Genomic DNA, 230,686 nt, shown 5'->3' on the forward strand with positions numbered 1-230,686 from the left:
GATTAAGCGTCTTTATGGCTTGAGTTGAAAAAACTAATGCCGAGTCTTTTGACTAATTCCCTGTTTTAACCAGGGTTGTCGAATAGTCTCGGCTTTTTCTATTTCTCGGCATTATTGAGGTCACAGCAGGCGAAGACTTTTTGCTTATCCGACAAAGCTGTGCACCTCCTTTTGAAGAAGCGAATTTTTGTTCGATTTTCTCTGCTATGATTATAGAATGTTTGTTCGCAAAAATCAAGTCCCAGATATTGTGGGCGAGAAACCTTATGATACAAAATAATTTGAAAGCAAGGAGAGCTGTTTAACAACGGCTCTCTTTTTTACGCAACAGAAAGGATAGATATGCTTATGTGTCAAGTTGTAGCGGCGAAGCTGCAAAAAGATGGGAAAGAGTATTATTGGAAAGTCCCGGAGGGGATGAAAACCCCAAAGCCAGGGAAGAAGGTGCTGGTGGAGTCCCAAGGCGGGATTACGCCAGCTAAGGTTGTTGCTGTCATAGAGAACCCTGATTTTGAGCCGACAGCATCTCTTGTGAATGAGAAATATGGGACGTGGAGGCAAGAGCATCCCTCGAAAAATGAGCTGGCCTGGAAAGAAGAAAAGGCACTGTGGGAAAAAGATGGGCTGGACATAACGCCGTACACAGCAGAGCATTACAGTGTGGGGCAGCTTCGCCAGCTCCGCATGGGGCTGAAGATGGGGTTAAACATATCCTTTTTTGCTGACAAGACTTGGACACCCGATGAAATGGGGAAAAAACGGAGAAGCGAAATGGAACGGCTAGGGAAAGCCCTGGGCCTTATCCCTGCTGGCGCAACAGACCGCCAGACACGGGAGCTACTGGCTGGATTAGAGCAGGGCGTGGACATTACACGCTTTAACGCTCCTGGTACTTCCTGGAAGAAAATGCACTACACAAGACTATGCCTCCAGGCTGGAATGGACCCAGAGAAATTGAAGAATTTAAGCGCCAAAGAAATTAGGCAGCGATGGACTGCGGTCAAGAAAAATGACAATGAAGATGAACAGGAAGGGGACATGAAGAAATGACCAGTACAATGGCTTTGCCTGATATGAAACCAGTGGGAGCAGGGGACCCATTTTCCTTTTATACGCTTCCTAGGCTGCTTCTGACATCCAAAAAGTTTAAGGGCCTTCATAAGCTGGCGGCGGTCCTCTATGGGATGATGTTAAGCCGGTTGGCGTTGTCAGCAAGGAGAGAGGACGAATTCACTGATGCAGAGGGGAGATTATACATCCTTTACACCATCGACCAAGTACAAGCCGACCTGCGATGCGCCAGGGCAACGGCGGTGAAACTCATGCGGCAACTGGTGGAATACGGATTATTGGAGAAAAAACGCCGTGGACAAGGCAAACCCAACCTGCTTTTCGTCAAAGATTTTAGGGAAGCAGAAAAAGTGGTGGATGCAGCAGAAACGACAAGAGAGGAGAAGAAAAATAACCAGAGAAAAAGCAAAATGCACAACACCAACGAAGTTGACTTCCAGAAGTTAAAAATTTTAACTTCTAGAAATCAAGAATTTTTACCTCCAGAAGTTCAAAATGTAGACCCTAAATATATAGACCTGAGTAAACTTGACCTTAGAATCCTTCCTTCCCCCCTTACCCCCCATCCGGTTGTACCCCAAGAACGGAAGGAAGGATGGAAGGATAAAATATCTTCAATCAAAAATAAGTTGTGTACCAAGGGGGAAGTGCGCCTATTTCACCACAAAATTAAGACTGCTTTACAGAAATGGCTGGAACGCAGATAAAATAGAGAAACCTAGGTTACACCCAGGAATAAACTGATGGAGGTTTCTGCTGCCATGGAAGAAATGAAAGTAGGAGAGTGGTTAGACCGCTGGTTTCTTGTATACACAGGAGATATGGCGGAAAGGACTGTCGAACTGTACACAGATGCCCGAAGACGGATGAAGGTACATTACCCGGCGTTTGAAGATATGCTTTTGGGGGAAATGAGGCCGATTGACTTTCAGCAGGCGCTCAATGATATGGGGCGAAAGTATGCGAAAAGCACCTTACAGCACATGAAAACTCTTTACAGCAAGGCGTTTGATGCTGCCATTGACAATCACCTCTGTGAATGGAACCCGGTTCGGTCTGTGAAATTGCCCAAATATGCCTCCGTGAAGGTCGTAGAGGCACTTTCGCAAGAGGAGCAAGATAAGTTTGAGGAGGCTGCTGCCACCCTGCCTGTGGTGGACCAGTTTGCCCTTATGACGTTCCTGCTAACAGGACTTCGCAGGGATGAACTGCGGTTTCTCACATGGTATGACTGGGATAGAAGGCGAAATGTGCTGCATATCAGGAAGAGCAAGACGGTGAACGGGGTACGAGATGTGCCGATAATCCCGGAAGTACACATGATGTTATTATACTTGTCACAAAGAGAAAGTGCGGAGTTATCTCCCTTCATTTTTGCGGTCCATGGTGAGCCAATGGATAAATCCCGTCTTCGCCGGATATGCAATAAAGCAGCAAAATTGGCCCACATCCGTCATGTGACTCCACATATTTTGCGGCACAGCTTCGCAACCAGGATGGTAGAACGAGGGGCCGACCCTAAAAGCCTATCGGTCATCATCGGCCATTCCAATGTTGCCTTCACATTGAACCGGTATGTGTCGGCGGACAAGGGGCATTTGGCGGACCAGATGATGCTTTTATCGGCGGTCACCCAGAGCAATAAACATAAACGTACACATTAAGATTCTTTCGGCAAGAATCTGTTGTGGATGAAAGAAAACCGGAACTGGTTCCGGTTAAAAAGAGAATGGCCCCGCAAGTGAGGCCATTCTTTTTCTATTTTTTCAGCTCCAAACTAACATTGCCTTCTTCGTCAATCGCAAGTGTCATGTTTCGCAAATGTTTACGGATAAATTGCTTTTTCTCTGCGTCGGTCATGGTGATGCGGGTGGCCCACAGCACTTCGTCCATCATGCGGTTGATGTTCACATGGACAGAGCGGTCTAAATACTTGTACAATTCCCGGAATAACGTAGTGAGCTTTAGGCTTTCAGCACTGCCAGAGTAGAAGTCATCCAAATAGCAGTAGAAAATCCCAGACTCAGCCAAAGCGTGTTTTAAATCAGGGCCACATTTTTCCCGTTCTACCATGACGAGGAAATTGGCACGGGGAAGGTTGTTGATTAAGGCCCAATAGTCTGAGTCGCTGGAGACTAAAATGTAGGAATCCACATGGTTTTCGTAAAATTCACGGAACGCCCGGCTTGCAAGCTGCATATCCACTTGCGATTTGTTTGCCTTTATGCGTTCTACCAGGATGCGCTCCACAGGGATGGAAACAAACTGTTCCAGGACACCCCAGGCTGAGGTGGTGTGAATATCGTCGAACAGGAGTATTTTTTCGATTTTTGCGATGCTGTCCCCGTCCAAGCCCCGGAGGGTGACGGAGAGTTTGTAGGGGTCTGCGTTTTCGCAATCCACCAGTAGGATTATTTTCTGCGCCTCCGTGATGAAGTCATATATGGTCCCTTTCACGACGTGACTGACATCGGAAACTTTGCTGTACTCCGTAAAACGGTCCCCGTTCCAGTGGTACAGCAAGGTGACAAACTTCTTGTCGTTATAGAGAATATTTCCCTCATCCACGGGATACCAGTTAATGAACATTTGGTAAGGGTAGCAGCTCATGTTGGTGTAAAACCGTTTGGCGGCATCTCGTGTGCCTTCTTCCGTGAATCCATCCGGCATTAGAAAGAGGTCCCGGATGTACTCCCAATTCAGCCATAGGGGGAAGAGAGAACGCACGTTGTTGATGCGGTCAGAGAGAAGCCGGTTGATTTCCACAATGTGCTGGAAGAGTTTTGTGCTGCTGCTCTTGATAAACCGGACTCCATCTTCGGCAAGCTGGGAAATGCACTCCGTAGGGACAGCTTCCGGCATGGAATACATGGTGTAAAGGCCGTCCTTCATTGTCTCGTTGATTGCCTTATAATTGCGTTCGATGGCTGTGCGGGCTATGCAGAGGTTCCGCACTATTCTGGCGTTCTTATCCACGTCAAGCTGCCGGTAAATGGAAGTCTGCGGCGGCTCATGCTCATTTTCAAAGATACGTTTTGGAACGCCTATGAGGTAGGCTACCCTTGAGACGATTTCATAGGTGCTGTTTTGATATTCAGCTTTTTCCACCGCAGCAATGGGAGAAGTAGTAGGGTTCATGCTGTCCTCTTTTCACCGGATTTTTTCTATATCCCAAGTATAGCGTATATGGCAGGAAAAGGAAAGAAAAATTCTCAGTGTCTAAAGCCAAGGGGGAAAGGAAGTGAAAACCGGAACTGGTTCCGGTTTTCACTGTTCTGCATCTACCGTTGAAAAATAAAAAAACCGCCCCAATTAGGCGGCAAAACTACTAATTCTGATTGACAAACAGGGGAAAAAGGAGTACAATAAGGGTATATAAAGACAACAAAAAAAGCTCCTACGAGTCTCTGATGGGGGTGGGACCCCACCAAGGACTCTCATCTCAGAAGATATTGAGACTATCTTCCAAGATTCCCGGAGAATTTTTTGCCTAAATCATGGTTTTGATTTAATATAATCATACCATGAAGTTAGCAGGATTTCAAGGACTTTTGGAAGTAGCGTCTACTATCCATTAGTCTTTTTTTGATGCCTTGACGGTTCACAGCCGTCTGTAAGCTAGATATGCGTGGTGGGCCGGACAGCCGACCCCCTACGCACCAACAACCGAATAGCAGCACAGATAGAATACAAAGTCTCACTGAAGAGTTATGCCAGAACCACGGTCCCCGTGCGAGCGAGCCAACGTGTCAGCACCACGTTGCCTGATGGAGATGGGTAAGGCCATAAGCCTGTTTAATACCTGGTGGACGTACCAACGGCTTGGACAACTGTCAGCCGCCACTCCCAACCAGAGGAGAATGTAATCTGTGACCTGCGCTGATCCAACAAACTAAGGAGTTTATCTCCTTGTAGCTGCGCTCAATCCTCGTGTTTGAGCGCATACACAAAGAGATAATCGCAGAAACCGGCGATAACACACTTTATAACACACATGAGAAAGACACCAATGCAGGCATAACGTCCTTCCTTTGCGCTATTTTCATAAATTTTAGACCAATAAGGCTATCCAGATAATCCATCCGAATAACCTTATTGTCTAAAAAGTGGTGGGCGCTAACGGACTTGAACCGCTGACCCCCTGCACGTCAAGCAGGTGCTCTAGCCAGCTGAGCTAAGCGCCCAATTTTTTGGTGCTTGATTAGTTTACACGATTCTGGGAGAAAATGCAAGCCCAAAATCAAATTTTGCCAAAATTTTTTTGAAAAAAGGGGCGTGTTAATAAAATCTTAAGAAAATCATCGCGTTGTACTTAATTTGTTCACAATATGCTTTAGGTGTGCTAGAATAAAGGGAAAGAGGACGCCCGGTTGAAATAGTGTTGAACACCCTGCGATATGCTGAAAGGGCAGCGCTCTCCGGGCACCTTCACAGGCTTGCGTCAAATGGAGCAGGAGGCTCCATGGCATATAGGCGTTCTTCCCGGCTTCTTCAGAGGGTGCGGGGGAAAGGAGATTTTTATGGAAGCCTTATCTGCAATCAATTTTCTTCTGGCGGCTTTGTTCGCGGCATGCTACTGCTATCAGGCGGTGTTTCTGGGCGCGCGGCTGCTGCGCAAGCGGCGGACCTTCACGGCGCGCAAACTGTGCCGGTACGCGGTGCTCATCGCCGCCCGCAACGAGAGCGCCGTCATCGCCCAGCTGCTGGAGAGCATCCGGCAGCAGGACTATCCCCAGGACCTGCTGGACATTTATGTGGTGGCGGACAACTGCACCGACGGCACAGCCTCCATTGCCAGAGAGCATGGAGCGCGGGTGTTTGAGCGGCAGAACAAGATGCAGGTGGGCAAGGGCTACGCCCTGGCTTTCCTGCTGGAGCACATTCGGGAGGAGTATCCCCAGGAGCGCTACGACGGCTACTTCGTCTTCGACGCGGACAACCTGCTGGACCCCCACTACGTCACGGAGATGAACAAGGTGTTCTCCAACGGGAACCGGGCCGTAACCGGCTACCGCAACACCAAAAACTTTGGGGACAACTGGATCACCGCGGGCTATGGCATCTGGTTTTTGCGGGAGTCCGAGTACCTGAACCGCCCCCGGGACTACCTGGGCACCAGCTGCGCCGTGTCCGGCACAGGCTTCCTCTTCGCCCAGGATCTGCTGGATGAGCTGGGGGGCTGGGAGTATTTTCTCCTTACAGAAGACCTGGAGTTCACCGCCGACCTGGTGGCCCGGGGCATCCGGATTGCCTATTGCCACGACGCCATGGTCTACGATGAGCAGCCCCAGAGCTTCAAGCAGTCCATCATCCAGCGGTCCCGGTGGGTAAAGGGCTATCTGCAGGTGGTGGCCAAGCGGGGCGGCAGCATGGTCAAGACCATGCTCTGTGACGGAAGCTTCGCTTGCTTCGACATGCTGATGTGCACCATCCCTGCGGTGGTGCTGACCGTCATCAGCCTTGTGCTCAACGCGGCGATGTTTGTTGTGGGCATCACCTCGGCCCGCAGCCAGATGGACATTTTCTTCGCCTCGGTGCTGGTGTCGGTGGTGAACTCCTACGCCACCATGTATCTTCTGGGCGCGGTGACTTTGCTGACGGAGGGCAGGCGCATCCGCTGCTCCCGTGGGAAGAAGATCGCCTATTCCTTCACTTTCCCCTTCTTTGTGTTCTCCTTTGGCATCGCCATGCTGGTGGCGGTGTTCGGCAACATCGAGTGGAAGCCCATCAAGCACAGCGTGGCCCTCTCCATTGGCGATATGGGCAGCGTTTCTCCCCAGGAGCTGCGCAAGCTGCGGAAAAACAGAAAGCTTTGACAAACTTCCCGTGGCAGAGATGTTTCACATCTTCCCGGGGAATTGTGCAAAAGCGCAAGAACGAGAAAACTTGGAATTAGAGCTTTATTAAACTGGCCCCTTGTGTTACAATGAAGTGGACAAGGCGGCCAGTTTTTTTGTGCCGTCCCAAACGAGTGTCCCGGCGTTCCGCTGCCGCTCTGGCGGGGGGCCGGCGCGTGGGAAAAGTTCTGAGGTCCCCTGGCTGTGGGGGCCGGAAAGGTGGAATACATGGTCACACGGGTATTTGTTGAGAAAAAACAGGGCTTTAACATCGAGGCCCAGCACATGCTGGCTGATTTGAAGGGCAACCTGGGCGTTCAGGGGCTGGAGGAGGTGCGTATCCTCAACCGGTACGATGTCTCGGGCCTCAGCAGGGAGCAGTTCGCCGCTGCGGCCCGCGCCATCCTCTCCGAGCCCACCATGGACGCGGTCTACGGCGAGGAGTTCCGGCTTCCGGCGGAATACAAGGTGTTCGCCATGGAGTATCTTCCCGGCCAGTATGACCAGCGGGCGGACTCTGCCGCCCAGTGTGTGCAGCTGCTGACCCAGGGGGAGCGCCCCGCCGTGCTCACCGCCAAGGTCATCGGCTTGAAGGGCCGGATTTCGGACCAGGAGTTTGAGAAGGTCAAAGGGTATCTCATCAACCCGGTGGAGAGCCGGGAGGCCTCTCAGGAAAAGCCGGAAAGCCTGGAGCTGCAGGCTGAGGTTCCCGCGGACGTGGCCCGTGTCACCGGCTTTACCAGCTGGGACGGGGCCCAGATGAAGGAGTACTTCAACTCCATGGGTTTTGCCATGACCCTCTCTGACCTGGAGTTCTGCCGGGATTATTTCCGAGATGAGGAGCACCGGGACCCCACCGTCACCGAGCTGCGGGTTATCGACACCTATTGGAGCGACCACTGCCGCCACACCACCTTCCTCACCCGCCTGAACAAGATCGACGTGGAGCAGGGCGCCCTCAGCGAGGCCGTGGAGAAGGCCCTGCGGGACTACCTCTCCCTGCGGGAGGAGCTGTACCAGGGCAAGGACAAGCCCGTGTCCCTGATGGACATGGCCACCATCGGCGGCAAGTACCTGCGGAAAAAGGGCCTGGTGCCCGACCTGGATGTGAGCGACGAGATCAATGCCTGCTCCATCGAGGCCCCCGTTACCATCGACGGCAAGACCGAGACCTGGCTCATCCAGTTCAAGAACGAGACCCACAATCACCCCACGGAGATCGAGCCCTTCGGCGGGGCCGCCACCTGCCTGGGCGGCGCCATCCGGGACCCCCTCTCCGGCCGGGCCTATGTGTACCAGGCCATGCGGGTCACCGGCAGCGGCGACCCCACCGTCCCCTTTGAAAAGACCCTCCACGGCAAGCTGCCCAGCCGGAAGATCACCACGGGGGCTGCCGCGGGGTATTCCTCCTACGGCAACCAGATCGGCTTGGCCACCGGCCAGGTCACCGAGCTGTACGACCCCGGTTATGTGGCCAAGCGCCTGGAGATCGGCGCGGTCATCGGCGCCTCTCCCAAGGCCAATGTCCGCCGGGAGGAGCCCGTCCCTGGGGATGTGATCGTGCTGCTGGGCGGGGCCACCGGCCGGGACGGCATCGGCGGGGCCACCGGCTCCAGCAAGGCCCACACGGAAAAGAGCGTGGAGGTCTGCGGCGCCGAGGTGCAGAAGGGCAACCCCCCCACCGAGCGGAAGCTCCAGCGCCTGTTCCGGGACCCCAGCGTCTCCACCCTCATCAAGCGCTGCAACGACTTTGGCGCGGGCGGCGTGTGCGTGGCCATCGGCGAGCTGGCCCCCGGCCTTCAGATCGACCTGAACCAGGTGCCCAAGAAATATGAGGGCCTGGACGGCACCGAGCTGGCCATTTCCGAAAGCCAGGAGCGCATGGCCGTGGTGCTGGCACCCCAGGATGTGGAGGAGTTCCAGCGCAAGGCCCGCGAGGAGAACCTGGACGCCACCGTGGTGGCCGTGGTGACAGAGGAGCCCCGGCTGCGCATGGAGTGGCGGGGCGATGAGATTGTCAACCTGTCCCGTGCCTTTTTGGATACCAACGGCGTCACCCAGAACGCCGAGGCCCAGATCACCGCGCCCCAGGGCGAGAGCTACCGCAAGAGCGTGCCCGCCTGCCTGGCCGGCAAAGAGGGTACAGAGGCCCTGAAGGCCAACATGGCCCGGCTGGAGGTCTGCTGCCAAAAGGGCCTGTCCGAGCGGTTCGACTCCAGCATTGGCGCGGGCACGGTGCTGATGCCCTTCTCCGGCGAGTACCAACTGACCCCCGAGGAGGCCATGGTGGCCAAGGTTCCCCTGCTCCACGGCGAGACCGACGACGCCACCGCCATGAGCTACGGCTACATCCCCGGTGTGGCCCGGTACTCCCCCTTTGAGGGCGCCGCCTACGCCGTGGTGGAGAGCCTCTCCAAGCTGGCCGCCGTGGGCGCGGACCCCTTGAAGGCCCGGCTCACCTTCCAGGAGTATTTCGAGCGGCTTCACGATGTGCCCTCCCGCTGGGGCAAGCCCGCCGCCGCGCTGCTGGGCGCCCTGGAAGCCCAGCTGGGCATGGGGCTGCCCTCCATCGGCGGCAAGGACAGCATGTCCGGCTCCTTTGAGCAGCTGGACGTGCCCCCCACCCTGGTGAGCTTCGCCGTCACCATGACCAAGGCAAGCTCGACCATTTTCGCCTGCGCCAAGAAGCCCGGCTCCACTTTCGCGCTGCTGCCCATCCCCGAGGACGAAAACGGCATGCCCAACTGGGAGGCCCTGAAGGCCTACTACCGGGCTGTGCTGCTGCACATCGAGTGCGGGGATATCATCTCCGCCGGCGTGGTCCGGGAGGGCGGCGCCGCTGCCGCTGTGCTGCGGATGTGCTTCGGCAGCAAGACCGGCTTCCGCTTTGCCGAGGGCCTGTCTAAAGAGACCCTGTACGCCCCCCAGGAGGGCGCTTTGGTGGTGGAGCTCTCCAGCGAGGCGGATCTCTCCACCGACGCCGCCCTGTCCCCTGTGATTTTGGGCCGCACCTCCAGCAAGGAGGATGTGAAGCTGGGCGGCGAGCGCATCTCCCTGGAGGAGCTGTGCGCCGCCTGGATGGGCACTTTGGAGAAGATTTTCCCCAACAACGCCCATCCCGTGCCCGTCACCGCGGACGTGCCCCTGTGGGAGAAGCGGGAGAACAAGGCCCCGGCCATCAAGGTGGCCCGGCCCCGGGTGTTCATCCCCGCCTTCCCCGGCACCAACTGCGAGGTGGACTCCGCCCGGGCCTTTGAGAAGGCCGGCGCTGAGACCGAGATCTTGGTGGTGAAGAACCTGTCCGTCTCCGACATTGAGGAGACCATCGAACGGATGGAGAAAGCCATCCGCCGGGCCCAGATTGTCATGCTGCCCGGCGGCTTCTCCGGCGGCGACGAGCCCGAAGGCAGCGGCAAGTTCATCGCCACCACCTTCCGCAACCCCCGCATCGCCCAGGCTGTCACCGATTTGCTGGAAACCAGGGACGGCCTGATGCTGGGCATCTGCAACGGCTTCCAGGCTTTGATTAAGCTGGGCCTGGTGCCCTACGGCAAGATCACCGAGCCCAAGGAGGACGACCCCACCTTGACCTTCAACACCCTGGGCCGCCACGTCAGCCGCATGGTGTACACCCGGGTCACCAGCGTCAAGTCCCCCTGGATGGCGGGCGTGAACGCCGGCGACGTCTTCACCGTGCCCGTGTCCCACGGGGAGGGCCGGTTCGTGGCGGACGACAAGGCTTTGCACAAGCTCATTGAGAACGGGCAGGTGGCCACCCAGTATGTGGACCTGGACGGCCAAGTCAGCGGCGACATCCAATGGAACCCCAACGGCTCTGTGTGCGCCATTGAGGGCATCACCAGCCCGGACGGCCGTGTGCTGGGCAAGATGGGCCACTCCGAGCGCAAGGGCAAGGATTTGTACAAGAACGTCCCCGGCGAGAAGGATCAGCTGCTGTTCGAGAGCGGCGTGAAGTACTTTAAATAATACCCGCGCAGCGGCGAAAAAGTTTCGTCCACCTTTTCAAAGGTGGCAGGGTGTGGGACGGAGTCCCACGGCCTTAACGGCGCAGCCGGGGGAGAAGGAGCAGGGCCGCACGGCGCGCAGTGCATAGGCCCAGGCCCGAACGGCCAGTAGGAAGTTTCCGGGTGGCTCTCCCTGTCACGGCTTGCGCACGGACTGCGGGAGCCACCCACACGTTGCGTTAAATCATCGCCCAGGAGGTGACTTTATATGAAAGAAATACTTAGAAGAACCTGGGCGGAAATCGACCTGGACGCCCTGGCCCGGGATTTTGCCGCTGTGCGGCAGGCGGCCAATCCGAATGCCAAAGTGTGCTGCGTGGTGAAAGCGGACGCCTACGGCCATGGGGCGGTGCGCATGGCCCAGGAATTTGAGGCCCTGGGGGCGGACTGGTTTGCTGTCTCCAATCTGGAAGAGGCCCTGCAGCTGCGGCTGGGGGGCATTTCCCAGCCCATGCTGGTGCTGGGCTATACCCCGCCGGAGGAGGCGGCGTCCCTTGCAAAGCACGCCATTTCCCAGTGCGTGTACAGCCTGGACTACGCGAAGGAACTCTCCCACTGCGCGGTGGAAGCCGGGGTCACGGTGAAGATCCATGTGAAGATCGACACGGGTATGAGCCGCCTGGGCTTTTATTACCAGGACATCAGCCGGGACGAGGCCACCGTGCAGGAGGTGAAGGCCGCCTGCACTCTGCCGGGGCTGTATCCAGAGGGGATTTTCACCCACTTTGCCGTCTCTGATGAGGGGAAAGCCGGGGACGCCTTTACCATGCGGCAGTTCGGCTGCTTTAAGGAGATGATCGAGTCCCTGCTGCGAGAGGATGTCTCTTTTGAGGTGCGCCACTGCGCCAACTCCGCCGCCGTGTTCGACTATCCCCTCTCCCACCTGGATATGGTGCGGGCGGGCATCGTCATCTATGGGCTGTACCCCTCCGGCGCCCTGCGGAATCGCCCGGAGCTGACGCCGGTGCTCTCCCTGAAGTCTGTGGTTTCCCATGTGAAGACCGTACTGCCGGGGGCCACCATCAGCTATGGCCGGAAATTCACCGCGGAAAAGGAGATGCGGGTGGCCACTGTGCCCGTGGGCTATGCCGACGGCTATCCCCGCATCCTCTCCGCCAAAGGGGCCCAGGTGCTCATTGGCGGGAAGCGCTGCCCCATCCTGGGCCGGGTGTGCATGGACCAGCTGATGGCGGACGTGACCGCCCTGCCGCGGGTGAAAGTGGGCGACCTGGTCACCCTCATCGGCCGGGATGGGGAAGAGGAGATCACCGCCGACGAGCTGGCTGCCCTGGAAGGCAGCATCAACTATGAGGTGGTGTGCGGCCTCTCCAAGCGGGTGCCCAGGGTGTACCTGAAAAACGGCCGGGTGGACAGCATCTACAACGCGCTGCTGGGAGAGGGCGGCTGCTGAACGGCCAGCCCTTTGAAAAATAGCCCCGCCCAAACGGGCGCAAAAAGGACCGTCCCCGAAGGGGCGGCCCTTTTTTTGTGGGTCTATGCGGCCCTGCTCTGGGGGAACCACCGCCTGCTCCGCCAGAAGAGCGCGGCGCATACCAGCGCCAGGGCGAAGAGGAGGAGCTCCGTGGGCCAAAGGCCCAGGCCCAGCAGGGCAACGCAGTTAAACAGGGTGTGGCACAGGATGGCCGCTGGGAACAGCAGCCATTTCCGCCTGGCCACAGCCAGAAACACCAGGGAGGTGGCGAACAAGTGGAACAGCACGGCGGAGAACCGTTCCAGCAGGCCGGCGGCGATCCCCAGGGGCGTCACTGCGGCGAACTGGGCGGTCAGGGTATCCAGCTGGCCGGCTGGGAGCAGGCCGGAAAGGGTCTCCTCACCCATGCCCAGCAGGACGCAGAACAGCAGGTTGTTCACATGGGTCATGCCCGCCAGCAAAATCAGTTCGCAGAAGGCGTGGCCCAGCCCGAAGGAGAGGGCGCCTTTCCAGGTGCGGTGGCCGGGGCGGGGCGGCCCGCCGGGAAAGGCCGGCTTGCGGGGCCCCAGCAGCGCTGCGCCTCCCAGCCGAGCAGACTCCTCAAACAGGCCGGCGGTGAAGGCCAGCCCCAAGCCCAGCACCAGGGGAGAGGACTGGGCCAGCGCCTGATACCACCCCTGCCCTGCGCAGAGTTGAAGCAGGGGGATGCGCAGAAGGATTTGGGAGATGAAGAAAGAGAGCAGCCCCAGGGCCATGGGCAAGGGGGAGATTTTTTTGAACAGGCACAGGAACAACAGCAGGAGGATGGGCAGCACCAGCGTGAGGAACAGCGCCAGGGCAAAGCTCCACACCACCTGTACAGATATGTCCATGGAAGGGCCTCCTCATTCCATCAGCAGGGAGAAGGCAAAATCAAACTGGCCTTCCTCCAGGCGGTACTGGGGCAGCAGGGAGGGCCCGCAGGAGTTGGAGCCCACGCCGCTCATTTTGTAATCCACGCACAGCACGGTGCAGCCGCAGGGCTCCAGCTCATAGCTGTGGGCCTTGCCGGCCAGCTCCTCCTGGGTGTAGGGAGAGACATTGAAGGAGAAGGGCTGCTCCGCCGCAGCGGAAAGGGCGAAGGCGCCGTCGGAGAGGGTCACATACCGGCAGCCGCAGTGAGAGGAATTTTCCTGGGGCTTGAGGTAATCCTCGTGCATGGATTCCACGCTTTGGGCGTAGACGCCCAGCCGGGAGGCCCGGTGTTTGTCCACATAGCTCTCATAGGGGCCGTAGGCAAAGTACTCCGCCTCCCCGAACTCCCGGGGCAGGAACAGGCGCACGCCAAACCGGGGCATCCAGGGGAAGCGGGTGTCCCGCTCCCCGTGGAGGGACACGTCCACCCGGCCGTCGGGGGAAACCGTCCACACGGCTTTCACATCCAGGAACCGGCCAATATAAAGGGCGCAGATGCCCACATGGCAGGTAAGGGTGCCGCCCTCCTGCTCCACGGAGTAGACCCGCACGGTGGGCCGGTGATAGCCCGCCTGCTTCCATGAAAAGTCCACAGAGCGGTCGTTGTCTGTGGGGGCCCGGTAGGTGTTCCACTCCATAGGCCGGGAAAGCAGCTCCCGGTTCTTGTAGACCATCTGGGAGAACAGGCCCGTCCGGTTGTCGAACACATAGCGGAAGTCCTCCCCGGTGAAGACCACCTGCCGGGGGCCCGCCTCCACCTGAAGGGCGCCTTCCTCCACAGGGGCGTCCAGGAAGAAGGGTTCCTCGGAGAGGATGAGCTCGTCAAAGCCCAGGGCGTGGCCCGCGGGATAGAAGGGGCTGGCCTTTTTGGCGGTGTAGAAGAAGGTCACGGTGGCAATGCCGCCCTCCGGCAGTTCCGGCAGGGTGATGTCCGCCTCCTGATGGGGGGCGATGGAGGGCATCTCCAGGTTGCCCCCGAAGAGCACCTCCCCGTCCTGCATCACCTCGTAGGAGAGGGCGACGCAGTCCTGGGCGTTGGTAAAGTCCAGATAGTTGTGCAGGCGGAAGGTGCTGCCCTCCAGCCGCTGGGCCCGGATGGGCCGGATGACGTTCTTGTATTCCAGCAGGCCGGTGTGAGGGGTGCGGTCGGGGTAGACCAGGCCGTCCATGCAGAAGTTGCCGTCGTGGGGGAACTCCCCAAAGTCCCCGCCGTAGCGGTAGATGGGCCGGTTGTCCGGGGTGGTTCCGCCGTAGACGGCGTGGTCGCACCACTCCCACACAAAGCCGCCGCAGAAGCCGGGGTACTGCATGATGCGCTGCTGGTAGTCCTCCGCGTCCCCGGGGCCGTTGCCCATGGCGTGGATGTACTCGCACTGGATGAAGGGCATCCGCCGGCCGTGAAGGTTCTCATCCAGCTCCCCGCCGTTGAAGTAGCTGTCCACGGCCTGGGTGGAGGCGTACATCCGGCTGTATAGGTCCAGCATGGAGAAATCCGGCGTGCGGTCCTTGTGGTAGGCCAAAAAGCCTTCATAGTGCAGCAGGCGGGAGGGGTCGTACCCCTTCACCCAGCGGCCGGCGTTCTCAAAGTTCTCGCCCCAGCCGCTCTCGTTGCCCAGGGACCAGATGACCACTGCGGCGTTGTTCTTGTCCCGGATGACGCTGCGCTGCACCCGGTCCAGAATGGCCTTCTTGAACTGGGGGTCGTCGGCGGCGTCGGGGTAGTTCTCCTCCACATGGTAGCCCAGCTTTTCCGCCATGCCGTGGCTCTCGATATCCGCCTCGGCAATGGCGTACAGGCCGTACTCCGAGCACAGCTGCAAAAACCAGGGGGCGTTGGGGTAGTGGCTGGTGCGCACCGCGTTGATGTTGTGGCGCTTCATCAGGCACAGGTCCTTTGCCGCCTGCTCCCGGCTGATGGTGTAGCCGGTGACCGGGTCGCTGTCGTGGCGGTTCACGCCTCGGAACTTGATGGCCACGCCGTTGAGGAAGACCACCCCGTCCCGCACCTCGATCTTCCGCAGGCCCACCTTTTGGGGGATGACCTCGTCTTCCGTGGAGAGGGTCAGGGTGTACTGGGCCGGGTGCTCCGCGTTCCACAGTATGGGATCGTCCAGTTCAAAGACCAGGGGCTCCCCTGTGGAGGAGGCGGTGCCCACCGTGTCCCCATTGGGGGCCTGCAGCAGGGCGCTGACGGCGCACTCCCCGGCGAGCTCCAGTTCCACGGTGATGGTCCCGTGGGAGAAGTCCTGGGAGAAATCCTCTTTCACGAAGAAATCCCGCACATGGTTTTCGGGCCGGGCCAGCAGGTACACGTCCCGGAAGATGCCGCTCATGCGCAGCTTGTCCTGGTCCTCCAGATAGGTGCCGTCGCACCACTGGAGCACCAGCACGGCCAGGGTGTTGTCCCCGGCGGTGAGCAGGGAGGAGATGTCGAACTCCGAGGTGGAGTGGGACACCTGGCTGTACCCGGCAAACTCCCCGTTGACCCACAGGTAGAAGCAGGAGTCCACCCCTTCAAAGTTCAAATACCAGCGGAAGGCGGCGGGGTCGGCCACGTCGATGTGGCGCACATACAGGCCGCAGGGGTTCTCCTCTGGCACGAAGGGCGGGTCGCAGGGGATGGGGTAGCGGACGTTGGTGTACTGGTGACGCCCGTAACCCTGGTTCTGCCAGCAGGAGGGCACGGGGATTTGGCCCATCTCCTCCTCGTCAAAGGCCAGGCCGTCCTCCAGGTCCAGAATGTCCTGGCAGGAGGGGAAGTATTGGAAAGACCAGGCGCCGTTTAAGGAGACCACCCGGGAAGAAAGGCCGTTTTCGGCCTCTTTCTCATCGGCAAAGGGGATATAATAGCTTCGGTCGGGACAGGTTCCCACATGCAGGATCTGGGGGTCCTCGTGGGTGTAGTGGGGCTTCAGGTTCATACAACTCTTCCTTTCTTCCTCCCAGGAATTGCTTTTTCCAGGGAGAAACGGTATACTCTTATAAACGTAGCTTACAATGATTTTTCTGCCGCGTCAATGTCTATTTTGCGTAAAAATGGAAAGAACGTGCGGTTTTCCCGTTCCATTTGAAAGGTGTGATTCTATGGGGGCTGGCGCAATCGGGGCCGGTGTGTTCGGCGGGGCGGCGCTCCTTTTGGCAGGCCGGAAATTTTCCCGGGACAGCTTGGAAAAGCGGGGGTTTGCTCTGTGGGCTTCCCTGCTGTTTTTGGGGGCTCTGTCTCTGCGGCTGTACCTGGGGTATTCCTCCGAAGGCTTTACCACAGACCTGGATACCTTTAAATCCTGGGCTAACCTGGCCAATTCCGTGGGCTTTGGACAGATCTATCACGAGGACATTTTCCTGGACTATCCCCCCGGCTACCTGTATGTGCTGGTGTTTTTAGAGAAGCTGCGGCTGCTGCTGGGGCTGCCCATGGAGAGCCAGGCCTACTCCCTGCTCATCAAGATGCCCTCTATCCTGGCGGACCTGTTCTGCGGGGGGGCGGTGCTGCTGCTGGCCCAGCGGAAGCTGGGGGAGAAAAGCGCCCTGCTGCTTTCGGGGGCCTACCTCTTCTGCCCGGCGGTGTTTTTGAACTCTGCCCAATGGGGCCAGGCAGACTCCTTTTGCACGGCCATCCTTCTGGGTTCTCTGTTGCTCCTCTGTCAGGAGCGGTATATCCCCTCCGCGGTGCTGTATGGGCTTTCCATTGCCTGCAAGCCCCAAATGTTTATCTTTGCCCCCCTGTACCTGTTCTTCGCCCTCAAGCGCCGCCGGTTCGGCATGCTGGGCCTGGGGGTGCTGCTGGCAGTGGGGACATTGCTGCTGACCGCCCTGCCCTTTACCCAGGACTTCAACTTTCTTTGGCTGCTGGAACGCTACCAGTCCACCCTGGACTATTACAGCTTTTACTCTGTAAACGCCTACAACTTCTGGAGCCTGATCGGCTGGAACTGGAAGGCTCTGCCCGCCGGCCTTGCGGGGGACGCCCTGGACCTGCTGGGGGCGGTGATCGCCACGGTGCTGTGCGGCGTGTGGGTGTTCCGCGCCAAGAGCAGGGCGGTGGTGTTCTACTGCCCCGCCCTGTTGATGGCGGCCATGTACGCCTTCTCTGTGAAGATGCACGAGCGCTACCTGTTCCCGGCTCTGCTGTTCCTGCTGCTGTCCTTTGTCTTCACCCAGGACAAGGGGGTGCTGCGGGCCTTTGCCCTGTGCGCTGTGGCCCATTACGCCAATGTGGCCTATGTGCTGTGGCAGTTCCGGGAATATTACAACAGCTACAACCCCAATACGGGGCTTACCCGGGCCCTTTCAGCCATGCAGCTGGCGGCCTTGGGGTACGCTGTCTGGGTGGGGGCCCGGGTATTCCTGCGGGGGGACGTGCGCCTGGGAGAGGCCCCCCAGCCCGGACCCCTGCTGGACCGTTCCGCTGTGGACAGCCGCTTCTACAGGCGGGACTGGGCCGCCCTTCTGCTGGTGACGTTGGCCTACGCCTGCTTTGCCTTTTCCCATTTGGGGGATACCCAGACGGCCCTGACCTCTTGGACACCCCAGCAGGGAGAGAGTGTGGTGCTGGAGGCCGATGGGGAGTGTGCCACTCTCACCTACCTGCCGGGTATTGCCCCGGACAGCGCCCACTACGCCGCCCGGGTGGGGGTGAATATCCAAGTGGAGACCAGCCAGGACGGGGAGACCTGGACCGACTGCGGCACCCTCACCGACGGCAGCGTCTTTGCCTGGAAGCAGTACCAGCTCTCCGCCCCGGGGCGCTATGTGCGGCTCACCGCCCTGGACGGCAGCGTCACCCTGAACGAGGCCTCCCTTTTTTACACGGGCACCCGGGTGCAGGCCACGGTCCTCAGCCGGGACCCCGCCGCCCAAGCCCTGGTGGATGAGCAGCAGGTGGTGCCGGCTTACACCACCTATGAGAACTCCACCTACTTTGATGAAATCTACCACGCCCGCACCGCCTACGAGCACATCCTGGGGTTAGAGCCCTATGAGAACACCCACCCCACCCTGGGCAAGCTCATCATCTCTTTGGGCATCCGTATTTTTGGGATGAACCCCTTTGGCTGGCGGTTCATGGGGGCGCTGTTCGGGGTGCTGATGCTGCCGGTGCTGTACCACCTTCTCAAGCAGCTGTTCGGCCGCACCCGGCTGTGCACAGCGGGAACCCTGCTCTTCGCCTTTGACTTCATGCACTTCACCCAGACCCGCATCGCCACCATCGACACCTACGCCGTGTTTTTCCTGCTGCTGATGTACGATGCCATGCTGGTGTTCCTGCGGCGGGACCTGCTCCGGGACAGCTGGAAAAAGCTGCTGCCGCCCCTGCTGGCCTGCGGGGTGTTTACCGGCCTGGGCATTGCCGCCAAGTGGACGGCGGCCTATGGGGCCCTGGGACTGGCGGCCCTGTTCTTCGGCAAGCTGCTCTTTACATACTGGGACGCCCGCCGCCGGGGAGAGGAAACCATTGCCCTTTTAGTGAAGTGCGGCAAGCTGTGCGCCTGGTGCTGCCTGTTCTTCCTGGCGCTGCCCTTTGGCATCTACTTTGGGGCCTTCCTGCCCATTACCACCCTTTCCCACAATGCGGGAAATCTGTGGGGGGCCTTCTGGAACTACCAGGCGACCATGTTTCGATACCACTCCACGCTGGAGGCCACCCACAGCTTTGCCTCCCCCTGGTACGAGTGGCCGTTGGATATCCGGCCCATCTGGTATTTCGCGGGAGACACCCAAGAGGGATACAGCACCATTTCCGCCTTTGGAAACCCCCTGCTGTGGTGGGCGGGCATCCCAGCCCTGGGGGCGGCTGCCTGTCTCTGGTGGAAGGAGCGCTTCCGCTGGGCGGGGCTGGTGCTGGCGGGATTCCTCTCGGTGTACCTGCCCTGGGTATTGGTGCCAAGGCTGACCTTTATCTACCACTACTTCACTGCGGTGCCCTTTTTGGTGGTGGCACTGTGCGGCGTATTCTCTCTGCTGTACCAGCGCGGAGGTTTTGCCCGGCAGCTCACCTTCCCCGGCGGCATCCAGTGCTCCGGTGCCACCCTGCTGCTGGCGGCGTTTACAGCGGCCTGCCTGCTGCTGTTCGCGGTGTACTTCCCGGTACTGTCCGGCTCCCCCACCACCCGGGACTACGCCAACGCTTTGGAGCTTTTCGAGACCTGGTACTTTGCCTAGCCGCAGCCGAAAAACAGAGAAAGGGCCGTCCCCAAAGGGACGGCCCTTTCTTCGCTGCTGTCTAGGCAGAGGGGCAGGCTTCACGGCAGGGCGAGCAGACGCCTGCCGGCCTCTACTGCGGCGGCAAAGCACTGGTCCCCCACGCTGCGGCCCAAATGGGGCAGGCCCCTGGCGTCCCAGGCGGGGGCGTCCAGGTTGTCCGCGGCAAAGAAAAATTGGGCGAAGCGCAGCCCGCGGAACTGGGCCACCGCCGCCAGGGAGGCACATTCCATCTCCACACACAGGCATCCCTGCTCCCGGCGGCGCCGCACCTTGCCCCGGGTCTCCCGGTAAAAGCCATCGGTGGTCCAGGTTTTGCCCTCCACGAAGGGCAGGCCCAGGCTCTCCAGGGCCTGCCGGCAGGCGGCCACGCAGGCGGGGTCCAGGGCCACCTCGTCCGCAGGCGGCAGATAGTGGTAGGAGAGCCCTTCGTCCCGGACGGCGGCAGTGGGCAGAATCAGGTGCCCGTCGGTGATCTCGCCCTGCAGCACCCCGCAGGAGCCAAAGAACACAAAGCACCGCCCGCCGTGGGCCGCCAGCTCCTCCATCATGCTGCCGGAGGCGGCCCCTCCCACATGGGGCACGAACAGGGCGAATTCCTGGCCCAAGGCCCGGACCCGGTACACGGGCACCGGGCCGCTGCAGAAGCGCAGGGCCAGGATCTCCTCCCCGCCAAAGCGCTGGAGCAGGCTTTCCACAATGGGCTGGGAGTACACGCCCATGCACATCTGGGGGAAACCGGGAAGGGGGGAAAAGTTGTCCTCTGGGTTGATGACCGCTTTGCGGTCCGGGTCAAAGTCGCTGCAGAGCATGGGGCATGCCTCCTTACAATAAATTTTATCCATTGTATGAAAATGGGCAGGATTTGTCAAGAGGCGGGCCCGGGGATTCCTTGACAATCCCCGCTCTTTCTTCTACAATGGTTTCATCGACCCAGAGGGAGGAGTTCATCATGCCGAAGATTGCCACTTTTTACGACCATATTGTGGACGTGTCCCGCCAGGAGAGCTGCTCTGTGGTAGACGCCCTGAAGCTGGCCCGGGAGCTGGGCGCGGAGGCCGTGGAGGCCTCTGCCAACAACCTTGTGGGCCGGGAGGATGAAATGGGCCAGGAGCTGGCCATGGCGGACCTGTCCATTTCCAGCGTGCCCTCTTATTTCGACTTTGGCCGGGACTTCGATGTGGAGCGGCAGGCGCTGCCCATTTTAGAGGCCGCCCAATACCTGGGGGCGGACCGGCTGCTGGTCATCCCCGGGTTTTTCCAGGAGGGGGATTCCCCCGAGGAACGGGAAGCCCAATTGGAGGGGATGGTGGAAGGTGTCAACCGGCTGGCAGACTTGGCCGCGGGCTACGGGCTCTCTCTGGTGATGGAGGAATACGACAGCGAGGCCGCCCCCTTTTCCTCGGCGGCGGGGGTGCGGTATTTCCTGGACCGCTGCCCGGGGCTTGCCTGCGCCTTCGATACGGGGAACTTCCGTTTTGCCGGGGAGGACCTTTTAGAGGCCTATGACCTGCTGCGGGACCGGGTGGCCCACGTCCACCTGAAGGACCGCTCCTTTGTCCAGCGGAACGGAGAGGGCCCCAAAGTGGCCATGGACGGCACACCCCTGTACCCCTGCCCTGTGGGCGGCGGGGACCTTCCGGTGGCAGAGGTGGTCTCCCGGCTGAGGCGGGATGGATATGGCGGCATTTACACCATTGAGCATTACGGCGCCAGCAGCGCCCTGGATTACCTGCGCCGGTCCATTGACTGGGTGAAGGAGCAGCTGGGGATCTAAACTGGAGAGAGGGAAAGCGGCCCTGATTTGGGGCTGCTTTTTTGTGGCCGTGCCCCGGAAAAAAGCCTTTCCTTTTCCCATGAAAAGGAGTACTATAGGAAAGGCTTTTCAAAAAATCCGTTGCGAGGTGTAGAGCATGGCCGTGGAAAACGACCTGGGAAGAGATAAAATCAGCCGGCTGGTGTGGCGCATCGCCATCCCCAGCATGCTGGGGCAGTTTGTCAGCGTGCTGTACAGCATTGTGGATAGGATGTACATTGGCAACATCCCCGAAATTGGGGACGTGGCCCTGGCCGGCGTGGGGGTGTGCGGCCCCGTGGTGACCATGGTGGGCTCGGTGGCGGTGCTGGTGGGTGTGGGCGGTGCGCCCCTGGTGAGCATCCGCATGGGCGAGGAGGACCTCTCCGCCGCCAAAAAGGTGCTGGCCAACTGCTTTTTGATGCTTCTGGTGTTCTCGGTGCTGCTCATCGGGGGAATTCTCCCCTTCCGGGAGCCCATGCTGCGGCTGTTCGGCGCCAGCGACGCCACCTACCCTTTTGCCGAGGAGTACTTTACCGCCTACTTGTGCGGCACCTTCTTCGCCTTGGCGGCCAGCGGCTTAAACCAGTTCATCATCTGCCAGGGCTTTGCCAAAATCGGCATGGCCTCGGTGATGCTGGGCGCGGCGCTGAACATCGTGCTGGACCCGGTGTTCATCTTCGCCCTGGGCATGGGCGTGCGGGGGGCGGCCATCGCCACGGTGATTTCCCAGGCGGCCAGCGCGGCCTTTGTAATTCTCTTCCTCTTCGGCAAGCGGGTGCAGGTGCCCATCACCTTTGGCGGCTATGACCTGCGGGTGATGGGCCGGGTGCTGGTGATGGGCTTCACGCCCTTCCTCATTGTGGCGGTGGACAACGTGATGATTATTGCCATGAACGCCATTTTGCAGCGCACCGGCGGTGCCGATGGGGACATGCTGGTCACCTGCAACACCATTGTGCAGAGCTTTATGCTGGTGGTCACCATGCCTTTGGGGGGCATCAGCGGCGGCACCCAGGGGATTCTGGGCTTTAACTACGGCGCCCGCCAGGTGGACCGGGTACGCCAGGCCCAGAAGTACATTGTGGGCCTGTGCGTGGGCTACACGGCCCTGCTGTTTGTGCTGGCCCGGGTGGCGGGGCCTCTGTTTGTGCGGCTGTTCACCCAGGACCCCGAGCTGGCCCAAGAGGCCTTTGACGCGATCAAGGTCTGCACCCTGGCCATCATCCCCCTGGGAGTGCAGTACGAGCTGGTGGACGGCTTTACGGGTATCGGCCAGGTGCGGTTTTCCCTGCCCCTGTCCTTCTGGCGGAAGCTGGTGTACTTTGTAGCCATCTTTGCCCTGCCCGCGGCTTTTGGGGCCCGGGCCGCTTTCTACGCCGAGCCCCTGTCCGACATCCTGGGCCCGGCTGTGACCATCGTGGTGTATTTCCTGGCCATGGGGAAGATTTTGCGGGAGCGGGCCGTGACTGGCCTGAACAATTCGTACCAAGGGGGTCTTGGTCCCCAGTGAGGACCGTCCAGGACCGGTCTCCGCTGCCGCGTCGGTTGGTGATGGACGCAGCCCACTGGGCTGCATCACCCGAGCCGGCAGGCGAGACCGGTGCGCTCACGCCTGATTGAGAGGGAAGAACACGTCCGCGCCAATGGTTTTGCTTTGGGCAAAGGGGCGGTTCGCGCCCCGTCCCGCGGCATGGGTCCAGCGTTACGCTGGTCTTTGCTTCTTTCTTTCAAGAAAGAAGAGCAAAAAAGAGAAGGACCGTCCTGCTGGACGGCCCTTTCTTTCTGCTCTTTTTGGTTTTACAGCATGGTGATCACATGGCGGGGGCAGGCTTCCACGCACTGGCCGCAGGCAGTGCATTTCTGCGGGTCCACCTGGGCCAGGCCGTTCTCCACGGTGATGGCGCCGAACGGACAGGTGCGCATGCACTTGCCGCAGCCGATGCAGCCGATCTTGCACACGGCCATGGTGCCCTTGGCCTTGTCGCAGCTGGAGCACCGCACTACCGCCTGCTTTTTCAGGGGCACCAGGGAGATGATCCCCTTGGGGCAGGCGGCTACGCACTGGGAGCAGCCCTTGCACTTTGCAGGGTCCACCTGGGCCAGGCCGTTGCACACGGTGATGGCCCCGTACTCGCAGGCCCGCTGGCAGTCCCCCAGGCCCATGCAGCCAAAGCGGCAGCTGGTGACGCCCCCCATGAGGAAGGCCGCCGCCGAACAGCTTTGAATGCCGTCGTAGAGCATCTTGTCGGTGGTGTTGTCGTAGCTGCCCAGGCAGTGGACCAGGGCGGTTTTGTACTCCATTTCCACCTCGCCGCCGCCCAAAAGCTCCGCGCACTTCTGGGCCACCTCCGCCCCGCCGGGAGAGCACAGGCCGGGCTTGGCTTCGCCCTTGGCCATGGCCGCTGCGTAGCCGGGACATCCCGAGTACCCGCAGGCGCCGCAGTTGGCCCCGGGGAGGATCTCCTCCAGCGCTTCGGCTTTTTCATCCTTGGGCACCGCCATGACGATGGAGGCCACCGCCAAGATTACGCCGGCCAGCAGGCCGATGATGCCCACAATTAAAATGGGAGTGAGTATTTCCATATCCGCGCCCTCCCTTTACAGCAGGTTGTCGACCACGCCGTTAAAGCCCAGGAAGCTTACCGCCACCAGGGAGGCGGCCACCAGGGTGATGGGCAGGCCCTTAAAGGTTTCGGGAATGTCACAGTTCTCCAGGCGCTCCCGCACGCCGGCAAAGAGCACCATGGCCACCAAAAAGCCGATGCCCGAGCCAAAGGAGTTGACCAAGGACTGCAGGTATCCAAAGGTGGGGTCCTCCGCGCCCTTTTCCAGCACCAGCATGGTCACGCCCAGCACGGCGCAGTTGGTGGTGATCAGCGGCAGGTAAATGCCCAGGGCGTTGTACAGCGGGGGCATGTATTTGCGCAGGGCCGTCTCCAGCAGCTGCACCAGGGCGGCGATGACCAGGATAAACACGATGGTCTGCAAATAGCCCAGCCCGTTGGGCACCAGCAGGTAGGTGTACAGGGGCCAGGTCACCGCGGTGGAGATGACCATTACCACGGTGACGGCGCAGCTCATGCCCACGGCGGTGTCCAGCTTTTTGGAGACGCCCAAAAAGGGGCAGATGCCCAAGAACTTGTTCAAAACGTAGTTTTCCGTCAAAATGGCCGCCAGGAAAATGGCCACCAGTTGTTTGATCGTCTGTCCATCCATCAGTGTGCGGCCTCCTTTCCGTGGTCCTTCTCACTCAGTTTGGAGCAGGAAGCTGCCAGGGGGCAGTGGGCGCAGCCCGTGGATTCCGGCGCCTTGCCCTCTTCGGAGAGCTTGCCCGCCAGGGCCACCAGCATGCCGAACACAAAGAACCCGCCGGGAGGCAGTAGGAAGATAATGATGGGCTCCATAAAGTTGGAGAGGATGGGGATGCCGAACACCGTGCCGGCCCCCAGCAGCTCCCGGATGATGCCCATGGCCAGCAGGGTGGCGGTAAAGCCCACGCCCATGCCCAGGCCGTCCAGCAGGGAGGGGAGCACCTTGTTCTTGCTGGCGAACATCTCAGCCCGGCCCAGGATGATGCAGTTGACCACGATCAGGGGCAGGAACACCCCCAGGGCGTCGTCCAGGGCGGGGGAGAAAGCCTGGATGAACAGCTGCACAATGGTGACGAACCCCGCCACAATGGTGATGAACGCCGGGATGCGCACCTTGTCCGGGATGACCTTCCGCAGCAGGGAGATAACCCCGTTGGAACACACTAGCACAAAGGTGGTGGCGGCCCCCATGCCGATGGCGTTGGAGGCGGCGGTGGTCACTGCCAGGGTGGCGCAGCAGCCCAGCACCAGCCGAAGCACCGGGTTTTCCTTGATGATGCCCTTGGTGAACTCGTGGAGCAGGCCGTTCTTCTTCTTTTCCACGGTCACGCGCCTCCTTTCACTTCATAGTATTGCTCGATGGCCTGGTTGACGGCGTTGGTCACCGCGGTGGAGGTGACGGTGGCGCCGGTCATGGCCTCAATCTGCCCCTGGCTGGGCGCCTGGTACTTGATGACTGAAAGGCCGCCTTCCGGGGCGGGCTGCAGGTACTGGTTCAGAAAGTCGGGCTTTTCGGCGTTGGCGCCCAGGCCGGGAGTCTCATCGTGGGAAAGGATGACCACGCCGGTAATGTTCCCTTCCGCGTCAATGCCGGTCATCACGCTGACCGTTCCGCCGTAGCCGCTGGCCTCTGTCTCAAACACATAGCCCACGGTCTGGCCGCCGGCGGTGCCGGCGTAGTAGGCCCCGTCCTCTTGGCTCTCAAAGGCTTCCGCCGCCGGGAGCACAATCTTCCGGGAGGCCTCGGCGTTTTCCGCGGCTAGCTGGGCAATGCGGTCCTGGGTCACCAGGTTGGTGCCCGCCAGGGCGGCGGAGACCACTACGCAGATGATGAACAGCACGGCCGTTGGCTTGAGGACGCTTTTAAAATCCAGCTTCATTCCTTCGCGCCCCCCTTCCGGACTTTTTTCGGGCTGCCAAATGCCCGGGGCTTCACATACCGCTCAATCAGGGGGGTGAGAATGTTCATCAGGATGATGGAGTAAGAGACGCCCTCTGGCAGGGAGCCAAACTCCCGAATGACCATGGTCAGGGCACCGCAGCCAATGGCGAAGATCACGCGGCCCCAGAAGTACAGGGGGCTGGTGGTGTAGTCCGTAGCCATAAAGAAGGCCCCCAGCAGCAGTCCGCCGGAGAGCAGGTCGAACAGGGGGTCCCGGCCGAAGAGGGCGGAGAACACCGCCGCCGTGGCCAGATAGGTCACGGGGATGACCGGGCTGATGACCCGGCGGGCGATGAGGTAGGCCCCGCCGATCAGGATGGCCAGGGCGCAGGTCTCGCCCAGGCAGCCCCCGGTGTTGCCCAAAAACAGGTCCAGATAGGAGGGCAGCTCCCCGCCGCCCTCCTTCAGAATGCCCAGGGGGGTGGCCGTGGTCACCGCGTCGGCGGTGGCGGCGTAGTCAAAGGGCTGCACCCAATGGGTCATCCGGGAAGGGAAGGAGTTGAGCAGGATGATGCGGGCGGTCAGGGCGGGGTTGACAAAGTTCTGCCCAATGCCGCCGAACATCTGCTTGACCACGATGATGGCCGCCGCGCAGCCGAACACCGCCATCAGCGGGTTCAGGGTGACGGGCAGGTTCAGGGCCAGCAGGATGCCGGTGACCACGCAGCTCAGGTCCCCCACGGTCTGGGGGCGCTTCATGACTTTGCGGCACAGGTACTCAAAGAGAATGCAGGCGGCCACGCAGGTCAGGATCAGCGCTGCCGCCCGGATGCCGAACAGGATGACCGAGGCGATCATGGCTGGGGTTAAGGCGATGATCACATCCAGCATGATGTTCTGGGTGGTCCTCCCGCCGTTGAAGTGGGGGGAGGATGAGACGATGAGTTTTTCCATTTACTTCTTCCCTCCCGCTTTTCTCACATAGCTCTTGCCCAGCCGGATGGCCTGGACCAGCCTTCGGCCCGCCGGGCAGGAGAAGGAGCAGCAGCCGCACTCCATGCAGGTCATCACATGCAGGGACTGCAGGGCTTCTACGTCCTTGCGCTCCGCGGCCTGTTCCAATTTGGTGGGCATCAGCTGCATGGGGCATGCGGCCACGCAGCGCCCGCAGCGGATGCAGGCGGTGGGCTGGCGCAGGGCAGCCTCCCGCTCATCAAAGGCCAGGATGGCGTTGTTCTGCTTTAAAATGGGCAGCTCGTCGCTGGTGATGGCCACGCCCATCATGGGGCCGCCCATAATCAGCTTCTTGGGCTCTGCCTTATAGCCGCCGCAGAAAGCCACCACATCCTTGATGGGGGTGCCCACCGGCACAATGACGTTTTGGGGATGGGCAATGGCAGAGCCGTCTAGGGTCACCCGCTTCAGGGTCAGGGGCATGCCGGTGCGCATGTAGCTTGCCAAAAAGGAGATGGAGCCAATGTTCATCACCAGGCAGCCCACGTCGGCGGGCAGCTTCCCCTCGGGGACTTTCCTTCCCGTACAGGCCTGCACCAGGACTTTCTCGGCGCCCTGGGGGTAGCGGCTCTTCAGGGGCAGCACCCGCACCTGGTCCAGGGGGTCCCGCTGGGGGTCGCCGGCAATCTCCGAAAGCCTTTGGATGACGTCGGGCTTGTTGTCCTCCACGGCGATGAGCACCCGCTGTACCTCCAGAATCTCCTTGACCTTATAGATGCCCTCCAGCACGTTTTTGCCGTTCTCCAGGGCCTCCCGGTGGTCAGAGGTGACGTAGGGCTCGCATTCCGCCACGTTGACGATGAGGGTGTCGATCTGCTTGCCTTCAGGGACATTCAGTTTGACATGGGCGGGAAAACCTGCCCCTCCCAGGCCCACCAGCCCAGCGCTGCGGGCCGCGGCGGCCAGCTCCTCTTTCGTGGTGATGGCCGCAGGGGGATAGATGGCAGGGTCCTTTTCCATTTTTCCGTCAGAGCGGATGACCACCGCCTGGGTCATCTGTCCGCCGGTGAGCATGACAGTGGTGAGCTCCTCCACCGTGCCCGAGACGGAGGCGTGCACCGGTGCGGATACATAAGCGTCGCTGTCGCCTACCACAGTGCCCACAAAGACCGTGTCCCCCTTTTTTACAGTGGGGACACAGGGGGCGCCAAGATGCTGCTGCATGGGCAGGATGACCCGTTCCGGGGGCGGCATGGTGGCAGTGGGAAGCTCCCATGTATTCTTGTGGTGGGGCACCGCCGCTCCGCCGTGAGTGCGGAAGGGATGCTTTGGAAATTCCATGATGATACCAGCCTTTCCTATGGTTCGGTCAACCAGGCTTCCTCTTAAAAATGGAAGAAGCTTGTACCACAATTCATTGTAACCGAAAACAAGGGAACTCGCAAGATAAATAAAAAATTGTCAAAGACCTGTGGTATAATAAGGGTATCTTCCCGATACCGCGGGAAAAAACCGTGGGGAAAAATTTTTTCTCCCCCCCGTGAATGAAACGACCGTCTTGGTTCGTATTCCCCATAGAAAGGCCCGCAAGGGGCCGGAATATAAGGAGGAATTTTCCATGAAAAAGCTGTTTGCCCTGCTGTTGGCCCTGATGTTGGTGCTGAGTCTGGGAGGAACCGCTGCCCTGGCCGCGGGAGGCCGCCATGGACAGGGGATGGGCCGCGGCCGCCAGGCCCAGAACTTTGTGGACGCCGACGGCGACGGAGTCTGCGACCGCTGGACGGAGGGCCGTGGCCAGAACTTTGTGGATGCCGATGGCGATAGGGTCTGCGACCGCTGGACGGAGGGCCGCGGCCAGAACTTTGTGGACGCCGATGGCGACGGGGTCTGCGACCGCTGGACGGAGGGCCGTGGCCAGAACTTTGTGGATGCCGATGGCGACGGGGTCTGCGACCGCTGGACGGGCTGCCGGGGAGGCCGCAGCGTGGGCCGCTGGGCCTGCCTGGGCCAGAAAGTGTAAGGCGCTGAGTTTTTATTGAAAAGGGGGAAGGGGAGTGAGAAGCGAGGAGGAGGTCCGCCGGGCGCTGGACGCCTATGGCGACATGGTGTGGCGGGTGTGCATGGTGCACCTGAAAAACCGGGACGACGCCCAGGACATCCTGCAGAACGTGCTGCTGAAGTTTGCCCAGCACACCCGTCCCTTCCAAAGCCCAGAGCACGAAAAGGCCTGGGTGCTGCGGGTGGCCATCAACGAGAGCCGTGACCTGCTGCGGGACGCTTTCCGCAGCCGCTCCGCCCCGTGGGAGGAGGTGCTCTCCCAGCAGGGCCAGCCGGTGGAAGAGGAGTACCGGGAGCTTTTGCGGGCGGTGCTCTCCCTTCCCCCCAAGTACCGGGACGCGGTGTACCTCTATTATTATGAGGGCTACCGGGCCGCTGAGATTGGAAAGCTGCTGGGAAAAAACGTCAACACAGTCTACACCCTGCTGGAGCGGTCCCGCAAGCTCCTGCGGGACCAGTTGGAAGGAGGCGGCAGTCATGGATGAACAGGTGCGCAGAGCCTTGGACCAGCTGCGCCCCCCTGAAGCTGTGAAAGCCCAAGCCTGGGAGGGGGTCTCCCAAAGGCTGGGGCGCAGGCGCAGGCCCGCGCTGCGCTGGGCAGCGGCCGCAGCGGCGCTGGCGGTGTTCCTGATGACGGCAGGAGGCTGGGTGTACTTCACTCCCACAGTTTACCTCAGCGTAGAGGCGGGCCCCGCCTGGGAGCTGGGGGTGAACCGGTTTGGCACCGTGGTGGCAGTGGAGCCTGCCTCCCAGAGCGCCTGCCTGTGGCAGCCCTACCGGCAAGCGCTGGAAAAGCTCTTAAATGGGGCGGAGGAAGCCTCTGTGACGGTGACGGGAAAGGATGCCTCCCAGTGCCAGGCGGTCCTGAGCCAGGTGGAGGAGGACACCGCCGGGGAAAACGTGGCCTGCCAGTCCGCGGACTGGGAGGAGCGGCAGGCCGCCCAGGCGGCGGGCCTGCCCCTGGGGAAGTACCGGGTCTATGCGGAGATCGCCGCCCTGGATGGGGCGTTCACCCCCGAAGAGGCCCAGTCGATGACCATGCGCCAGCTGTGGGACCTGCTGGAGGAGCTTTCCGGCCAAGGCCAAGCCCCTGCCCAAGAGGAGGGCGTGGAAAGCCAGCCCACGGAGGAAAGCGCCTCCCCAGGGCAGGGGAAGGGCGGCCACGGCCAGGGCCAGAACGGAAAAGGCTATGGCCGCCAGCGAGGGAAAAGGGAAACACCATAAAAGAGAGGGAAGGCCCCGGGGCCTTCCCTCTCTTTCTACAGGTATCTCTGGCTCGTTTACTTTTGGCTTTGCAGGGGCTGCGGCTGCTGGGAATCCGGGCTTGGGGCCGTCTCCCGCTCTTTGCGCACCATTTCACGCCAGATGGTCAGCAGCATGGTGATGTAGCAGGCCCCGCCCCCGATGAAGTTGGAAATGGGCTCTGCCAGGAACACACCGGTCACTCCCAAGCCAAAGAGATAGGGGAGCAGCAGCGTCAAAGGCGTGACGATAATCACCTTGCGGAACAGGGAGAAAAACACCGCCTGTTTGGAGCGCCCCAGTGCCACGGCGGCGCTTTGGCCGGCCATTTGCAGGCTCATCATAAAGAAGCCGAAGAAGTAGATGTGCATGCTGGGAACAGCGGCCTCCCGCAGGGCCTCTTCGCTGGAGAACAGGCCGATAAAGAACCGGGGAAACAAAAGCAGCAGCAGCCACACCGCGGTGGTGTACACCACGCAGACAACCGTGGTGAACAATATGCCCGAGCGCACCCGCCGGTACTTTTGGGCGCCGTAGTTAAAGCCCATCACCGGCTGGGCGGCGCTGGTCACGCCGTTAATGGGGGTGGAGACCACCTCCCGCACCGAGTTGAGAATGGTCATCACGCCCACATACAGGTCCCCGCCAAAGGCCTGCAGGGTGGAGTTGCAGGCCACCTGCACAATGGAGTTGGTAATGGCCATGACAAAGCTGGAGAAGCCCAGGCAGAGGATCTGCCACACCAGCCTGGGGTTCAGCTTCATGGCGGGCCGCTCGATGCGGATGAGGGCCTTCTTCCCCCGCAGGAAGGAAACCGCCCACACCGCCGAGAGGAACTGGGAGAGGATGGTGGCCAGGGCAGCCCCTTGCACCCCCATGCCAAACACGAAGATAAAGATGGGGTCCAGCACAATGTTGGTCACCGCGCCGATGAGCACGGTCATCATGCCCTTGCGCCCAAAGCCCTGGGCATTGATGAACTGGTTCATACCCAGGCTGATCATGACGAATACGCTGCCGCAGATGTAAATGGTGATGTACCCATCCGCGTAGGGATAGGTCACGTCGCTGGCGCCAAAGGCGTAGAGCAGGGGCTTTTTGATGAGCAGGATCACCGCCGTCAGCACCACGCCGGTGCCCACCAGCAGGGAAAAGGTGTTGCCCATAATCTGCCGGGCCTTGTCCAGGTGGCCCCGGCCCCGCTCGATGGAGAACAGGGGAGAGCCGCCCATGCCGAACAGGTTGGCAAAGGCCGTGACAATGGAAATGATGGGGAACGTAAGGCCAATGCCCGTCAGGGCGTCCGCGGCGGCGTTGGGAAGGTGGCCAATGTACATCCGGTCCACCACGCTGTACAGCACGTTGATGAGCTGGGCCACTGTCATGGGCAGGGCCAGCCGCAAAATGTTGCTGGATACGCTGCCTTTGGAAAAATCGCTGGCTTGGGTGTTGGTCATGGGCTGCATCCGTTCCTTTCTGGGGGAAGTTTGTTGCTTTATCAACTATTTTACAGGAAATCCCCCCAAGATGCAAGCGGCGGTCCCAAAGTGCCCCGCATCCAAAAAGTGCGGGGGCAGCCCGCTCCCTTTTGTCTACAATCAACTAAGGGAGGGAGGGGCGGCAAAAACCCAGGTTTTTGGCCAAATTCGGGCTTTTCAAGCGGGCTGTTTGGTGCTATAATAAATCGGTTAATGTGAAACGAGCGCTTTGTGAAATTGGAATGCGAAAAGGCCTGGAAGCGCCCCCGCGGATTCAAAAAACCAGGCACTCCGCAGAAAGGAACGATGGGATATGGCAAAGAGAGAAGATTTGCGCAACGTGGCCATCATCGCCCACGTGGACCACGGCAAGACCACCCTGGTGGACCAGCTGCTGCGGCAGAGCGGCGTGTTCCGCCAGAATGAGGCTGTGGCCGAGCGCGTGATGGATTCCGGCGACCTGGAGCGGGAGCGGGGCATCACCATCCTCTCCAAAAATACCGCCGTGATGTACAACGGCATCAAGATCAATATTGTGGACACCCCCGGCCACGCCGATTTTGGCGGCGAGGTAGAGCGGGTTTTGCAAATGGTGGACGGCGTGCTGCTGCTGGTGGACGCCTTTGAGGGCTGTATGCCCCAGACCCGCTTTGTGCTGAAAAAGGCCCTGGCCCTGGGCAAGAAGCCGGTGGTGGTGCTGAATAAAATCGACCGGCCCGGCGCCCGTCCCGCGGAAGTGGTGGACGAGGTGCTGGACCTGTTCATCGAGCTGGGCGCCAACGACGACCAGCTGGAGTTCCCGGTGTGCTATGCCTCCGCCCGGGAGGGGTACGCCAGCCTGGAGGCGGACAAGCCCGGCACCGACATGACCCCCCTGCTCGAGATGATCGTCAACGAGATCCCCTGCCCTGAAGGGGATTTGGAGGGCCCCACCCAGGTGCTGTTCTCCAATATCGACTACGACGACTATGTGGGCCGCATCGGCATTGGCCGGGTGGAGCGGGGCACCATCCAGGTGGGCCAGACCGTCACCATCTGCGGCGGCGCCGAGGACCACCACCAGAACGCCCGCATCACCAAGCTCTATCAGTTCGAGGGCTTAAAGCGGGTGGAGCACCCGTCCGCCAGCCTGGGGGACATCATCGCCGTGTCCGGCATCGCGGACCTGAACATCGGCCAGACCGCCTGCGCCACCGACTGCGTGGAGCCCCTGCCCTTTGTGAAGATCGACGAGCCCACGGTGTCCATGCTCTTCATGGTGAACAACTCCCCCTTCGCCGGGCGGGAGGGCAAGTATGTCACCTCCCGGAACCTGCGGGACCGCCTCTTCAAAGAGGTGGAGACCAACGTGGCCATGCGGGTGGAGGAGACCGACTCTGCCGACACCTACAAGGTCTCTGGCCGGGGCGAGCTGCACCTGTCTATCCTCATCGAGCAGATGCGCCGCCAGGGCTATGAGTTCCAGGTGTCCCGGCCCTCCGTCATCTACCACCAGGACAAGGACGGCAAGCGTCTGGAGCCCATGGAGCTTTTGATGATCGAGGTGCCCGACAACTATGTGGGCGCCGTGATGGAGAAGATCGGTTCCCGCAAGGCGGAGCTTTTGAACATGGGCTCCCGTGAAAGCGGCACCACCCACATGGAGTTCAAGATCCCCGCCCGGGGCCTGATGGGCTACCGCTCGGAGTTTTTGACCGACACCAACGGCAACGGCATTATGAACCATGTGTTCGACAGCTACGAGCCCTACAAGGGCGACATCCAGCAGCGGGTGCAGGGCTCCATCATCGCCCACGAGACGGGCGAGGCCACGGCCTACGGCCTGTTCTACGCCCAGGAGCGGGGGCGGCTGTTCATCGGCCCTGGCGTGGAGGTGTACGAGGGCATGATTGTGGGCGCCAACCCCAAGACGGAGGACATCACCGTAAACGTGTGCAAGAAAAAGCACGCCACCAACACCCGCGCCGCCGGTTCGGACGACGCGCTGAAGCTGGTGCCCCACTCTCAGCTGAGCCTGGAACAGTGCTTGGAGTTCATCGCGGAAGACGAGCTGGTGGAAGTGACGCCTAAGAGCATCCGCATGCGCAAGGCGATCCTGTCCAAAGAGCTGCGGATGAAGCAGGCCAGCAAGAAGAAATAACCGGCGCGTGGCCGCGCAGGACATGACGCGGCGGGTGACCCCGCGGGACAAGTCGCGAACGGCGGTCCGTGGCCGGACTGGACATGACGCGAACGGCGCTTAAAGGCGCCGGAGCTGGCTGAGGGCCGCTGGCCCAAAAGCCCGCGCCCAGTGCCTGGGCACTCAATTCGCGCACGCCGCTTTAGGGCGGCGAACAAGCGGCCCGCGCTTGGGTTTGGGAGAGACAAGTAAAAGTTTTGCCAGCTTTTTCAAAAGCTGCGGGTTGTAGGGCGGAGCCCTACGATCTCGGGGTTGCAAGGACCGTAGGTCCTGCCTTCCCCTATTTCCAAAAAGGGGGGACGTATGTCCCCCTCTTGGGACAGCACAAAAGCCGTTGTCCCAGGGCTTGAGAGAGGGAAATGATGAAATGCGGCAAAAAGCCAGGTTTTATGCGGGCTTGCGCACTTCATCATATGATGCAGAGCGGGCCAAAAACACTTCGCACTTCATCATATGATGAAATGCGGAAAACCCAGGTATTTCCTAGCTTTTTCAGCGCTCTGAATCATTTTGTGATCTCAAGTAGGGCCGGGATCTCAAGCAGGGCAAAGGGAAAAGCCGCCCGGACCGGCCACGGACCCAAGCGCGGGCCGCTTGCCAGCCGCCCTCAGAAAACCCCGCCGCCCCAAAGCGGCGGTCTCGGCTGCCGCCTCGGTCGGTCCTGAACGGTCCCCACCGGGGACCAGGACCGCGACTTGAGTGCCCAGGCACAGGGCGCGGACGTGCGCTGGCTGTCAGCACAGGCGCGGCCGTAGCCGCCGGTCTCGGCTGCCGCCTCGGTCGGTGTTTAACGGTGCCCACTGGGCACCAACACCCCAAAGCGCGACTTGTCCAGTCCGGTCACGGACGGCTTGAGAGAGGGAAATGGCACTGTTGGGCTCAAACCCGCATAAAACCTGGGTTTTTGAACTGTGCCACTTGGCACTGTTCGGCATGATTTGGCGTACTTTGTAGCTTTAAATTGATAAAGTTTATTTCCAGTTAAAAAATATCCTTTCTCTGAACAGTGCCATTTCCCGTTGAACTGTGCCACCTGGCACTGTTCGCAAACCCGCATAAACACTGGGTTTTTCGCCAACAGTGCCAAGTTTTCATCGCAAGCCGTGGGGGCACCGGAAAGGCGCTTCCCTCTGAGAAAGATCGATACGTTCTAAAAAAGTTAGAAGCGCCCGGGCAAGGGGAAGAAAATGTTTCCCCGCCTGCGGCGCGAACGTGAGCTAATCGTTTGCACAGGCGTGAGCGTAGCTCACCGCCCCAGGGCGCGAATTGCCAGGGGTGCAACCCCCGCGAACGCGAGCTAATTGTTTGCACGGGCGCGAATTGAGAGCCCAGGCACTGGGCGAAAGGAGGCCTCCGGTTGGACATTGTCATTTTAGACCTGGAGTGGAACGGCACCTACAGCCGGCGGCTGAAGGGCTATATCAATGAAATCATCGAATTTGGCGCTGTGAAGTGCGGCCCGGACCTTTCGGAGAAGGCCACCTTCTCCTGCTTTGTCAAACCCCAGGTGGCAAAGCACATCAGTTCTACCATCTCCACCCTTACCAGCATCACGGATGAAACCTTGACAGGGGGGGCCACCTTTATGCAGGCGGTCAGCCGGTTCAAGCGCTGGGCTGGGGACTGTGTGGTGATGACCTGGGGCACTTCAGATATTTTAACCCTCATTGAGAACTGCCGGTACTTCAGCGGGGATGAGCATGTGCCCTTCCTCTCCCGCTACTGCGACCTGCAGGTGTTTGCCCAAGACCGCATGGGCCTGGGGCGGCGGGAACAGGTGGGCCTCTCCAAGGCGGCGGAGCTTTTGGGGCTGGATGTCTCTGGCATGGAGCACCACCGCGCCCTGGATGACAGCCGCATGACCCTGGAGATCCTGCGGAAGATCTACGACCCCGGGGCCATCGCCCCCTATATCGACCTGTGCGACCGGGAGTTCTACCGGCGCATCACCTTTAAGACCACCTATATCTGCGACCTGCGCAGCCCCCTGGTGGAGAAGAGCCACCTGCGTTTTCCCTGCCCCAGGTGCGGCCGGGAAAGCCGCCGCCTGACCCGCTGGAACGTGAAGAACAAGAGCTTTCGGGCAGATTTCCGCTGCACATGCTGCGGCCACCTGTTTGCCGGAAGGCTCACCATCAAGCAGAAATATGAGGGATTGACTGTGAACAAGAAAACATTTCCCCTGCCGGATATCCAAGCCCCCCGACAGGCTGCCCCCGGACCCCTGGGGAATATGGAGCTCACCCTGCCCCAGGGCGTGGGGGTGCTGCGTTTTTCCGCCTGGAAGGGATTGGAGGGCGTGAACCACGCCTTTACCACCCGCGTGGGCGGGGTCAGTGAAAATGAGTTCGCCGCCATGAACCTGGGCTTTGGCCGGGGCGACGAGCCGGAACGGGTGGAGGAGAACTACCGCCTGTTCTGTGCCGCCGCCGGGTTTGACCCGGACTCTTTAGTCTGCGGCGCCCAGGACCACCACATCAACATCCGCCGGGTGGAGAAGGCCCAGCGGGGCATTGGCATTTGGCGGGAAAAGGATATGGAATCTATCGACGGCCTGTGCACCAATGACCCTGGCGTCACCCTGGTCATCTACTGCGCCGACTGCGTGCCCCTGTACTTCTACGACCAGGAGCACCGGGCCATCGGCCTGGCCCACGCGGGCTGGCGGGGCACCGCTATGGGCATGGCGAGAGCGATGGTGGAGCGCATGGCCCAGGAGTTCGGCAGCCGCCCGGAGGAGCTGCTGGTGGCCATTGGGCCCTCCATCGGCAAGGACTGCTTCGAGGTGGACGAGCCCGTGGCGGCGGAGTTCCAAAGGCTGCCCCAGTGGGACCTGTTTGTGGAGGGCCCCCAGCGGGAGAAGTACCACGTGGATTTGTGGGAGTGCAACCGGCAGTTCCTCCTTTCCGCCGGCGTGAAGGAGGAGAACATCGCCGTGGGCCAGGTGTGCACCATGTGCGAAAGCGACTTGATCTTCTCCCACCGGAAGACCAGGGGCCAGCGGGGCAGCAACTGCGCCATGCTGGCGCTGCAGGGATGAAGTCCTGCCGCCTGTGCCCCCGAAACTGCGGCGTGCCCCGGGAAAGCGCCGGGTCGGGCGTGTGCCGCAGCGGGGAGAGGATGCGCATTGCCCGGGCCGCCCTCCACTTTTGGGAGGAGCCTCCCATCAGCGGCGCCCGGGGCAGCGGGGCGGTGTTTTTCACCGGCTGCCCTCTGGGCTGTGTGTTCTGCCAGAACGGGCAGATCAGCCGCGGGCCCGTTTCGGGGCGGGAGGTCACGCCCCAGGAGCTGTCCGGCATCTTTTTTGACCTGATCGGCCAGGGGGCCCACAATATCAATTTGGTGACCCCCACCCATTTCGTGCCCCAGGTGCGCCAGGCGCTGCAGGTGAAAAAGCTGCCCGTGCCTGTGGTGTACAACACCTCCGGCTACGAAAAGGTGGAGACCCTGAGATCCCTGGAGGGCCTGGTGGACATCTACCTGCCCGACTACAAATACGACGGCCCGGACCTGGCGAAGCAGCTCTCCCACGCGGAGGACTATCCCCAGGCGGCCCGGGCGGCCATCCGGGAGATGGTGCGCCAGGTGGGGCCGCCCGTTTACGGGGAGGACGGCCTGATGAAGCGGGGGGTGCTCATCCGCCACCTCATCCTGCCGGGCCACACCAGGAACTCCATTGCCTGCCTGGGCCGCATCCGGGAGGAGTTCCCCGGTATCCCCGTCAGCCTGATGGCCCAGTACACCCCCTGCGGGGACCTCTCCCCCTTCCCGGAGCTGCAGCGGGCCATCACCCGCCGGGAGCAGGAAAAGGTGGAGGACGCCCTCTTTGCCCTGGGGCTGGAGGGCTTCACCCAGGAACGGGCCGCCCGGGGGAAGCAGTTCATCCCGGACTGGAACTTATAACGCTGCCCCGGCGGGCAGCAGCCCTTTGGAAAAATGCCGGGCCGGTTTATCGGCGCGGCTTTTCTTTCACAGGAGGAAAGGAGGACCTTCCATGCTCTCTGTCACACTGTATTCTTCTCTGGAAAAGCTCCTTCTGGGGCGTCGGGTCGAGGCCCCCTCCCTTGGGGGGATGAGCTGCCTGGGGGGCGAGGAATTTGCCTTCCAGGCGGTTTTGCAGGCGGACGGCTGGGGCATGGCCCCGGTGCGGGTCACGGTGGATTCCCCCTTGAAGGACAGCATCCAGGTCTTTCAGGTGGGGCAGGTGCCCTGCGCCCTGCCGGCTTATCCCGGCCGCGGGGATGAAAACTACCTCACCACCCAGCCGGGGCTGTTCCCGGACCCCCTGCTGCCCCTGGAGGAGGGCCGGGTGGAGGTGAGCTCCTTTTTCCCCACGGCCCTGTGGGTGAACGGGAAGGTTCCCCAGGGCTTCCCCGCCGGGGAGTACCCCATCACCCTCCGGCTGGAGCAGGGCGGGGACCGGGTGGAGCGGACGTTCTCCCTGCGGGTGCTGGGGGCGGACCTGCCGCCCCAGCGGCTCATCTATACCCAGTGGCTCCACGGGGACTGCCTGGCCACCTACTACGGCGTGCCCGTCTATTCGGAAGAGCACTGGCAGCTGTGGGAAAAGTACCTTGCCGCCGCGGCGGAAGAGGGGATGAACATGGTGCTCACCCCCATTTTCACCCCGCCCCTGGATACGGAACCCGGCACGGAGCGGCCCTGTGTCCAGCTGGTGGGCGTGGAGAAAACAGGGGAGAGCTACCGCTTTGACTTCTCCCTGCTGGAGCGGTTCCTCCAAATGGCCCGGCGCTGCGGCGTAGAGCGCTTTGAGATGGTCCACCTCTTCACCCAGTGGGGGGCTCAGGCCGCCCCGGCCATCTACGGCAGGGAGGAGGGGGTGTGCCGCCGCCTCTTCGGCTGGGACACCCCGGCGGCTTCCCCAGAGTACGCGGGCTTTCTGCGCCAGCTGCTGCCCGCCCTGACGGCCTTCCTGCGCCAGCAGGGCCTGGAGGGCAAGGCGGTGTTCCACATCTCCGATGAGCCCTCTCAGGAACATCTGGATTCCTACCGCCGGGCCAAGGAGCTTGTCAAGCCCTACCTGGGGGACTTCCCCCTGTACGACGCCCTCTCTGACCCGGCGTACTACGACAGCGGCCTGGTGGACCACCCTGTGGCTGCCACAGACCACATCGCCCCCTTTTTGGAGCGCCAGGTCCCCGGGCTGTGGGCCTACTATTGCTGCGGCCAGGGGGTGGACGTGGGCAACCGGTTTTTGGCCATGCCCTCCGCCCGCAACCGCATCCTGGGCTGGCAGCTGCACAAATACCGGCTCTCCGGTTTTCTCCACTGGGGGAACAACTTCTGGTACAGCCAAAATTCCCGCCAAAGGCTGGACCCCTGGCGTGTTACGGATGGCGGCGGGGCCTTTCCCGGCGGGGACCCCTTCTCCGTGTACCCGGGGAAGGAGGGGCCCATCCAGTCCCTGCGGATGAAGGTCTTCCACCAGGGCCTGCAGGACCTGCGGGCCCTGGAGCTGGCCCAGCGCCTCACCGGGGAGGACCCTGGCGGGCGGGTGATGCCGGGGTATGAGACCATGACCTTTGCCCGCTATCCCACACAGGCGGCAGAGGTGCTGGCCGCCCGGGAGAGCCTGAACCGGCTCATCGGGAAGCAGATTTCCGCCTGAGCGGGACGGCGAAGGAAAGGGCCCTCTGGGGGCCATCCAAACGAAAGGAGCGTTACAGATGATCCATCAACTGTTTGATTTTATCCAGTGCTCGCCCACGGCCAGCCACACGGCGGCCACCGTGCGGGCCATGCTGGTGCAGGCCAGCTTTACCCAGCTTTTGGAGTCCCAGCCCTGGGACCTGCAGCCCGGCGGCCGGTATTACACCACCCGGGGCATGAGCTCTCTCATCGCCTTCCAGGTGCCCAAGGCGGACTTCCACGGGTTCTCCGTCATTGCGCCCCACGGGGATTCCCCCTGCTTTAAGGTGAAGGAGTCCCCGGAGCTGCGGGTGGACGGCCAGTACACCAAGCTGAACACCGAGGTCTACGGCGGCATGCAGCTGGCCCTGTGGACGGACCGCCCCCTCTCTGTGGCGGGGCGGCTGGCGGTGCGCACGGAGAACGGCGTGAAGGGCGTGCTCTGCGACATCCGCCGGGACCTGCTGCTCATCCCCGGGGTGGCTATCCACATGAACCGGGGCGTCAACGAGGGCGTTAAGCTGGACCTCCAGAAGGACACCCTGCCCCTGCTGGGCGGCAGCCAGGCAGAGTTGAAAAAACTGGTGGCGGAAAACGCCGGCGTGGCCCCGGAGGACATCCTTTCCTGGGACCTGTACCTGTACAGCCGGGCCCAGGGCACGGTGTTCGGGGCGGAGAAGGAGTTCATCGCCGCGCCCCGCCTGGACGATTTGGAGTGCGTGTTCGCCGCCGCTAAGGCTTTTCTGGCCGGGGAAAACCGGGAGAATGTCACAGTGCTCTCCCTCTTTGACAACGAGGAGACCGGCAGCCTCACCCGCCAGGGGGCGGACTCCCCCTTCCTCTCCGAGGTGCTGGAGCGGATCTCCCTCTCCTGCGGCAAGAGCCGGGAGGAGCACCTGCGGGCCATTGCCAGCGGGTTTATGCTCTCCGCGGACAACGCCCACGCCGTCCACCCGGACAGCCCGGAAAAATCCGACCCCACCAACCGGTGCTACTTAAACGGCGGCGTGGTGGTCAAGCACAGCCCCCGCTACGCCAGCGACGCCCTGACCGCGGGCCTCTTCCAGCGCATCTGCCAGAAGGCCGGGGTGCCGGTGCAGGTGTACTACAACAACTCCAAGATCCCCGGGGGCGGCACCCTGGGGAACCTGTCCGGCTCCCACGTGGCGCTGCCCACTGTGGATATCGGCCTGGCCCAGCTCTCCATGCACTCCCCCTATGAGACGGCGGGCGCCAAGGACCTGGACTACATGGTGTGGGCCATGCAGGCCTTTTATGAGAGCGTCATCACCCAGACCGGCCGGGAGGAATACGCCATCCAGTGAGAGGCAGTTACAGGAAGAAATAAGAAAAATTTGATGGATTTTTTATAAATTTCTGCAAACTGCTTTGGCGTATAGACCCTAGTTTTACCAATTTGTTGTGAAAATTCCCCCGGAAAGGACTTCCCTTTTTCGGGGGAATGCTTTATACTGGTAGAAGAAGGATGAAGTGTTTTCTGTAAAGGAGGAAGCTGTATGCTGCATGGCAGGCCGGAAAAGGACTGGGCCCAAAGCGCCGTGTTCTATCAAATCTATCCCATGGGGTTCTGCGGGGCGCCCTTTGAAAACGACGGGGTGGCGGTGAACCGCATCCAGAAGGTGAAGGAGTGGATTCCCCACCTGGAGAAGCTGGGCATTGGGGCCATCTATTTCTCCCCGGTGTTTGAGTCGGACACCCACGGCTACGACACCCGGGACTATACAAAAATCGACTGCCGCCTGGGCACCAACCAGGATTTTAAGGAGGTCTGCGAGGCCCTTCACCAGGCGGGCATCCGGGTGGTGCTGGACGGGGTGTTCAACCATGTGGGCCGGGGCTTCTGGGCCTTCCAGGACGTGAAGGAAAAGCGGGAGGCCTCCCCCTATAAGGACTGGTTCCACATCAACTTTGGAGGCAACAGCGGCTACAACGACGGCTTCTGGTACGAGGGCTGGGAGGGCCACTACGAGCTGGTCAAGCTGAACCTGCAAAACCCGGCGGTGGTGGACTATCTGCTCTCTTGCGTGGGCTTCTGGATGGAGGAGTTCTCCATCGACGGCCTGCGGCTGGACGTGGCCTACCTGTTGGATGAGAACTTTATGCGCCGCCTGCACCAGTACACCAAGAGCCGGGACGAGGGCTTTTTCCTGGTGGGGGAGATGATTCACGGGGACTACAAGCGCATCGTCAACGATGATATGCTGGACAGCGCCACCAACTACGAGTGCTACAAGGGGCTGTACTCCGCCTTTAACTCGTTAAATATGTTCGAGATCGCCCACTCCCTGGCCCGGCAGTTCGGCCCGGAGCAGTGGACCCTCTACAAGGGCATGCACCTGTTCTCCTTCTGCGACAACCACGACGTCACCCGCATTGCCAGCATCCTCCAGGATAAGAAGCAGATGAACGCCTTGTACGCCGTGCTGTTCTGCATGCCGGGCATCCCCTGCGTGTACTACGGCAGCGAGTGGGGGGCAGAGGGCGAAAAGCACCAGGGCGACCCCGCTTTGCGCCCCTGCTTTGAAAAGCCCCTGGAGAACGACCTGACGGAGTTCCTGGGCAAGCTCAGCCGCATCAAGAGCAGCTGCGTGGCCCTAAAGGACGGGGGCTTCCAGAACCTGACCCTGCGGAACAAGCAGTGGATCTTCGTGCGCCAGTGCCCGGCGCAGACCGTCATTGTGGCGGTGAACGCCGAGGAGAACCCCTGCCAGATGGAGTGCGCCTATAACGGCCCCACGGTGGAGCTGCTCACCGGGGAGAAGACGGATTTGCACGGCACCGTGGAGCTGCCCGGCTATGGGGTGAAAATCTATAAAATGGGATGACCGCGAAGCGGCGGAAAAGTTTTTGGTCCAGCTTTTTTCAAAAAGCTGGCGGTTGGTAAGGCGGAGCCTTACGGCCTTAAAAGCAACGCCATGCGTTGCAAAAAAGAGACCAGGGACAAGGCCGCACGCGCCCGTAGGGCGATAGGCCGCCGTCCCGGCCCAGTTGGCAGCAAGTTACCCCATCAAACACAAGGAAAGCCCCCAGGCTGTTGCCCAGGGGCTTTTTGTTGTGGGCGTTACGGGTTGTACACCACCCCGTCCTGGGCGGTCCAGAGGAGGGTGCATTGGTCTTCCAGGTGATTTCGCACATAGTCCCTGTCCCAGGCTTTCCAGGCCGGGCCGGTGTAGAAGTACACCTGCGTCACATCCCCGCCAGGAAAGAGGCTTTCCGCTGAAGACCGCATGGCTTCCATTGTCTCTTCATCCTGCTCTTCAATCCACGGGATGCTGCCATACCGCAGCTCCGATTCCAGGGTCAGGGGGGTGTAATAGTCAGAGACCTGCTCCTCCTTCCAGGAAAGGGTCCCCTGGAGAAAGTGGGTGAGGGGGTCCGCCAGGCAGTAAATAGAGTTCAGAACCACAATGGTGCCGCCGGTTTCCGAGCCCTCTTCGGCGGCAAGGTGTAAGCCGCCCAGGCCCCCATAGTCGGGTTGGAGGCCGACCACCAGGCGGCCGGTCTCCTCCTCTACGGAGACAGAGTGGACGGACTCGATGGGTCCCCCCATAATGGGAAGGTGTAAAAACAGGTAGCCGCCGTAGCACAGGACAATGGTCACAGCCGCCACAATGGCCGCCACGATCACCCGCTTTTTCCGCAGGACCTTTTTCACCTTGGCGAGGCCCTCCGCCTTCTGCTCCTCCTTTCCCGGGACGGGGAGGGGCAGGGGCAGCAGGTTTGCCTGCAGCTTGTGGAACTCCTCCTGGCAGGCGTCGCAGTCCTTCAGGTGCTCTTCCACCAGGGCGGCGGTCTCCGGGGAGCAGACGCTGTCGTGGTACAGGGGCAGCAGGTCACGGATGACATTGCAGGGGACTTTCATTCCAATTCCTCCTTTATCTTCATTCTCGCCCGGTGATAGGTGACCCGGGCCCAGCTCTCGGTCTTTTCAAACAGCCCGCCAATCTGGGCGAAGCTCAACTCCCCAAAGGTGCGCAGCCAGAACACCTCCCGGTAGGGTTCGGCCAGGCGGTGGAGCACCTGGTGGATCTTCAGGGCGTCCTCCTTGTCCCCCAGGCGCTGTTCCAGGTCGGCGGGGTCGGGCCAGTCCTCCTCCAAGGGGGCAGACCGTTTTCGCTTTTTGAGAAGGGAGAAGTAGGTGTTCTTGGCGATTTGGCACAGCCACACCTGCAGCCTGCACTCCCCGTGGAAGGAGTCGATGGCCTTCAGCGCCTTGAAAAAGGACTCTTGGGTCACCTCTTCTGCCATGTGGGGGTCGTGGGTCAGCTTTAGGCAGTAGCCGTACACCTGGTCGTAGTACTCCGCGTAGATGCGCTCGAAATCGTCCATCTCCTCACCCCTCTCCGTCTATAGGACTCCCTGCCCCTGGTTTCGTTACAGGAAATTTCCCTTTTCCTTAGCATACCTTATGAAAAACACTTTGAAAAGATGGTTTTTTCATTGACTTCTCTTTTCCCCGCGGTATAATCTAACCAGAGGAGGTGTTTGGCATGAGGTTGTTTCTCATCTATTCCTGCATCGCCATCCCGGTGTGGGTGGCCCAGTTCGCCCTGTACTTCTTCCTGCGCCGGGCCGGCCGGATGAAGGAGAGCCTGGCAGCCAAGTGCGCTGGGAGCTTTCTGGCCGTGGGCAGCGCCGCCCTGGGCATGGCCTTTTCCCATGAGGGTCCCGGCACGCCCTGGGTGTTCTGGTTCTTTGTGCTGTGCACCATCGCCGACGCCCTGCTGGAGATCAGCTTCGTCCCCGGCATGCTGGTGTTCGGCGCGGGCCACGTGTGTTTGATCCTCTGGCTGTGGGGGCTGGCCACGCCCTCCTGGTGGAGCCTGGCCCTGTGGGTGGCCGTGTACGTCCTCACCGCCATTTTGTTCCGCAAGGAGCTGCCCACCCTGGGCAAGCTGACGGCGCCCTTCCTGCTGTACCCGGCTTTGCTGGGGGGCAGCCTGGCTTTGGGCCTGCCGTTGGTGTTCCTGCTGGGCTGGGAGTGGTGGCCCGTGGCTTTGGGCACCCTGCTGTTCTACATCTCCGACATGTTGGTGGCGAAAAACCAGCTGGCTCACTGGGACGACAAGTGGCAGAAGCCCATCATGGCCCTGTATTGGGGAGCCCTGTACCTCATCAGCGTGGGGCTGTGGGTGATATAGCTGCCCTTGAGAAAGAGACAATCCCAGGCCACCGCCAACGGGGCAGGGACATGAAAGAGAAAACCAGGAGGAAACTTGTATGGAAATCCATCTTCGCACAGTGGTAGTGGACTGCGAGGATGTCCACCGTGCGGCCCATTTCTATTCCAAGCTGTTGGGCTGGCCCATCACCCTGGAGGAGCCGGACTGGGTGCTCCTGCGGGACCCCAAGGGGGGCACGGGCCTCTCCTTCCAGACCGAGGAGGATTACGTCCGCCCCGTCTGGCCGGAGGAGCCCGGCAAGCCCATGAAGATGCTCCACCTGGACTTCCAGGTGGACGACCTGCCCGCCGCCGCGGCCCACGCTTTGGCCTGCGGGGCGGTCAAGTCCCCCCAGCAGTTTTTGGAGGATCAGGGCGTCATCGTGTTCTTCGACACAGAAGGGCATCCCTTCTGTCTGTTCCTGAATTGACAAGCAAAGCGGCAAAAAAGGGAAGGGCCTCCCAGGCGGGAGGCCCTTCCCTTTCGGGGAAATATTTTCAGAGAAGAACTTGTAATCAGTTGGGAAATACCAGGCGGACAGTGGTGCCTTCGCCCTCAGTGCTCTGCAGGCTGACCTTGGCGTTGTGGAAGGCAGCCCCATGCTTGACAATGGAGAGCCCCAGGCCCGTGCCGCCAATCTCTTTAGAGTGGCTTTTGTCCACCCGGTAAAAGCGCTCGAATACCCGGTCCACATCCGCCGCGGGGATGCCGATGCCCGTGTCCGTCACCGTGAGGGTGACTCCCTCGGGCAGGTTCTCCACATTCAAGGTGACCCGGCCGTTGTGCTTGTTGTACTTCACGGCGTTGTCGCACAGGTTGTAGACCATTTCATCCACAATGCTCTTTACGCCGTTGACCATGGCTTTGTCCCCATAGGTGGTGATGACTACGCCGTTTTTCTTGGCTGCGGGCTTTAAGCGGGCGGCCACGTCCCGAGCCACGGCAGAGAGGTCAAAATCCTCCCGTTCCAGCTGTACATCCGCCTCATCCAGGCGGGACAGGTTTAAAATGTCGTCCACCAGGGAGATCAGCCGCTGGGATTCCATATAGATGTTCCCGGCAAAGCGGGGGATATCCTCCGGCTTGACGATCCCGTTTTGGATGATCTCCGCGAAGCCGGAAATGGAGGTCAGGGGGGTTTTCAGTTCGTGAGAGACGTTGGCGGTGAATTCCCGCCGCAGGTTCTCGCGCTCCTCCTGTTCGGTGATGTCCAGCACCACAACCACAGCGCCCTCCACTTCGCCGTCCCGCAGAACGGGGTTGGCCATCACCTGGCAGCAGCGGCCGTTCTGCCGAAGCAGCTGTTCGCTGCGGCGCCCTGCCAAGGCCCCGTCCACCGCGCTGCGGAAGCCAGCGCTGCGGTTCAGGGCCAGGGCGCTGCCATGGTTTTCCGCCGGGGCGGAGTCCGCTCCCAGCAGCCGCAGCACACTGGTGTTGTAGGAGAGAATGTCCGTGTTGCTGTCCAGCACCAGAAAGCCCTCGCTCATATTTTCCGTAATGGAGGTGAACTCCTCCTGCTTCTCACGCAGAGAACGCATCTGCTGGGCGATGACCTCATTTTGGTGGTTGATCTTCCCCAGCAGGGGGGAGAGCTCGTCATACACATCGTTGTCCGCGGGGTGGTCCAGGTCCAGCCGGTTGATGGGGGACACAATCTTCTTTGTCAGGAAGTTGGAGAAGAGGACGGTGAGCACGGCCACTACAACCGCCGCGCCGATGATCCAGGGCAGCACGGAGAACACAGCGGCAAAGACGGTGTCGGTTTGGGCCGCCACCCGCAGGACCTGGCCGTTTTCCAGCCGGACTGCGTAGTAATAGGTCTGCTCTGACAGGGTGCCGGACATGCGGGTGGATTCCCCTGCCCCAGTGGTAGAGGCGCGCTGCACCTCTTGGCGGTTTGCGTGGTTCTCCATGGTGGCCGGGTCGGCCTGGTTATCAAAAAGCACCGTCCCGTCCGTGTCGATCAGGGTGATGCGGTTGGAGGTGTTGGCAACCGTGTCCAGGTACTCCTGGCCAGAGAGCTCCACCGCCTGGCGCACAAATTGGGTCTCCTCCCGCACCTCCGCTTTCATGCGGGAGTCTGAACTGCCGTAATAGACGAAGGTGGCCAGCAGAGAGGAGAGAAGGATGGTCACCAGCGCCAGAAGGCACATGTTTTTAAATATTTTTTTTCTCACAGGTGGTCAGTTCCTTTCTTGCGGCGCGCGGGCCTCACTCCCGCCGGTCGATCTTATAGCCCACACCCCGCACGGTCTCAATCAGAGGGCCGCACTCTCCCAGCTTCTGGCGCAGGGTGCGCACATGCACGTCCACAGTGCGTGTTTCCCCGTCAAAGTCATAGCCCCAGATGCGGGCCAGGATTTTGTCCCGGGTAAGCACCATGCCGTCGTTTTCCAAAAGAAAGCACAAAAGCTCGAATTCCTTCAGGGTTAGGGAGACTTCCTTCCCGTCCACCCTTACCAGGTGGCGGGAGGGAGAGACGTACAGCTTGCCCAGGGTGTACTCTTTTTCCCCTGTCTCTTGCGGGCCGGCCCGGCGCAGCAGCGCCTTTACGCGGGCCATCAGCTCCATCATGCCAAAGGGCTTTGGAACGTAGTCGTCGGCGCCGCTGTCCAGCCCCAGCACCTTGTCATATTCGCTGTCCTTTGCGGTAAGCATCATCACCGGCAGCTTTTTGGTGGATGGGTCTGCCCGCAGGCGCTTCAAAATCTGCAGGCCGTCCTCCTCGGGCAGCATAATATCCAGCAGAATCAGGCTGGGGGTTTCCTTCTCCATAGCGGCCCAGAACTCCGAAGGCTTGGAAAAGCCAACGGCCTCAAAGCCGGTGGAGTTCATGGTGTAGACCACCAGTTCGCGGATGCTGTTGTCATCTTCCAAAAAATAGATCATATCTTTTCCCGGCCCGCCGGGCCGGACCGTCCTTTCTCAAAGGGATCCTTTCAAGCGCTCTCCTTTTTGCCAGTGAGGGAGTACTGCACCCATTCGGCCACGTTCACCGCGTGGTCCCCAATGCGCTCAAAGTACTTGGCCACCATCAGCAGGTCAATGCAGAACTCGCCGCTCTGGCGGTTTTCCGCAATCAGATGGATCAGCTCCATCTTGACTTTGTTGAAGAGTTCGTCCACCACATTGTCATACTGCATCACCTGGTGGGCCAGGGGCAGGTCTTGGCGGACAAAGGAGTCGATGGCGTCGGTGACCATCTTGATGGTGGACTCCGCCATCTCCTTGATATGCACCTTGCTGAAGGAAATGTCCCCCTTCTGCAGATAGGGCAGCAGCTCTGCAATGTCAGAGGTCTGGTCCCCAATGCGCTCCAGGTCGGTAATCATCTTCAGCGCCGAGGAGATCTGCCGCAGGTCGCCGGCCACGGGCTGCTGCTGCAAGAGCAGCCGCATGCACAGGCTTTCAATCTCCCGCTCTTTCTGGTCAATCTCCAGCTCAATGGGCTTTACCTTTTTGGCCAGCTCCATGTCGTTTTCCAGCAGGGCCTTGGCCACCGTGGAGATGGCGTCCTCGCACAGGGCGCCGGTGGTGATCAGGGCCACATTGAGCTGCTCCAGCTGCTCGTCAAATTTCGTTCTCATATTCCCGCTCGTTCCTTTCTGTATCAGCCGAACCGGCCCGTGATGTAGTCTTCCGTGCGCTTATCCTTGGGCATGGAGAACACGGTCTCGGTGGGGCCGAACTCCACCAGCTCGCCCAGCAGGAAAAACGCGGTCTTATCAGAGATACGCGCCGCCTGCTGCATGTTATGCGTCACGATAACGATAGTATAGTCCGATTTCAGCTCCATTGCAAGATCTTCAATCTTGGAGGTGGAGATGGGGTCCAAAGCAGAGGTGGGCTCGTCCATCAGCAGCACCTCCGGCTCCACCGCCAGGGCCCGGGCAATGCACAGGCGCTGCTGCTGGCCGCCGGAAAGGCCCAGGGCGCTTTTCTTCAGCCGGTCCTTCAGCTCGTCCCAGATGGCCGCGCCCCGCAGGGACTTCTCCACAATTTCATCCAGCTTCACCTTGGAGCGGATGCCGTGGGTGCGGGGGCCATAGGCAATGTTGTCGTACACGCTCATGGGGAAGGGGTTGGGCTTCTGGAACACCATGCCCACCCGCTTGCGCAGCTGGTTGACGTCGATGTTGCCGTAAATGTCCTCACCATCCAGAAGGATCTCGCCGGTGATCTTGCAGCCCTCCACCAGGTCGTTCATACGGTTTAAAGACTTGAGCAGGGTGGATTTGCCGCAGCCAGAGGGGCCGATAAAAGCCGTTACCTCGTTAGGGGCGATATTCATGTTCACTGTTTTCAGGGCCTTAAAGTCGCCATAGTACAGGTCCAGGTCTTTTACTGTGATTTTATCCATAAGAAAACCATCCATTCCATTAGTTCATCATACAGGGCGGCACAGGGTGCGCCCGCGTTTCCGTGTGATTACGCCTTGGTGAATTTTTTCGCCACAAAGGAGGACAGGGCGTTGATGCCGATGACCAGCACCAGCAGCACCACCGCGGTGGCGTAGGCGGCCTCGCGGGCCAGGCCCTCGTTGAGGAGGTTGTACATGTGCACCGCCAAAGTCCGGCCGGAGTCCATGGGGTTCAGGGCAACGTCCGCCACCGAACCAGAGGTGAACATCAGGGCGGCGGTCTCGCCTACAATGCGGCCGATGCCCAGAATGATGCCGGAGAGGATGCCGGGCATGGCGCTGGGCAGGATGATGCGGAACACCGTGCGCAGCTTGCCGGCGCCCAGGCCGAAGCTGCCCTCCCGGAAGGAGTCAGGCACACTCATCAAGGCTTCCTCGGTGGTGCGCATGATCAGGGGCAGGATCATAATGGCCATGGTCAAAGCGCCGCCCAGCATGGAGTAGCCCCAGCCAAAGGAGACGCCGAAGAACAGGAAGCCGAACAGGCCGTACACGATGGAGGGAATGCCGGAAAGCGTCTCGGCGGTGATGCGCACCACACCCACCAGCTTGTTGCCCCGCTTGGCGTACTCCACCAGGTAAATGGCGGAGAAAATGCCGATGGGCACCGCCACAATCAGGGACATGAGCGTCATAATCACCGTGTTGATCAGGGCGGGCAGCAGGGAGGCGTTCTCGCTGGTGAACTTCAGCTCAAACAGGGAAGGCCGCAGGTTGGGCACGCCCATTACCACAATGTACGCTACCAGGAACAGCAGAACCGCTACAGTGATGAAAGCCGCCATGGTGACGATTACCCGCAGAAACAGGGAGAAGGGAGACTTCTTATACTGTTTGATGGCTTGCTGCAGGGTGGGCTTGTTCACCGCTACGATGTTCTCTGTAGATTTCACTTGTTTCATATTTTCAGCCATATCGCTCACGCTTTGCTCTCCTTCCGCTTGATGATGGAAAACAGCAGGTTGATGATGAGGATGAACACAAACAGCACCACGCCGGTGGCGATGAGGGCCTCCCGGTGCAGGCCGGTGGCATAGCCCATCTCCGTGACAATGTTGCCGGTCAGGGTGCGCACACCGTCCAAGAGGCTGTCGGGGATGCGGGGCTGGTTGCCGGCAATCATAATGACAGCCATAGTCTCGCCGATGGCCCGTCCCACGCCCAGGATAATGCCGGCCATGATGCCGCTTTTGGCGGCGGGCACCGTGACAAAGAACACGCTGCGCTCGTGGCTGGCGCCCAGGGCCAGGGCGCCCTCATAGTAGCTGTCGGGCACGGCGCGGATGGCGCTTTCAGAAACGCCTATAATCGTAGGAAGGATCATAATGCCTAAAAGGACGGAGGCGGTAAGGATGCTCTTGCCGCTGGTGTTGGGGAACACTTTTTGCATCAGCGGGACAATCACCATCAGGCCAAAGAATCCGTACACGATAGAAGGGATGCCCGCCAGCAGGTCCACCGCGGGCTTTAAGACCTTGTACAAGGGGGCGGGACAGAATTTGGCCATGAAGATGGCGGCCAGCAGCCCCAGGGGAACCCCCACGATGATGGCGCCGGCGGTGACATAAATGCTGCCCAGGATCATGGGGAAGATGCCGTAGTGGTCGGCGTTGGGCCGCCAGTCGGTGCCCAGCAAAAACTGGAAGGGGCCGATTTCCGCGATGGCGGGGATGCCGTTGGCAAACAGGTAAATGCAGATCAGCGCCACAGCCAGGATGGAGATGCAAGCGGCGATCAAAAAGACCACCTGCATCACGTTTTCACGCAGCTGCCCGCCGCGATGTGCTTTGCTTTTTTCGTTCATAGAATATTCACTGCCCTCCTACAGAAAAAGGGCTGTAAGGTTACAGCCCTTTCATGTGTTCTGCGATGTTTCGGGTTTAGCCGATCTCGGACCAATCGGTGATGTTGCCCAGATAGATGTCCCGCACCTGCTCGGTGGTCAGGTCGGTGATGGGGGACTCGTTATTGACGATGATGGCGATGCCGTCAGTGGCGATGACAGTGTTCACCAGGCCGGCGTCCAGCTCTTCCTGCTTCAGTTCGCGGGAGGCCATGCCGATGTCGCACATGCCGTCGATGGTGTTGGTCATGCCGGTGGTGGAGTCATTGGTCTGCAGCTCGATGGAAACGTCGGGGTTGACGGTGTTGTAGCCCTCAATCAGCTTCTGCATCAGGGGAGAAACAGAGGAGGAGCCGGACACAGTGACAGAGCCGGTGGCGCCGTTGCTCTCAAAGGGCTCTACGCCGGACACAGGGATGTAGTCTTCCGCCACAATGGCCTGGCCCTCTTCGCTCATGATGTAGTTCATAAAGTCCTGAGCGGCCTCGTTGGTCAGTTCGCCCTTGGTGGCCACGTTGAAGGGACGGGACACGGTGTAGCTGCCGTTCTCAATGTTCTCAGCGGTGGGCTCCACGCCGTCGATGTTCACACCCTTCACGGTGTCGTCCAGAGAACCCAGGGAGATGTAGCCGATGGCGCCGGTGTTGCCGGCCACAGACTGGATCACAACCTCGGTGGAGTTGGAGATTTCAGCGTCCACGGTGGTCATGTCGTTGTCTTCCTCGTCCACAACGCCAATCAGCTCCACAAAGGCGCCGCGGGTGCCAGAGCCATCCTCACGGGAGACCACGGTGATGGGGCCGGAAGCGGAAGTGCCCTCGGCAGAGGCCTCGGCAGAGGACTCGCTCTCAGAAGCGCTGCTCTCGGAAGAGGTGCTGCTGGTGGAAGCGCTGCTCTCAGAAGCGGAGCTGTCCGCGGCAGAGGAACTGCTGCCGCCGTTGCCGCCGCAGCCTGCCAGCATAGAGGCGCACAGGGTAAGTGCCAAAATGGTGGAAAGAACTTTTTTCATGGTGATGACCTTCCTTTTAAGTTTTTGGTATGTCCTTTTTCCTTACCTTACGGCATACATGATAAACACCGAATGTAAAGTGCGGGAGATGGGTATTGTAAAATCTATGTAAAGCCATTTAACATTCTACAAAACAGCGCAAACCGGCATTTTTATTGACAATAACTTGGTAAAAGAGTATGATAAACCCATGCTTTTTTTACGCAGAGACCGGGTGTTTTCCCGGGAAAGGAAGTGCTTGCTATGAAGTTGGCCCAGTTGCTGGCCCCTCTGGGGATTACAGAGGGTTTTATGGATGTGGAAATATCCGATATCGTATACGATTCCCGCAAGGCAAAAGCGGGGTGCGCCTTTGTGTGCCTGCGGGGCTCTGCCGTAGACGGCCACAAGTTTGCCGTAAACGCGGCGGCGGCCGGGGCGGCTGCCATCATTGCCCAGGAGCCGGTGGAGGCTTCTGGGGCCCAGGTGATTCTTGTGGAGGACACCCGGAGGGCCCTGGCCCTGATGAGCGCCGCTTTCTTTGGCAACCCGGCGGAGGGGGACATCTCTGTCATCGGCGTGACAGGAACCAAGGGAAAGACCACCACCGCCTATATGATCCGCTCTATTTTAGAGGCCGCCGGCCACAAGACCGGGGTCATCGGCACCATAGGGGTGCTTATGGGGGAGGAGCTGATCCAGACCGACAACACTACCCCCATGAGCTACGACATCCAAATGTACCTGCGCCGCATGGCGGACGCCGGGTGCGAATACTGTGTGATGGAGGCTTCCTCCATCGGGCTGAAGGACCTGCGCGTCTACGGCTTCCCCTTTACAGTGGGGGTGTTCACCAACTTTTCGGAGGACCACATCGGCGGGGTGGAGCACAAGGACATGCAGGAATATATGGAAAGCAAGGCGAGGCTGTTCTCCCTGTGCAAAACCGGTGTGCTCAATGCGGATGACCCCAGCCTGGAGGGCATCCTCCAAGGCCACACCTGCCAGGTGAGGACCTTTGGCTTTGAGAAGCCCGCAGATCTGCGGGGGGCGGGCTGCCGCCACCTGAACAAGCCGGGCTTTTTGGGCATCGCCTTTGAGGTCTCCGGCGAGGAGAACTTCACCGCCGAGGTGGATATCCCCGGCCGGTTCAACGCCTACAACGCCTTGGCGGCCATTGGCGCCTGCTATGAGCTGGGCGTCCCGGTGGAGGCCATGAAGCAGGGCCTCTCCACGGTGAAGGTGAAGGGCCGGGTAGAGCCCGTGCCTGTCCCCGGCAACTATACCCTATTATTGGATTACGCCCACAATGGGGTGGGTATGGAGAACATCCTCACCACCTTGCGGGAGTACCACCCCAAGCGGCTCATCTGCATGTTCGGCGCGGGGGGCAACCGGCCCAAGGTGCGCCGGTATGAGATGGGAGAGGTCAGCGGCAGGCTGGCGGACCTGTCCGTCCTCACCGCCGACAACTCCCGCTTTGAGGATGTGAAGGACATCATCGCCGACATCAAGGTGGGCATGGCCAAAACAGAGGGCAAATATGTGGAGATCCCCGACCGGCGGGAAGCCATCCGCTGGTGCTTGGAAAACGCCCAGGAAGGGGATATCATCGTCCTGGCGGGCAAGGGCCACGAGGACTACCAGGAGATCCAAGGGGAGAAGCGCCCCTTCGACGAGCGGGTGGTCATCCGGGAGCTGTTGGAGGAGATGGGGACGCCCCAGCCCCAAGCAGCGCCGTGAACCTCCGGGAGGTAGTCCCCCAGGTGTTGGAGGCCCTCCGGCAGTCGCGCGTCTGCCTGGAGGATGGGCCCGCCGCGCTGGTCCTGTCCCACAAGGGGAAGCGGGTCCCGGTCCGGGTGGCAAGGCGGGGGACCGCCTGAAAATTACCACCGGGCGGGTGTTCCGGCGCACCGTGGAGGTCCCACTGGCCGGGCCGGGCAGCCCCTTCCTGTGAAAGCGGCTGTTGGCGGGCCCCGCCATGGAGGCAAATTAGGAGCACGGCCCTTAGGGGCCCGCTCTGCACCAGAGCTATTATATATTTTTATAAAAAAGAAAGGAATGGATGGGCTATGGAGAAAAAACTTACCTTAGAACAGCTGGACGCGTACGAGAAGTCCTTCGATGCCGGCCGGGCCAACCAGGTGGCCATGCGGGCTGTTACCACCAACGGCGTGGTAAAGGCCGCCACCAACGGCGCAGTCTACCGCCGGGACCGCCACCAGTTTTCCATCTCCCTGGAGCAGGGGAACATCACCAACCAGAAGCAGAGCGGCCGCTGCTGGATGTTCGCCGCCCTGAACACCATGCGCTTTGCCGTGATGAAGAAGCTGGACCTGAACACCTTCGAGCTTTCTCAGAATTACACCCTGTTCTATGACAAGCTGGAGAAGGCCAACTACTTCCTGGAGAGTATTCTGGAGACTTTGGAGGAGCCCACCGGCGGGCGGCTCATGGCCCACCTGCTCATGGCCCCCCTGAACGACGGCGGCCAGTGGGATATGTTCTGCAACCTCATCGAGAAGTACGGCGTGGTGCCCAAGGACGCCATGCCCGAGACCGCCTGCTCCTCCGCCACCCGGGAGATCACCGGCTACATGACCCGCAAGCTGCGGGAGTTCGCCTGCACCCTGCGGGAAGGCCACCAGAATGGCAAGGCCTTAGAAGAGCTGCGGGGCGAAAAGGAGGGGATGATGCAGACCATCTACAACATGCTGTGCATCGCCCTGGGCAAGCCGCCCAAGACCTTCACCCTGGGAGTGCGCAACAAGAAGAAGGAGTTCCTCCGGGACGAGGGCTTGACCGGCAAGGAGTTTTTCCAAAAGTACATCGGCTGGGACCTCTCCCAGTATGTGAGCCTGATTAACGCCCCCACCGCCGACAAGCCCTATCACCGGACCTACACCGTCAAGTTCCTGGGCAATGTGGTGGAAGGCCGTCCCGTCAAGTACCTGAACCTGCCGGTGGAGGACCTGAAGGCCGCCGCCATTGCCCAAATGAAGGATGGCCAGCCGGTGTGGTTCGGCTGCGATGTGGGCCAGTGCTCCCTGCGGGAGGGCGGCGTGATGGATCTGGAGGCGATCAAGGCCGATGAGCTTTTCGGCACCCAGTTCTCCATGGACAAAGCCCAGCGGCTGGACTATGGCGAAAGCCTGATGACCCATGCCATGGTGTTCCAGGGCGTGGATTTGGACGAGGACGGCAAGCCCACCCGCTGGCGCGTGGAGAACAGCTGGGGCAAAGAGGCCGGTGAGAACGGCTACTATGTGATGAGCGACGAGTGGTTCACCCAGTACACCTACCAGGTGGTGGTGAACAAGAAGTACCTCACCGCCCAGCAGGTGGAGGAGCTCTCTCAAGAGCCCATCCCGCTGGAGCCCTGGGACCCCATGGGCTCGCTGGCTTAAAGGGAAAAATTAGAACATACCACCGGGGGAAACGTATGCGACTGAAACTATCCGACATTCTAAAGGCCACCGGAGGAACGCTCCTCTGCGGGGACGAGAACACGGCTGTCACCAGCTTTATCACCGACAGCCGCCAGGCCAAGGCCGGGGCCATGTTCGTGCCCATCCGGGGCGAGCGGGCCGACGGCCACGACTACATCCATAGCGTGCTGGAAAGCGGGGCAGCCGCCTCCTTTGCAGACCATCCGGTCCCCACAGGGGAGAAGCCCGTCGTCCTGGTAAAGGACTGCCGGGAGGCGCTGCAAAAGGCCGCCGCCTGGTACCGGGACCAGTTTTCCATCCCCATTGTGGGGGTTACCGGCAGCGTGGGGAAAACCACCGCGAAAGAGATGGTGGCCCAAGCCCTTTCCGCCAAGTTCCGGGTCCTAAAGACCGCCGGCAACCAGAACAGCCAGGTGGGGGTGCCCATCACCGTGTGCGGCCTGCGGAAGGACCACACTGCCGCTGTGGTGGAAATGGGCGTGAGCATGCCCGGGGAGATGGCCCGCATTGCGGCGGTGGTGAAGCCCACCTGCGCCGTGATGACCAACATCGGCGTCTCCCACATCGAGTTTATGAAGAGCCGGGAGAACATCTTAAAGGAAAAGGCCCACATCGCCGACTACCTGCCCTGGAGCGGCACCCTGTTCGTCAACGGGGATGACAGCCTGCTTCCCACCCTGAAGGAGACCCTGGGGAACAAGGTGGTCACCTTTGGCTTGGGGCCCAACTGCGATTGGCGGGCTTACAGCCTGAAGGAAGCGGATAAGGGCACCTTTTTCACCTGCCAGTCCCCCTCTGGGGAAAAGACGGAGCTGTTTGTCCCGGCGGCGGGGGAGCACAACGTGCGCAACGCCCTTTCCGCCATGGCAGTGGCCCGGTATTTGGAGATCCCCGCCGAGGACGCGGCGCGGGCCATCGCCGCCTATAAGGCGCCGGCCATGCGCCAGCAGGTGATTGAGGCAAACGGCCTGCTCATCATCGACGACAGCTACAACGCCAGCCCGGATTCCATGCGCAGCGCCATCGACGTGCTCTCTACCCGGCAGGCGCCGGGCAGGAAGGCCGCCGTGCTGGCGGATATGCTGGAGCTTGGGGACTTTGCCCACCAGGGCCACCGGGAGGTGGGAGAGTACGCCCGCAGCCACGGCGTGGAACTGCTGGTGGCTGTCGGTCCCCTTTCCAAAGAGATCGCCGCGGGCTATGGAGAGGGCGCTGTGTGGTTTGAAACCAACCAGCAGGCTATTGAATATCTAAAAGGGACCTTGCGGCCGGGGGACGCCCTGCTGGTGAAGGGTTCCCGGGGCATGGCCACCGACCAGATTGTGGCCGCCCTGAAAGAGTAAGGAGGAATTGTAAATGGAGACCGCAAAGGAATTTCAAAAGCTGTGCAAGGGCTTGCAGCATGTGGGCATCCCCACAGCGGACCTGCAAAAGACCCTGGCCTTTTATGAGAGCCTGGGCTTTGAGAAAGCCTACCTGGCAGGCAGCGTGGAGGGCGGCCGGGCGGTGGCTTTTTACCGCTTGGGAGATCTGACGCTGGAGATCTACGGCAACGGCCCGGCGGCGGGTGTCTCCGGCGCCATCGACCACATCGCCCTGGATGTGTCCGATATCGAAGCGGCCTACGCTCTGGTGCAGGGGCTGGGCTATCCCGTGGTGAGCCAGGGGATTGAGTCCATGAATGTGTGGGAAAACGGCGTGCGCTACTTCACCATTCTGGGCCCCAACCAAGAGAGAGTGGAGTTTAACCAGTACCTGTAAGCCCATGAAAACCAGAAGAAGCGCCCTCTTCCATCCGGGAGGGCGCTTCTTCTGGCATACAAGGGAATGGGGGAATATGGGAACGCGTCAGCGGTAATAGGCGTGGGGCTGCATGCTTAAAAATTGGCGGAGCACCGTGCTGTTGACCTGGTTGTAGTAGTGGAGGTAGTCCTTCTTTTTCTGGCGCTCCCGTTTGTTTCTCGCCTGGAGGAGCTTCCATTTGGCGCAGTTTTTGTGGCAGCCTTCGCAGTAACGGCCGCAGGTGGACTGACAAGGGATCATGGACGGTCTCTCCTTTCTGTTGAGAACAAAAACAGCCGCTCTCTCCCAGGAGCTGGCGCAAGGGCGCGCCGGCTCTGAGAAAAGCGGCTGTTCCAACTGGCTTTCTTGGCCCCAGCTTGGCAGGGCCGGGTCTGCGGCGCTGTCATACGCCCACCCCCTTTGAAAACGGTTTGAGTATATTATAGCGGAAGGGGAAAGGAGAATCTATCAACATTTTGTTAAGTTTTCTGAAGGAAAGTGCGGAACCCCTTGCCAAAAGGGCATCCCCATTCCTTTTGGTTATGGTTTTGCATAATAGATAGGTATTTGCTATTTTAAAGGCTTCGCGCTATACTAGTATGTGGGAAAGAAGAGCTCCGCCCGGATGGGCGGGAAAGGCGGCCGTCCCATGAGACTGGCGCCGCGTGGAGAAAGCGGTTTTGCTATTTGTATTTGTAGAAGCAAGCAGGAGGTACCCCAATGAGAACCATTCAAAACCAGACATTTGACGAGGAACGGGCCCTTTACGGCCTGCGAGAGACCTTGGTGCGGGATTGCACCTTCGACGGCCCCGCGGACGGGGAAAGCGCCTTCAAGGAGTGCGCGGACGTGGAGGCGGACCACTGCTTCTTCAACCTGCGGTACCCCTTCTGGCACGACGAGCATTTGACCATCCGTAACTCGGAGATGACAGAGCTGTGCCGGGCAGCGCTGTGGTACTCCCACCACATTGAAATTGCGGACACCAAGCTCCACGGCATCAAGGCCCTGCGGGAGTGCTCCGATGTGAAGATGACCGGCTGCGACATTGTCTCCCCGGAGTTTGGCTGGTCCGTCCACAATATCGAGATGGAGGACTGCGACGCCCAGGCGGAGTACTTTATGATGCGCTCCACGGGCCTGCGTTTCCGCAACGTGCGGATGAAGGGAAAGTACTCCTTCCAGTACATCGAGGATGCTGTGTTCGAGGACTGCGACTTCGACACCAAGGACGCCTTCTGGCACGCCAAAAACGTGGTGGTGAAAAACAGCACCGTCAAGGGTGAGTACCTGGCCTGGTACTGCGAGAACGTCACCTTTGAGAATTGCACCATCATCGGCACCCAGCCCCTGTGCTACTGCCAGGGTTTGAGGCTCATCAACTGCAAGATGGTGGACTGCGACCTGGCCTTTGAGCGCTCCCACGTCCAGGCAACGCTCACCGCGCCCATCCTCAGCATCAAGAACCCCCTCACCGGCAGCCGCATCACCGTGCCCCAGGTGGGGGAGATCATCCGGGACATCGAGGGCGCCGATGGCGAGGTGGAGGTCCAGAAGGGGCCCGAGAAAAAGGAATGTCACTGCGCTTGAAAAAGAGGGAGGCCCGCCGCGGGCCTCCTTTTTCTTTGGGCTTTTTGTATAAAGGGCGTCCCTCCCAGCCAAACTAGGGGCAAATGCCAAGGGAGGGACACTGTGTGAAAATCGTTTCCAAACAGGAGTACAGCCGCCGTGTGGAGGAGGTCTCGCCCCCGTCTCCGGTGGGGAAGGACTGCCTGCTGGCCTTCCTCTTTGGGGGGGCCGTCTGCACCCTGGGACAGGCGCTGTGCGGCCTTTACCAGAGCTTGGGGCTGGAGCTTTCCCAGGCCAGGACCGGGGTTTCCATCAGCCTGATTTTCCTCTCCGCCCTGCTGACCGCCCTGGGCCTTTACGACCGGGTCGCCAAGTACGCCGGGGCGGGCACCCTGGTGCCCATCACAGGGTTTGCCAACTCCATGGTGTCCCCGGCCCTGGAGTTCAAGTCCGAGGGCTTTGTCACCGGCCTGGGAGCCAAGCTCTTTTCCATCGCGGGGCCGGTGCTGGTGTTTGGCGTCAGCGCTTCGGTGCTGTACGGGCTGGTCCTGTTTGGCCTGTCCCTTCTCACAGGGGGCGCCCGATGAAGCGCCTTGGAAAAAGGACCTTGGAGTTCCGCCTGCCCCCCACCATCCTCTCCCACGGGGCGGTGGGAGGAAAGAGGGAGGCGGAAGGCCCCTTGGGCGGGGACTTCGACCAGACCTTTCAGGACACCACTTTGCAGAAGGAGAGCTGGGAAAAGGCGGAGGCCCAGCTGCAGAAGGAGGCGGTAGCCCAGGCCCTCTCGAAAGCGGGGGCCCGGCCGGAGGAGGTGGACTTCATCCTGGCGGGGGATTTGCTGAACCAGTGTATCTCCTCCACCTTTGGCCTGCTGGACTTCCGCATCCCCTTCCTGGGCCAGTATGGGGCCTGCTCCACCATGGCCCAGACGCTGCTGGTGGCGTCCATCCTGGTGGAGAGCGGCGCCGCCCGCCGGGCGCTGGCTGTCACCAGCTCCCACTTCTGCTCGGCAGAGCGCCAGTTCCGCCTGCCTTTGGAATACGGCGGCCAGCGGGCCCCCACCGCCCAGTGGACCGCCACCGCCGCGGGCTGCGCCCTGGTGGGCTTGGGCGGGCCGGTGGTGATACGCCGGGGCCTGGCAGGGACCATTCAAGACCTGGGAGTGAAGGATGCGGCCAACATGGGGGCGGCCATGGCCCCCGCGGCGGCGGAGAGCATTTTCCAGTTCCTGGAGGACACCGGCACCTGTCCTCAGGACTACGACGGCATCTACACGGGAGACCTGGGGGCGGTGGGCTCAGAGCTGCTGTACCAGTGTTTGGGGGACAATGGCATCGACCTGCGTCCGGTCCACCAGGACTGCGGCCTGCTGCTCTACGACCGGGAGCGCCAGGATGTCCACGCGGGGGCCTCAGGCTGCGGGTGCTCGGCCTCGGTGCTTTGCGGCCACCTGCTGCGCCGCATGGAGCGAGGAGAGCTGCGGCGCATCCTGTTCTGCGCCACGGGGGCGCTGATGTCCCCCACCTCCTCCCAGCAGGGCCTGGCCATCCCCGGCGTGTGCCATGTGCTAGAGCTGGTCTCCCAACAATAAAAAAAGGCCCCGCAAAGGGGCTTTCTTATCCGTCCTTTGGCGGCAGGTCCAGGGCCCAGAAAAACTGTTCCATCACGGTCATTAGGCGCTGGTATTCCTCCTCGTTGAGCCGTTTCAGGCATTGGAGATCCCGTGCCAGGTCAAAGTCGGTGACACGCCCCAGCAGCAGTTGGTCCGCGCTGACCTCCAAGCCCTCTGCCAGCTTGGCCAGGCTTTCTGCCCGCACGTTTTTCCCGCCGGTCTCCACCGAGGCGAAAAACTGCAGGGAAAGACCGCAGCGCTCGGCGGCCTTTTCCTGGGTGAGCCCCAGTTCCTTCCGCCGCTGGGCGATGCGCTTTCCCATTTCCTTGGCAAAAAGCAGATCTCGTTTCATGTTACAGCTCCCTTATATCCAATAATAGTAAGTCTACTCCTTTTTGGATGAAATATAATTGCCAAACAAAGAACTTTCTTATACAATTGGAGATAAAAGGGGGCGCTTTTAGGATGGAAAAAGAAAGAAGCGGCCTTTTCTGCCGGAGGATACGCTACGATGGGGCTTGGGAGACGGTCTATTTCCTGGAGTCCGGGGGAGGGCTGTGGCTGCCCGAGCCCCTGCTGCGGGCCCGGGGGCTTTTCCCGGGGAGGCGTTTGGCGGTGGGGAAGGTGTGCCCCCAGTCGGTAGAGCTTTCCCTTGAGGCAGCCGGCCCCGCCGCTGTGGAGGCGGGGGGCTTTCTCCGGGTGCCCATAGAGGTGTGGTCCCGCACCTCTATGGAGCCGGGGCGCTCCTGGCTGGCCCTGTTCCCCCTCTCTTCCAGCCTATTCCTAATGGACCGGGGAATACTGTAAAAATGCCCGCGCTGGCGCAGCGTGGGCATTTTCAATCGCGAAGTATGGGGGTGCGTCATCCCTTGGCAAAGCGCACCATGGGGGAGATGTCGATGCCCTCTGGGCAGCTTTCCAGAAAGGCTAGCAGCTTTTGCCCAAGGAGCTTCACGCCGCCGGGGGCGTCGCTCTCCAGGTTGACGGGCAGGATGGGGTCGTGGACGGAGAGCCGCAGCAGGAACCAGCCTTCCCCCTCCCCTTCCGGGAAGGAGACCCGAAGGCCCTCCCGGTTGTCAGGGGCGATGGCCCAGCCCTGGGCTTTGGCGTATTCCTCCAGGGCGGCGATCAGCGCTTCGCCCCGGGCGCGGAAGTCCTCCTCGGTGATGGGAAGCCGCACCTCGGCAGCTTCCACCGGCTCCCGCAGGGGGGCCAGCAGGTCCTCCAAGTCCTTGCCCTCCCGGCGCAGGGTGGCCATTTTGATGAGGATTTTGGTCACCAGGTAGGCGCCGTCATCCAGAAAATGGTTCTCCCCCATGGCGGCATGGCCGCTGGTCTCAATGGCCAGGGGGCAGTCCACCCCTTCTTGGTTCAGGCGCAGGGCCTCGTTGATGACGTTCTTGTATCCCCGCTTAAAGCGGTGGTGTTTCCCGCCCAGGGTGGTTTCAATGTACTCTTTCAGCCCGTCGGAGGTGATGGAGTCCGTGACCACAGTGCCGCCGGGATGGCCCTCCAGGGCAATGGCGGAGGCCAGGGCCACCAGCCGGTTGCGGTTGATCTCCTGCCCCCGGTGGTCCACTGCCGCGCCCCGGTCCACGTCCGTGTCGAAGATGACGCCCAGGTCGGCGTGGGCGGCCTTTACCGCCTGGCAGATGGAGGCCATGGCCTCCTCATTTTCCGGGTTGGGCACATGGTTGGGGAACATGCCGTCTGGCTCTAAAAACTGGCTGCCAGAGATGTCCGCCCCCAGGGGCTCCAGCACGCCGGTGGCGTAGAAGCCCCCGGCGCCGTTGCCGGCGTCCACCACGATGTGCAGGCCCGCCAGAGGATGGCTGTAGTCCGGGGCGTTCACCCCCTCTTGAATGGTGCGCCGCAGCCGGGCAGCGTAGTCCTTCATGTACCCGCAGGGCTCCACAGAGCCGGGGGCTTCCCGTTCCGGATGGGCGCCCTCCTGGGCCAGGGCCAGGATCTCCGTGATGTCCGGGGCGTCTAGGCCCCCCTGGGGGGTGAAGAATTTCAGCCCGTTGCGGTGATAGGGGTGGTGGCTGGCTGTGATCTGCACCGAGCAGTCGCAGGGCAAATCCAGGGTGGCCCAGAACATAGAGGGCGTGGAAGCCAAACCGCAGTCCAGCACCTGGACGCCGTACCGCACAAATACCCGCTGCAACGCGGCGCTGATGCGGTCCGCGCTGATGCGGGAATCGTGGCCCACCGCCAGTTTCAGTCCGGCGGCAGCCTTGCCCAGGTGTTTTTCGCACCACACCAGAAAGGCCGCCGCAATGGTTTCCACCACTTCATCGGTGAGGGTGACCGGCTCGCCGGGAACGCCCTCCACCGCCACGCCTCGAATGTCCGTGCCGCTTTTCAGTTTGCTGTATTCCATATCAGGAATTCCTCCTTACTTATATTTCTGCTGCCCCATATCCTAGATCCCGCAGCCAGGCTTTCACCTGTTCCAGGTTGGGGCTGCACAGCATGGGCAGGGCCTCCGCCAGGGCGGCGGGGTCCCAGTCCCACCACTTTGCCTCCAAGAGGAGCTGGGTCAGCTGGGGGTCGAACCTGTTTTTCAAGAACCGGGCGGGGTTGCCGCCCACCAGGGTATAGGGGGCCACGTCCTTCGTCACCACGGAATAGGCCGCTACGATGGCCCCGTCCCCGATGCGCACTCCGGGCATGACCACGCTCTCCCGGCCCAGCCACACATCGTTGCCCACAACGGTATCCCCCTTGCGGGGCAGCTGGTCCAGGTGGGGCGGGGCGTTTTCCTCCCAGGCGCCGCCGAACACGGCGAAGGGGTAGGTGGTCACGCTGCACAGCCGGTGGTTGGCCGCCCCCATGACGAAGGTGGTGCCGCTGGCCAGGCAGCAGAATTTCCCAATGGTGAGCCTGTCCCCAAACTCCGGGTAGTTGAACAGGATGTTGTTTTTCTCAAAGCCCGTGGGGTCCTGGGGGTCGTCGTAATAGGTGTAGTCCCCAATGGTCACATTGGGGGCCTGCACCACGTTCTTTAAAAAGCAGGATGTCTTGTATGCGTTGGGAAAGACCGCGTTGGGGTCTGGAATCTGCAGTGCCATAAAATAACCTCGTTTCTGTTTGTGATTCACCTCCAGAGCAGAGTTTTCAGGGCAGTGGCCACGGCCCTCTTTTTCCGAAGTTCCTTCATTTCCGTTCACCAAATCTTCAATTGTGTTTGCAGGGTAGGGGTCTGTGTTTTGATTTCCCCTCCTGTATCTTATCAAAAATGAAAAAGGGATTCAACGCCTCTGCCAAATTTCCGGCCGTGAAAGAAAAATCCGCGGCCTTTACTGGCAGCTGTTTGGGCGGCAAGCTGCCGCGGCCAAGCCGCGCACATCCTGCTGTGAGACGGGCCCCTCCTGCGCCCGCGCTTTTCGTTTGCAGCCATTTTGTCATTTCCCGGTCCGCAGCCGCCTGCGCGACGTGCCCCGGCGCAGCCAAACAAGGCGCTTTCCCATCTCGAAAAGCCAGGAGCGCGGGCCGCTGAGGGTCCGTTTTTCTCGGGTTCGGCGGGCGGCAAGTTGCCGCGCCCAAGCCGCGCACATCCCGCTGCGGGATAGGGCCCCTCCTGCGCCCGCGCTTTTCATTTGCGGCCATTTTGCCATTTCCCGGTCCGCAGCCGCCTGCGTGACATGGGGCCGGCGCAGCCAAACAAGGCGCTTTCCCATCCCCAAAAACCAGGAGCGCGGGCCGCTAAGGAGACGTTTTTCACTCGGCCCGGCGGGCGGCAAGTTGCCGCGCCCAAGCCGCGCACATCCCGCTGCGGGATAGGGCTCCTCCTGCGCCCGCGCTTTTCGTTTGCGGCCATTTTTGTCATTTCCCGGTCCGCAGCCGCCTGCGCGACATGGGACCGGCGCAGCCAAACAAGGCGCTTTCCCATCCCCAAAAACCAGGAGCGCGGGCCGCTAAGGGTCCGTTTTCCCCCAGACCCGGCGGGCGGCAAGCTGCCGCGCCCAAGCCGCGCACATCCCGCTGCGGGACAGGGCCCCCTCCTGCGCCCGCGCTTTTCATTTGCAGCCATTTTTGTCATTTCCCGGTTCATAGCTGCCTGCGCGACGTGCCCCGGCGCAGCCAGACAAGGCGCTTTCCCATCTCGAAAAGCCAGGAGCGCGGGCCGCTGAGGGTCCGTTTTTCTCGGGTTCGGCAGCCTCTAGCCGCCTGCGCGACGTGCCCCGGCGCAGCCGGTTGCATCTTCTGGGAGTTTGTGGTATGATAAACACAGCGCAGGCCCTGGGTCCCAGAAAGGGGAGGGGCGGCGCTCCCTGCCGGGACCGGCGGGGACGATACGGAACATAGGCAAAGGAGGAATAAGTATGTCTCCCAAAATGGTAGAACTGCATGACATCGACGTGCCCGCCTTTTTGAAGGTGCTGGACAGCTGCGAGGGTGAAGTGTACCTGATGACCCGGGACGGCGACCGGCTGAACCTGAAAAGCAAGCTGTGCCAGCTGGTGGGCCTGACTGCGTTGATCGAGGGCGGCAAGATCGCCGAGGCCTTCGTCATGTGCGAGAAGGAGTCCGACGAATCCAAGCTGTTCCGGTTCAATCTGTATAAGCACTCGGAGGACGAGGAAGAGTAAAAAGTTGCGGGGGGCGGCCGGAAGCGTGTCTTTGGCGCGGGCCGCCCTTTTTTGCGGGAAACCAGCCCCAGCCGCGGGGAAGAAAGGATGCTGTTCCATGCTGACGGAAAAGAAAAAAGAATTTATCGAGTTCATGCTCTCGGCCCAGGTGCTGCGCTTCGGCCACTTTGTCACCAAAAGCGGCCGCAACACCCAATACTTTGTCAACACCGGCAACTATAAGACCGGCGCCCAGCTTTCCCGGCTGGGCAGCTACTACGCCGGGCTTGTGAAGGATACTGTGGGCGGAGAGTTCGAGGCCATGTTCGGCCCGGCCTATAAGGGCATCCCCCTGGCCAGCGCCTGCTCCATCGCCCTGTACAACGACTACGGCATCGACAAGCCCTATTTCTTCAACCGCAAAGAGGTGAAGGACCACGGCGAGGGCGGCGGCACGGTGGGCTATGCCCCCCAGGACGGGGACCGCATCCTCATCATCGAGGACGTGATCACCGCCGGCACCGCCGTGCGGGAGACCATGCCCATTCTGAAGGCCTGCGCCGATGTGCAGGTGCCCCACATGTTCATCAGCGTGGACCGGTGCGAGGTGGGCCACACCCCCGGCAAAACCGCCATTATGGAGGTGGAAGAGGAGTTCGGCGTGAAGGTGCACCCCATCGTCACCGTGGTGGATATCCATGAGTACCTGAAAGAGCAGGGCACCGACCCCGAGCTGCTCAAAGCCATGGAAGGCTATATGGAGCAGTACTGCGTGCTGTAAATTTCTAAAAAGCAAAAAGTTTCCCACAGGGCTTTGGCAGCCTGTGGGAAACTTTTTTATTTCCGGTTGGGTCTCCGCTTGAGGGCCAGCAGTTCCATGTACTCTGCAAAGTTGCTGGTGCCGGTGGGAGAAAACATCACCCATTTCCCGTCGTGATAGGTCTGGGCCGCCTCATACTGGGCGCGGACAGCCGGGGAGAGGCTCTCCCAGATGGCTTCCACTTTGGCCCGCTCCGCTTTCCCAAAGATCACCAGGAATCCCATGCACTGGCTTTTGGCATAGAGGGAGCACAGGGTCTTGCCGCCCCGGCGGTATTTGTACTCGTAGGTCCAGCTTTTGCCGCCGGAGTCCCACAGGCGGTCCATGTCATAGCGCTCCTCGATGGCCTGGCACAGCGCCTGCCAAGCCGCATACAGCGCCGGGCCCAAAAGCTCCTCCAGCATGGCTGGGGTGGGGATGGTTTTCAGCATAGCGTTCCTCCGCAGGGTTCAGTGGGGTTTGTGCCGCCGCCCCTTGCGCTTGCCCAGCTGCCGCAGGGGGCTTTGGGCATTGGCGATGATGTGGTCCACAAAGTGGAGCAGGGCCAGCATCATCACAATGGCGAACAGCAGCATGGGGGCCAGGGCGATGAGCATGGGCATGGTCAGGTTTGTCAGGGCGAAGAAGTCCCGCAGGAAGAGCAGCGAGGCCACAAAGCCGGAGAGCAGCACCCCGAACAGGGCGCCCCGCAGGCCGTTGAAGGGGGTGCTCACCTTAAAGAGCATGATAAAGCCCGTCAGGCAGGTGAGGATCACCGCCAGGGTGGACATATCCGGGTTGGAAAGGCCCAAGGGCTCGCTGAGGGCGCACAGCAGCACGATGTTGGCGGTCATGGTCAGGGCCGCCGGGATGCTCTGGCGGATGACGTTTAAGATGAATTTGCCCCGCAGCCGCTCTTTGTTGGGCTCTAAGGCCAGGATGAAGGAGGGCGTGCCGATGGTCAGGGTGGAGATCAGCGTCTGCTGCACCGGCTGGAAGGGGTAGCTGTAGTTGATGAAGATGAACAGCACGGCGATCAGCGCCGAGAAAATGGTCTTGGAGAGGAACAGGGCGCTGGAGCGCTGCAGGTTGTTGATGGACCGGCGGCCCTCCTGCACCACCACGGGCATGGAGGCGAAGTTGGAGTCCAGCAGCACCAGGCTGGAGACGGTGCGGGCCGCGTCGCTGCCGGAGGCCATGGCGATGGAGCAGTCCGCCTCCTTCAAGGCCAGCACGTCGTTGACGCCGTCGCCGGTCATGGCCACCGTGTGGCCCTGGGCCTTCAGCGCCTTGACGAAGCTGAGCTTCTGCTGGGGGGTCACCCGGCCGAAGACGGAGTACTCACTCACCGCCCGGCGGATGTCCTCCTCGGTGCGCAGGGTGGTGGCGTCCACATACTTGTCCGCGTTTTCCAGCCCCGCCTTCCGGGCGATGTGGGCCACGGTGACGGCGTTGTCCCCGGAGATGACCTTCAAATCCACCCCCTGGTCGGCAAAGTACCGCAGGGTGCGGGGGGCCTCCCGGCGGATTTTATCACTCAAGAGCACCAGGCCCATAAGCTCCAGCTTCTCCGGCAACTCTTTGTCCGCAAAGGGCTGCGGGCTGCGGGCCAGCAGCAGCACCCGCTGCCCCTGCTGGGAGTAGCCCTCCACCTGCTCCCGGATGGCGAAAAAGCCATCGCCCAGGATAAATTCCCCCGCGCCCATGACGTAGGAGCCCCGGCCGGGGAAGAAAGCGCCGCTCCATTTGCGGGCGGAGGAGAAGGGCACCAGGTCCCTGGCCCGCCAGGGGCTTGGCTCTGGAAAGCGCTCCTGAATGGCCAGGGAGGTGGGGTTGCCGTCGCTGAGGTTGGAGACCAGGGCCGAGAGGGCGGCGGCCATGTCCTGCTCCGAAACGCCCGCAAAGGGCACCAGCTCGTCCACCTGCATGGTGCCCTCGGTGATGGTGCCGGTCTTGTCCAGGCACAGGGTGTCCACCCGGGCCAGGGTCTCCACGCAGTACAGGTCCCGCACCAAAGTCTTGCGGGCGGAGAGCTTCACCACGCTGACGGCAAAGCACACGCTCACCAGCAACACCAGCCCCTCGGGAATCATGCCCACCATGGCGGCGGTGGTGCTCACCACCGAGTTCTGCAGGGTGTCCCCCAGCACGAAGAACTGCTTCCAGAACAGCAGGGCCCCAATGGGCAGAATGCCGAAGCCCACCCACTTGACGATGCGGTCGATAGAGTCCATGATCTCAGAGTTGCGCTTTTTAATGTACTTGGCGTCCCCGGCGATCTTGGTGGCGTAGTTCTCCGCGCCCACATGCTCCACCTGGGCGTGAACGCTGCCGCTGACCACAAAGCTGCCGGAGAGCAGGCTGTCCCCCGGCCGCTTGAGAATGGGGTCCGATTCCCCGGTGATGAGGGACTCGTTGACCTCGCACTCCCCGGCGGAGACGATAGCGTCGGAACAGATCTGGTTCCCCGCCGAGAGCACCAGGATGTCGTCCAAAACCACCTGCTCCACGGGGATCCCCTTTTTCACGCCCTCCCGCAGGACAGCGGCCTTGGGGGCGGAGACGATGGAGAGCTTGTCCAGGGTGCGTTTGGCCCGGATGCTCTGGAAGGAGCCGATGAAGATGTTGGCGAAAATAACCCCCAGGAACACCGCGCTGCGGAAGGAGCCCACCAGGATGACCGCGGCGGCCAGGGCAAAGTTGAGGATGTTGAAGAAGGTGAACACGTTCTCCCGGATGATCTGGCCCTCGGTTTTGGTTTTGATGCCGCTGATGCCGTTGTGCAGGCCCTGCTGCACCCGCTGCCTTACCTGTTCTCCCGAGAGGCCTACCCGCGGGTCGGGGTGGAAGCGCCCCACCGGTGCGGCCCGGCGGGCGGGCGAAGGCGCGGCCCGGCGTGGTTCGCGGTCTCGATTCAAACAGATTCCCCCTTTCCATTCCAGTGAATATATCCAGTATACACCATGAAATAGCCGTTTCCAAGCAAGTGCGGGCCATATTTTCAGAAAATTTCCGCTTTTCCACAATTTCAGAGCACCGGGCCTCCCGCCCCTTCCAAAATATAGCCAAAAAGCGGCGGCAGATCCCCCCGCAAACGGCAAAAAACCAGGTTTTCCGCGGCCTGCGGGGATTTGACAGGAACGCTGGAAAAGAATATAATGCAGGCAAGATCGCTTTCGTAACATGATTCTTTAGAAGGTATAGAAAGGATGTTTCACACATGGCTGGCAAAAAAACAGCGGAATTTATGATCGTGAACCGCAGAAGCGGCAAGGCCCTGCAGGCCACCGGCCTGGACAACGGCCTGGTCGTGGAGCAGAGAGAGCCTATTAAGGCCGACGCCCAGATCTGGACCTCTGTGGAGGCAGAGGGCGGCATCAAGCTTTTCAACAAGGCTTGCGGCAAGGTTTTGGATGTGATGCAGGGCGGCACCGCCGACGGCACCTGGGCCCAGACCTGGGAAGATGTGGGCGGCGAAAGCCAGCTGTGGCAGCTGGTCAACGTGAGCTCTACTTATAAGAAGATCGTCAACGTGCACTCCGGCAAGGCGCTGGACATTGTGGACATGAGCAGTGAGGACGGCGCCCCCGCCCAGATTTGGGAGAGCGTAGAGGGCGAGGGCCAGCAGTGGAAGTTTGTCTCCACCCAGGAGAAGGCCCCTGCCAAGACCGTGCGCAAGACCGCCCCGAAGAAGGCGGCCCCCAAGGCGGAGGAGAAGGCTGTGGAAAAGGCCGCTCCCGCCAAGCGCGCCCCCCGCAAGGCCGCGGAGAAAAAGGCCGCCGCTCCCAAAGCGGTGGAGGCCAAGGCGGAGGAGAAGGCCCTGAAGGCAGAGCCCGCCAAGGCCATGAAGAAGCAGGAAGAGGCCCCCAAGGCCCTGCAGAAGGCGGAGCCCGCCTCTAAGAAGCCTGCCGCGCCCGCCAGCAAGGCGAAAAAGTAAGATGGAAAAAGAGGACGGTCCCCCTGCGGGGACGGTCCTTTTTGCTTGGGCCCGCCCTTTTTCGGGGATTTTTCCATTTACAAGAGGGCGGAAAAACGGTATGATAAGGGTAAGAGATTTTCCTGGAAAGGTGGTTTTCTATATGGCGGACCTTGTTTCAATGGGCGAGCTCCTGATCGACTTTACCCCCGTGGGGGAGACGGAGGACGGAAGGCTCCTCTTTGCCCGCAATCCCGGGGGCGCCCCCGCCAACGTGGCGGTGCAGGCCCACCGGGCCGGGGTGAGCGCCGGCTTTCTGGGCCGGGTGGGCCTGGATATGTTCGGCAGTTTCCTGGCGGACACCTTGAAGGGCTGCGGCGTGGACACCCGGGGCCTCTCGCAGGACCCGGACTACGCCACCACCCTGGCCTTTGTGCAGCTGAGCCCCGAGGGCGACCGGGACTTCAGCTTTTACCGCAACCCCGGCGCGGACACCCGCCTCTCCTTTGCGGAGACGGACCTGTCCATTGTGGAGGAGTGCAAGCTGCTGTGCTTCGGCTCTCTGCTGCTGACGGCGGAGCCCTCCCGCAGCGCGGTGCACCAGCTGGTGGACCACGCCCGCGCGCTGGGGAAGATCACCGCCTATGACCCCAACTGGCGCCCGCCCCTGTGGAAGGGCCGCGAGGCGGAGGGTGTGGCCCAGATGAAGAGCCTGGTGCCCAAGGCGGACATTATGAAGATCTCTGGGGAGGAGCTGGAGCTTCTCACCGGGAAAGAAGTGGTGGAAGAAGGGGCCTGGGCCCTGTTGGAGCAGGGGGTCTCCCTGGTGGTGGTCACCTTGGGCGCCCGGGGCTGCAAGGCCTTCGCGCCCGGCCTCACCTTGGAGAAGCCCACCTATGACACCAAGGTGAAGGACACCACCGGCTCTGGCGACAGCTTCTTCGGGGCGCTGCTGGCCAAGGTGATCCTCTCTGGGAAGCGGCCGGACCAGCTCGCTCCGGAGGAGCTGGGGGATTTCCTGGACTTCGCCAACGCGGCAGGTTCCACCTGCGCCACCAAGACCGGGGCCATCCCCGCCCTGCCCACCACGGAGGAGATTGAGGCCTGCCGGAAGAGCGTGCCCCTGCTCCACGTGTAAAGCGAGAACTCCAGATGTAGAACGCGCGCAAAAAGCCTGTCCTCCCGAGAAGGGGGACAGGCTTTTTCTGTTTTCTATTTCGTGCGCAGGGAGGGCACGCTTTTCGATGGGAGGGCCTTACGGCTTCTTCTCCCCGGGGTTTTCCAGATACTCCTCCACCCGGTAGCGGGGGCGGGCCTTTACCTCGCTGTAGATCTTGCCGATATAGCCCCCAACAACCCCCAGGCAGAGCATCTGCAGGCCGCCCAAAAGCCAGATGGAGCAAACAATGGCGGTCCAGCCTGTGACAGCCCAGCCGGCAAAGTAGGAGATCAGGGCGTAGAGCAGGCCGAGAATGCTCAGCACCGAGATGAGGATGCCCAGGTTGGAGATCAGCTTTAGGGGCTTAACGCTGAAGCTGGTGATGCCGTCCAGGGCGAAGGAGAGCATCTTTTTCAGGGGGTACTTGCTCTCTCCGGCAAAGCGCTCGTGGCGGTCGTAATAGACGTAGTCGCTGCGGTAGCCGATCAGCGGCACAATGCCCCGCAGGAACAGGTTGACCTCCCTGTACTCAGAGAGGGCCTCTAGGGCGCGCTTGCTCATCAGGCGGTAGTCCGCGTGGTTAAACACCACATCCACGCCCAGCAGCTGCATCACCTTGTAAAAGCCCTCGGCGGTGGTGCGCTTGAACCAGGTGTCCGTGTCCCGCTTGTTCCGCACGCCGTAAACCACGTCGCAGCCCTCTTGGAACTTCTTTACAAACTGGTCCAGGGCGTCGATATCGTCCTGCAGGTCCGCGTCCATGCTGATGGCGGCGTCACACCGGGGCATGGCGCTCATCAAGCCGCAGAGCAGGGCGTGCTGGTGGCCCCGGTTGTGGCTGAGCTTTACCCCCTCTACCCAGGGGTTTTCCCGGTTGAATTGGGAGACCAGCTCCCAGGTTCTGTCCTTGCTGCCGTCATCCACATAGAGGATGCGGCTCTTCTCTCCGATAAGGCCGGCGGCCCGCATGGCGTTGAGCTTGTCCGTCATGCGGCGGGTGGTTTCGGGCAGCACGGCCTCCTCGTTGTAGCAGGGGATGACAAAATATACTGTGGCTTCCATACGATCTCTCCTTTATTCCGAGGGTTGGTCCGGGTTGTTGGCGGGCGGCGCCTCACCGCCAGGCGGGGGAGGGGCCTCCTTGGGGGGCGGGCTCTCTTCCGGCACGGCGGCTTCCCGCTGCACATGGGGCGTCATGGCCCCGGGGCGCCGGAAGGAGGCGTGGCGGCTTTTGGCGTATTGGGAGAACCGGCCCACCCGCAGCATGCTGGGCCCCCGCTGGGGCTGGGGCCGGGGGCGCACCCGGTTCATCAGGGTGAGGTAGGCCACCAGCACCGCCAGGGACACCAGGGTGATGCCAAAGCCCAGGGCCAGGCCGGGCGTGTGATAGGTGAACTCAATGGTGACGCTTTCCCCTTCGGGGACCACCACGGCCATAAAGCCCACGTTCACCCGTTCAATGGCGGCGGGCTCCCCGTTAACGGTGGCGCTCCAGCCCGCCTCGTAGGGCACGCTGAAGAAGATGAGCTGCTCCTTGTCAGAGTCCAGCTGGGCGGTGAAGCCGGTGTTGGTGTATTGGAAGGAGGAGCAGGCAGAGGCGGCCCGGTCCTGGCAGTCCTGCAAATAGCCCTCCTCGTTGAAGACGCGCATATCCTCGGGCAGATGCTCCAGAATGCCCTCGTAATAGGGCACCCGGTCATCCTCGATGACCACGGCCCGCAGCATGCTGAGCTCCCGGTCGCCAATGGTGTCCTCGCCGCCCTCGCTCAGGGCGTTGTACTCGCTGCGGGTGATGTAGTAGTCATAGGAGAAGCCCATGGGGATATAATACTGGTTCTCCCAAATGTCAAAGCCGTTGGCGTTGCCATAATAGGCAAAGCCGGGCATAGAGGGGTTGGAGGAATCCTCCCCCGCAAAGTAAGCGTCGTCGTGGTCGTCGTCAAACAGCCAGTGCACGCTTAAAAGCCCGCGAATGCCGTAATGGGCCGTGGTGGGCCGGGAGGCCACGTCCCGCTGCACGCCGATGGAGTCGTAAAACTCCATCAAAGAGCCGGGCACCACGCTGTGGAAGGCCTGGATGGTGGGGATTTCCCAGAACATGCCGGCGTTGTCCAGGGACTCGTAAAAGTCCGAGCGGCACTCCTGCAGGTCCGTCAGGTCGATGTCCTTTCCGCCGTTGAGGGAATAGGGGATCAAATGGTCCCAGGTGTACTCCGACTGTGTCTTGCCCAGGGCGATGAAGAAGATGGAGTAGAACACAGAGACCAGGGAGACCCCAATGAGGGTAGAGCGGAAAAAGGCCTTTTTGTGCCTGCGGCAGAAGCAGAACAGGTACACCACCCCCGCCAGGGAGACCAGGGCGATGGCCACATAGCTCCAGAAGCGGGTGGGGTAGTCCTCCAGGCCAAAGGTGACCGTCTCCTGGCCGTCGGTGGTCTCCAGGGTGGGCATAAAGCCGATGACCACCGTAATGGCCAGGGTGATGACCAAACACCAGGTGATGGAGCGCTTCCAGTTGACGCGCTCGTTTTCCAGGGCCAGCACCGTGGCCATGGCCATCATCAGGGTGAGCATGTAGTACCACCGGGCGTAAAAGGAGCTGTTCATCATCTGGAAGGAGGAGTTCAGGAAGGGCACCACCGCCATAAGGAACAGAATCCACAGCAGCTTTTTCAGCCAGTGTTTGCGCCGCAGCTGCAGCCAGCCAATCACCCCCGTCATGCCAAAGAGGGGCAGCCACGCCCCCAGAGAGGCCCACTTAGAGCCGGAATCCGGGGTGAAATTGGGCCGGGCGGGCAGGTCCGGCGGGAAGAAGAAGCAGCTGAGAATGTGCAGATAGCGCTGGTTCTGGTTGTAGAGCACGGCGTTCCAGCCGTTGATGTAGCTGGAGGTGCGGTAGTTCTGCACCACCACCAGCACCGAGGGCACCAGCAGCACGCAGGCAAGCCCCAGCCCCAGCACGGCCTCCAGGGCCAGCAGCAGGAAATCCTTTAGGGAGATGCGCCAGCTTTTGCACAGCAGCCGCAGGAAGAAGTAGATGACCGTAAAGGTGACCATGCCCACGAAGAAGTAGTAGTTCACCACGCAGCAGGCGGCCACCGCCAGGGCGAACAGGCCCCGGCGGCGGGTGGCCATGTACTCATCCAGGGCGGCCAGCAGCAGGGGGAAGAAGACGATGGCCTCGTGGAAATGGTTGAAAAAGATATTGTAAATGGAAAAGCCCGAAAAGGCGTAAAGCACCGCCGCAATCAGGGCGGAGTCCCGGTTTTTGGTGTAGCGGTGGATGTAGACATAGCCGGTAAGGGTGGCGCAGGCAAACTTTAAAATGAGCAGCGGCCCCATCAAATACTGCACCCATTCCGAGGGGAAGGGGATGGTCAGCCAGAAGAAGGGGCTGCCCAGCAGGTAGAAGCTGTAAGAGCCGATGAAGTTGGCGCCCAGGTCTGTCAGGTGGCTCCACCCCAGGTTGCCAGAGCGCACGGCGTCGTGGGCCAGGCGGTAAAAGGGCACCTGCTGGACGTTGAAGTCCCCGTAAAAGAGGAAGCGGCCCCCGTCCACCACAATAAAGGGGATGAACACCAAAAAGGAGAGGCCAAGCCCCAGGAAAAAGGCTTTCAGAAAGTAGTTGTTCCGAAAGCCCCCTTTTTTTTCTTTGAGAGATTCCATAAAAGCGCGTACCTCCGAACCGGATTCAGGCAAGGGGGGAGCGCCCGCCTGCCTATAAGTACTCCCATTATAGCACAGAAACCAGGGGGGATAAAGCACTTTTTCGGCGGAAAGGCCCTTGGGGCAAAAGAAGAAAGAAAAAGATTGCAATTTGGTAACAAAAGAGGGGGAAAATATTGTATAATAAAAAAGTCCGGCGAGAACCCCTTGCCGGGAGCTGTGAAACCAGAGAATGGAGGGAGCCCGCTTGTACCCGTTTTTCGCCATGCTTTCCCGCATGAAATACATCAACCGCTGGGGCTTGATGCGCAACACCCGCAGCGAGAACATCTGCGAGCACAGCCTGGAGGTGGCGCTGATTGCCCACGCCCTGGCCACAGTGGGCAACCAGAAGTTCGGCAAAAGCTACAACCCAGAGCGGGCCGCCCTGCTGGCCGTGTTCCACGACGCGCCGGAGATCATCACCGGGGACATGCCCACGCCGGTGAAGTACCACTCTGAGGAGATCCGCAGGGCTTACGGCGAGGTGGAGGACATGGCGGCAGAGCACCTGGTCTCCATGCTGCCAGAGGAGCTGCGGGAGGAGTACCGGAAGATCATGACCATGAACGGCCCCCAGGACGAGGCCTTAAAGCCCCTGGTGAAGGCGGCGGACAAGATCTCCGCGGTCATCAAGTGCGTGGAAGAGCGCATCAGCGGCAACCGGGACTTCTCCAAGGCGGAGCAGACCATCACCCAGGCCATCCGGGACATGCAGCTGCCAGAGGCGGACTACTTTATGGACCAGTTCCTGCCCAGCTACGGCCTGACCATTGAGGAGCAGGACTACACCCGGGAGGCGGGCCTGAAATTTTCGGAGAGCTCCCAGCTGGTGTTTTCCAAGGTGCTGCCGGAGAAGGGGCCCCGGAAAAAGAAGCGGGGTTAAAGTCCCCGGCCGGCTCTTGCTCAAAATGCAGGGGGCAGGGCCGGAGAAATGGAAATGGACAAGTGAGCCAAAAACCCAGTGTTTATGCGGGTTCCGGCATTTGACCACATGGACGATTAAAGTGGTAACGAATTAACTTGTTAAAGCAAAATCCCAGTGAGGGCGGGACTCTCTCCAGGAGAAACGTGCAGGAAATGGATAAGCGAACTTCAAATCACGCGCCAAAAAGCGCTTCACTTGCCCATGTGGTCAAGTGCCAGGAGGCGCTTAAAACCTGAAGATTCTCTTCACTTGTCCATTTCCCTACCTTCGGCCCTGCTGGGAAAATTTGAAGGACAGGCTTTGTGGCCTGCATAAAGCGGGAGGGGCGCCCGCTCTAAGACGGTTTTGCCGGTCCTCGTTGGGGAAAGGGGAAACCGTCCGCTGTCCCACGAAAATTGGAAGGAGATCAGGAGATCACATCATGCGTATCGGCAACATTGAGATCACGGGCCGGGCGGCCCTGGCCCCGATGGCGGGGGTCACCGACGCCGCCTACCGCCGCCTGTGCGCGGAGTTTGGCGCGGCCTACACCGTCACGGAGATGGTCAGCGCCAAGGCCATTCCATACAGCTATGAAAAGACCGCCCGGCTGGCGGATACCTCGGGAGACCGGGGAGCGGTGTTCCTGCAGCTTTTTGGCAGTGACCCCTTCGACTTTGGCCTGGCGGCCCGCAAGGCGGCGGAGTCCGGCCCGGCGGGCATTGACATCAACATGGGCTGCCCCGTGCCCAAGGTGGCGGGCAACGGCGCGGGCAGCGCCCTGATGAAGGACCCTGCCAAGTGCGCCGCCATTGTGGCCGCGGTGAAGCGGAACACGGACCTGCCCGTCACCGTGAAGATCCGTGCCGGGTGGGACAAGGACCACAAAAACGCCGTGGAGGTGGCCAAGGCCTGCGAAGAGGCGGGGGCTGCCGCCATTGCGGTCCACGGCCGGACGAAAGACCAGATGTACATGGGCCAGGCGGACTGGGACATCATCCGCCAGGTGAAGCAGGCGGTGCAGGTGCCGGTCATCGGCAACGGGGACGTGACCGACGGCCCCTCTGCCGCCCGGCTGCTGGCGGAGACCGGCTGCGACCTGGTGATGGTGGGCCGGGGCGCCCTGGGAAACCCCTGGGTGTTCCGGCAGATCAACGCCTATCTCACCAATTCCTGCACCCTCATCCCCCCGCCGGGGGTAGCGGAGCGCATTGTGGTCATCAAGCGCCACATAGACGCCCTCTGCGCCCTGAAAGGGGAGGACCGGGCCCTGCGGGAGGCCCGCAAGCATGTGGGGTGGTATCTCCACGGCCTGCGGGGGGCGGCCCAGTTCCGCCGCCGGGCGGGAGAGCTGTGCACGCTGGCGGATTTGGACCAGCTGCTGGCCCATGTGTACGCGGCAAACCAAGGGGAAGGATAGTCCCTGTATTGTATTGTGAAAAGGAGCCCCACGTTATGAAACTATTAGTATTGGACGGCAACAGCATTTTGAACCGGGCCTTTTACGGCATCAAGCTGCTCACCACCAAGGCCGGGGACTTTACCAACGGCATTTACGGCTTCCTCACCATGCTGAAAAAGCTGCTGGACGAGACCGCCCCCGGCGGGGTGGCCATCGCCTTTGACCGCAAGGCCCCCACCTTCCGCCACAAGGCCTACGCCGGGTACAAGGCAAACCGCAAGGGCATGCCGGAGGAACTGGCCCAGCAGCTGCCGGTGCTGCAGGAGCTGCTCACCGATTTGGGCTACCGCATTGTCTCCTGCGAGGGGTGGGAGGCCGACGACATCCTGGGCACCCTGGCCGCCGCCTGCGAGCGGGAGGGCAGCCAGTGCCTCATCGCCACCGGGGACCGGGACAGCCTGCAGCTGGTGTCTGACTCCACCTCGGTGCGGCTGGCCACCACCAAGTTCGGCCAGCCCCAGGTCACCCTCTACGATGTGGAGAAGATCCAAGAAGAGTACGGCGTCACCCCCCGCCAGATGATCGACCTGAAGGCCATCCAGGGGGATTCCTCCGACTGCATCCCCGGGGTGGCGGGCATCGGCCCCAAGGGCGCCGGGGAGCTTATCCAGAAGTTTGGCAGCCTGCAGTATCTCTACGGCCACCTGGAGGAGCTGGACATCAAGCCCGCCATGAAGGCCAAACTGGAGAAGTCCAGGGACAACGCCTTTTTGAGCTACGATTTGGGCACCATCCGCCGGGACGCCCCCATCGACACGGACCTTTCCCACTATGAAAAGGGGGAGGGCGACCCCCAGAAGGCCGCCGCTCTGATGGTGAAGCTGGAGCTGTTCTCCCTGCTGGACAAGTTCGGCCTGTCCTTAAACGCCCAGCCCCAGGAGGACGCCCCCGCCGCGGAGCGCCCCGGCCAGAAAGATTATGAGGACGGCGCCCCCCTGCTGCCCATGCTGGAGGACGCGGGAGAAGCGTATTTCTACGCCCAGTGGGAGGCGGGGGAGCTGGCCAGCCTGGTGTTTGCCCACAAGGGGGAGGTGCACCGGGTAAAGCCCGACGAGGCTTTCCTGCGGGCCTTCTTCAAAAATGACCGCATTCAAAAATACACCCACGACACAAAGCCCCTCCACCGCCAGGCCCTGGAACTGGGCTGCAAGATGGAGGCCGTCCGCATGGACACGGCCCTGGCGGGGTATCTTTTGAATCCCTCTGCCTCCGGCTACGACGTGGAGCGCCTCTGCGCCGAGTACGGCGTGGCCCTGGCGGATTTTGAGGAGCCGGAGCTGCGCTTTGGGGCGGCCATACCGGGCCTGTGCCAGGCCCTGGAACAGGCCATCGCGGAGAACAGCCAGCAGGAGCTGCTGGAGGCCATCGAGATCCCCCTCAGCTTTGTGCTGGCCCAGATGGAGCACATCGGCTTCTATGTGGACAAGGAGAGCATCCAGGCCTACGGCAAGGAGCTGGAGGCCCAGGTGAACCAGCTCCACGACGAGATTATTGAAGAGGTGGGGTACGAGTTCAACATCAACTCCCCCAAGCAGCTGGGAGAGGCCCTGTTCGGCAAGCTGGGCCTGCCCCACGGGAAAAAGACCAAGAGCGGCTGGTCCACCAACGCCGACGTGCTGGAGGAGCTGCGGCTGCTCCACCCGGTGGTGGACAAGGTGCTGCGCTACCGCACCGTGGCCAAGCTGAAATCCACCTACTGCGACGGGCTGCTGAAGGTGATTGGCCCGGACGGCCGGGTGCACTCCACCTTCAACCAGACGGAGACCCGCACCGGGCGCATCTCCAGCGCCGAGCCCAACCTGCAGAACATCCCCGTGCGCACCCCCATCGGCCGGGAACTGCGGAAGTTCTTCGCCTCGGAGCACGGCCTGCTGGTGGACGCGGACTACTCCCAGATTGAGCTGCGGGTGCTGGCCCATGTGGCGGATGACGCCGCCATGAAGGAGGACTTTTTAGAGGGGCGGGACATCCACACCGCCACGGCGGCCCGCGTGTTCCAAATGCCCGTGGACATGGTCACCAAGGACATGCGCTCCAAGGCCAAGGCCGTCAACTTCGGCATCGTCTACGGCATTGGGGCCTTCTCCCTGTCCAAGGATATCGGCGTCACCCGCAAAGAGGCGGACGACTATATCAAGGAGTACCTGAAAAACTACTCCGGCGTGGACGCCTATATGAAGCGGGTGGTGGAACAGGCCAAAGAGCAGGGCTATGTGGAGACCCTTTTCGGCCGGCGGCGCTATCTGCCCGAGCTGAAAAGCGGCAACTTCAACATGCGGGCCTTTGGGGAGCGGGTGGCCCGGAACATGCCCATCCAGGGGGCGGCGGCGGACATCATCAAAATCGCCATGATCCGGGTCAGCGACCGCCTGGCCCGGGAGGGCCTGCAGGGCAGGCTCATCCTCCAGGTCCACGACGAACTCATCGTGGAGTGCCCCCCAGAGGAGCGGGAGCAGGTGGAGCGCATCCTCCAAGAGGAGATGGAGGGGGCGGTGAGCCTCTCCGTGCCCATGGTGGCGGAGGCGGGCTCTGGCCGCACCTGGTTCGAGGCCAAGGAGTGAGCCCATGGAGGAGATGTGTTTTTGCTGCCCCCTGTGCGGCGGGCCCCTGGCCCGGCAGGAGCACCGGGCGGTGTGCCCCCAGGGCCACAGCTTCGACGTGGCCCGCCAGGGGTATGTGCACCTGCTGCCGGTGAACAAGATGCACGCCAAGCTCCCGGGGGACAGCCGGGAGATGGTGGAGAGCCGCCGCCGCTTTTTGGAGGCGGGCTATTATGAACCCTTCCGGCAGGCTTTGTGCCGCCTGGCCGCGGAGTGCGCTTCCCAGCTGGGGAGCCCGGCCGGGGAGGGCTTGGCCCTCTGCGATGCCGGATGCGGGGAGGGCTACTACACCGCCGGGCTGGGGAAGGCCCTGCCCCGGGCCCGGGTCTGCGGGTTCGATATCTCCAAGCTGGCGGTAAAGGCCGCCGCGGGAAAGCACAAGGGCATCCCCTTTGCGGTGGCCAGCTCCTTTGCCATCCCCCTGGGGACGGGGAGCGTCCACCTGCTGACAGATGTGTTCTCCCCCCTGGCACAGGCGGAGTTTGCCCGGGTGGTGAAGCCCGGGGGCTTCTTCCTCTACGCGGTGCCGGGGGAGAGGCACCTGTACGGCCTGAAAGAGATCCTGTATGAGGCGCCCTATGAGAACCCCCATCGGGAGACGGCCTATGAGGGCTTCCGCTTTGTCCGGCGGGAGCGGGTCCGGGATGTGATCTCCCTCCCGGATGGGGAGGCGGCCATGGACCTGTTCGCCATGACCCCCTATTACTGGAAAACCGGCGTGGAGGGCGTAAAGCGCCTGCAAGAGGCCGGGGCCTTCCAAACGGAGATCGCCTTTGACTTTTTGGTGTATGAGAGACTATAACGCCGGGCCCGGCCCGGATGGCCTTATAGAAAGGAAGAGATTGGATTGAAAATCTTGTTTGTGTGCACCGGCAACACCTGCCGGAGCCCCATGGCGGAGGGGATCTTCCGCAAAATGATGCAGGAGCGGGGCATGGAAGAGCGGGTGCTGTGCCAAAGCGCGGGGCTTTCGGCGGTGGACGGCATGCCCGTTTCAGAAAACGCGGTGGCTGCCTGCCGGGAGATTGGGGTGGATATCTCCGAGCACACCGCCCGGCGCATTACGGGGGAGGAGCTGCCTGTGTGGGACCTGTACTTCCCCATGTCCAAGACCCACGGCTACATACTGGGCCAGGCAGGCGTGCCCCAGACAAAGATCTACATTCCCAAGTACATTGCCGACCCCTATGGGGAGGGCCTTGAGGTCTACCGGGCCTGCCGGGACAAGCTGTGCCAGCAGCTGGAGACCTTTTACGAGGACTTTGTCACCCGGCTGCTGGTGTTTGACAACACCCTGCAGCCCCCTCCCTTCCAAAGGGGGAACCGGCCCCAGCCCTGACAAGGGCTTGCGCCCCGGGAAAACAAGGGCCCATCCCTTGAGCCCAGGAACGCGCTGCCGCTGCGCCGCAGAACCTTGCGGCAGCAGGGTGGCGCGTTCTTTGCGCTGGGGGGCGGCTTCTCAGAAATTTGCCGCCCTTCCTTGAGTTTTGCCGCCTCACAGTTTATAATAGCTGTGTTGCACATGGAAACCCGCAGAGTGTGGAAAGGATAGAAGAAGAGACCTATGCAGATTGTGAAAATGGAGAAGGAGCACTGTGAGATTCTGGCGGAGCTGGAAAAGCTCTGCTTCTCCCGCCCCTGGAGCCGGAAGGCTTTGGAGGACGAGGTGGACAACCCCCGGGCCTATTTTGTCACCGCGGTGGACGGGGACAAGATTCTGGGCTATGGGGGCATGCACTGCTCCCACATGGAATGCTACATCGACAACATCGCCGTGTTCGGCCATCACCGGCGCAAGGGGGTGGGCTCGGCCATTGTGGAGGCGCTGGCCGCAGAGGCCCGGCGCCAGCGGGCCGAGTTCATCTCGCTGGAGGTGCGCCCCTCCAACCGGGCGGCGGTGGGGCTTTACACCAAGCTGGGATTTGCGGAGGAGGGCCGCCGCCGGAACTTTTACAACGACCCCACCGAGGACGCCCTCATCCTCACCCGGCGGTTTCCCAAGGAGGGTGAAGCATGATCCTGTTAGGCATTGAAAGCTCTTGCGACGAGACCGCCGCCGCCCTGGTGGAGGACGGCAGAACCATCCTTTCCTCTGTGATCGCCTCTCAGGTGGAGGAGCACAAGATCTATGGGGGCGTGGTGCCGGAGATCGCCTCCCGCCGCCACAGCGAGGCCATTGTGGGCGTGGTGCAGGAGGCCCTTTCCCAGGCGGGCAAGTCCCTTGCGGACCTGGACGGCATTGCCGTCACCTATGCCCCGGGGCTGATCGGGGCCCTGCTGGTGGGGGTGAACTTCGCCAAGGGGTTGGCCCTCTCCACGGGCCTGCCCCTGATCCCGGTGCACCACCTGCGGGGGCACATCGCCTCCAACTATTTGAGCAGCCCGGGGCTGGAGCCCCCCTTCCTGTGCCTGGTGGTGTCGGGGGGCCATTCCCACATCGTCCAGGTAGAGGACTATACAAAGCTGAAAATTTTGGGCCGCACCCGCGATGACGCCGCGGGAGAGGCTTTTGATAAGGCTGCGAGAGCCATGGGCATCCCCTACCCCGGCGGGGTGGAGATGGACCGCGTCGCCGAGGAGGGGAACCCTGCCGCCTACAAGCTGCCCCACCCCCATGTGGAGGGCGCGCCCCTGGACTTCAGCTTTTCCGGCCTGAAAACCGCCGTGCTGAACCTTTTGAACAACGCCCGGCAAAAGGGAGAGGAGATCTCCGTGCCGGATTTGTGCGCCTCCTACCGGCGGGCGGTGGTCTCCTGCCTGACGGAGAACTTCTTCCAGGCCGCGGAGATGACCGGCGCCAAGACCCTGGCCGCCGCCGGGGGCGTCTCCGCCAACCGGCTGCTGCGCCGGGAGCTGGAGCGCCTGGCCGGGGAGAGGGGCTTACCCCTCTACCTGCCGGACAAGTCCCTGTGCGGGGACAACGCCGCCATGATCGCCTCCCAGGGCTATTACGAGTTCCTGGCGGGGAACACCGCGGGCATGGATTTAAACGCCTGTGCCCAGCGCACCATTGAGTGAGGAGGCGGGTAGGATGAAAAAGCGGCTGTATGCACTCCTCTGCGCCTGCCTTTTGGGCCTGTGCCTTTCCGCCTGCGGCGGGCAGGATGAGGTCTCCAGCGCCGCGCCTCAAAGCCAGGAGAGCGAGGCTGCCCCGCCCCAGAGCCAGAGCCTCCCGGAGGAGAGCCCGGCCTCGGAAGCGCCAGCTTCCAGTGGGGCGCAAAGCGAGGGGGAGCAGAGCTCCCAGGAGGCTGCGCTGGTTTTGGTGCAGCAGGATTCCGGGGCGGAGGCGGGCTACGAGCCCACCCTCACCCTGTACCAGGACGGCAGCTTCCAGCTGGCCGCCACCTTCTATGACGGCACCGCCCTCATCACCGGGACCTACACCCAGGAAGGGGGCGCCTATGTGCTGGCCCCTACGGAAAGCACCGCCCAGGGCGTGGCGGGCAGCGACGTGGGAGAGATGCGCCTTTCCCCCAGCGGGGAGGGCTATACCTATTCCGGCGGGCAGCTGGGGCTCACCTTTGACGGGGCCTCTTTCCTGCCGGAAGGAGCTTGAGGGAGATGGGAACGATGCTCACAGGCGGAGAGATTATGGTGAAATGTTTGGAGGCAGAGGGGGTGGATATCCTCTTTGGCTATCCGGGGGCGGCCATCTGCCCCTTTTATGACGCGCTCTACGACTCCCCCATCCGGCATGTGCTGGTGCGCTCTGAGCAGAACGCCGCCCACATGGCCAGCGGCTATGCCCGGGCCAGCGGCAGGCCGGGGGTGTGCGTGGCCACCTCGGGCCCCGGGGCCACCAATTTGATCACCGGCATTGCCACGGCCTATATGGACTCCATCCCCATTGTCGCCATCACCGGCCAGGTGAACCTGGAGCAGCTGGGCCGGGATGTGTTTCAAGAGGCGGACATCACCGGCGCCTGCGAGTCCTTCACCAAGCACAGCTACCTGGTGAAGTCCGTGGAGGACCTGCCCCGGGTGTTTAAAGAGGCCTTTCACATCGCCTCCACGGGCCGGCCGGGTCCGGTGCTCATCGACGTGCCCGAGGACGTGCAGGAGGCGCTGGCGGAGGCCTTCCACTATCCGGAGGCGGCGGACATCCCCGGCTACAAGCCCAAAACGGCGGGCCACCCCCTGCAAGTCAAGCGGGCGCTGGAGGCCATCTCCCAGGCCAAGCGGCCCGTTATCTGCTGCGGGGGCGGGGTGGTGCTCTCCGGCGCCCGGGAGGAGATGACCGCCTTTGCCCAGAAGAGCGGCATCCCCATTGTCTCCACCATGATGGGCATTGGGGTCATGCCCATGGACAGCCCCGTCTACCTGGGGATGATCGGCAAGTTCGGCCGCAGCTACGCCAACCGGGCCATTGGCGAGGCGGACCTGATCGTCCTGTGCGGGGCCCGGGTGGGGGACAGGGCCATTGCCCTGCCCAACCAGATCGCGGAGCAGGCCAAGGTCATCCACATTGACATCGACCCGGCGGAGATCGGCAAAAACATGCGGGTGGACGTGCCCATCGTGGGGGACGTGAAGCAGGTGCTGGCCGCCCTGGCGGAGAAGGTGCAGCCGGTGGAGTGCCGGGACTGGGTGGAGCGGGTGCTGCGCTACAAGCGGGAGTTCGTCCCCCGGGGGCAGGACCGGGAGGACACTGTGGAGCCCCGCTCCTTCATCCGGGCCCTCTCCGCCATGATGGAGGAGGACGCCATCCTCGCCGCCGACCCGGGCCAGGGGCAGATTTGGGCGGCCATCAACTTCACCCAGAAGGAGGGCAGGTTCCTCACCAGCGGGGGCCTGGGCACCATGGGCTACGCCCTGCCCGCGGCCTTGGGGGCCAAGCTAGCAAAGCCCCGGCGCCAGGTGCTGGCCGTGTGCGGGGACGGAGCCTTTCAAATGAGCCTGTGCGAGCTGGCTACGGTGGCAGCCTCTCACGCGCCGCTGAAGGTCGTGGTCTTTGACAACCGCCGCCTGGGCATGGTGCGGGAGTATCAGAACAGCCGCTACGCCCGGCGCCACATCGGCACCCATATGGACGGCAACCCGGACTTTGTGGCGTTGTGCCAGGCCTATGGGATCCCGGCGGCCCTGGCCAAAAACAACCGGGAGGCGGAGCGCCTGGCAAAGGAAATGCTCCAGTCTCCCCGGCCCTATGTGCTGGTGTGCCGGGTGGACCCGGAAACCCCCTCGGTGTGAAAGGAGAGATGCTGCCGTGAAATACACTCTATCCGTGCTGGTGGAAAACCAGCCAGGCGTGCTCTCTAAGGTGGTAAGCCTGTTTGCCCGGCGGGGCTACAACATCGACAGCCTGGCCGTGGGCACCACCGAGGACACCACCATGTCCCGGATGACCATTGTGGGCCAGGGGGATGACCACATCCTGGAACAGGTGGAGAAGCAGCTGAACAAGGTCATCCCGGTCATCAAGGTGCGCTCCTTGGGGCCGGACGCTGTCACCGCCGAGCTGCTGCTGGTCAAGGTGGCCTGCGACCCCGCCACCCTGGGCAAGGTCAACGAGATTGCCGCCTTGATGAAGGCCGAGGTGGCCGATGTCTCCAAGTCCACGGTGACGCTGAAATACGCCGGGGAGCACGAGCGCTGCGAGACGCTGCTGGACCTGCTGCGCCCCTACGGCATTCGGGAGATCTCCCGCACCGGGGTCATCGCCCTGGAGCGGGGCTGACTGGAGAAAAAAGAAAGGACCGCCGTCCCGGTTGGGACAGCGGTCCTCTTTGCTTTTTGCCGGTCTGGGGGAGCTGGCCTTCTCAGGCCGGCGCTTTAGTCCCCCTGTCTGTTCGGTGGAGCTCAGGAGATGACAATGTGCTCCACGGGGATCTGGCCCTTGGCCACATGGACCTCTGCGGCCCCGTTATGAAGGGTCACCGTGCCGTAGCCGGTGGCGGTGCACAGGAACAGGGTGAACTCCTGGGCGTTTTGGGAGCTCAGGTACAGGGTCTTCTCCACGGCGTCATAGCGCATGCCGCCGTAGGCCTGCAGATAGGAATAGGAGGCCAGCGCCCGGGCGTACCAGTGGCCGCACTCGTACTCGTCGTAGGGGTTCCGCTTCTCCCCGTCATACCGGCTGCGGCAGGCGGATAGGATGTCCTCCGCCTCCTTCATGCAGCCGAACATCATCAGGTGGGAGGCCACCTGGTGCTCGATGCCGGTCCACACCTCGTCGCTGTACACGAAGGGGAGGGAGGGCCGCCCGCCCCGGGGCCAGGAGCACAGCAGCAGGCCCCCCTCATCCCCCAGGGCATAGCCGGGCCGCTGGGGATTCTCGTGGTTGCTCAGGTCCCGCTTGAAGTTGTACCGGTACACGGAGAGCAGGTGGCTTTTCACCTTTTCCGGGTCCAGGATGTCGCCCAGGCCGCAGACCCTGGCCATCCACGCGCCCAGCACGCCGTCGGAAATGCAGCCCTGGCCGTACTGGTACTTGGGGCCTTCCCGCTCCATCAGCGCCCGGCTGGAGGCGGGCTCCTTCTCCAGGTCCATCTTGGCCTCCAAGGTCTCCCACTCCACCTGCTGGTAGAAGTATTCCCCGTTGAAGAGGCGGGTCTCCAAATACTCCCGCCCCCGGCGGTACAGCTCCTCATACTCGGAGACGTCCTGGCCCAGGGCCTTCCCCATGCGGCTCATGGCCGCCAGGGCCCCCAGATAGAAGGAGGAGCACATGCCGTCCGCGCCCCAGAATTCGATGTCATAGGTGTTGTGGTGGGGCTCCTTCAGCACGCCTTCCCGCTTTTTGTCCCAGGTGCGGATGCAGTAATCCAGGCTCTTCTTCATCAGGGGCCAATACTCCTGCAGGAACTCCAGGTCCCCGCCGATGCGCCACTCCCGGTACATTTTCATAATGCCACCCAGCTGCCCGTCGGAGGCGGCGTGGAAGGTGTTGCCCGACTTGCGGATGGGCAGGGCAGAGCGGAACTCCTGGTGCCCCTCCTCGTTTTGGTCCTCGTGGAATTCCGCGTTGCGGAAGGTGCGCTCCAGCATGGGGAACAGGTGGGGGATGGCCTGGGCGTAGTTCCACACGTGGGTGCAGCTCCCATGGCAGCTTCCCACCGTGTCGCAGCAGCCCTCCCAGGCCCAAAGCCTGCCGTCCGTCTGGCGCAGGACGGTGGGGGACTTCAAGATGGACAGGTTGGCGCTGACGGCGTCCATGGCCTCCTCCGGCAGCCTGGAGGCGTGCAGGGCCTGGCTGAACCGTTTCGACTCCTCATAGAAGCCGGCGTAGTGCTTGCAGTAGTAGTCCATCACCTCGCCGCAGGAGCCAAAGCGCCCCGCGTACCAGGGCTGGTAAGTCTCCTTCCCCTGGGAGGTGCCGTCCTCCTCATAGCCCTGGCGCAGGTCGCTGTAGGGCACATACCAGGCGAAGTGCAGGGCCAGCTCCCTGCTCTCCCCGGGCTGCAGGGTGAACGCCGCGGACAGGGAGGCCCCGATGCTGCCGCCCTCCGGGTCCTCCGCCTGGCGGGAGACGCCCTCCCGGATGGCCTTCCACTGCATGGAAAGGGGGTCGAACCAGCCGCCGGCGAACCAGTCCGTGTCCACCTGCACCGGCGCCCCCTCTAGGCGGATGCGGCACTGGCCGAAGTGGTGGGGCTTCTCCTCTGTGCCAAAGCAGGTGAGGACCACGGTCCCCTCCTCCTGGGTGATGGAGCCCTGGTTCCCAGCCGCCACCGGCTGGGGGAACCACTTTTCCTCTGGCAGCAGCATGAAGTTAAAGGTGTTGAAGGAGTACACGGCCTCCACCGGCTGGCTGCCCTGGTTCTCAAAGCGGTAGGCCAGTGTGGCCGCGGGCAGGCAGGAGTTGTCCGGGTCCAGGGGCAGGAAGGGGCTGAACCCTGTCAGCTCCACAGCCAGGGGCACGCCTGGGTCCTGGAACTCCAGTTTCGCGAAGGGGAACTGGCTGGTAAAGCTGTTGGACCGGAACCGGGGAAGGCCGTAGGTCTTGCCAAAGGAGTTGCTTACCCCCAGGCCGGAAAGCGTCCCTTGGGTGCCGAACACCTTGTACCGGGGGACCGGCCCCTGGATCACCTTGGCGCAGGACTGCCCGCCCTGCTTTACATAGAGGGCGGAGAAGGCCTCTGGCTCGTGGAAGACATCCGGCGCGTTGCGCAGGGACATGCTGCCCAGGGCCCCGGTGCCTTCCAGGCAGAACATGCCCGCACCGGTTCCTCCCAGGGGAAAGGCCACCTGGTCCAGATGCTTTCCCTCATACCGTTTGCTGGATGGTGCTTTCATGAAACAATTCCTCCATATCAAAAGAACACTGTGCAAAAATCCCCGGGCTGCCCAAGACGCGCTGGCGGCCGGGGGCCTTGTGAAGCACGGCCTTTTGCGGGGCCGCAATTTTGTGATATCGGTGTCACAAAATTCTTGAGGCAAGTATAGCGCCCTTGGAACAATTTGTCAAGGATTTTTAAACCGATTCCTGATATTTTTGGAGGTTTTCCCGCCGCGGCTCTCACCCCTGCTCTTCCTCCAGCTCGGTCATGCCGGGCCAAAACCGCTTGGGGCACAGGCTTTGCCGCAGCTTGGGATTCCGCCGCCCCTCTACGGCGATGGTGCGGTAAAACACCTTCCACAGGTTCTGCCAGCAGAGCTCTTCCCTGCTGGGCGGCGGCAGTTCCACCTGGTCCGCTTGAAAGAACTCCCCCGCCTGCCCCTCGCGGCCCCGGTAGAGAAAGCCCATTTGGTGGGTTTCGTCGTAGATCATAAAGTTTTCGCCGGAGAGGCGGCCGCAGAAATGGGGCGCCACCAGGGGCAGCACCGTGTTTTTGGGGGTGATGCGGGCCGCCAGGAATTCCCCGCAGTCGGCAAAGCGGAGAAACCCCAGGATATGGTGGGCCTCATTGCGCAGGGAAAGGGCGGCCTTTTCCAGGGTGTTCACAACGGGCTCTGTGGTGAGCCGGACCACCTGCCCGCCGTATTTGTAGCCCATCAGCAGAAAGCGCAGCAGGGCCATCTCCCGCTGGGGCAGGCAGGTGAGGAACCCCTCCCGCACCAGGCGGTGGGCTTGGGGGGAGATCTTCCGGGGAATGGACCGCTCCACCCGCTGGGCCAGGTCCAGCCGGGTGGGGATGTCCCTGCGGCCGAACAGGCTCTGCTGCTCGTCCTCTTGGGAGCGGATGTCCACGGGCAGCTCCTTGGCCTGGAAACACTGGGCCACGCAGCACAGGAACCCCTGGTAAGAGCCGTCGTAGTGGTAGATCAAATTTGTCCGGTAAGGCATTTTACACCATCCTCCTTGGTGGGGGCGAAGAGGGAGAGCTGCTCCGGCTGGTCCAGGGCCAGCCCTCCGCCCGCTTTCCCCGGCAGCTGGGTGCGGTGAAAGGGGGACCCCTCCCGGATGGCCCCCGCAACGACCGCCGGGTCGTCCGTGGGCAGGGGGGAGAGGCTCTTTCCCCGGCAGGTGAGGAAGAACCGGGCCCGCTTCAGCACCACCCCCAGTTTTTTCAGATCGGGAAAGTCCAGCTTGGCGTACCGCCGGGCCGCCCGGATGCGCCGGGCGCTCTTTACCCCAATGCCCGGCACCCGCAGCAGCATTTCATAGGGGGCGCTGTTCACCTCCAGGGGGAAGAGCTCCATGTGGCGCACGGCCCAGCAGCATTTGGGGTCCAGCAGGGGGTCGAAGTCCGGGGCCTCCTCGTCTAAGATCTCCGCGGCGGTGAAGCCGTAGAACCGGAGGAGCCAGTCCGCCTGGTAGAGCCGGTGCTCCCGCAGCAGGGGAGGCGGGGTGTTCCGGGCGGGCAGGTTCCGGTCGCTGACCACGGGCATGTAGGCGGAGTAGAACACCCGCTTCAGCCCGAATTTTTGATAGAGCCCCTCGGTCAGCCGCAGGATCTGCCGGTCGCTTTCGGGGGTGGCGCCAACGATCATCTGGGTGGACTGCCCGGCTGGGACGAACTGGGGCGCGTGGCGGTAGGCTGCCAGGGCGTGGCTGTTTTCCTGGATGCCGTCCCGGATGAGTCCCATGGGGGACAGGATTTTCTCCTTGCTCTTTTGGGGCGCCAGCAGCTTCAGGCTCTTTTGAGAGGGCAGCTCGATGTTGACGCTCATGCGGTCGGCGTACAGGCCCAGCTGGTAGGTCAGCTGGGGAGAGGCCCCGGGGATGGCCTTTACATGGATGTACCCGCCAAACCGCTCCACCTGGCGCAGGCGCTTGAGCACCGCCAGCATCCGCTCGCAGGTGTTGTCAGGATTTTCCAGCACCGCCGAGCTGAGGAACAGCCCCTCGATGTAGTTGCGGCGGTAGAACTCCATGGTCAGGCGGCACAGCTCCTCTGGGGAGAAGGTGGCCCGGCGGCACTCCAGCGAGCGGCGGTTGACGCAGTAGGCGCAGTCATAGGCGCAGTCGTTGGACATAAGCACCTTCAAAAGGGAGATGCAGCGGCCGTCGGCGGCAAAACTGTGGCAGATGCCCGCCTTGACCGCGTTGCCCAAAGTTCCCGGCCGGCCTGCCCGGTCCACCCCGCTGGAGGTGCAGGCCACGTCGTACTTGGCCGCGTCAGTGAGAATTTCCAGTTTTTCAAACATGTCCATGACCATACCGCCTTTGTCCATCCATCCGAAGCGGGCCGCGCCTCACTTCTTGTCCCGGTTTTTTGTTTCCAGCGCGGTGCCGCGGCGCACGCTTCCCCCGCCGAAGCGTTCCCGCAGGGCATCCACGGCGGTCTCCAGCCGCTCTTCCCGTTCCAGTCCCTCGGTTCGGTCAAAAAAGCTCAGCTGGGCCCCGCTGGCCTCTACCAGCTTTCCCGCCCGCAGGCCCAGCAGCCGCACCGACCAGCGCCGGTCCTCCTTGCGGTACAGCTCCAGGGCGGCCCGGTACAGGGAGCGGGCGTCGCACACGGCGGGCTCCAGCCTGCACTGGCGCTGGTACTCTTGAAAGTCCCCGCTCTTCACCGTCAGCTGTACCTCTCCCGCCTTCATCCCTTGGTGCCGCAGGCGGCTGGCCACAGACTCCGCCAGCTCCAGCAGGGTGCGGCAGACCTCCTCTTCCGAAGTCACATCGTGGGGCAGGGTGGTGCTGTTGCCGATGGTCTTGGGGGGTTCGGCGGCGCCTGCCGCCGCCACAGGGGAGGTGTCCAGGCCGTTGGCGTAGGTCCACAGGGCCTCCCCGGCCCTGCCCAGCATCCGGCGCATGGCGGGCAGCTCCATGCGGGCGATGTCCCCAATGGTGTGGATGCCGAATTTCTCCAGGGTCTTCCCTGTGTGGGGCCCCACAAACAGCAGGGCCTGGGCGGGCAGCTTCCAGATGACGCTTTCCATCTGCTCCCGACCAAAGACGGTGACGGCGTCTGGCTTTTTGTAGTCGCTGCCCAGCTTGGCGAACACCTTGTTGTAGGACACCCCAATGGAGACCGTGAGCCCCAGCTCTTTTTTCACGGTCCGGCGGATTTGCTGGGCAATCTGCTCCCCATCCCCGAAGAGCCTCTCGCTGCCGTAGACATCCAGCCAGCATTCATCCAGGCTGAAGGGCTCCACCAGGTCTGTGAACCGGCAGTAAATCTCCTGGGCCATGCGGGAATACTCCGCGTACCGCTCCCGGTGGGGCTTTACCAGCTGAAGCCCGGGGCATTTCCGCATGGCCTGCCAGATGGGCTCCGCTGTCTGCACCCCCATTTTCTTGGCCAGCATGTTTTTGGCCAGGATAATGCCGTGGCGGCTCTCCTTGTCCCCGGCCACAGCCATGGGCACGTCCCGGTACTCCGGGGCGAACAGCGTCTCCACCGAGGCGTAGAAGTTGTTCATATCCACATGTAAGATGCCATTTTCCACGGGGAACCCTCCTGATCGAACGTGTGTTTGTATTTATTATAGAACGTGTGTTCTAAATTTGCAAGAGGAACTTGCAAAAAAATAAAGCCCCCTTTCGGAGGCTTTGCTTTGTCGTGCGTTTATACAGTAAGAGCGATCAAATCTGTTTCCACAATGGTATCCAAAGTATCATCGTTGAACACCACCAGGGAGAACTCCACGCTCTCCACAGCGGTCACACCGTTCTCCTCCAGGGTGCTGGCGTAAATGGTCAGTTCGTCGTTGGACTTTTTGCCGGGGGTCACCTGGGTGGCGAACATGGCGTTCATCATCATGCCGTTGGCGGAGAAATCCTGGACATTCACAAGGATGGGCTGCTCGCTGTTGTTCTCCACAGTCATTCTCAGCTCTGCGTTGCCCTCCTCCGTCATCTCCATGCCGGTGTAGGTGATCTTGATGCCGCTCTCATTCACCAGCACCTGGTTGACAGCCACCGCCGCGGCGGGCTCTTCCCCGGCCGTGCTGGAGGGCTCTTCCTCCACGGCGGAGGTCTCTTCCTCCGGGGCGGGGGTGAGCTGCTGGGCCTGGGCGCTCTCCAGCTCGTCCACCCGCTGGCTCAGAACGTCCAGCCGGGAGGAGAGCTCTTCCAGGGCCGACTGGGTGGCGTCATCTCCTGCCGCGCTGCACCCGGCAAAGGCGGCGCACAGCAACAACCCGGCCAAAATGGCATAAATCATTTTCTTCATAATTTCCTCAAACTCCTTGCTCGAAAAATAGAAATCTCACGGGGGTCTCCCCCAGATTCAGTGTACGCCCCGGCCCGCAAAAAGTCAACGGAGGTGACCGGGAAAAGAGGCAGAAAAAATCCCCTGCCGCAGGGCAGGGGACAGTTCTGCGTTTTGAGGGAAACTCAATAGTTTTCGGCCTTGATCTGGAAGTAGGCCTGGGGATGGGCGCACACGGGACACACTTCGGGGGCCTTCTTGCCGATGACGATGTGGCCGCAGTTGGCGCACTGCCAGATCACGTCGCCATCCCGGGAGAACACCAAGCCGTCCTCCAGGTTCTTCACCAGCTTGAGGTAGCGCTCCTCGTGCTCCTTCTCAATTTTGGCCACGCCCTCGAACAGGTCGGCAATGTGGTCAAAGCCCTCTTCCCGGGCGGTCTTGGCGAAACCGGCGTACATGTCGGTCCACTCGTAGTTCTCGCCGGCAGCGGCATCCTTCAGGTTGTCGATGGTGTCGCCAATGCCGCCGTGGAGCAGCTTGAACCAGATCTTGGCATGCTCTTTCTCGTTGTTGGCGGTCTCCTCAAACAGGGCGGCAATTTGCACATAGCCGTCCTTTTTGGCCTTGCTGGCGTAATAGGTGTACTTGTTCCGGGCCTGGGACTCCCCGGCAAACGCGGTCATCAGGTTGGTCTCAGTCTTAGAGCCTTTCAGTTCGGGCATGGTCATGTTCCTCCTTAAAGAAAATTTGGAAACTCCTGGATGTTTCTAAACTTAGTATAAGCCTTTTACATCTAAATGTCAAGGATATTTTTAAGAATAATTCTTATTTTTTAACAGGGCCTTGAAATGCTTGAAATGTAAATTTATCGTGAAGGGTGGGCGGCGGCGGTTGAAAAACGCACGGGGCAAAGGTATACTAAAATAGAACGGCCGCCCCCTGGGGGCCGGCCCCTTGAAAGGATGTGTTTTGGGTGCTGTTCCAAAAGTTCCAGCAGTTCATGTATGGGCGCTATGGCGGGGACAAATTCAGCTTGTTCCTGCTGGTGATAGCTTTAGTATTGTCCCTTTTCGGCGCTTTATTCTGGCCCATTGCCCTGGTGGCCGACGTTGTCTTTCTCTATGTGCTCTTCCGCATGTTCTCTCGGAATCATGCGGCCCGCCAGCGGGAATACTACGCCTTTATGAAGGTGTGGGGGCCGGTGGAGCAGTGGTTTCGGTTCCAGCGCACCCGCTTTCGAGAGCGGAAAACCTATAAGTATTTTCACTGCCCGCACTGCCGGCAGCGCCTGCGGGCGCCCCGGGGGCGGGGGAAGATCCAGGTCACCTGCCAGAAGTGCCATAACGTCTTTGTGACAAAGACATAAAAGGCCGAAAGGAAAAGGCAGGGGAAGCGGCCCGGCGGGAAACCGGGCTTTTGGAAAAGGAGGAGTGTTCATGCGCCTGAAGGATATTGGCATCAGCCTGCGGGATGAGAAAAAGGTGCTGCGCAACGGTATGATCCTGCTGGTCTTTGCCGCGGTGCTGGTGCTGGTTTTAATGCGGTTTGACCAGGTGTGGGGGGCGGTGCTCACAGTGGTGGGTACGGTGGCCCCGGTGTTTTACGGCATTGTGCTGGCCTATATCCTCAATGTGTTCGTGCATTTCTTTGAGGATGTGGCCTTCAAACCCCTGCGAAACGTCAAATCCAAGCTGTGGAAGAGGGTGCGCCGCCCGTTGGCGGTGGCCTTGGCTTACCTGCTGGTGGCCCTGGTGCTGGTGTCCATCATCGCCTTCATTATCCCCGGCCTGATTGAATCCATGGGGATTTTGGCCGATACGGTCCAACAGACGGTGCCCGGCTATGTCACTAGCGCCATGAACTGGCTGAACGAATTTGCCCAGGAAAATGACCTGACCTTTATCCAGGATTTCCTGCGGAACTTCAACTGGAGCAACGTGCTTTCCAGCGCCAGCGCCGTGCTGCGGGACTTCCTCTCCTCCCTGGTGGGGGTCACTATCAATGTGGCCTCCGGGGTGTTTGCCGCAGTGATGGGTTTCATTTTCTCCGTATACATGCTGATGGGCAAGGAAAAACTGCTGCGGGGGGTCAAGTCCACGCTGCTGGCGTTCCTCCCCCGGCCCACAGCCCAGAAAATTGGCCAAATCGCCACGCTGACCAACCGCATGTTCTTCAACTTTATTCGGGGCCAGCTGCTGGAGTGTGTCATTCTGGGCTCCCTGTGTTATGTGGGCATGAGTATTTTGCAGCTGGATTATGCCCTGCTCATCTCTTCCGTGGTGACTTTGGGGGCACTGATCCCTATTTTGGGCGCTTACATTGGCGCGGCGGTGGGAGTGCTCATCCTGCTGCTGGTCCACCCCATTGACGCCCTGATTTTCCTGATCTTCCTGCTGATCCTCCAGCAGGTGGAGGGCAACATGATCTACCCCCGCGTGGTGGGCTCCTCCATTGGCCTTCCCCCCCTGTGGACCCTGTTCGCGGTGGTGTTCTGGGGCGGCGTGCTGGGAATCCCTGGCATCCTTTTCGGCACACCTGCCACGGCGGTGATCTACCAGCTGCTGCGCACCTCGGTGCGTACCCGGCTGCGGCAGAGGAATATTGATCCCAAGGATCCCCAGTTCCCTCTCCCGCCCGAGGAGGACGAGGCTTCGCAGCCGCCTGACCAGCAGCGCTTGGACGATGTGTGAGACACCAGAGTATGAAAAGAGCCCGGCAGAGATTATCTGCCGGGCTTTCTCTTATGGCTTGCATACTTTACAGGCACTGCGGCCAGAGGCGATGGCTTCTGCAATGGTTCCGCGAATCAAGTTTTTGGAGTTGTCGATCGTCGGGCAGGTGGGGCGGTGATAGGCTTTTCCCGAAGGCGTCCAATACACGATATTCGAGGCAGGGGTGGAAGGAGTTGGCGTAGGCCGCACAGTGGGCCGGGGCGTGGCAGTGGGAGAAGGAGTCGCTGTGGGAGCAGGGGTAGCCGTAGGCGCTGGTGTGGCAGTGGGCTCTGGAGTGGGCAGCAGCTCGGTCTTGACCAGCACCTTCTCCGCGTTGTGGAGGATGGCGGCAATCTGGGCGCGGGTGGCAGTGCCCTGGGGATTCAATTTGCCGTCGCTGCCGTTTATAATGCCCTGGGAGGTGGCCCACTTCAGGGGTTCCACGGCGTAGGAGGATACGGCGGAGGTGTCCGGGAAGCTGTTGTAAACCGAAGCGCTGTAGCTGGTGTCGTTGCCGGTGCGCTTGGCGTAGTTGTACAGCATGGTGGCCGCCTGCTCCCGGGTGACAGAGTTTTCCGGGCCGAACTTCCCGCCGCCCAGGCCGGAGACAATGCCATTTTCCGTGGCCCAGTTGATGCGGGAGGCATAGTACTCAGAAGCGGGCACGTCGTCAAACCGGGTGCCCGGGTACAGGCCGGTGTCGATGCCGGTCATGTTGCCCAGCACGGTGACGAACATGCCCCGGGTCATGGAGGCCTCCGGCCCAAAGGTGGTTTGGCTGGTGCCGTTGAGAAGCCCGTTTTCCGCCACATAGTCCACATGGGCGTAAAACCAGTCGCCAGAGTCCACGTCGGTGAACCGCTCCACGCTGGCGGCGGAAGCCGGCCACACCGCGACGGAAACCAGCAGCGTGCCGGAGAGCAGCAAAGCAATGAATTTCTTTTTCATGGTACATTCCTCTTTTCTGAAAAAGTGGCCGCGGTGGGTGCCGCGGCGCTGCACAAAACGCGAAAACAGGGCCATCCCGAAAGGGATAGCCCTGTTTTTGGTGACCCATCGGGGATTTGAACCCCGGACACCCTGATTAAAAGTCAGGTGCTCTGCCAGCTGAGCTAATGAGTCATGGAAGCTGTCCAAGATGGACAGCTTATTTATTATAGCAAGGAAATCCCGCTCTGTCAACCGTAATTTATCGAACCACGAAATGCTTCATAAAGCTGTCGCCGTCGTAGTTGTTGGCGTAGTCGTAGGCGGAGAGATCAATGCCGCCGTGCATCAGCAGGGCGCCGGAATAGGCTTTGCCGGTTTCCTCGTCCACATAGATCTTGTCGGGGTCCAGGCCCGCCAGGCACACAGATTGATACAGGTTGGGGGGGCGCCGCATGATGACCCGGCAGAACAGGGCCTCGTTTTTATCCGGGCTGACGAACTGCCAGTCGGCCAAATAGGGGTTCTCCGTGGGGGCAGTCAGGCGGTACAGGTCGCCAAAGTGGATGAGGTCATAGTACTTGTGGTAGTCAGCCACCTGCTGCAGCACCACTTCCCGCTCCTCATCGGTCAGTTCAGTGCGGGGGTCCAGCTCATAGCCAAAGGTGCCGCTCATGGCTACCACGCCCCGGGTCTTTACGCTGGCCCGGCTGTTGGCAGAGACATGGGCGCCCATCGCCGCCACAGGGTAGCACAGGGAGGCGCCAAACTGGATGGTCAGCCGCTCGATGGGGTCGGTGCAGTCGCTGGTCCAGATCTGGGGGGCATAGTAGAGCATGCCCGCGTCAAAGCGGCAGCCGCCGGAGGAGCAGTTCTCCAACAGGATGTGGGGGAACGCGGTGGTGATGCGGTCCATCAGGTCGTAGACGCCCAGCACATACCGGTGGAAGAACTCGCCCTGCCGCTCGGGGGGCAGGGTGGCGCTGGCCGCCTCGGTGATATTGCGGTTGCAGTCCCACTTGATGTAGTCGATCTTGTTCTGGGAGAGTACGTTGTACATCTGCTGGAAGATGTTGTCCCGCACATCCTTGCGGGTCATGTCCAGCACGCACTGGTACCGGGAGATGGAGTGCTCCCGTCCCTTGGCGCGGATGGCCCAGTCCGGGTGGGCCCGGTACAGGTCGCTGTCGGGATTGACCATTTCCGGCTCGTACCAGATACCGAATTTCAGCCCCAGGGCGTTGACCCGCTCGATCAGATGGGACAGGCCGCCCTTGAGCTTCTTTTCGTTGACATACCAGTCGCCCAGGCCCCGCAGGTCGTCATTGCGGGTTCCGAACCAGCCGTCATCCATCACCAGCATCTCAATGCCCAGCTTCTTGGCCTCTTGGGCAAAGGCCACCAGCTTGTCATCGTCAAAGTCGAAGAACGCGGCTTCCCAGCTGTTGATGAGCAGGGGGCGCTTCTTCTTGGCCCATTCGCTGCGGCACAGGTGGTCCAGGTAGAAGTGGTGGAAGGTGCGGCTCATGGCACCCAGTCCCTTGTCCGAATAGACCAGCACGGCCTCGGGGGTCTGGAAGCTCTCGCCGGGCTCTAAGCGCCAGCGGAAGTCCGTGGGGTTGATGCCCATGAGCACCCGGGTGGTGCCCCGGGTATCCACTTCCGTGTCAATGGCGAAGTTGCCGCTGTAGATAAAGTTCATGCCCCACACTTCTCCCGATTCCTCCGTCGTAGAGGGGTGGGCAAAGGCTACAAAGGGGTTGTGGTTAGAGCCGGTCATACCCCGCTTGGACTGGATGGAGGTGATTCCGTGCTGCAGGGCGCGGCGCTCGGTGTTGTTCTCGTTCCACCACTTGCCCCACAGGTGCACCATATCCAGGTCCATGGTGGGCAGCTCCACGCAGGAGCTGTACGCCCGCTCCAGCACCACAGGGGCCTCTCCGCCGTTCTCCAGGCGCACGCTGCGGGTGATGACGGGGTAGTCCTCAAACACGGTGTACAAAAGGGTGGATTTCACACCGGTGACAGCGTCAACGGTCTCCACTTCCAGGGTCTGGGCCTGTCCCTCCTGGGCGAAGGTGGCGGGCAGCCCGGGCAGGGAGGGTTTGCCGTCGTAAATTTTATGGGAGACATAGCGGATGTCCGTCACCGCGTCCCCGCTGCCGCCCCGCACAGAGAGGGCGGAGATGCGGAAATCCCCGGCGCCGTTGGTGGGATACTCGAAGGGCTGAATGTCCGGGGAGAAGAACAGGTCCTCCACCTTGGGGTTATAGGGGCTCAAAGAGTCGAACTTGCCCCGGTACATCAAATAGGAGAGGTCGGTGTCCGGGAGCTTGGCGCCGTAGTACAGGTGTACCAGGTAGTTTTCCTGGTAGACCATGAAGGCGTAGGTGGATACGCTGGTATCCAGCTTAAAGACATGGTGCTGCTGGTCAAAGGTGATCGGCATGGCATTTACCCCTTTCCAAATCAAAATTCCGGTTTCTTTTGTCTATCTTATCACAGATTCCCGGGCTGCGCAAGCGTCAGGCGGGCTTTCCGTTACCACCCAAAAAGGTGGCTCAGTCCCACAAGGTCCAGGGTGGTAAGAGAGGCGTCGCCATCCAGGTCCGCCGCCCGGCGGTAGGGGTCCTCCCCGCCCACGGATTCCCCGTTTAGAAGGAGCCGCTGGGCCCGGCGCAAGTCCGACCGGGAGACCGTGCCGCTGCCATCGGTGTCTCCCAAAACCACCAAGGTGTAGTCACCCGCGGTCATGCCGGTGGCCAGCCGGCCAGAGGTCACGGCCTCCCCCTCGGGGGTTTGGATCAGCACGGCGTCCGGCGCGAAGTAGGCCAGCAGTGTGTCCACCGTGACACCCTGGGGCATGAGAAGGTAGCTGTCCTCCTGCACAATCCCCTCCGGTGTGGGAGGAGGGCTGGGAGAGGGGGACTCTGTGGGCGCAGGGGTTGGGGTGGGTGTCGGGGAATCCGTGGGTTCCGGAGAGGGAGTAGGCTCTGGAGAGGGAGTAGGCTCTGGAGAGGGAGTGGGTTCCGGGGAGGGCGTGGGCTCCGGCGTAGGCGGCGTGGGAGTGTCTTCCGGCTCCAGCGAGGGGTCAGGGGAGGGAGCGGGCGTCTCAGAAGGAGCGGGCGTAGGCGTTGGCTCCGGTGTGGGCTCGGGCGATGGGGTGGGAGGTTCCTGATAGAACTGGATTGGCAGAAACCAATAGGCGTTCTCCTCCTGCCACAGGATGCCGCTGCCGCACAGGGCCAGCAGTTCGCCCTTTACGGGCACAGAGCCCACGGTTTCTCCCGCCAGGGTGGCGCACTCCACCGAAAGATACCCCGCGCCGGGGAACAGGAACTGCCCGTCCCGGTCCAAAGCGTAGTGGAGCGGGGAGTAGGGCATATCTACGAAGAACCCCAGATCCACCGGTTCCACGGTTTCGGCGCTGTATTGGTACAGGCCGCCCAACTGGTCCAGGAAATGCTCCTCCCCCAGCAGACAGAAGGGGGAGGAGAAAAGGAGGCAGGAGTTCCAGGCGCTGGGATCTTGCGAGGGGCCCCAGAAAAATTCGGAGGCCGTGAAGGCGGCCGCCGTGCCCTGGGGAGTGGCCTCCAAAAAGCTGACGCCAGTGCAGCCCTCCACTTGCCGCGGCTCCCCTCCCAGGTCAGAAAACCACAGGGAGCCTTGGGCATCCGTGTAATAAAAACGCCCCGCCCCGTCGCAGTCGAAAAGCGCGCGCTCTTCCACAGCGGCGGGCAGGGCCCATCCACCTACAAGGTTCAATTCAGGCAGGGAAAGCTGCGAGAGGACAGCCCCATTTTCCCCTTCTTCCAGGGCAAACACAGAGTCTCCCCGCAGGGCAGCCCACACAAGGCGGCCAGAAAAGCCGGTTTGGGAAGCGGCCTGGCCGGTGCGGCGATCCAGAGCCATCACCGCGCCGGAGCCGGCCTCGCTGCCGCCATAGGCCAGCAGGCACAGGTCCTCCCACTCTTCCAGCAGGTAGACCGCGCCGCCTTGGGGCACAGCCGCAATCTGTACGGGCAGGGGCCCGCCGCTGGTAAAAAGGGCCAGCATAGAGAGAAGAGCCAGCAGGGCGCAGAGTGAAAGGCCAGTCCGCAGCCAGCCCCTTGTGAGGTGAACCCTCCAGCGTGCAGTTGCCTTCCTCTTCATGCCCGCGCCTCCCCTCGGCTTCCATCCAGGGGGCAAAAGCGCCCCGCTTCTTTTAAGACCGGTGTTCCCGCTCTTGAAAATACTCCCTTGCCAGCGCGGTGTCCCCTGTAAGGGTGGCCATCACCAGCTGATAGAGCCCTTCCGGGTCCTGGAAAAAACACTCCCGCACCATCTCTGCCTGGGCCTTGTCCGGCACATACAGGGAGAGAGTCATCAGGTCGGTGTCCCCGCCGGACACATGGCAGGTGACCTGAAGGCCCTGTTCTGTCTCCCGCAGGTCCACCCGGTTCTCCCGTTGGGCCTTGGCATGGGCCAGCAGGGTGAAAGCTGCCTTCAGGGCTTTGTCCCGCACAGAGAGGGGCAGGGTGGCGTCCAGGGAGTGGGCGATTTCCCGCCCCGCCGCCGTGACGGTGTAGCAGCCGTCGGGCTCTTGGGCCACATTGCCCTGGGCCACCAGAGAGGCCAGGGCGTCCTCCGCCTCAAAATAGTTGGCCAGGCCCTTTTCCTGGATGATGCGCGTCAGGTCTTGGCGGGCCAGAGGGGCGTTCACGCTGGCCAGGATATAGCAGAGCAAAATGCGGATATCGTTTTTGTTCCAAAGGCCGCCGGGCTCCACCCCGGCGCTGAAAGCGTCCTGCTTCATGGCAGAGGTCCTTTCTTCTAATATAGCTGTTATCAGTATAGCGATTTTTAGAAAAAATAGCAAGGGGTTTTAAGCGGGCAGGCAGAAAATCCGGCCGCCCCGGCAGTGGGTCATTGGGGGTTGCGGCTGGCGCCCATCAGCTTCCGGTTTTTCACAATGACCACCAGCCGGAAGGCCAGAATGCTGCCTTCCGTCACGCTGGTGAGCAGGCACAGTGTCACCAGGTTGATGCCCACGGTAAACCAAAGCAGCAGCGCCCCCAGCAGGTACACCGCTGTGCCGAACACCACGGCGATGTTGGCGTATTTGGCCAGCCCCATGGCCCCCAGGGTGGGGTAGCCCAGCACATAGTTGGGGAAAGAGAACACGGCCACAGGGATGAGCAGCCGCAGGGGCAGCACCACCTGAGAGCCCTCTGCCCCCAGCCAGAATACCAGCAGGGGCTCGGCAAAGAGAAACACCACGGCGCAGCCCAGCAGGATTACCGGGTAGACAATGAGCATGGCTTTCTTGATGAGGCTGAAATTCTTGTGCTTCATCATGTGGGGGTACAGGCTGTCCGCAATGGGGGACATGCCGCTTTTCGCCGCGCCGATGACCTTGTCCGCGTTGGCGTACAGGCCGGTGGCGGCGGGCCCCGCCAGGGAGTTGAGCAGAATGCCGTTTAAGTTGGAGTTGATGGAGGCCGCCACCTTGGAGAGGAAGAATTGAGAGGAATCCTTCAGTTCTACCCAAATCTCGCGCCAGGTGACCCGGCAGAAGTGAATGCCCACCCTGCGGAACAGGTGCCAGTAGACAAACACAATGGCCCCCAGGTTGCCCACCGCTGTGAACAGGGGCACCAGGAAGTAATCCCCCGGCTGGTGGACAAAGAGGAAGATCATCAGGGTGGCGAAGAATTTGATGGCCACCGCCCGGATGGTGATGGTGGACATCTGCTCCAGCCCCCGGTACATAAAGTCCGGCAGCAGGGCGTAGGTGCACACGGAGATCAGGTAGAAAGCGTACACCAGCACCTGGCTCATGTCCGGCAGGGTGGGGGCGATGAAAGCGAACAGGATTAGGAACGACACCGCCATAAACATGGCCTTGGCCAGGATGACGCAAGTGAGCACCTTGTTGAGCACATTTTTATCCTCCCGGAACCGGGAGACCTTGGCGGTGGCGGAGTAGATGAAGCCGAAGTCAATGAGGATTTGGAAAAAGTTGGTGGCGTATTGGGCCGCGCTGAGCACGCCCACATTGTCCAGGCCCAGCACCCGCATCTGATAGCCCTGGGTCAAAAGCCCCAAGGCCATGTTGGAGAACTGCAGGATGTAGAGCATCACCGTGTTTTCCAAAAGCCCGCCCCGGCGGGGCCTGTTCCATTTCAGTTTCAGGTTCATAGGGTCTCCTTTCAGCCCAGCCGGCTTTTGACGGCAAACAGCAGGGCGATCAGCCCATAGCAGCGCTTTTCCAGCAGGGAGAGGAGCAGCCTGTGGCTGCGGCTTAGGCGGGAGAGGTAGGGGCACTGGCGCCAGTCCGGAAACCAGCGCTCCAGGGACTCCCGGAACTCCCGGAGCAGGGGGTGTTTCCGGTCGATGAGCAGCACCCGCACCGAGGCGGTTAGGAAAGCGTGGTACACCGCCAGGTAGCACAGCTCCTGCCGGTAGCGCTCCAGCAAGCCCTGGGCCCGGAACCAAGAGAGCAGGTCCTCAAAGGCGTCTAAAATTTCCCGGTTCCTCTCGGCATTCTGGTTCTTGGTGATGGAGCCCGTGCGCTGAAAGTAGTTGTAGCCTACAAAGTCCAAAAACACCACTTGCTTGGACTGGGCCAGCAGCTTGGGCGTGGTGCGCATGTCCTCATACCACACCCGGGGCGGGAAAAGGATTCCCGTGCGCGCCAGCAACTCCCGGCGGTACAGGCGGATGCAGGCGGAAGGAGAGGCGAGCAGCAGGTCTGGCTGCTGTTCCAGGGAGAGGGCCCGGTCCTTGGGCGCCTCTTCCAGGAAGGTCTGGAGAGTGCGGCCTGCCTCGTCCACCGAACGGTAGCCGAACACCACCAGGTCAGCTTCTTCCCGCAGGCCGGCCTCCAGGGCCTTTTCCAAGGTCTGGGGCTCAATCCAGTCGTCGCTGTCCACCAGCAGGAGCCAGTCTCCTACGGCGGCCTGGATGCCCGTGTTCCGGGCGCCGCCCAGGCCCTGGTTTTCCTGGTGGATGACCCGGACGCGCCCATCCCTTTCCGACAGCTTGTCGCACAGCCCGCCGCTGCCGTCGGTGGAGCCGTCGTCCACCAGCAGCAGCTCAAAATCCGGCTCTGTCTGGGCCAGAATGGAGTCCACGCATTTTATTAGGTAATTCTCCACGTTGTAAACCGGTACGACCACGGTTGCTTTTGGCAATCGAAACACCTTGCTTTCCCATGTATTTCACCGTTCAAGAAATTCCAGCTTAAAACCTTATTATACACATTTCCCGGGGGTTTTGCAAATTTGAAGGGAATTGCAAGGCTTGCTTGACAAGATATGCAAAGTATACTATACTAAGATTGCAAAGCAAACTTTGCAATTCAAGAAAGGGGGGAGCGGCTATCAAGACACGTATCCCAGAGCTGAGAAAGGAGAGGAAGCTCTCCCAGGAAGAACTGGCGCGGGCGGTGGGCACCACCCGGCAGACCATCACCTCCATCGAGGTGGGGCGCTACACCGCCAGCCTGCCCCTGGCCTACAAAATCGCCCATTATTTTGGCCTGACCATCGAGGAGGTATTCGACTTTTCAGAACTGGAAGGAGAGGTGCGCCGTGGAAGAGTATAAACGGAGATTGAAGCGGCAGAACGTCCTGCTGTGGATTGGCATTGTATTGCTGGTGGTCCTGGATGTGCTGGTGGGCATCTTTTGGGACAGCCTTGGCTTTTTGGATACCCGCTTGATGACAGAGAGGGCCCGCCACATGCAAAGTATGCTGCTGTTTGGATTCCTTGTTTACTTTGCGGTAAAGCTGGTGGGGAACAAGCGCCGCCTGAAAAACCTGTGGCAGTATGAGGAGGAAGCCCGCTGGCAGAAGGACGAGCGGCGCATCCTCATTGGGGAGAAGGCCGCCAAGCTGGCGGTGGACCTGGCCCTGGCGGGGCTGGTGGTGGCGGCGTTTGTTGTCAGCTTGTATAACATGGACGCGTTCAACGCCCTGTATTACACCTTGGTGGGCTTTGTCCTGCTGCGGTTTGGCTGCTGGCTCTATGTCCGCCGGAAATATTGACCGCCCCCGCCGGATGTGCTACAATAAGCAAAAGTGCGCGGCGGGTGCGCCCGGGGCGGCTTGAAAATGCAGAAAAGAAAGAGTGGATTGACACATGGTTAAGATCGTGACCGACAGCTCCTGCGACCTCAGCCCCAAGCGCTGCGCGGAACTGGGCGTGGATATGCTGCCCATCACTGTAAATTTTGGGGAGGAGAGCTACCGGGCCAATATCGACATCTCCAACGAGGAATTCTACGAAAAGCTGGCCGCCGCAGAGGAGCTTCCCCACACCGCCCAGATCACCCCGGCCCAGTTCCAGGAGATCTTTATGCCCTACAAGGAAAGCGGCGATGACGTGGTGTGCCTGTTCATCTCCTCCAAGATGAGCGGCACCTTGCAGTCGGCCCGGGTGGCCGCCAATATTTTAGGGGCGGAGAACATCCTTCTGCCCGATACCCTCCACGTCACCTTCGCCTTGGGCCTTCTGGTGGAGGAGGCGGTGAAAATGCGGGACGCCGGCCTTTCCGGCCCCCAGATTGTGGAGAAGATCCAAGAGCTCATCCCCCGCATCCGGCTGTTCGCCATGATTGAGGATTTGAAATACCTGAAGATGGGCGGGCGGCTTTCGGCCACCAGCGCCTTGGTGGCCAGCATTTTGGGCATCTGCCCCATCATCACCCTGAAGGACGGCCTGGTGGAAGTGGTGGGAAAGGCCCGGGGCAAGAAGGCCGCCTTTGCCGCCATTCGGAAATTTGTGGAAAAAGAGCCCATCTCCAGCGACTATTGCGTGATGGTCGGCAACGCCAACGTGCCGGAGAACAGCAAGGCTTTCGAGGAGTATATGGAGGACCTGCTGAAAAAGCGGGAGGTTCATGTTTCGTCCATTGGCAGCATTGTGGGCACCCACACCGGCCCGGGGGCCGTGGGGCTGGCCTATATCAAAAAGTAAACGGGAGCGGGCCCACGGGCCCGCTTTTTGCTAAGGAAGGAGGCGCGGTATGGAAAAAGAGACCCGGCGCAGGCTGCTGCGGGTGGCGTTGGCAGCCCTGGTGTTGGCGGCAGCTGCGGCGCTGTTTTTGGCGCTGAGGCCCCCTTGCCTGATCTTGAAGTCCACGGGGCTCTACTGCGGGGCTTGCGGCTTCACCCGCATGGTGGAGGAGCTGCTTCAGGGCAATGTGGGGGCGGCCTTCCGGCAGAACCCCTACATGTTTGCCCTCCTTCCCCTGTCGGGGGCTTACCTGGCGGGAGAGGCGGCCTGCTATCTCCGGCAGCGGCCGCCCTTGTGGAAGCGGAAATGGATGCAGGCGCTGCTGGCGGCGGCAGTGGGGGCGGGGATTGTATTTACCGTGCTGCGGAACCTGCCGGGCTTTGAGGCCCTGCGCCCCCAGTAACCGGGCTGGGAGATTTGTGTGAAAAGGGGGAACGGACCGTGAAGGGAAAGCTGGGCTGGCTGGGTGAAAAGCTCTGCCTGGGCTTTGGCCTGCTGTTTTCCGGCGTTGTGCTGGTGCAAACATTCCTCACCGCCTGCCGGGGCGGGGGATACGTTCTCTTCTTCGCGGCGGGCGCGCTGGGGATGGGGGCGCTGGTGCTCCTGGGCCTGCGGTTTCTAAAGCCGGCAAAGGCCTATCCCCTGGCCCTGTGTTCCCTGCGGTTCCTCATCGCCCTGGGGGTCATCCTGGTGTTCGGCGCCCAGCCGGTGCAGGATTTCAAGACCATGTATGACGCCGCTTGCCAGATGGCCCGGGGCAGCGGGGACTATTTGCAGAACGAGTACTTCTACAACTGGGCCTACCAGACGGGCTTCACCGCCTATGAGGCCCTGGTAATCCGCCTGTTTGGAGAGGGGCTTCTTCCCCTGCAGCTGCTCAACGCCCTGTGGATGGCGGGCACGGGCTGCCTGGTGTACGGCATTGCCCGGCGGTTCCTCCCGGAGACGGGGGCCATGACGGCCTCCCTGCTCTATGCCTTGTACCCGGCGCCTTATTTTCTGGCCGCGGTGCTGACCAACCAGCACATCGCCGTGTTCTTCTATTACTTGGGCTTTTGGCTGCTGGTGCGGCGGGAGCGGCTTTCCCCGCTGCGGGGGGTGCTGGCAGGGGTTTGCCTTTCCCTGGGCAATGTGATGCGTCCCCTGGGGGCGGTGATTGTGCTGGCCCTGCTGTGCTGGGCGGCGGTGCGGATGCTCCGCTGGAAGGGCCCCGGCGTGCTGCGGGAGGGAGGCTTGCTTCTGGCCGCGGCGGTGGCCTATTACGCCAGTGGGGAGCTGTTCAACTGGCTGGTGCGCGCCACGGGCCTGAACCCGGAGGGCCTGGCCAACCACCTGCCCCTGTGGAAGTTTGTTTTGGGCTTCAACTTGGAATCGGGCGGCGCCTGGAACCAGGCGGACTACGACGCCTATTACCTCCTCCCCCGGGAGGAGGCCCCCGCCGCTATGCGGGCGGCTGTGGGAGAACGCCTGTCCTCTTTGGGGTTTTCCGGCTTTTTGGAGCTGTTCTGGAAGAAGAGCCAGACCATGTGGGGCTCTTTGGAATACCTGTACTGGGGCTTTGGCCATTTGGACGGCAGCGTCCAGGCGCTGGGAGGGCTGACCCTCTCTCAATGCCTGAACGCGTTGAATTACTTTGACCTGGGCGTGTTTTTCCTGGCGTTTTTCCTGGCGGCTGCGGCGTTGCTCCTGTGGCTCCGGCGGGGCGCGGGGGAGGGGCTGCGCCTGCCGGTCATGCTCTCGTTCCTGCTTTGCGGGTATTACGCCGTGCACCTGCTTATCGAGGTCCAGTCCCGCTACCGGTATTTTCTCATGCCGGTGGTGTTCCTGCTGGCGGGCGCGGGCGCGCAGCAGCTGCTTCGCTGCTGGCAGGGCCGGAGTTCCCGGGGGGCGGGGCAGAAAAACACAGCCCCTGGCAGGGAGGGCCGGCATTTTTTGGAAAAAACCGGGAAAGGGCCTTGACTTAAAGTGTCCTTCAAGCGCTATAATCAAATAAAGATTTCTGTAAAAATGCCCCATCGGGCGAGGGAGGAACGAACAATATGGCAGAAAAATATTTGGGAGAGAGCATTAAAAACCTGGGCTTTGGCCTGATGCGCCTGCCCATGAAGGGCGACGAGATCGACATGGAGCAGACCAAGCGCATGGTGGATGCCTTCATGGCAAAAGGGTTTACCTACTTTGACACGGCCTATGTGTACATCGGCGGCAAGAGCGAGGTGGCCTTGAAAGAGGCTGTGGTGGACCGCTATCCCCGGGACAGCTTCCAGTGCGCCACCAAGCTGCCTCTTTGGGATTTGAAGGACCCCGGCGAGATGGAGAAAATCTTTCAGGAGTCCCTGGACCGGGCCGGCCTGGAATATTATGATTTCTACCTGCTTCACGCCCTGAGCGCCGAGCGGGAAAAGCAGGCCGACGAGCTGGGCGCCTGGGACTTTATGAAAAAGCTGAAGGCGGAGGGCCGCGCTAAGCACATCGGCTTCTCCTTCCACGACACTGCCGAGGCTTTGGAGCACATCCTGCAGAACCATCCGGAGATGGAGTTTGTACAGCTGCAGATCAACTATGTGGACTGGGAGAGCGAGAGCGTCCAGTCCCGCAAGTGCTATGAGGTGGCCCGCAAGTACAACAAGTCCGTCATCATCATGGAGCCGGTGCGGGGCGGGTCCCTGGCCATTATGCCGCCCCAGGTGCAGGAGGTCTTTAAGAAGGCCGAGCCGGAGATGAGCGTGGCCTCCTGGGCCATCCGCTACGCCGCTTCTTTGGATGGGTTGATTACGGTGCTCTCTGGCATGTCCACCGAGGAGCAGCTGAATGACAACGTCTCCTACATGGAGAATTTCCAGCCCCTGAACGAGGCCGAGCGCGCCACCGTGCAGCAGGTGGTGGATATCCTGAACAGCCTGCCCACCATCCCCTGTACCGCCTGCAAGTACTGCGTGGATGGATGTCCCCAGAAGATCAACATTCCCGGGATCTTCAAGACCATGAACGACCTGACCCTCTACAACAACGTGGAAGGCGCCAAGCGCTCCTATGAGAATGTCACCAAGGAGGGCGGCAAGGCCGGGGACTGCGTCCAGTGCGGCGCCTGCGAGGCCCACTGCCCCCAGAAGATCCAGATTATCGAGACATTGAAGAAGGCTGCCCAGACCTTTGCCTAAGCAGCGCGATAGACATACCAAGGCTGGACCCGTGGGGTCCGGCCTTTTGCGTTTTGGGGAGAGGCGGAAGAGGAAGGGTGGAGGGGGGAGGGGGAGAAAAGGGCAGCGGCGGCTGGAAGACAGAATTTTACGGAATCTTTGCTTTTTTCAAATCACTGTGCTATAATACCCGTAACTATGGTCATAAACGAGGGATGAAGCCTTCATTCACATCTTTTTTCTGCATAAGGACGGTATTGCCATGCACACCATCAAAAAGCTGAAGCGGACCATCGTCTTCATTTTGAAGCTGGCGCTGTTTGCCTCTCTGTTTGGCATCTTTTTCGGCATTTTCGGCATCAACAACCCCTGGCTGTTCAACCTCTCCCGGACCACCGGCGTCACCATGGTGACCTTTGTGGTGCTGGGCATCGCGTTAATGCAGGTCTATGGCGGCTATGCCATCGGCACCCAGAAAAGCCGCCCCATCGTGCACTCCATGGCCTTGGCCACCATCATTACCGACTTGGTCACCCACCTGCAGCTCTCCATTATGAACACCAGCGAGAAGAACAACGACCACTTCGTTTACGAGACGCCGGAGCGCCTGCTGCTGGTGATTCTGCTGCAGCTGGTGGTGATTGTGTTCTTCGCCTACTTTGGCAACTATATCTACTTCTCCCTGGAGCCCCCGGAGAAGTGCTGCGTCATCTCCTCCTCCCGGCAGAGCCTGGGGAACATCATCCCCAAGGTAGACCGCTTCCGCAAGCAGTATGAGCTGGATGAAATCGTCCGCTATGATGACCCCCATGTGCTGGATGTCATCGCCCGCAATGACACGGTGTTCCTCTATGATGTGCCCATCAAGGAGCGCATCCACCTGATTGAGTACTGCTATCAAAAACAGAAGAATATCTATTACAACTTCGAGATGATTGACGTGGTCAGCCAGGGGGCCAAGTACGTTACCCTGGATGACAAGTCCCTGGTGATGTACACCGCCAAGGACCTGACCATGGAGCAGCGCATCGCCAAGCGGCTGATGGATTTGGCCCTCTCCCTTGTGGGCCTGGTCATCGCCAGCCCTATCATGCTGGCCTGCGCCATCGCCATCAAGGCCGAGGACGGGGGCCATGTGTTCTACAAGCAGAAGCGCCTGACCAAGTACGGCCGGGTGTTCGAGGTGTACAAGTTCCGCACCATGAAGGAGGAGAACTCCATCCACAAGTCCGTTACGGAGAACGACGACCGAATCACCAAGGTGGGCAAGTACCTGCGGAAGTTCCGGGTGGACGAGCTGCCCCAGCTGCTGAACATCCTCAAGGGGGACATGACCGTGGTGGGCCCCCGGCCGGAAATGCTGGAGAACGTGGAGAAGTACACCGAAGAGCTGCCGGAGTTTTCCTACCGGCTGCGGATGAAGGCGGGCCTGACGGGCTTGGCGCAGATTTCTGGTAAATACAACACCTCTCCCAAGGACAAGCTTGTGATGGACCTGATGTATATTGAGAACTACAGCATCTGGATGGACATTAAGCTGATTTTCCAAACCATCACTGTGTTCTTAAAGGCGTCGGAGAGCACCGAGGCCTTCGGCAGCCAAGAGCTGTACGATTTTGACGAGGACCGGGAGCGTAAGCGCAAGGCGGCCCAAGAGGGGAAAGACGCCCCCAAAAACGGGGAAAAAGGGAAGAAAGGGTGAGACACATGGCCATCAAGGAATATTTGCGCCGGGTGTTCCCCGGCACGGCGGAGGAATTCTGCCAAAAAGCGGGCCAGGCCATGGTTTCGGGGAGGCGGCTGTTCGTCATCACCGCCAACCCGGAAATCCTCATGCACGCCGGGGAAGACCCGGCCATCCGGGAAATGCTGCTGGATGAGGAGACTGCCGTGGTGCCTGACGGCATCAGCGTGGTAAAGGCCATGAACCTGCTAGGCTTCCCCGCCAAGGAGCGCATTACCGGGGTGGACCTGGCAGAGAAGCTGCTGAAGCTGGCAGGGCAGCAGGGGAAGAGCGTCTACCTGCTGGGCGCCAAAGAGGAGGTGGTCTCTGCTTTGGCGAAGAAGCTGCGGGACCAGTACCCCCAGATCCAGGTCCGCTACAAGAACGGATATGGGAAGGACAAGGACGCCGACTTCCGGGAGATTGAGGCGCTGCAGCCGGACCTGGTGCTGGTGGCCTTGGGCGTGCCCGCCCAGGAGAAACTCATCGCCCGGCATTTGGGACATTTCCAAAAGGGTGTGTTCATCGGCGTGGGGGGCTCTTTCGACGTGCTCTCCGGCAGCAAGCGCCGGGCGCCGGCCCTGTTTGTCAAGACCAACACCGAGTGGCTCTACCGCATTCTGCGGGAGCCCTCCCGCCTGAAGCGCTTCTACCGGAACAACGTGCGCTTTCTGGGCCAGGTGCGGCGTGAAGCCAAGGGCTGAGGCCCGCTTGAACCCCCGGGGGGACGTTTTGGGCCCGCTGGGTAAAGGGCTCGTTAGAAATTTGTAAGGGCTTTGTTGACAAGAATTTGAGAAAAAAACGATATAGTACGGGAAGGACGGGATACTGTGGAGAAAATCAAGGTCATGTCCGTGTTCGGCACCCGGCCGGAGACCATTAAGATGGCCCCGTTGGTCAAAGAGCTGGAGAGCCGGGAGGAATTCGAGAGCCTGGTGTGCGTCACAGCCCAGCACCGCCAGATGCTGGACCAGGTGCTGGAGGCCTTTTCCATCACCCCCCAATATGACCTGAACATCATGCAGCCGGGGCAGACCCTTTCGGATATCACCGCCCGGGTCTTAAAGGGCCTGGAGGGGGTCATCCAGAAGGAGAAGCCGGATATGGTGCTGGTCCACGGGGACACCACCACCACCTTTGCCGGGGCCCTGGCGGCCTATTATGGGCAGACGGCGGTGGGACATGTGGAGGCCGGCCTGCGCACCTATGACAAATACTCCCCCTTCCCCGAGGAGATGAACCGGCAGTTCGTGGGGTGCGTGGCAGACCTGCACTTCGCCCCCACAGAGGGCGCCCGGCAGAACCTCCTGCGGGAGGGCAAGCGGCCAGAGACCATCGTGGTCACCGGCAACACGGCCATCGACGCCCTGAAGACCACCGTGCGGGAGGACTACTCCGATGAAATCCTGGAGTGGGCCAAGGGCTCCCGGCTCATCGTACTCACCGCCCACCGGCGGGAGAACCTGGGCGAGCCCATGCACCGCATGTTCCGGGCTATCCGCCGGGTGGTGGAGGAGTTCCCCGATGTGAAGGTGGTGTACCCCGTCCACTTGAACCCACTGGTCCAAAAGGCCGCGGAGGAAGAGCTGGGCGGCTGTGATCGGGTGAAGCTCATTGCCCCCTTGGAGGTCATCGAGTTCCACAACCTGCTGGCCCGGTCCACTCTCATCCTCACCGACAGCGGCGGCATTCAGGAGGAGGCCCCTTCCCTGGGCAAACCGGTCATCGTCCTGCGGGACACCACCGAGCGGCCCGAGGGCATTGCCGCCGGCACCTTGAAGCTGGCCGGCACCGATGAGCAGACCATTTATTCCCTGGTGCGGGAGCTGCTCACCGACAAGGCGGAGTACGCCCGGATGAGCCACGCCAGCAACCCCTATGGGGACGGGCTGGCAAGCGCCCGCATCGCCGGCGCCATCTTGGCGTGGAAGCGCGGGCGGGCGTGAGCACCAAGAGCGCCTTGCAGTAAGGAGCCGTGGGGAAATTTCGCGTAAGGGAGCGGATATTCAGTCCATGGAAACGAAAGAACAGATAGAGCGGCCCTCTCTGGAAGAAACGGGGGCCGCGGCGGGGAAAAAATGCAGCCTGGGCTTAAGGCTGAGCCGTAAAAACCTGCTGGCTGCCGCGGGGGTGCTGGCCCTTGCGGGAGCCCTGTTTGGCTGGCAGGTGTTCCTCTATCAGACGGCGGAGGAACAGGAGCTGCCGTTAGGGGCCTTTGCGGCCTATGGGGCGGGCTTTTGGGCCCTGTCCCTCGCGACGGCATTTGTGTGCCTGTGGAAGGTGCGGCTGCCCCTGTGGGCCAGCCGGCTGGCGGGCTGGGTTCTGCTGCTGGCGCTTCCGCTGGGGGCCTTTTTCGCGGTGGACATGATCAACTCCACCCGCATTCTCACCTTTACCTTTGAGAAAATATTGGCCAACTACCTGTGCTATCTCATGGTGTTCGCCCTGCTTTATGCCATCTCCCGGCGGGTTTGGGTGACAGCCTTGGCGGGCGGCCTTCTCTTTTTGATCTTCGGCGTTGCAAACTACTTTGTGGTGCAGTTCCGGGGGCAACCTATCCTGCCCTGGGATATCCAGGGCTTTGGCACGGCGCTGACCGTTTCCGGCGGCTACACTTATGAGCCCACCCCGGCGATGACCGTGGCGGCCATGGGCTTCCTGCTGACGGTGGCCCTGTGCGTCAAGCTCTCCCCCCGGGAGAAGCCCACCCGCTCCCTGTGCCTGGCGGAACGGGGCGCGGCCCTGGGGGTGGCGGCGGCCCTGTTCGTGATGCTCTTCCCCATGAACATCATGTCCGGGCTGGGCATTTCCGTGTGGGCCTGGAACCAGAAGACCAGCTCGGAAATCACCGGCATCACCGCGGGCTTTTTCGCCAACATCCAGTACCTGATGGTGGATAAGCCAGAGGGCTACTCTGCCACCGAAGTGGAGCAGGTCTCGGAAGAGGCCTCTCAGGTGGAGGACCCTGAGCCTGCCGGCGAGCCGGAGCAGCTGCCCACCATCATCGCCGTGATGAACGAGTCCTTTACCGACTTGGGCGCTGTGGGAGAGGACACCATCTTCCTTTCGCAGGACAACCTCTCCTTCCTTCACTCCCTGCAGGAATCGGGAGAAGTGATTTGGGGCACGGCGTATTCCTCTGTGTATGGGGGCAATACCTGCAACAGCGAGTATGAGTTCCTGACGGGCAACACCACTGCTTTCCTCCCCACGGGAAGCAAGCCCTATCAGCAGTATGTGGATCACGACCAGACCTCTCTTGTGTCCCTGTTGAAAGATACCTACGGCTATACTTGCACGGCCATCCATCCTGGCCAGGCCAGCGCCTGGGACCGGGAAACGGCCTACGAGTACCTGGGTTTTGATGAGTTTATCGACCGGACCAAGTTCGATGTGCACCGGGAGCTGAAACGGGGCCTCACTACGGATATGTCCAGCTACCAGCAGGTGATTTACGAGTATGAGCACCGGGACGAGGACACCCCCCTGTTCCTGTTCAATGTGACCATCCAGAATCACGGCGGGTATGAGGACGAGGACTACGAGACCACCGTGCGGGTGGCCAACGCCTCTGGAAAGTATCCCCAGACAGAGCAGTATTTGAGCTTGATTCAGGAGTCCGACCAGGCGCTGGAATACTTGGTGGAGTACTTCTCCCAGCAGGAGGACCCGGTGGTCATCCTGTTCTTTGGGGACCATTGGCCCAACCTGGAGGAGGACTTTCTCACCCAGCTGCTGGGGGAGGATTCCAGCAGCCTTTCCTTTGAGAATATCATGCGGGAATATCAGGTGCCATTTTTCATCTGGGCCAACTATGACCTGGAAGGGGAGGAGATCGAGGCTGTCAGCCTGAACTACCTTTCCGGGCTGCTGCTGCGGGCCGCCGGCCTGGAGGGCACGGACTACACCAATTTCCTAGAAGAGCTGCGCCAGACATTGCCGGTTATCACGGCAATGGGCATTATGGACAAGGATGGGGATTGGTACAAAAACGGGGACCCTACCCCCTATGACAGTCTGCTTAACGAGTACAACATTTTGGAATACAACAATGCGTTCGGAGGGAAGAACAAGTCGATGGAGACCTTTACCCTCCGGCTTGGAACGGGATAGGAGAGGAGAAACGCCCATGGCCAGGACAGCTGTGCGCCGTGCCAATGAGTGGGACGGCCCTTCCATGCTGAAGGTATACGCCCCTTATATAGGGACCCCCGCGGCTCCAGAGAAGGAGCTTCCCGCGCTGCAGGACTATGTCCAGCGCATTGACCGCTATACCTATGGGCTGGGCTGGCTGCTGTGCGAGATTGACCACCAGACTGCCGGCTTCTGCCATCTGAGCGAGGACCCCTCCCATCCCGAGGACTTGTTCTCGGTGGAGATCCAGCTGTATGTGCGCCAGGATTTGCTGCGCCGCGGTGTGGGCAGCGCTCTGTGGAGCCTGATGCGGGATATGATGGAGATGGGGAACCGCCGCCGGGTGCTCTGCCGGGTGGACCGGGACAACGGCCGGGCTTTGGCGTTTTTCCAAGCTATGGGGTTTGCCCCCTTGCAGGGGGAACCTCCCCAGGAGCCGGAAAAGCTGTGGCTGGCGTACACCCTGCGCCCTTGGGCCCCAGGGGCGGAAAAGCCCACCAAGCCCTATTTGGTGGAAGCCGCGGACTATGAGGAGGCCCGGGAGCGGGCTGCAGAGCAGGTGGATGTGACCGGGCTCTGAACACGTTGGAAAGAGGCAAGGCTGGCGGAACTTCCGCCAGCCTTTTCCCTTGCCAGGACTTTTGAAGGGAGGGAAAAGCCCCGGGGACGGCCGCGCCGGGACATTGAAAAAGTTTTAACAAATTTGTGAACAGGGCATTGCCAAACCGGTGGGTTCGTGCTATGATAAATGTGATTTTGATAAAATGCGGAAGAATGGTGTTTTTTCAAGATCCGACCGTTGTTAGACGCAGTTTTTATCATAATGTCATGGCGAAGGGAGGTACAACAGTATGCCAGAACCCAGTATGCTCCAAGTTGTCCTGATGGGCCTTATCACGGTGTTCATCGCGCTGATCTGCCTGATTATCATTATTGTGATCCTGGGCAAGATCATGGTTGCGGTCACCGGGAACAAGACCGTTGAGACAACCCAGGCGCCGGCTCCTGCCCCGGTGCAGGCCGCTCCCGCGGCTGCCCCGGCCCCGCAGCCTGGCAACCAGCAGGTGGTGGCTGCCATTGCGGCCGCCATTGCGGAGGACATGGGCGAGGATGTGGACCACATCCGGATCCTGTCCATCCGCCGGGTGTAACACCCACGGAAAAGAAAATGGAAACCCAAAAGTTTATCTGGAACAGAGAGGGAATCAATTATGAGAAAGTACAATGTCAATGTCAACGGCACTGCTTATGAAGTTACCGTAGAAGAAGTCAAGGGCGGCGCTGCCCCCGCTCCTGTGGCGGCCCCCGCGCCCGCTGCCGCTCCCGCTCCCGCCCCGGCCCCCGCTCCCGCGGCTGCGCCCGCCGGTGCTGGTGAGCAGATCACCGCGCCCATGCCCGGCACCATTCTGGATGTGAAAGTGGCCGCCGGCCAGACCGTCAAGTCCGGCGACGTGCTGATGATCCTGGAGGCCATGAAGATGGAAAACGAGATCATGGCTCCCCATGACGGCACTATCACCGCCGTGTCCGTCTCCAAGGGCGCTGCCGTAGAAAGCGGCACACTCCTTTGCACCATCGCCTAAATCCCCTTCAAGCGAGGTGCTCCTTCCCGCAAAACTATCATAAGGAGTGAAAGAATCCAATGGACGCTATTATCAACTTTTTGCAGCAAACGGGCTTCTACATTGTGCAGCAGAACCCCCTGAGCCTTATTATGCTGGCGGTGGCCTGCGTGCTGCTCTACCTTGCAATCGTCAAAAAGTTCGAGCCCTTGCTGCTGCTGCCCATCGCCTTCGGCATGCTGCTGACCAACCTGCCCGGCGCGGGGATGTACCATGCCGAGTTCTTCGCCAACGGCGAGGTGGACTGGGCCAGCCTGGGCGCTTTGGACGGCGGCCTGATTGATTACCTGTATCTGGGCGTAAAGCTGGGCATCTATCCCTGCCTGATCTTTGTGGGCGTGGGCGCGATGACGGACTTTGGCCCCCTGATTGCCAATCCCAAGAGCCTGCTGCTGGGCGCTGCCGCCCAGCTGGGCATCTTCATCACCTTTGTGGGCGCCCGCCTGCTGGGCTTCACGGGAGCGGAGGCTTCTTCCATCGGCATCATCGGCGGCGCAGACGGCCCCACGGCCATCTTCACCACCAGCCAGCTGGCCCCGCATCTGCTTGGGCCCATTGCGGTGGCGGCGTACTCCTACATGGCTCTGGTGCCTGTGATCCAGCCTCCCATCATGAAGGCTCTCACCACCGACGCGGAGCGTAAGATCAAGATGAAGCAGCTGCGCCCTGTCTCCAAGACCGAGAAGGTGCTGTTCCCCATCATCGTCACCATCTTTGTGTCCTTCCTGGTGCCCTCGGCCGCCTCTTTGATCGGCTGCCTGATGCTGGGCAACCTGATGCGCGAGTGCGGCGTGGTGGATCGTCTGAGCAAGACTGTCCAGAACGAGCTGATGAACATTGTCACCATCTTCCTGGGCATCTCTGTGGGCGCCACTGCTACGGCAGAGAACTTCCTGAACTGGCAGACCCTGATGATCCTGGCGCTGGGCGTCATTGCCTTTGGCTTTGGCACCGCTGGCGGCGTGCTGCTCGCCAAGGTGATGAACCTCTTCTCCAAGGAGAAGGTCAACCCCCTGATCGGTTCCGCCGGTGTGTCCGCGGTGCCCATGGCTGCCCGCGTGTCTCAGGTGGTGGCCCAGAAGTACGATCCTTCCAACTTCCTGCTGATGCACGCTATGGGCCCCAATGTGTCCGGCGTGATCGGCTCCGCTGTGGCGGCCGGTGTGCTGCTGGCCCTGTTCGGCGCTTGAGAAACGCTTTTTTGGCAAACTTATCACAGGGAAAGGAAATGGCTTAAAAAATGGCAAAAAATCCCCTTAAGATTACGGATACCATCCTGCGCGACGCACACCAGTCCCAGGCTGCTACCCGCATGAAGATTGAGGACATGGTGCCCATCCTGCCCGTATTGGACAGCATTGGGTACTGGTCCTTGGAGTGCTGGGGCGGCGCCACGTTTGACGTGTGCATGCGCTTTTTGAACGAAGACCCCTGGGAGCGCCTGCGCACCCTGAAGAAGGGCCTTCCCAACACCAAGCTGCAGATGCTGCTGCGCGGCCAGAACATTCTGGGCTACCGCCACTACGCGGATGACGTGGTAGAGGCTTTCTGCAAGAAGTCCATTGAAAACGGCATTGATGTGGTGCGTATCTTCGACGCCCTGAACGACCCCCGCAATATGGAGGCCGCCATGAAGTTCGTCAAGGAGTACGGCGGTATGGTGGAGGCTGCCATCAGCTACACCCAGAGCCCCGTGCACAACGAGGAGTACTTTGTGAAGCTGGCTATGAAGCTGGAGAAGATGGGTGCCGACACCATCTGCATCAAGGACATGGCAAACCTGCTGTTGCCCTATGACGCCTATTCTTTGGTGAAAAAGCTGAAGGAAAACGTGGGCGTGCCCATCCATCTGCACACTCACAACACCACCGGTACCGGCGACATGACCAACCTGATGGCCGCTCAGGCCGGTGTGGACATTGTGGACTGCGCCCTGTCCCCCTTGGCCAACGGCACCTCCCAGCCTGCCACCGAAAGCCTGGTGGCCACCCTGCGGGGCACCAGCCGCGACACCGGCCTGGATATGAACAAGCTGGTAGAGGCTGCCGCCCACTTCCGTGACGTGGCCCAGAAGCTGGATATCAACCCCAAGGTGCTGAAGGTGGACGTGAACACCCTGCTGTACCAGGTGCCCGGCGGCATGCTGTCCAACCTGATCTCCCAGCTGAAGCAGGCCAACGCCGAGGACAAGTACTACGAAGTGCTGGAGGAGATCCCCCGCGTGCGGAAGGACTTTGGCTATCCGCCCCTGGTCACCCCCACCAGCCAGATCGTGGGCTCTCAGGCCGTGCTGAACGTGCTGGCCGGTGAGCGCTACAAGATGATTACCAAGGAGTCCAAGGGCCTGCTCCGCGGCGAGTACGGCCAGCTGCCCGGCGAGGTCAACGAGGAAGTGCGCAAGAAGGCCATCGGCAACGACGAGGTCATCACCTGCCGCCCCGCCGACTTGCTGGAGCCCGAAATGGACAAGCTCCGCGCCGAGTGCAAAGAGAGAAACCTGGGCCACTGCGAGGAGGACGTGCTCAGCTACGCCCTGTTCCCCCAGGTGGCCGAGAAGTTCCTCAACTGGCGTGACAACCCCCACAAGGAAGAGGAGGCCCCGGCTCCCGCCGCTGCCCCCGCTGCCGCCCCCAAGGCTGCCCCGGCCAACAACGGCCCCCGCACCCTGGTTGTGGAGGACATGACCAACGGCGTGTTCTAAACCGAATCTTTTCAGGGAGAGTCCCGCAAGGGGCTCTCCTTTTTCGTTTCTCAAAGCTTTCCCGTTCAAGAAATGTTTGCTTGTGTTTCCCTTACGGCGGGAGTATAATCAAGTCAGAGAGCCAAGGCTAGTGTTGTATGGATGGGGGAGAAGCCATGTGGTATGAGGAGTTTGTGAAAAGGATGCCCTTAGAGGCGGGCTATGTGCATATCCGTGAAATTTGTGACATGCTAAGAGAGGCATACGGCGCTGTAGAGCTGCCAGAGGAGCAGATTCCCAGCCTGAAATGGATGCACAGGTTTAACGCCCTTCATACTCCTGAAAACCAGGAACATCTCCATCTGAAAGAGGGGCAGCTGCATATTCGGGCCCTCCAATTTCCCCAGGAGGCCGGATATAGCAGCCGCGAGGGAAATTGTGAAAACCACCTGGTGTATCTTGCCTTTGAAGAGCAGGTAGGATATATCTATTCAAACAGTAACGAGTTGTTTTTAGAAGTGGACATTGCCCGTGGCTACAACCGCCAGGACATAGAGGGTAACACGGAACGGTACAATGTGTGGAAAAAGTCCTGTGTCCGGTATTGGCGGGATACCGGCCGCGAAGTGGGCGGCGTGCAACAGTGGAAGGAATTATATAGGGATTGAACGGAAAAAGGAGGTCCTTCTCATGTTAAAAAGTATTCGCAACAGTTTGGTGCTCACGTCCCTTTTGTATGTGGTTTTGGGGTTGTTGCTGCTGCTGTTTCCCGGGCTGTCTTTGGGGCTGGCCCGGCTGCTGGTGGGCGGTGTGACCCTGATTTACGGCGTGGTCCGCATCGTCTCCTATGTCAAAGGCGGCCAGCAGGACTCTTTCGAGCTTTTTATTGGTGTGCTGCTGGCGCTTTTGGGGCTGTTCCTTTTGGCTTTTATGCAGTTTTTCATGGCCCTGGTGCCCTTTGTGCTGGGGGTGTATATTCTGGTGGACAGCATTGGGGCCGTAAAACGCTCCCTGGATATGAGGGCCTTGGGCTACGGGCGTTGGTGGCTCTCCTGCCTGGTGGCGGGGGTGCTGGCAGTTTGCGGCCTGGTGATGATCTTCGACCCCTTCTCCACATTGGAGGGGTTGGTGATGTTCATTGGATTGGGCTTCCTTTTTGATGGAGTTTACACTTTGGTAAATACCCTCCTCTTTGAGCGTTTGAGCCGTTGAATCAAGAAAGGCCCTTCCCGCCGCAGGGAAGGGCCTTTTACTGTTTGGGGATTATAAACCGGCTTGCCGGGCCAATTCTTTCACATAGGCCAGGGAAGAACGGGCTTGCCAGAGCCCGCCCCGGGTGTCGCCCTCTAAGGAGAGCCGGCCTGTATAGCCGATGGACTGCAGGGCTTGGAAGAAGGGGAGATAGTCCTCCCCGTCCCAGGGCTGGGGCAGCAGGCGGTGGTTCCGGGCGCTGGCAATGTGGCAGTGGCCCAAATGGCCTTGGTAGCGGGAGATCACGGACAAGGGCTCCTGCTCCAGGTCAAAATGGAAAAGGTCCACCAGCAGCTGAACGCCGGGCCGTCCCACCGCCTGCACCAGCTGGAAGGCCTCTTGGCTGCTGGTGAGGATGTTGCACTCTCCCCGCTGCAGGGGCTCCAGGCAGCACACCATGCCCTGGGCCTCCACCGCCGGGGCGATGTGGTCCCGGCACAGCTCTACCAGCTGGGCAAAGGCCTCCTCTTGGGGGAAGCCTTCCGGGACCCTTCGGGCGCCGCCGCTGCCAAATACCAGGGTTTTTACCCCAAAAACAGCGGCTTTGGGCAGGTTTTCCTCCAAATACCGGTCCACGGTGGAAAACTCTGCCTGGGGCCCGGTTAGCTGGAAGTCCCCTGGGAACAGCAGGTTCATTACAGGGGTGTCCAGGCCGGCCCCAGCCAGCTGGCTTGCCCGGGATTTTACCTGTTCCAAGGTCTTGTCCCGCAGGGAGGAAAATCCCCCCTCGCCGTAGTCCGCCCCTGCAGCGGGAAGCTGCAGGGCCATCTCCTCCCACAGGGAGACACAGCAGCCGATTTTCATTGCAAGCGCCTCCTTTAAATTTGTTGTAAGGCTGTCACCTTTTTTGGGTTGCGGGCGTCTAAAAATGGGGTGGGCTTACAGCCGGTAGGCCAGCAAAGCGTCCTTTTCCGCCCGCCCCACCCGCCGGGATTCCCGGACTTTCTGGATGGACTTGTTCTGCACCCAGGGGTCCAGCGTTTGTTGGGCCAGCAGCTCCTCCACTGCCTGGGGGAATTTCACATACCAAACGGACAGCGCCCAAGCCACCGCCATCTTGGCGTAATAGCCGGGGTGGGCCACCTGCTGGAGAAGGGCCAGGCCTTCCTCTACATGCTCCTGGTCCACAAAGTGGGAGAGCTGGACCACACAGGCGGCCCGGGCAGAATACTCTTGGCTGCTGGCGTAAAAGGGGCTGAAAAACGCCCACATTCCCCGCCGGTCCTCCGGAGAGCGGGGCTTTAGGGAGTTGCAGAAGGTATCGCACACGGCCCAGTTGTCAATGCGGGGAAGGAAGTCCTCCACCCAGGGGCGTTTTTCTTCCCAGGGGAGGTTTAGCCCGCCAATCACCAGCCCGCGAAGCAGCGTCTCCTCATAGGAGCCGGGCCGGCTGTTCTCTAAAAGCCCCACCGGATTCCCCCGGAGGAGCTTCTTCGCCAGGGCCCGCAGGGCCGGAAGCCGGACGCCCCAGGCCATGCTTACGCCGGGGATCAGGCCCTCGTGGAAGGCCTTGTACTGGGGGTCCGCCAAGCTTTCCAGCTCCTGCAGCAGGGCCTGATACTCCTGGGAGGTGAAGGGCGCGCTCACGGCTGGGCCTCCACCAGCTGCCGGATGAGGGCCAGCAGGTTGGGAATGGACTGGGACTTGTCAAAGTGCTGGCAGTTCTCCCGCATCTCCTGCAGCTTTTTCTTTTCCTTAATCAGGGAGGAAATCTGGCCGGCAAAGTCCCCGTCCTTCTGCAGGCGCACGCCCATGTCATGGATTTTCAGAAAGTTGGCGTTGTCCTCCTCCTGGCCGGGGATGGCGTCGAACACGGCCATGGGCAGGTTGCAGGCCAAAGCCTCGCTGACGGTCAGGCCGCCGGGCTTTGTCACCAGCAGGTCGCTGGCGTGCATATACTTTTCCACCTCATCTGTGAAGTAGATCAGCCGGGTGGGAATGCTCTCCCCGCCGGCCAGCTCCCGCTCAAAGGCCTCGTACAGGCGCTGGTTGCGGCCGGTGATGACGATGATCTGCATTTTTACCTCGGTGTCGGCCAGCTCCCGGTAAAGCTTGATGATGTTGGAAACCCCAAAGCTGCCCGCCATGAACAGCACGGTGGGCAGCTCCGGGTCCAGCCGCAGGTCCCGCAGGAGCATATCCCGGTCCTCCCGATGGAAGAAAACACCGTGCACCGGAATGCCAAAGGGGTAGATTTTCTCACGCTTCACCCCAAAGCTTTCCAGCTCTGGCACCATATCCTCGCTGGCAACCACATAGGCGTCCACATAGGGGGCAATCCAGGCCCGGTGCACGCCGTAATCTGTCAGGATGCAGATGAGGGGAACGGTGACCGAGCCGTCTTCCTTCAAATCAGAGACCATCTCTGTGACGAAGGGATGGGTGGTCAGGATGACATCGGGCTGATAGCGGGCAATGGTGGGGTACAGCATGTTGCTGAAGGCGCCGCTGAGCTTGGGCACCAGCCCAGAGAACAGGTTTTCCCGGTTGGTCTGCTTATACAGCCGCCCAAACACGGCGGGAACCCGCTTTGCCATAAAGCGGTAGCTGTCGCAGACGGTCTTGTCGAGAAAGCGGTTGATGGCCTTTAAAAAGTCCACTGTGACAACCTCATAGCCGGTGTTGTCCCGGATGTACTGCTCCACTGCGGCAGAGGCCCGTAAATGCCCTCCGCCAGTGGCCGCGGTTAAAAGCATAATCTTCACAAAAACTCCTCTTTTCCCGGGCTTTTCCAAAGAAGCCGGCAGGCAGCCGCGGCTCTTTTTGGAAAAACCCCGCATGGTAGGAATATTGTAGCATGAACAGCGGAAAAAAGCCAGTTTTTTCGCAGCTGGAAAAAGCTTTCACGCTTTACATTTTCCTTGGGGAAAGGTATAATGAAAAGGATTTCTCAAAGATTTTTATAGAGAGAGGGGAAGGGTTTCCCCTCTGTGTGGATAGACGAGGCTTTTTGATGAAAGGATGGGTGAGATGGACTACAGAAAATTGTGGACGCGCTTTGCGGCGGCGGCCGCGGCGCTGCTTTTGCTGGGCGGGCTTTGCGCCTGTTCCAACCAGCCGGAGGAGAGCTCCTCCATGGTAGAACAGCAGGAGGATTTGAGCCTCTTCCCAGAGGGGGCCAGCATCGGTGGGAAAAGCATTGCCGGGAAAACCGTGGAAGAGGCCCTGGAGATTGCCCGCTCCGCCGTGCAGGAAGCTGTGGACGGGCTGGAGATCACCGTGAAATTCCGGGATGACACCATTGTCCTCTCTGGGGAGGATTTCGCCTCTCAAGACCTGTTGGAGCTGACCTTGCCCAAGCTGCTGGAGTCCCGCCAGGCGGAGGATTCCCCCCTGAACTATGTGGTGGACCTTTCAGAGGCGGGGGAGCAGAAGGTGCTCTCCGCCGCCCAGGATTGCGTGACCCAGGCCAAAAACGCCACAGTTACCGGCCGGGACGAGAACGGCTTCACCTTCTCGGATGAGCAGAAGGGCAGCCAGGTGGACCTGGTGAAGACACTGGAAAGCGTGCGCCAGCTGCTCTCCCAAAAGCGGGGCGGGGATATTCAAGCCGCTTTTATTGAGACGGAGCCAACCCTGACGAAAGCCTATTTGCAGGAGCATTTTACCAGGCTTTCCAGCTACAGCACGGTTTCCACCAACACGGCCAACGGAAACAGCAACATGGCCCTGGCCCTTTCCAAGGTCAATGGCACCATTCTGGAGCCGGGCCAGGTTTTCTCTTACAACACCACACTGGGAGACAGCACCGATCCCAACAACGGGTGGCTGCCGGCGGGGGGCATCTCCGGAGGCGTGATTGTCCAAATGTATGGAGGCGGCATCTGCCAGGGCTCTTCCACGCTGTATATTGCCGCTTTGAAGGCTGGCATGGAAATTGTGGAGCGGTACAACCACTCCATGCCCTCCAGCTACTGCCCCATCGGGCTGGATGCCACGGTGGACTACGGCAACTTGGATTTCCGCTTCAGCAACCCCCTGGAAACCCCTGTTTATGTCAGCGCTTGGATGGACGGCACCACCCTGTATGTGGAGTTCTTCGGCTGCTTCCCCGAGGAGTGGGACAGCGTGGCGGTCACCTCTGAGCAGACCGGCACATGGGGGCCGCTGGATACCGTCACCTTCCGGGAGGACAGCAGCTTGGCCTCTGGCCAGTATGTGCGCCGGTCCTCGGGCAACACAGGCTACACCGCCCGGGCTTACCGCAGCTATTACAAGGGGGAGACCCTGGTGAAGAGCGAGGAGCTTTCCCCCTCGGAGTACCCCGCCACGGGCAAGGTTTACGCCTTAGGCCCCGGCACGGATACGGATAAGGTGGATACCTCGAAGGAATCTGGCAGCACCGCAGAGGCCAGCGCCACGCCTACGCCCAGCCCCACCGCGGCGCCCTCTACCCCCACGCCGGCCACCCCTGCGCCGGATACTCCCGCCCCGGAGCCGGCCACTCCTACGCCGGTACCTGTTACGCCTACTCCGGTGCCGGCCACTCCCACGCCGGCACCCTCCACGCCCTCTCCGGAGGTTCCTGCCACGGAGCCTCCCGCCCCGGAGGGGACCGTGTAACCGTGCGCCTAAGGTCCCCAGCGCCTGTACCGGGCGCTGGGGATTTGCCGGTCCCGCCTCAGGAGTGGGACACCTTCTGCCCCGAAAGGGATTTGGATGAGCTAGAAAGGATGATCGCTTGTGAAAGATGGATTTTTCCGTGTTGCCGCCGCCACCCCTGCTGTCTCTGTAGCGGACGTGGAAGAGAATCTGGAACGGATTGAGGAGCTGGTCCAGCAGGCAGCGGCAGACGGCTGCGGGGCTGTGTGTTTTCCTGAGCTGGCCCTGACCGCCTATACCTGCGGGGACCTGTTCCGGGATGAGGCCCTGCTCTCCGCGGCAGAGAGGGGCCTTGCCCGCCTGATGGAGGAGACACAGAACCTGGATATCCTCTGCGCGGTGGGCCTGCCCGTGCCCTGGGAGGGAGCCCTGTACAACTGCGCGGCCGTATTCCACAAGGGGAAGCTGCTGGGCTTGCCTGCCAAGGCGCGCATTCCCAATTACTCTGAATTTTACGAGGCCCGGCACTTCACCCCTGCCCCAAAGGCGGTGCAAGTGGATTTTGCCGGGCAGCGGGTTTGGCTGGGAAAGGGCCTGCTGTTTTGCTGCGAGAATGTGCCCGGCCTGAAGGTGGGGGTGGAGATCTGTGAGGACCTATGGAGCCCCCTTCCCCCCAGCGTGAGTCTGGCTTGTAACGGGGCTACGCTGGTGCTGAACCCCTCCTGCTCGGATGAGACCATCGGCAAGGCGGAGTACCGCCGGGAGCTGGTGCGCCAGCACTCTGGGCGGCTGCTGTGCGCCTATGTGTATACGGACAGCGGCCTGGGCGAGTCCACTACGGATATGGTCTTTGCCGGGCACGATCTGATTGCGGAGAACGGCTCCCTGCTGGAGGAGAGCCAGCTTTTCACCACAGGGCTCATCTCCGCCGAGGTGGACCTGGAGCGCCTCTCCCAGGAGCGCCGCCGGATGAACACCTGGCAGCCTGCCTTTGACCAGGACGTGGTGCGCGTCCCCTTCCGCTATGAGGAGGGGACCTTGGCGGCCTTTGTTCCCCAGCGGGACTTTGCCCGCACCCCCTTTGTCCCCCAGGACGCGGTGGGCCTTTCCGACCGGTGCCAGCGAATCTTGACCATGCAGAGCGTGGGCCTGGCCACCCGGCTGGAGCACATCCATTGCAAGACGGCGGTGGTGGGCCTTTCCGGCGGGCTGGATTCCACCCTGGCCCTGCTGGTGACGGCCCGAGCCTTCGACCGGCTGGGCTTGGACCGCAGGGGCATCCACGCCGTGTCCATGCCCTGCTTTGGCACCACCAGCCGCACCAAGTCCAATGCCCAGCGCATCGCGGAGGAGCTGGGGGTGGACTTCCGGGAGGTGTCCATCGAGCGGGCGGTGCGCCAGCACTTTTTGGATATCGGCCAGGAAGAGACCTCTCTGGACGTGACCTACGAGAACTCCCAGGCGCGGGAGCGCACCCAGGTGCTGATGGACATTGCCAACCGGCTGGGGGGCATTGTCATCGGCACCGGGGACTTGTCGGAGCTGGCTTTGGGCTGGGCCACCTACAACGGGGACCACATGTCCATGTATGGGGTCAACGCCTCCATTCCCAAGACCCTGGTGCGCCACCTGGTGAGCTATGTGGCCGACCACAGCGAGCCCCGGCTTCAGGCGGCTTTGCTGGACGTGCTGGACACCCCCGTTTCCCCGGAGCTGCTGCCCCCCAAGGATGGGGAGATCGCCCAAAAGACGGAGGAGCTGGTGGGGCCCTACGAGCTCCACGATTTCTTCCTGTACTACATGCTGCGGTTCGGCTTTGGGCCGGGGAAGATCTACCGCATGGCCTGCCGCGCCTTTGCCGGAGAGTACGACGGCGCCACGGTAAAGCGGTGGCTCACCGCCTTTTACCGGCGCTTCTTCACCCAGCAGTTCAAGCGCAGCTGCCTGCCGGACGGCCCCAAGGTGGGCTCGGTGACCCTCTCTCCCAGGGGGGATTGGCGCATGCCCTCCGACGCCAGCTGGCGGGTTTGGGAGCGGGAACTGCAAGATCTGTAAAAAAGCCTTGGGAGGCGTCCAAAACGCCCTTCCCAGCATTTGATAAATGAGGTGTTAACTATGGAACCCAAACGCGTACTGGTCACCCTCCCGGTGGAGGAATCCCATGTGGACCGCTTGAAACAGTCCGCCCCTGGCTGGGAATTCCGTTTCCGGGGCTCGGACCGGCTCTTTTCCGGCACCGACCTGGAGCGCCCCCCTGTCACCCGGGAGGACGTAGCCTGGGCCCAGGTTATTCTGGGCAATGTGCCTGCCCAGATGCTCTCTGGCTCTTCAGAGCTTTTGTGGCTGCAAACCAACTCTGCCGGTGTGGAGCCCTACCTCCAGCCTGGCGTGCTGGGGAAAACTACTCTGCTTACCAACGCCACCGGCGCCTATGGCCTGGCCATTGCCGAACACCTGCTGGGCATGCTGCTAGAGCTCTTTAAAAAGCTGGAGCTCTACCGCGATGCCCAAAAGCAGGGCGCTTGGCAGTCCCTGGGGCAGGTGCGGGCCGTGTACGGCGCCACCGTGCTGGTGCTGGGCATGGGCGATATTGGCGGCGAGTTCGGCAAGCGCTGCAAGGCCCTGGGTGCCAAAGTCATCGGCGTGCGGCGCAGCCCCCGGGCGTGCCCGGACTATGCCGATGAGGTTCACACGCTGGAGGATTTGGACAGCCTGCTGCCCCGGGCCGACGTGGTGGCCGTTACCCTGCCGGGCACCCAGGCCACCGCTGGGCTTTTAAGCCGGGAGCGCATTGCCCGGATGAAGGAGGGGGCTGTGCTTCTGAACGTGGGCCGGGGCACCATTGTAGATACGGAGGCCCTGTGCGACGCTTTGGAGAGCGGCCGCCTGGGCGGGGCTGGGGTGGATGTCACCGACCCGGAGCCCCTGCCCCCGGAGCACCGGCTTTGGCGCCTTCCTACGGCGGTGGTCACCCCCCATGTCTCCGGGTTCTACCACCTCAAGGAAACCCACGAGCGCATTGTGGATATCATGGTGGAGAACTTGAAGCGCTTTCAGGCGGGAGAGCCGCTGAAAAACCAGGTGGACTTTTCCACCGGCTACCGGAAACTGACCTGAAAAGAGGACAGCTTTATGGAAGCGCAGATGGAACATTATCTGGACAACAGCGCCACCACCCAGGTGCTGCGCCCCGTGGCGGAAAAGGCCCTGGAGCTGATGGTGCAGGAGTACGGCAACCCCTCCTCCCTGCACACCAAGGGCTTTCAGGCGCGAAAGCAGCTGGAGGAAGCCCGTGCCCTGGTGGCCCGGCGACTGGGCGCCCAGCCCGAGGAGGTCGTCTTTACCAGCGGCGGCACAGAATCCAACAATTTGGCCATTTTCGGCGCGGTCCAGGCCCGCAGGCGCTTGGGGAATAAGATCGTCACCACCGCGGCGGAGCACGACTCTGTGCTGAACCCCTGCCGGGAGCTGGAGAAACAGGGGTTTGAAGTGGTGTACTGTAAACCGGACCCTTCTGGAAAGCTGCCGGAAGAGGCGCTGGCAGAGGCCATCGACGGGAACACCATCCTGGTCAGCGTGATGCTGGTGAACAATGAGACCGGGGCCATCTTCCCGGTGGAAGCCGCCGCCCGAGCCATCCGCCGGAAAAAAGCCCCTGCCCTGCTCCATGTGGACGCAGTCCAGGGTTTTGGCAAGCTGCCCTTCACCGTGAAGCGATTGGGTGCCGACCTGTTGACCCTTTCGGGGCACAAGCTCCACGCGCCCAAGGGTGTGGGGGCACTGTACATCAAACGGGACATACGCATCCTGCCCAGGACGCTGGGCGGCGGCCAGGAGAGGGGCCTGCGCTCCGGCACGGAGAGCGTGCCGCTGGCCTGCGCGTTGGGCGAGGCTGTGCGCCTGCTGCCGGACCCCCAGGAGGCCCTGGAGCATGTGGGTGCCCTGAACCGCCTGCTGCGGGAGCGGCTTTCCCAGCTGCCGGGGGTGGTGTTCCACTCCCCGGAGGACGCCCTGCCCTATGTTTTGAATTTCTCCGCAGGGACTGTGCGGGGGGAGACCATGCTGCATTTTTTGGCCCAGCGGGGCGTGTATGTGAGCTCTGGGTCCGCCTGTGGAAGGGCTAAGCCCAGCCATGTGCTAGAGGCCATGGGCCTGCCGGGAGCGCAGGTGCAGAGCGCCCTGCGGGCGAGCTTTTCCCGCTTTAGTACAGAGGAGGATGTGGAGGCCCTGGCAGAGGGGGTCAAGCAGGGGTTGGAGACTTTGGCCCGGGGCGCGTAACGCGCCTTGGAAGGGCTTTATCCCTGCGGGCCCGCCCCGGCCTTTGCTCTCGCTTCGCCTTGCGGCTTATCTTTTTTGTTTTTGGAGTGTGTTATGCCACAAGAAGTCATTTTATTGAAATTGGGTGAGATCGCCTTAAAGGGCCTGAACCGCAAAGCCTTTGAGGATGTTCTCTTGAAAAATATCCGCCGCCGCTTGCAGGATGCCGGAGACTTTTCCGTATCCTCCCGGCAGTCCACCATCTATGTGGAGCCCAAGGATTCCGCCGCCGACCTGGACCTGGCGGAAGAGCGCGTTTCCAAGGTGTTCGGTGTGGTGGGCTATGCCCGGGCGGGTGTGTGCGAAAAAGATCTCGCTGCCATCTGCCAGCGGGCGGGGGAGTACTTGTCCGAAGAGCTGGAAACCGCTTCTACCTTTAAGGTGGAGTGTAAGCGCAGCGACAAGCAGTTTCCCTACAAATCGCCAGAGGTCTCCGCTGAGGTGGGCCACCACCTGCTGGAGCAGTTTCCCAATTTGCGGGTAAACGTGCATCATCCCGATGTGATTGTCCGCGTGGAGGTGCGGGAGCGTTACGCGTTTGTCCACGGGGACACCCGGCCCGGCGCTGGGGGAATCCCCGTGGGCACCGGCGGCAAGGCGGCTGTGCTCATCAGCGGAGGGCTGGACAGCCCTGTAGCCGCCTGGATGATGGCCAAGCGGGGGGTAGAGCTTACGGCGGTTCACTTTGCCAGCCCCCCCTACACCAGCGAGCTGGCACGGGAAAAAGTGCGGCGGCTTCTGCGGAAGGTGGCGGAATACGCCGGGCGCATCCGGTTTGTCACGGTAAACCTGACCCGCCTGCAGGAGGAGATTCGGGATAAATGCCCTCAGGAGCTTTCTACGGTCATCCTGCGGCGGTATATGCTGCGGGGCGCCCAGCGGGTGGCCCAAGAGGAGGGGTGCTCGGCACTTGTCACAGGCGAAAGCCTGGGCCAGGTGGCCAGCCAGACCATCCAGGCCATTGCCTGCACCGACGCCGTGGCTACCATGCCAGTGTTCCGGCCCCTTATTGGGGCGGACAAGTCCGAGATCGTGAAGGTGGCCTATCAAATTGGAACCTACGATATCTCCATCGAGCCCTACGAGGACTGCTGCACCATTTTTACGCCCAAGCATCCCCGCACCAAGCCCATCCTGCACTTTGTGGAGGAGGGGGAACAGGCCATCGATGGAGAGGCCCTTCTGGAAGAGGCCCTGGCCCAGATGGAGACCGAATGGGTCTATCCCCAGTAAAGGGAGAGTTGGGAACAACGGGCCTGACCCGTTTCCATAATTTTTCTTGCAAAGGAGAATGCAGTTTGAAGAAGTGTTGTGCTCTTGTGGGCTGACCGGGAGGTCAGCGGCGCAAATATCCACGACCGCGCCTCCCATAGGATGAAACTTTTTCATCTTTAGGAGGACAAAGAACGTGAACCGAGAGAACAAACGAAAGAAGTACGAAAAAGGATATTACAAGAACCATCCCTGCCAGGAGAGCTTCACCTGCAAGGTGTGCGGCCGCCTGGTGACCCCCGGCGGCGCTGGAAGCGATCACCGCAACCACTGCCCCAACTGCCTTTCCAGCCTGCATGTGGACATCGAGCCCGGGGACCGGGCGTCTGACTGCGGCGGCATTATGGAGCCCGTGGCCGTGTGGGTGCGCAAAGGGGGAGAGTGGGCCATCATCCACCGGTGCCGCCGGTGCGGGGCCCTTTCCTCCAACCGTGCGGCGGCGGATGACAACCCCATGAAGCTGATGAGCATTGCCATGAAGCCCCTGGGCAGCCCGCCCTTTCCTCTGGAGTACCTTCAGGAGATGACCGACCGCATGGGCGGCCAGGGCGACCTTTCCGTCTGGGAAACCCAAGCAGGAAGGGGGGATGGATGACATAAGAAAAAGGGGGAGCTCGCGGGGGCTCCCCTGTTTTTGGGGCTTTCGGCCGCAAGGGGCGGAGAAGCCCCTTGGGAGCATATACCAGCTTGTAAAGGAGGAAACATAGATGAACGCTGAAATTATCTCTGTGGGCACCGAGCTGCTGCTGGGCCAGGTGGTCAATTTGGACACCGCCATCGTGGCCCAGGAGCTTTCCGCCCTGGGCATCGACCTGCTGTATTCCGCCGTGGTGGGCGACAACGTGGAGCGCCTGCGTCACGCGGTGAACACCGCCCTTTCCCGCAGCGGCCTGCTCATTATGACAGGGGGCCTGGGGCCCACCACCGACGACTTGACCAAGGAGACCACCGCCGCCTGCGCCGGGAAAAAATTGGCACTCCACCAGCCCAGCCTGGAACGCATTCAGAATTACTTCAATGAAAAGCACGTCAGCGAGAACCAGGAGAAACAGGCCTGGCTGCCTGAGGGCTGCCATGTGTTCCAAAACGACAACGGCACGGCCCCCGGCTGCGCCTTCCAGGCCCAGAGCGGGTGCCTGGTCATCATGCTGCCCGGCCCTCCCAGCGAGCTGACCCCCATGCTCCGCAACTATGTGGTGCCCTACCTGAAGCAGGGGCAGGAGTACGTCATCGTCTCCCACAACGTGCACATCTTTGGCCGGGGAGAGGCCCCCGTGGCCCAGATGTTGGATGACCTGATGGACGGCCAGAACCCCACCCTGGCCCCCTACGCCAAGGAGGGCGAGTGCTACATGCGGGTCACCGCCAAGGCCCACACCGCAGAGGAGGCCGACGCATTGTGCCAGCCCCTCATTGAGGAGATCAAGCGCCGGGTGGGGGATTTCGTCTACAGCGTGGATACCGAATCCCTGGAGGAGCTGGTGGTCTCTGAGCTGAAAGCCCAGGGCAAGACTCTGGCCACCGCCGAGAGCTGCACCGGCGGCCTGCTGTCCAAGCGGCTGACGGATGTGTCCGGCGCCTCGGAGGTGTTCCACATGGGCTGCGTCACCTACGCCAACCAGGCCAAGGAGGACCTGCTCTCTGTCTCCCATGAGACCCTGGCCCAGTACGGCGCTGTCAGCGAGCAGACGGCCCGGGAGATGGCCGAGGGCATCGTGCGCCGCTCCGGCAGCAGCCTGGGCGTGGGCATCACGGGCATTGCGGGCCCCGAGGGCGGCACCGCCGAAAAGCCTGTGGGGCTGATCTATATTGCCCTCTCCGATGGGGAGCGCACCTGGGTGACCAAACGCAGCCCCATCGGCCGCACCAAAAGCCGGGAGTGGCACCGCCACTGCGCCGCCAGCCAGGCTTTGGATATGGTCCGGCGCTATCTAGAGGGCCTGCCCGTGGAGGCGGACTACTGAAAGGCCGCCCAGTCCGGCCGGATTGCAGAAATGGAAAAGGACATCCAAGCCAATGCCTTGGGTGTCCTTTTTTGCGTGTTTCTTTAGCGGCTGCCGGAGAAGAGAGACCCCGGCAGGGAGATGTCCCCCCGGGGCAGCTTTTCCCAGGAGAAGAGGGGAAGCAGCTCCTCTGGCCAGGCGGGGGCAGGCTCTGGCAGCAGGCCCCCCAGATAGGCCAGGCCCCCCACCACGTCCCGGGGGGAGTAGCCCCGGGAAAGGATGCCAGAGAGGCTCTGGTCCCCGTCCCGCTTGGAGAGCCGCCGGCCGTCGCCGGCCAGCAGCAGGGGCGTGTGGCCAAACTCCGGCACGGGATAGCCCAGCAGCCGGTACAGCAAGATCTGCCGGGGGGTGGAGGAGAGCAGATCCCTGCCCCGCACCACCTGGGTGACGCCCATAGCGCCGTCGTCAGCCACCACCGCCAGCTGATAGGCGTACACGCCGTCGCTGCGCCGCAGGATGAAGTCCCCGCAGCCAGTGGGCAGGTGCTGGGCCTGGGGGCCGTAATGGAGGTCCGTAAAGGCGATGGTTTCCTCCGGCACCCGCAGCCGCAGCGCCGGGGAGCGGGTGCGGCGTTTCTCCGCCACCTGCTCTGGGGTCAGGTTCCGGCAGGCCCCATTGTACAGCAGTTCCCCGTCCGAAGCGTGGGGCGCGCTGGCCGCGTGGAGCTGGGCCCGGCTGCAGAAGCAGGGGTACACCCGGCCCTGTGCCTCCAGCTTTTCCAGCTGGACGCGGTAAAAGTCAAAGCGCTGGCTCTGGCCGTAAGGGGAGTGGGGGCCGCCCTTGTCCCCGCCCTGGTCCCAGAAAAGCCCTAAAGCGTCCAGGTCCCGCTGGGCTTGCAGGGCATACTCCTTCCGGGAGCGCTCCACATCCAGGTCCTCGTTGCGCAGGATTATCTCCCCTCCCCGGGATTTGGCCGCCAGCCAAGCAATGAGGGAACAGAACAGATTGCCCAGGTGCAGATAGCCGCTGGGCGTAGGGGCAAAGCGCCCCACGGGCCGTGCCATAAGAGAGCCTCCCTTCCCGCATAAAGCTAGTACGATTATAACGTCCTGGCAGCGGAGATGCAACCCAGGGCGGGAAAATCCTTACAGTTTTCTAACAGAGGGCCCGGCGGCCGCTTTTTTTGATTGAACTCCCAAGGGTTCTGGATTATAATAAACAAATACGCGGCAGACCGCCGCGAACCTTTTGAGGCAGAAAGGGGACCTTTTATGAAAGAAAAGAATACAGGCGTGTTGCGCTTGGTGCTGCGGGTGCTGCAGGGAATGCTCATTGGCGTGGGCGCCGTGCTGCCGGGAATCTCCGGCGGGGTGCTCTGCGTGGTGTTCGGCATCTACAAGCCCGTAATGGAGCTGCTCTCCAGCCCTGTTAAAAAATTTAAAACCCATGTGCCCCGGCTGCTGCCGGTCATTGTGGGGGCGGCGCTGGGCTTTTTGGGGGTGGCCAAGGTGCTGGCTTTCTTCCTGGAGAAATACCCCGACCAAAGCGTGTGCCTGTTTGTGGGGCTGATTGGCGGCATGCTGCCCTCCCTCTTCCGGGAGGCCGGGGAGCAGGGCCGCACCCGGGGCAGCTGGGTGAGCCTGGTGGCGGCCTTTGCGGTGGTGCTGGCGCTGCTGCTCTCCTTAAACGTGCTTTCGGTGAGCATTGCCCCCAGCTTTGGGTGGTACCTGTTCTGCGGGTTCTGCATGGCGCTTTCCATCATCGCCCCTGGGATGAGCTTCTCCACCCTGCTGATGCCCCTGGGCTTGTACACCCCCCTGGTGGACGGCATCGGCAACCTGGACCTGGGGGTTCTGGCCCCGGCGGGCATCGGGGCTTTGGTCACCATTGTGTGCCTGGCCAAGGCTATCAACGCGCTGTTCACCCATTTCTACAGTTATGCTTTCCACGCCATTGTGGGCATCGTCATCGCGGCGACCCTCGTCATCATCCCCTTTGGGAGCTTTGCCCAGGGGGTGGGTCCGGCGGTGGCCAACATCGTCTGCCTGGCAGTGGGTGTGGCGGCTGCCCTGGCGCTGGATAAGTTCAACCAGAGCGTACCCAAAGAGGCTTAACCGGCCGTTCTTGAAGGGGTCCCCCGGCATAGCCGGAGGGCCCCTTCTTTGCCGCCATCTAGCCCTTGACTTCTGCCCGGCTTCCTATTACAATGCAGGAAGAGAACGCCCTTAATATATTTTAAGAACTGTTAAAGTACTTTAAGCGCGAAGGCCCTGTCAGCTTAAGAACTGCCTGCTAGAATAGTCCTTGTCAAAGGGAAACGGAATTCCCAACGGCAAATTTCAAAGCAAGGATGTGTTCTTTATGACAGGACGTAAGTTCAAAAACAATCGGATACGGATCGGCGCGCTCCTTATGGCGGTATTGCTCTCCTTTTCCATGCTGGCTGGCTGTGGCGGCAGCAAAAAGGCGGGCAGCGGCACAGGAAAGCCCTCTCAAAGCCAGAGCCAGAGTGCCTCCTCTAAGAGCAAGAAGGATTCCAGCAAAAAGAGCTCCAGCAAGAAGAACTCCAGCAAAAAGAGTTCCAGCAAGAAGGACTCCAACAAGAAGGGGTCCAGCAAGGCGGATGCCGGCCAAAGCAGCAGCTCCAGCAAACTGGAGTCCAATCAGAGCGGCGCCTCCAGCCAGAGCGGCAGCTCTGCCAAAGAGGATTCCGGCAAGCGGGGCTCCAAGAAGAGCGGCTCCAGCAAGAACGAGTCCAGCAAGAGCAGCACTTCCAGCCAGCAAAGCCAGTCTTCCTCCAGCAAAAAAGGGAGCTGATTGCTTTTCTTCCGCCTGAGAGGCTCCTGTTTCCCCTTTAGCGCCTTTCGCTTTCCCGGCGAAGGGCGCTCCTCTTTCCCCGAAGCGTATCCCCGTTTGAGAAAGGAGCAGCCATGAAGAAGCAGCAGACAATCCTCATTGTGGAGGATGAGGCAGAGATCCGGGAGGGTATCCGGATTCTCCTCTCTGGCGAAAGCTACACCATCTTAGAGGCGGAAAACGGAGAGCAGGCCCTGCGCAAGATGAGCCCCCAGGTGGATCTGGTCATTTTAGATGTGATGATGCCGGGGATCTCCGGCCTGCGGGTGTGCGAAGAGATCCGAAAGACCAGCACCGTCCCCATCCTGTTTTTGACCGCCAAAGCGCAGGAGTCGGACAAGCTGATCGGCCTGACCGCCGGCGGGGACGATTACCTGGTAAAGCCCTTTTCCTACGCGGAGCTCATCGCCCGGGTGAAGGCCCTGCTGCGGCGCTACTGCGTGTACCAGGGCAAAGGGCAGCCCGGCGCCACCTATGAAAACGACACCCTCTCAGTTTGCGGGGTCACCATCGCCCTGGACCACAACCAGGTGTGGGTAAAGGGCGAGGAGCGGGATTTGACCGAGATCGAGTACCAGATCTTGCGGCTGCTGATGCAGAAGCCCCAGTGGACCTTTTCCGCCCAGGCAATTTACGAGAGCATTTGGAACGAGCCCTACTTTCCCATTTCCAACGGCACGGTAATGGTGCATATCCGAAAGCTGCGCACGAAAATTGAGGAAAACCCCCAGAACCCCGTTTACATCCGCACGGTGTGGGGAAAGGGCTACCGGTTTGGATGGGAGAGCAGTTATGGGCCAAAATAAGAAGCGCCGCAGTATTCTGGCAGAGTTTTCCATTTTGCTGGTGGCGCTGGGGGTTCTGTGCGGCAGCCTGTTTTTCGCCCTGAACAAAGGTGTGGGCGCCGCCTTGGAAAGCTACCTGCTCTCTTCCGATGTACTGGAGCAGGCCACGCAGCAGCGGGTCAGCAATCTGCAGGAATATGTGACGGAAAACCAGGTTTCCACCAGCGATGCCCAGGCGCTCACCCAATGGATCAGGGGCAAGCCCCTGACCCTGATGGAGGTCTACCGGGACAGTGTGCTGGTCTATTCCTCCTCACCCTCTTATAGTGTGGAGTCCGCAGGAGACACCTGGACAGCCACAGAATTAGAGGAGGCGCCCTATTATGACTGGATCTCCTATTACACGGTAGAGTTCGCGGATGGGGAGGCGCAGGTTGTCCTTTACAGCAACGAGCTTTTCCAATATTCCACCTACGCCACTATTGTAGAGATTATTTTTTGCGCGGCGCTGTTCCTGACCGGTTTTTTGGTGGCCTTTCAAAGGACAGCCCGGTATATCCGGCAGCTCAGCCAAGAGATTCAGGCCATGGAGTCCGGAGACCTGGATCGCGCCATCACTGTGCGGGGCGGCAACGATTTGACCGCCCTGGCAGAGTGCCTGGACGCCATGCGGGTGGCCTTCCGGGCCCAGCAGGAGCGGGAGGCCCAAACCTATGCCGCCAACCAGGCGCTGATTTCTGAGATGTCCCATGACCTGCGCACCCCCCTGACCACGCTGCTGCTCTATACAGAGATCCTGCGGTACGGAAAATACCAGGGGGAGGAACAGCTGCACGCCTATCTGGACAGGGTGGATGAAAAGGCCCAGCAGATCAAGCAGCTGGCAGAGAATATCCTGGAGTACTCCCTGGCGGCCCAAAACCGCCCGGTGGAGCTGCAAGAGCCCCTTCCCGCCCAGGAGGTGCTGGGCGAAGCCCTTCACGAGGCCCTCACCTACTTCTCCCAATGCGGCTACACCTACGAGCTGGCCCTGGACTTTGGAGAGGCGCAGATTGCGGTGCACATCCCCTATATCCGCAGGCTGGTGGACAATATCTCCTCCAATATTTTGAAGTACGCGGACAGAAGGTTCCCCGTTCAGGTCCAAGCGGGGACGGAGGGCCCCTGGTTCTTCCTGCGCTTTCGGAACCGGAAAGGCGGCGGGGAGCTTGCCGGGCAGGGCACCGGTGTGGGGCTTTCCAGCATCCGCTCCATGATGGAGCGGATGGGCGGCTCCATCCAGGTGGAGCAGACGGCCACGGCCTTTCAAATCACCTTGGAATTCCCCCTGTCCCACGAGAAAAAGGAGAATGCATAAATTCCGCAAGGGCGGATGAAGGCCCTTTGGAAGAATGAGCCCCGCACCTCTCTTGTGAGGCGCGGGGCTCTGTGCAGGGATGGGAAAGGTTCTCCCCCTCCCCCCTCCCCCCTCCCCCCAGGGGGAACCCCTCCCGATGCCGGGGCGTACGGCGCCAATGGCGCGGGCGGGATTCCTCCCTTCCCTTTTGGCGCAGGGAGGAGTATACTAAAGGAAAAAAGAAAGGATGAGATAGATGAAGGTCTTGATGGTCAACGGCAGTCCCCGGCGGGATGGCAACACCAGCCTGGCCCTGGCAGAGATGGAGAAGGTGTTCCAGCAGGAGGGGATCCAGGTGGAAAAGGTTTCCCTGGGGACGCAGGATATCCGTGGATGTATCGCCTGCAACTCCTGCGGCAAAACGGGAAAGTGCGCCTTTGATGACCTGGTCAACGAGACAGCCCCCAAGCTGCAGCAAGCGGATGGCCTGGTAGTGGCAAGCCCGGTCTATTACGCCTCTGCCAACGGCACGCTGGTCTCCTTTTTGGACCGCCTGTTTTACAGCACGCCCTTTGACAAGAGCATGAAGGTGGGGGCCAGTGTGGTGGTGGCCCGCCGGGGCGGCCTTTCCGCCGCCTTTGATGAGCTGAACAAGTATTTTACGATCAGCGGCATGCCGGTGGCCTCCAGCCAATACTGGAATTCCGTCCACGGCCGGGAGCGGGGCGAGGCCCAGCAGGATGAGGAGGGGCTGCAGACCATGCGCACCTTAGCCCGGAACATGGCCTTTTTGATAAAGAGCATTGCCCTGGGCAAGGAGGCCTATGGCCTGCCCCAGCGAGAGCCCGCTCAGTTTACCAATTTCATCCGGTGAGCACGCCTTTTTAAAATCCCCTGCCCTTGGGTGGGGGATTTTGCGCAGGGCCTGGCCGCTCCCATTGGCGTTCTAGCCTGCGGAAGAATCGCCGGGACAGCATGCCTGCGGCCCATACCGCCAGCCCTGTGGGCAGCAGCACACACCAGGGGGCCTGCGAGAAGGTGTCGAACAGGACGCCGTACAGCAGCTGGCCCAGGGGCTGGGCGCACAGGGACAGGGTGAACACAAAGGACATGACCTTTCCCATCAGGCGCTCCGGCGTCCGGGCCTGGATGGCGGAGATGGCACAGGTGGAGAAGACGCTGCACCCCGCCTGGCAAATGCAGAAAAATACCAGCAGCACCCCATACCGCCCCAGGGCGCCCAAGGGCAGCAGGAAGGCCAGCCCGCAGGGGAGCAGGCACAGGCCAAACCCGGAAAACACCCCGGCCAGCCGTCCCAGGCGGAGGCGCTCCCCCAGAAGTCCCACGCAAACGCCGCCCAAAACGGCTGCCACCCCCAAGGCGCTTTCGGCGATGCCGTAGAGCGCCGCCGAAAGGTCCAGCACCGTCCGCACCAGATAGGGAAACCCCACCACCATGGCGCCGGAGACGAACAAGCTCACCAAAGCGGCCAGCAGGAGCAGCTTGCAGATGCCTGGCTCCTGGCGGATGAGAAACTCCATGCTTTCCGAGAGGTCTTTCCGCAGCGCCGCACCCACCCCTGCCTGCCGGCTGGGACGTCTATAGTCCAGCTGAAGAAAGCACTCCAGCAGGGCGGTGAGGAAAAAGCAGGCCACTGCCCCCAGAAAGATGGGCTGGATTCCCAGGGCCGTGTACAGCACACTGCCCAAAAACGGGGTGACCAGAGAGGCGGCCGCCTGAATTTGGCTTACAGCCGCGTTGCCTTGGAGCAGCCGTTCCCCAGAGAGCATCTGGGGCACACAGGCCTGCACTGTGGGGGATTCGAAGGCCCCCAAAATGGAGAGGGCCACCAACAGCGCTCCCACCACCAGCACCCTGTCTCCCAGGGAGAGCAGCAGGCAAGCCATCAGCACCGCCAGCCCGGAGAGGCTGTCCAGGGCCACCATGATGGACTTCCGGTTGGCCCGGTCTGCCAGGATGCCCCCCAAAGGGGAGAGAAGGATGGTGGGCGCCATGGCCAGTGCCAGAATCGTGGCGAAAACCGTGGCGGACCCGGTTTCCTCCAGTACGAACATGGAGAGGGCAAATTTCAGAGTGTTGTTCCCCAGCAGGGAACTGGCCTGTCCCACGAGCAATAGGGTGAAATTCCGGGTGAAGAGCTTTTCCTTCATGGCTTCCTCCTAAAAAGCAGGGGAGAGACGAGCTCCCACAGGATGGCTGCGGTTCCGGCCAGGGCGCACCACAGGGCCCACGCCCGGCGGCCTGTGTGCAGCAGGTGGCAGGCGCCCCCCAGCAGGCCGGCGCCTGCCGCCAGGGAGAGCCCCCGGCAAAGCCGCCGGAAGGCGGGCCTTTCCTCCCAAGCGGTGATGAGGCCCCTTTCAAACCGGCCAGCGCCCCGTTCAAGCCTCTCTTCCAACTGGCCTGCCCACTGTTCGATCCTTTGGTCCAGTTCACGTTCTGTCAAGGAAAGCACCTCCTGTGAATTTTTAATACCAACCGTATGAATGTATATTGGTAAAATAAAACTGCCTTCCGGCAGCTTTATTCCGTTTCAGGGATCTGGTCGAAAAATTGGTCCACAAGGGCCCGGATGCCCTCATCAAACAGGGGCACGCCCATGCGGTCCAGCATCTCCCCCAGAAAGGTGAACTTCCGCCGCATCTCCGCCTTGGTGGCGGGGAACACCGAGGGCATCAGCCACAGGCTGGTGAGCAGGGGCAGCAGCTCAGCGATCTCCTTGGGGTACTCCGTGTGAAGGGAGCCGTCCCGGTTGCCCTCCTCTAAAAGCTCCAAAACATAGGGGGTGAGCACCCGCCGGTTGGAGTCGATCATCTCCACCAGCAGGTGGGGGTTCTTGCGCAAGGGCAGCATTTGGATGGTGAGCTGGGTGCGGGAGGTGTCAGACTGGTTCAGCCGCACGGCTTCCCGCAGCTTTTCCAGGCCGTTCAGGTCCTTTCGCTGCTTCACCGCCTCGAACGGGTTGTTTTGAAAGAACAGCTGGTCTCCCACCTTGTCCAAGATCTCCTCTTTAGACTTAAAGTGGTGGTACACCGCGCCCTTGGTCAGCCCGCCCAGCTCATTCACAATGTCCTGGATGGTGGTCCTGTCATAGCCCTTCTCCAGAAAGAGCCGCTGGGCCGCCTCTAAAATGCGCTCCTCGGTGACCTCGGGGTATTTATTTCGTGCCATGGGTCCTCCCTTCCCTATTTACATTCTCTTGGTATGTATTCATGGTACCAGAGGGAAGGGTCCCTGTCAAGGGGGAATTTTCTCCACCCGGTCCCCTTGCCGGGGAGAAAGGGGCTTGACAAGGGGAACTTCCTGGTGTAAAATGCCAGCATAAAGACAAGGGCGTCTTTGAGCCAAGGCTCAAAGGCGCCTTTTTTCTGTCTTGAAAAATTGGAATGGGAAAAGCGTTGGAGAAAAGAAAAGTACCGGGAGCACCCCGTCCCCAGAGAGCGCGGGCAGGTGAAAGCCGCGCGGCGGGCCCCCGGGAAGAACCCTTTTCAAGCTGCAAACTGAACGGGCCCAGCCCCAGTAGGCGCGCCGTCCCGCCCCGCGTTAGGGGGCAGAGCCTTGTCCGAGGCGGAAACGAGAAAAAATATAGGTGGCACCGCGAGCGCAGCACTTGCCCTATAGGATGCTGAATTCTTACTACTTGTTTGGAGGGATCTGTCATGTGTTCTATCATGGGCTATTGCGGCCGCGGCGCGGACCTGGCCGCTTTTCAGAAGGGGTTTGACCGGACTCTCTCAAGGGGGCCGGATGACAGCCGGATTGTGGATGTGGGCGGGGGCATACTGGCCTTCCACCGGCTGGCCATCATGGGGCTGTCCCCTGCGGGGATGCAGCCCTTTGAGCTGGACGGCAGCTATGCGGTGTGCAACGGGGAGCTGTACGGCTTTGAGGCCATGCGGGCCGCCCTGGAAGAAAAGGGCTACGCCTTCCAAAGCGGCAGCGACTGCGAAATCCTTCTGCCCCTCTACCGGGAGTATGGCACGGCCCTGTTCTCTATGCTGGACGCGGAGTTCGCCTGCATCCTCTACGATGGACAGACCGGGGAGTTTATCGCCGCCCGGGACCCCATCGGCATCCGTCCCCTGTACTATGGCTACGACAAAAAGGGTGTCATCGTCTTTGCCAGCGAGCCCAAAAACCTGGTGGGCCTTTGCGGCAAGATCCTGCCCTTCCCGCCGGGCTGCTACTATCAAGGCGGCGCGTTCCACCGCTACCGGGACATCGCGGCAGTGGAACAGGTCTGCCGGGATGACCTGGACACCGCCTGCCGGAAGATCCACGACAAGCTGGTGGCCGGGGTGGAGAAACGGCTGGTGGCGGACGCCAAGGTGGGCTTTCTGCTCTCCGGCGGGCTGGATTCCTCCCTGGTGTGCGCCATTGCCGCCCGGAAGAGCAAAACGCCCATCCGCACCTTTGCCATTGGCATGCGGGCGGACGCCATCGACCTGAAGTACGCCCGTCAGGCGGCGGAATATATGGGCAGCGACCACACCGAGGTGTACATGACCCCGGAGGAGGTCATCGCCTCCTTGGAGAAGGTCATCCAGCTGCTGGGCACCTTTGATATCACCACCATTCGGGCCAGCATGGGAATGTACCTGGTGTGCAAGGCCATCCACGAGCGGACGGACATCCGGGTGCTGCTCACCGGGGAGATCTCCGACGAGCTGTTCGGCTACAAGTACACGGATTTCGCCCCCAGCGCTCAGGCCTTCCAGGAGGAGGCACAAAAGCGGGTGCGGGAGCTCCACATGTACGATGTGCTCCGGGCGGACCGGTGCATCTCCGTCAACTCCTTGGAAGCCCGGGTGCCCTTTGGCGACCTGGACCTGGTGGAGTACGTCATGTCCCTGGACCCGGAGCGGAAGCGGAACCGGTACGGCAAGGGCAAGTACCTGCTGCGCCGGGCCTTCCAAGAGGGGGACTACCTGCCCCCCGAACTGCTCTGGCGGGAGAAGGCCGCTTTCTCCGACGCGGTGGGCCACTCCATGGTGGACTATTTGAAGGAGTACGCGGAGAGCAGGTACACGGACGGGGAGTTTGAGGCAGGCTGCCGCAAATACAGCCACGCCCGCCCCTTCACCAAGGAGTCCCTTTTGTACCGGGACATCTTTGAGAAGTATTACCCTGGCCAAGGGGAGATGATCGTGGACTTCTGGATGCCAAACCGGGCGTGGGAGGGCTGCGATGTGGACGACCCCTCTGCCCGGGTGCTCTCCAACTACGGGGACAGCGGCAGATGAGGAAAGTCCCTGTTAAGAATTTCATTTGTGTAAATCTTGCATAAAATTTTATATATCCAGGATTTTTACCGGAATTTTGAAAGAATGATGTATGAAAAATTCAAAATCCCGTTGACAAACGTCTGCTTTCGCGGTATCATACAGAAAGCAGACAAAGGCGTCTGATCCCGTGGGGATGTTGTATCCCGGCGGTGGTCAGGCGCCTTTTTGCATGCTGCGGGGCCTCCATGCAGGGGTCGCGCGGCGTATGGCAAAAGGGCCCGGCGGCGCCCAGGGGCTGGGCAGCGGCGGCCCGTGAGAAAGGCAGGTTATGAGCGATGCTGCGAGAAGGTCTGGACGGGGTGCGCATCCCTTCGGGGTGCGCTGTATCCGCCATCTTTTCCAAAAGCGGGGAGCGCCGCAGCGGGGAGGACATTATCAAGTCCATTGCCCTGATGCACGACCGCTCCAACGGCCTGGGCGGCGGCTTTGCCGCCTATGGCATCTACCCGGAGTACAAAAACCTCTACGCCCTCCATGTGTTTTACGAGGGGAAGGGCCCCAAGGATGTGTGCGAGGCGTTCATCAACGAGCACTTCGATGTGGTGAACCTCTCCAAGATCCCCACCCGCAAGACGCCGGCCATCAAGGACGAACCCCTGATCTGGCGCTATTTTGTAGAGCCCCTGCACACCAAGCTGGCCGAAAGCCAGCTGGATGAGGACACCTTTGTCTCCCGGTGCGTCATCCGGGTGAATTCCCAGATTGAAGGGGCGTATATCTTCTCCTCTGGCAAAGACATGGGTGTGTTCAAGGCGGTGGGATATCCGGAGGATGTGGGAGAGTTCTACCGCTTAGAGGACTATAAGGGCTATTGCTGGACCGCCCATGGGCGGTATCCCACCAACACCCCGGGCTGGTGGGGCGGGGCCCACCCCTTTGCCCTTTTAGACCGCTCCGTGGTCCACAATGGGGAAATCTCCTCTTACGATGCCAACCGCCGCGCCATCGAAATGTACGGCTATGAGTGCGACCTGCTGACGGATACGGAGGTCATCACCTACATCATCGACTTTTTGGTGCGGCGCCGGGGCCTGACCTATGAGGAGGCCGCCAGCGTGATGGCCGCTCCTTTCTGGAGCACCATTGACCGGATGGACGGCAGGGAGAGGGCCCGCATGACCTACCTGCGCAGCGCCTTTGGCGGGATGCTGGTCACCGGGCCCTTCTCCATCATCGTGGGGTTCACGGGGGGCATCATGGCCCTGAACGACCGGCTGAAGCTGCGCAGCATGGTGGTGGGCGAACGGGGCAGCAACGTCTACATCGCCAGCGAGGAGAGCGCCATCCGGGTCATCCAGCCGCAGCTGGACACCCTGTATGCGCCCCGCGGCGGGGAACCCGTGGTGTACCGCCTGGACGAAGCCGCGGCGGAACAGAGGAGGTGAGAGCATGGCGCTGAATATGATGTATCCCGAATTTGAAGTGGTGCGGAACCCGGACCGGTGCATTGCCTGCCGGGTGTGCGAGCGCCAGTGTGCCAATGAGGTGCACCGCTATGACCCCGATCTCAAGAAAATGCTGGCGGACGAGAGCCGGTGCGTCAACTGCCACCGGTGCGTCACCCTATGTCCCACCCGGGCGCTGAAGATTGTCAAGACCAGCCACACCTTCCGGGAGAACGGGAACTGGTCCGGCCAGGCCATCAACGAGGTGTACCGCCAGGCCCAAAGCGGCGGCGTGCTGCTCTCCTCCATGGGAAACCCCAAGGAGTACCCCGTTTACTGGGACAAAATGCTCATCAATGCCTCCCAGGTGACCAACCCCTCCATCGACCCCCTGCGGGAGCCCATGGAGACCAAGACCTTCCTGGGGCGCAAGCCCACTCACATCCACCGGGACGCCGAAGGGGACATTGTCCCCAGCCTGCCTCCCCAGCTGGAGCTGTCCACCCCCATCCTGTTTTCCGCCATGAGCTACGGCTCTATCAGCTACAACGCCCACGCCAGCCTGGCCCGGGCGGCGGAACAGCTGGGCATCTACTACAACACCGGCGAGGGCGGCCTCCATCAGGACTTTTACCAGTACGGGAAAAACACCATTGTGCAGGTGGCCTCTGGCCGGTTCGGCGTCCACAAGGACTATTTGAGCGCCGGGGCGGCCATTGAGATCAAAATGGGCCAGGGCGCCAAGCCCGGCATTGGCGGGCACCTGCCCGGCGCCAAGATTGTGGGGGATGTATCGAAAACCCGGATGATCCCTGAAGGCACCGACGCCATCTCGCCCGCGCCCCATCACGACATCTACTCCATCGAGGACCTGCGCCAGCTGGTGTTTTCCTTAAAAGAGGCTACCCACTATGAGAAGCCGGTCATCGTAAAAATTGCCGCGGTGCACAATGTGGCGGCCATCGCCTCGGGCATTGCCCGCAGTGGGGCGGACATCATCGCCATCGACGGCTTCCGGGGGGGCACCGGCGCGGCCCCCACCCGCATCCGGGACAACGTGGGCATCCCCATTGAGCTGGCCCTGGCCGCTGTGGACCAGCGGCTTCGGGACGAGGGGATCCGGGAGAACGTCTCCCTGGTGGTGGGGGGCTCCATCCGCTCCAGCTCCGACGCCCTGAAGGCCATCATGCTGGGGGCGGACGCGGTGTACATCGGCACGGCGGCCCTGCTGGCCCTGGGCTGCCACCTGTGCCGCAGCTGCCATGGGGGCAAGTGCAACTGGGGCATCGCCACCCAGCGGCCAGACCTGGTCAAGCGGCTGAATCCCAGCGTTGGCACAGAGCGCCTGGTGAACCTGGTGCATGCCTGGACCCACGAGATGAAGGAGATGATGGGCGGCATGGGCATCAATTCCATCGAAGCCCTGCGGGGCAACCGGCTGATGCTGCGGGGCGTGGGCCTCACCGACGCGGAGCTGCGCATCCTGGGCATCAAGCACGCCGGGGAATAAGGGGGGACTGCCATGAAACGCGTGTATGTAGAGGAGCAGTGGTGCCTGGGGTGCCATCTGTGCGAATATAACTGCGCTTTTGCCAATTCCGGCTTGGACAACATGGCGAAGGCCTTGAAGGACAAGGAGATCCGGCCCCGCATCCACATCGAGGACGGGGAGGATATCCACTTTGCCGTGTCCTGCCGCCATTGCCAGGACGCCATCTGCATGAAGAGCTGCATTGCCGGGGCCATTTCTAAAAAGGACGGCGTGGTGTGCATCGACAAAAACAAGTGCGTGGGCTGTTACACCTGTGTGCTGGTGTGCCCCTACGGCGCCCTGCGCCCCTCCCCGGAGGGCCCCATGGAAAAGTGCGAGCTGTGCGTGAACAATTCCTGCGGGGAACCCGCCTGTGTGGCGGGCTGTCCCAACCGGGCCATCATCTTTGCGGAAAAGGAGGGGGCGTAAATGGAATACGTCATCATCGGCAATTCCACAGCGGCGGTGGGCTGCATCGAGGGCATCCGCTCCGTGGACCCAGAGGGCGCCATTACCGTGGTGGCCAGCGAGCCCTACCACACCTACTCCCGGCCGCTGATCTCCTATTTGCTGGAGGGGAAGACGGATGGGGAGCGGATGAAATACCGTCCGGATTCCTATTACAACGAGATGGGTGTGAAAGCCAAACTGGGAATCAAGGCCGTGAAGCTGATGCCGGAAGAACACAAGGTGGTTCTGGAAGATGGGGAGGAGCTTCCCTACGGCAAGCTGCTGGTCGCCACGGGCTCTACCCCCTTTGTCCCATCTTTTGAGGGCCTGGATACCGTGGAGAAGAAGTTCACCTTCCTGTCCCTGGATGACGCCAAGGCCCTGGAGGCTGCCCTGACCCCGGAGAGCCGGGTCCTCATCTTGGGAGCGGGGCTCATCGGCCTGAAATGCGCCGAGGGCATCGCCCGGCGGGTGAAGTCTATAGAGGTGGCGGACTTGGCCTCCCAGGTGCTGCCCAGCATCCTGGATGAAGCGGGCGCCAAACGGGTGCAGGCGTACTTGGAGGAACAGGGGCTCACGTTCCATCTGGGGGACACTGCCGTGAAGTTTCAGGGCAACACCGCCCACTTGAAAAGCGGCGGCACGGTGGACTTCGATGTGCTGGTGCTGGCGGTGGGGGTGCGGCCCAATGGTTCCCTGGTGAGGGAGGCTGGGGGCAAAGTGGATCGGGGCATCCTTACGGATGACACCGGCCTCACCTCCCTGCCGGATGTATACGCCGCTGGGGACTGCTGCGAAAGCTATGATATCACCAGCGGGGAACGCCGGGTGCTGGCCCTGCTGCCCAATGCCTACCTCCAGGGGGAGTGCGCCGGGAAGAATATGGCGGGGGAAAGCTTCCGCTTCACCAACGCCGTGCCCATGAACGCCATCGGTTTTTTCGGCCTGCACCTGATTACCGCAGGCAGTTACCGGGGCGAAAAGCTGGCCGCTCAGGATGGGGACAATTACAAGGCCTTCTTTGTGGAGAACGGGCTTTTGAAGGGGTTTATTCTAATCGGGGACTGCCTGGAGAACGCCGGGGTTTACACGGCGCTCATCCGGGAGCGGACGCCCCTTTCCACGGTGGACTTTGGCCTGCTGCGGGAAAAGCCCCAGTTTATGGCCTTTTCGGCCTCGAAGCGGCGGGAGCTGTTCGGGCGCTGAAGGGAAAATAGCATATCCCCGGGAGGCAGGGCCTTCAAAGGCGGGGAACCGGCGGCAAGCGGGCCGCCCTAAGAGAAAGGCGGGAGCATTGTTATGCAAGCACAACAGACAGAGTTTGCCATTGGCCAGCGGTATATCGGCGCGGGGGCAGGCAGAGGGGAGATCGCGGTTCATCAGGTGCCGGGCAACGCCTTGGGCGCCTATTTGGACGGGGCCTCCATCCAGGTTTACTGCAATGCCCAGGACGCCACCGGCGACACCATGAACGATGGCGAGATTGTCATACACGGCTCCAGTGGGGATGCCACCGGCTACGCCATGCGGGGCGGCGCCATCTATATTGAAAGGGACGCGGGTTACCGCTGCGGCATCCACATGAAGGAATATGGCGCCAAGGTGCCCAGCATCGTCATTGGCGGGCGCTGCGGCAGCTTTTTAGGGGAATACCAGGCCGGGGGCGTGATTTTGGTGCTGGGTATCGGCTGGGAGGACCGCCCCCCTGTGGGGAACTTCTGCGGGACAGGCATGCACGGCGGGCGCATCTACCTGCGCACCACCCACCTGCCCCCCGACCTGCCGGCCCAGGTGGCGGCCTCAGAGGCGGGGGAGGAGGACCTGCGGCGCATCGAGCCCCTGGTAAACGCTTACTGCGCCCATTTTGGCGCGGACAAGGGCAGCCTGCTGGCCTCCCACTACTATGTGCTGACCCCCAATACAAGCAACCCCTACAAGCAGTTATATGTCAACAACTGAGCGGGGCTTCCCTACCCGGCCGGTTTCGTGTATACTGAAAGAAAACATCCTTTGGGAAAGGCGGCGGCGCCATGCGCTATTCGGAAGCGGATATCCAGGAATTTATCCATGACAACGATGTGAAGTTCATCAAATTTTCCTTCTGCGACGTATTTGGGAACCAGAAGATCATCTCTGTGCTGCCCTCGGTGCTGCCCCGGGCCTTCAGCCAGGGCATTGCGGTGGACGCCTCCCGCATTGAGGGCTTTTACAAGCGGGGGGACAGCGAGCTGTTCCTTTTTCCCGATACGGACACCATCTCCCTGCTGCCCTGGCGGCCCTCCCACGGGCGGGTGGCGCGGTTTTACTGCCACATCAAGGACCAGGAGGGCAGCCCCTTCGCCCAGGACGGCCGGAAAATCCTGCGGGACGCGGTGGCCTGGGCGAAGGACCGGGGGATTGAAGTGAATTTCGGCGCGGAGAACGACTTCTACCTGTTCCGCACCGATGAGGAAGGGGAACCCACGGACCTTCCCTTTGACAATGCGGGCTTTCTGGATGAGGCCCCCGAGGACCGGGGGGAGGACGTGCGCCGGGATATCTGCTTGACCTTGGAGGCCATGGGCATTGAACCCCAGTACTCCCAGCACATCAGCGGGCCGGGGCAGAACCGCATCGACTTTGCCCCCGGCCCCGCCCTGGAGTGCGCGGACAATGTCATCACCTTCCGTTCCGTGGTGAAGATGATGGCAGTGCGAAACGGGCTGTGGGCCACCTTTTCCCCCAAGCCCATTCCCGATGCGGCGGGCAACGGATTCCGCGTTGCCATGCGGCCCATGCAGGGGCAGGCGGGCTGCTGCGACGCTTTTATGGCGGGCATCTTGAAGCGCTTTCCAGAGATGCAGGTGTTCTTCAATCCCCGGGAGGAATCCTTCGAGCGGCTGGGCACTTTTGGCGCGCCGGACAGCATCTCCTGGTCGGATACAGGCCGCATGAGCCTGCTGCGCCGCAAGCCGGGCGGCCGTATCGAGCTCTCTGCCGCGGACGGGGCCGCCAACCCGTACCTTTGCTTTGCCCTGCTCATCTACGCCGGGGCGGATGGGGTGGAACAGGGGCTCTCCCTGTCAGAAGCCCCCAGCGGGGAGCCGCTGCCGTCCTCTTTGGCGGCGGCCAGGGCCCTTTGCCGGGAGAGCGCCTTCCTCCGGGAGCTCCTCCCGCGGGAGATCCTCCGTGCTTACGCCGGCGTCTAAGGGCGGCGGGGACCAGGGACGCCGGGTGCTGGTGGCCGTTTCAGGGGAGAAGGGCCGGGCTCAGTGGGAGCGCCTCCTGCGGGAGGCGGGGTTCCAAGAGGTGGGCCTTGCCGCCAGCGGCGGCGAGGCCCGGCGGATGCTTCTCTCTGGCGGCTGGGATACCTTGGTGATCCACACGCCCCTGCCCGATGAATTTGGCCGCCAGCTGGCCATGGACGCTTCTCAGGAAGGCCCTGGTGTGCTGCTGGTGGTGAAGAGCGAACTGTGGGAGGAGGCCAGCGCCCAGGTCTCTTCTTTTGGGGTGCTCACCCTGGGCAGGCCCTTCTCCCGGGGAGCGCTGGCCCAGGCCCTGGGGCTTTTGGCGGCTTCTCAGGCGCGGCTGCGGGAATGTCAGCAGGAAAATGCCCGGCTGCGGCAAAAGCTGGAGGAGCTGCGGATTATCTCCCGGGCCAAGTGCCTTTTGGTAGAGTACCTCCATCTCAGTGAAGAGCAGGCCCATAAATACATGGAGCACCAGGCCATGGAAGAGCGGAAGACCCGCCGGGCCGTGGCGGAGGAGGTCCTGCGGGAGTATGGCTGAGGCCGCCCTGCCGGGGGAAAGTTTCCCCACAGGAAGCAAAGTTTGTGGAAAACGAGATAGCAAAACACATCCGAAGGGAAAAAGCCCTCTGCAAGAGGGCTTTTTCCCTGGGCGGACTAGGACTGGGTGAAAGGATGGAAGCGCGCTATGATGGAAGGAAACCTTGGGAAGCTTCACGAGGAGTGCGCCGTGTTCGGCGTCAGCCTGCGGGAAGGCTGGGAGCGGGAAGAGGCCCCGGGCGTCTGCTACAATGGCCTGCTGGCCCTGCAGCACCGGGGCCAGGAGGGGGCGGGCATCGCCTGCGCCCGGGAGAACGCCCTGTACTGCCACAAAGACGTGGGCCTGGTGACAGAGGCGTTCCCGCCCCAGAAGATGGAGAAGCTGCCACCTGCCCGGCAGGCGATCGGCCACACCCGTTACTCCACCACGGGGGGGAATACGGTGAAGAATGTGCAGCCCTTTGTCACAGAGTTCCTCACGGGCCGCATTGCCACGGCCCATAACGGCAATGTGGTCAATGCCAGGGAAATCCGGGAAAAGCTGAAGCCCTTTGGCTTGGACTTCTCCGCCACCAGCGACAGCGAGGTGGTCTCCTCTCTCATCGCCTACCGGGTGATGCGGTGCGGGGACCTGGTCACCGGCGTGAAGGAGGCCTGCAAGCTGCTGCGGGGTGCCTTTTCCCTGGTGGTGCTCTCGGGGGATGGAAAGCTGGCCGCTGTGCGGGACCCCAACGGCTACCGGCCCCTGTGCCTGGGGGAAAACGCCTCCGGCATGGCGGTGGCTTCGGAGAGCTGTGCCCTGGACAGCTGCGGCTTCTCCTTTGTGCGGGATATCCGCCCCGGAGAGGTGGTTCTTATCGAGAATGGGAAGGTCCTGCACAGCGAGCTCTGCCTGCGCTCGCCCCAGCAGAGCCTGTGCGTGTTCGAGTATGTGTACTTCTCCCGGCCGGATTCCGTCATCGACGGCCTCAGTGTCTACGAGGCCCGGCTGAATATGGGACGCATGCTGGCCCGGGAGCACCCGGTGGAGGCGGACGTGGTCTGCGGCGTGCCGGACAGCGGCTTGGAGGCGGCCATGGGCTATTCCCTGGAAAGCGGCATCCCCATGGGCACCGCTTTTGTGAAGAACCGGTACATCGGCCGCAGCTTTATCTTCCCCACCCAGGCCCAGCGGGAGAACGCCGTCACCCTGAAGCTGAATCCCCTGCGGGCCGCGGTGGAGGGGAAGCGGGTGGTGTTGGTGGATGACTCCATCGTCCGGGGCACCACCTGCGCCCGCATCGTGGCCTCCATGCGCCGGGCCGGCGCCAAGGAGGTGCACCTGCGCATCTCCTCCCCGCCCTTCCGCCACACCTGCCATTTCGGCACGGACATCGGCAATGAGGAAAACCTGATTGCCAACTGCCTGACCATCCCGGAGATCCAGGCGCGCACCGGGGTGGACACCCTGGGCTACATCAGTGTGCAGGGCCTTTTAGAGGCCTGCCGCGGCAGCGGGCTGGACCTGTGCACCGGCTGCTTTACCGGCAGCTACGCCACAGAGGTGGAGGGCCCTGCCTGCCAAAAAGAAGCATTGGGCTGCTGAAGACCGCGCCCGCCTTTCTGATCCCCGGAAAGGCGGGCGCTTTTTGCTTTCAGGCGCGGCACAGCCGCCATAGGATGAGCCCAGAAATGGGAAAAGATTTTGAATTTTTTTGTGAAGAGGGTGCATGTTGCCCGTTCCTGTGGTATGATAGAAGCAGCTTTGGCCACCCGTTCCATCCAGGCGGCCCTAGATTGAAACAGAAAGAAGGAATGCGCATGATGAAGCTCCACAAAGAAGGCGTTTATCTGGTGGAGGGCGCCCAGCTGGTGCCCGCTTCCCAGGCCCAGGGGCATCCGCGCCTGAAGGACGTGACTCCCGAGGCGGCCAAGAAGGCCACCATTGCCTACGGCATTTTACAGGCCCACAACCAGAGCGGTGACCCCAATGCCCTGCAAATCCGTTTTGACGCCCTGGCTTCCCACGATATCACCTATGTAGGCATCATCCAGACGGCCCGGGCCTCTGGCATGGAGAAGTTCCCCATGCCCTATGTGCTCACCTGCTGCCACAACTCCCTGTGCGCGGTGGGCGGCACCATCAACGAGGATGACCACATGTTTGGCCTCACCGCCGCCCAGAAGTACGGCGGCATCTATGTGCCCCCCCATGTGGCAGTCATCCACCAGTACATGCGGGAGATGCACGCCGGCTGCGGGAAGATGATCCTGGGCAGCGACAGCCACACCCGCTACGGCGCTTTGGGCACCATGGCCGTGGGCGAGGGCGGCGGCGAGCTGGACAAGCAGATCCTGGGCGACACCTGGGACAGTCCCTATCCGGAAGTGGTGGCCATCTACCTCACCGGCAGGCCCCAGCCCTGGGTTGGCCCTCACGATATCGCCCTGGCCATCTGCCGGGCGGTGTACGCTAACGGCTATGTGAAGAACAAGGTCATGGAGTTCGTGGGCCCCGGCGTGGCCTCTATGGACACGGACTACCGCAATGGCGTGGACGTGATGACTACCGAGACCACCTGCCTTTCCTCCATCTGGCAGACCGACGGCGACACCAAAGCCTGGCTCACGGAGCACGGCCGCGGCAGTGACTACCGGGAGCTGAAGCCCGGGGAGGTGGCCTATTACGACGGCTGCGTGGAGATCGACCTCTCCCAGATCAAGCCCATGATCGCCCTGCCCTTCCACCCCTCCAACGCCTACACCATCGACGAGCTGAAGGAGAACCTCACCGACATCCTGCGGGAGACGGAGAAGGCCGCGGAGAAGGTCAGCCAGGGCCGGGCCCCCTACACCTTGCTGGACAAGGTAAAGGACGGCCAGCTCCAGGTGCAGCAGGGCGTCATCGGAGGCTGCGCCGGCGGAACCTTCACCAGCATTGCCCAGGCGGCCAATGTGCTGCGGGGCAAGTCCATCGGCGCCGGGGAGTTCACCCTGAACGTGTACCCCTCCTCCATCCCCGTGTACATGGAGCTGATGAAGAACGGCGCTCTGGCGGACCTGATGGCCGCCGGCTCCGTGGTGAAGACCGCCTTCTGCGGCCCCTGCTTCGGCGCGGGGGACACCCCCAACCACAACGGCCTGTCCATCCGCCACACCACCCGGAACTTCCCCAACCGGGAGGGCAGCAAGCCCGGCCAGGGACAGATGTCCGCCGTGGCTTTGATGGACGCCCGCTCCATCGCCGCCAGCGCGGCACGGGGCGGCCTGCTCACCAGCGCCGAGGAGTTCGCCGGGGCCTTCGCCGCGCCCCCGGCCTACCACTTTGATCCCGCCCCCTACCAGGCCCGGGTGTACCAGGGCTTTGGCAAGGCCCAGGAGGACGCCCCTCTGTTCTACGGCCCCAACATCAAGGACTGGCCCCAGCGCCCCGCCTTGGAGGAGAACATCCTGCTGAAGGTCTGCTCTAAAATCTTGGACGAGGTCACCACCACCGACGAGCTCATCCCCTCGGGGGAGACCTCCTCCTACCGCTCCAACCCCCTGGGCCTGGCGGAGTTCACCCTGTCCCGCCGGGACCCGGAGTATGTGGGCCGCGCCAAAGAGGTGGATGCCCTGGAGGCCGCCCGGGAGAAGGGAGAGGACGTTCTGAAGCTGGTCCCGGAGCTGGAGGGCGTGTTCGCCGCCATCCGCACCATCCCCGGCCAGGAGCAGGTGGACCCCCAGGCGGTGGAGATCGGCTCTGTGCTCTACGCCAATAAGCCCGGCGACGGCTCCGCCCGGGAACAGGCGGCCAGCTGCCAGCGGGTGCTGGGGGGCCTTGCCAACATCACCCAGGACTACGCCACCAAGCGCTACCGCTCCAACGTGATGAACTGGGGCATGCTGCCATTCCATCTCCAGGGGGAGCCCACCGCCTTTGAGGTGGGGGACTACATCTATGTCCCCGGCATCCGCTCCGCCCTGGACGGCGACCTGTCCCACATCCCGGCCTATGTGCTCAGGGACGGCCGGGCGGTGGAGATCGCCCTCTACTGCAAGGACATGACCGAGAACGAGCGGGCCATCGTCAAGGCCGGGTGCCTGATCAATTTCAACCGGGACCGGAACAAGAATTGATTTTGGGAGGAACATTACAATGGCAAAGCTGTACTATAATTGTCCTGGCGGCGCCTTTGGAGACTGCATGCCCTTTGGGAAGGACGGCGTCTTCTATCTCTATTACTTAAAGGATAACCGGAAGCCCCAGGACCAAAAGGACCCATTTGTGTGGGATTTGGTGACCACTCCAGACTTTGTGCATTACACAGAGCAGGGCACGGCCATTGCTGGCAGCGGTCCCAACGACCAAGATCAGGACATCATCTCTGGAAGTGTGATGGAGGGGATGGGGCAGTACCATGCCTTTTACACAGGGGCCAATCTGTCTTTCTCAGCCAAGGGCCTGCCCAGCCAGGTACAGATGCACGCCACCAGCGATGACCTGATTCACTGGACAAAAGACCACAGCCTTCACCTTCCGCCTCAGCCAGGATATGACATCAGCGACTGGCGTGACCCCTTTGTGATTTGGGATCCGGAAGAGGAGCAGTACCTGATGCTCTTCGGCGGCCGCAAGGCGGGCCCCAAGACCCAGCAGACCGGCCGCACGGTGCAGTTCGCCTCTAAGGACCTGGAGCACTGGGAGTTCCGAGGGGATTTCTGGGCCCCCGGCCTTTATACCATGCACGAGATGCCCGACCTGTTCTACATGGACGGCTGGTGGTACCACATCATCACGGAATACAGCCACCGCAGCAAGATGATCTACCGCATGAGCCGCACGATGCACGGCCCCTGGCTCGCCCCCAAGGACGACGCCTTCGACGGCCGGGCCTATTACGCGGGCCGCACCTTTGCCATGGACGGCAAGCGCTATCTCCTGGGCTGGGTGCCCACCAAAGTGGGGGACAGCGACAAGGGGGCCTTCCAGTGGGCGGGCACCTTTGTGCCCCACCAGCTCTACCAGCGGGAGGACGGCACCTTGGGCTGCGCCATGCCGGACACTGTCCGGGCCGCCTTCGTGGAAGGGGAGAACCTGGACGATGTGACGCTGGCCGCCGCCCCTGCCCGCCAGGAGAAGGTCCTGCGGGAGGACGGCGGGGACTTCTTCAAGCTGGAGCTGGACGTGAGCTTCCAGGAGGGGACGTCCACCTTCGGTCTGCGGTTTTACGGAAACCAGGAGACCGGGGAGAGCTACCAGTACCTGTTCCATGTGGGGGAAAACCGGGTGGTCTTTGAGAAGAGCCCCAACTGGCCCTGGCCGGATGAGCAGAACATCGGCCAGGAGCGGCCCATCCACTTGGAGCCCGGAAAGACCTACCATGTGGACCTGATCGTGGACGGCACCATCGCCACCCTGTATGTGGACGGCGTGGCCCTGAACGCCCGGGCCTACCGGAAGTTCGGCACGGCGGTCAGCGCCTTTGCCACGGACGGGACCGTGGAGCTGAAAAACGGCACGTTTTCTCAAAGTTTGCGATAATTTTTGCCTATAAACGGGAGGATTGTAAAAATGGCACGACTGTACTACCAGAGCCCCGACGCGGTGTGCGGGGACTTCATGCCCTTTGGCGAAGACGGCACTTTTTACCTGTTTTACCTGCGGGACCCCCGGGTGGGCGGCCGTTCCATGGGCAAGCCCTTCGGCTGGGACCTGCTGAAGACCAAGGACTTTGTCCACTATGAGAATTTGGGCAACGCCATCCCCCACGGCACGGATGAGGAGCAGGACCAGTATGTCTTTTCTGGAAGCGTTATCAAGGCCTTGGGCCAGTACCACGCTTTCTACACCGGCAACAACATGCTGTTCCCCCAGCAGGGCAAGCCCGGCCAGGTGCAGATGCACGCCACCAGCGACGACCTGCTCCACTGGACCAAGACCGATGAGGACTTGGATTTAATGGCCCAGCCCGGCTACGACCCCGATGACTGGCGGGACCCCTTCCTGCTGTGGGATGAGGAGCGCCAGGAGTACCGGATGTTCCTGGGCGCCCGGAAGGCGGGCCCCAAGACCCAGCAGACCGGCCGCACTGTGTGGTACACCTCCAAGGACCTGAAGACCTGGGAGTTCCAGGGGGACTTCTGGGCCCCGGACCTGTACACCATGCACGAGATGCCCGACGTGTTCTACATGGACGGCTGGTGGTATCACATTATCACCGAGTACAGCCACCGCAGCAAGATGGTCTACCGCATGAGCAAGAGCCTCCAGGGCCCCTGGCTCACCCCCAAGGATGACGCTTTCGACGGCCGGGCCTATTACGCGGCCCGCACCTTTGCCATGGACGGCAAGCATTACCTCTTCGGCTGGGTGCCCACCAAAGAGGGTGACACGGACAAGGGCCTGTTCCAGTGGGGCGGCGCCTGCGTGCCCCACCAGCTCTACCAGCGGGAGGACGGCACCTTGGGCTGCGCCATGCCGGACACTGTCCGGGCCGCCTTCGTGGAAGGGGAGAACCTGGAAGATGTGACGCTGGCCGCTGCCCCTGCCCGCCAGGAGAAGGTCCTGCGGGAGGACGGCGGGGACTTCTTCAAGCTGGAGCTGGACGTGAGCTTCCAGGAGGGGACGTCCACCTTCGGCCTGCGGTTCTACGGAAACCAGGAGACCGGGGAGAGCTACCAGTACCTGTTCCATGTGGGGGAAAACCGGGTGGTCTTCGAGAAGAGCCCCAACTGGCCCTGGCCGGATGAGCAGAACATCGGCCAGGAGCGGCCCATCCATTTGGAGCCCGGAAAGACCTACCATGTGGACCTGATCGTGGACGGCACCATCGCCACCCTGTATGTGGACGGCGTGGCCCTGAACGCCCGGGCCTACCGGAAGTTCGGCACGGCGGTCAGCGCCTTTGCCACGGACGGGACCGTGGAGCTGAAAAACATCACCCTTTCCCGGGATCTGAAGTAAAAATAGCACATCTCTGTATCGCGAAGGGTCCGGCCCCGCAGAAGGTATGACTGCGGAGCCGGGCCTTTTTTTGAAACATTTCCCGAAAGCGGTTTTTCTTAACGCAGTAGATGAATAGTCTCTCTTTCTGGAGGAAGGGATTTTTTCAGAAGGAGCCGTAAAACACAATCCCAATGGAAGAAGGGGCCCTTGCAGGCTTGCATACCTGCGGGGGCCTTCGCTTTTTGAGGGAAGATGCCGCAAAAACACAGGAAAACAGCGATATTGTATGCGTTAACGGTATTTAGGCAAAACGCTCAGAATGTCAGATTTTTTGCACGACATAAGTAACGAATTTTATATCGTTTTTTTTTTTTTTGCTAAAATGACGAAGAATTGAAAAACGAATCCGTCAAAAGGGCAAAACTGTACACTTTGCCCAGCTGTTCCGCCCTGTTGGAGCAGAGGGATGGGAATGCTTTGGTGTAAAGCCTTTTGGCTTCACATAATCTATACCCTTGGGAGGATGAAACCTATGAAACGAAAGATCGCGGCGGCGTTGCTCGCCATGGCCATGCTGGTTTCCACCACTGCCTGCAGCAGCGGCGGTTCCAGCAGCAGCTCGGCGGCGCCGGAGAGCTCCGCGCCCGCGGAGACTAGCAGCGCGGCAGAGGAGAGCGCGACCTCGGAAGCGGGCGGGGAGAGCAGCGCGGCCGGAGAGGCTGCCACAGACTCCACCCTTACCTACGATGGGGAAGAGGTGACCATCACCTATTGGCACACCCACAGTGACCAAGAGGCAGAGGTGCTGACCGAGCAGATCATCCCCGAGTTCGAGAAGCAGTTCCCCAACATCCATGTGGACGCGGTGGTCATGCCCTATGACAGCGTCAAGCAGCAGATGATCCAGGGCGTGGCCAGCGGCACCGGCCCGGACCTGATGCGTATGGACATCATCTGGACCACCGAGTTCGCCGAGCTGGGCGCCCTGGTGGCGGTGGATGACCTTCCCGGCTTTGCCGAGATGAAGGACACCCTGTTTGAGGGGCCCCTGAGCACCAACTATTACGAGGGCAAGTACTACGGCCTGCCCCTGAACACCAACTGCCTCAGCGGCGTGTGGAGCAAGACCCTGCTGGAGCAGCTGGGCCTGGAGGAGATCCCCTCCACCTATGACGAGATGCTGGAGCTGAAGGACCAGCTGGGCGAGGGCCAGTACCTCATGTCCACGGAAGATGTGAACACCTGGTCCATCGCGCCCCTGTTCTACTCCCTGGGCGGCACCTACACCAACGAGGACTACACCCAGGCCAGCGGCTACCTGAACAGCGAGGAGAGCGTGAAGGCGCTGGAGACCCTGGTGCAGTGGTACGATGAAGGCGTGCTGGGGCCGGCCACCATGGCTGGCAAACCCGATGTGGCCAACGGCGCCTTCAACGGCGAGTATCTGCTCACCTTCCAGGGCCCCTGGTTCTACACCAACAACAAGGAAGAGGACATCGCCAAGGTGCAGTCCGGGCTGCTGCCCGCTGGCGAGGCCGGCTCCCTGTCCGTTGTGGGCGGCGAGAACCTGTGCCTGTTCAGCAGCGGCACCAAGCAGGAAGCCGCGTGGGTGTTTGCCCGCTTCCTGATGGGCGAGTTCGCCCAGAAGGCCCAGGCCCTGGGCGGCGGCCACCTGGTCCCCACCGTAAAGGAATACGCCAACTCTGAGGAAGTTATGGCAGTGGAGAATATGGATGTCTATGTAGAGCAGCTGGAGAATGCCGTTTCCAGAACGCCCCATCCCAATTGGGAGAAGATGTCTGACCAGCTGAACAAGCTGTTCCAGAGCTGCCTGCGCCATGAGGACGAGCCCAAGGCCGCCCTGGACAAGCTGGCCCCGGAAATTGACGCCCTGCTGGCTGAGACGGAATAAGCCAGTCTGAAAGAATGCAAAGAGGCCGCGGCTGGAAAGCCCCCAGCTTTCCAGCCGCCCTTATTTTCAGATGAGATGGGAGGAAGAAGCAAGTGAAAAAAGACGCACTGGCGGTGCGCTTCCGCAAGGGTCTGCGCCAATGGGCAGCAGTGCTGCCGTTTATCACGGTGGGCCTGGTTCTGTTTGTGACCTTTGTGCTCTATCCGCAGATCAAAAACATCTATATCGCTTTTACAGATTACAGCATCATGCCCGGAGCGGAGACGCCCTTTGTGGGGTTTGCCAATTTCCAGCGGGCCTTCGAGGGCATGTTTGAAAGGGGCACTGACGCCTATTATTTCTGGATCTCATTCCGCAACAACATTCTGGCGGTGCTGATCACTGTGCCGGGACAGCTGGTTTTGGGCCTGTTGGTTGCTGTGATGATCCACAACCTGAAGTTTGGCAAGAACATCTATAAGAGCATGTTCTATATCGCGGTCATCTGCGACTGGGTTGTGGTGGCAAACATTTTCGATTATATCTTCCAGCCCGATGACGGCAGCCTGGTCAACTACATCCTGCTGCAGCTGCACATCATCAAGGAACCCATTGCCTGGCTGCAAGAGACCTGGACCGGCAACTTTGTCATCTGGGTGTTCAGCATTTGGAAGGGCTTTGGCTGGGTTATGATTATCTATACCGCGGCATTGCAGGGCATTTCCAACGACCTGTATGAGGCGGCCACCATCGACGGCGCCAACACGGTGGAGAAGTTCTTCTATGTAACCCTGCCCAGCATTAAGGGCACCACTTTCTACCTGCTGATCAACTTGATCAACGGCGCCATGAACATCTTCACACAGGTGTTCCTGCTGACAAAGGGCGACCCTGTGGGCACCACGGATGTAATGATGAACTATATCTATACCCGGGCTTTCAACTATTTCGAGTTCAGCTACGCGGCGGCCTGCGGCCTGATGATGGGCGTCTTTGTCTTCGCCACATCCATGTTCCTCAAGCGCTATCTGCGCTATGGGCAGGATACCTGAGAGGGGGCGCAGTGATGAAACGGAAAAAGACAGCGGCCCAAGTGGCCCTTCATGCGGTGCTTATCTTTTTGGCGGTGGTCTGCCTGACCCCCTTCTTATCCATGATTTCCTCTTCCTTCATGGATATCCGGGGCGTGCTGCCGGACATCCCGGTGATCCTTCCGCAGCCCCCTCTTTACACAGAGAACTATGTGGAAGTGTGGACGCGCAATAACTTTTCCCGCTACTTTGTGAACACCGCTTTTCTTTCAGTAAGCGGCATGATCATCAACGTGGTGGTTTCCATCACCATGGCCTACAGCTTTTCCCGGTTTAAGTTCCCGGGAAGGGAGGTCATCTTCAACATCTTCCTGCTGACCATGATGATCCCCACACAGCTGGCTTTGATCTCACAGTACACAGTGCTCAACAGCCTGCACATGATTGACAACTATGGCGGTGTGCTTTTGCTGTGGGGCGGCACCTGCGTGGCGGGGAACACCTTCTTTTACAGGGGCTTCTTCGAGAGCGTTCCCAAGGAACTGGAGGAATCCATGTTCCTGGATGGGGCCTCCCGCCTGGGGGTGCTGCTGCACTGCATCATCCCCCTGACCAAGCCCGCCATTGCCACCTCTGCCATTTTTGCCTTTAACGGCTATTGGGGTAATCTGTTTGATATTCTGACCTTTATCAAGACAGAGGAAAAGCGCACCCTTTCTGTGGCGTTGCAGCTGTTCCGGGGCCAGCACACCACCGAGTATGGCCTGATGTTTGCGGCGTCCGTCATTGTGATTGTGCCCGTCATCGTAATCTTCATCATCTTCCAGAAGCAGTTCATGCAGCAGGGCCTGGTAGAAGGCGCTGTAAAGGGATGAGAAAAGTAAAAGAAATAACACTAAAAAAGTAAAAATGTTTCTAGGATTTTTGAGCGGGCCTGATAAAATTGGGACTAGCTCAAAACTGACAGGAAAGGAGAGAAAACAATGGCAATTCGAGTGACAGTGTGGAACGAGTACCTGCACGAGGTGCAGTTCCCAGAAGTGGCAGAGGTGTACCCTAAGGGCATCCACGGGTGCATCGCGGACTTTTTGAAGGACGCGGGCATGGAGGTGCGCACCGCCACCCTGAAGGAGCCGGAACACGGCCTGACCCAGGAAGTGCTGGACAACACCGATGTGCTGATCTGGTGGGGGCACATGGCCCATCATCAGGTGGCGGACGAGATCGTGGACCGGGTGCACAAGCGCATCCAGGAGGGCATGGGCCTGATTGTGCTGCACTCCGGGCACGCTAGCAAGATCTTCCAGAAGATCTGCGGCACCAATTCCGGCATGCTGAAATGGCGGGAAGACGGGGAGAAGGAGATCCTGTGGGTGGTGGACCCCAGCCATCCCATCGCGGACGGCCTGGACGAGAAGATCATCATTCCTCACGAGGAGATGTACGGCGAGCACTTCAACATCCCCCAGCCGGATGAGCTGGTGTTCATCAGCTGGTTCGAGGGCGGCGAGGTGTTCCGCAGCGGGTGCTGCTACCATCGGGGCAAGGGGAAGATCTTCTACTTCCGTCCCGGCCACGAGGTGTTCCCCATCTACCACCAGCCGGAGATCCAGCATGTGATCATCAACGCGGTGAAGTGGGCTGCGCCGGTTCAGTTCCCCAACACCACCTATGGAAATCCTGCGCCCGTGGTGCCGATCACTACGCAGGTACAGGGGATTACCGGGAATCCGGGACTGCATCAGCCCAAGTGAGGGGCCGCGCAGAGAACAGAGGGAGGACCCGCGGGCTTTGACCAAGGCATCGGTGGGAAACCCAGACAAGTTTGTTGTATTGAATTTTCGCAAAGGAGCGAAGCGTTATGACTGAAAAAGTGATTCGAGTGGGCTCGGTGGGCCTGGGCGGCATCTGGACCGGCGTTCACGAGCCCGGCATCCGCAGAAGCCCCAATTTGGAACTGGTGGCTATCTGCGATATCGACGAGGAAAAGCTGCAGGCGGCAGGGGAGAAGTACGGTATCCCCCCGGAGCGCCGGTTTGTGGATTATCACGACCTGATCAGCTGCCCCGATGTGGAGGCGGTGGATATCTGCACCTCCAACGACGCCCACTTTGAGATCGCCATGGCGGCGGTGGAGGCGGGCAAGCCCTACGACCTGGAGAAACCCATCACCATGACGGCGGAACAGGCGGACACCCTGGCCAAGGCCACGGAGGAGAAGGGATTGAAAAATATGGTGTGCTTCTCCTACCGCTTTAAGGCGGCAGCCCGGTACGCCAGGGACCTGATCGCCCAGGGGAAGATCGGCCATGTCTACCATGTGGACATGCAGTACTTCCAGGCTTGGGGCCTACCCCGGGATAACTGCCCGCTGGCTTGGCGCTTTGTGAAGAGCCGCACAGGCTCTGGCGCTTTGGGCGACCTGGGCTGCCACGCCCTGGACCTGGTGCGGTTCGTCACCGGGAAGGAGTACACCCGGGTGGTGGGCCACACTGGCACCTATGTCACAGAGCGCCCCCTGGAGAAGGGCGAGGGCACGGGCAAGGTGGATGTGGACGATTTCTGCAACTACATGGCCGATATGGAGGACGGCATCTCCGCCAGCTTCCAGATCACCCGCTTTGGCTTTGGCCGGGGCAACTACCAGCGCATGGAAATCTACGGCAGCGAGGGCGCCATTGTGTACAGCCTGGACGCCCAGGGCTCCGGCGTGGACGAGATTGAAGTCTGCTCCGGCGACATCAACGCCGATGCCCATGTGTTCAGCAAGCTGCCCATTCCGGAGAGATATTATGTAGACCAGATGCAGTCCTTTGCCGACATCCTCAACGGCGTGGGCGACGGTTTGGCCGCCACCATTCAGGATGGCCAGGCGAACCAGCATGTGGTGGACGCCATCTTGGAGTCTGCGGAAAAAGGCCAGTGGCTGGACATTTTGCCGGTACAGTAACAATTGATTCTATCAAAATATGATATGCAAAAGGCTGCCTCTCCTCTGCCGGGTGGGGCAGCTTTTTGCGCTTTTTTCTCTATAAAAGCACAGGGCGCTTTCTATGAAAGATAGGTGGAATCTTTATTTCTTTTAGGGAAAATCCAAGCGGGCTTTCCGGGATATAGGAAAGTCAGATAAACAATATATGAATTGTAAGAGATTTTATAAATAATTTTGGACGTGTTTGATAAAATGGATTCAAACTGAAAAGTACGGTAAAATAGAGCCGAAAGGAGAGAAAACAATGGCAATTCGAGTGACAGTGTGGAACGAGTACCTGCACGAGGTGCAGTTCCCGGAAGTGGCAGAGGTGTACCCCAAGGGCATCCACGGGTGCATCGCGGACTTTTTGAAGGACGCGGGCATGGAGGTGCGCACCGCCACCCTGAAGGAGCCGGAACACGGCCTGACCCAGGAAGTGCTGGACAACACCGACGTGCTGATCTGGTGGGGGCACATGGCCCATCATCAGGTGGCGGACGAGATCGTGGACCGGGTGCACAAGCGCATCCAGGAGGGCATGGGCCTGATCGTGCTCCACTCCGGGCACGCCTCTAAGATTTTCCAGCGGATCTGCGGCACCAATTCCGGCATGCTGAAATGGCGGGAAGACGGGGAGAAGGAGATCCTGTGGGTGGTGGACCCCAGCCATCCCATCGCGGACGGCCTGGATGAGAAGATCATCATTCCCCACGAGGAGATGTACGGCGAGCACTTCAACATCCCCCAGCCGGATGAGCTGGTGTTCATCAGCTGGTTCGAGGGCGGCGAGGTGTTCCGCAGCGGGTGCTGCTACCACCGTGGCAAGGGGAAGATCTTCTACTTCCGCCCCGGCCACGAGGTGTTCCCCATCTACCATCAGCCGGAGATCCAGCATGTGATCATCAACGCGGTGAAGTGGGCCGCGCCGGTCCAGTTCCCGCAGGAACATTATGGAAACCTGCCTCCTGTGGTGGAGGTTCACGGGAAGCTGGAGCACAGCATCGCAGGACTGCATGAAAAAAAGGACTGATAAGGCCAGGGGCTGGAGATGGGTTCTCCAGTCCCTCCTAACAAGGAGGAGTATTGTATGAACTACAAAACGTTAGGCAAAAGCGGAGTGGAAGTATCGGAGCTGATCCTGGGGTGCTGGGCCATGGGAGGGGACTACTTTGGCGCCACGGAGGACGAGAGCTCCCTGGAAGCGCTGCAGGTGTCCTATGAGAACGGTGTCAACACCTTTGACACGGCGGAGATCTACGGCAGCGGGCGCTCCGAGCGGGTGGTGGGAGAAGCCGCCCGGCGGATCGGCCGGGACAAGGTGAAGATCATCTCCAAGGTGTTCAAGCCCTCCATGGCCCACGACAAGATGGTGAAGGCCTGCGAGGACAGCCTGTCCCGCCTGGGGACGGACTATCTGGACGTGTACTTTCTGCACTACCCCATCCCGGAGGAGGAAGTGAGCATCCAGGAGCGGATGGAGACCATGACGGAGCTGAAGAAAGCGGGGAAGATCCGCGCCATTGGGCTTTCCAACTTCTCCCTGGAGGAGATGAAGGCGGCCATGGAGTACGGGCAGGTGGACGTGATCCAGCCCTGCTACAGCCTGCTGTGGCGGTACGACGAGGAGCTATTGAAATTCAGCCGTGAAAACGATATCGCGGTCATCCCCTACAGCACCCTGGCCCAGGGGCTGCTGACCGGGAAGTACAAGAAGGGAGCCACCTTCACGGACGGGCGCAGCCGTGCCGCGCTGTTCCAGCCGGAGAACTACGACCGCGCCCTGGAGGTGACGGAGGTGCTGGCAAAGGCCAGCGCCAAGTACGGGAAGACGCCGGCCCAGGGAGCCATCGCCTGGCTGCTGCAGACGCCCGGTGTGACGGCGCCCATCGTGGGCGCGAAAAACGGGAAGCAGGCGGCGGAGAATATCCAGGCCTCTGGGTGGCAGTTCTCAGAGGAGGACTACGAGGCCATTGACCGGGCCAGCCGGGAGTTCACAGAGGGCCTGCCCCATTACACCCTGTTCTTCAACACCAACACAGCGGACTGAGAGAAAGGAGTCGTTTGAGATGCCATTGGTAAAGGTCAACGACCTGCTGCGGCACGCCACGGAGAACCACTACGGCGTGGCGGCGGTGAACGTGTGCAACTATGAGACCATCAAGTGGGTGGCGGAGGCTGCGGGCCGGGAGCGGATTCCCGTAATCATCCAGTTCTACCCGGGGTTTGAGAAGTACATCGCCTTAAAGCATGTGGCGGCCATCGCCAAGGAGTTCGCGGAGAAGTCAGAGGTGCCCATCGGGGTGCACCTGGACCACTCGGCGGGGTACGGCATCGCTGTGGGGGGCGTGCGGGACGGGTTCCCCTCGGTGATGGTGGACGGTTCGGCCCTGCCCTATGAGGAGAACGTGGCGCTGACCGCGGCAGTGGTGCAGGCGGCCGGCGTGTTCAACGTGGATGTGGAGGCGGAGCTGGGCCATGTGGGGTCCGGGGCAAATGTGGACGACATTGTCAACGCGGACCACTACACCAACGTGGAGCAGGCGGTGGAGTTTGTGGAGCGGACCGGGTGCGGGTCCCTGGCGGTGGCGGTGGGCAACGCCCACGGGGCCTACGTCCAGACGCCCAACCTGGACTTTGAGCGGATCGCCGCGCTGCGGAAAGCGCTGCCCATCCCGCTGGTGCTCCACGGGTGCTCGGACATCCCCCACGAGCAGCTGCAGGAGAGCGTGCGGCTGGGGATGAGCAAGTTCAACATCGCCACGGAGTACTTCCGGGCCTGCTACGCCAGCGTGGAGAAGCAGGTGGCCGCGGGAGAGGCCAAGGGGAACCTGTTCGGCCTGATGAACGCGGCGGCGGAGGACGTCATCGAGTTTGTGCGGGGGAAGATGCGGCTTTTAAACCCCAACAAGTTTTCATTTTAAGGGAAGGCCCACAGGGGACCTTTAGGAGGAATTGTTTTGAAACGGTTTGAAGTGGCAGGGTACGACATGCCCTGCGTGGACCTGGCGGTGAACGTGGACGTGTTCCCCAAGCCCAACGGGGGCACAGGGGTGCGGGCCATGAGCTGGCAGGGCGGCGGGAAGGTGGCCTCCGGGATGGTGGCCTGCGCCCGCCTGGGAGCCAAGTGCGCCATGATGGGCGCGGTGGGCAGCGACGACTACGGGCAGTTCTGCATCCGGGACTTTGAGCGCCACGGCATCGACGTCAGCGGGATGAAGGTGCGGGAGGGGGAGACCACCTCCCTGTCCATCGTGCTCAGCGACCGGGAGACCGACGGCAGGAGCATCGTGTACCGGCGGGGCACGGCCCAGCCGCCCAGCTTCGCGGAGCTGGACGAGGGCATTTTGGAGGACTGCCAGTGGTTTTTCGTGGCCCACATGACGGCGGCCTCGGTGGAGGCCATGCACCACGCCAAGGCGGCGGGGGCCAAGGTCATTGTGGACGCGGACAGCTTCTCCTCGGAGATGATGGACAACATCCAGAACATCGACGTGTTCATCGGGTCGGAGTTTTTCTACAATGCCCTGTTCCGGGACAAGGACTACGAGAAGAACTGCAGGGCCCTGTGTGAGAGAGGGCCTTCCATCGTGGTGTTCACCCTGGGGGCCAAGGGGTGCGTGGGCTACAGCCCGGAGGAGGGGTACTTTGAGATACCCTCCTTCGACGTGCCGGTGGCGGACACCGTGGGCGCCGGGGACGTGTTCCACGGGGCCTATGTGGTGGGGCTGCTGCGGGGGCTGTCCCCAAAAGAGGCGGCTAGGCTTGCCACGGGGGTGTCCTGCATCAAATGCACCCGCATCGGGGGCCGGGCGGGCATCCCGGACTGGGACACCGTGCAGAAGTACTTGCAGACCGGCGAGATCGACTACACAGAGATCGACCAGCGTGTGGAATTTTACGGGAGGAAATTGCAGCTATGAGAAAACAGCACATCGTGTTGGGCGTGGCGCCCACCAAGCGGAGCTTTTTGAGCATGGAGGAGGCCAAGCGCCAGAAGGACAAGTTCATGGGGGTGATCCGGCAGATCCACCCGGACGTGGTGGAGATTGTGGACATCGACGATTTGTGCGAGAACGGCATCCTGTACGAGACGGAGAAGATCCCCCAGGTGGTGGAGAAGTTCAAGAAGGCGGGGATCGACGCCCTGTTCACGCCCCACTGCGACTTTGGCGAGGAGCAGTGCGCGGCGGGGGTGGCGGCGGCCCTGAAGGTGCCCACCCTGATGTGGGGCGCCCGGGACGAGCGGCCCAACACGGACGAGAGCCGGGGCCGGGACACCCAGTGCGGCATGTTTGCCTGCACCAAGGTGATGAAGCGGTTCGGGGTGCAGTACAGCTACATCTGGAACTGCGAGACGGAGAGCGAGGACTTCAAGCGGGGCTTTGACCGGTTCATCCGGGTGGCGGCCGTGGTGAAGACGGTGAAGAACCTGCGCATCGCCAAGTTCGGGGCCCGGCCCGTGCCCTTTATGAGCGTGATGGCCAACGAAGGGGATTTGGCCACCAAGTTCGGCATCACGGTGGTGCCCGTGTCCCCCACGGCCATCGCCGCCCGCATGGACGAGCTGATCCAGGGCAAGGATGAGCGCCTGGCGGAGTACCTGGCGGACGTGAAGGGCCGGATGGACACCTCCTCCATGGAGGAGGACAAGGTCACCCGGGCCGCGGCGGCCAAGCTGGCGGTGCAGGACCTGATGGAGAAGAACCACTGCACGGCCGGCGCCATGGAGTGCTGGAGCGCGGTGCCCATTCTGGGGGTGCCCATCTGCATGACGTTGGGGGAGATGGCCGACGAGGGCATGCCCATCTCCTGCGAGACGGACATCAACGGGGCGGTGACCCTGGCCATGCTCCAGGCGGTAACCCTGGGCAAGGAGTCCAGCTTCCTGGCGGACCTGACCATCCGCCACCCCCAGAACGACAACGCCGAGCTGCTGTGGCACTGCGGGCCCTTCCCCTACTCTCTGAAGGACTCTGGCTGCCAGGCCCGGCTGGTGGGCGGCCAGGAGCGCTTTGAGCTGAAGAAGGGGGACATCACCGTGTGCCGGTTCGATGACTGTGATGGGAAGTACTACCTGTTCGGCGGCGAGGGCCGGGCGGTGGACGGACCCCAGACCAACGGCACTTATGTCTGGTTTGAGACGGACAACTGGAAGCGCTGGGAAGAGAAGCTGATGTTTGGGCCCTACATCCACCATGTGGGCGGCATTTACGGCAACTACAAGCCCGTCCTGCGGGAGGCCGCACGCTATCTCGGCCTCATCTTCGATGACGCCGACGAGCAGGGCGTTTACAGTTTGTGAGGGAGGGACGTGTTATGAGAGAGATACATCCCCAGGCCTTGGACCGGGAGGCGTTCCGGCTCTACGGCGACTTTATGGACCTGCTGCGTGTGCCCCAGATCGAGAGGCGGGAGGGGGACAACATCTTTGCCCCGGACCTTTTGAAGCTCCATTTGGACGGGCGGATGCCCGCCTCCGTGTGCGTGGCGCGGGTCTCGGAATGTGAGAGGGTCATCTCCGCCCTGGAGTACCACCAGTTCACCTGCGAGGGCATCCTGCCCCTGGATGGGGACATTGATATCTTTGTGGGGCCCTCCAGCTTCCGGGTGGACCCGGAGACGGTGGTGGCCTTCCGGGTGCCCAAGGGCACTTTTGTCCGCCTCAACCCTGGCGTGCTCCACGGCCGCCAGTTCGTGGTGGACTCCCCAGAGGTCAACGTCCTCATCCTCCTCCCTGAGCGCACCTTCGGCAACGACTGCGCCTTCTTCCCCTTGAAGGGCGAGGAGCAGATCCGCATTACTCTGTGAGGAGGGCAACCATGAATCTTCAGGCCATCCAACACATCCCGGTGAGCAATTACGCGTTCCCTGTCTCAGAGAAGGAGTTCAAGGTCCGCCTGCGGGCTGCCAAGGGCGACCTGGACCGGGCGCGCCTGGTCATTGGCAACAAGTACCTGTGGCATACCCGGAAGGAGTTCCCCATGGAGGTGGCTGGCTCCGACGGGCTGTTCGATTACTACGAGTGCGTGTACCAAGTGGAAGACCCCCGCATCGCCTATTATTTCATTTTGGACAAAGGGGATGAGGAGTGGTTTTACGGGGACAACGGCCTGGTGCAGCCTGGCACCACCAACATTGAGGAGGACGAGGCGGCCGCTTTTGTCAACTTCCAGTTTCCCTTTGTCAATTCGATTGATGTTCACAAGGCACCCTCCTGGGTGAACAGCGCGGTGTTTTACCAGATCTTCCCAGAGCGCTTCTGCAACGGAAAACCGGAGCTCTCCCCCCAAGGGGCCGTTCCCTGGGGGAGCAAGCCGGACCGGGTCAACTTTATGGGGGGAGACCTGCCCGGCATCACCGAGAAGCTGCCTTACCTGGAGGAGTTGGGCGTCAATGCCCTGTACCTCACCCCCATCTTTGAGGCCCAGTCCAACCACAAATATGACACCATCGACTACACCCGCCTGGACCCCCACTTTGGTGAGGAGTCCGACCTGGTGGAGCTGATCAATCAGGCGCACAAGCGGGGCATCCGCATCATTTTGGACGGGGTGTTCAACCACTGCGGCGGCGGGTTCCGCCAGTTCCAGGATGTGGTGGAGCACGGGGAGCAGTCCCCCTTTAAGGACTGGTTCTACATCCGGGAGTTCCCCGTCTCCTTCGACCCCATCAACTTCTACGCCTTCGGCACCACCCCCTATGTGCCCAGCCCCTGGGCTGCGAGGGATATCCCTGTGGAGAGGCTGAAGCGGATGTGCATGCCCAAGCTGAACACGGAAAATCCCCAAGTGAAGGAATACCTGCTGGGGGCCGTGGCCAAGTGGACCCGCATGGGCATCGACGGCTGGCGGCTGGATGTGGCCACCGAGGTGGACTCCCACTTCTGGCGGGAGTTCCGCCAGACAGTGCATGCCATCAATCCGGACGCAGTTATCATTGGAGAGTTCTGGCGCAACGCGGAGGCCTGGCTGCAGGGGGATCAGTTCGACGGGGTGATGAATTACGGAATGCAGCGCCCGGCGGTGCTGTACTTTGCCAAAAGCGCCATTTCCCCGCAGCAGTTCCAAGGGCTGCTGACCGAGAACCTGATGCGCTACACCGACGCTGCCAACGCCTCTATGCTCAACCTGCTGGACAGCCATGACACCGCCCGCTTTGTGACCGTGTGCGGCGGCGATACGGCCCGGCTGAAAAACGCAGCGTCGTTCCTGTTCACCTTCGTGGGCATGCCCTGCACCTATTATGGGACAGAGATAGGCATGACCGGGGAGAACGACCCGGACTGCCGCAAGGCCTTTGACTGGGAGGAGTCCCATTGGGACAAAGACCTGCGGTGCCACTATCAAAAGCTGATGGCGTTGCGGAAGACCCGCAGGGCGCTGCAAGAGGGCTCGGTGCGGTTCTGCTCCCAAGGGGATGTGTTCCTCATGGAGCGCCGCAAAGACGGCGAGCGCCTGGTCACTGCCATCAACAACACCGGCGCCCCCCAAGCTTGCACGCTGTGCGCCAAGGGGGCAAAGGACCTGCTGGGCGGCGGCTCCTATAAGGGAGAGGGAGAGGCCCTTTCCCTGAAAGTGCCCCCCTTCACTTCCATGATCTTGGAACTGGAGTGAATTCCGGCTATCATAAAGGAGTTGTAGTATTGTGGAGAAAAAGATAAACCGAATTGGCTCGGTGGGCCTGGGTTCCATTTGGAACGGCGTCCATGCTCCCGGCATTCAGCGCAGCCCCAACTTGGAGCTGGTGGCCATCTGTGACATCGACGAGGAAAAGCTGCAGGCGGCAGGGGAGAAGTACGGCATCCCCCCGGAGCGGCGCTTCACCGATTATCATGACCTGATCAGCTGCCCCGATGTAGAGGCGGTGGATATCTGCACCTCCAACGACGCCCACTTTGAGATCGCCATGGCGGCGGTGGAGGCGGGCAAGCCCTACGACCTGGAGAAACCCATCACCATGACGGCGGAACAGGCGGACACCCTGGCCAAGGCCACGGAGGAGAAGGGATTGAAAAATATGGTGTGCTTCTCCTACCGCTTTAAGGCGGCGGCCCGGTACGCCAGGGACTTGATCGCCCAGGGGAAGATCGGCCGTGTCTACCATGTGGACATGCAGTACTTCCAGGCCTGGGGCCTGCCCCGGGTGGACTGTCCCCTGGTGTGGCGCTTTGTGAAGAGCCGTACAGGCTCCGGCGCTTTGGGCGACCTGGGCTGCCATGCCCTGGACCTGGTGCGGTTCGTCACCGGGAAGGAGTACACCCGGGTGGTGGGCCACACCGGCACCTATGTCCATGAGCGGAAGCTCCTTCCCAAGGATGGGAAGGGCACGGGCAAGGTGGATGTGGACGATTTCTGCAACTACATGGCCGATATGGAGGACGGCATCTCCGCCAGCTTCCAGATCACCCGCTTTGGCTTTGGCCGGGGCAACTACCAGCGCATGGAAATCTACGGCAGCGAGGGCGCCATCGTGTACAGCCTGGACGCCCAGGGCTCCGGCGTGGACGAGATCGAAGTCTGCTCCGGCGACATCAACGCCGATGCCCATGTGTTCAGCAAGCTGCCCATTCCGGAGAGATATTATGTAGACCAGATGCAGTCCTTTGCCGATATCCTCAACGGCGTGGGCGACGGTTTGGCCGCCACCATCCAGGACGGCCAGGCGAACCAGCATGTGGTGGACGCCATCATCAAATCCGCAGAAGAGGGGACCTGGCTGGCGCCTTAAGGCACGGCGTTCCCTTGAACAGGAGCGAAGGGCTGCCGGGGCCTGAAAAGGCGCTGCCGGCGGCCCTTTCTGTAATAAGACAATCGGAAAGGAGCAATTTGCATGGCAAACAAAGTAGAAGTGACCTATAACCCCCAGCTGGGCTATTTGAAGACGGTGTTCACCCACCCCTTCGACTTCCTGACGGAGGTCCAGAGCTATTCCCAGGAGCAGAACGCCCTGGAGCTGGTGGCGGGCACCTATCAGAAAAAGACCGCGCGGGTGCGCGTTGACTTGCTCACCGAGACGGCGTTCCGGTTCCGCATGTACCCGTATGAGGAGAAGGTGTTTGAAAACGCCGTGTTCCCCCTGGAGGGCCGGCAGGCCTATTCCCTGGAGGACAAGGGGGAGTGCCTGTCCCTCTCTACCGGCCGCATGGAGCTGCGGCTGCAAAAGCGGCCCTGGCAGCTCTCCGTGCTGCTGGACGGCAAGCCCCTCACCCACGAGAACGTGTGCGACTCCAACGTGGACAACATGTGCAAGTACCTGCCCATCGGCTTTGACTGCGACGGGCAGGGCAACGTGGTGAAGGTGCGGGAGACCATGTACATGTACTCGGACGAAAACTTCTACGGCTTCGGAGAGAAGTTCACCGGCTTTAATAAGCGGGGGCAGGTCATCCACTGCCGCCAGAGCGACGCCCTTTCCACCAACACGGAGCGCTCTTACCAGAACATCCCCTACTTTATGAGCAGCCGGGGGTACTCCATCCTGCTGAACACCTACACAGACAACGTCTGCGACATGGGCGTGGGCTCCGGCGTCTCCTACGGCATGGAGGTGGCGGACAAGATGCTGGACTATGTGATGTTCTGCGACCGGGATTACAAGGGCCTGCTGGAGGGCTACACCGCCCTCACCGGCCGCTCCCCCATGATCCCCAAGTGGGCCTTTGGCCTGTGGATGTCCAAGTGCAGCTACCGCACCCAGGAAGAGGTGGAGACCGTAGCCCGCACCCTGCGGGAGAAGAAGATCCCCGCGGACGTCATCCATATCGACGGCTGGCAGAAGATGAGCAATTCCGGCGTGTGGGAGTGGGACTTGGAGCGTTTCCCCAATCCCCAGGGCATGATCCAAACCCTGAAGGACCTGCACTTCCATCTCAGCTTGTGGATGTGGCCCTACATCCGGGTGGGCGCGGACAGCTATGAGTTCGCCAAGGAAAAGGGCTATCTGGTGATGAACGAGAAAGGGGAGGTGGCCACCTTCCACTCCGCCGCTACCAATGATTTCTACTTCGCCGCCTTTGATTTCACCAACCCTGAAATGGTGGAGTGGTACAAGGGCCTGGTAAAGAACGTGGTCAAGGATGGCGTGGGTGTCATCAAGACGGACTTCTCTGAGGCACTGCCCCTGGACGCCGTCTATCACGACGGCTCCAACGGCCTGCAGGGCCACAACAAGCTGCCCCTGCTCTACGCCAAGACCATCTACGAGGCCTGCGCCGAGGTGAAGCTGCCCGCCGGGGAGCGGCCCATGCTGTGGGGCCGCAGCGGCTACGCAGGCAGCCAGAATTACCCGGGCAACTGGGCGGGAGATTCCTCCACCCATGAGAACAACTTGGCCTGCGTGCTGCGCAGCGGCCTGTCCATCGGCCTTTCCGGCGTGCCCTTCTGGGGCCACGATATCGGCGGCTTCTACAACACGGACAGCGATGGATATGAGTGCCCGCCCACCGAGCAGCAGTATGTCCGCAGCGCCCAGTTCGGCCTGCTCAGCCCCTTGAGCCGCTGCCACGGCAAGACCCCCCGGGAGCCCTGGAACTTCAGCGAAAGGGCCCAGGAGATCTTCGGCGCCTACGACCGGCTCCGTTACCGCCTGGCCCCCTACCTCTATTCCACGGCCATTCAGGCCCACAACACCGGCCTGCCCATGCTGCGGGCTCTGCTGCTGGAATTCCCCGACGACTTTACGGTGCAGAACGTGGGGATGGAATACATGTTGGGCGAAAGCCTGCTGGTGGCCCCCATCTTCGACCAGGATGACCTGCGGGTCTACCTTCCCCAGGGACAGTGGGCCTGCCTGCGCACAGGGGAGTTCACCTCCGGCGGGCGTTGGGTGCGGCCGGAGAACACCCTGGAGAATATCCCCGTTTACCTGCGGGAGAACACGGCCGTCCCCATGCGCAGCGAGGACGTCCTCTGGAGCGAGGAGAAAAACTATGAGGACCTCACCGTCCTGCTGAACATCTCCGGCTGTGTGGACCAGACCTTCTATGATGATGGGGTGGAGTACCACTTCCGCGCCGTGCTGCAGGGAGAGCGGGCCTTGGTGGAGACCAATCTGCCGGTGAAGGCCCTGAAGATCTATGCGCAGTCCCCCATTACCGGCGCTGTCCTCAACGGGAAGGCCCTTTCCGTACAGAAGGTTTCGCCGGCCATCACCGTGGCGTGCGCGGAAAAGGGCTGATGTGTCTCAGAATGTAATAAAAATTACAAACCCGAAACTATCTGTGGATATTTTATGAATATTATGAACAGAAGGTAAATTCCACAATATAGGGAAAGTAATAAATCTTATAGAGACATTTTTCGGTTCTGGCTATAATCATATCAAAGAGGTCGGACCGCTTTTGTGCAAATAGCTGTAGCCGCCCGGCCAACTCTAAAACGAAAGGATGTAAGACCATGAAGAAAAGGCTTTTAGCGATCGCCTGTGCTGCCGCAATGGTAGTGACAATGTTCGCCGGCTGTAATGGGGGCGGAGAGTCCTCCACCAGCAGCGCTGCCCAGGAGAGCAGCGGCGCCACCTCCTCCGCTGCGGAAGATAGCAGCGCCGCGGGAGAGAGCAGCACCGCGGAAGAGAGCAGTGAAGCTGCCGGCGGTGAGCTGTCCGTTTCCGGCGATGTGGAGATCGAGTTCTTCCAGCAGAAGCGCGAGGCCGTGGATTCCTTCCAGGCTGTGATCGACGCTTTTATGGAGCAGAACCCCAACATCACCGTCACCCAGAACGTGGTGCCCGACGCCTCTACGGTCCTGATGACCCGGGCGGCCTCCAATGACATCCCCGACGTGATGATGCACTGGCCCACCGATTCCCAGTTTGTTCAGTTCGCCCAGCAGGGCCGCGTCAAGGCTCTGGATGACACCCAGGCCCTTGGAAACGTGATGGAGAACTACCTGGATGCCGTGAAGTTTGAGGACGGCCACTACTACTGCATCCCCTTCTCCGGCAACTTCATGGGCGTCTTCTACGACGTGGACAAGTTTGAAGAGGCTGGTTATGAAATCCCCACCACTTGGGACGAGCTGATCACCATTGCCGAGGATATCAAGAGCAAGGGCGAAGTGGCCTTTGTGTTCCCCGACAAGGACGCCTGGACCCTGTCCCAGCTGCAAAGCAACATTTTGGGCAAAGATCGGGCCGACAGCTCTGAGTTCTACGATCAGATGGATGCCGGCGAGACCACCTTCCAGGACGACGAGCTGACTGTCCAGTCCTGGGAGAAGATCCTCCAGCTCCACGAGTACTCTCAGGGCGACACCCTTTCCCTGGGCTATGACCAGGCTATCAGCGATTTCGCCACCGGCACCGGTTACATGTTCCCCCAGGGCTCTTGGGCCGCTCCCTCCATCGAGGCTGCCAACCCCGACAAGAACTTTGACATGTTCCCCATGCCCAACGACAGCGGCGACATCCAGCAGCCTCTGGGCCTGGATACCGGCCTGTGCCTGGGTGTGAACGAGCATGGCGAGGACGCCGCCATTGCTTCTGAGATGTTCCTGAACTTCATCTCCAGCGCTGAAGGCGCTCAGATCTACGCCGACCTGGATCACTCCCCCTCCTGCATCGAGGGCGTGGAGGCCGATATCCCCCAGGGCACCGGTGTTGTGGAGATCCTGGACGAGAAGGGCGTTCTGAGCATGGAAGTCCTGCCCGCCGGCTTTGAGGAGACCAAGCGCTCCAAGATCCAGCAGGTCCTGATCGACGGCGACATCACCAGCCTGTTGACCACTATGACAGAAGATTACATGGCCGCTGTGGAGTCTGAGGCTGCGCAGTCCGCTGAGTAAGCGATTGTAAGCAAGCGTTTTCCAAAACGAAAGTGAGTGACCCTGTTTCAGTCGGTAAGACTCGGAAGACCTCCGAGTCTTACCGGCCAATTGGGGCCAAATATCCCGATTGAACCCGCGTAACCCCGAAATCTTTTGAGGAGGTGCAAGGAAATATGTCGAGGCTTCCCTCTCCGGGCGGCACCTCTGGCAACAACGGCATGAAGCGAAAGAATGCCGTTATGGTGGCGTTCACTCTTCCGGTTTTCCTGCTGTACATCTTTTTCTTCGTTGTGGTCATGGTTCTGGGTGTCTATTACAGTATGACCAACTGGACCGGCATTGCCACAACCTACAAGTTCATCGGCCTGCAAAACTATGTCACGGTGCTGCAAGATACGCGTTTCTGGCAGGCCATCTGGTTCAACATCCGCTACACCATCATGCTGGATATCGGTGTGATCTTGATTTCCCTGCTCATCGCTTTGGCGCTGAACAACCTGAAGGGCAAGACTAGCACCTTGTTCCGCTCCGTCTTTTTCATCCCCGCCGTGCTCAGCCTGGTTACAGTGGGTCTGATTTGGAACGAGCTGTTCCTGCGGGCGTTCCCCCCCATTGGGGAGGCCCTGGGCATCGAATGGCTGAGCAAGAGCATTCTTGGCAGCCCCAGCACCGCCATTTTTGGCATCCTGATCGTGAACCTGTGGCAGGGCTGCGCAACGCCCACTGTGCTGCTGCTGGCGGGCCTGCAGAGCGTTCCTGCCGATCTGTACGAGGCGGCCACCATCGACGGGGCCAATGCCTGGCAGAAATTTAAAAACATCACGGTCCCCTTCCTGATCCCCATTGTCACCATGCTGGTGATTACCACCACCAAGGGCGGCCTGACCATTTTCGATTACATCCAGGCGATGACCGCCGGAGGCCCCGCCCAGGCAACCGAGGCTATCGGCGTGTTGATCTACCGTCACGCTATGAGCGAGGGCAAGTTTGCGCAGTCCGTGGCAGAGTCCATGTGCTTGTTTGTAATCGTTGCCATCGTCTCCTTCCTGACGATCAAGATCTCCAGTAAAAAAGAGGTAGGTGATGACGCGTGAAGCTATCAGCAGGCGGTAAGGCCCTTAAAATTGTTTCCTATGCGTTCCTTATCATCGGCGCAATTATTATCCTGTTCCCCTTCTACGTCACCATCATCACAGCGATGAAGACGCAGCAGCAGTCGGCAGAGAGCTTTTTCTCCTTCCCTACCAGCTTCTACCTGGAGAACTTTAAGTCTGTGTTCCAAAAGGCGGGTTACTTCAACTACTTTAAGAACTCCGCCGTGATCACCGTGGTCTCTGTGCTGTTCATTTTCCTGCTGCACCCCATGGCCGCTTACGCGATCTCCCGCAACTTCTACAAGAAGTACTTTAAGACCGTGTATTATGTGTGCCTGTGCGGGATTTTCGTCCCCTTCCAGGTCATCATGATCCCTCTGGTCAAGTACCTGGGCAACCTGCACCTGAACAACCAGTTTGGCCTGATCATTATGTGCGTCACCATGTCGGCATCCCAGTCCATCTTTTTGCTGACAAACTACATCCGCTCCGTGCCCGCAGACTTGGAAGAGGCGGCCTCTATTGACGGCTGCACCACTTTTGGGGCATACTGGCGTGTGGTGGTCCCGCTGATCAAGCCCATGACCATGACCATTTTGGTGCTGAATGTTCTGTGGGTTTGGAACGACTTCCAGATGCCCTTGATTATCCTCAACCAGGATTCCAGCACCTGGACGCTCCCCCTGTTCCAGTACAACTTCAAATCTCAGTACACTTACGATTACAACATGGCGTTTGCCTCCTACCTAATCGCCATGGTACCGGTGATGATTGCCTATATCTGCGCCCAGAAATACATCGTTGCCGGTTTGACCCAGGGCGCGGTCAAGAGCTGAGTTTCGCTGTTTTCATGCCGGTTTTCGATCATATGCCATAACACAACACAGAGGGGCTTCCTTCATGCAAATGAAGGGAGTTCCCCTTTGTTGTTATTTTCTTTTTTTGCCGGGCTTTTTGAGAAGGCCCGGAATTCAGGCAAAACCACAGATTAGGGAGACTGAATGGATGAGGCGTTTTTTTCAAAGCATATCACTTCGGAGTAAAATTTTGTTGGGAAACCTGATGCTGCTGATCCTGCTGCTGTTCCCCAGCTTGTTCGTTTACAGCGACTCGGTGGGCAAGGCGCTGGATTCCAACATCCAGTATATGGAGCAGCTTAACAACCAGGCCAACTTGAATGTGAACCTGTTGTTCTCCCCTCTGGACCGCGTCAATTTCATCCATTATTCCGACGGGGAACTGCGCCGCATTTTGCTGGCGGACGCCTCAGAGAAGAGCTCCATCGAGCGATTTGAGGACGACACCTACCTGCGCAACGCGCTCAACCACGCCTTCCGCAACGACAGCTTTGTAGTCCGGGGCGGCATTGTCAACCAGTATGGCGACGCCTATTGCAGCGTTGTGGCGGATACGGAGGAGTATGGCGAGTATGTGGAGGGTATCCTGGAGGAGATCTCCTGGGAAGAGGACCCCTATGAAGCCTATTTCACCGGCGTCCATGAGGAAGTGATCCAGCAGTCTTCCAAGCATGTGGTTACCATGGTGCAGCGCCTGTACTATTTCGGCACCTATGTGGGCACCCTCTGTGTGGATGTGAGCTATACGCGCATCACGTCCCAGTTTGACAGTACCTACACGGAGGACTCCATCAGCTTCCTCTGTGTGCTGGGGGAGGATGGGAGCCTTCTGTACAATTCCTCCTACAGCGGCTTGAGCACCAGCGTGCTGGGGGAAGAGGGGAACCTGGCCTGCCTGCGGGAGAAATCGGGAGAGCTGCTTTCGGGCGCCGGCTCCCGGGAGATCTCCATTGAGGGAAGCCGTTACCTCCTTACGGCTGTGCGCAACGGGAAAACAGGCTGGGTGCTGGTGCAGTATGCCCCCCTGGACACGCTGAACCAGGTGGTTTTCCAGGGAATTCAGAACCTGATTGTGGTCTTCGCGGTGGTGCTGGTGCTGGCGGTGCTGTTCAGCATCTTCATGTCCCGGCAGATCATCAAGCCTCTGCAGCGGATGATTGCCGGCATGCGCCTGACAGGGGAGGGGCACTTGGACCCCGTGAGCATCCCAAAGCACATGCGCAAGACGGAGGTCGGTGCCCTGATGGAGTATTACAACACCATGGTCCACCGCATCAACCAGGGGATAGACACCACCCTGCTTTACGAGCTGAACAACAAACGGATGGAGCTGAAAATGCTCCAGTACCAGATCAATCCCCATTTCCTATACAACACCCTGAACACCATCAGCGCCTTGGCCGAGATTGAGAACGTGCCCCAGATCATGGAGATCACGGATAACCTCTCCCAGCTGCTGCGCTACAACGTGATGGAGAACAGCGTGGTCCCAGTGGCAGATGAGATCCACTTTGCCCGCAATTACCTGCAGATCCAAAACGTCCGGTTCCCCGGGCGGTTTCAAACGGAGATCCGGATTCCCCCCGATGTGGAGGAATGCTACATGCTCAAGTTCCTGCTGCAGCCGGTGGTGGAAAACTGCTTTTCCCACGGCCTGTGCGATAAACGCACCGGCGCCCAGGTGTGCATTACTGGCAGGCGGGAGGGGGAAGAGCTGTTCCTCTCCGTTTATGACAACGGCGTGGGCATGCAGCCCGAGGAGTGCGCGGAATGGAACCGGCGCCTGCAGGAGGGGGAAGACCGCACGCAGGCCAATGACAGCATTGGCCTGGTCAACGTGAACGCCCGTATCCGCTCCTTCTACGGAGGGGCCTACGGCGTCCGGCTGGAGAGCAGCCCCGGAGAGTTCACCCGGGTGACGCTGCACCTTCGGGCCCTGGAGAAAAGGCAGGACCTCTTGGACCGGGAAGAGCCCAAGGGGCTTCTATAAATAATTATCAAAAGGAGAATGGTATGCGTGTACTGGTTGCAGACGACGAATATTACGCCCGCAAAGCGATCTTGAAAATATTGGCGGAACTGGATGTGGAGGTAGCCGCCGACATGGAGACCGGCCAGGAGGTCATCGACTATCTGGAGCGGGACCCTCAAATTGACGCGGTGATCACAGACATCCGCATGCCAGAGGTCAATGGCCTGCAGGTGGCCGAATATGTCAGCCGCGTTCATCCTGAGGTAGCGGTGCTGATTGTGACAGGCTATGCGGATTTCAATTACGCCCAGCAGGCGTTGCGCTATGGCGTCAAAGATTACATCACCAAGCCCATTCGCCGAGAGACCATCAAAAAGGCATTGGATAACGTCTCTTTAGCCCAGCTGCGGAAGGAGACCGCCCACCAGGCCTATGGGCGCGAGACCGACCTGGAGTTTTCCATGGAGCAGCTCTCTGTCAAAGAGCTGGCCCAAAATCCAGATTTGCAGCGGACGTTTATGAAGCGTTCCCTGCAGTATATGGGCGCCCGGGAGTACCGGATCCTTTTGCTGCAAACCGACCCAGAGGCCTCTCCCGAGCAGCGGGAGTGCATCCGCTCCTGGCTGCAGCTGGAATCTGGCACCCGGGAGTGCCAGGTGTTTTTCTTCCAAAATGCCCAAGAGTATGTGCTGCTGGCCTTTTTCCAGAACCCCGAGACCAGTCTTTACAGCTTGAAGGATTGTGCCAAGCGCATCCTGCGTAAGCTCCCAGAGCTGGGCGGACTGCAGGGAAGCGCTGCCATTGGGCGCTCTCACCGGGGAGTGGGGGAGCTGTACAGCGCGTACAAAGAGGCGGTGTACGCCATCAACCAGCGGCTGTTGAAGGGGTGGGGAAGGGCCTTCGTGTATGAGACGGAAAAGAACCGCTCCTCAGTTTCCTTTCCCAATGAGGAGTCCGCGCTGGAAGATGCCCTGAAGCGCATGGACTTCGAGGACTCCCGCAAGGTGATCGGGAACATCCTCAACGACCCCCGCCTGCGGGAACAGGGGAACAGCTACGATTTGTACGAGCAGGTTGTCCACATCCTGGGGGTGTTCATGCGCTACTATGACCGCCTTTCGTCGGATCAAGGCGGTGATGACAGCGTCCGGCTGCTGTTTTCCCAGCGGTATGACCTGTACAACTTCAAGCACATGGATGAGCTGGAGGCCTACCTGTTGAGCATTGTCCAGGGAATTTGCTGCCAGGCCAAGCGGGAGAGCGACGGGGACGACATTATCCGCAGCATCATCGACTACATAGACCGCAGTTATCAGTATGACATTACGCTGCAGGAGCTGGCGGAGAAAAAGTACTTTATGAACGCCTCGTACCTGAGCCGCCTGTTCAAGGCCAAGTGCGGCAAGACGTTTTCCAAATACCTGATAGAATACCGCTTGGAGAAATCTCGGGAGCTGTTGGAGAAGACCATCCTCAAGGTCAGCGATATTGCCGCCCATGTGGGCTACAACGACGTATCGCACTACATCCAGTCTTTCCGCAAGGTCTATGGCGTCACGCCGGAACAGTACCGGAACAGCCTGGAAAGGCCGGAAAAGTAAGGCGGCGGGGCAGGGCGGAAGAGGGCCCCGCTGTGAAAGGGAAAAGGGTTTGCTGTTTTGCAGGTGCAGAATGGCAGGCCCTGTTTTTATGGGCTGAAAGGGCGGCCCGGAATGCGTGCCCTGGGAAAGCAAGAGGGTGAGAACACGCTGAGGCGGGGAAAATAACAAAAAATTTACAAAAAATCAAAAAAAGCTTGACATTTTGTGGGGCGAAGGCTATAATGGCCGCAAAGAAACAAATTTAGTAAATTTGTTTCTCAAAAGGGGGGAGGAAATGTGAACATCCGGGAAATCGCCCAGCTGGCAGGCGTTTCTATCTCTACGGTTTCCAAGGTGCTGAACCGGAAGGACCAGGCCATCAGTGAGGAAACCCGGCGCAAGGTTTTGGCCGTGATGAAGGAAAACCACTACCAGCCCTACGTTGTTTCCCGCTTCTATGGGAGCTCGCATTCCTTTCTGATTGGGGCTGTGCTCTGCAAGCGCCCGGGAATCGAGCGCTTTTTAGAGACACTGATGGAAGCGGCCGCCCAGCAGGGGTACTCTGTTCTGGCCCGCTTTGCCCAGTCCCCCGAAGAGGAAAAAGAGGCGTTGGAGGTCCTGCGGGGCTACCCTTTGGATGGGCTGGTGCTCTGCCGCGGGATGGAATTTGAAGAGGAGCCGGATTTAGAATCGCTGGGGGTTCCCACCTGCATCCTCCAGTTGACGCGGGGAAAAACCTCCCCCTACCCGGGGATTGATTTGGAGCAGACCGGCTGGAAAGCTGCTCAGGCGCTGGCAGAGCGGAAGCACAGGAACTTTTTCTGTGTGGTGCACGGGGATTCTCAGGAGGAAAAGACCTTTGTGGAGGGCGTGCAGAAATACCTTTCCCAAAGCAGGCCTTCCTTACCCCTTCCCTTTGTCTGCCGGTATGAGAAGATGGGACTTCCCACAAACCTGCTGTTGGAAAACACAGCGGCGCTTTGCTACGATACCGGCCTGGCAGAGAAAGTGTATGAGGAAGCGCTTCGGAAAAACCGGCGGATTCCCAAATACTTGTCCGTGCTGAGCCTGGAGTGGGGAAGAGCCCAAGGCTTTCTCCCCAAGCTGGCCACCGTGGGACTGCCTTTTGAAACCATGGCGGAAAAGGCCTGCCAAGAAGTGGTGCGGAAAATTGAGAACCCCTCCGCGCCGGCGGTGGACTGGTCCCCTGCGGAATTTTCCCTTCAAGAGGGGGAAAGCCTGGGGCTGCCCCTCAGTGAACAGGGGCAAAAGGTTGTAGTGGTTGGATCTATCAACATGGATACCACCATTGCCCTGTCTGATTTTCCCCGTGTGGGGCAGACCTCCATTTCCAACTCCCGGGTGATCTCCCCAGGAGGGAAAGGGCTGAACCAGGCGGTTGCAGTGGCCAAGCTGGAGGGAACCGCCGTCTTGATAGGCAAGGTGGGAAAGGATTATGAGGGAAGCAAGGTGTGGGATCACCTGCAGCAAAACCGGGTGGGCGTGGAGTATGTGCGCAGAACCTCCCGGGATTCCACAGGGAATGCCTACATCTGTGTGCAGCAGGACGGCGAAAGCGGGATCATGGTCTATAAAGGCGCCAATGCCATGCTGACCTCAGAGGAGCTGATCGAGAGCAAAGATGCCTTCGATCGTGCGGAATATTGTTTGCTTTCAACGGAGTTGGATAACGAAGCGATAGAAACAGCGGCCCAGCTGGCTTGGGAAAGAGAGGTGAAAATTGTAATCAAGCCGGCCGCTCTGGACCGGATCAGTGACGAACTGCTGGAGAGAACCTTTATCTTCCTGCCAAATTCCAAAGAGAGCGCCCGCCTTTGCCCAGGGGAGTCCCAGGTGGAGCAGCAGGCGGAAGCCTTCTTGAAAAGAGGCGCAAAACATGTCATTGTCACGCTGGGCCATGAGGGCTGCTATTGGACCGATGGAAAGAATTCCCAAAGGTTTCCCGCGGCGGATTTTGAAACGGTGGATACCACGGGTGCGGCAGATGCATTTGCGGCCGCGTTGGTTGTCTGCCTGACCAAGGGGCTGGATATGCGGGAGGCGATCCATCGCGCTACGGTGGCAGCGGGTTTCTCCACCACAAAGTGGGGGGTGACCGACGCCATGATCGACTGGGACACACTGGAGTTCTTGTGTTCCGCAAAAAATACACTTCGTCAATTTAGGAGGTAAATGACATGAAAAGATTTTTGGCAATGTTTTTAGCAGTTGCCCTTCTTTCCACCCTGCTTTTCGGGTGCTCCAGCGGGAGCTCTCAGAGCAGCAGTGCGGGAGGAAACACCGAGTCGGGTGAAGCGTCCGGGACGAGCGCGGAGGAGGCCTCCTCCAGTGGTAACGGGGAGCCCGTTACCATTCAAGTTGCTGTCAGCGGAAGTGCCCAGGAGTTGGACATCCACCAGCAGAAGTTCGACCTGTACACGGAAGAGCATCCCAACGTGACCATCGAGCCGGTGGATATTGGCACCGAGCGTTTCCAGAAGCTGATGACCCTGATCGGCTCCGGCACAGCCCCGGATATCATCTATATCAACGAGTGGTGCTATTCGTTGGCCTACCGGGACGTGCTGATGGCTTTGGATTCTTTCATCGAGGCGGATGAGGACTTTGACCTGTCCTACTACCCCGAGTCCCTGCTGGTGCCCCTGCGCTATGAGGACCAGCTGTACGCCCTGCCCCAGGAAGTTTCCCCTTATGTCATGTACTATAATAAGGACATGTTTGAGGCCGCTGGCTTGGACTTGCCCACTGACGATTGGACGATGGATGATTTTTACGCTGCTGCCAAAGCTTTAACTAACCCTGATGAAAATGTCTATGGTTATCGTCATCCCGGCGCATGGGCTGACCAGATTTTGAATTGGTTTAGCCTTTCTGGCGTTGAGTTCGATACCAGTGGTACAGAAGTAAAGGGTTTGGATACCCCTGAGGCACTGAGTGCTCTAGAATTTCTGTACAACCTGGTAGTGGTGGATAAGCTCTCCCCTAACCCTGCGGCTTTGACGGCTATGGGCAAGAGTGCAGACGCCATGTTCCGCAACCAGTCAGTAGCCATGGAAGCTTCTGGGCTTTGGACCCTCCCCACCTATAAGGCAGATCCCTTGTCCTTTGAATGGGATGTCGTGCGCATGCCTCAGGGTGAAACTCGTAAAGTGAAAGCTGGTATCCTGAACTGGGGTATCTCCGCTGACACGAAGAACCCCGACGCCGTTTGGGATTTGCTGAAATTCCTGGCTGGCCCCGAGGGGATGCGTATTGTAGCCGAGAGCAACATGGCTCTTCCTGCCAGTACGGATGAGGATGCAAACCAAATTGTTCTCGATACTCATTTCCCTGAAAATGTTAAAGCCTTTGTGGACTCTGTGCCCGATGTGGATATGACCGACCAGCTGTCCATTTACCGCACAGAGGTCAACACCAAGCTGCAGGAGCTGGTGGACAAAATGCTGATCGGTGAGAGCACCCCGGAAGAGACCCAGCAGGCGCTCATCAAAGAGATCAACGCCATTCTGGCCGGATGATGCTGCCAGATATCCTGTAGGATGAGAGAGCGTGGGGAACTTTTCACTTGTGTAGAAGTTCCCCCTTCTTTTTAAGATGGAAGCCGGGCAAGGCTTGGACTATTTGGGATTGAGGTGATCTGAAAAATGGCGGCGCAGACCTCTGCAAAAAAGAGGAAGCCCATTGGGGCCAACGAGACCTTTTGGGGTTATATATTTCTTCTGCCGGTAATTCTTGGCTTTATCGTGTTTACAATCTTCCCTGTTGTCATGTCCTTTTATTACAGCCTGACGGACTACGACGGGGTGACGCCTCCCAAATTTATTGGGATACAGAACTACATCGACCTGTTCACCAACGGGGACTTTGGCGAGGCCCTGTGGCACACAGTTTACTTTACCATCGGCACAGTGCCCCTGGGGACCATTCTGGCCATTCTGGTGGCTGTGCTTCTAAACCAGAAAATCAGGGGACTGAATTTGTACAAGACCGCTTTTTTCATTCCGGTTATTGTCTCCTACACCTCCATTGCCATGGTGTGGCAGTGGCTGTATAACGACGATTTCGGCTTGATCAACTCCGGTTTGAACTCCATTGGCCTTCCCAGTGTCCCCTGGCTGACCAGCAGCGCCTGGGCCATGCCCTCGGTCATCATTATGAGCATCTGGAAAAGCCTGGGCTTTAACTCGGTGATCCTGCTGGCGGGCGTCCAGGGCGTTTCCCCGGCGATCTATGAGGCGGCGGATATTGATGGGGCCAACGTGGTGCAGAAGTTCTTCCGCATCACCCTGCCCATGCTCAAGCCCACCGTCATGTTTGTCATGATTATCAGCATGATCAACTCCTTCCAGGCGTTCGACCAAATCTACATCATGACCAAGGGCGGCCCGGGCACAGCCACGCAGGTGGTGAGCTACCTGGTGTACATGAACGCTTTCCAGTACTTTAAGCAGGGCTATGCTTCTGCCATGGCCTATATCCTGTTCATCATTATTTTCGTGGCCAGCATTATCCAGCTGAAGGTCAGCGAAAAGAACAGCCTGTGAGAGGAGGGGACAAGAATGGAACAAACCGCAGTACGCAAAGGTAAGGGGAAAAAGATCGCCTTCCGCACGCTCACCCATGTGGTGCTGATCCTCTGCTCCCTCACCATGCTGATCCCATTTTTGTGGATGATTTCCAGCTCCCTAAAGAACATGGACGAGCTGTTTGCTGTGCCTCCCTATTGGATTCCTAAGGATGTTGCTTGGGAAAACTATGTGTATATGTTCGAACAGGCTCCTTGGGTTACCTATTTTGTCAACACAGCTGTTATCACAGTAGTAACTATCTTAGGCCAGCTGATAACCTGCTCTTTGGCGGCCTATGCTTTTGCTAGATTAAGGTTTAAAGGAAGAAACTTAATTTTTATTATCTACCTGGGCACGATGATGATTCCCTTCCAGGTGGTGATGATCCCTCAGTTCCAGATTATCAAAGTGCTGGGCTTGATCGACAACATCTGGTCCCTGATTGTCATTGGCATTTTTAATGCCTTTGGCACCTTCCTTCTGCGGCAGTTCTTCTTAACGCTGCCCCGAGAGCTGGAAGAGGCGGCCATGATTGACGGCTGCAGCTATCCGCGCATCTTTTGGGAGATCATCATTAAGAATTCCAAGCCCGCTCTGATGACGCTGGTCATCTTTACCTTTATGAACACCTGGAACGATTTCCTGCGGCCGCTGATCTTTTTGAACAGCCAGGAAAACTGGACCCTTTCCATGGGCCTGGCAAAGTTCCAGGGGACGTATGTGACCCAGTGGAATCAGATGATGGCCGGGGCTCTCATCACCATGCTGCCCATCTTGGTGGTGTACATCTTCGCCCAGAAGTACTTTGTGCAGGGCATTGTGATGAGCGGTATTAAAGATTGATTTTCTGAAAGGAGAGACAACTGTGAAACTGCCAGAAAATTACATGGAACGCGTCTATTCCGGCTGGCTGGGAAAGGTCATCGGCATCCGGCTGGGAGCCGCTGTGGAGGGCTGGTCCTACGAGCGCATCCAAAACGTGTTTGGAGAGCTGTGGGAGTATCCCGCCCAGTACAAAAACTTCGCCGCGGATGATGACAGCAACGGACCCATGTTCTTCATCCGCTCTCTGGAGGACTGCAAGGACCTGCAGAGCTTTTCCGCCCAGGATGTGGCCGATGCCCTGTTGAACTACGCCCCCTATGAGCACGGATTTTTCTGGTGGGGCGGCTATGGTGTCTCCACCGAGCATACGGCTTATCTGAACCTGCGCAACGGCATTCCCGCGCCCCGCAGCGGCAGTGTGGAGCAGAACGGCTCCACCATGGCGGAGCAGATCGGCGGGCAAATCTTCATCGACCCCTGGGGCCTGGTATCCCCCGGCAACCCAGAGCAGGCGGCCCGCTTGGCGGAAAAAGCCGCCAGCGTCACCCACGGCGGCAACGGCGTGTGGGGCGGCGTCTATGTGGCCTGCGCCATCAGCCTGGCCTTTGTGGAGCCCAACCTGGAATCCGTCCTGGAAAAGGCCTTGCACTACATCCCCCAGGACTGCGAATACGCCCGGGTGGTCCGTGCCGTCACCGCCTTCTACCGGGAGCATCCGGACAATTGGCGGGAGTGCTTCCAGTATGTCCACGACAACTTCGGTTATGACAAATATCCCGGCAACTGCCATATCATCCCCAATGCCGCGGTAATGATCCTCTCCATGCTCTATGGCGGCGGGGACTTTGCCAAGACCCTGTGCATCTGCAACATGTGCGGCTGGGATACGGACTGCAACGTGGGCAATGTGGGCTGCATCATGGGTGTGCATTGCGGCCTGGAAGGCATCGACTATGACAAGTGGCGGGCGCCCATCAACGATTTCCTGGCCTGCTCCAGCGCGGTGCCCTCTCTCAATGCCATGGACGTGCCCTATGGGGCTGCCTACTTTGCCAAGATGGCCTACCGCTTGGCGGGGGAGACCCCCCCTGCGCCCTGGGACAAGCTGCTGGGAGAGGGCCTGGAGAGCTGCCATTTCGAGTTCCCCGGCAGCACCCACGCTATCCGCAGCCGGGGCGATGCCCTGTGCCACATCCGCAATACGGAGGAGCAGGCCCATACGGGGAGCCGCTCCCTGAAGGTCACCGCCGCCGGCCTGGGGGCCGGGGAAGAGGCCTTCTTCTACAAGCAGACCTATTACAGCGCGGAGGACTTCAGCGACTCCCGCTATGACCCCTTCTTCGCGCCCCTGGTGTACCCCGGCCAGACCCTGCACCTCAGTGTGCTGCCCCAGCCCTGCGGGAACTTGGATGCCTTTGCCCGGCTCTATGCCAAAAACGGCGCCACCGGAGAAGTGTTCCGCGGGGAAAAGGTCCCGGCGGATGGGCAGTGGCATGAGCTGGCCCTCCCCATTCCCGCAGGCCAGGAAGGGTATATCCAAGAGGTGGGCGTCATCCTCTGCGGCACCTCCAGCGGCTTCGGGCAGGGGGACCTGTGCGCGTACCTGGATGACCTGTATGTGGACGGCGCACCGGATTACTGCCTGGACTTCTCCCGCATGGAGATGAATTGCTGGACCGGCCTCCACCAGGACGTTCCCCAGTTTGGGCGGCTGAAGGGCCACACCTATCTGGAGGGGCCCTGGCTCAGCCTTTCCTGCGCCGACTTTGGGGAGATGTATACGGGCCATCACTTGTGGGAAGATTACAGCCTTTCCTGCACGCTGCGGCCTGTCACAGGCCAGGTACACCTGCTGCAGGCCCGGGTGCAGGGAGCTATGCGCAGCTATGCCGCAGGCTTCTATGGCTCGGGAAAAGCAGCCCTTCTGAAGAACCAGAACGGCTATCAGGTGGCGGAAGAGGCCAGCTTCCCCTGGGAGGCTGGCAAGGAGTACCGTTTAACCCTCTCCGTGAAGGGGAACACCGTCACGCTGGCGGTGGATGGCAGCAAGCTTCTGGAGTGGGAGGACCCCCAGCCCCTGGAGCATGGCTGCGCGGGTGTGGCCGTGCAGCGGGGCAGCCACTGCCTGTATAAGGATTGGAAGATAAGGAGCTGCGAGGAATTATGAAAAAGCTGCTGGTCATCGGAAGCCTGAACATGGATTTCGTCACCAACGTGCCCCATCCCCTGGCAGTGGGAGAGACGATGCTTGCCCAAGATCTGCGGCTGGTCCCCGGGGGAAAGGGAGCAAACCAGGCCTATGCCATGGGCAGGCTGAGAGGCTGCGCCGCCATGCTGGGCGCTGTAGGGGCCGACCTTCACGGCCAGCGGCTCAAGCAGAACCTGAGCAAGGTGGGGGTGGATGTGTCCGCCTTGAAGGAATCGCAGGAACAGCCCACCGGCATGGCGGTCATCACCGTGCTGCCCCATGGGGACAACAGCATCCTGGTGCTGCCAGGGGCTAACAGCCAAGTGACCCCCGCGTATGTCCAACAGCACCTGGACCTGCTGGAGGCCTGCGACTATGTGGTCTTCCAGCTGGAGATTCCCCTGGAAACCGTGGTGTACGCCGCAAAAGAGGCGTCCCGCCTGGGGAAAAAGGTCATTCTGGACCCCGCACCCGCGGTGCCCGGCCTGCCAGAGGAACTGCTGCAAAGCCTGTACATCATCAAGCCCAATGAGACAGAGCTATCCATCCTGACAGGCCGGCCCCATGACCCGGCCCGCCTGCGGGAGGACGCCCTTTCCCTGCAGGCCCGTGGAGTGAAAAACGTGTTGGTCACCTTGGGCGGGGCGGGTTCCTACCTGCTGCGAGAGGATGGAACAGAGGCCCGCATCCCCGCGGACAGCACGGTAAAGGTGGTGGATACCACGGCAGCCGGGGATAGCTATATGGGCGCCCTGGCGGTGGCCCTCTCCCAGGGGAAAGACCTGGAAGAGGCGGCCCGCTTTGCCTCCCGCGTGTCGGACATTGTGGTGTCCCGGCCGGGGGCGCAGACCTCCATCCCCTCTCTGGAGGAGTTGGAAGAAAGCGCCGCCCCATAAACGAAAAGCAACGGAAAAGCTCCCTCAGGGTTGTGTCCTGGGGAGCTTTTTTGTGCGTGTATCTCAAAAAGTCATGGTTTTCATATGATTTATTGAAAAAATTGCGGATGAAACTATTGAAAGAGAGGCGATGGCGTAGTAGAATAAAATTAGAATTTTTTAAATGGGAGGTATAAGGTTCCAATGAACGAATTTTCCATGACGAAGACATCCCCCATTGTTTCCACCCCCAAGGGGAAGCTGCGGGGCTTCCATTACAACGGTGTGGACCACTTCTTTGGCATCCGCTACGCCAAAGCCAAGCGTTTTCAAATGCCTGAGCCCGTCCCCGCCTGGGAAGGCGTGCGGGATGCGGGCAGTTACGGTATGATTTGCCCTGTGCTCTATGAGCCCCGGCCCACCGGAGAGGTGATGATCCCCCACCGGTTCTGGCCCTCTTCCGAGCACTGCCAGTATTTGAACATCTGGACCTCCAGCTGTGACCCCAGCGCCAAGAAGCCGGTGCTGTTCTGGATTCACGGCGGCGGCTTTTCCTCTGGCTCTTCCATCGAGCAGGTCTGCTACGACGGCTTTAATATGGCCAAGCTAGATGACGTGGTGGTGGTCACGGTAAACCACCGCCTGAACGCCTTTGGCTATCTGGATCTTTCCGATTTTGGGGAGAAATACAAGAACTCTGTGAACGTGGGCATGGCCGACCTGGTAGAGGCTCTCCGCTGGGTGCGGGACAACATCGCCTGCTTTGGCGGAGACCCGGACAATGTGACCATCTTCGGCCAGTCCGGCGGCGGCATGAAGGTGACCGTGCTGGGACAGATCCCCGAGGCAGAGGGCCTGTTCCACAAGATGATCGTCATGTCCGGCGTGGTGAAAGATGACTTTGTCTCCACCTGTACCCCCAAAGAGCTGGTTCTGGAGGTTTTGAAGAACCTGCGCATTGAGGAAAAAGATGTGGAGAAGCTGGAAAAGGTGCCGGTGCCCCAGTTTATCTGGGCGGTGAACCAGGCTACAAAGGCTTTGGAAGCCCAGGGAAAGCAGATCAACTGGTCCCCCATGCCCAACGAGTACTATACCAGTGATCCCCTCCATGGCGGTTTCAGCCCCGCTTCGCTGAAGATTCCCACCATGGTGGGCACCGTCATTGCGGAGTTTGGCGAAGTGCAGGATTACGGCGAGCGGTCTCAGCTCCCTGTGGAAGAGCAGGAGCGCCTGGTGAAGGAGTACTATGGGGAAGAGGGCGGCCAGAAGATTTTGGACGCGTTCCGCAAGGTCTACCCCAATACGCCGGTCATCTACTCCACGGACCTGGAGAACTTCTTCCTGGCGGATACGGTGGAGTATGTGAAGAAGAAGGCTGCGGAGGCCAGCGCTCCCGTCTACAATTACATGTTCGCCAAGATCTTCGATTACGACGGCGGCCGGGCAGCTTGGCACTGCGCGGATATCCCCTATTTCTTCCACAACGCACAGCTCATCCCCATTTGCCACCAGCCGGGCTGGGAAGAGCTGGAGCGGGTCATGTGCGGGGCCTTTGTGAACTTCGCCAAGACCGGTGACCCCAATGTGGAGGGGCTGCCCCGCTGGGAGCCCTGCAAGGATGGCAAAATGCTGACCATGGTTTTCGACAACACCTGCTATGTCAATGAAAATATGCAGGATGAGCTGCTGCCCTTGGTGCAGCAGTACAAGCCCCGGTTCCAGTTCCAAGGGGCCACGCCTGAGGACGAGGACGGCGAGTCCGGCAACGCCTGGGTGTTCTAAGCACGCCTGATGACACAGTGAAAAGCGGCCCGTTCCCCCTAATCCAGGGGACGGGCCGCTTTTTTATGCTTTTCCAGGGCTCAGGAGAGCTCCTGCAGCCCCATGATGTCATCTACGGGCAGCGAAAAGAGAACGCCCCGGCAGTCGGTTTTCAGGCCGGCCTCCCGGTTGATAGCCTGCATCACCGGCAGCTTTTGGGCTGTGGGCACAAGAATGGCCACAATCTCCTTTTCCGGCTGCAGGGTGAAGCCCAGCATATTCTGTACGTCCTCATAGCCCACACGGCGGGCATAAATAACCGTGCCGCCCCGGGCCCCGGCGCTGCGGGCGGCCTCCATCACTTGGTCGGAGCTGCCCCGGTTGACAATGGTCAGCACCAGCTGATAGGGGTGGCCGGTTTTCTTGGCTTCTTCCATAGCAGGTTCCTCCTTTTCATATTCCGGCTTTAAAAGCACTTGGGGAATTTGGGCGCTGATGCCAGAGAGGGGGATGGTGAACAGAATGCCCCTGCCCGGGGTGGATAAGTCCAGCACCCGGTGTACTTCGGGCAGCAGGGGCGGAATGCGGCTGGCGGGGGCCAGCGTCCAAACCAGCTCCTTGGCGGTTTCGTCCAGGCCGAAGTAGTTTAAAATCTTCGAGCTGGCTGTGCCTGCGCCCAGGCAGGCAAAGTCAAAGTGAAGGTGGTGAGAGCGGTACAGGTCCACAGCCTTGGTGCCCTTGCCCCGGTCCACAATGGTGATAATCAGTTTAAAATGTTCCACAGGCAGCCTCCTTATACGTCGTCGAACTCGATGATGTCCTCAGAGGACATGGTGGAGGCCTCGTCCTCGGTGACCTCCACGGTACGGCGCAGCTTCCATTGATAGACGGCGCCCAGGCATTGAATGGTGACCAGGGGCGTCATGGCCACCATGGCCACAATGCCGAAAGCGTCTGTCAGCACATTGCCGCCCAGGGCGCTGCAGGCGCCCATGGAGAAGGGCAGCAGGAAGGTGGCCGTCATCGGGCCGCTGGCCACACCGCCGGAGTCAAAGGCGATGGCCGTAAAAATCTTGGGGACCTTGCGGGAGAGGAGCAGGGCAATGGCATAGCCCGGCACCAGAAACCACAGAATGGAAATGCCCGTAAGCACGCGGGTCATGGCCAATCCCACAGAGAGGGCCACGCCGATGGAGAGGCTCAGATTCATGGCGCGCTGGGGAATGGCGCCGCCGGTGACCTCTTCCACCTGTTTGTTCAGCACATGGACCGCGGGCTCTGCCGCCACAATAAAGTAGCCCACTACCATGCCGATGGGAATGAGCACCCAGTTGTAGGGCAGCTCCGCAATCGTGCTTCCCAAGTAGTTGCCCGCAGGCATAAAGCCCACATTCACGCCGGTGAGGAACAGCACCAGCCCCACATAGGTGTAGGCAACACCCACCAAAAGGCGGATGAGGGCGTCTTTTTTCAAGTGAAGGGAAAAAATCTGGAAAAGCGCAAAGAAAACCACCACCGGCAGCAGGCCCAGCGCCACCTCGCTCATATATTCCGGGAAGCCCTCCAGAAACTGCATCCCGGCCTCCCGGGTGGTGAAGGTGTCGGTTACCGTAAAGGGCGTGTAAGAGATCTCTGTGCCGCTGAGGCAGAGCCCCATGATGAGCACCGCCAGAATGGGGCCAATGCTGCACAAAGCCACCATGCCAAAGCTGCTGTCCTCTGCCTGCCTGCCGCTGCTGTGGGCAGAAGCCACGCCAATACCCAGGGCCATGATAAAGGGCACAGTGATGGGCCCTGTGGTGACGCCGCCGGCATCAAAGGCCACGGCTAAAAACTCCTTGGGGACAAAAAGGGCCAGAAGAAAGACAAGAATGTAGAACGCCATCAGCAGGCTGTTAAGGGAGAATTTCTCCTTTAGGGTGTTTATCACCGAGATCACCAGAAACACGCCCACCCCCGCGGCCACGGTGAGGATGATGACCATGTCGGGCACAGCGGGCACTTGGTTTGCCAGCACCTGCAGGTCCGGCTCTGCCATGGTGATGAAGGCGCCAATCAAGAAGACAATGGGAAGAATGGGCCAGATAGAGCGCTTCCCCATCCGGACCACCTCGCCGCCTACGCCGTCTCCCATAGGCATCATCGCCATATCGGCGCCCAGAGAGAACAGCCCCATGCCCACAATGAGCAGAATGGCCCCCAGCAGGAACATCACCAGGGTGCCCACCGGCATTTCAGGAGCCAGGGTAAAGCTCAACAACAGCACAATGGCTGTGATGGGCATGACGGAGGATAAAGATTCCAAAGTTTTTGCTTTTAGATTTTTGCGCATCGCTACACTTCGCTTTCATAGGATTTTGCCCCGCTGACCCGGGGGATTGTAAAGTTAGGACGTATTCTCAGGGAGGGAAAATGCCCGCGCGCAAGGGCCCGCAGTCTCTATATAATATAAGTATACCAGAAAAATCCCTCCATGACCAGAAAAGCAGGAGGAAGATCTGCTTTTTCTCCCCCACCCCCCACTCTTTCAGGGAGGCGCCGCTGTGCACAGTCCGAAAAGTAGGACGGTCAATGAAAAAAGGCGCCGGGAAAAATCCCCAGCGCCTTTGCTGTTCTGCCTTCAAATGGTTCTGTTACAGTTCCTGGCGGCCTTCCATGGCCCGCTGCAATGTCACTTCATCGGCGTATTCCAGGTCGCCGCCCACGGGAATGCCGTAGGCAAGCCGGGTCACTTTAATGCCCAGCGGTTTGAGCAGCCGGGAAAGGTACATGGCAGTGGCCTCCCCCTCTACCGTGGGGTTGGTGGCCATGATGACCTCTTCCACATGGCTGTCCATGCGGGCCAACAGCTCCTTGATTTTCAGCTGGTCCGGCCCCACCCCGGAAAGGGGGGAAATGGCCCCGTGCAGCACATGGTACAGGCCGTTGTACTCCCCGGCCCTCTCCAAAGCGAACACGTCCTTGGGCTCCTCCACCACACAGATCAGGCTCTTGTCCCGGCTGTCGCTGCGGCACACAGGGCACAGCTCTTGGTCGGTCAGGTTGCAGCAGACCTTGCAGGTGTGAATCTCCTCATGGGCCTGCAAAATGGCTTGGGCAAAGCCCTGGGCCTCCTCCTTGCTCATGTCCAGCACATAATAGGCCAAACGCTGGGCAGACTTGTGCCCAATGCCAGGCAGGCTTTCAAACCGTTCCACCAGCACCTCCAGGGGAGGTACATGATACCCGCCGGCCATCTCAGAAGAGCCCCGGAATGTTCATCCCGCCGGAGATGGCGGTCATACGCTCCTCTTTTTCCTGGGCAGCGGCCCGCAGGGCCTCGTTGATGGCGGCGGTCACCAGGTCGCCCAGCATCTCCGCGTCCTCCGGGTCGATGACCTCGGGCTTGATCTCCACGGATTTCACTTCCATCTTGCCGGTGACGGTGGCTTTCACCGCGTCGCCGCCAGAGGTGGCCGAGTATTCTTTTTCCTCCAGCTCGTTGGAGACAGCTTCCATTTGCTCCTGCATTTTCTGGGCCTGGCGGGCCAGCTGCTGCAGATTGGAGGCGCCGCCTCCGCCGTAGCCCTGGGGCAGTCTTGCTTTCATATTCCGATCTTCCTTTCCGGCGTAATGCCGCTGTGTTTTTCTGGTATATAGGGACCCCTTTTCAATGGCTCAAAAGGGGATCTCCGCGTCTGTTAAGGGCGGGGGCCCCTCCTCTTCGGGCTCCGCAGCAGAGGGCTGCTGTGAAGCCTCAATCCGCAGGTCCACGCCCTGCTCCTGCGCACGGCGTTCCAGCTCGGCCAGGGGGTCGGCCCCGCCTTCTTGGGCGTCCTCCGCGCTGCGGCGGTAAGGGCCCAGGCGGTACACCCGGCCCGTCACCTGACGGATGGCTTCCCGCATCCTATCCCGCTGTTCCGGCCGCTTGAGCAGCTCGAAAGCCAGCTCCGGGGCGTCGATGAGCATGTACTCCCCGTTTACATAAGCCGCGGACCCGGCAAAGGCCATGGCCACGCTCTTGGTATCCCCGCGGATGCGCTGCAGGATCTCCGGCCAATCCCGGAACCGCTGGGCTCCCGCCGAGAGGGCGGCCACATCTACCGGGGACCGCTTGCGGGGCGTGGAAGGCCTCTCCTGCTTGGGCGGCGGGGCGGGCTCCGGCTCCCGGGGACCCTGGTCTTTCATGGGGGCAGGCTGTGCCGGGGGCGCCGCTTCAGGAGCGGGGGCCGGAGAGACGGCTTCTTCCCGCGCAGGGGGCGCCGGGCGCTCCGCCGGCGTTACCGCCGGGGCTGGCGCCTCTTGTGGGGGAGAGGGGGTCGCCACCCGCCGGGGCGCCCCGTTCTCCAAGGCCTCTAAGCGGCGGAGAAGGGCCTCGGGCGTGGTGTCCAGCTCAGGGCTGCACAGCCGCACGAAAGCCATCTCCAGCTCTGCCCGCTGGTTGGCATAGCGCATTCGGTGCAGGGTTTCCTCAAAGGTGTCCAGCCCGTGGAGGATGGTGGAAAGGCTTAGGGTCAGCGCCTGCCCGGTCATCACCTCCAGCTCCTGGGGGGAGCACAGCACCAGCCGGGAGGCGTCCTTCATGGTTTTAATGAGCATCAGCCCCCGAAAGTACTCCGCCAGCTCCTGGCACAGCCGGGTCATATCCTTGGACTCCCGGTGCAGGCTGTCCAGAGTCTCCAGGGCGTGGGCAGCGTTCTGCCCCACAATGTCCTGGGCCAGGGCGGCCAGGTAGTCCCGGGCCGCCACCCCAGCCGTCTGGTTGACCACCTCCAGGGTCACATGCCTGTCCCGCCCCAAACACTGGTCCAGCAGGGAGAGGGCGTCCCGCATGGCCCCATCGGCGATCCGGGCGATGAGCAGGGCCGCGTCGTGGTCCAGCTGAGAGCTCTCCTTCTCCGCCACCTCTTCCAGCCGCCCGGCGATGTCCTCAGGGGCAATGCGCTTGAAGTCGAACCGCTGGCACCGGGAAAGAATGGTGGGCAGCAGCTTGTGGACCTCTGTGGTGGCCAAAATAAAGATGACGTGGGCAGGGGGCTCCTCCAGGGTCTTTAGCAGGGCGTTGAAGGCCGAGGGGGAGAGCATGTGGACCTCGTCGATGATGTACACCCGGTATTTTGCCGTGGCCGGGGTGAAGTTGGATTCCTCGATGAGGGAACGGATGTTGTCCACGCCGTTGTTGCTGGCGGCGTCGATCTCCACCACGTCCAAAATGGACCCCTCTTCCAACCCCTTGCAGATCTCGCACTGGCCGCAGGGGTCGCCGTCCTTGGGGTGCAGGCAGTTGACCGCCCGGGCCAGGATCTTGGCGCAGGTGGTCTTGCCCGTCCCCCGAGAGCCGGTGAACAGGTAGGCGTGGGCAATGCGCCCCCGCATCACCTCGTTTTGCAGGGTGAGGGTCACTTGGGGCTGACCCACCACGTCGGAAAAGAATTGGGGCCGGTATTTCCGGTAGAGCACCTTGTACATGGGGCAGCCTCCTTTCCCTGAAAAAAGCTCCGTATAAAACACAGGGCAGAAGCCCGGTGCCATATGGGAACGGACAGGCGACCTGCATCGCCCGGGAACATCCGCTTAATGCTGCTCGGTTCCCCGCCTGACATGGTTCGCGGCGTCCCGCCGCGCAGACCTGCCCGCTCCCATATAATACCGTGTTCCACCCTTGAAAAAGCTGTGGCCGCAAAACACGCGCCTTGTAACGAAAAGCGGCTTGCGCCGCGCCCGTTTTTTTATTATACCAGAACCTGTTCAAAAAAACAAGAGGAAGCCGCACAGGGAACTTTGCCCGGTTGTGCGCCTGTGCTCTCATTATACTGGAAGTCCCTTGAAAAGACAAGAGAAACTTGCTATCATAAATGGGAATCTGTGTAAAGAAGGGAGAAGCTGCCATGAAGCTGCGGAAAGCCGCGCTGACAGATGGAGACGCCGTTCTGGCCCTGTACCGGGAGGCCCAGGCCTTTTTGGCCGCTCAGGGCATCGACCAGTGGCAGGATGGCTACCCCAATCGGGAGACCTTCCTGGCGGATGTGGGCCGGGGGGAGAGCTGGGTCCTGGAGGAAGGGGGCCAAGTGGCGGCCACCGCCTGCCTGGGCCTGGGCCGGGAGCCCACTTACGACATCATCTATGAAGGCGCCTGGGGCACAGAGGCCCCGGAGTACGCCTTCCTCCACCGCATTGCCGTGTCCGGCGCCTGCAAGGGGAAAGGGGTTCCATCCCTGTTCTTCCAGGAGCTGGAGCGCCAGGCCCGAGAGCGGGGCCTGCCCTGCCTGCGGGGGGATACCCACCGGGAGAACAAGATCATGCAGCGTGTCATGGAGAAAAACGGCCTGTCCTACCGGGGCGTCATCTACCTGGAGGATGGGGGAGAGCGCCTGGCCTTTGAAAAGGTGCTGTAAAAGAAAAGGGCGCAGTGCACCGCGCACCACGCCGTAAAAAGCTCTTATTTCAGCCGCACATATTTCTGGGGGGAGGAGTTCCCATCCTTCTTCATGTCCCGGATCTCAAACATGTCCAGGCTCTCTAAGAAGGGGGTCAGCTTGGAAAAGCCGAAGTTCCGCACGTCGAAGTCCGGGTAGCGCTTGTCCAGCAGGTTGCCGATCTTCCCAATGATGATCCAGTCATCCTCGTCAGAGTTCTCCCGAACGATGGTCCGCAGGGCCCGGCGGATGGTGCGCAGGCTGGTGCGGGGCTCCTCAATCTCCTCCTGCTGCTGGCGCTTGGGCTCGGCCTTCTGCTCCTTTTCGGGCTTGGGCTCCTCCTTGGCCTTTTTCGCCGCGGCCGTCTTCTTCTGGGGGGCCTTTTTCTGGGGGGCCGCTTTCTTGGCGGGCTCCGGCTTGGGGGCGGGGACCTCCTCCGGCTCCTCCTCGTCGGCGGCGGAGAGGATGTCCAGGTATTTGAACTTGTTGCAGGCCGCGATAAAGGAGTTAGGGGTCTTGCTCTCTCCCATGCCAATCACCGTCATGCCGGACTCCCGCAGCCGGGCGGCCAGCCGGGTGAAGTCGCTGTCCGAGGACACCAGGCAGAAGCCGTCCACCTTGCCGGAGTAGAGAATGTCCATAGCGTCGATGATCATGGCGGAGTCGGTGGAGTTTTTCCCCGTGGTGTAGCTGTACTGCTGGATGGGGTTGATGGAGTTGTCCAGCAGCACGCTTTTCCAAGAGATGAGGGAGGGGTTAGTCCAGTCCCCGTAAATGCGCTTGTAGGTGGCGATGCCATCCTTGGAGATTTCGTCCAAGATGATCTTGATGTATTTCACAGAAACGTTGTCCGCGTCGATCAACACGGCGAACCGGTTGTCGCTTGCCATATAAAGCTCCTCTCTGCGGGGCGGCGCCCCGTTGCGAAATGGGTTCTTTCTCCTGTTTAGTATACCGCAAATCCAGAGGGAGCGCAAATCAATTTGTGAAAAGAGGTCCTTTTCTATGTCCATCCAACAGGTAAAGTCCTATTTCCAGCAGTTCGGCATGGAGTCCCGGGTGCGGGAGCTGCCAGAGTCCAGCGCCACCGTGGAACTGGCCGCCCAGGCCCTGGGCACCCAGCCCGCCCGCATCGCCAAGACACTCTCCTTCCTGGTGGGGGAGGAGCCCATCCTCATTGTGGCCGCCGGGGATGTGAAAATCGACAACGCCAAGTACAAGGCCCGCTTTCACCAAAAGGCCAAGATGCTCTCTCCCGCCCAGGTGCTGGAGCTCATCGGCCATCCGGTGGGCGGCGTGTGCCCCTTCGCCGTGAAAGAGGGGGTGCGGGTCTTTCTGGATGAGAGCCTGAAGCGGTTCCAGACGGTGTTCCCCGCCTGCGGCAGCGGCAACTCTGCCATCGAGCTGACCCTCTCTGAGCTGGAGCAGTACTCCGGCTTTGAAGAATGGGTGGATGTGTGCAAGTCCCCGGAGGGCTGAGGGGGAAAATAGAAAACCGCGCGGGCCATTCAAAAGCTCGCGCGGTTTTTCGTTTTAGCTGCCGGCGTCCTCTTGCAGGCGGGATTCCACCGCCGGGGGAGAGGGGCTGGGCTCCACAGCGGCCTCGCCGTACTGATAGGCTTCCAACTGGGTGCCGAAGACCTCGTCCGCCTGGTGGTAGTAGGCGCGCTGGATGTCCTCGATGAGCACCTGGCCCGTCTCCACGTCCACCAGTTCCAGGCGGGTGAATTCAATGCCCGCGGTGTTGTACACCCTGAATTGCATCCGCTTGTAGGTCTGCCCTCCCTGAATGGTGGGGGAGGCGATGATATCCGCCCGGTAGCTGCCGTTTTCGTCCTCATAATAGGCCAGCTCCGTGCCGTCGCCGGTCTCCTCATAGGAGTTGTACTCGTTCTGGGGGTGGGAGTAGGCGATGCACACCAGGGTGTCCCCGCTGTAACAGTACACCGCCACAGGGTGGTAGTCCAGGTCCGGGGTGAACAGGGCCACCTGCAAGGGGTCCCCATAGAGGCTGGGATCGGCGCAGATGTAGCCGTTCACCGGCGTGGGGGTGCGGTCCTCCTTCAGGCTGTTGGCCAGGGACAGCTTCTCCAAGCCCTGGTCCCGATAGTGCTGGCTGGCGTAGACCTGGCGGGTTTCCAGGTCGATGGTGAACTCCGCCACCACCCGGTTGTTTGCAATGGTCGCTCCCTCCTCTGTGGAATAGGGGGGATACTCGTACAGGGTCAGCACCACATAGGGCACATCTTCCGCCGGGGCGACAAAGGTGCCCACGCCGGTGTAGGGCCCCGCGTAGTAGACGTCCTCCAGGCTGTTGGGGGACCACTCCACAGAACTGTCCTGCAGCAGGTCCCCCTCAGGGGTGGAGAGCAGGGGGTAGATCCCCAGGGGAGCGGCGCTGGTGGCAAAGTCCGCCTCCTCGGCGGGGGTCAGCATGGTGTAGCTCATGCGGCCGAAGAAGGGAACCTCCACGGAGAAGCGCAGGTTGGTGGGAGTGCTCTCCACCCACTGGAGGGACACGCCGTTGTCCTCCACGGGTGGCTCCTCCGCCAGGGTGTTCCACAGGAAATTGCGGGAGGTGTCCGCCGTGACGCGGAAGTCCAGCTGGTAATCCGGGAGGGAGACCAGCCCGCTGGAGCCCCCTGTCAAACAGGAAAGGGAGAGGGACACCTCCATCTCCTGGCTGTGAGAGAGTTTGTGGGGCAGCTTTGCCACCCACTCCGCCCGATACAGGCTGCTGCCGTCGTCACTGGCCTCCTCCAGGGTGAAGACGCGGATCTCCAGCGGTGTGACCAGTTCCGCGGCAGCGCCGTCCACTGTCACCTGGAAGGTCTCTGAGTCCTCCATATAGGGTTCTGTCTGGGTGAAGAGGAACTCCTCCTGCTGCCACGCCGGGTCGGACAAGCGCGCGGTCATGCACAGGTGCAGGTAGATCCCGTCGCTCCAGGCGTCCTCCACGGTGAAGCTGTCGTCGGTGCCCTCCACGTCGTTCTGCACGGAGACCGGCTGGAACGGGGCCCGCTCCTCCGCCTGCTGTTCCTCCAGCTGGCTGGGGTCCTGGGGGATGGGGGTGGGTGTGGGCAGGCTGTGGTTTTCCGTCTCTTGGGGCAGGTCCACCGTGCCGTTGAGCTGCTGAAACAGCTGGCCCACGCCGGGCAGGCTTTCCATCAGGCCGGGGTTTGCCCGGTTGAGGCCGAAGGCCCCCGCCGCCACCAGCACGGCGCAGGCCGCCAGGGTGGCGCAGGCCCGGGCAAAGGTCCGCAGGGGGCGGGCCTTCACCGGCAGCTCATCGGGCAGGCTGTCAAAGGCGTCCTGCACCGCTTGCAGATAGGACTGGGGCGGCTGTTCCACCTGGAGCTGCTGCGCCAGGTGCCGTTTGAACTGCTTATCCCGCTTCAGGTCATTTTTTCCCATGACGCGCCACCACCTTTCCCTGCTCCCGGCCCTCATAGGCCTGCCGGAATTTCTGCCGCCCGTGGACCAGCCGCTGTTTCACGGCCCCCTCGCTGATGCCCAGCGTCCCGGCAATGTCCTTCACCGAGATATCGTTGAGATAGTAGAGGGTGAGCACCAGCCGGTCGTTTTCCCCCAAGTCGTTCAGTGCCTGCTGCACGTCAAGCGAGGTCTCCCGCTCGTCGGCCCGGCCCTCTTCGGGCACCACCTCCAGGGGCACCAGCCCCTTCTGCTGCCGCAGCAGGTCATAGCAGCAATTTATCAAAATGCGGGTCAGCCAGGTTTTAAAGTACTTTGGCTGCCGCAGGTCGCTCAATTTGTAAAAGGCTTTGCAAATGGCCTCCTGCACCGCGTCCTCCACGTCCTCTTCCCGGTGGAGGATGGCCTTAGCCGCCCGGTACAGCGCCAGCTGGTTCTCCTCGATCAGGTCCATAAAGGCGGCTTTGTCGCCCCGCTGGGCCCTGCGTACCAATCGCTCCACAACATCCTCCTTCTCCCTTCGGGGCCCAAAACCCCGAGATGTTCCCCGTTCACAGCATTAGACGGCCCACCCCCGCAAAAGGTGAGCCGCCCCGAAAATCTTCTTGGCATATTTCCCATTTCGGTGGCCGGGCAGGCCCCTCTCTCAGTATGGCTCGAAGCACAGGTTCAAATCCACGCTGCCGGAGATGCCCGGAACAGTGCCGCTGGCAGAGTACTGCCACAGGCGGAAGCCATAGTACAGGCTGGGGGCGGGCTGATACTCCGCGTACCACAGCGCGTAGTCCTTCAGCTCCTCCAGGTTGAAGGTGTTGTAGGCCATCGTCTTGTTGGTGTAAACGCAGGCCGTGTAGCCGTTCTTTTCAATCTGCTGGCAGAAGGCCAGGGCAAAGCGGGTCACTTTCTCCCCGGATATATCATAGGCGCGCAGGTCCTCTGCGGGCAGCTCCTCGCTGGGGATGGGGGTCTCCCAGTCGAACACCACCGGATAGGCAAGCTCCCGGCCGTTCAAAGTCTGAAGCACGAAGTTGGCCTCCTCCCGGGCCTCCTCCTGGCTGACGGCCTGGGAGAAGAAGTAGACCCCCACCTGCAGCCCGGCATCCACAGCCCCCTGATAGTTCTGCTCGAAGGTGGCGTCCACATTCAGGCCCCCTTCCGTCATGCCCCGGTAGCCCACCCGCAGGATGGCGAACTCCACTCCCGCGCCGCGCACCGCCTGCCAGTCGATATCCCCCTGGTGTTCAGAGACATCCACGCCCAGCACGGCCCCCGGGTATTGGATGAAGCCGTTTTGCTCGGCAAAACCCTCGGTGTCATACTCGTTGAGGGGGTAGTCAAACTTGGGGACATACCTCTCCCCCTCATAGAGGTCGCTGACCAAAAGCTGGTTCTCCGGGGCTTGGGGCTCCGAGGCTTCCGGCTCCCCGCCGCCTATCAGAGAGATCACCACCGCCCCGGCTACCACCACCAGGGCCACCAGGGCGCTCAGGCCCATCCACCGCAGGCGGTTGGGTTCATTTGCACTGTGCTTTGCCATAGCTCCTCCTTTTTCCTGGGGCGCGCTTCCCGCGCCTGAAAACCATAAGGCCCGCCTCCCGGGGAGGCGGGCCGCCTGTGTCAGCCGTATTGCTTTAAGGAAAGGGTGATGGGCACGCTGCCAGAGATGCCTGGCACGCTGCCCTCTTGGGTATACTGCCACATTGCGAAGTCGTAGTAAAAGCCGGGAACCGAGGCGTACTCGGCGTACCACATGTCGTAATTTGCCAGCTGGGAAAGGTCCAGATCCTCATAGGCAAAGGACTTGGCCGCGTAATAACAGGGGGTGCGGCCGGCCATCTTCACCTTGTTGCAGAAGGCGTTGATAAACCCGGTAATCTGCTCTCCGTTGCACTGGATCGTGCGGGAACTCTGGTCCTTGGTGCCGTCGTCGTTGTAGTCATATTCCCAGAAAATGGCAATGGGGTAAGTCACTTGATAGGTCTGGATCTGCTCCAGCACAAAGGTGGCCTCTTCCTCGGCTTCCTCGTTGCTGATGGCCTTTGAATAGAAATACACCCCCACGGGGATGCCCGCCTCCGTGGCGCCGGTGATGTTCTCCACAAACTTGCTGTCCAGCACGATCTGGCCTTTTTCATTGCCCCGGTAGCCCACGCGGATCATGGCGAAGTCCACGCCGTTTTCCGCCACCTGGGCCCAGTCAATATCCCCGTTTTTGTAATTGACGTTGATGCCCACAAGAGAGGTCCCCTCTGTGTAGGTCATCACCCCGTTGCTGGCCTGGAACGCCGTGGGGTTGTAGTCGTTGACGGCGATATCATACCCGGGAATGGTCATCTGCCCGTCGTTCAGGTCGTTGACCAGCAGGGTGCCGTCCGCGTTGCGCTCCAGCACCTCCACCGAGCTGTCCCGCGGCCCCCTGGCCAGAATGACGGCGGAGACCGCTACAATGACCGCCACCAGAATCAAGGTGGCTGCCAGGAAAAGATTGCGTTTTTTCAGAGTGTCCATATACCTCCCGCTCCTTTTTCAAAAAATACCGAAGGGCAAGGCCCAAAGGGCCGAAGGGTCCGTTCAAGAAGTTCTTGTCACATTATACATGAAACTTGTCGAAAAGGCAACTGGGAACAGGCGTTTCCTCCCATTTCCAGCCTTGCTGGAATGAAAATTTTTTGTTACAATGAAGCCTTGAAGGCCAATGGGAAAGGAGTGGGGGCTCTGTGCAGGCGCAGGAGCTGACGCTGGAAGAACTGAAACAACTCTATCAATCCCGCATTTCCCGGGATTTCGTCCCCAATGAGCTGCGCCCCTGGGGGAACATGCGCGCTCTGGCCCTGCGGGGGGCTTACCGGGCGTTTGCCTATCGGGAGAAGGGGGCCGTTCTGGCCTATGGGATCTTTGCCCACTGCCCTGGGGCGGCCCTGCTGGACTATCTGGCCGTGGACCCGGCCTTGCGGGGCAGGGGCCTGGGCACCCGCTTCTTCCAAGCGCTGCAGGGGGCTGCCAGGCAGCTTGGCGCGCCTTTTTTCCTCATTGAGGCAGAGAGCCTGGAGAGCGCGCAAACCCCAGCGGAGAAGGAGGTCCGCCGCAGGCGCATCCAGTTTTACACCCGCTGCGGCTGCCGGGAGACCGGGATTTTCTCCTTCCTGTTTGGGGTGGAGTATCAAATTCTGCTGTTTCCCCTGGAGGGGGAACCCGGCCGGGAGCAGGCCAGGGCCGCCTTGGAGAGCCTCTACCGCCTGCTGTTCCGTGTTTCGGCAGGCGCCTCGAAGAGGGCGCCGCGCCCGGTGTGCCGCATCTATGAAAAAGGCGGAGCCCCGGGAGAAAATAAGGGGTTTTACATGGATTTGCTTTGACTTTTTCCGGCTGGGGGGATATAATGAGATGATTAAAGATCTCTTTAGAGGAAGGAGGCTTGGCCATGGAACCCCCGAAGCAAGCGCAAGAACGGCAGCTGCCGCCCCATTTTTCTCGGGAATTGGGCCGGGCCATTACCTTTTTAAGCCGCGGCCGCAAGCGCTTCATGGCGGAACGCCTGCGGGAGCTGGGCTTTTCCGGCGCCATGTACCTGATTTTGCTCCATTTGGAGCACCACCCCGGCGCTACCCAGGACAGCATTGCCAACCATCTGTTTATCGACAAATGCAATGTGGCCCGGCGCACCAAAAAGCTGGAAACCCTGGGCTACCTTTACCGGGAGACCAACCAGAACGACCGGCGGGAAAACCACCTGTACCTGACGGACAAAGGCCGGGAGCTGGTGCCCACCATCCGGGAATATTTGGGCCAGTGGGGGCGCTCCATCACCGCGGACTTGACGGACACAGAGTGCGCGGACCTGTTAGCCCTTCTGACCAAGATGACCGGCCAGGACCGAAAATGACATAGCATGGAAAAAGCCCGTTCCCAAGCTGGGAGCGGGCTTTTTTGACGGCAGCCGCGGGGGCTGCCTTTTTGCTTTTTTTCGGGAGAATTAGAGCAGCGCCGGACCCCATTGCAGCCACAGCCTCCACAGGGGAGGGAGGTTCCGCCGCAGGGCGTCTTCCAGCAGGAGAGCTTCCCTTTGGAAGGGCTGCAACTCCTCCTGTGAGAGGGTGTGTTGGCTGAAGCGTGCCTTCAGGGCCAGGCTTTCCAGCTCTTGCGGCAGTTCCCGCCGCCAGGCGGGCAGATGGGCCAGGGCCGCCTGCTGCAGCCCCAGAATGTGGGCATACAGGGCCAGGGCTGCCTGGTTTCTGTCAGGCTGCGCGAAGCGCCTGTTCCGCCGGGCCAATATCAGCCTGCGCCGGAACAAAAGAGCTCCCAGCAGCAGGAGAAGCCCTCCTGCTGCCCCGGCGGCAGCGCCCCAGGCCCGGCCGCTGGTTCTGCCTCCTGCTGCGGGGGCCCCTCCCGGGGCGGAAGAGGGGGAGGCGCTGGGGCTGGGCTCCGCGGAGGGCGAAGCAGAGGGGGACGCCGCGGGAGAGGCGGACGGAGAGGGAAGGGGCGTGGGCGTGGGGGTGGGGGACGCGGCCTCCGGAGTGGGGGCTGCCGGCTCCGCCACAGGCCGGGCGTCCTCCGAAGCGGCAGGGGCGTCCGGCCCGGCGGGAGTCACCTCTACCGGGATCCACCCGGTGCCGCCCATGTAGATCTCCACCCAGGCGTGGGCGTTGTAGTCGGGAACGTCCACCCAGCCTTCCTCGCCGGAGGGCACCGCATACCCCTCCGCGTACCGGGCGGGAACCCCCGCTGCCCGGAACAGGGCCACCGCCGCCGTGGCAAAGTGGACGCAGTACCCCTGGCGGCTTTGAAACAGGAAGTACTCCACAAAGTCCTGCCCCTCCGGCAAGCTGGGCGGGGAGAGGGTGTACACGCACTGGGCCGCCAGGGTGCTGGCGATCTGCTGGGCCAGCATCAGGGGGGAGCTGTCACTGACCGAGAAGCCGTTGCCCACCGTCAGCACCAGGTGGTTGTCCAACAGGTACTGCTCCAGGGTCTGCCGCAGGCTGTCAGGCAGCTGGGTGTAGTGCTCGTAGACAAAGCGGTTGTAGGCTTCCAGCGAGCGGGCCAGGTCCTGCTGCTCCGGGCTGAGGTACCCGATCAAGCTGGAGGGGATGGTCCATCTCTCCACCTCCTCCAGGGAGAGGGATTCCCCCTGGGAGCCGGGCATCTCCTGGGAGAGGGTCTCCATAAATTCCCGCATGTCGGTGGATGCCACCACCTGTTCCCAACTGGAAAACTGTCCCGTTGCCAGCAGGGAGCCGGCATAGGCGTTGGCCACGGCGGAAGAGGCCCGGCCGGAATAGGTCATCACAAAATCGGTCCTGCCCCAGGCCTCCACCTCATAGCTGCGGGTGCCGCTGAAAAACCGGGGGGACTGGAGGAAGCCGTCCTCCACATACTCCATGGATTCCGGGTCCACACTCTCTGCGGTCAGCCCATAGGGAAGGTACAGGCACCGGGGGCTGGCCCCCACATTCTCCACAGAAAGGGTGTAGGGGATGGAGGCGCGGGTGGTGGAGTAATTGCCGAAGCCTTCCTGGAACAGATCCGCCAGGGTTTGGGGATGTGTGCCGTTCAGCAGCTCTTCCAGCTGGGCCTCGTCCTCCTGGGAAAGGCGCTCCCAGCTATGGCCGGTGTACACGCTGCCGGCAAAGCTCTTTAAGTAGTCCTTTTCCCCGTTGACAAACTCTTCCCGCTGCGAATCCCCCCAGTCATATTTCACCCGCAGCACCGTTTCCCCCGTGTAGCTGCGGGTTCCCAGGGCGTCCAGGTTTACCCGGCCGTTGCCGCTGCCCACGCCGCCCCGCAGGGCCGCTTGGATTCCAAATCCCTGCGTCAGGCCGTCCCGCAGGTCGGCGGCAATTTGGGGCCGCTGGTAGGCGCCTTGAGGAAACAGCAGGGATGCCAGCCCCATGCACAGGATGCCGGCCCCCAGCACGGTGAGCAGCATGGCGGGCCGGGCGGCCGCGGTGCCTGCGGCGTGAAAGCGGCCGCCCTCCTCCAAAAGCCGGTGGCGGCGGCCCAGGGTGGGGGCTGTCAGCAGCAGCGCCAGCCAGAACAGCAGCAGTGCTCCCAGATACAGCCCCGGGGGGACCAGGGAGATTATCATGGGGAACAGCAGCATCAGCCCAGAGAGGAGAAAGGCCCCCAGGCAGCTTCTTTTCCCCACCAGAAACCACCCCAGAAAGAACAGAAAGGGGAAGGTGAGCAGGCAGAAAAACACCGTGCACTGCCTCTCCATCACAGAGGGGGAAAGGGTGTCCACCGCCAGGGAGGGCAGGGCTATGCCGAATTTCTCGCTGTATGCCTGCAGCACCCTGTTTACTGTATGGGCGCAGCCCTGCACCAGATCCCGGAAGAAAAGGGCAACCACCCCCACCCATAGGCCGATCAGCGCCAGAGAAACCGCCCAGGGCTGGTTCTTCACCAGAAAGAGGAAAAGGCAGGCCAGCAGGCAGGCGATGCCGCACAGCGCCGCGGGGACCGGGGCCACCGGCACCTGGAATGCTCCAAAAAAGCAGCCTAAAGCCCCCAGGGTGCCCAGCAGCAGCAGCGCGCCGTAAAAGAGCCACTGCGAGAGGGCCCCGGGTTCCGCGCTGAGAATGCGGGGCTTGTCCAGCAGGGCTTCCCCTGCCTCTCGATTCCGTTTCAATGCCATGGAGCGCCTCCTTTCCGCGGCGTTACAGTGCCATCCCGTTCAGCTCCTGGGCGGCCTGCCCGGGCTGTACCCGGCGGGCTTCCTTCCCGGCGAGGGCGGGCCCTCTCTCCGCCTCCGGGTCTGTGTAGAGGATGCTGAGCCGCGCGCTGGGCCATTTCAGCTTTACCGCCTCTAAAACCGTCTCTTGTGGCTGGCAGCAAAGGTAAATCACATGGGAAATCCCCGAAGGCAGGTCCTCCTGCCGCGGTGTGGGCAGAGAGGCATGCCCTCCCGAGGCAAGGAGCTCCTTCCACAGGGGAAGCAGGTCCTCCGGGCCCACCACTTCCCGGCAGTGGAGCACCTGGGCGGAGGGTTCCCAGTAAGCGGCCCGGTGGGCCACCTCTTCCTCCGCCAAAAAGCTGGAGAGGCTGGCAAAGGCGTCCAGCAGGGCGTCAGCCTCTGTGCCTGTGCCATTCAGGTCCAGCAGGAACAGCCGGTGGTCCGAGAGGGGCAGGCCCAATTCCTTCACCAGGGGGCGGCCCAGCTTTTGAGAGAGCTTCCAGTGGATGCGGGAGAGCCGGTCCCCTTCCCGCCAATCCCGCAGGGCGAACAGCTCGGTGGGGTCGTCCCCCGGCTTTGTCTGGGAGTAGCGCTCCCCCTCGCTGTCGGGCACGCTGCTCTCCTGCAGCTCCAGCACCAGGGGGTGGACGGCGGGCCAGAAAAAGGCGGCGGCCTCTTGCCGGGGGTTGTGCAGCAGCGGCAGGGAGAACAGCCCCAGGTAGTCGCTGACCCAGGCCCGCTCCATCCGGCACAGCAGCTGGCCGCAGGCCCGGGAGGAGAGCTGGTGCTCCAGCACCTGGGGCAGGGGAGAGGCGCTGATGGAAAAACGCTCCTGTTCCCGCTGGCCGGTCAGGGTGTTCTCCACCGACAGCCGCACCCGGATGCGGCCGCTGGAAAAGGGGGTGACATTCCACACCCGCAGCCGCAGGGGGATATTCTCCCCCTTGCGGGCGCAGGGCACGCCCGAGGCCCCTGCCCCTCCGGCGGAAAGGACCGCCCGCGCCCCCAGCATCCCCGGCAGGGACACCGCCAGGGAAACAAAGGGGAGCAGCAGGGACAGGCTGGACACATAGAGGGAGAGGTACCCGTCGTAGCAGATGAAAAACAGGCCGGTGCAGGCCAGCAGCGCCAGGTAACAGAGCCGGTTCTTCCACATGGGGGCTCCCTCCTTTCCAAATTCCTGGGCAGATGGGTGGGCGCGGTGAAAAATGTTTAGAAAGGCAGGCCCCTCAGCCCACGGCTTTGGGGCTGGGGACAGACTCCCACACCTCGTCCAGCAGGGCGTGGGGGGTCCGGCCGCTGAGCCGTGCCTGGGGGTCCGGCACAATGCGGTGCTCCAAGGCGTTGTAGTAGAGCAGCCGGATGTCCTCGGGGATGATATAGTCCCGCCCCGCCATCCAGGCGGAGGCCCGGCAGGCCCGCACCAGGGCCCCGCCGGCCCGGGGGCTGGCGCCCATGCGGATGAGGGGGTGCTCCCGGGTGGCGGCGCACAGCTGTGCCACAAAGCGGTACAGCTCCTCCGCCACATGGACCTGGGCCACTTCCTCCTGCATCTGCAGCACCTCCTCCAGGGTGGCCACCCGGCGGATGGAGTCCACGGGGCGGCCGCCCTCGGTCTGCTTTAGAATCAGCACCTCCTGCTCCAGGGAGGGGTAGCCGATGGACAGCCGCAGCATGAACCGGTCCAGCTGAGACTCTGGCAGGGGTTGGGTGCCTGCGGTGCCCAGGGGGTTCTGGGTGGCGATAACCGTGAAGGGCCGGGGCAGGGGGTGGCTCACGCTGTCCACAGTGACCTGGCCCTCCTCCATGGCTTCCAGCAGGGCGCTTTGGGTTTTGGCGCTGGTGCGGTTGATCTCATCAGCCAAAAAGAGGTTGCACAGGGCTGCGCCGGGCCGGTAGGTAAAGCCCCCCGTGTCCCGGTCCCACACAGAGAAGCCCACCACGTCGGCGGGCATCACCTCGGGGGTGAACTGCACCCGGTTGTATTGCAGGCTCATGGCTTTGGAAAAGGCCAGGGCCAGGGTGGTTTTTCCCACGCCGGGGTTGTCCTCCAGCAGGATGTGCCCCCGGGCCAGAATGGCCATGAGCACCTTGCAGACCACAGTGTCCTTTCCCAGAATGGCTTTACGCACCTCGCTGATGACAGCCAGGGCCTTGGGCTGTAACATATCGCTTTCCCTCCGATCTTCCGTGCCCCGCGCGGGCCGGGCATTGCAAAGCAGCATGCAGATAGTATACCATAATGGGCCGGGGATGAACAGGGGAAGAGGCTCTTTTTGTCAGGGCCTTCTGTGCTCTGCTGGGGAAGAGGAAAAATGTCGAAGGGTTTTTGTGAAAAACGCTTGACAAACCCCGGGGAGAATGATATAGTGAAGCTGTATTCTGATAGCGCGTAAAGATGGACTCACAGCTTTGTAAGTCATTTAGGACTGTCTGAATGGCTTATCTGAACTGTGAGCTTTTTTAATCCGGGGGTCTCCTTCTTCGGTGAAGCCTTTCAAACGCCGGGCAACCGGCGGCCGGTGCTGCTAGCATGATACGATCTTATCTCTAGGAGGTGCCGATTTATGAACGGTACAGTTAAGTGGTTCAACGCAGAAAAGGGCTATGGCTTCATCTCCAACGATGAAGGCGGCGACGACGTGTTTGTGCATTTCTCCGCCATTGTGGCCGACGGCTTCAAAACCCTGGAAGAGGGCCAGAAGGTCACCTTCGAGACCGAGCCCGATCCCAAGAACAGCTCCAAGCTGCGGGCTGTGAATGTCCAGAAGATCTGAACATCCCTTTGAAAACAGGCGGGGCCGGTTCTCCTTGGAGAGCCCGGCCCTTGCTTTTTTAAAAAAAGTTCTTGACAACGCCGGTTCCATCCGTTATAATAATCAAGCGCTGAAAAACAGCGGCAATTGTGCGGGAGTAGCTCATCTGGTAGAGCGCCACCTTGCCAAGGTGGAGGTAGCGAGTTCGAGCCTCGTCTTCCGCTCCAAATGGGACGGACCTTTTGGGTCCGTCTTTTTTTGTTCCCGAAAGGAATAGCGCGTTTTTTCAAAATCCCTCTTGTCCGTACAATTCCTTTGTGCTATGATGGGCCCAGACCTGGATCGTTCCAGAAGGGAGAGAGTGGATATGAAGATGAGCCGCGAAGTGCCGGTGACGGCCTTCCAAGGGGGCGAGGGCCTTCTGCCCGCCTATCAAAGGCTGGTGCGGGAGAAGGTCATCCCCTATCAATACCAGGTGCTGGAGGATAAACTGGAAGGCGTGGAGAAGAGCCATGCCCTGGAGAACCTGCGCCTGGCCGCCCAGAAGAACCGGGGAGAGGCCCTTTCCGGGGAGTTTTACGGCATGGTGTTCCAAGACAGCGACGTGGCCAAGTGGCTGGAGGCGGCCGCCTATTCCCTGGGCCAGTGCCCCGACCCCGCCCTAGAGCGGGAGGTGGACAGCGTGGTGGAGCTGCTCGCCCAGGTGCAGCAGGAGGACGGGTATTTGAACTCCTACTTCACCGTCAAAGAGCCGGACCGGAGGTGGACCAACCTGCAGGAGGCCCACGAGCTCTACTGTGCGGGCCACCTGATGGAGGCCGCCTGCGCCTACTATGAGGCCACCGGCAAGGACCGCTTTTTGAAGATCATGGAGAAAAACGCCGGCTGCATCTACAGCCATTTTATGGAGGAATGCCCCCAGGGCTACTCCGGCCACCCGGAGGTGGAGCTGGCGCTGCTGCGGCTGTACCGGGCCAGCGGCAACGAGAAGTACAAGGAGCTGTGCGCCCATTTCCTAGAGGTGCGGGGCCAGTCCCCCAACTACTTTATTGAGGAAAAGGCCCGCCGGGGCTGGAACGTGTGGGGCCCCACCGGCAACGACGCCAACGATACCGACTACACCCAGAGCACCCTTCCCGTGCGGGAGCAGAAGGACGCCGTGGGCCACGCCGTGCGGGCGGTGTACCTGTACACGGCCATGGCGGACCTGGCCGGGGAGACCGGGGACCAGGGCCTTGCCAAGGCCTGCCGCGCCCTGTGGGAGAGCGTCACCCACCGGCAGATGTACGTCACCGGGGGCATTGGCTCCACCGTGCTGGGAGAGGCCTTCACCGTGGATTACGACCTGCCCAACGCCACCGTCTACGCGGAGACCTGCGCTTCCATCGGGCTGATCTTCTTTGCCCGGCGGATGCTCCAGCTGGAGGCCAAGGGCGAGTACGCCGACGTGATGGAGCGGGCCCTGTACAACACGGTGCTGGCGGGGATGCAGCTGGACGGCAAGCGCTTCTTCTACTGCAACCCCCTGGAAGTGGTGCCGGGCATCTCCGGCAAAGCGGCCACCCAGCGCCATGTGGACCCCCAGCGTCCCGCGTGGTACGCCTGCGCCTGCTGCCCGCCCAACGTGGCCCGGCTTCTGTCCTCCATCGGCAGCTACGCCTACGGGGAGGGGGAGAAGGCTTTCTTCATTCACCTGTACCTGGGGGGCGCCGTGAAGAGCTCCCAGGGCTGGTCCCTCTCCTGTGAGACGGATTACCCCCGGCAGGGCACCGCCCGGTTCACCTTCCACGGGCAGGCGGAGGCCGCCTTGGCCTTCCACATCCCCTCATGGAGCGCTCAAACCTGCCTGCGGGTCAATGGGGAGGAGCAGGACCTGGGCGCCCTGCTCCAGGATGGCTACGCCTATGTGGCCCGCTCCTATGGGGAAGGCGATGTGATCGAGCTCTCCTTTGACATGGCCCCCTATAAGGTTTACGCCACCAGCCGGGTGCCCGCGGATACGGGCTGCGCGGCGGTGCAGCGGGGCCCGGTGGTCTACTGCGCCGAGGGCGTGGACAACGGCGGCGACGTGCTCTCCCTTTCCCTGCGGGAGGGCGGGGCCCTGTGGGAGAAGCCCTATGACCCGGGCCTGCTGGGAGGCATCGTCCCCCTGGTGGCCGAGGGCTGGAAGGCCAGGCCCGCAGAGGAGCTTTACACCCGGCAACGCCCCCCGCGGGAGGCGGCGGACATTCGCCTGGTGCCCTATTACACTTGGGGCAACCGGGGGGAGAACCAGATGCGCGTCTGGCTTCCCGAAAACTGACCATGCGCCAAAAGCGGCAGAAAGGCCCGCTCCCAGGCTGGGAGCGGGCCTTTCTATGGCTTTTCAGAGGGAGTTACCCGGCTTTTTTCACGCCGCGGAACCGCAGCAGAAAGGCGGAGTGAACGATGACTACCACCGACCCGGCGTTGTGCACCAGGGCCCCCACCACCGGGTTCAGAATGCCGGTTATGGCTAACAGGATTGCCAGGAAATTCAGCCCCATGGAGAAGCTCAGGTTGCACTGGATGACCGCCATCATCCGCTTTGCCAGCCGCAGCAGGTGGGGCACCTGGCGGATGTCGTCGTTGACCAGGGCGATATCCGCGGCGTCCACGGCAATGTCGCTGCCAATGCCCCCCATGGCGATGCCCACCTGGGCCTTTTTCAGGGCGGGGGCGTCGTTGATGCCGTCGCCGATCATGCAGACAGGCTGGCCCCGGCCCTGATACCCGTCGATGATATCCAGCTTGTCCTGGGGCAGGCAGCTCCATTTCACCTGGCCGATTCCCAGCTGCCGGGCGATGGCTTGGGCCGCCTCTTGGTGGTCCCCAGTCAGCAGCACGGGAGTGACCCCCGCCGCCTTTACCTGGGCGATGGTCTGGGCCGCGTCAGGGCGCAGGGTGTCCGCCAGGGCGAGGAAGCCGGCCAGCTTTCCGTCCGCCGCCAAGTACACCACCGTGCAGCCTTGGGAGAGGAACTCCCCGGCAGCCTGTTCCGCCTGGGGGGAAAGGGCAACCCCCGCCTCCCGCAGAAGCGCCGGGTTGCCCGCCAGCACATGGGTGCCCTGCACTTGGGCCCGCACCCCGCGGCCTGGAAGCATTTGGAAGTCCTCCGGCTCGGGGAGCTGTGGGTGCCCCGCTTCCTGATAGCACCGGACAATGGCCTTGCCCAGAGGGTGCTCTGAGCGGGCCTCCGCCCCCGCGGCCCAGGCGTAGAGCTGAGAGGGGGAGAGGGCTGCGTCCAGGCTCTTCACCTGCACTACCTGGGGCCGTCCAAAAGTGAGGGTGCCGGTTTTGTCAAAGGTGATGTGGCTCACCTTGGAGAGCCGCTCCAAAGCGTCCCCCTCCCGGACAAGGAAGCCGTGCTTGGTGGCGTTGCCAATGGCCGCCATAATGGCTGTGGGGGTGGCCAGCACCAGGGCGCAGGGGCAGAAGACCACCAAAATGGTCACCGCCCGGATGATCTCCCCCGTCACCGCCCAGGTGACGGCGGCAGCGGTCAGGGCGATTACCACAATCCAGGTGGCCCACCGGTCCGCCAGGCCCACAATTTTGGCCTTGCCCGCGTCGGCGGACTGCACCAGGCGGATCATCCGCTGGATGGAGCTGTCCTCCCCCACCCGGGAGGCCTCCATCTCAAAGGCGCCAAACTGGTTTACGGTGCCGCTGGAGACCGGGTCCCCCGGCCCCAGATCCACAGGGAGGGACTCCCCGGTCATCACCGCCTGGTTGATGGAGGTCTGCCCGGAGAGGATGGTCCCATCCACGGGAATGGTCTCTCCCGGCAGCACCCGCAGGCGGTCCCCCACCTGCACCTGCTCCGCGGGCAGAATGGTTTCCTTCCCCTCCCGAAGCACCCGGGCGGTGCGGGGGGTGAGCTTTACCAGCCGCTCAATGCCCGCCCGGGCCCGGGCCACGGTCAGGTCTTCCAGCAGGCCGCCCAGCTGCATGATGAAGGCCACCTCTCCGGCGGCGAAGTCCTCCCCAATGATTACCGAGGCAATCAGGGCGATGGACACCAGCACGTCGGCCTTGATGTCAAATTCCGTCACCAGGCCGATGACGGCTTCTAAAACAATGGGGACGCCGCACAGCACAATGGCCACCCAGGCGGCGTCAAAGGGCAGGGGCAGCGGATGGAAGATGCTGAGAAGCAGGGAAAGGCCCGAGAGAACCAGCAGGGCCACGTCCTTCCGCGTGCCGCCCCAGTCCAGAAATTTTTGCAACGCTTTCATGAGGAAAGCCTCCTTCGCACAGGGAGTTTGTCAGGGCTGTCTTTATAATATACCTATAGGGGTATAGGTTGTCAAGAGGTGGGAAAGGGGTTCCCCCCCTTTTTTTCCGGAAAAAGAAAGGCCCGCCCCTCCGGCCGGCCCCTCAGTTCATGTTGGCAAAGCGCTCCACTGCCTTTGTAAAATTCTGAATGGTCTGGTCCGCGTCCCCGTGCTCAATGCCGTCCCGAACGCAGTGCTTGATGTGCCCCTCCAGCACCACCTGGCCCGCCTTGTGCAGGGCCGACTTGGCCGCGTTGATCTGGGAGAGGATGTCCTCGCAGGGCACGTCCTCGTCGATCATCCGGTCGATGGCCTGCACCTGGCCGATGATTTTTTTCAGCCGCCGGTGCAGGTTTTCCGCATCCATACATTGCCGCATAGCCGCGCCTCCTGAAAGCATTCTTTTTTCATTATGGGGGAAAATCGGGCGCTTGTCAAGGGCGGGCGTCTCTTGTATCCATCCTAAAACCCTGTTATAATAAAGCATACTTTCTGGAAAGAGAGGCATTTTTTATGGAAAACATCTTGTCTGCCATCCGGGCGAACATTCAAACTGTGCTGGTGGGGGAGGAGCGGGCGGCCTCCCTGCTGCTGACTACCCTGATCGCCGGGGGGCATGTGCTCATCGAGGACGTGCCCGGCATGGGCAAGACGGTGCTGGCCCGCTCCCTGGCCAAAAGCGTGGACGCCGCCTTTGGGCGGGTGCAGTTCACTCCGGACCTGCTGCCCTCGGATGTGACAGGTTTGAACTTCTTTGACCGCAAGGCCGGGGACTTTGTGTTCAGCCCGGGGCCGGTGTTCTGCAGCATCCTGCTGGCGGATGAGATCAACCGGGCCACGCCCCGCACCCAGTCCGCCCTGTTGGAGTGCATGGCCGAGGGCCAGGTGACGGTGGACGGGGTGACCCGCCGGCTGGAGCCCCCCTTCTTTGTCATCGCCACCCAGAACCCGGTGGAGACCCTGGGCACCTACCCCCTGCCAGAGGCCCAGCTGGACCGGTTTTTGCTGCGCATCTCCATGGACATGCCCACCAAGGCCCAGGAGCGCCAGATCTTAGAGCGCTTCCAGGACAGCGAACCCCTGGAGTCCCTGGCGCCGGTGTGCTCCAAAGAGCAGATTGTGGAGCTGCAGGCCGCGGCGCGGAAGGTCTATATCCACCCGGCGCTGCTGGACTACATGGTGGACCTGGCCCACGCTTCCCGGCAGATGCGGGGGGTAGAGCTGGGGGTCAGCCCCCGGGGCACCCTGGCCCTGATGCGGGCCTCCCAGGCCAAGGCCCTGGTGGAGGGGCGCCAGTTTGTCACGCCGGAGGATATCAAAGAGGTGGGGGTGCCGGTCATCGCCCACCGGCTGGCGGTCAGCGGCATGGCGGGCTCTTCCCAGGCACAGAAAGAGGCGGCGGCCTCCCTGCTCTCCTCCGTGGCCCTGCCCACGGAGGACTGGTCCAGGTGACATGGCCGCGCTGGGGATTCTCCTCCTGCTGGCGGCGCTGCTTTTCCTCCAGTCCTTTTTGTATGACAGGCTTTGGAGCAAGGGCCTGGAGGTGAAGGTGTCCTTCCAGGAGGAGTACGCTGTGGAGGACGACACCGCCCTTCTCGCAGAGGTGGTGGTCAACGACAAGCTGCTGCCCCTGCCGGTGGTGGAAATCGACTTCCACATGGACAAGGGCCTACGCTTTTCCGACGAGGCCAACACCGCCGTCAGCGACCGCTCCTACCGCCGGGACGTGTTCGCCCTGGGGGCGCGCCAAAAGATCACCCGCACCTTAGAGTTCCGCTGCGCCCGCCGGGGGTATTACGCCATCGGCCAGGCGGGCCTGGATGTGCGCAGCCTGCTGCTCTCTAAAAAATATGTGGGCACCTCGCCCCAAAGCACGGATTTCTATGTGCTGCCCCGGCCCGTACCCACCCAGCGCATCCAAATCCCCTTTTCCCAGATTATGGGCAGCGTGCTCAGCCGGAAGAAGGTCTACGACGACCCCTTCGAGTTCGCCGGCCTGCGGGAGTACACCAAGAGCGACCCCATGAAGTACATCAATTGGAAGGCCACCGCCAAAACGGGGAACATGCTGGTGAATATCCACGAGTCCACCCTCTCCCAGAAGGTGGCGGTGCTGCTGGATATGGAGGGCCTGGGCGTCCAGCAGGCGGATGTGCTCAACGAGGAGGCGGTGCGGGTGGCCTGCGCCCTGTGTTCCCGCCTGCTGGAGGCGGGGGTGCGGCTGAGCGTCGCCTCCAACGGGGTGGACGTGCACAGCGGCCGCCCCCTGGACCTGCCAGAGGTCTCCGGCGCGGGCAGCGTCCTCTCCCTGCGCAAGAGCTTCGCCTGCCTTCAGGCGGGCAATGGGCTTGCGCCCATCCAGTCCTCCTTCCCAGAGGGGGACAGCAGCCTGCTGTGCGTGCTGGTCTCCCGCAGCCTGCGGGAGGACCTGGCCTGGGAGTTCGCCCAGCGGGCGGGCCAGCGGGAGTGGGTGCACATCACCCCCTGCCTGGAGGTGCCGGAAGAACAGCCGCGGCTGGGGGCGGTCCACCGCTTCTACTGGGAAGTGTGAAAGGGGGAAGAAGATGAAACGGCTGACAGATCTGGGAACTTGGCGCCAGTGGGTGCTGCGGGCCCTGGGCTGGTGCCACTGCGGGCTGCTGTACCTGCTGTATTACGGCCTGCTCCTGTGGATCTTCCAGGGCGGGGGCGCCCTGCCCCTGGGCCTGTGGCGGGGCCTGCTGGCCCTGCTTCCCCTGGCTTTGGCAGACGTGGGCGCCCAGCTTTGCCGCAAGCTGTGGCAGTTCTCCCTGTTGAGTTTGGCCCTCTGCGGCCTGACGTGGCTGCTGCTGGGCCACCCTGCGGCCATGGCGCCCCTGGCGCTGGTGTGCCTCCTGCGGGGGAAGAACAGCCTTTCCGAGGACCCGGTGGATTCCGCCCTGGACCGGCCCCTGCTTCCGGCGGCGGCGCTGTTTTTGGCGCCCTTCCTGTACAGCGCGGTGATGGGAGAGCCCTGGCTGCAAAAGGCCAGCCTGGTGTGGGCGGCGGTGTACCTGCTGCTGTGGGCCGGGTGGCATGGCTTCCGCACCATCGACCAATACCTCTCCCTCAACCGGGACAGGGCGGGGGTTCCGGCCAAGCGCATCGTGCGCACCAGCGGCCTGGCCCTGCTGGGCATGCTGGTGCTGGCGGGGGCCCTGCTGCTGCCGGCCCTGGTCACGGAAGAGGGCGTGTTCCGCATCGACCCCCAGACCCGGGAGGTCACGGTGCAGGCCCAGGTCCAAACCCCCGAAACGCCCGCCGCCATGGAGCGGCCCCAGTGGCTGGACCAGCTGGGGCAGGGGAGCAGCTTCCAGTTCCCGCCGTTCCTCAGCTATCTGCTGTGGGCCCTGACGGGGGGCCTGGCAGGGGCGGCGCTGCTCTACGGGGCCTACTGCCTGCTGCGGACCTTTCGCAGTTCCTTTGTGGACCACCGGGACGTGGTGCAGTACCTGCGGGGGCCCCAGGAGAAGCCGGAGGAAGCCCCCCGGCGGAAGAGGCAGCGCCCCCGCCTGTGGGACCGTTCCCCTAATGCCCAGGTGCGCAGGAAATACCGGCGGGCCGTGCTGCAGGTCTCCAAGGAGCCCCCGCCGGTGTGGGCTGCCCCCCGGGAGATTGAGGAGGGGGCGGGCCTGCGGGATGCCCAGCTCCACCAGCTCTATGAGAAAGCCCGGTACAGCCGGGAGGGCTGCACCCTGCAGGAGAGCCGCAGCCTAAAGCGGCAGTAAAAAAGCGCCTTGCAAAAGGCGCTTTTTTGTCAGGGCCCGTTCCAGGGCCGGTCCCATTCCCGCTGGCGGGCCAGCAGCAGGGCAACCCGGTGCAGGTCCTCTGCCGTGTGGATGAGCTCCTCCCGCCGGTGGAGCTGCATCTGTAACTCCACTGGCAGGGAGAGGAAATAGCTCCTGCTGCTGGAGCTGCCCGCCAGCAGGGCGTTTAAATCCGTATAAGCCAATGCGTCACCCCTGAAAGCTAGGGTGTCCAGCCGGGGGATTTTTATAACCGGGGGCTCAGCCCAGGCAGCGCCCCACAATCTCCCGCAGGGCGGGGTATACGGCGGGAGAGCCGGCCAGAATGGCTTGGGGCTTCTCATAGGAGAAGGCTTGGCCCGGGAGGGTGTCCAGGGGGCAGCCCGCCTCCCGCAGGATGACGGAAGCGGCGGCGTAGTCCCAGGGGGAGAGGCGGGCCTCAAAAAAGCCGTCGCACTGGCCCGCCGCCACGTGGCACAGGTCCAGGGCCGCAGAGCCGCTCCGGCGCAGGTCTCCGCAGCAAAGGAACAGCTCCTTGGCGGCGGCAAAGGTGGCGTCCGCCAGCTCCCGGTAATAGGGGGCGGTGCCAAACACAATGACAGCGTTTTCCAGGGGCGCCTGGGCCCCCTGAAGGGGATTCCCGTTGCAGAAGGCGCCCCCGCCCCGCACGGCGGTGAACAGCTCGCCGGTGCCCAGGTCCAGCACCAGGCCCATCACGCCCTGGCCGTCCTTCACCAGCCCCACGGAGATGGCCGAGGGCTGGTAGCCCCGGATGAAGTTGGTGGTGCCGTCGATGGGGTCGATCACCCAGTTAAATCCGGGGGCCATCTTGTTTTCCTCCTGCTCCTCGGCAAAAAAGCGGGCCTCCGGCAGCAGGGGAGAGAGGTGTTCCATCAAAAATTGCTGAGAGGCCATGTCCGCCTCCGTGACGAAATTGGCGTGCCCCTCTTTGGAGTACACCGCCGGGTGGGGGATGGAGCGCACCAGCTCCCCCGCCTGGCGGAGGATGGGCTCCGCTTTCTCTAACAGCGCCTGAAGTTCCATAAAGACCCTTCCTTTCCATTTGCTCTCCCTATCATACCAGAGAACCGCCCGGGGCGCAACAGCAAAGCTGTTCGCAATCTGTTAAGAGAGGCTTAATGAAAAACTCAGAACCTGTTCAACGGAAGTTCAAAAAAGGGGGGTATTCTATAAGCACAGCAGAAGAAGAGGCCCCCAAGGGGGACACTCTTCCCCCACTTGCTTTTTTCATAGATTTTACCTCCCTCTCTCCGCCGTCCGAAATTCCCGGGCGGCTTTTTCCTTGCCTGTTTCCGCGGCACCCGGAAAAGGGCAAATGAAAAGCGCCCCGTGGCAAACAGGGCGCTTTTTGCTGGATGGATTCCCGGCTTTAGATAACCGCCAGCAGGATGAAGTTGAGCACGAACAGAGCGGTGACCACCCACAGGATGGGATGGACCTTTTTGGCCTCGCCCTTGCACACCTTCACAATGCAGTAGGTGATAAAGCCCATGGCAATGCCGTAGGAGATGCTGTAGCACAGGGCCATGAAGATGCCCGCGAAGAAGGCGGGGATGGCCTCAGACAGATCGTCCCACTGGATCTCCTTGAAGGAGGAGGTCATCATCACGCCCACCAGCACCAGGGCGGGAGCCGTGGCGGCGGAGGGGATGGCGCTGACAAAGGTGGCCAGGAAGGCGCTCAGCGCAAAGCAGATGGCAACCACCACGCTGGTAAGGCCCGTGCGGCCGCCAGCGCCAATGCCGGCAGCGCTCTCCACAAAGGTGGTGGTGTTGCTGGTGCCGAAGATGGCGCCAATGGAAGTGGCGGTGGCGTCGGCGAACAGGGCCTTGTCCATCTTAGAGTGGAAGCCGGCCTTGGTCTCCATGGCCTTCTCGTCCTCATCAGAGAAGATGCCGGTGCGGCGGCCGGTGCCAATGAAGGTGCCGATGGTGTCGAAGGTGTCGGAAATGCTGAAGGCAAAAATGGTGATCAGCACCAGGGGGATCTTCGCCGCGTCAGCGAACAGGGAGGGCAGGCCCGCGGGGGTGAAGATGGCGCAGAAGGTGGTGGGCAGCTGCTGGCAGGCCTCTGTAAAGCTGATGGAGCTGCCCAGAGAGGTGACCTGCATGGGAATGCCGATGATGGCGGTGGCCACAATGCCAATCAGAATGGCGCCCTTCACGTTCAAAACCAGCAGCACAATGGTGATTACCAGGCCGATGATGAACAGCCACAGCACGTTGGTGTTCAGGGTGGCCATGGCGGGCACGCCAGAGCCAAAGTTCACAAAGCCCACGTTCAAAAAGCCAATGTAGGCCACAAAGATGCCAATGCCGCCGCCAATGGCGTTCTGCAGGCTGCGGGGGATGGACTTGATGATGAACTTGCGGATCTTCGTCACCGTGATGAGGATGTTAATTAAACCGCAGATGAACACCATGGACAGGGTCTGCTGCCAGGTGAAGCCCAGGCCCAGGCAGACGGTGTACACGAAGAACGCGTTCAGGCCCATGCCGGGCGCCTGAGCGTAGGGGACGTTTGCCACCAGGCCCATCACCAGGGTGCCGATGATGGAGGCAATGATGGTGGCCAGGAACACGGCGCCCCAGGGCATCAGCTCCTCCTCCAAGCCGCCGGCCCGGCCGCTCAGAGTGTTGGGGTTCACCACGATGATGTAGGCCATGGCGAAGAAAGTCGTCAGGCCGGCGATGATCTCGCGGCTGACCGTGGTGCCGTTTTCCTTGAGTTTGAAGAACTTTTCCATTAACTCACCTTCCTAAAAATGTTACCGCTCAAGCGGCCGGCAGCGAGGCCCCTTGCGGGCCGCCGCCCCTGCCTTTTCTCAAAGCCGCACAGGCAGGGGGCGCCCCAAAGGCCCCGCCCCGAAGGGCTGGCGCGCGGAACACGCGCCCATAGGACGATTATACTGGGGGAAGGAAAGAATGTCAATGAATGTTAAAGTTCTTTGAACAAATATTGAATAGAGAATTTCCTGGGGAAATTTCAAGATTTTTTGTCGGGCTCTTGGGGGGCGGGGGAGTGGGCCCGCTTCCAGGCCTGGATCTGCTCCAGCCGCTGGGCTGCCCGGGCCTCGCTGCCCTGCTGGGTGGGGCGGTAATAGGCGCGCCCCAAAAGGGAGTCTGGCAGGCACTGCATGCTGGTCAGCTTTTCCTCTGTGTCGTGGGCGTACACATACCCTTCCCCGTAGTGGAGGTCCTTCATCAGCCGGGTGGGGGCGTTGCGGATGACCAGCGGCACCGGCTCCGCCAGCATTTTCTGGGCATCCCTCTTGGCGGCTTCATAGGCTTTGTACAGGGCGTTGGACTTGGGCGCCAGGGAGAGGTACACCACGCAGTGGGTCAGGGTGACGCTGCACTCGGGCATGCCGATGAAGTGGCAGGCCTGGTAGCAGGCCGTAGCGATCTCCAAAGCCCGGGAGTCCGCCATGCCCACGTCCTCGCTGGCAAAGCGGATGAGCCGCCGGGCCACATAGAGGGGGTCCTCCCCGGCCTCCAGCATCCGGGCCAGCCAGTAGACGGCCGCGTCCGGGTCGGAGTTGCGCATGGACTTGTGCAGGGCGGAGATCAGGTTGTAGTGCTCCTCCCCGTTCTTGTCATAGAGCAGGCTCTTGCGGCTGACGCACTGCTCCAGGATATCCTGGGTAACCGTCACCGCCTCCCGCTCCCGGCGGCCGTTGAGGACCACCATCTCCAGGGTGCCCAGGGCGGTGCGGGCGTCCCCGTTGGCAAAGTTGGCAATGGCCTCCAGCATCCCCTCCTCCAGGCGGATGTCCTGGCCCCCAAAGCCCCGGGGGTCCCGCAGCGCGTTTTGAAGGAGCTTTACCAGGTCCTCCGGGGTGAGGGCCTGCAGCACAAACACCTTGCACCGGGACAAAAGGGCGGAGTTCACCTCAAAGGAGGGGTTCTCCGTGGTGGCGCCGATGAGCACAATGCTGCCCTTCTCCACAAAGGGCAGGAAGGCGTCCTGCTGGGCCTTGTTGAACCGGTGGATCTCGTCCACAAAGAGGAGGGTCCGCTCCCCCATCAGCCGGTTCTGCTCCGCCTCTGCCATGACGGCCTTGATCTCCTTGATGCCGCTGGTCACGGCGCTGAAATTGATGAAGTTGGACTGGGTCCTCCCGGCGATGATCCGGGCCAGGGTGGTCTTGCCCACCCCGGGCGGCCCCCAGAAGATCATGGAGGAGACCCGGTCCTGCTCGATAAGCTGGCGCAGCACCTTGCCCTCTCCCAGCAGGTGCTCCTGCCCCACGAATTCCTCCAGGGTGCGGGGCCGCATGCGGGTGGCCAGGGGGATGTCCCGGGGGTCCTCCCGCTCAAAGAAAGATTGCTGTTTCACCGCGTTTTCCTGCCTCCTTCTTTCTCGTCCACGGCCCGGCACATCCAGGCCAGGGCCTTTTTCCACCGGGCGTCCACGCCCTTGCCGTGGCCGCCCTTGTTCCATTCCAGCACCGTGTCAAGGCCCTTTTCCTTATAAAAGGCGTGGGCCCGGCGGGTGCAGTCCCCCACAGTGCGCAGCAGGGGCGGCCCGCCAAACTCTTCCCGGTCCCCCAGGGAGAGGTAGATCTTCTCCCCCGGCCGGGGCGGGTGCTGTTCCATGTAGTCCATCCAGCCCGGGTACCACAGGGAGCCGGACAGGGACCCTGCCGTCTGAAAGGCTCCGCTCTGGGCCTGGGCCCATAGGGCGAACAGCCCGCCCAGGGAGTAGCCCAAAATCCCCCGCCCCTCCGGCCGGGGGCTGGCCCCGTATTCCCTTTCCAAATAGGGCAGGGCGGTCTCCGTGAGGAACTCCAGGTAGCCGTCCGCCTCCCCTGTAAAGGCCTCCCCCTCCCGGACGCCGGGCGCGGGCCAGGGGGTGAAGTCCCGGCCCCCTTCGGCCCGGGCGAAAAACAGCAGGGCCGGGGGAAGCTCCTGGGAAAGGCTGGGCAGCTTCTCCTCCATACCCCACCCGCAGAGCACCAGCAGGGGGAGGGGGCCCTCCTCCTGGGGCGCAAAGCAGGCACAGGGCCGGCCCTCTAGAGAAAAGCGATGCAAGGCCCCCTTCACGGCGCGCCTCCTTCCCGCTTCTGGGCGGCCTTAAGAGCGCCCTGCTTTTGATACTCCCGGGGGGAGAGCTTCATCCGGGTGCGGAACACCTTGGAGAAGTACGCCGGGTTGGAGAACCCCACCTGAGAGGCCACCTCCGCCACCGTGAGCCGCCCCGCCTTTAACAGGGGCAGGCTGCGCCCAATGCGGTAATCCAGCAGGTACTCGAACAGGGACTGGCGCATCTGCCGCCGGAAAAACCGGCAGCACTCGCTTTTGCACAGCCCCACCTGCTTTGCCACGTCCTCCAGGGTGATCTTCTCCCCGTAGTTTTCGTGAAGGTAGGAGAGGATGACCCGCAGGCGCTCCATCCGCTCCGGGTCAGAGGGGGGCGCGCCCTGGTCCTCCCAGTGGCGGTACAGGTCCCCCCAAATGCCCAAAAGCAGCCGCTGCACCTCCAGCTCATAGGTCTCCGGCCGGTCTTGAGAGAGCCGGTAAATGCCCTGAAGGGCCTCTAGGGCCCGGGCCTGCCAGGGCTCCTCCGGAGAGAGCCGCAGGGAGGGGAGGGCGCCGCTGCTTACAATGCGGTCCACAAACTTCCGCCGGATGACGCAGCCCTCATACCCCCCCAGCAGCCGGGGGTGGAAGGTGAGGGAGACATAGTCGCAGTCCTGGCCGCTTTCCACACGGCAGCCAGAGTGGAGGGCGTCCGCGTTGCAGAAAAGGCCCTCTCCGGCCTTCAGCAGATAGCGGCTGTCATTGACCCGGTAGTCGATCTCCCCAGAGAGGACCAGGGTCAGCTCCACCTCATCGTGCCAGTGCCAGGGGAAGGACCCCGTCCCGTAGGAGGAGAGCCGCTTGCGGCTGATGTTCACCGGGAACTCATAGGTGCCGTGGGCCTTCAGCTCCCGCTTGTCCAAATTTACCCGCAGTTCCATAGAAAACCTCAATATAAGAAAAGAACAGGCCAATATCCTTGTTGTTTTTCTGCCTACATTCTCATTATAATAATAACAAAGGCAGAAAGCAACCTGCCGCGAAAAATTTTACAGGAGGTATGGCAGCATGGCGATCTTGGTATTGGGCGGGGCCGGCTACATCGGCTCCCACACAGCGTACGAGCTGATTGACAACGGTGTGGATGTGGTGATTGCGGACAACCTGGAGACCGGCCACATGGAGGCGGTCCACCCCAAGGCCCGTTTCTATCAGGGGGATATCCGGGACCGGGCCTTCTGTGACATGCTCTTTGAGAAAGAGCCCATCGAGGGGGTCATCCACTTCGCGGCCAACTCCCTGGTGGGGGAGAGCATGACAAAGCCCCTGAAGTACTACGACAACAACCTGTGCGGCACCAAGGTGCTGCTGGAGTCCATGGTGGCCCACGGCATTGACAAGATTGTGTTCTCCTCCACCGCCGCCACCTACGGCGAGCCGGAGAATATCCCCATCCTGGAGACGGACCCCACCCACCCCACCAACACCTATGGCGAGACCAAGCTCTCTATGGAGCGGATGTTCCACTGGGTGGGCCAGGCCCACGGCCTGCGCTATGTGAGCCTGCGGTACTTCAACGCCTGCGGCGCCCACAAGTCCGGCCAGATCGGCGAGGCCCACCACCCGGAAACCCACCTCATCCCCCTGATCCTCCAGGTGCCCCTGGGCCAGCGGGAGCAGGTCTCCATCTACGGCGATGACTACGACACCCGGGACGGCACCTGCGTGCGGGATTACATCCACGTCACCGACCTGGCCCAGGCCCACATCCTGGCCATGGAGTACCTGCAAAACGGCGGCGAGAGCTCCATCTTCAACCTGGGCAACGGGGTGGGCTTCACCGTGAAAGAGGTCATCGAGACCGCCCGCAAGGTGACCGGCCACGCCATCCCCGCCCAGATCACCCCCCGTCGGGCCGGCGACCCCGCCCAGCTGGTGGCAAGCAGCGAGAAGGCCAAGACCGTCCTGGGCTGGAAGCCCCAGTACGACGACCTGGAGACCATTATCCAGAGCGCCTGGAAGTGGCACGAGAGCCACCCCAACGGCTACGGCAAATAAGCGGGGGGAAAGAGAGCGCCATGGAAAAGATTGCCAGCTTTACGGTAAACCACCTGGACCTGCTCCCCGGGGTCTATGTGTCCCGAAAGGACCATGTGGGCCAAGAGGTCCTCACCACCTTTGACCTGCGGATGTGCGCGCCCAACCGGGAGCCGGTGATGAACACCGCCGAGCTTCACACCATCGAGCACCTGGCCGCCACCTATCTGCGCAACGAGCCCCACTGGAAGGAGAAGGTCATCTACTTTGGGCCCATGGGCTGCCGCACCGGCTGTTACCTCATCCTGGCCGGGGATTACCAATCCCAGGACGTGGTGCCCCTGGTGCGGGACACCTTCCGCTTCATCGCGGAGTATGAGGGGGAGATCCCCGGCGCCGCTGCCAAGGACTGCGGCAACTACCTGGACCAGAACCTGCCCATGGCGCGGTTCCTGGCCAAGAAGTACCTGGCCGAGGCGCTGGAGCACCCCACCGAGAAGAACCTGAACTATCCCGAATAAGTCCCCGCTGAAAGCGCCGGTGTTTGGAAGAGCCAAGCCACCGGCGCTTTTTTGTCCGCCCCTCTAAAAAATGGAGGGGCGATTTGTTTTTTTGCTGAATTTCCACTGAGAGCTTTGATTTAAATTGTATTTGTTGCCCGGGCGTGCTATGATGGGGGTGGAGAGTTTATCCTATCCTTTGAAAAAGGAGGCATCCCCATGACCTGGAACGTCTTGAAATGGGTGGCCATCGCGGCCATGCTCATCGACCACACGGCGGCGGTGCTGGGAGGCTGGCTCCCTCCCCTCTGCTCCGGCTTGATGCGGGATGTGGGCCGGATGGCCTTTCCCATCTTCGCCTACGGCATCGCCCAGGGGTGCGTGTACACCCACAGCGCCCGGCGCTACCTGGGGCGGCTGCTGCTCTTTGCCGTGCTTTCCGAGATTCCCTACCGCCTGGCCCTGAGGGCCGGTTCCCAGGCCTTTGGCCTTTTCAACGTGTTCTTCACCCTGCTGGCCGGGGCCGCCTGCTGCCAGATCGTCAAGTTCTGCAGGAGCAAGGGCAGGCGCTGGGCCTGGGCGGCGGTGGCGCCCGTGGCGGCCATCGTCCTGCTGTGCGAGGTTTTGGGTACGGATTACGGCGGCTTTGGGGTGCTGTGCGTGCTGCTGCCCTACCTGTTCTGGGAGAGCAAGCCCGCCCGCATCATCGCCCTGGGCTCGGTGGTGGCTTTCCTCTACGTGGTGGTGAGCCACTTTCAGGGGTTTTCCTATCCCCTGTGGTGGATGGAAAACCCCTCTGCCCTGGGGGGCATGCTGCGGCAAACGCTGTTCGCCCTGGCGGGGGTGGGGATTATCGCCCTGTACAACGGCCAGCCCGGCTCCAAAAAGGGCAAGTGGTTCTTCTATGTGTTTTACCCCGCCCACTTGCTGGCGCTGTGGCTGCTCCGCGCCGCAGCCGATTTGACCATCTTCTATTTAGAGGGGGGATTTTCATGAAAAAGAAGCCCTTTGTAATCCCCGCCTTTCTGACCTGGGCCCAGCTTTTGGGGGGATGAAGGGGAAGCCGGGGTCCTGGCTGCTGGCAGCTTTTTCCTCGCCGCGCTGGCGGTGACGTTCCAGCTGTTCCTGCTGGCCCGCTTTGTGGAGCAGGACATGGCCACGGTGGAGGACACCGCCAACGCCCGGTTTCTGGCGGCGATGGTTTTGCTGGTGTGCACAGCGGCGCTGAACTTGGCCGCCTTTCTTCTGGCCCGGCGGCGCGCGCACAAATAGAAAAAGGGCTTCCCGCAAAGGCAGCCCCTTTCCCTGTTCACGAGAGGTTTTTCAGCACCGCCGCCACCTCCTGCCGGGTGATGAAGCTCTGGGGCCGGAAGCCGCCCTCCGCGTCCCCGCGCATCAGGCCCTCCTGCTGGACAAACTCCACGGCCTCCTGGGCCCAGTCCGCCACAGGCTTTTTTGCCAGCTCCGCAAAGTAGGCCTCGATCTCCCGCCGGGCGATTTTCTTCACTTCCGCTTCTGTCAAATCCGGTTCCTCCTTTTCCGGTTCACTCATCGCCTGGGTGATGCTGGGATAGTCCTTGTAAGCCCAGTTCCCGTCAAAATTTTTCCCAGACACCGCCAGACTGTCCGTGAATTGCCAAATCCCATAGGGCTTTTTGTAGGTGCAAATGCTGTTCCACTGGGCCACCCATTTGTCGTACTTGTCAAGCAGCGGGCTGTTCAGCTTTCCATTCAGCCAGCTGAGGGAGGCGTAAATGCCCGCATACACCCCAGCCGCCTCCATCGCGCCGCAGAAGGTTTGGCTGGTAGTAACCACATCAGCACTGGAGATCTGGCCGTCCTCCACGTCAAACCACACGCCGTAGGCCGGCTTTTTCCCCGCCAGCAGCCGCAGGGCGTGCTGGGCCTCGCTCTGGGCCATTGCGGCGGTTTTGGCGTAGCTGTAGAGGTACGCCCCCCAGGGCATGCCCGCCGTTTCCGCCTTGCGGACATTTTCGGAGAACCGGGAGTCATCCTGGCTCACATAGTCGCTGCCATAGCCCAGGCGGATGATGGCAAATTGCACCCCCGCGTTCTTCAATGCCTGAAAATCCACACTGCCGTTGTGCTCCGAGATATCCACGCCTTTTTTCTGCATTCCTGCATCCCTCCTCAAAAACTTGGGGGAAAGGCCTTCCCCCTTATTTTATTGTAGGCGCTGCATCTGCGCAGGGGGCGCGGGGCGCTGGGGGTGCGGATTTTTTTGCACTTGACGGCCGGGAATTCATCTTGTAAACTTAAAGAAGCGGGCCTCAGGAAGGGGCCCCGCCCAGCAGGGCGGCTGAACCCGGCCCCAAGGCCGGTATCATGGAGAAAACAATGATTCCGCAGGAAGCAGATCGGGCGCGCCGAAGCGCGCCGGGTTTGGTTCCTGTTGTCTTTTTAGAAGGGAAAGGAGCGCGCTATGGAGCTGAAGGAGTTTTTCCGGCAGTGCCCCCGGGTGGCCCTGGGCTTTTCCGGCGGGGTGGACTCTGCCTACCTGCTGTACGCCGCCTTGGAGCATGGCGCCCAGGTGAAGCCCTATTTTGTCAAGACCGCCTTCCAGCCCCGGTTCGAGCTGGAGGACGCCCGCCGCCTCTGCGCCCAGCTGGGGGTGGAGCTCACCGTGCTGGAGCTGGATGTGCTCGCAGTCCCCTGCGTGGCGGAAAACCCCCCGGACCGGTGCTACCACTGCAAGCGGGCCCTGTTCGGCAGGCTGCGGCAGCAGGCCCTGGCCGATGGCTACCCCGTGCTGATAGACGGCACCAACGCCTCCGACGACGCCGGGGACCGCCCCGGCATGCGGGCCCTGGGGGAGCTGTCCGTGCGCTCGCCCCTGCGGGAGTGCGGCATCACCAAGGCCCAGGTGCGGGCCCTCTCCCAAGGGGCGGGGCTGTTCACCTGGGACAAGCCCGCCTACGCCTGCCTGGCCACCCGGGTGCCCACCGGGGAGGCCATCGCCCCAGAGACGCTGCAAAAGGTAGAGGCCGCCGAGGAGGCGCTGTTCTCCCTGGGCTACAGGGATTTGCGGGTGCGGGTGTTCCACGGCGCGGCCCGGCTGCAGCTGCCGGGGCAGCAGCTGGAACAGGCCGCCAAAGAGCGGGAGAGGATTTTGCAGGCCCTGGCCCCCTGGTTCGGCACGGTGCTGCTGGACCTGAAAGAGAGGTAAAAATGCCGCCCTCTTGCTTTCGGCAAGGGCGGCTCCCTCCACCCAGCTGAAACGTTTTCATTTCATTCTTTTCTCCATTGGAAAGGAGGTCCTTCAAATGGACCAACAGGAAATACGCTCCCTTTTAGAGCAGGTGGCCCAGGGCCAGCGCTCGGTGGACGAGGCGGTTCTGGCCCTGAAAATGGAGCCCTTTCAGGAGCTGGGCTTCGCCAAGGTGGACAACCACCGGGGCCTGCGCCAGGGCGCCGCGGAGGTCATCTACGGCGCGGGGAAAACACCCCGGCAGATCCACGACATCGCCGCCTCTATGCGGCAGACCGGGGAAAAGGCCATCCTCATCACCCGCATGACCCGAGAGGCCGCCCAGGTGGTGGGGGAGGATTTGCCCCTTAGCTACCACGAGATGGGCCGCATCGGCATTGTGGGGGAGATGCCCGCCCCCACCGGCAAGGGCACCATTGTGGTGGCAACCGGCGGCACCAGCGACATACCCGTGGCCGAGGAGGCCGCCCTCACCGCCGAGGTGCTGGGCAACCAAGTCACCCGCCTGTACGATGTGGGCGTGGCGGGCCTGCACCGCACCCTCTCCCACCTGGAGGACATTATGAGCGCCCGGGTCATCATCGCCATCGCCGGGATGGAGGGGGCCCTGGCCAGCGTCATCGGGGGCCTTTCCGACTGCCCGGTGATCGCCGTGCCCACCAGCGTGGGATACGGGGCGGCCTTTGGGGGCCTGGCAGCGCTGCTGTCCATGCTGAACTCCTGCGCCAGCGGGGTCAGCGTGGTGAATATCGACAACGGCTTTGGCGCCGGGTATTTGGCCAGTATGATCAACCACTTATAGTCCGTGGCCGGCGCAGTGCCTGCGCTCTCAAGACGCGCACGCCGCTTTAGGGCGGCGGGGTTTGCGGGGGGCGGCTGGCAAGCGGCCCGCGCTTGGGTTTGGTAGAGACAAGTAAAAGTTTTGCCAGCTTTTTCAAAAGCTGCGAGGTGTGGAGTAGAGCTCCACGGCCCTAAGGGGGGTGCGGGACCGTAGGTCCTGCCTTCCTAAGCGTCAGCAAAAATGGGGGGACGTATGTCCCCCTCTTGGATGGCACAGAGCCCGGGGGAAGCACCGTGCTTGCCCTTTCCGCCCGCTTGCGCCAAAGGGCGGCGCACGCTTTCGCGGGCAGGGCAGGCGGGCTTGCGGAAGCCCTCTGCGGGCCGTGGGCCCGCCCAAGAAGTCTCGCCTGCCGGCTCGGTCGGCGCTGAACGGTGCCCACCGGGCACCAGCGCCCCCCGACGAGGGGTCCTGCGTGCCAGTGGCACGCGTCCAGGACCGACCGGAGCGGAAGCGGAGACTCTTACGGAAAACAGTCCGCTGGACTATTTTCCTATTTTCCTGCGTTTGCCGAAGGCGACTAAGGCCGCAGGGGCGTCGGTCTCACCTGCCGGTTCGGTCGGCGCAGAGCGTTTGCCACCAGCAAACTGCGCCCCCGCACCCTGCTTCTCGCCTGCCGGCTCGGTCGGCCGCTGGGCAACGTCCCACCGGGACGTAGCGGCCCTTTGAAAAGGTGGACGAAACTTTTACTTGTCTCCACCCAACTTGCGTGGAGGGACCCGCCCTTGCGGAACGCAAGAAGGCGGCTTGTCCTGCGCGGCCACGCGCCACGACTTGAGAACCCAGGCACTGGGCGCGCGATCTCAAAAAGGAGGATCCCTATGAAAACACTGTATTTGGAATGCAACATGGGCGCTGCCGGGGACATGCTCACCGCCGCCCTGTTAGAGCTTCACCCCGACCCCCAGGGCTTTGCCCAGCGCATGAACCGCCTGGGCCTGCCCGGTGTGGTCTTTTCCGCCCAGCCCGCTGTCAAGTGCGGCATCACCGGCACCCAGGTCTCCGTCACCGTGGCCGGGGAAGAGGAGGAGAGCCAGGACGTGCCCCTCCACCCCCACAGCCACGAACACACCCACGAGACGGCCCAGGACGAGGCCCATCACGGCCATGAGCATACCCACGACCACACTCACGAGCATACCCACGAGCACGACCATGCCCACACCCACGGGCACGGCCACGGCCATCACCACCACGCGGGCATGGGGGACATCCGCCACATCCTCTCCCATTTGGACATCCCCCAGCCGGTGCGCCAGGACGCCGAAGCGGTGTACCAGCTCATCGCCCAGGCGGAGAGCCACGCCCACGGCCGCCCGGTGGAGGAAATCCACTTCCACGAGGTGGGCACCCTGGACGCCGTCACCGACGTGGTGGCGGTGTGCTGGCTCCTCCACGACCTGGCCCCCGAGCGGATTGTGGCCTCGCCCGTCCATGTGGGCTGCGGCCAGGTGCGCTGCGCCCACGGCATCCTGCCGGTGCCCGCCCCGGCCACGGCGTACATCCTGCAGGGGGTGCCCACCTACGGCGGCAGCGTCCAAGGGGAGCTGTGCACCCCCACCGGCGCGGCCCTGTTAAAGCACTTTGTCCAGCGCTTTGGCCCCGCCCCGGTGATGCGGGTGGAAAAAACCGGCTACGGCATGGGGAAGAAGGACTTCGAGGCCGCCAACTGTGTGCGGGCCATGTGGGGCCAGAGCGGCAGTGAGGCCGGCCGGGAGACCGTGCTGGAGCTGTGCTGCAACCTGGATGACATGACAGGGGAGGCCCTGGGCTTTGCCCAGGAGCGCCTGCTGGAGGCCGGGGCCCTGGACGTGTTCACCCAGCCCATTGGCATGAAGAAGGGCCGCCCCGGGGTGCTTTTGACCGTCCTCTGCCGGGAGGAGGACCGGGAAGGACTGGTCTCCCTGCTGTTTCTCCACACCACCACCCTGGGCGTGCGGGAGCGCCTGT

General features: G+C 61.2%; 196 protein-coding genes, 3 tRNA genes and 1 other RNA gene (1 of these 200 cut by a window edge). 128 read left to right on the forward strand and 72 right to left on the reverse strand.

What is annotated here, in order from left to right; genetic code table 11:
* Positions 1-348: 348 nt before the first annotated feature.
* Genes ODJ80_RS07145 through ODJ80_RS07155 form a run of 3 tightly spaced genes read left to right on the forward strand, consistent with a single transcriptional unit; the run spans position 349 to position 2,735 of the window.
* Entirely contained in the window at positions 349-1,050 is a 702-nt protein-coding gene (locus tag ODJ80_RS07145) for a hypothetical protein (protein ID WP_263041536.1), read from the forward strand.
* Positions 1,047-1,778, forward strand: coding sequence for a replication initiator protein A (locus tag ODJ80_RS07150; protein ID WP_263041537.1), 732 nt, complete (start codon positions 1,047-1,049; stop codon positions 1,776-1,778). Before ODJ80_RS07145 ends, ODJ80_RS07150 begins: the two co-directional genes overlap by 4 nt.
* A 54-nt stretch (positions 1,779-1,832) precedes the next feature.
* A complete protein-coding gene (locus ODJ80_RS07155; RefSeq protein ID WP_263041538.1) occupies positions 1,833-2,735 on the forward strand; it encodes a tyrosine-type recombinase/integrase in 903 nt (300 codons plus the stop codon).
* A gap of 94 nt (positions 2,736-2,829) precedes the next feature.
* Here the strand turns inward: ODJ80_RS07155 and ODJ80_RS07160 are convergent, their stop codons facing one another.
* Both ODJ80_RS07160 and ODJ80_RS07165 read right to left on the reverse strand, forming a co-directional pair.
* Positions 2,830-4,209 (reverse strand): NYN domain-containing protein, encoded by a 1,380-nt coding sequence (locus ODJ80_RS07160; RefSeq protein ID WP_263041539.1) that lies wholly within the window; start codon positions 4,207-4,209, stop codon positions 2,830-2,832.
* Positions 4,210-5,178: 969 nt separating this feature from the next.
* A tRNA-Val gene (locus ODJ80_RS07165) sits at positions 5,179-5,255 on the reverse strand.
* A gap of 336 nt (positions 5,256-5,591) precedes the next feature.
* On the opposite strand from ODJ80_RS07165, the gene ODJ80_RS07170 reads away from it, so the two are divergent.
* From ODJ80_RS07170 to alr, 3 genes are all read left to right on the forward strand, one after another.
* The gene (locus ODJ80_RS07170) at positions 5,592-6,887 is read left to right on the forward strand and encodes a glycosyltransferase family 2 protein (protein WP_263041540.1); all 1,296 of its coding nucleotides are present in this window, start codon (positions 5,592-5,594) and stop codon (positions 6,885-6,887) included.
* Positions 6,888-7,136: 249 nt separating this feature from the next.
* The gene (locus ODJ80_RS07175) at positions 7,137-10,895 is read left to right on the forward strand and encodes a phosphoribosylformylglycinamidine synthase (RefSeq protein ID WP_263041541.1); all 3,759 of its coding nucleotides are present in this window, start codon (positions 7,137-7,139) and stop codon (positions 10,893-10,895) included.
* A 246-nt stretch (positions 10,896-11,141) separates the two neighbouring features.
* Positions 11,142-12,344, forward strand: a complete 1,203-nt coding sequence (alr, locus tag ODJ80_RS07180; protein ID WP_263041542.1) for an alanine racemase — start codon at positions 11,142-11,144, stop codon at positions 12,342-12,344.
* An 83-nt stretch (positions 12,345-12,427) separates the two neighbouring features.
* Here alr and ODJ80_RS07185 read toward each other — a convergent pair whose 3' ends face one another.
* Positions 12,428-13,237 carry a YhfC family intramembrane metalloprotease gene (locus ODJ80_RS07185; RefSeq protein WP_263041543.1) on the reverse strand — a complete coding sequence of 270 codons (810 nt, stop codon included), beginning with the start codon at positions 13,235-13,237 and terminating at the stop codon, positions 12,428-12,430.
* Between the two features lie 12 nt (positions 13,238-13,249).
* Entirely contained in the window at positions 13,250-16,240 is a 2,991-nt protein-coding gene (locus tag ODJ80_RS07190) for a glycoside hydrolase family 2 TIM barrel-domain containing protein (RefSeq protein WP_263041544.1), read from the reverse strand.
* A gap of 163 nt (positions 16,241-16,403) precedes the next feature.
* Between ODJ80_RS07190 and ODJ80_RS07195 the strand changes: the two genes are divergently transcribed.
* Positions 16,404-19,481: a phospholipid carrier-dependent glycosyltransferase gene (locus ODJ80_RS07195; protein WP_263041545.1), complete on the forward strand. Its 3,078-nt coding sequence runs from the start codon at positions 16,404-16,406 to the stop codon at positions 19,479-19,481.
* Positions 19,482-19,561: 80 nt separating this feature from the next.
* Here the strand turns inward: ODJ80_RS07195 and ODJ80_RS07200 are convergent, their stop codons facing one another.
* Positions 19,562-20,332 (reverse strand): nucleoside phosphorylase, encoded by a 771-nt coding sequence (locus tag ODJ80_RS07200; RefSeq protein WP_263041546.1) that lies wholly within the window; start codon positions 20,330-20,332, stop codon positions 19,562-19,564.
* A gap of 140 nt (positions 20,333-20,472) precedes the next feature.
* Here ODJ80_RS07200 and ODJ80_RS07205 point away from each other — a divergent pair, with 140 nt between their 5' ends.
* Together ODJ80_RS07205 and ODJ80_RS07210 are read left to right on the forward strand one after the other, a co-directional pair.
* Complete coding sequence (locus ODJ80_RS07205) at positions 20,473-21,297, forward strand: sugar phosphate isomerase/epimerase family protein (protein ID WP_263041547.1); 825 nt, start codon at positions 20,473-20,475, stop codon at positions 21,295-21,297.
* A gap of 136 nt (positions 21,298-21,433) precedes the next feature.
* The gene (locus tag ODJ80_RS07210) at positions 21,434-22,828 is read left to right on the forward strand and encodes an MATE family efflux transporter (protein ID WP_263041548.1); all 1,395 of its coding nucleotides are present in this window, start codon (positions 21,434-21,436) and stop codon (positions 22,826-22,828) included.
* Positions 22,829-23,115: 287 nt separating this feature from the next.
* Here ODJ80_RS07210 and ODJ80_RS07215 read toward each other — a convergent pair whose 3' ends face one another.
* From ODJ80_RS07215 to rsxC, 6 genes are read right to left on the reverse strand one after another with little or no spacing between them, the layout of a single operon-like run.
* A complete protein-coding gene (locus tag ODJ80_RS07215; RefSeq protein ID WP_178865174.1) occupies positions 23,116-23,901 on the reverse strand; it encodes an RnfABCDGE type electron transport complex subunit B in 786 nt (261 codons plus the stop codon).
* A gap of 15 nt (positions 23,902-23,916) precedes the next feature.
* On the reverse strand, positions 23,917-24,534 hold the full coding sequence (locus tag ODJ80_RS07220; protein WP_263041549.1) for an electron transport complex protein RnfA: 618 nt from the start codon (positions 24,532-24,534) through the stop codon (positions 23,917-23,919).
* Positions 24,534-25,232 carry an electron transport complex subunit RsxE gene (gene rsxE / locus ODJ80_RS07225; protein WP_178865173.1) on the reverse strand — a complete coding sequence of 233 codons (699 nt, stop codon included), beginning with the start codon at positions 25,230-25,232 and terminating at the stop codon, positions 24,534-24,536. Before rsxE ends, ODJ80_RS07220 begins: the two co-directional genes overlap by 1 nt.
* A 2-nt stretch (positions 25,233-25,234) precedes the next feature.
* Entirely contained in the window at positions 25,235-25,789 is a 555-nt protein-coding gene (locus tag ODJ80_RS07230) for an RnfABCDGE type electron transport complex subunit G (protein ID WP_178865172.1), read from the reverse strand.
* Entirely contained in the window at positions 25,786-26,745 is a 960-nt protein-coding gene (locus ODJ80_RS07235; protein ID WP_263041550.1) for an RnfABCDGE type electron transport complex subunit D, read from the reverse strand. Before ODJ80_RS07235 ends, ODJ80_RS07230 begins: the two co-directional genes overlap by 4 nt.
* Positions 26,746-28,086, reverse strand: coding sequence for an electron transport complex subunit RsxC (gene rsxC / locus ODJ80_RS07240; RefSeq protein ID WP_263041551.1), 1,341 nt, complete (start codon positions 28,084-28,086; stop codon positions 26,746-26,748).
* 277 nt (positions 28,087-28,363) lie between these two features.
* On the opposite strand from rsxC, the gene ODJ80_RS07245 reads away from it, so the two are divergent.
* The 3 genes from ODJ80_RS07245 to ODJ80_RS07255 are packed head-to-tail and all read left to right on the forward strand — an operon-like array spanning position 28,364 to position 30,027.
* The gene (locus ODJ80_RS07245; protein ID WP_263041552.1) at positions 28,364-28,765 is read left to right on the forward strand and encodes a hypothetical protein; all 402 of its coding nucleotides are present in this window, start codon (positions 28,364-28,366) and stop codon (positions 28,763-28,765) included.
* Positions 28,766-28,799: 34 nt separating this feature from the next.
* Positions 28,800-29,288 (forward strand): RNA polymerase sigma factor, encoded by a 489-nt coding sequence (locus ODJ80_RS07250; protein WP_178865168.1) that lies wholly within the window; start codon positions 28,800-28,802, stop codon positions 29,286-29,288.
* A complete protein-coding gene (locus ODJ80_RS07255; protein WP_263041553.1) occupies positions 29,281-30,027 on the forward strand; it encodes a hypothetical protein in 747 nt (248 codons plus the stop codon). Before ODJ80_RS07250 ends, ODJ80_RS07255 begins: the two co-directional genes overlap by 8 nt.
* Before the next feature lie 56 nt (positions 30,028-30,083).
* Here ODJ80_RS07255 and ODJ80_RS07260 read toward each other — a convergent pair whose 3' ends face one another.
* On the reverse strand, positions 30,084-31,502 hold the full coding sequence (locus ODJ80_RS07260) for an MATE family efflux transporter (RefSeq protein ID WP_263041554.1): 1,419 nt from the start codon (positions 31,500-31,502) through the stop codon (positions 30,084-30,086).
* Positions 31,503-31,836: 334 nt separating this feature from the next.
* On the opposite strand from ODJ80_RS07260, the gene typA reads away from it, so the two are divergent.
* From typA to ODJ80_RS07290, 6 genes are all read left to right on the forward strand, one after another.
* Positions 31,837-33,663, forward strand: a complete 1,827-nt coding sequence (gene typA, locus ODJ80_RS07265) for a translational GTPase TypA (RefSeq protein WP_263041555.1) — start codon at positions 31,837-31,839, stop codon at positions 33,661-33,663.
* 1,396 nt (positions 33,664-35,059) lie between these two features.
* Positions 35,060-36,742: a peptidoglycan editing factor PgeF gene (gene pgeF, locus ODJ80_RS07270; RefSeq protein ID WP_263041556.1), complete on the forward strand. Its 1,683-nt coding sequence runs from the start codon at positions 35,060-35,062 to the stop codon at positions 36,740-36,742.
* Positions 36,739-37,605: a radical SAM protein gene (locus ODJ80_RS07275; RefSeq protein WP_263041557.1), complete on the forward strand. Its 867-nt coding sequence runs from the start codon at positions 36,739-36,741 to the stop codon at positions 37,603-37,605. Before pgeF ends, ODJ80_RS07275 begins: the two co-directional genes overlap by 4 nt.
* 91 nt (positions 37,606-37,696) lie before the next feature.
* A complete protein-coding gene (locus ODJ80_RS07280) occupies positions 37,697-39,331 on the forward strand; it encodes a DUF4091 domain-containing protein (RefSeq protein WP_263041558.1) in 1,635 nt (544 codons plus the stop codon).
* A 58-nt stretch (positions 39,332-39,389) separates the two neighbouring features.
* Positions 39,390-40,676, forward strand: a complete 1,287-nt coding sequence (locus ODJ80_RS07285) for a M18 family aminopeptidase (protein WP_263041559.1) — start codon at positions 39,390-39,392, stop codon at positions 40,674-40,676.
* A 192-nt stretch (positions 40,677-40,868) separates the two neighbouring features.
* Positions 40,869-42,197, forward strand: a complete 1,329-nt coding sequence (locus ODJ80_RS07290; protein WP_263041560.1) for an alpha-amylase family glycosyl hydrolase — start codon at positions 40,869-40,871, stop codon at positions 42,195-42,197.
* A gap of 236 nt (positions 42,198-42,433) precedes the next feature.
* Here the strand turns inward: ODJ80_RS07290 and ODJ80_RS07295 are convergent, their stop codons facing one another.
* Both ODJ80_RS07295 and ODJ80_RS07300 read right to left on the reverse strand, forming a co-directional pair.
* A complete protein-coding gene (locus ODJ80_RS07295) occupies positions 42,434-43,234 on the reverse strand; it encodes a zf-HC2 domain-containing protein (RefSeq protein WP_263041561.1) in 801 nt (266 codons plus the stop codon).
* Positions 43,231-43,701: an RNA polymerase sigma factor gene (locus ODJ80_RS07300; protein ID WP_263041562.1), complete on the reverse strand. Its 471-nt coding sequence runs from the start codon at positions 43,699-43,701 to the stop codon at positions 43,231-43,233. The genes ODJ80_RS07295 and ODJ80_RS07300 overlap by 4 nt, the downstream gene beginning before the upstream one ends.
* A gap of 161 nt (positions 43,702-43,862) precedes the next feature.
* On the opposite strand from ODJ80_RS07300, the gene ODJ80_RS07305 reads away from it, so the two are divergent.
* Both ODJ80_RS07305 and ODJ80_RS07310 read left to right on the forward strand, forming a co-directional pair.
* Positions 43,863-44,513, forward strand: a complete 651-nt coding sequence (locus tag ODJ80_RS07305; protein ID WP_178865158.1) for a lysoplasmalogenase family protein — start codon at positions 43,863-43,865, stop codon at positions 44,511-44,513.
* Positions 44,514-44,592: 79 nt separating this feature from the next.
* On the forward strand, positions 44,593-44,964 hold the full coding sequence (locus ODJ80_RS07310; protein WP_263041563.1) for a VOC family protein: 372 nt from the start codon (positions 44,593-44,595) through the stop codon (positions 44,962-44,964).
* An 85-nt stretch (positions 44,965-45,049) separates the two neighbouring features.
* Here the strand turns inward: ODJ80_RS07310 and ODJ80_RS07315 are convergent, their stop codons facing one another.
* The 7 genes from ODJ80_RS07315 to ODJ80_RS07345 form a co-directional block, all read right to left on the reverse strand.
* Positions 45,050-46,711, reverse strand: a complete 1,662-nt coding sequence (locus ODJ80_RS07315; protein WP_263041564.1) for a sensor histidine kinase — start codon at positions 46,709-46,711, stop codon at positions 45,050-45,052.
* Between the two features lie 34 nt (positions 46,712-46,745).
* The gene (locus tag ODJ80_RS07320; protein ID WP_263041565.1) at positions 46,746-47,423 is read right to left on the reverse strand and encodes a response regulator transcription factor; all 678 of its coding nucleotides are present in this window, start codon (positions 47,421-47,423) and stop codon (positions 46,746-46,748) included.
* Positions 47,424-47,473: 50 nt separating this feature from the next.
* The gene (gene phoU / locus ODJ80_RS07325; protein ID WP_178865154.1) at positions 47,474-48,121 is read right to left on the reverse strand and encodes a phosphate signaling complex protein PhoU; all 648 of its coding nucleotides are present in this window, start codon (positions 48,119-48,121) and stop codon (positions 47,474-47,476) included.
* A gap of 23 nt (positions 48,122-48,144) precedes the next feature.
* Positions 48,145-48,894 (reverse strand): phosphate ABC transporter ATP-binding protein PstB, encoded by a 750-nt coding sequence (gene pstB / locus ODJ80_RS07330; RefSeq protein ID WP_178865153.1) that lies wholly within the window; start codon positions 48,892-48,894, stop codon positions 48,145-48,147.
* 68 nt (positions 48,895-48,962) lie between these two features.
* Positions 48,963-49,868, reverse strand: a complete 906-nt coding sequence (pstA, locus tag ODJ80_RS07335) for a phosphate ABC transporter permease PstA (RefSeq protein ID WP_178865182.1) — start codon at positions 49,866-49,868, stop codon at positions 48,963-48,965.
* Positions 49,869-49,873: 5 nt separating this feature from the next.
* Positions 49,874-50,707 carry a phosphate ABC transporter permease subunit PstC gene (gene pstC, locus ODJ80_RS07340; protein WP_442863904.1) on the reverse strand — a complete coding sequence of 278 codons (834 nt, stop codon included), beginning with the start codon at positions 50,705-50,707 and terminating at the stop codon, positions 49,874-49,876.
* Between the two features lie 127 nt (positions 50,708-50,834).
* Positions 50,835-51,806, reverse strand: coding sequence for a substrate-binding domain-containing protein (locus tag ODJ80_RS07345; protein ID WP_263041567.1), 972 nt, complete (start codon positions 51,804-51,806; stop codon positions 50,835-50,837).
* 243 nt (positions 51,807-52,049) lie between these two features.
* Here ODJ80_RS07345 and ODJ80_RS07350 point away from each other — a divergent pair, with 243 nt between their 5' ends.
* From ODJ80_RS07350 to ODJ80_RS07365, 4 genes are all read left to right on the forward strand, one after another.
* Complete coding sequence (locus ODJ80_RS07350) at positions 52,050-53,528, forward strand: UDP-N-acetylmuramoyl-L-alanyl-D-glutamate--2,6-diaminopimelate ligase (protein ID WP_263041568.1); 1,479 nt, start codon at positions 52,050-52,052, stop codon at positions 53,526-53,528.
* Positions 53,529-53,857: 329 nt separating this feature from the next.
* Positions 53,858-55,192, forward strand: a complete 1,335-nt coding sequence (locus ODJ80_RS07355; RefSeq protein WP_263041569.1) for an aminopeptidase C — start codon at positions 53,858-53,860, stop codon at positions 55,190-55,192.
* Positions 55,193-55,227: 35 nt separating this feature from the next.
* Positions 55,228-56,577 (forward strand): UDP-N-acetylmuramoyl-tripeptide--D-alanyl-D-alanine ligase, encoded by a 1,350-nt coding sequence (locus tag ODJ80_RS07360; protein ID WP_263041570.1) that lies wholly within the window; start codon positions 55,228-55,230, stop codon positions 56,575-56,577.
* Positions 56,578-56,590: 13 nt separating this feature from the next.
* Entirely contained in the window at positions 56,591-56,995 is a 405-nt protein-coding gene (locus ODJ80_RS07365; protein ID WP_178865146.1) for a VOC family protein, read from the forward strand.
* A gap of 87 nt (positions 56,996-57,082) precedes the next feature.
* Here the strand turns inward: ODJ80_RS07365 and ODJ80_RS07370 are convergent, their stop codons facing one another.
* Complete coding sequence (locus ODJ80_RS07370) at positions 57,083-57,277, reverse strand: hypothetical protein (RefSeq protein ID WP_178865145.1); 195 nt, start codon at positions 57,275-57,277, stop codon at positions 57,083-57,085.
* Between the two features lie 459 nt (positions 57,278-57,736).
* Here ODJ80_RS07370 and ODJ80_RS07375 point away from each other — a divergent pair, with 459 nt between their 5' ends.
* The 3 genes from ODJ80_RS07375 to ODJ80_RS07385 all read left to right on the forward strand — a co-directional run bounded on the left by ODJ80_RS07375 (position 57,737) and on the right by ODJ80_RS07385 (position 60,176).
* A complete protein-coding gene (locus ODJ80_RS07375) occupies positions 57,737-58,606 on the forward strand; it encodes a DUF3737 family protein (RefSeq protein WP_263041571.1) in 870 nt (289 codons plus the stop codon).
* A gap of 104 nt (positions 58,607-58,710) precedes the next feature.
* Positions 58,711-59,172 carry a stage V sporulation protein AC gene (gene spoVAC / locus ODJ80_RS07380; RefSeq protein WP_442863902.1) on the forward strand — a complete coding sequence of 154 codons (462 nt, stop codon included), beginning with the start codon at positions 58,711-58,713 and terminating at the stop codon, positions 59,170-59,172.
* Entirely contained in the window at positions 59,169-60,176 is a 1,008-nt protein-coding gene (locus tag ODJ80_RS07385) for a stage V sporulation protein AD (RefSeq protein WP_263041573.1), read from the forward strand. Before spoVAC ends, ODJ80_RS07385 begins: the two co-directional genes overlap by 4 nt.
* Positions 60,177-60,201: 25 nt before the next feature.
* Here the strand turns inward: ODJ80_RS07385 and ODJ80_RS07390 are convergent, their stop codons facing one another.
* The gene (locus ODJ80_RS07390; RefSeq protein WP_263041574.1) at positions 60,202-60,549 is read right to left on the reverse strand and encodes a helix-turn-helix domain-containing protein; all 348 of its coding nucleotides are present in this window, start codon (positions 60,547-60,549) and stop codon (positions 60,202-60,204) included.
* Positions 60,550-60,662: 113 nt separating this feature from the next.
* Between ODJ80_RS07390 and ODJ80_RS07395 the strand changes: the two genes are divergently transcribed.
* A complete protein-coding gene (locus tag ODJ80_RS07395; protein WP_263041575.1) occupies positions 60,663-61,004 on the forward strand; it encodes a hypothetical protein in 342 nt (113 codons plus the stop codon).
* 55 nt (positions 61,005-61,059) lie between these two features.
* Here ODJ80_RS07395 and ODJ80_RS07400 read toward each other — a convergent pair whose 3' ends face one another.
* A complete protein-coding gene (locus tag ODJ80_RS07400; protein ID WP_263041576.1) occupies positions 61,060-62,580 on the reverse strand; it encodes a phosphomannomutase/phosphoglucomutase in 1,521 nt (506 codons plus the stop codon).
* A 19-nt stretch (positions 62,581-62,599) separates the two neighbouring features.
* Entirely contained in the window at positions 62,600-63,271 is a 672-nt protein-coding gene (locus ODJ80_RS07405) for a CatB-related O-acetyltransferase (RefSeq protein ID WP_263041577.1), read from the reverse strand.
* A gap of 1,254 nt (positions 63,272-64,525) precedes the next feature.
* Between ODJ80_RS07405 and ODJ80_RS07410 the strand changes: the two genes are divergently transcribed.
* Positions 64,526-64,792, forward strand: a complete 267-nt coding sequence (locus ODJ80_RS07410) for a hypothetical protein (RefSeq protein WP_178865139.1) — start codon at positions 64,526-64,528, stop codon at positions 64,790-64,792.
* Positions 64,793-64,889: 97 nt separating this feature from the next.
* The gene (gene pyrE / locus ODJ80_RS07415; RefSeq protein WP_178865138.1) at positions 64,890-65,552 is read left to right on the forward strand and encodes an orotate phosphoribosyltransferase; all 663 of its coding nucleotides are present in this window, start codon (positions 64,890-64,892) and stop codon (positions 65,550-65,552) included.
* A gap of 56 nt (positions 65,553-65,608) precedes the next feature.
* Here pyrE and ODJ80_RS07420 read toward each other — a convergent pair whose 3' ends face one another.
* Positions 65,609-66,022: a DUF3788 domain-containing protein gene (locus tag ODJ80_RS07420; RefSeq protein ID WP_178865137.1), complete on the reverse strand. Its 414-nt coding sequence runs from the start codon at positions 66,020-66,022 to the stop codon at positions 65,609-65,611.
* A gap of 18 nt (positions 66,023-66,040) precedes the next feature.
* Positions 66,041-68,488, reverse strand: coding sequence for a cation-translocating P-type ATPase (locus ODJ80_RS07425; protein ID WP_263041578.1), 2,448 nt, complete (start codon positions 68,486-68,488; stop codon positions 66,041-66,043).
* A 302-nt stretch (positions 68,489-68,790) separates the two neighbouring features.
* On the opposite strand from ODJ80_RS07425, the gene ODJ80_RS07430 reads away from it, so the two are divergent.
* Both ODJ80_RS07430 and ODJ80_RS07435 read left to right on the forward strand, forming a co-directional pair.
* Positions 68,791-69,507 carry an RICIN domain-containing protein gene (locus tag ODJ80_RS07430; RefSeq protein WP_263041579.1) on the forward strand — a complete coding sequence of 239 codons (717 nt, stop codon included), beginning with the start codon at positions 68,791-68,793 and terminating at the stop codon, positions 69,505-69,507.
* A gap of 142 nt (positions 69,508-69,649) precedes the next feature.
* Positions 69,650-70,624, forward strand: a complete 975-nt coding sequence (locus ODJ80_RS07435; protein WP_263041580.1) for a carbohydrate kinase family protein — start codon at positions 69,650-69,652, stop codon at positions 70,622-70,624.
* Positions 70,625-70,741: 117 nt separating this feature from the next.
* On the opposite strand, the gene ODJ80_RS07440 is transcribed toward ODJ80_RS07435, so the two are convergent.
* Together ODJ80_RS07440 and ODJ80_RS07445 are read right to left on the reverse strand one after the other, a co-directional pair.
* Positions 70,742-71,707 (reverse strand): glycosyltransferase family 2 protein, encoded by a 966-nt coding sequence (locus ODJ80_RS07440; RefSeq protein ID WP_263041581.1) that lies wholly within the window; start codon positions 71,705-71,707, stop codon positions 70,742-70,744.
* Positions 71,708-71,719: 12 nt separating this feature from the next.
* On the reverse strand, positions 71,720-74,311 hold the full coding sequence (locus ODJ80_RS07445; RefSeq protein ID WP_263041582.1) for a YfhO family protein: 2,592 nt from the start codon (positions 74,309-74,311) through the stop codon (positions 71,720-71,722).
* Positions 74,312-74,558: 247 nt separating this feature from the next.
* Here ODJ80_RS07445 and yfbR point away from each other — a divergent pair, with 247 nt between their 5' ends.
* From yfbR to ilvN, 10 genes are all read left to right on the forward strand, one after another.
* On the forward strand, positions 74,559-75,236 hold the full coding sequence (gene yfbR / locus ODJ80_RS07450) for a 5'-deoxynucleotidase (RefSeq protein ID WP_317619881.1): 678 nt from the start codon (positions 74,559-74,561) through the stop codon (positions 75,234-75,236).
* 463 nt (positions 75,237-75,699) lie between these two features.
* A complete protein-coding gene (gene dusB / locus ODJ80_RS07455) occupies positions 75,700-76,677 on the forward strand; it encodes a tRNA dihydrouridine synthase DusB (protein ID WP_263041584.1) in 978 nt (325 codons plus the stop codon).
* A gap of 35 nt (positions 76,678-76,712) precedes the next feature.
* Positions 76,713-79,280 carry a DNA polymerase I gene (gene polA / locus ODJ80_RS07460; RefSeq protein ID WP_263041585.1) on the forward strand — a complete coding sequence of 856 codons (2,568 nt, stop codon included), beginning with the start codon at positions 76,713-76,715 and terminating at the stop codon, positions 79,278-79,280.
* Positions 79,281-79,284: 4 nt separating this feature from the next.
* Positions 79,285-80,121 (forward strand): putative RNA methyltransferase, encoded by an 837-nt coding sequence (locus tag ODJ80_RS07465; protein ID WP_263041586.1) that lies wholly within the window; start codon positions 79,285-79,287, stop codon positions 80,119-80,121.
* A 45-nt stretch (positions 80,122-80,166) separates the two neighbouring features.
* Entirely contained in the window at positions 80,167-80,658 is a 492-nt protein-coding gene (locus tag ODJ80_RS07470) for an arsenate reductase/protein-tyrosine-phosphatase family protein (protein ID WP_178865127.1), read from the forward strand.
* 225 nt (positions 80,659-80,883) lie between these two features.
* Entirely contained in the window at positions 80,884-81,336 is a 453-nt protein-coding gene (gene rimI, locus ODJ80_RS07475) for a ribosomal protein S18-alanine N-acetyltransferase (RefSeq protein ID WP_263041587.1), read from the forward strand.
* Complete coding sequence (gene tsaD / locus ODJ80_RS07480) at positions 81,333-82,337, forward strand: tRNA (adenosine(37)-N6)-threonylcarbamoyltransferase complex transferase subunit TsaD (RefSeq protein WP_263041588.1); 1,005 nt, start codon at positions 81,333-81,335, stop codon at positions 82,335-82,337. Before rimI ends, tsaD begins: the two co-directional genes overlap by 4 nt.
* A 13-nt stretch (positions 82,338-82,350) precedes the next feature.
* Positions 82,351-82,875 (forward strand): hypothetical protein, encoded by a 525-nt coding sequence (locus ODJ80_RS07485; RefSeq protein ID WP_263041589.1) that lies wholly within the window; start codon positions 82,351-82,353, stop codon positions 82,873-82,875.
* 14 nt (positions 82,876-82,889) lie between these two features.
* The gene (gene ilvB / locus ODJ80_RS07490) at positions 82,890-84,509 is read left to right on the forward strand and encodes a biosynthetic-type acetolactate synthase large subunit (RefSeq protein WP_263041701.1); all 1,620 of its coding nucleotides are present in this window, start codon (positions 82,890-82,892) and stop codon (positions 84,507-84,509) included.
* A gap of 16 nt (positions 84,510-84,525) precedes the next feature.
* Entirely contained in the window at positions 84,526-84,996 is a 471-nt protein-coding gene (gene ilvN / locus ODJ80_RS07495; protein WP_178865124.1) for an acetolactate synthase small subunit, read from the forward strand.
* A 122-nt stretch (positions 84,997-85,118) separates the two neighbouring features.
* Here ilvN and ODJ80_RS07500 read toward each other — a convergent pair whose 3' ends face one another.
* The 6 genes from ODJ80_RS07500 to rbr form a co-directional block, all read right to left on the reverse strand.
* Positions 85,119-87,554 (reverse strand): non-lysosomal glucosylceramidase, encoded by a 2,436-nt coding sequence (locus tag ODJ80_RS07500; protein WP_263041590.1) that lies wholly within the window; start codon positions 87,552-87,554, stop codon positions 85,119-85,121.
* Positions 87,555-87,777: 223 nt separating this feature from the next.
* Positions 87,778-88,545, reverse strand: a complete 768-nt coding sequence (locus ODJ80_RS07505) for a TIGR03915 family putative DNA repair protein (RefSeq protein WP_263041591.1) — start codon at positions 88,543-88,545, stop codon at positions 87,778-87,780.
* On the reverse strand, positions 88,524-89,855 hold the full coding sequence (locus ODJ80_RS07510) for a putative DNA modification/repair radical SAM protein (protein ID WP_263041592.1): 1,332 nt from the start codon (positions 89,853-89,855) through the stop codon (positions 88,524-88,526). The genes ODJ80_RS07505 and ODJ80_RS07510 overlap by 22 nt, the downstream gene beginning before the upstream one ends.
* A 42-nt stretch (positions 89,856-89,897) precedes the next feature.
* Entirely contained in the window at positions 89,898-91,091 is a 1,194-nt protein-coding gene (gene dinB / locus ODJ80_RS07515) for a DNA polymerase IV (RefSeq protein ID WP_263041593.1), read from the reverse strand.
* 119 nt (positions 91,092-91,210) lie between these two features.
* The gene (locus tag ODJ80_RS07520; protein ID WP_263041594.1) at positions 91,211-91,816 is read right to left on the reverse strand and encodes a hypothetical protein; all 606 of its coding nucleotides are present in this window, start codon (positions 91,814-91,816) and stop codon (positions 91,211-91,213) included.
* Positions 91,817-91,980: 164 nt separating this feature from the next.
* Positions 91,981-92,520 (reverse strand): rubrerythrin, encoded by a 540-nt coding sequence (gene rbr, locus ODJ80_RS07525; protein WP_263041595.1) that lies wholly within the window; start codon positions 92,518-92,520, stop codon positions 91,981-91,983.
* A 251-nt stretch (positions 92,521-92,771) separates the two neighbouring features.
* Between rbr and ODJ80_RS07530 the strand changes: the two genes are divergently transcribed.
* Together ODJ80_RS07530 and ODJ80_RS07535 are read left to right on the forward strand one after the other, a co-directional pair.
* A complete protein-coding gene (locus ODJ80_RS07530; RefSeq protein WP_263041596.1) occupies positions 92,772-93,164 on the forward strand; it encodes a hypothetical protein in 393 nt (130 codons plus the stop codon).
* Between the two features lie 70 nt (positions 93,165-93,234).
* Positions 93,235-94,488 carry an AI-2E family transporter gene (locus ODJ80_RS07535; RefSeq protein ID WP_263041597.1) on the forward strand — a complete coding sequence of 418 codons (1,254 nt, stop codon included), beginning with the start codon at positions 93,235-93,237 and terminating at the stop codon, positions 94,486-94,488.
* Positions 94,489-94,539: 51 nt separating this feature from the next.
* On the opposite strand, the gene ODJ80_RS07540 is transcribed toward ODJ80_RS07535, so the two are convergent.
* From ODJ80_RS07540 to ODJ80_RS07570, 7 genes are all read right to left on the reverse strand, one after another.
* Positions 94,540-95,457 (reverse strand): S-layer homology domain-containing protein, encoded by a 918-nt coding sequence (locus ODJ80_RS07540; protein WP_263041598.1) that lies wholly within the window; start codon positions 95,455-95,457, stop codon positions 94,540-94,542.
* A 98-nt stretch (positions 95,458-95,555) separates the two neighbouring features.
* Positions 95,556-95,631: transfer RNA gene (locus ODJ80_RS07545), tRNA-Lys, on the reverse strand.
* 67 nt (positions 95,632-95,698) lie between these two features.
* Positions 95,699-97,885, reverse strand: a complete 2,187-nt coding sequence (locus ODJ80_RS07550) for an alpha-galactosidase (protein WP_263041599.1) — start codon at positions 97,883-97,885, stop codon at positions 95,699-95,701.
* 92 nt (positions 97,886-97,977) lie between these two features.
* Positions 97,978-99,588, reverse strand: a complete 1,611-nt coding sequence (locus ODJ80_RS07555) for a hypothetical protein (protein WP_263041600.1) — start codon at positions 99,586-99,588, stop codon at positions 97,978-97,980.
* Positions 99,589-99,640: 52 nt separating this feature from the next.
* Complete coding sequence (locus tag ODJ80_RS07560; protein ID WP_263041601.1) at positions 99,641-100,231, reverse strand: DUF4364 family protein; 591 nt, start codon at positions 100,229-100,231, stop codon at positions 99,641-99,643.
* Between the two features lie 110 nt (positions 100,232-100,341).
* Positions 100,342-101,616, reverse strand: coding sequence for an oligosaccharide flippase family protein (locus ODJ80_RS07565; RefSeq protein WP_178865113.1), 1,275 nt, complete (start codon positions 101,614-101,616; stop codon positions 100,342-100,344).
* A gap of 11 nt (positions 101,617-101,627) precedes the next feature.
* Positions 101,628-102,611, reverse strand: a complete 984-nt coding sequence (locus ODJ80_RS07570; RefSeq protein WP_263041602.1) for a glycosyltransferase family 2 protein — start codon at positions 102,609-102,611, stop codon at positions 101,628-101,630.
* A 146-nt stretch (positions 102,612-102,757) separates the two neighbouring features.
* Here ODJ80_RS07570 and ODJ80_RS07575 point away from each other — a divergent pair, with 146 nt between their 5' ends.
* From ODJ80_RS07575 to ODJ80_RS07655, 17 genes are all read left to right on the forward strand, one after another.
* The gene (locus ODJ80_RS07575) at positions 102,758-103,024 is read left to right on the forward strand and encodes a helix-turn-helix transcriptional regulator (RefSeq protein WP_442863903.1); all 267 of its coding nucleotides are present in this window, start codon (positions 102,758-102,760) and stop codon (positions 103,022-103,024) included.
* Complete coding sequence (locus ODJ80_RS07580) at positions 103,011-103,466, forward strand: hypothetical protein (RefSeq protein ID WP_263041603.1); 456 nt, start codon at positions 103,011-103,013, stop codon at positions 103,464-103,466. Before ODJ80_RS07575 ends, ODJ80_RS07580 begins: the two co-directional genes overlap by 14 nt.
* Before the next feature lie 94 nt (positions 103,467-103,560).
* A complete protein-coding gene (locus ODJ80_RS07585) occupies positions 103,561-104,397 on the forward strand; it encodes a DegV family protein (protein ID WP_263041604.1) in 837 nt (278 codons plus the stop codon).
* Positions 104,398-104,446: 49 nt separating this feature from the next.
* The gene (locus tag ODJ80_RS07590) at positions 104,447-104,839 is read left to right on the forward strand and encodes a DUF2752 domain-containing protein (RefSeq protein WP_263041605.1); all 393 of its coding nucleotides are present in this window, start codon (positions 104,447-104,449) and stop codon (positions 104,837-104,839) included.
* Positions 104,840-104,877: 38 nt separating this feature from the next.
* Positions 104,878-106,395, forward strand: a complete 1,518-nt coding sequence (locus tag ODJ80_RS07595) for a glycosyltransferase family 39 protein (RefSeq protein WP_263041606.1) — start codon at positions 104,878-104,880, stop codon at positions 106,393-106,395.
* An 80-nt stretch (positions 106,396-106,475) separates the two neighbouring features.
* Positions 106,476-107,597: an aldo/keto reductase gene (locus ODJ80_RS07600; RefSeq protein ID WP_263041607.1), complete on the forward strand. Its 1,122-nt coding sequence runs from the start codon at positions 106,476-106,478 to the stop codon at positions 107,595-107,597.
* Between the two features lie 241 nt (positions 107,598-107,838).
* Complete coding sequence (locus tag ODJ80_RS07605) at positions 107,839-109,278, forward strand: sugar transferase (protein WP_263041608.1); 1,440 nt, start codon at positions 107,839-107,841, stop codon at positions 109,276-109,278.
* Positions 109,279-109,283: 5 nt separating this feature from the next.
* Entirely contained in the window at positions 109,284-110,003 is a 720-nt protein-coding gene (locus ODJ80_RS07610) for a WecB/TagA/CpsF family glycosyltransferase (RefSeq protein ID WP_263041609.1), read from the forward strand.
* A 144-nt stretch (positions 110,004-110,147) separates the two neighbouring features.
* Positions 110,148-111,245: a non-hydrolyzing UDP-N-acetylglucosamine 2-epimerase gene (wecB, locus tag ODJ80_RS07615; protein WP_263041703.1), complete on the forward strand. Its 1,098-nt coding sequence runs from the start codon at positions 110,148-110,150 to the stop codon at positions 111,243-111,245.
* Between the two features lie 67 nt (positions 111,246-111,312).
* Complete coding sequence (locus ODJ80_RS07620; protein WP_263041610.1) at positions 111,313-113,412, forward strand: LTA synthase family protein; 2,100 nt, start codon at positions 111,313-111,315, stop codon at positions 113,410-113,412.
* Positions 113,413-113,428: 16 nt separating this feature from the next.
* Positions 113,429-114,013, forward strand: a complete 585-nt coding sequence (locus tag ODJ80_RS07625) for a GNAT family N-acetyltransferase (RefSeq protein ID WP_263041611.1) — start codon at positions 113,429-113,431, stop codon at positions 114,011-114,013.
* 271 nt (positions 114,014-114,284) lie between these two features.
* Positions 114,285-114,584 carry an OadG family transporter subunit gene (locus tag ODJ80_RS07630; RefSeq protein ID WP_178865101.1) on the forward strand — a complete coding sequence of 100 codons (300 nt, stop codon included), beginning with the start codon at positions 114,285-114,287 and terminating at the stop codon, positions 114,582-114,584.
* Positions 114,585-114,644: 60 nt separating this feature from the next.
* The gene (locus ODJ80_RS07635; RefSeq protein ID WP_178865100.1) at positions 114,645-115,016 is read left to right on the forward strand and encodes a biotin/lipoyl-containing protein; all 372 of its coding nucleotides are present in this window, start codon (positions 114,645-114,647) and stop codon (positions 115,014-115,016) included.
* A 59-nt stretch (positions 115,017-115,075) separates the two neighbouring features.
* Positions 115,076-116,245: a sodium ion-translocating decarboxylase subunit beta gene (locus ODJ80_RS07640; RefSeq protein WP_178865099.1), complete on the forward strand. Its 1,170-nt coding sequence runs from the start codon at positions 115,076-115,078 to the stop codon at positions 116,243-116,245.
* 50 nt (positions 116,246-116,295) lie between these two features.
* On the forward strand, positions 116,296-117,756 hold the full coding sequence (locus tag ODJ80_RS07645; RefSeq protein ID WP_178865098.1) for a pyruvate carboxylase subunit B: 1,461 nt from the start codon (positions 116,296-116,298) through the stop codon (positions 117,754-117,756).
* A gap of 137 nt (positions 117,757-117,893) precedes the next feature.
* The gene (locus tag ODJ80_RS07650; RefSeq protein ID WP_263041612.1) at positions 117,894-118,403 is read left to right on the forward strand and encodes a hypothetical protein; all 510 of its coding nucleotides are present in this window, start codon (positions 117,894-117,896) and stop codon (positions 118,401-118,403) included.
* Between the two features lie 22 nt (positions 118,404-118,425).
* Positions 118,426-118,947 (forward strand): DUF308 domain-containing protein, encoded by a 522-nt coding sequence (locus ODJ80_RS07655; RefSeq protein ID WP_263041613.1) that lies wholly within the window; start codon positions 118,426-118,428, stop codon positions 118,945-118,947.
* A gap of 51 nt (positions 118,948-118,998) precedes the next feature.
* Here ODJ80_RS07655 and ODJ80_RS07660 read toward each other — a convergent pair whose 3' ends face one another.
* The 3 genes from ODJ80_RS07660 to ODJ80_RS07670 form a co-directional block, all read right to left on the reverse strand.
* Positions 118,999-119,790 (reverse strand): sugar phosphate isomerase/epimerase family protein, encoded by a 792-nt coding sequence (locus ODJ80_RS07660; protein ID WP_263041614.1) that lies wholly within the window; start codon positions 119,788-119,790, stop codon positions 118,999-119,001.
* A gap of 75 nt (positions 119,791-119,865) precedes the next feature.
* On the reverse strand, positions 119,866-120,573 hold the full coding sequence (locus tag ODJ80_RS07665) for a DNA alkylation repair protein (RefSeq protein WP_263041615.1): 708 nt from the start codon (positions 120,571-120,573) through the stop codon (positions 119,866-119,868).
* Positions 120,570-121,682 carry an MGDG synthase family glycosyltransferase gene (locus tag ODJ80_RS07670; RefSeq protein ID WP_263041704.1) on the reverse strand — a complete coding sequence of 371 codons (1,113 nt, stop codon included), beginning with the start codon at positions 121,680-121,682 and terminating at the stop codon, positions 120,570-120,572. Before ODJ80_RS07670 ends, ODJ80_RS07665 begins: the two co-directional genes overlap by 4 nt.
* 274 nt (positions 121,683-121,956) lie before the next feature.
* Here ODJ80_RS07670 and ODJ80_RS07675 point away from each other — a divergent pair, with 274 nt between their 5' ends.
* The 7 genes from ODJ80_RS07675 to ODJ80_RS07705 all read left to right on the forward strand — a co-directional run bounded on the left by ODJ80_RS07675 (position 121,957) and on the right by ODJ80_RS07705 (position 131,081).
* Entirely contained in the window at positions 121,957-123,549 is a 1,593-nt protein-coding gene (locus ODJ80_RS07675; protein ID WP_263041616.1) for a VanW family protein, read from the forward strand.
* 120 nt (positions 123,550-123,669) lie between these two features.
* Positions 123,670-125,583, forward strand: coding sequence for an NAD(+) synthase (locus tag ODJ80_RS07680; RefSeq protein ID WP_263041617.1), 1,914 nt, complete (start codon positions 123,670-123,672; stop codon positions 125,581-125,583).
* Positions 125,584-125,643: 60 nt separating this feature from the next.
* The gene (locus tag ODJ80_RS07685; protein WP_263041618.1) at positions 125,644-126,645 is read left to right on the forward strand and encodes a D-2-hydroxyacid dehydrogenase; all 1,002 of its coding nucleotides are present in this window, start codon (positions 125,644-125,646) and stop codon (positions 126,643-126,645) included.
* A gap of 15 nt (positions 126,646-126,660) precedes the next feature.
* Positions 126,661-127,806, forward strand: coding sequence for a cysteine desulfurase family protein (locus ODJ80_RS07690; RefSeq protein WP_263041619.1), 1,146 nt, complete (start codon positions 126,661-126,663; stop codon positions 127,804-127,806).
* A 114-nt stretch (positions 127,807-127,920) separates the two neighbouring features.
* A complete protein-coding gene (gene thiI, locus ODJ80_RS07695; protein ID WP_317619883.1) occupies positions 127,921-129,078 on the forward strand; it encodes a tRNA uracil 4-sulfurtransferase ThiI in 1,158 nt (385 codons plus the stop codon).
* A 175-nt stretch (positions 129,079-129,253) separates the two neighbouring features.
* Positions 129,254-129,712 (forward strand): RNHCP domain-containing protein, encoded by a 459-nt coding sequence (locus tag ODJ80_RS07700; protein ID WP_178865087.1) that lies wholly within the window; start codon positions 129,254-129,256, stop codon positions 129,710-129,712.
* 112 nt (positions 129,713-129,824) lie between these two features.
* Positions 129,825-131,081: a competence/damage-inducible protein A gene (locus ODJ80_RS07705; RefSeq protein ID WP_263041621.1), complete on the forward strand. Its 1,257-nt coding sequence runs from the start codon at positions 129,825-129,827 to the stop codon at positions 131,079-131,081.
* Between the two features lie 83 nt (positions 131,082-131,164).
* On the opposite strand, the gene gluQRS is transcribed toward ODJ80_RS07705, so the two are convergent.
* Positions 131,165-132,124 carry a tRNA glutamyl-Q(34) synthetase GluQRS gene (gene gluQRS / locus ODJ80_RS07710; protein WP_263041622.1) on the reverse strand — a complete coding sequence of 320 codons (960 nt, stop codon included), beginning with the start codon at positions 132,122-132,124 and terminating at the stop codon, positions 131,165-131,167.
* 207 nt (positions 132,125-132,331) lie between these two features.
* Between gluQRS and ODJ80_RS07715 the strand changes: the two genes are divergently transcribed.
* The 5 genes from ODJ80_RS07715 (at position 132,332) to ODJ80_RS07735 (ending at position 136,911) form a co-directional block, all read left to right on the forward strand.
* The gene (locus ODJ80_RS07715; RefSeq protein WP_263041623.1) at positions 132,332-133,174 is read left to right on the forward strand and encodes a DUF368 domain-containing protein; all 843 of its coding nucleotides are present in this window, start codon (positions 132,332-132,334) and stop codon (positions 133,172-133,174) included.
* 247 nt (positions 133,175-133,421) lie between these two features.
* Entirely contained in the window at positions 133,422-133,877 is a 456-nt protein-coding gene (locus ODJ80_RS07720; protein ID WP_263041624.1) for a hypothetical protein, read from the forward strand.
* A gap of 113 nt (positions 133,878-133,990) precedes the next feature.
* Positions 133,991-134,722 carry a response regulator transcription factor gene (locus tag ODJ80_RS07725; protein WP_263041625.1) on the forward strand — a complete coding sequence of 244 codons (732 nt, stop codon included), beginning with the start codon at positions 133,991-133,993 and terminating at the stop codon, positions 134,720-134,722.
* Complete coding sequence (locus ODJ80_RS07730) at positions 134,709-136,058, forward strand: sensor histidine kinase (protein WP_263041626.1); 1,350 nt, start codon at positions 134,709-134,711, stop codon at positions 136,056-136,058. The genes ODJ80_RS07725 and ODJ80_RS07730 overlap by 14 nt, the downstream gene beginning before the upstream one ends.
* Before the next feature lie 235 nt (positions 136,059-136,293).
* Complete coding sequence (locus ODJ80_RS07735) at positions 136,294-136,911, forward strand: flavodoxin family protein (protein WP_263041627.1); 618 nt, start codon at positions 136,294-136,296, stop codon at positions 136,909-136,911.
* Between the two features lie 10 nt (positions 136,912-136,921).
* On the opposite strand, the gene ODJ80_RS07740 is transcribed toward ODJ80_RS07735, so the two are convergent.
* From ODJ80_RS07740 to ODJ80_RS07750, 3 genes are all read right to left on the reverse strand, one after another.
* Complete coding sequence (locus tag ODJ80_RS07740; RefSeq protein ID WP_263041628.1) at positions 136,922-138,208, reverse strand: MFS transporter; 1,287 nt, start codon at positions 138,206-138,208, stop codon at positions 136,922-136,924.
* Positions 138,205-138,501, reverse strand: coding sequence for a hypothetical protein (locus ODJ80_RS07745; RefSeq protein WP_263041629.1), 297 nt, complete (start codon positions 138,499-138,501; stop codon positions 138,205-138,207). The genes ODJ80_RS07740 and ODJ80_RS07745 overlap by 4 nt, the downstream gene beginning before the upstream one ends.
* A gap of 77 nt (positions 138,502-138,578) precedes the next feature.
* Positions 138,579-139,226: a TetR/AcrR family transcriptional regulator gene (locus tag ODJ80_RS07750; protein WP_263041630.1), complete on the reverse strand. Its 648-nt coding sequence runs from the start codon at positions 139,224-139,226 to the stop codon at positions 138,579-138,581.
* Positions 139,227-139,714: 488 nt separating this feature from the next.
* Here ODJ80_RS07750 and asnB point away from each other — a divergent pair, with 488 nt between their 5' ends.
* From asnB to ODJ80_RS07945, 38 genes are all read left to right on the forward strand, one after another.
* Positions 139,715-141,298: an asparagine synthase B gene (asnB, locus tag ODJ80_RS07755; protein ID WP_263041631.1), complete on the forward strand. Its 1,584-nt coding sequence runs from the start codon at positions 139,715-139,717 to the stop codon at positions 141,296-141,298.
* A 317-nt stretch (positions 141,299-141,615) separates the two neighbouring features.
* Entirely contained in the window at positions 141,616-142,725 is a 1,110-nt protein-coding gene (locus ODJ80_RS07760) for a class II glutamine amidotransferase (protein WP_263041632.1), read from the forward strand.
* A 4-nt stretch (positions 142,726-142,729) separates the two neighbouring features.
* Positions 142,730-144,235 carry a glutamate synthase-related protein gene (locus ODJ80_RS07765; RefSeq protein ID WP_263041633.1) on the forward strand — a complete coding sequence of 502 codons (1,506 nt, stop codon included), beginning with the start codon at positions 142,730-142,732 and terminating at the stop codon, positions 144,233-144,235.
* Between the two features lie 12 nt (positions 144,236-144,247).
* On the forward strand, positions 144,248-144,685 hold the full coding sequence (locus ODJ80_RS07770; protein WP_178865073.1) for a 4Fe-4S dicluster domain-containing protein: 438 nt from the start codon (positions 144,248-144,250) through the stop codon (positions 144,683-144,685).
* The gene (locus ODJ80_RS07775) at positions 144,686-145,912 is read left to right on the forward strand and encodes an NAD(P)/FAD-dependent oxidoreductase (protein ID WP_263041634.1); all 1,227 of its coding nucleotides are present in this window, start codon (positions 144,686-144,688) and stop codon (positions 145,910-145,912) included.
* Between the two features lie 93 nt (positions 145,913-146,005).
* A complete protein-coding gene (locus tag ODJ80_RS07780; RefSeq protein WP_263041635.1) occupies positions 146,006-146,665 on the forward strand; it encodes a glutamate synthase in 660 nt (219 codons plus the stop codon).
* A 71-nt stretch (positions 146,666-146,736) separates the two neighbouring features.
* Positions 146,737-147,894, forward strand: a complete 1,158-nt coding sequence (locus ODJ80_RS07785) for a glutamine synthetase family protein (RefSeq protein ID WP_263041636.1) — start codon at positions 146,737-146,739, stop codon at positions 147,892-147,894.
* Positions 147,875-148,474: an ANTAR domain-containing response regulator gene (locus ODJ80_RS07790; RefSeq protein ID WP_263041637.1), complete on the forward strand. Its 600-nt coding sequence runs from the start codon at positions 147,875-147,877 to the stop codon at positions 148,472-148,474. The genes ODJ80_RS07785 and ODJ80_RS07790 overlap by 20 nt, the downstream gene beginning before the upstream one ends.
* 147 nt (positions 148,475-148,621) lie before the next feature.
* Positions 148,622-150,058 (forward strand): amidophosphoribosyltransferase, encoded by a 1,437-nt coding sequence (gene purF, locus ODJ80_RS07795; RefSeq protein WP_263041638.1) that lies wholly within the window; start codon positions 148,622-148,624, stop codon positions 150,056-150,058.
* Positions 150,059-150,273: 215 nt separating this feature from the next.
* Positions 150,274-152,571, forward strand: a complete 2,298-nt coding sequence (locus tag ODJ80_RS07800; protein WP_263041705.1) for a hydratase — start codon at positions 150,274-150,276, stop codon at positions 152,569-152,571.
* A gap of 19 nt (positions 152,572-152,590) precedes the next feature.
* Positions 152,591-153,976 carry a GH32 C-terminal domain-containing protein gene (locus ODJ80_RS07805; RefSeq protein ID WP_263041639.1) on the forward strand — a complete coding sequence of 462 codons (1,386 nt, stop codon included), beginning with the start codon at positions 152,591-152,593 and terminating at the stop codon, positions 153,974-153,976.
* Positions 153,977-154,006: 30 nt separating this feature from the next.
* Positions 154,007-155,398, forward strand: coding sequence for a GH32 C-terminal domain-containing protein (locus ODJ80_RS07810; protein ID WP_263041640.1), 1,392 nt, complete (start codon positions 154,007-154,009; stop codon positions 155,396-155,398).
* A gap of 514 nt (positions 155,399-155,912) precedes the next feature.
* Positions 155,913-157,292: an extracellular solute-binding protein gene (locus ODJ80_RS07815; protein ID WP_263041641.1), complete on the forward strand. Its 1,380-nt coding sequence runs from the start codon at positions 155,913-155,915 to the stop codon at positions 157,290-157,292.
* A 92-nt stretch (positions 157,293-157,384) separates the two neighbouring features.
* A complete protein-coding gene (locus ODJ80_RS07820) occupies positions 157,385-158,323 on the forward strand; it encodes a carbohydrate ABC transporter permease (RefSeq protein ID WP_263041642.1) in 939 nt (312 codons plus the stop codon).
* Between the two features lie 14 nt (positions 158,324-158,337).
* The gene (locus ODJ80_RS07825) at positions 158,338-159,177 is read left to right on the forward strand and encodes a carbohydrate ABC transporter permease (protein ID WP_263041643.1); all 840 of its coding nucleotides are present in this window, start codon (positions 158,338-158,340) and stop codon (positions 159,175-159,177) included.
* A 108-nt stretch (positions 159,178-159,285) separates the two neighbouring features.
* Positions 159,286-160,056 carry a ThuA domain-containing protein gene (locus tag ODJ80_RS07830; RefSeq protein ID WP_263041644.1) on the forward strand — a complete coding sequence of 257 codons (771 nt, stop codon included), beginning with the start codon at positions 159,286-159,288 and terminating at the stop codon, positions 160,054-160,056.
* 107 nt (positions 160,057-160,163) lie between these two features.
* Positions 160,164-161,252, forward strand: a complete 1,089-nt coding sequence (locus ODJ80_RS07835; protein WP_263041645.1) for a Gfo/Idh/MocA family protein — start codon at positions 160,164-160,166, stop codon at positions 161,250-161,252.
* Between the two features lie 286 nt (positions 161,253-161,538).
* Positions 161,539-162,306, forward strand: a complete 768-nt coding sequence (locus tag ODJ80_RS07840) for a ThuA domain-containing protein (RefSeq protein WP_263041646.1) — start codon at positions 161,539-161,541, stop codon at positions 162,304-162,306.
* A 57-nt stretch (positions 162,307-162,363) separates the two neighbouring features.
* Entirely contained in the window at positions 162,364-163,323 is a 960-nt protein-coding gene (locus ODJ80_RS07845; protein WP_263041647.1) for an aldo/keto reductase, read from the forward strand.
* A gap of 19 nt (positions 163,324-163,342) precedes the next feature.
* Positions 163,343-164,197 (forward strand): class II fructose-bisphosphate aldolase, encoded by an 855-nt coding sequence (locus ODJ80_RS07850; RefSeq protein ID WP_263041648.1) that lies wholly within the window; start codon positions 163,343-163,345, stop codon positions 164,195-164,197.
* A 36-nt stretch (positions 164,198-164,233) separates the two neighbouring features.
* Positions 164,234-165,196, forward strand: coding sequence for a carbohydrate kinase family protein (locus ODJ80_RS07855; RefSeq protein WP_263041649.1), 963 nt, complete (start codon positions 164,234-164,236; stop codon positions 165,194-165,196).
* Positions 165,193-166,578: an L-fucose/L-arabinose isomerase family protein gene (locus ODJ80_RS07860; RefSeq protein WP_263041650.1), complete on the forward strand. Its 1,386-nt coding sequence runs from the start codon at positions 165,193-165,195 to the stop codon at positions 166,576-166,578. The genes ODJ80_RS07855 and ODJ80_RS07860 overlap by 4 nt, the downstream gene beginning before the upstream one ends.
* A gap of 14 nt (positions 166,579-166,592) precedes the next feature.
* On the forward strand, positions 166,593-167,084 hold the full coding sequence (locus ODJ80_RS07865; protein ID WP_263041651.1) for a DUF4867 family protein: 492 nt from the start codon (positions 166,593-166,595) through the stop codon (positions 167,082-167,084).
* 11 nt (positions 167,085-167,095) lie between these two features.
* Positions 167,096-168,889: a glycoside hydrolase family 13 protein gene (locus ODJ80_RS07870; RefSeq protein WP_263041652.1), complete on the forward strand. Its 1,794-nt coding sequence runs from the start codon at positions 167,096-167,098 to the stop codon at positions 168,887-168,889.
* Between the two features lie 31 nt (positions 168,890-168,920).
* On the forward strand, positions 168,921-170,003 hold the full coding sequence (locus tag ODJ80_RS07875) for a Gfo/Idh/MocA family protein (RefSeq protein WP_263041653.1): 1,083 nt from the start codon (positions 168,921-168,923) through the stop codon (positions 170,001-170,003).
* Between the two features lie 102 nt (positions 170,004-170,105).
* Entirely contained in the window at positions 170,106-172,451 is a 2,346-nt protein-coding gene (locus tag ODJ80_RS07880) for a glycoside hydrolase family 31 protein (RefSeq protein ID WP_263041654.1), read from the forward strand.
* A gap of 218 nt (positions 172,452-172,669) precedes the next feature.
* Complete coding sequence (locus ODJ80_RS07885) at positions 172,670-174,055, forward strand: ABC transporter substrate-binding protein (protein ID WP_263041655.1); 1,386 nt, start codon at positions 172,670-172,672, stop codon at positions 174,053-174,055.
* A 155-nt stretch (positions 174,056-174,210) separates the two neighbouring features.
* Complete coding sequence (locus tag ODJ80_RS07890) at positions 174,211-175,131, forward strand: carbohydrate ABC transporter permease (protein WP_263041656.1); 921 nt, start codon at positions 174,211-174,213, stop codon at positions 175,129-175,131.
* Positions 175,128-175,967, forward strand: a complete 840-nt coding sequence (locus ODJ80_RS07895) for a carbohydrate ABC transporter permease (protein WP_263041657.1) — start codon at positions 175,128-175,130, stop codon at positions 175,965-175,967. The genes ODJ80_RS07890 and ODJ80_RS07895 overlap by 4 nt, the downstream gene beginning before the upstream one ends.
* 214 nt (positions 175,968-176,181) lie before the next feature.
* Complete coding sequence (locus ODJ80_RS07900; RefSeq protein ID WP_263041658.1) at positions 176,182-177,978, forward strand: sensor histidine kinase; 1,797 nt, start codon at positions 176,182-176,184, stop codon at positions 177,976-177,978.
* A gap of 23 nt (positions 177,979-178,001) precedes the next feature.
* Complete coding sequence (locus tag ODJ80_RS07905; protein WP_263041659.1) at positions 178,002-179,561, forward strand: response regulator; 1,560 nt, start codon at positions 178,002-178,004, stop codon at positions 179,559-179,561.
* A 276-nt stretch (positions 179,562-179,837) separates the two neighbouring features.
* The gene (locus ODJ80_RS07915) at positions 179,838-181,733 is read left to right on the forward strand and encodes a PfkB family carbohydrate kinase (protein ID WP_317619884.1); all 1,896 of its coding nucleotides are present in this window, start codon (positions 179,838-179,840) and stop codon (positions 181,731-181,733) included.
* Positions 181,734-181,738: 5 nt separating this feature from the next.
* Positions 181,739-183,079, forward strand: a complete 1,341-nt coding sequence (locus ODJ80_RS07920) for an ABC transporter substrate-binding protein (RefSeq protein WP_178865025.1) — start codon at positions 181,739-181,741, stop codon at positions 183,077-183,079.
* A gap of 126 nt (positions 183,080-183,205) precedes the next feature.
* Entirely contained in the window at positions 183,206-184,105 is a 900-nt protein-coding gene (locus ODJ80_RS07925; protein WP_178865026.1) for a carbohydrate ABC transporter permease, read from the forward strand.
* Positions 184,106-184,120: 15 nt separating this feature from the next.
* Positions 184,121-184,972, forward strand: a complete 852-nt coding sequence (locus ODJ80_RS07930; RefSeq protein ID WP_263041660.1) for a carbohydrate ABC transporter permease — start codon at positions 184,121-184,123, stop codon at positions 184,970-184,972.
* A gap of 22 nt (positions 184,973-184,994) precedes the next feature.
* Complete coding sequence (locus ODJ80_RS07935) at positions 184,995-187,121, forward strand: ADP-ribosylglycohydrolase family protein (protein WP_263041661.1); 2,127 nt, start codon at positions 184,995-184,997, stop codon at positions 187,119-187,121.
* Complete coding sequence (gene rbsK / locus ODJ80_RS07940) at positions 187,118-188,038, forward strand: ribokinase (protein ID WP_263041662.1); 921 nt, start codon at positions 187,118-187,120, stop codon at positions 188,036-188,038. The genes ODJ80_RS07935 and rbsK overlap by 4 nt, the downstream gene beginning before the upstream one ends.
* Before the next feature lie 183 nt (positions 188,039-188,221).
* The gene (locus ODJ80_RS07945; protein ID WP_263041663.1) at positions 188,222-189,799 is read left to right on the forward strand and encodes a carboxylesterase/lipase family protein; all 1,578 of its coding nucleotides are present in this window, start codon (positions 188,222-188,224) and stop codon (positions 189,797-189,799) included.
* An 80-nt stretch (positions 189,800-189,879) separates the two neighbouring features.
* On the opposite strand, the gene ODJ80_RS07950 is transcribed toward ODJ80_RS07945, so the two are convergent.
* From ODJ80_RS07950 to ffs, 6 genes are all read right to left on the reverse strand, one after another.
* Positions 189,880-190,560, reverse strand: coding sequence for a transcriptional regulator (locus ODJ80_RS07950; RefSeq protein WP_178865030.1), 681 nt, complete (start codon positions 190,558-190,560; stop codon positions 189,880-189,882).
* An 11-nt stretch (positions 190,561-190,571) separates the two neighbouring features.
* Positions 190,572-192,110 carry a DUF1538 domain-containing protein gene (locus ODJ80_RS07955; RefSeq protein ID WP_263041664.1) on the reverse strand — a complete coding sequence of 513 codons (1,539 nt, stop codon included), beginning with the start codon at positions 192,108-192,110 and terminating at the stop codon, positions 190,572-190,574.
* A 301-nt stretch (positions 192,111-192,411) separates the two neighbouring features.
* A complete protein-coding gene (gene recR / locus ODJ80_RS07960; RefSeq protein ID WP_178865032.1) occupies positions 192,412-193,014 on the reverse strand; it encodes a recombination mediator RecR in 603 nt (200 codons plus the stop codon).
* A 1-nt stretch (position 193,015) separates the two neighbouring features.
* Positions 193,016-193,366, reverse strand: coding sequence for a YbaB/EbfC family nucleoid-associated protein (locus tag ODJ80_RS07965; protein WP_178865033.1), 351 nt, complete (start codon positions 193,364-193,366; stop codon positions 193,016-193,018).
* A gap of 69 nt (positions 193,367-193,435) precedes the next feature.
* A complete protein-coding gene (gene dnaX, locus ODJ80_RS07970; RefSeq protein ID WP_263041665.1) occupies positions 193,436-195,226 on the reverse strand; it encodes a DNA polymerase III subunit gamma/tau in 1,791 nt (596 codons plus the stop codon).
* A gap of 68 nt (positions 195,227-195,294) precedes the next feature.
* Positions 195,295-195,392, reverse strand: an RNA gene (gene ffs, locus ODJ80_RS07975) — signal recognition particle sRNA small type.
* A 253-nt stretch (positions 195,393-195,645) separates the two neighbouring features.
* Between ffs and ODJ80_RS07980 the strand changes: the two genes are divergently transcribed.
* Positions 195,646-196,152: a GNAT family N-acetyltransferase gene (locus ODJ80_RS07980; protein WP_263041666.1), complete on the forward strand. Its 507-nt coding sequence runs from the start codon at positions 195,646-195,648 to the stop codon at positions 196,150-196,152.
* A gap of 44 nt (positions 196,153-196,196) precedes the next feature.
* Here ODJ80_RS07980 and ODJ80_RS07985 read toward each other — a convergent pair whose 3' ends face one another.
* The gene (locus tag ODJ80_RS07985) at positions 196,197-197,063 is read right to left on the reverse strand and encodes an NYN domain-containing protein (protein WP_263041667.1); all 867 of its coding nucleotides are present in this window, start codon (positions 197,061-197,063) and stop codon (positions 196,197-196,199) included.
* A 115-nt stretch (positions 197,064-197,178) separates the two neighbouring features.
* On the opposite strand from ODJ80_RS07985, the gene ODJ80_RS07990 reads away from it, so the two are divergent.
* Positions 197,179-197,652, forward strand: a complete 474-nt coding sequence (locus ODJ80_RS07990; RefSeq protein WP_178865037.1) for a YbaK/EbsC family protein — start codon at positions 197,179-197,181, stop codon at positions 197,650-197,652.
* Positions 197,653-197,706: 54 nt separating this feature from the next.
* Here the strand turns inward: ODJ80_RS07990 and ODJ80_RS07995 are convergent, their stop codons facing one another.
* From ODJ80_RS07995 to ODJ80_RS08010, 4 genes are all read right to left on the reverse strand, one after another.
* Positions 197,707-199,587 carry a hypothetical protein gene (locus tag ODJ80_RS07995; RefSeq protein ID WP_263041668.1) on the reverse strand — a complete coding sequence of 627 codons (1,881 nt, stop codon included), beginning with the start codon at positions 199,585-199,587 and terminating at the stop codon, positions 197,707-197,709.
* Positions 199,574-200,107 carry a sigma-70 family RNA polymerase sigma factor gene (locus tag ODJ80_RS08000; RefSeq protein WP_178865039.1) on the reverse strand — a complete coding sequence of 178 codons (534 nt, stop codon included), beginning with the start codon at positions 200,105-200,107 and terminating at the stop codon, positions 199,574-199,576. Before ODJ80_RS08000 ends, ODJ80_RS07995 begins: the two co-directional genes overlap by 14 nt.
* A gap of 144 nt (positions 200,108-200,251) precedes the next feature.
* Positions 200,252-201,142, reverse strand: a complete 891-nt coding sequence (locus ODJ80_RS08005; protein WP_263041669.1) for a glycoside hydrolase family 25 protein — start codon at positions 201,140-201,142, stop codon at positions 200,252-200,254.
* Between the two features lie 80 nt (positions 201,143-201,222).
* On the reverse strand, positions 201,223-202,113 hold the full coding sequence (locus ODJ80_RS08010; protein WP_263041670.1) for a glycoside hydrolase family 25 protein: 891 nt from the start codon (positions 202,111-202,113) through the stop codon (positions 201,223-201,225).
* Between the two features lie 209 nt (positions 202,114-202,322).
* On the opposite strand from ODJ80_RS08010, the gene ODJ80_RS08015 reads away from it, so the two are divergent.
* Positions 202,323-202,958, forward strand: coding sequence for a GNAT family N-acetyltransferase (locus ODJ80_RS08015; RefSeq protein ID WP_263041671.1), 636 nt, complete (start codon positions 202,323-202,325; stop codon positions 202,956-202,958).
* A gap of 65 nt (positions 202,959-203,023) precedes the next feature.
* The gene (locus ODJ80_RS08020) at positions 203,024-203,485 is read left to right on the forward strand and encodes a MarR family winged helix-turn-helix transcriptional regulator (RefSeq protein ID WP_263041672.1); all 462 of its coding nucleotides are present in this window, start codon (positions 203,024-203,026) and stop codon (positions 203,483-203,485) included.
* A 90-nt stretch (positions 203,486-203,575) separates the two neighbouring features.
* On the opposite strand, the gene ODJ80_RS08025 is transcribed toward ODJ80_RS08020, so the two are convergent.
* From ODJ80_RS08025 to ODJ80_RS08035, 3 genes are all read right to left on the reverse strand, one after another.
* Entirely contained in the window at positions 203,576-206,236 is a 2,661-nt protein-coding gene (locus tag ODJ80_RS08025) for a transglutaminase-like domain-containing protein (RefSeq protein ID WP_263041673.1), read from the reverse strand.
* 22 nt (positions 206,237-206,258) lie between these two features.
* Positions 206,259-207,431 carry a DUF58 domain-containing protein gene (locus ODJ80_RS08030; protein WP_263041674.1) on the reverse strand — a complete coding sequence of 391 codons (1,173 nt, stop codon included), beginning with the start codon at positions 207,429-207,431 and terminating at the stop codon, positions 206,259-206,261.
* Between the two features lie 73 nt (positions 207,432-207,504).
* A complete protein-coding gene (locus ODJ80_RS08035; protein WP_263041675.1) occupies positions 207,505-208,443 on the reverse strand; it encodes an AAA family ATPase in 939 nt (312 codons plus the stop codon).
* 399 nt (positions 208,444-208,842) lie between these two features.
* Between ODJ80_RS08035 and ODJ80_RS08040 the strand changes: the two genes are divergently transcribed.
* The 3 genes from ODJ80_RS08040 to ODJ80_RS08050 all read left to right on the forward strand — a co-directional run bounded on the left by ODJ80_RS08040 (position 208,843) and on the right by ODJ80_RS08050 (position 211,333).
* Positions 208,843-209,052 (forward strand): cold-shock protein, encoded by a 210-nt coding sequence (locus tag ODJ80_RS08040; RefSeq protein WP_177692577.1) that lies wholly within the window; start codon positions 208,843-208,845, stop codon positions 209,050-209,052.
* A 130-nt stretch (positions 209,053-209,182) separates the two neighbouring features.
* Positions 209,183-209,258, forward strand: a tRNA-Gly gene (locus ODJ80_RS08045).
* 140 nt (positions 209,259-209,398) lie between these two features.
* Complete coding sequence (locus ODJ80_RS08050; protein ID WP_263041676.1) at positions 209,399-211,333, forward strand: glycoside hydrolase family 127 protein; 1,935 nt, start codon at positions 209,399-209,401, stop codon at positions 211,331-211,333.
* A 73-nt stretch (positions 211,334-211,406) separates the two neighbouring features.
* On the opposite strand, the gene ODJ80_RS08055 is transcribed toward ODJ80_RS08050, so the two are convergent.
* Together ODJ80_RS08055 and ODJ80_RS08060 are read right to left on the reverse strand one after the other, a co-directional pair.
* Complete coding sequence (locus tag ODJ80_RS08055; RefSeq protein WP_263041677.1) at positions 211,407-213,287, reverse strand: heavy metal translocating P-type ATPase; 1,881 nt, start codon at positions 213,285-213,287, stop codon at positions 211,407-211,409.
* 142 nt (positions 213,288-213,429) lie between these two features.
* Positions 213,430-213,705: a metal-sensing transcriptional repressor gene (locus ODJ80_RS08060; RefSeq protein ID WP_178514643.1), complete on the reverse strand. Its 276-nt coding sequence runs from the start codon at positions 213,703-213,705 to the stop codon at positions 213,430-213,432.
* 134 nt (positions 213,706-213,839) lie between these two features.
* Here ODJ80_RS08060 and ODJ80_RS08065 point away from each other — a divergent pair, with 134 nt between their 5' ends.
* The 3 genes from ODJ80_RS08065 to ODJ80_RS08075 are packed head-to-tail and all read left to right on the forward strand — an operon-like array spanning position 213,840 to position 217,072.
* Positions 213,840-214,778 carry an AAA family ATPase gene (locus ODJ80_RS08065; protein ID WP_263041678.1) on the forward strand — a complete coding sequence of 313 codons (939 nt, stop codon included), beginning with the start codon at positions 213,840-213,842 and terminating at the stop codon, positions 214,776-214,778.
* Position 214,779: 1 nt separating this feature from the next.
* Positions 214,780-215,877, forward strand: a complete 1,098-nt coding sequence (locus ODJ80_RS08070; protein ID WP_263041679.1) for a DUF58 domain-containing protein — start codon at positions 214,780-214,782, stop codon at positions 215,875-215,877.
* 13 nt (positions 215,878-215,890) lie between these two features.
* Positions 215,891-217,072, forward strand: coding sequence for a hypothetical protein (locus ODJ80_RS08075; RefSeq protein WP_263041680.1), 1,182 nt, complete (start codon positions 215,891-215,893; stop codon positions 217,070-217,072).
* 29 nt (positions 217,073-217,101) lie between these two features.
* Here ODJ80_RS08075 and ODJ80_RS08080 read toward each other — a convergent pair whose 3' ends face one another.
* The 6 genes from ODJ80_RS08080 to ODJ80_RS08105 form a co-directional block, all read right to left on the reverse strand.
* Complete coding sequence (locus ODJ80_RS08080) at positions 217,102-217,296, reverse strand: hypothetical protein (RefSeq protein ID WP_178514639.1); 195 nt, start codon at positions 217,294-217,296, stop codon at positions 217,102-217,104.
* A 55-nt stretch (positions 217,297-217,351) separates the two neighbouring features.
* Complete coding sequence (locus tag ODJ80_RS08085) at positions 217,352-218,134, reverse strand: inositol monophosphatase family protein (protein WP_263041681.1); 783 nt, start codon at positions 218,132-218,134, stop codon at positions 217,352-217,354.
* A 346-nt stretch (positions 218,135-218,480) separates the two neighbouring features.
* Positions 218,481-219,857, reverse strand: coding sequence for an NCS2 family permease (locus ODJ80_RS08090; protein WP_263041682.1), 1,377 nt, complete (start codon positions 219,855-219,857; stop codon positions 218,481-218,483).
* 239 nt (positions 219,858-220,096) lie between these two features.
* Complete coding sequence (locus ODJ80_RS08095) at positions 220,097-221,389, reverse strand: replication-associated recombination protein A (RefSeq protein ID WP_442863905.1); 1,293 nt, start codon at positions 221,387-221,389, stop codon at positions 220,097-220,099.
* Between the two features lie 56 nt (positions 221,390-221,445).
* A complete protein-coding gene (locus tag ODJ80_RS08100; RefSeq protein WP_263041684.1) occupies positions 221,446-222,156 on the reverse strand; it encodes an alpha/beta hydrolase in 711 nt (236 codons plus the stop codon).
* A complete protein-coding gene (locus ODJ80_RS08105; protein WP_178865055.1) occupies positions 222,153-223,073 on the reverse strand; it encodes an AraC family transcriptional regulator in 921 nt (306 codons plus the stop codon). Before ODJ80_RS08105 ends, ODJ80_RS08100 begins: the two co-directional genes overlap by 4 nt.
* Positions 223,074-223,200: 127 nt before the next feature.
* Between ODJ80_RS08105 and galE the strand changes: the two genes are divergently transcribed.
* From galE to ODJ80_RS08125, 4 genes are all read left to right on the forward strand, one after another.
* Positions 223,201-224,190 carry a UDP-glucose 4-epimerase GalE gene (gene galE, locus ODJ80_RS08110; protein WP_263041685.1) on the forward strand — a complete coding sequence of 330 codons (990 nt, stop codon included), beginning with the start codon at positions 223,201-223,203 and terminating at the stop codon, positions 224,188-224,190.
* Positions 224,191-224,210: 20 nt separating this feature from the next.
* Positions 224,211-224,690 (forward strand): S-ribosylhomocysteine lyase, encoded by a 480-nt coding sequence (locus ODJ80_RS08115; RefSeq protein WP_178865057.1) that lies wholly within the window; start codon positions 224,211-224,213, stop codon positions 224,688-224,690.
* 198 nt (positions 224,691-224,888) lie between these two features.
* Positions 224,889-225,665: a conjugal transfer protein TraX gene (locus ODJ80_RS08120; protein ID WP_263041686.1), complete on the forward strand. Its 777-nt coding sequence runs from the start codon at positions 224,889-224,891 to the stop codon at positions 225,663-225,665.
* Between the two features lie 111 nt (positions 225,666-225,776).
* Positions 225,777-225,941, forward strand: a complete 165-nt coding sequence (locus ODJ80_RS08125) for a hypothetical protein (RefSeq protein ID WP_263041687.1) — start codon at positions 225,777-225,779, stop codon at positions 225,939-225,941.
* Between the two features lie 37 nt (positions 225,942-225,978).
* Here the strand turns inward: ODJ80_RS08125 and ODJ80_RS08130 are convergent, their stop codons facing one another.
* Positions 225,979-226,806: a GH25 family lysozyme gene (locus ODJ80_RS08130; RefSeq protein ID WP_263041688.1), complete on the reverse strand. Its 828-nt coding sequence runs from the start codon at positions 226,804-226,806 to the stop codon at positions 225,979-225,981.
* Positions 226,807-227,112: 306 nt separating this feature from the next.
* Between ODJ80_RS08130 and larE the strand changes: the two genes are divergently transcribed.
* The 3 genes from larE to larC form a co-directional block, all read left to right on the forward strand.
* Positions 227,113-227,856, forward strand: a complete 744-nt coding sequence (gene larE, locus ODJ80_RS08135) for an ATP-dependent sacrificial sulfur transferase LarE (RefSeq protein WP_263041689.1) — start codon at positions 227,113-227,115, stop codon at positions 227,854-227,856.
* 97 nt (positions 227,857-227,953) lie between these two features.
* A complete protein-coding gene (larB, locus tag ODJ80_RS08140) occupies positions 227,954-228,700 on the forward strand; it encodes a nickel pincer cofactor biosynthesis protein LarB (RefSeq protein WP_263041690.1) in 747 nt (248 codons plus the stop codon).
* 857 nt (positions 228,701-229,557) lie between these two features.
* Positions 229,558-230,686, forward strand: partial view of a nickel pincer cofactor biosynthesis protein LarC gene (larC, locus tag ODJ80_RS08145; protein WP_263041691.1) — the 5' portion only. It continues 179 nt past the right edge of the window; only the first 1,129 of its 1,308 coding nucleotides appear in the window; its start codon is at positions 229,558-229,560; the stop codon falls past the right edge of the window.

It is taken from the genome of Acutalibacter sp. LFL-21 (assembly GCF_025630755.1).
In the GTDB taxonomy this organism is placed as follows: domain Bacteria; phylum Bacillota; class Clostridia; order Oscillospirales; family Acutalibacteraceae; genus Acutalibacter; species Acutalibacter stercoravium.

Coding starts and splice junctions, on each gene's coding strand:
- ODJ80_RS07145 (WP_263041536.1), top strand. CDS start 349: ATGTGTCAAGTTGTAGCGGCGAAGCTGCAAAAAGATGGGAAAGAGTAT.
- ODJ80_RS07150 (WP_263041537.1), top strand. CDS start 1,047: ATGACCAGTACAATGGCTTTGCCTGATATGAAACCAGTGGGAGCAGGG.
- ODJ80_RS07155 (WP_263041538.1), top strand. CDS start 1,833: ATGGAAGAAATGAAAGTAGGAGAGTGGTTAGACCGCTGGTTTCTTGTA.
- ODJ80_RS07160 (WP_263041539.1), bottom strand. CDS start 4,209: ATGAACCCTACTACTTCTCCCATTGCTGCGGTGGAAAAAGCTGAATAT.
- ODJ80_RS07170 (WP_263041540.1), top strand. CDS start 5,592: ATGGAAGCCTTATCTGCAATCAATTTTCTTCTGGCGGCTTTGTTCGCG.
- ODJ80_RS07175 (WP_263041541.1), top strand. CDS start 7,137: ATGGTCACACGGGTATTTGTTGAGAAAAAACAGGGCTTTAACATCGAG.
- alr (WP_263041542.1), top strand. CDS start 11,142: ATGAAAGAAATACTTAGAAGAACCTGGGCGGAAATCGACCTGGACGCC.
- ODJ80_RS07185 (WP_263041543.1), bottom strand. CDS start 13,237: ATGGACATATCTGTACAGGTGGTGTGGAGCTTTGCCCTGGCGCTGTTC.
- ODJ80_RS07190 (WP_263041544.1), bottom strand. CDS start 16,240: ATGAACCTGAAGCCCCACTACACCCACGAGGACCCCCAGATCCTGCAT.
- ODJ80_RS07195 (WP_263041545.1), top strand. CDS start 16,404: ATGGGGGCTGGCGCAATCGGGGCCGGTGTGTTCGGCGGGGCGGCGCTC.
- ODJ80_RS07200 (WP_263041546.1), bottom strand. CDS start 20,332: ATGCTCTGCAGCGACTTTGACCCGGACCGCAAAGCGGTCATCAACCCA.
- ODJ80_RS07205 (WP_263041547.1), top strand. CDS start 20,473: ATGCCGAAGATTGCCACTTTTTACGACCATATTGTGGACGTGTCCCGC.
- ODJ80_RS07210 (WP_263041548.1), top strand. CDS start 21,434: ATGGCCGTGGAAAACGACCTGGGAAGAGATAAAATCAGCCGGCTGGTG.
- ODJ80_RS07215 (WP_178865174.1), bottom strand. CDS start 23,901: ATGGAAATACTCACTCCCATTTTAATTGTGGGCATCATCGGCCTGCTG.
- ODJ80_RS07220 (WP_263041549.1), bottom strand. CDS start 24,534: ATGGATGGACAGACGATCAAACAACTGGTGGCCATTTTCCTGGCGGCC.
- ODJ80_RS07230 (WP_178865172.1), bottom strand. CDS start 25,789: ATGAAGCTGGATTTTAAAAGCGTCCTCAAGCCAACGGCCGTGCTGTTC.
- ODJ80_RS07235 (WP_263041550.1), bottom strand. CDS start 26,745: ATGGAAAAACTCATCGTCTCATCCTCCCCCCACTTCAACGGCGGGAGG.
- rsxC (WP_263041551.1), bottom strand. CDS start 28,086: ATGGAATTTCCAAAGCATCCCTTCCGCACTCACGGCGGAGCGGCGGTG.
- ODJ80_RS07245 (WP_263041552.1), top strand. CDS start 28,364: ATGAAAAAGCTGTTTGCCCTGCTGTTGGCCCTGATGTTGGTGCTGAGT.
- ODJ80_RS07255 (WP_263041553.1), top strand. CDS start 29,281: ATGGATGAACAGGTGCGCAGAGCCTTGGACCAGCTGCGCCCCCCTGAA.
- ODJ80_RS07260 (WP_263041554.1), bottom strand. CDS start 31,502: ATGACCAACACCCAAGCCAGCGATTTTTCCAAAGGCAGCGTATCCAGC.
- typA (WP_263041555.1), top strand. CDS start 31,837: ATGGCAAAGAGAGAAGATTTGCGCAACGTGGCCATCATCGCCCACGTG.
- ODJ80_RS07275 (WP_263041557.1), top strand. CDS start 36,739: ATGAAGTCCTGCCGCCTGTGCCCCCGAAACTGCGGCGTGCCCCGGGAA.
- ODJ80_RS07280 (WP_263041558.1), top strand. CDS start 37,697: ATGCTCTCTGTCACACTGTATTCTTCTCTGGAAAAGCTCCTTCTGGGG.
- ODJ80_RS07285 (WP_263041559.1), top strand. CDS start 39,390: ATGATCCATCAACTGTTTGATTTTATCCAGTGCTCGCCCACGGCCAGC.
- ODJ80_RS07290 (WP_263041560.1), top strand. CDS start 40,869: ATGCTGCATGGCAGGCCGGAAAAGGACTGGGCCCAAAGCGCCGTGTTC.
- ODJ80_RS07295 (WP_263041561.1), bottom strand. CDS start 43,234: ATGAAAGTCCCCTGCAATGTCATCCGTGACCTGCTGCCCCTGTACCAC.
- ODJ80_RS07300 (WP_263041562.1), bottom strand. CDS start 43,701: ATGGACGATTTCGAGCGCATCTACGCGGAGTACTACGACCAGGTGTAC.
- ODJ80_RS07305 (WP_178865158.1), top strand. CDS start 43,863: ATGAGGTTGTTTCTCATCTATTCCTGCATCGCCATCCCGGTGTGGGTG.
- ODJ80_RS07310 (WP_263041563.1), top strand. CDS start 44,593: ATGGAAATCCATCTTCGCACAGTGGTAGTGGACTGCGAGGATGTCCAC.
- ODJ80_RS07320 (WP_263041565.1), bottom strand. CDS start 47,423: ATGATCTATTTTTTGGAAGATGACAACAGCATCCGCGAACTGGTGGTC.
- phoU (WP_178865154.1), bottom strand. CDS start 48,121: ATGAGAACGAAATTTGACGAGCAGCTGGAGCAGCTCAATGTGGCCCTG.
- pstB (WP_178865153.1), bottom strand. CDS start 48,894: ATGGATAAAATCACAGTAAAAGACCTGGACCTGTACTATGGCGACTTT.
- pstA (WP_178865182.1), bottom strand. CDS start 49,868: ATGGCTGAAAATATGAAACAAGTGAAATCTACAGAGAACATCGTAGCG.
- pstC (WP_442863904.1), bottom strand. CDS start 50,707: ATGCAGGTGGTCTTTTTGATCGCCGCTTGCATCTCCATCCTGGCTGTG.
- ODJ80_RS07345 (WP_263041567.1), bottom strand. CDS start 51,806: ATGAAAAAAGTTCTTTCCACCATTTTGGCACTTACCCTGTGCGCCTCT.
- ODJ80_RS07350 (WP_263041568.1), top strand. CDS start 52,050: ATGAAGTTGGCCCAGTTGCTGGCCCCTCTGGGGATTACAGAGGGTTTT.
- ODJ80_RS07355 (WP_263041569.1), top strand. CDS start 53,858: ATGGAGAAAAAACTTACCTTAGAACAGCTGGACGCGTACGAGAAGTCC.
- ODJ80_RS07360 (WP_263041570.1), top strand. CDS start 55,228: ATGCGACTGAAACTATCCGACATTCTAAAGGCCACCGGAGGAACGCTC.
- ODJ80_RS07365 (WP_178865146.1), top strand. CDS start 56,591: ATGGAGACCGCAAAGGAATTTCAAAAGCTGTGCAAGGGCTTGCAGCAT.
- ODJ80_RS07370 (WP_178865145.1), bottom strand. CDS start 57,277: ATGATCCCTTGTCAGTCCACCTGCGGCCGTTACTGCGAAGGCTGCCAC.
- ODJ80_RS07375 (WP_263041571.1), top strand. CDS start 57,737: ATGAGAACCATTCAAAACCAGACATTTGACGAGGAACGGGCCCTTTAC.
- ODJ80_RS07385 (WP_263041573.1), top strand. CDS start 59,169: ATGAAGCGCCTTGGAAAAAGGACCTTGGAGTTCCGCCTGCCCCCCACC.
- ODJ80_RS07390 (WP_263041574.1), bottom strand. CDS start 60,549: ATGAAACGAGATCTGCTTTTTGCCAAGGAAATGGGAAAGCGCATCGCC.
- ODJ80_RS07395 (WP_263041575.1), top strand. CDS start 60,663: ATGGAAAAAGAAAGAAGCGGCCTTTTCTGCCGGAGGATACGCTACGAT.
- ODJ80_RS07400 (WP_263041576.1), bottom strand. CDS start 62,580: ATGGAATACAGCAAACTGAAAAGCGGCACGGACATTCGAGGCGTGGCG.
- ODJ80_RS07405 (WP_263041577.1), bottom strand. CDS start 63,271: ATGGCACTGCAGATTCCAGACCCCAACGCGGTCTTTCCCAACGCATAC.
- ODJ80_RS07410 (WP_178865139.1), top strand. CDS start 64,526: ATGTCTCCCAAAATGGTAGAACTGCATGACATCGACGTGCCCGCCTTT.
- pyrE (WP_178865138.1), top strand. CDS start 64,890: ATGCTGACGGAAAAGAAAAAAGAATTTATCGAGTTCATGCTCTCGGCC.
- ODJ80_RS07420 (WP_178865137.1), bottom strand. CDS start 66,022: ATGCTGAAAACCATCCCCACCCCAGCCATGCTGGAGGAGCTTTTGGGC.
- ODJ80_RS07430 (WP_263041579.1), top strand. CDS start 68,791: ATGGCTGGCAAAAAAACAGCGGAATTTATGATCGTGAACCGCAGAAGC.
- ODJ80_RS07435 (WP_263041580.1), top strand. CDS start 69,650: ATGGCGGACCTTGTTTCAATGGGCGAGCTCCTGATCGACTTTACCCCC.
- ODJ80_RS07440 (WP_263041581.1), bottom strand. CDS start 71,707: ATGGAAGCCACAGTATATTTTGTCATCCCCTGCTACAACGAGGAGGCC.
- ODJ80_RS07445 (WP_263041582.1), bottom strand. CDS start 74,311: ATGGAATCTCTCAAAGAAAAAAAAGGGGGCTTTCGGAACAACTACTTT.
- dusB (WP_263041584.1), top strand. CDS start 75,700: ATGCGTATCGGCAACATTGAGATCACGGGCCGGGCGGCCCTGGCCCCG.
- polA (WP_263041585.1), top strand. CDS start 76,713: ATGAAACTATTAGTATTGGACGGCAACAGCATTTTGAACCGGGCCTTT.
- ODJ80_RS07465 (WP_263041586.1), top strand. CDS start 79,285: ATGGAGGAGATGTGTTTTTGCTGCCCCCTGTGCGGCGGGCCCCTGGCC.
- rimI (WP_263041587.1), top strand. CDS start 80,884: ATGCAGATTGTGAAAATGGAGAAGGAGCACTGTGAGATTCTGGCGGAG.
- tsaD (WP_263041588.1), top strand. CDS start 81,333: ATGATCCTGTTAGGCATTGAAAGCTCTTGCGACGAGACCGCCGCCGCC.
- ODJ80_RS07485 (WP_263041589.1), top strand. CDS start 82,351: ATGAAAAAGCGGCTGTATGCACTCCTCTGCGCCTGCCTTTTGGGCCTG.
- ilvB (WP_263041701.1), top strand. CDS start 82,890: ATGCTCACAGGCGGAGAGATTATGGTGAAATGTTTGGAGGCAGAGGGG.
- ODJ80_RS07500 (WP_263041590.1), bottom strand. CDS start 87,554: ATGAAAGCACCATCCAGCAAACGGTATGAGGGAAAGCATCTGGACCAG.
- ODJ80_RS07505 (WP_263041591.1), bottom strand. CDS start 88,545: ATGCCTTACCGGACAAATTTGATCTACCACTACGACGGCTCTTACCAG.
- ODJ80_RS07510 (WP_263041592.1), bottom strand. CDS start 89,855: ATGGACATGTTTGAAAAACTGGAAATTCTCACTGACGCGGCCAAGTAC.
- ODJ80_RS07520 (WP_263041594.1), bottom strand. CDS start 91,816: ATGAAGAAAATGATTTATGCCATTTTGGCCGGGTTGTTGCTGTGCGCC.
- rbr (WP_263041595.1), bottom strand. CDS start 92,520: ATGCCCGAACTGAAAGGCTCTAAGACTGAGACCAACCTGATGACCGCG.
- ODJ80_RS07535 (WP_263041597.1), top strand. CDS start 93,235: ATGCGCCTGAAGGATATTGGCATCAGCCTGCGGGATGAGAAAAAGGTG.
- ODJ80_RS07540 (WP_263041598.1), bottom strand. CDS start 95,457: ATGAAAAAGAAATTCATTGCTTTGCTGCTCTCCGGCACGCTGCTGGTT.
- ODJ80_RS07550 (WP_263041599.1), bottom strand. CDS start 97,885: ATGCCGATCACCTTTGACCAGCAGCACCATGTCTTTAAGCTGGATACC.
- ODJ80_RS07555 (WP_263041600.1), bottom strand. CDS start 99,588: ATGAAGAGGAAGGCAACTGCACGCTGGAGGGTTCACCTCACAAGGGGC.
- ODJ80_RS07560 (WP_263041601.1), bottom strand. CDS start 100,231: ATGAAGCAGGACGCTTTCAGCGCCGGGGTGGAGCCCGGCGGCCTTTGG.
- ODJ80_RS07565 (WP_178865113.1), bottom strand. CDS start 101,616: ATGAACCTGAAACTGAAATGGAACAGGCCCCGCCGGGGCGGGCTTTTG.
- ODJ80_RS07585 (WP_263041604.1), top strand. CDS start 103,561: ATGGTTAAGATCGTGACCGACAGCTCCTGCGACCTCAGCCCCAAGCGC.
- ODJ80_RS07590 (WP_263041605.1), top strand. CDS start 104,447: ATGGAAAAAGAGACCCGGCGCAGGCTGCTGCGGGTGGCGTTGGCAGCC.
- ODJ80_RS07600 (WP_263041607.1), top strand. CDS start 106,476: ATGGCAGAAAAATATTTGGGAGAGAGCATTAAAAACCTGGGCTTTGGC.
- ODJ80_RS07605 (WP_263041608.1), top strand. CDS start 107,839: ATGCACACCATCAAAAAGCTGAAGCGGACCATCGTCTTCATTTTGAAG.
- ODJ80_RS07610 (WP_263041609.1), top strand. CDS start 109,284: ATGGCCATCAAGGAATATTTGCGCCGGGTGTTCCCCGGCACGGCGGAG.
- wecB (WP_263041703.1), top strand. CDS start 110,148: ATGTCCGTGTTCGGCACCCGGCCGGAGACCATTAAGATGGCCCCGTTG.
- ODJ80_RS07620 (WP_263041610.1), top strand. CDS start 111,313: ATGGAAACGAAAGAACAGATAGAGCGGCCCTCTCTGGAAGAAACGGGG.
- ODJ80_RS07625 (WP_263041611.1), top strand. CDS start 113,429: ATGGCCAGGACAGCTGTGCGCCGTGCCAATGAGTGGGACGGCCCTTCC.
- ODJ80_RS07630 (WP_178865101.1), top strand. CDS start 114,285: ATGCCAGAACCCAGTATGCTCCAAGTTGTCCTGATGGGCCTTATCACG.
- ODJ80_RS07635 (WP_178865100.1), top strand. CDS start 114,645: ATGAGAAAGTACAATGTCAATGTCAACGGCACTGCTTATGAAGTTACC.
- ODJ80_RS07640 (WP_178865099.1), top strand. CDS start 115,076: ATGGACGCTATTATCAACTTTTTGCAGCAAACGGGCTTCTACATTGTG.
- ODJ80_RS07645 (WP_178865098.1), top strand. CDS start 116,296: ATGGCAAAAAATCCCCTTAAGATTACGGATACCATCCTGCGCGACGCA.
- ODJ80_RS07650 (WP_263041612.1), top strand. CDS start 117,894: ATGGATGGGGGAGAAGCCATGTGGTATGAGGAGTTTGTGAAAAGGATG.
- ODJ80_RS07655 (WP_263041613.1), top strand. CDS start 118,426: ATGTTAAAAAGTATTCGCAACAGTTTGGTGCTCACGTCCCTTTTGTAT.
- ODJ80_RS07660 (WP_263041614.1), bottom strand. CDS start 119,790: ATGAAAATCGGCTGCTGTGTCTCCCTGTGGGAGGAGATGGCCCTGCAG.
- ODJ80_RS07670 (WP_263041704.1), bottom strand. CDS start 121,682: ATGCTTTTAACCGCGGCCACTGGCGGAGGGCATTTACGGGCCTCTGCC.
- ODJ80_RS07675 (WP_263041616.1), top strand. CDS start 121,957: ATGGACTACAGAAAATTGTGGACGCGCTTTGCGGCGGCGGCCGCGGCG.
- ODJ80_RS07685 (WP_263041618.1), top strand. CDS start 125,644: ATGGAACCCAAACGCGTACTGGTCACCCTCCCGGTGGAGGAATCCCAT.
- ODJ80_RS07690 (WP_263041619.1), top strand. CDS start 126,661: ATGGAAGCGCAGATGGAACATTATCTGGACAACAGCGCCACCACCCAG.
- ODJ80_RS07705 (WP_263041621.1), top strand. CDS start 129,825: ATGAACGCTGAAATTATCTCTGTGGGCACCGAGCTGCTGCTGGGCCAG.
- gluQRS (WP_263041622.1), bottom strand. CDS start 132,124: ATGGCACGGCCCGTGGGGCGCTTTGCCCCTACGCCCAGCGGCTATCTG.
- ODJ80_RS07715 (WP_263041623.1), top strand. CDS start 132,332: ATGAAAGAAAAGAATACAGGCGTGTTGCGCTTGGTGCTGCGGGTGCTG.
- ODJ80_RS07720 (WP_263041624.1), top strand. CDS start 133,422: ATGACAGGACGTAAGTTCAAAAACAATCGGATACGGATCGGCGCGCTC.
- ODJ80_RS07725 (WP_263041625.1), top strand. CDS start 133,991: ATGAAGAAGCAGCAGACAATCCTCATTGTGGAGGATGAGGCAGAGATC.
- ODJ80_RS07730 (WP_263041626.1), top strand. CDS start 134,709: ATGGGCCAAAATAAGAAGCGCCGCAGTATTCTGGCAGAGTTTTCCATT.
- ODJ80_RS07735 (WP_263041627.1), top strand. CDS start 136,294: ATGAAGGTCTTGATGGTCAACGGCAGTCCCCGGCGGGATGGCAACACC.
- ODJ80_RS07740 (WP_263041628.1), bottom strand. CDS start 138,208: ATGAAGGAAAAGCTCTTCACCCGGAATTTCACCCTATTGCTCGTGGGA.
- ODJ80_RS07750 (WP_263041630.1), bottom strand. CDS start 139,226: ATGGCACGAAATAAATACCCCGAGGTCACCGAGGAGCGCATTTTAGAG.
- asnB (WP_263041631.1), top strand. CDS start 139,715: ATGTGTTCTATCATGGGCTATTGCGGCCGCGGCGCGGACCTGGCCGCT.
- ODJ80_RS07760 (WP_263041632.1), top strand. CDS start 141,616: ATGCTGCGAGAAGGTCTGGACGGGGTGCGCATCCCTTCGGGGTGCGCT.
- ODJ80_RS07765 (WP_263041633.1), top strand. CDS start 142,730: ATGGCGCTGAATATGATGTATCCCGAATTTGAAGTGGTGCGGAACCCG.
- ODJ80_RS07770 (WP_178865073.1), top strand. CDS start 144,248: ATGAAACGCGTGTATGTAGAGGAGCAGTGGTGCCTGGGGTGCCATCTG.
- ODJ80_RS07775 (WP_263041634.1), top strand. CDS start 144,686: ATGGAATACGTCATCATCGGCAATTCCACAGCGGCGGTGGGCTGCATC.
- ODJ80_RS07780 (WP_263041635.1), top strand. CDS start 146,006: ATGCAAGCACAACAGACAGAGTTTGCCATTGGCCAGCGGTATATCGGC.
- ODJ80_RS07785 (WP_263041636.1), top strand. CDS start 146,737: ATGCGCTATTCGGAAGCGGATATCCAGGAATTTATCCATGACAACGAT.
- purF (WP_263041638.1), top strand. CDS start 148,622: ATGATGGAAGGAAACCTTGGGAAGCTTCACGAGGAGTGCGCCGTGTTC.
- ODJ80_RS07800 (WP_263041705.1), top strand. CDS start 150,274: ATGATGAAGCTCCACAAAGAAGGCGTTTATCTGGTGGAGGGCGCCCAG.
- ODJ80_RS07805 (WP_263041639.1), top strand. CDS start 152,591: ATGGCAAAGCTGTACTATAATTGTCCTGGCGGCGCCTTTGGAGACTGC.
- ODJ80_RS07810 (WP_263041640.1), top strand. CDS start 154,007: ATGGCACGACTGTACTACCAGAGCCCCGACGCGGTGTGCGGGGACTTC.
- ODJ80_RS07815 (WP_263041641.1), top strand. CDS start 155,913: ATGAAACGAAAGATCGCGGCGGCGTTGCTCGCCATGGCCATGCTGGTT.
- ODJ80_RS07825 (WP_263041643.1), top strand. CDS start 158,338: ATGAAACGGAAAAAGACAGCGGCCCAAGTGGCCCTTCATGCGGTGCTT.
- ODJ80_RS07830 (WP_263041644.1), top strand. CDS start 159,286: ATGGCAATTCGAGTGACAGTGTGGAACGAGTACCTGCACGAGGTGCAG.
- ODJ80_RS07835 (WP_263041645.1), top strand. CDS start 160,164: ATGACTGAAAAAGTGATTCGAGTGGGCTCGGTGGGCCTGGGCGGCATC.
- ODJ80_RS07840 (WP_263041646.1), top strand. CDS start 161,539: ATGGCAATTCGAGTGACAGTGTGGAACGAGTACCTGCACGAGGTGCAG.
- ODJ80_RS07845 (WP_263041647.1), top strand. CDS start 162,364: ATGAACTACAAAACGTTAGGCAAAAGCGGAGTGGAAGTATCGGAGCTG.
- ODJ80_RS07850 (WP_263041648.1), top strand. CDS start 163,343: ATGCCATTGGTAAAGGTCAACGACCTGCTGCGGCACGCCACGGAGAAC.
- ODJ80_RS07860 (WP_263041650.1), top strand. CDS start 165,193: ATGAGAAAACAGCACATCGTGTTGGGCGTGGCGCCCACCAAGCGGAGC.
- ODJ80_RS07865 (WP_263041651.1), top strand. CDS start 166,593: ATGAGAGAGATACATCCCCAGGCCTTGGACCGGGAGGCGTTCCGGCTC.
- ODJ80_RS07870 (WP_263041652.1), top strand. CDS start 167,096: ATGAATCTTCAGGCCATCCAACACATCCCGGTGAGCAATTACGCGTTC.
- ODJ80_RS07880 (WP_263041654.1), top strand. CDS start 170,106: ATGGCAAACAAAGTAGAAGTGACCTATAACCCCCAGCTGGGCTATTTG.
- ODJ80_RS07885 (WP_263041655.1), top strand. CDS start 172,670: ATGAAGAAAAGGCTTTTAGCGATCGCCTGTGCTGCCGCAATGGTAGTG.
- ODJ80_RS07890 (WP_263041656.1), top strand. CDS start 174,211: ATGTCGAGGCTTCCCTCTCCGGGCGGCACCTCTGGCAACAACGGCATG.
- ODJ80_RS07905 (WP_263041659.1), top strand. CDS start 178,002: ATGCGTGTACTGGTTGCAGACGACGAATATTACGCCCGCAAAGCGATC.
- ODJ80_RS07920 (WP_178865025.1), top strand. CDS start 181,739: ATGAAAAGATTTTTGGCAATGTTTTTAGCAGTTGCCCTTCTTTCCACC.
- ODJ80_RS07925 (WP_178865026.1), top strand. CDS start 183,206: ATGGCGGCGCAGACCTCTGCAAAAAAGAGGAAGCCCATTGGGGCCAAC.
- ODJ80_RS07930 (WP_263041660.1), top strand. CDS start 184,121: ATGGAACAAACCGCAGTACGCAAAGGTAAGGGGAAAAAGATCGCCTTC.
- rbsK (WP_263041662.1), top strand. CDS start 187,118: ATGAAAAAGCTGCTGGTCATCGGAAGCCTGAACATGGATTTCGTCACC.
- ODJ80_RS07945 (WP_263041663.1), top strand. CDS start 188,222: ATGAACGAATTTTCCATGACGAAGACATCCCCCATTGTTTCCACCCCC.
- ODJ80_RS07955 (WP_263041664.1), bottom strand. CDS start 192,110: ATGCGCAAAAATCTAAAAGCAAAAACTTTGGAATCTTTATCCTCCGTC.
- recR (WP_178865032.1), bottom strand. CDS start 193,014: ATGGCCGGCGGGTATCATGTACCTCCCCTGGAGGTGCTGGTGGAACGG.
- ODJ80_RS07965 (WP_178865033.1), bottom strand. CDS start 193,366: ATGAAAGCAAGACTGCCCCAGGGCTACGGCGGAGGCGGCGCCTCCAAT.
- dnaX (WP_263041665.1), bottom strand. CDS start 195,226: ATGTACAAGGTGCTCTACCGGAAATACCGGCCCCAATTCTTTTCCGAC.
- ODJ80_RS07980 (WP_263041666.1), top strand. CDS start 195,646: ATGAAGCTGCGGAAAGCCGCGCTGACAGATGGAGACGCCGTTCTGGCC.
- ODJ80_RS07985 (WP_263041667.1), bottom strand. CDS start 197,063: ATGGCAAGCGACAACCGGTTCGCCGTGTTGATCGACGCGGACAACGTT.
- ODJ80_RS07990 (WP_178865037.1), top strand. CDS start 197,179: ATGTCCATCCAACAGGTAAAGTCCTATTTCCAGCAGTTCGGCATGGAG.
- ODJ80_RS07995 (WP_263041668.1), bottom strand. CDS start 199,587: ATGGGAAAAAATGACCTGAAGCGGGATAAGCAGTTCAAACGGCACCTG.
- ODJ80_RS08005 (WP_263041669.1), bottom strand. CDS start 201,142: ATGGCAAAGCACAGTGCAAATGAACCCAACCGCCTGCGGTGGATGGGC.
- ODJ80_RS08010 (WP_263041670.1), bottom strand. CDS start 202,113: ATGGACACTCTGAAAAAACGCAATCTTTTCCTGGCAGCCACCTTGATT.
- ODJ80_RS08020 (WP_263041672.1), top strand. CDS start 203,024: ATGGAACCCCCGAAGCAAGCGCAAGAACGGCAGCTGCCGCCCCATTTT.
- ODJ80_RS08025 (WP_263041673.1), bottom strand. CDS start 206,236: ATGGCATTGAAACGGAATCGAGAGGCAGGGGAAGCCCTGCTGGACAAG.
- ODJ80_RS08030 (WP_263041674.1), bottom strand. CDS start 207,431: ATGTGGAAGAACCGGCTCTGTTACCTGGCGCTGCTGGCCTGCACCGGC.
- ODJ80_RS08035 (WP_263041675.1), bottom strand. CDS start 208,443: ATGTTACAGCCCAAGGCCCTGGCTGTCATCAGCGAGGTGCGTAAAGCC.
- ODJ80_RS08040 (WP_177692577.1), top strand. CDS start 208,843: ATGAACGGTACAGTTAAGTGGTTCAACGCAGAAAAGGGCTATGGCTTC.
- ODJ80_RS08050 (WP_263041676.1), top strand. CDS start 209,399: ATGAAGATGAGCCGCGAAGTGCCGGTGACGGCCTTCCAAGGGGGCGAG.
- ODJ80_RS08055 (WP_263041677.1), bottom strand. CDS start 213,287: ATGAAAGCGTTGCAAAAATTTCTGGACTGGGGCGGCACGCGGAAGGAC.
- ODJ80_RS08060 (WP_178514643.1), bottom strand. CDS start 213,705: ATGCGGCAATGTATGGATGCGGAAAACCTGCACCGGCGGCTGAAAAAA.
- ODJ80_RS08065 (WP_263041678.1), top strand. CDS start 213,840: ATGGAAAACATCTTGTCTGCCATCCGGGCGAACATTCAAACTGTGCTG.
- ODJ80_RS08070 (WP_263041679.1), top strand. CDS start 214,780: ATGGCCGCGCTGGGGATTCTCCTCCTGCTGGCGGCGCTGCTTTTCCTC.
- ODJ80_RS08075 (WP_263041680.1), top strand. CDS start 215,891: ATGAAACGGCTGACAGATCTGGGAACTTGGCGCCAGTGGGTGCTGCGG.
- ODJ80_RS08085 (WP_263041681.1), bottom strand. CDS start 218,134: ATGGAACTTCAGGCGCTGTTAGAGAAAGCGGAGCCCATCCTCCGCCAG.
- ODJ80_RS08090 (WP_263041682.1), bottom strand. CDS start 219,857: ATGGAAAAGTTCTTCAAACTCAAGGAAAACGGCACCACGGTCAGCCGC.
- ODJ80_RS08095 (WP_442863905.1), bottom strand. CDS start 221,389: ATGCGGCCCCGCACCCTGGAGGAATTCGTGGGGCAGGAGCACCTGCTG.
- ODJ80_RS08105 (WP_178865055.1), bottom strand. CDS start 223,073: ATGGAACTGCGGGTAAATTTGGACAAGCGGGAGCTGAAGGCCCACGGC.
- galE (WP_263041685.1), top strand. CDS start 223,201: ATGGCGATCTTGGTATTGGGCGGGGCCGGCTACATCGGCTCCCACACA.
- ODJ80_RS08115 (WP_178865057.1), top strand. CDS start 224,211: ATGGAAAAGATTGCCAGCTTTACGGTAAACCACCTGGACCTGCTCCCC.
- ODJ80_RS08120 (WP_263041686.1), top strand. CDS start 224,889: ATGACCTGGAACGTCTTGAAATGGGTGGCCATCGCGGCCATGCTCATC.
- ODJ80_RS08130 (WP_263041688.1), bottom strand. CDS start 226,806: ATGCAGAAAAAAGGCGTGGATATCTCGGAGCACAACGGCAGTGTGGAT.
- larE (WP_263041689.1), top strand. CDS start 227,113: ATGGAGCTGAAGGAGTTTTTCCGGCAGTGCCCCCGGGTGGCCCTGGGC.
- larB (WP_263041690.1), top strand. CDS start 227,954: ATGGACCAACAGGAAATACGCTCCCTTTTAGAGCAGGTGGCCCAGGGC.